The 194,694-nt window shown below is 70.4% G+C and carries 190 protein-coding genes and 2 pseudogenes; 111 read left to right on the top strand and 81 right to left on the bottom strand.

Annotated features, from left to right (window positions below):
* Positions 1 to 215 precede the first annotated feature (215 nt).
* Entirely contained in the window at positions 216 to 656 is a 441-nt protein-coding gene (locus JUB13_RS19915; RefSeq protein ID WP_207482029.1) for a MarR family winged helix-turn-helix transcriptional regulator, read from the top strand.
* A 221-nt stretch (positions 657 to 877) separates the two neighbouring features.
* Here JUB13_RS19915 and JUB13_RS19920 read toward each other — a convergent pair whose 3' ends face one another.
* The gene (locus JUB13_RS19920) at positions 878 to 1,651 is read right to left on the bottom strand and encodes a ferredoxin--NADP reductase (RefSeq protein WP_207482032.1); all 774 of its coding nucleotides are present in this window, start codon (positions 1,649 to 1,651) and stop codon (positions 878 to 880) included.
* 149 nt (positions 1,652 to 1,800) lie between these two features.
* Complete coding sequence (locus tag JUB13_RS19925) at positions 1,801 to 2,361, bottom strand: MarR family winged helix-turn-helix transcriptional regulator (RefSeq protein WP_207482034.1); 561 nt, start codon at positions 2,359 to 2,361, stop codon at positions 1,801 to 1,803.
* 111 nt (positions 2,362 to 2,472) lie between these two features.
* Here JUB13_RS19925 and JUB13_RS19930 point away from each other — a divergent pair, with 111 nt between their 5' ends.
* From JUB13_RS19930 to JUB13_RS19975, 10 genes are all read left to right on the top strand, one after another.
* Positions 2,473 to 3,315 (top strand): FAD binding domain-containing protein, encoded by an 843-nt coding sequence (locus JUB13_RS19930; RefSeq protein ID WP_207482036.1) that lies wholly within the window; start codon positions 2,473 to 2,475, stop codon positions 3,313 to 3,315.
* On the top strand, positions 3,312 to 6,116 hold the full coding sequence (locus JUB13_RS19935; RefSeq protein WP_207482038.1) for a molybdopterin-dependent oxidoreductase: 2,805 nt from the start codon (positions 3,312 to 3,314) through the stop codon (positions 6,114 to 6,116). Before JUB13_RS19930 ends, JUB13_RS19935 begins: the two co-directional genes overlap by 4 nt.
* Positions 6,113 to 7,645: a 6-hydroxynicotinate reductase gene (locus JUB13_RS19940; protein ID WP_236025089.1), complete on the top strand. Its 1,533-nt coding sequence runs from the start codon at positions 6,113 to 6,115 to the stop codon at positions 7,643 to 7,645. Before JUB13_RS19935 ends, JUB13_RS19940 begins: the two co-directional genes overlap by 4 nt.
* Positions 7,642 to 8,547, top strand: a complete 906-nt coding sequence (locus JUB13_RS19945) for a UPF0280 family protein (RefSeq protein ID WP_207482039.1) — start codon at positions 7,642 to 7,644, stop codon at positions 8,545 to 8,547. The genes JUB13_RS19940 and JUB13_RS19945 overlap by 4 nt, the downstream gene beginning before the upstream one ends.
* A complete protein-coding gene (locus tag JUB13_RS19950; protein ID WP_207482040.1) occupies positions 8,538 to 9,122 on the top strand; it encodes an amino acid synthesis family protein in 585 nt (194 codons plus the stop codon). Before JUB13_RS19945 ends, JUB13_RS19950 begins: the two co-directional genes overlap by 10 nt.
* Positions 9,119 to 9,703: an amino acid synthesis family protein gene (locus tag JUB13_RS19955; protein WP_207482041.1), complete on the top strand. Its 585-nt coding sequence runs from the start codon at positions 9,119 to 9,121 to the stop codon at positions 9,701 to 9,703. Before JUB13_RS19950 ends, JUB13_RS19955 begins: the two co-directional genes overlap by 4 nt.
* Positions 9,704 to 9,775: 72 nt before the next feature.
* Positions 9,776 to 10,987, top strand: coding sequence for an ABC transporter substrate-binding protein (locus JUB13_RS19960; RefSeq protein ID WP_207482042.1), 1,212 nt, complete (start codon positions 9,776 to 9,778; stop codon positions 10,985 to 10,987).
* Between the two features lie 106 nt (positions 10,988 to 11,093).
* Complete coding sequence (locus JUB13_RS19965; RefSeq protein WP_207482043.1) at positions 11,094 to 12,956, top strand: ABC transporter permease; 1,863 nt, start codon at positions 11,094 to 11,096, stop codon at positions 12,954 to 12,956.
* Entirely contained in the window at positions 12,953 to 13,720 is a 768-nt protein-coding gene (locus JUB13_RS19970; protein WP_207482044.1) for an ABC transporter ATP-binding protein, read from the top strand. The genes JUB13_RS19965 and JUB13_RS19970 overlap by 4 nt, the downstream gene beginning before the upstream one ends.
* A gap of 8 nt (positions 13,721 to 13,728) precedes the next feature.
* On the top strand, positions 13,729 to 14,490 hold the full coding sequence (locus tag JUB13_RS19975; RefSeq protein WP_207482280.1) for a branched-chain amino acid ABC transporter ATP-binding protein: 762 nt from the start codon (positions 13,729 to 13,731) through the stop codon (positions 14,488 to 14,490).
* A gap of 6 nt (positions 14,491 to 14,496) precedes the next feature.
* Here the strand turns inward: JUB13_RS19975 and JUB13_RS19980 are convergent, their stop codons facing one another.
* The 3 genes from JUB13_RS19980 to JUB13_RS19990 all read right to left on the bottom strand — a co-directional run bounded on the left by JUB13_RS19980 (position 14,497) and on the right by JUB13_RS19990 (position 17,327).
* On the bottom strand, positions 14,497 to 15,690 hold the full coding sequence (locus tag JUB13_RS19980; protein ID WP_207482046.1) for an amidohydrolase family protein: 1,194 nt from the start codon (positions 15,688 to 15,690) through the stop codon (positions 14,497 to 14,499).
* 164 nt (positions 15,691 to 15,854) lie between these two features.
* Entirely contained in the window at positions 15,855 to 16,196 is a 342-nt protein-coding gene (locus JUB13_RS19985; protein ID WP_207482048.1) for a hypothetical protein, read from the bottom strand.
* Positions 16,197 to 16,313: 117 nt separating this feature from the next.
* Positions 16,314 to 17,327: an alpha/beta hydrolase gene (locus tag JUB13_RS19990; protein WP_207482049.1), complete on the bottom strand. Its 1,014-nt coding sequence runs from the start codon at positions 17,325 to 17,327 to the stop codon at positions 16,314 to 16,316.
* Positions 17,328 to 17,797: 470 nt separating this feature from the next.
* Between JUB13_RS19990 and JUB13_RS19995 the strand changes: the two genes are divergently transcribed.
* Positions 17,798 to 18,898, top strand: a complete 1,101-nt coding sequence (locus tag JUB13_RS19995; protein ID WP_207482050.1) for a TRAP transporter substrate-binding protein — start codon at positions 17,798 to 17,800, stop codon at positions 18,896 to 18,898.
* A gap of 22 nt (positions 18,899 to 18,920) precedes the next feature.
* Here the strand turns inward: JUB13_RS19995 and JUB13_RS20000 are convergent, their stop codons facing one another.
* Complete coding sequence (locus JUB13_RS20000; RefSeq protein ID WP_207482051.1) at positions 18,921 to 19,163, bottom strand: type 2 periplasmic-binding domain-containing protein; 243 nt, start codon at positions 19,161 to 19,163, stop codon at positions 18,921 to 18,923.
* 548 nt (positions 19,164 to 19,711) lie between these two features.
* Between JUB13_RS20000 and JUB13_RS20005 the strand changes: the two genes are divergently transcribed.
* Complete coding sequence (locus JUB13_RS20005; protein WP_207482052.1) at positions 19,712 to 22,288, top strand: HWE histidine kinase domain-containing protein; 2,577 nt, start codon at positions 19,712 to 19,714, stop codon at positions 22,286 to 22,288.
* 43 nt (positions 22,289 to 22,331) lie between these two features.
* On the opposite strand, the gene ybaK is transcribed toward JUB13_RS20005, so the two are convergent.
* Positions 22,332 to 22,811 (bottom strand): Cys-tRNA(Pro) deacylase, encoded by a 480-nt coding sequence (gene ybaK, locus JUB13_RS20010; protein WP_207482053.1) that lies wholly within the window; start codon positions 22,809 to 22,811, stop codon positions 22,332 to 22,334.
* A 228-nt stretch (positions 22,812 to 23,039) separates the two neighbouring features.
* Here ybaK and JUB13_RS20015 point away from each other — a divergent pair, with 228 nt between their 5' ends.
* On the top strand, positions 23,040 to 24,392 hold the full coding sequence (locus tag JUB13_RS20015; protein WP_207482054.1) for a globin-coupled sensor protein: 1,353 nt from the start codon (positions 23,040 to 23,042) through the stop codon (positions 24,390 to 24,392).
* 145 nt (positions 24,393 to 24,537) lie between these two features.
* On the opposite strand, the gene JUB13_RS20020 is transcribed toward JUB13_RS20015, so the two are convergent.
* The 5 genes from JUB13_RS20020 to JUB13_RS20040 form a co-directional block, all read right to left on the bottom strand.
* Complete coding sequence (locus JUB13_RS20020) at positions 24,538 to 26,043, bottom strand: ATP-binding protein (protein WP_207482055.1); 1,506 nt, start codon at positions 26,041 to 26,043, stop codon at positions 24,538 to 24,540.
* A gap of 44 nt (positions 26,044 to 26,087) precedes the next feature.
* Positions 26,088 to 27,086, bottom strand: a complete 999-nt coding sequence (locus JUB13_RS20025; protein WP_207482056.1) for a hydroxyacid dehydrogenase — start codon at positions 27,084 to 27,086, stop codon at positions 26,088 to 26,090.
* Positions 27,087 to 27,096: 10 nt separating this feature from the next.
* Positions 27,097 to 27,882 carry an SDR family oxidoreductase gene (locus JUB13_RS20030; RefSeq protein WP_207482058.1) on the bottom strand — a complete coding sequence of 262 codons (786 nt, stop codon included), beginning with the start codon at positions 27,880 to 27,882 and terminating at the stop codon, positions 27,097 to 27,099.
* Entirely contained in the window at positions 27,882 to 28,814 is a 933-nt protein-coding gene (locus tag JUB13_RS20035) for a dihydrodipicolinate synthase family protein (RefSeq protein WP_207482060.1), read from the bottom strand. Before JUB13_RS20035 ends, JUB13_RS20030 begins: the two co-directional genes overlap by 1 nt.
* Positions 28,815 to 28,942: 128 nt before the next feature.
* The gene (locus JUB13_RS20040; protein WP_207482062.1) at positions 28,943 to 30,724 is read right to left on the bottom strand and encodes an ABC transporter ATP-binding protein; all 1,782 of its coding nucleotides are present in this window, start codon (positions 30,722 to 30,724) and stop codon (positions 28,943 to 28,945) included.
* A gap of 361 nt (positions 30,725 to 31,085) precedes the next feature.
* Here JUB13_RS20040 and JUB13_RS20045 point away from each other — a divergent pair, with 361 nt between their 5' ends.
* Complete coding sequence (locus JUB13_RS20045) at positions 31,086 to 31,268, top strand: hypothetical protein (RefSeq protein ID WP_207482064.1); 183 nt, start codon at positions 31,086 to 31,088, stop codon at positions 31,266 to 31,268.
* A 133-nt stretch (positions 31,269 to 31,401) separates the two neighbouring features.
* Positions 31,402 to 31,926 carry an invasion associated locus B family protein gene (locus JUB13_RS20050; protein WP_207482066.1) on the top strand — a complete coding sequence of 175 codons (525 nt, stop codon included), beginning with the start codon at positions 31,402 to 31,404 and terminating at the stop codon, positions 31,924 to 31,926.
* 12 nt (positions 31,927 to 31,938) lie between these two features.
* Here the strand turns inward: JUB13_RS20050 and JUB13_RS20055 are convergent, their stop codons facing one another.
* The gene (locus tag JUB13_RS20055) at positions 31,939 to 33,597 is read right to left on the bottom strand and encodes a thiamine pyrophosphate-binding protein (protein WP_207482068.1); all 1,659 of its coding nucleotides are present in this window, start codon (positions 33,595 to 33,597) and stop codon (positions 31,939 to 31,941) included.
* A 532-nt stretch (positions 33,598 to 34,129) separates the two neighbouring features.
* Between JUB13_RS20055 and JUB13_RS20060 the strand changes: the two genes are divergently transcribed.
* The gene (locus JUB13_RS20060; RefSeq protein WP_207482070.1) at positions 34,130 to 35,110 is read left to right on the top strand and encodes an NAD-dependent epimerase/dehydratase family protein; all 981 of its coding nucleotides are present in this window, start codon (positions 34,130 to 34,132) and stop codon (positions 35,108 to 35,110) included.
* 41 nt (positions 35,111 to 35,151) lie between these two features.
* Positions 35,152 to 35,565, top strand: a complete 414-nt coding sequence (locus tag JUB13_RS20065) for a DUF6220 domain-containing protein (RefSeq protein ID WP_207482072.1) — start codon at positions 35,152 to 35,154, stop codon at positions 35,563 to 35,565.
* Between the two features lie 48 nt (positions 35,566 to 35,613).
* Here JUB13_RS20065 and JUB13_RS20070 read toward each other — a convergent pair whose 3' ends face one another.
* The 4 genes from JUB13_RS20070 to JUB13_RS20085 are packed head-to-tail and all read right to left on the bottom strand — an operon-like array spanning position 35,614 to position 39,431.
* Positions 35,614 to 36,117 carry an Mpo1 family 2-hydroxy fatty acid dioxygenase gene (locus JUB13_RS20070; protein WP_207482074.1) on the bottom strand — a complete coding sequence of 168 codons (504 nt, stop codon included), beginning with the start codon at positions 36,115 to 36,117 and terminating at the stop codon, positions 35,614 to 35,616.
* A 49-nt stretch (positions 36,118 to 36,166) separates the two neighbouring features.
* On the bottom strand, positions 36,167 to 36,619 hold the full coding sequence (locus JUB13_RS20075; RefSeq protein ID WP_207482076.1) for a response regulator: 453 nt from the start codon (positions 36,617 to 36,619) through the stop codon (positions 36,167 to 36,169).
* A gap of 5 nt (positions 36,620 to 36,624) precedes the next feature.
* Positions 36,625 to 38,850, bottom strand: a complete 2,226-nt coding sequence (locus JUB13_RS20080; RefSeq protein ID WP_207482281.1) for an ATP-binding protein — start codon at positions 38,848 to 38,850, stop codon at positions 36,625 to 36,627.
* Between the two features lie 5 nt (positions 38,851 to 38,855).
* The gene (locus tag JUB13_RS20085) at positions 38,856 to 39,431 is read right to left on the bottom strand and encodes a biliverdin-producing heme oxygenase (RefSeq protein ID WP_207482077.1); all 576 of its coding nucleotides are present in this window, start codon (positions 39,429 to 39,431) and stop codon (positions 38,856 to 38,858) included.
* Positions 39,432 to 39,510: 79 nt separating this feature from the next.
* On the opposite strand from JUB13_RS20085, the gene JUB13_RS20090 reads away from it, so the two are divergent.
* Together JUB13_RS20090 and JUB13_RS20095 are read left to right on the top strand one after the other, a co-directional pair.
* Positions 39,511 to 40,389 carry an alpha/beta fold hydrolase gene (locus tag JUB13_RS20090; RefSeq protein WP_207482078.1) on the top strand — a complete coding sequence of 293 codons (879 nt, stop codon included), beginning with the start codon at positions 39,511 to 39,513 and terminating at the stop codon, positions 40,387 to 40,389.
* Positions 40,390 to 40,584: 195 nt separating this feature from the next.
* A complete protein-coding gene (locus JUB13_RS20095) occupies positions 40,585 to 41,079 on the top strand; it encodes a YcbK family protein (protein WP_207482079.1) in 495 nt (164 codons plus the stop codon).
* A 5-nt stretch (positions 41,080 to 41,084) separates the two neighbouring features.
* Here the strand turns inward: JUB13_RS20095 and JUB13_RS20100 are convergent, their stop codons facing one another.
* Complete coding sequence (locus JUB13_RS20100; RefSeq protein WP_207482080.1) at positions 41,085 to 41,366, bottom strand: hypothetical protein; 282 nt, start codon at positions 41,364 to 41,366, stop codon at positions 41,085 to 41,087.
* Between the two features lie 185 nt (positions 41,367 to 41,551).
* On the opposite strand from JUB13_RS20100, the gene JUB13_RS20105 reads away from it, so the two are divergent.
* Positions 41,552 to 42,463, top strand: coding sequence for an NAD(P)-dependent oxidoreductase (locus tag JUB13_RS20105; protein ID WP_207482081.1), 912 nt, complete (start codon positions 41,552 to 41,554; stop codon positions 42,461 to 42,463).
* Between the two features lie 5 nt (positions 42,464 to 42,468).
* On the opposite strand, the gene JUB13_RS20110 is transcribed toward JUB13_RS20105, so the two are convergent.
* On the bottom strand, positions 42,469 to 45,804 hold the full coding sequence (locus tag JUB13_RS20110) for an ATP-binding protein (RefSeq protein ID WP_207482082.1): 3,336 nt from the start codon (positions 45,802 to 45,804) through the stop codon (positions 42,469 to 42,471).
* A 209-nt stretch (positions 45,805 to 46,013) separates the two neighbouring features.
* On the opposite strand from JUB13_RS20110, the gene JUB13_RS20115 reads away from it, so the two are divergent.
* Together JUB13_RS20115 and JUB13_RS20120 are read left to right on the top strand one after the other, a co-directional pair.
* Complete coding sequence (locus JUB13_RS20115) at positions 46,014 to 46,598, top strand: HPF/RaiA family ribosome-associated protein (RefSeq protein ID WP_207482084.1); 585 nt, start codon at positions 46,014 to 46,016, stop codon at positions 46,596 to 46,598.
* A 45-nt stretch (positions 46,599 to 46,643) separates the two neighbouring features.
* The gene (locus tag JUB13_RS20120; protein ID WP_207482086.1) at positions 46,644 to 47,063 is read left to right on the top strand and encodes a DUF3775 domain-containing protein; all 420 of its coding nucleotides are present in this window, start codon (positions 46,644 to 46,646) and stop codon (positions 47,061 to 47,063) included.
* On the opposite strand, the gene JUB13_RS20125 is transcribed toward JUB13_RS20120, so the two are convergent.
* Together JUB13_RS20125 and JUB13_RS20130 are read right to left on the bottom strand one after the other, a co-directional pair.
* Complete coding sequence (locus JUB13_RS20125) at positions 47,039 to 47,629, bottom strand: thermonuclease family protein (RefSeq protein WP_207482088.1); 591 nt, start codon at positions 47,627 to 47,629, stop codon at positions 47,039 to 47,041. The two genes, JUB13_RS20120 and JUB13_RS20125, sit on opposite strands and share 25 nt — an antisense overlap.
* Before the next feature lie 8 nt (positions 47,630 to 47,637).
* A complete protein-coding gene (locus tag JUB13_RS20130; protein WP_207482089.1) occupies positions 47,638 to 50,757 on the bottom strand; it encodes a transglycosylase domain-containing protein in 3,120 nt (1,039 codons plus the stop codon).
* Positions 50,758 to 51,153: 396 nt separating this feature from the next.
* On the opposite strand from JUB13_RS20130, the gene JUB13_RS20135 reads away from it, so the two are divergent.
* From JUB13_RS20135 to JUB13_RS20160, 6 genes are all read left to right on the top strand, one after another.
* A complete protein-coding gene (locus JUB13_RS20135; protein WP_207482090.1) occupies positions 51,154 to 51,897 on the top strand; it encodes an SDR family oxidoreductase in 744 nt (247 codons plus the stop codon).
* On the top strand, positions 51,894 to 52,964 hold the full coding sequence (locus JUB13_RS20140) for an Ldh family oxidoreductase (protein WP_207482091.1): 1,071 nt from the start codon (positions 51,894 to 51,896) through the stop codon (positions 52,962 to 52,964). Before JUB13_RS20135 ends, JUB13_RS20140 begins: the two co-directional genes overlap by 4 nt.
* A 90-nt stretch (positions 52,965 to 53,054) precedes the next feature.
* The gene (locus JUB13_RS20145) at positions 53,055 to 54,047 is read left to right on the top strand and encodes a C4-dicarboxylate TRAP transporter substrate-binding protein (RefSeq protein ID WP_207482092.1); all 993 of its coding nucleotides are present in this window, start codon (positions 53,055 to 53,057) and stop codon (positions 54,045 to 54,047) included.
* 37 nt (positions 54,048 to 54,084) lie between these two features.
* Complete coding sequence (locus JUB13_RS20150) at positions 54,085 to 54,573, top strand: TRAP transporter small permease (RefSeq protein WP_207482093.1); 489 nt, start codon at positions 54,085 to 54,087, stop codon at positions 54,571 to 54,573.
* 11 nt (positions 54,574 to 54,584) lie between these two features.
* The gene (locus JUB13_RS20155; protein WP_207482094.1) at positions 54,585 to 55,871 is read left to right on the top strand and encodes a TRAP transporter large permease; all 1,287 of its coding nucleotides are present in this window, start codon (positions 54,585 to 54,587) and stop codon (positions 55,869 to 55,871) included.
* Positions 55,872 to 56,028: 157 nt separating this feature from the next.
* Positions 56,029 to 57,045 (top strand): GntR family transcriptional regulator, encoded by a 1,017-nt coding sequence (locus JUB13_RS20160; RefSeq protein WP_207482096.1) that lies wholly within the window; start codon positions 56,029 to 56,031, stop codon positions 57,043 to 57,045.
* A gap of 40 nt (positions 57,046 to 57,085) precedes the next feature.
* Here JUB13_RS20160 and hisS read toward each other — a convergent pair whose 3' ends face one another.
* A complete protein-coding gene (gene hisS / locus JUB13_RS20165; RefSeq protein ID WP_207482097.1) occupies positions 57,086 to 58,441 on the bottom strand; it encodes a histidine--tRNA ligase in 1,356 nt (451 codons plus the stop codon).
* A 142-nt stretch (positions 58,442 to 58,583) separates the two neighbouring features.
* Here hisS and pyrC point away from each other — a divergent pair, with 142 nt between their 5' ends.
* Positions 58,584 to 59,636, top strand: coding sequence for a dihydroorotase (gene pyrC, locus JUB13_RS20170; protein ID WP_207482098.1), 1,053 nt, complete (start codon positions 58,584 to 58,586; stop codon positions 59,634 to 59,636).
* Between the two features lie 47 nt (positions 59,637 to 59,683).
* A complete protein-coding gene (locus tag JUB13_RS20175; RefSeq protein WP_207482099.1) occupies positions 59,684 to 60,367 on the top strand; it encodes an orotate phosphoribosyltransferase in 684 nt (227 codons plus the stop codon).
* Between the two features lie 71 nt (positions 60,368 to 60,438).
* On the opposite strand, the gene JUB13_RS20180 is transcribed toward JUB13_RS20175, so the two are convergent.
* The gene (locus tag JUB13_RS20180; protein ID WP_207482100.1) at positions 60,439 to 61,485 is read right to left on the bottom strand and encodes an alpha/beta fold hydrolase; all 1,047 of its coding nucleotides are present in this window, start codon (positions 61,483 to 61,485) and stop codon (positions 60,439 to 60,441) included.
* A gap of 109 nt (positions 61,486 to 61,594) precedes the next feature.
* On the opposite strand from JUB13_RS20180, the gene JUB13_RS20185 reads away from it, so the two are divergent.
* Both JUB13_RS20185 and JUB13_RS20190 read left to right on the top strand, forming a co-directional pair.
* A complete protein-coding gene (locus JUB13_RS20185) occupies positions 61,595 to 62,839 on the top strand; it encodes an aconitase X (RefSeq protein WP_207482101.1) in 1,245 nt (414 codons plus the stop codon).
* Positions 62,836 to 63,306: an aconitase X swivel domain-containing protein gene (locus JUB13_RS20190; protein ID WP_207482103.1), complete on the top strand. Its 471-nt coding sequence runs from the start codon at positions 62,836 to 62,838 to the stop codon at positions 63,304 to 63,306. The genes JUB13_RS20185 and JUB13_RS20190 overlap by 4 nt, the downstream gene beginning before the upstream one ends.
* Positions 63,307 to 63,313: 7 nt before the next feature.
* Here JUB13_RS20190 and JUB13_RS20195 read toward each other — a convergent pair whose 3' ends face one another.
* Positions 63,314 to 64,162, bottom strand: coding sequence for an SDR family NAD(P)-dependent oxidoreductase (locus JUB13_RS20195; RefSeq protein WP_207482104.1), 849 nt, complete (start codon positions 64,160 to 64,162; stop codon positions 63,314 to 63,316).
* 180 nt (positions 64,163 to 64,342) lie between these two features.
* Between JUB13_RS20195 and JUB13_RS20200 the strand changes: the two genes are divergently transcribed.
* The 10 genes and pseudogenes from JUB13_RS20200 to JUB13_RS20245 all read left to right on the top strand — a co-directional run bounded on the left by JUB13_RS20200 (position 64,343) and on the right by JUB13_RS20245 (position 72,623).
* Positions 64,343 to 64,792 carry a MaoC family dehydratase gene (locus tag JUB13_RS20200; RefSeq protein WP_207482105.1) on the top strand — a complete coding sequence of 150 codons (450 nt, stop codon included), beginning with the start codon at positions 64,343 to 64,345 and terminating at the stop codon, positions 64,790 to 64,792.
* A 62-nt stretch (positions 64,793 to 64,854) separates the two neighbouring features.
* A complete protein-coding gene (locus JUB13_RS20205; protein WP_207482106.1) occupies positions 64,855 to 65,835 on the top strand; it encodes a bifunctional riboflavin kinase/FAD synthetase in 981 nt (326 codons plus the stop codon).
* The gene (gene cmk, locus JUB13_RS20210) at positions 65,832 to 66,497 is read left to right on the top strand and encodes a (d)CMP kinase (protein WP_207482107.1); all 666 of its coding nucleotides are present in this window, start codon (positions 65,832 to 65,834) and stop codon (positions 66,495 to 66,497) included. Before JUB13_RS20205 ends, cmk begins: the two co-directional genes overlap by 4 nt.
* Positions 66,498 to 66,632: 135 nt before the next feature.
* Complete coding sequence (gene rpsA / locus JUB13_RS20215) at positions 66,633 to 68,354, top strand: 30S ribosomal protein S1 (RefSeq protein ID WP_207482108.1); 1,722 nt, start codon at positions 66,633 to 66,635, stop codon at positions 68,352 to 68,354.
* A gap of 831 nt (positions 68,355 to 69,185) precedes the next feature.
* A pseudogene (locus tag JUB13_RS32235) lies at positions 69,186 to 69,266 on the top strand (PEP-CTERM sorting domain-containing protein); the annotation flags it as partial.
* Positions 69,267 to 69,440: 174 nt separating this feature from the next.
* Positions 69,441 to 69,722, top strand: a complete 282-nt coding sequence (ihfB, locus tag JUB13_RS20225) for an integration host factor subunit beta (protein WP_207482112.1) — start codon at positions 69,441 to 69,443, stop codon at positions 69,720 to 69,722.
* A gap of 103 nt (positions 69,723 to 69,825) precedes the next feature.
* Positions 69,826 to 70,218 (top strand): lipopolysaccharide assembly protein LapA domain-containing protein, encoded by a 393-nt coding sequence (locus JUB13_RS20230; protein WP_207482114.1) that lies wholly within the window; start codon positions 69,826 to 69,828, stop codon positions 70,216 to 70,218.
* Between the two features lie 19 nt (positions 70,219 to 70,237).
* Positions 70,238 to 71,173: a bifunctional Delta(1)-pyrroline-2-carboxylate/Delta(1)-piperideine-2-carboxylate reductase gene (lhpI, locus tag JUB13_RS20235; RefSeq protein WP_207482283.1), complete on the top strand. Its 936-nt coding sequence runs from the start codon at positions 70,238 to 70,240 to the stop codon at positions 71,171 to 71,173.
* 80 nt (positions 71,174 to 71,253) lie between these two features.
* Positions 71,254 to 71,982 carry an orotidine-5'-phosphate decarboxylase gene (gene pyrF / locus JUB13_RS20240; protein WP_207482117.1) on the top strand — a complete coding sequence of 243 codons (729 nt, stop codon included), beginning with the start codon at positions 71,254 to 71,256 and terminating at the stop codon, positions 71,980 to 71,982.
* On the top strand, positions 71,979 to 72,623 hold the full coding sequence (locus JUB13_RS20245) for a phosphoribosylanthranilate isomerase (protein WP_207482118.1): 645 nt from the start codon (positions 71,979 to 71,981) through the stop codon (positions 72,621 to 72,623). Before pyrF ends, JUB13_RS20245 begins: the two co-directional genes overlap by 4 nt.
* Before the next feature lie 6 nt (positions 72,624 to 72,629).
* Here the strand turns inward: JUB13_RS20245 and JUB13_RS20250 are convergent, their stop codons facing one another.
* The 10 genes from JUB13_RS20250 to JUB13_RS20295 form a co-directional block, all read right to left on the bottom strand.
* A complete protein-coding gene (locus JUB13_RS20250; RefSeq protein ID WP_207482119.1) occupies positions 72,630 to 72,923 on the bottom strand; it encodes a hypothetical protein in 294 nt (97 codons plus the stop codon).
* Positions 72,924 to 73,027: 104 nt separating this feature from the next.
* Positions 73,028 to 73,459: a response regulator gene (locus JUB13_RS20255; RefSeq protein WP_207482120.1), complete on the bottom strand. Its 432-nt coding sequence runs from the start codon at positions 73,457 to 73,459 to the stop codon at positions 73,028 to 73,030.
* Between the two features lie 122 nt (positions 73,460 to 73,581).
* Positions 73,582 to 74,673 (bottom strand): mandelate racemase/muconate lactonizing enzyme family protein, encoded by a 1,092-nt coding sequence (locus JUB13_RS20260; protein WP_207482121.1) that lies wholly within the window; start codon positions 74,671 to 74,673, stop codon positions 73,582 to 73,584.
* Positions 74,673 to 75,836, bottom strand: a complete 1,164-nt coding sequence (locus tag JUB13_RS20265; RefSeq protein ID WP_207482122.1) for a four-carbon acid sugar kinase family protein — start codon at positions 75,834 to 75,836, stop codon at positions 74,673 to 74,675. The genes JUB13_RS20260 and JUB13_RS20265 overlap by 1 nt, the downstream gene beginning before the upstream one ends.
* The gene (gene pdxA / locus JUB13_RS20270; RefSeq protein WP_207482123.1) at positions 75,836 to 76,855 is read right to left on the bottom strand and encodes a 4-hydroxythreonine-4-phosphate dehydrogenase PdxA; all 1,020 of its coding nucleotides are present in this window, start codon (positions 76,853 to 76,855) and stop codon (positions 75,836 to 75,838) included. The genes JUB13_RS20265 and pdxA overlap by 1 nt, the downstream gene beginning before the upstream one ends.
* Before the next feature lie 7 nt (positions 76,856 to 76,862).
* Complete coding sequence (locus tag JUB13_RS20275; protein WP_207482124.1) at positions 76,863 to 78,140, bottom strand: TRAP transporter large permease; 1,278 nt, start codon at positions 78,138 to 78,140, stop codon at positions 76,863 to 76,865.
* Between the two features lie 11 nt (positions 78,141 to 78,151).
* A complete protein-coding gene (locus JUB13_RS20280; RefSeq protein ID WP_207482125.1) occupies positions 78,152 to 78,739 on the bottom strand; it encodes a TRAP transporter small permease in 588 nt (195 codons plus the stop codon).
* An 11-nt stretch (positions 78,740 to 78,750) separates the two neighbouring features.
* Positions 78,751 to 79,725, bottom strand: coding sequence for a sialic acid TRAP transporter substrate-binding protein SiaP (locus JUB13_RS20285; RefSeq protein WP_207482126.1), 975 nt, complete (start codon positions 79,723 to 79,725; stop codon positions 78,751 to 78,753).
* Between the two features lie 136 nt (positions 79,726 to 79,861).
* A complete protein-coding gene (locus JUB13_RS20290) occupies positions 79,862 to 80,707 on the bottom strand; it encodes a fumarylacetoacetate hydrolase family protein (protein WP_207482127.1) in 846 nt (281 codons plus the stop codon).
* Positions 80,708 to 80,916: 209 nt separating this feature from the next.
* Positions 80,917 to 81,648: an SDR family oxidoreductase gene (locus JUB13_RS20295; RefSeq protein ID WP_207482128.1), complete on the bottom strand. Its 732-nt coding sequence runs from the start codon at positions 81,646 to 81,648 to the stop codon at positions 80,917 to 80,919.
* 191 nt (positions 81,649 to 81,839) lie between these two features.
* Here JUB13_RS20295 and JUB13_RS20300 point away from each other — a divergent pair, with 191 nt between their 5' ends.
* On the top strand, positions 81,840 to 82,010 hold the full coding sequence (locus tag JUB13_RS20300) for a hypothetical protein (protein ID WP_207482130.1): 171 nt from the start codon (positions 81,840 to 81,842) through the stop codon (positions 82,008 to 82,010).
* Between the two features lie 10 nt (positions 82,011 to 82,020).
* Here JUB13_RS20300 and JUB13_RS20305 read toward each other — a convergent pair whose 3' ends face one another.
* Both JUB13_RS20305 and JUB13_RS20310 read right to left on the bottom strand, forming a co-directional pair.
* The gene (locus tag JUB13_RS20305; RefSeq protein WP_207482131.1) at positions 82,021 to 82,536 is read right to left on the bottom strand and encodes a PAS domain-containing protein; all 516 of its coding nucleotides are present in this window, start codon (positions 82,534 to 82,536) and stop codon (positions 82,021 to 82,023) included.
* Positions 82,537 to 82,660: 124 nt separating this feature from the next.
* On the bottom strand, positions 82,661 to 83,239 hold the full coding sequence (locus JUB13_RS20310) for a putative glycolipid-binding domain-containing protein (protein ID WP_207482132.1): 579 nt from the start codon (positions 83,237 to 83,239) through the stop codon (positions 82,661 to 82,663).
* A 108-nt stretch (positions 83,240 to 83,347) separates the two neighbouring features.
* On the opposite strand from JUB13_RS20310, the gene JUB13_RS20315 reads away from it, so the two are divergent.
* On the top strand, positions 83,348 to 84,343 hold the full coding sequence (locus tag JUB13_RS20315) for a 2-dehydro-3-deoxygalactonokinase (protein WP_207482133.1): 996 nt from the start codon (positions 83,348 to 83,350) through the stop codon (positions 84,341 to 84,343).
* Positions 84,344 to 84,346: 3 nt separating this feature from the next.
* Positions 84,347 to 84,970, top strand: a complete 624-nt coding sequence (locus JUB13_RS20320; RefSeq protein WP_207482134.1) for a 2-dehydro-3-deoxy-6-phosphogalactonate aldolase — start codon at positions 84,347 to 84,349, stop codon at positions 84,968 to 84,970.
* A gap of 6 nt (positions 84,971 to 84,976) precedes the next feature.
* Here JUB13_RS20320 and JUB13_RS20325 read toward each other — a convergent pair whose 3' ends face one another.
* The 4 genes from JUB13_RS20325 to JUB13_RS20340 are packed head-to-tail and all read right to left on the bottom strand — an operon-like array spanning position 84,977 to position 88,885.
* On the bottom strand, positions 84,977 to 85,681 hold the full coding sequence (locus tag JUB13_RS20325; RefSeq protein WP_207482135.1) for an RraA family protein: 705 nt from the start codon (positions 85,679 to 85,681) through the stop codon (positions 84,977 to 84,979).
* Positions 85,682 to 85,685: 4 nt separating this feature from the next.
* A complete protein-coding gene (locus JUB13_RS20330) occupies positions 85,686 to 86,882 on the bottom strand; it encodes a fumarylacetoacetate hydrolase family protein (RefSeq protein ID WP_207482136.1) in 1,197 nt (398 codons plus the stop codon).
* Positions 86,883 to 86,936: 54 nt separating this feature from the next.
* Positions 86,937 to 88,139 (bottom strand): mandelate racemase/muconate lactonizing enzyme family protein, encoded by a 1,203-nt coding sequence (locus JUB13_RS20335; RefSeq protein WP_207482137.1) that lies wholly within the window; start codon positions 88,137 to 88,139, stop codon positions 86,937 to 86,939.
* A gap of 32 nt (positions 88,140 to 88,171) precedes the next feature.
* The gene (locus JUB13_RS20340) at positions 88,172 to 88,885 is read right to left on the bottom strand and encodes a FadR/GntR family transcriptional regulator (RefSeq protein ID WP_207482139.1); all 714 of its coding nucleotides are present in this window, start codon (positions 88,883 to 88,885) and stop codon (positions 88,172 to 88,174) included.
* A gap of 205 nt (positions 88,886 to 89,090) precedes the next feature.
* Between JUB13_RS20340 and JUB13_RS20345 the strand changes: the two genes are divergently transcribed.
* From JUB13_RS20345 to JUB13_RS20365, 5 genes are read left to right on the top strand one after another with little or no spacing between them, the layout of a single operon-like run.
* Positions 89,091 to 89,642, top strand: coding sequence for a TRAP transporter small permease (locus tag JUB13_RS20345; protein WP_207482141.1), 552 nt, complete (start codon positions 89,091 to 89,093; stop codon positions 89,640 to 89,642).
* Positions 89,639 to 90,916, top strand: a complete 1,278-nt coding sequence (locus JUB13_RS20350; protein ID WP_207482143.1) for a TRAP transporter large permease — start codon at positions 89,639 to 89,641, stop codon at positions 90,914 to 90,916. The genes JUB13_RS20345 and JUB13_RS20350 overlap by 4 nt, the downstream gene beginning before the upstream one ends.
* A 53-nt stretch (positions 90,917 to 90,969) precedes the next feature.
* Positions 90,970 to 91,986, top strand: a complete 1,017-nt coding sequence (locus JUB13_RS20355) for a TRAP transporter substrate-binding protein (RefSeq protein WP_236025092.1) — start codon at positions 90,970 to 90,972, stop codon at positions 91,984 to 91,986.
* Positions 91,987 to 92,041: 55 nt separating this feature from the next.
* Positions 92,042 to 92,809, top strand: coding sequence for an SDR family oxidoreductase (locus JUB13_RS20360; RefSeq protein ID WP_207482144.1), 768 nt, complete (start codon positions 92,042 to 92,044; stop codon positions 92,807 to 92,809).
* Between the two features lie 20 nt (positions 92,810 to 92,829).
* Positions 92,830 to 94,614: an IlvD/Edd family dehydratase gene (locus tag JUB13_RS20365; RefSeq protein WP_207482145.1), complete on the top strand. Its 1,785-nt coding sequence runs from the start codon at positions 92,830 to 92,832 to the stop codon at positions 94,612 to 94,614.
* Between the two features lie 38 nt (positions 94,615 to 94,652).
* On the opposite strand, the gene JUB13_RS20370 is transcribed toward JUB13_RS20365, so the two are convergent.
* Positions 94,653 to 94,991: a GIY-YIG nuclease family protein gene (locus JUB13_RS20370; protein WP_207482146.1), complete on the bottom strand. Its 339-nt coding sequence runs from the start codon at positions 94,989 to 94,991 to the stop codon at positions 94,653 to 94,655.
* Between the two features lie 142 nt (positions 94,992 to 95,133).
* Between JUB13_RS20370 and JUB13_RS20375 the strand changes: the two genes are divergently transcribed.
* Entirely contained in the window at positions 95,134 to 95,775 is a 642-nt protein-coding gene (locus JUB13_RS20375; protein WP_328702973.1) for a DUF2239 family protein, read from the top strand.
* 34 nt (positions 95,776 to 95,809) lie between these two features.
* Here JUB13_RS20375 and aroA read toward each other — a convergent pair whose 3' ends face one another.
* The 4 genes from aroA to gloB are packed head-to-tail and all read right to left on the bottom strand — an operon-like array spanning position 95,810 to position 99,021.
* Entirely contained in the window at positions 95,810 to 97,153 is a 1,344-nt protein-coding gene (gene aroA, locus JUB13_RS20380; protein WP_207482149.1) for a 3-phosphoshikimate 1-carboxyvinyltransferase, read from the bottom strand.
* A gap of 23 nt (positions 97,154 to 97,176) precedes the next feature.
* A complete protein-coding gene (locus JUB13_RS20385) occupies positions 97,177 to 97,632 on the bottom strand; it encodes a cupin domain-containing protein (protein WP_207482151.1) in 456 nt (151 codons plus the stop codon).
* On the bottom strand, positions 97,629 to 98,234 hold the full coding sequence (locus JUB13_RS20390) for a glutathione S-transferase N-terminal domain-containing protein (protein ID WP_328702974.1): 606 nt from the start codon (positions 98,232 to 98,234) through the stop codon (positions 97,629 to 97,631). Before JUB13_RS20390 ends, JUB13_RS20385 begins: the two co-directional genes overlap by 4 nt.
* Positions 98,235 to 98,256: 22 nt before the next feature.
* Complete coding sequence (gloB, locus tag JUB13_RS20395) at positions 98,257 to 99,021, bottom strand: hydroxyacylglutathione hydrolase (RefSeq protein WP_207482153.1); 765 nt, start codon at positions 99,019 to 99,021, stop codon at positions 98,257 to 98,259.
* 84 nt (positions 99,022 to 99,105) lie between these two features.
* Between gloB and JUB13_RS20400 the strand changes: the two genes are divergently transcribed.
* Entirely contained in the window at positions 99,106 to 99,894 is a 789-nt protein-coding gene (locus JUB13_RS20400; RefSeq protein WP_207482155.1) for a class I SAM-dependent methyltransferase, read from the top strand.
* A gap of 15 nt (positions 99,895 to 99,909) precedes the next feature.
* On the opposite strand, the gene JUB13_RS20405 is transcribed toward JUB13_RS20400, so the two are convergent.
* The 3 genes from JUB13_RS20405 to metX all read right to left on the bottom strand — a co-directional run bounded on the left by JUB13_RS20405 (position 99,910) and on the right by metX (position 102,306).
* Positions 99,910 to 100,341 carry a hypothetical protein gene (locus tag JUB13_RS20405; RefSeq protein WP_207482156.1) on the bottom strand — a complete coding sequence of 144 codons (432 nt, stop codon included), beginning with the start codon at positions 100,339 to 100,341 and terminating at the stop codon, positions 99,910 to 99,912.
* 94 nt (positions 100,342 to 100,435) lie between these two features.
* Positions 100,436 to 101,074: a methionine biosynthesis protein MetW gene (gene metW, locus JUB13_RS20410; protein ID WP_207482288.1), complete on the bottom strand. Its 639-nt coding sequence runs from the start codon at positions 101,072 to 101,074 to the stop codon at positions 100,436 to 100,438.
* 8 nt (positions 101,075 to 101,082) lie between these two features.
* Positions 101,083 to 102,306, bottom strand: a complete 1,224-nt coding sequence (metX, locus tag JUB13_RS20415; RefSeq protein WP_207482157.1) for a homoserine O-acetyltransferase MetX — start codon at positions 102,304 to 102,306, stop codon at positions 101,083 to 101,085.
* Between the two features lie 216 nt (positions 102,307 to 102,522).
* Between metX and JUB13_RS20420 the strand changes: the two genes are divergently transcribed.
* The 4 genes from JUB13_RS20420 to JUB13_RS20435 all read left to right on the top strand — a co-directional run bounded on the left by JUB13_RS20420 (position 102,523) and on the right by JUB13_RS20435 (position 105,861).
* Positions 102,523 to 103,380 carry a chorismate mutase gene (locus tag JUB13_RS20420; RefSeq protein WP_207482158.1) on the top strand — a complete coding sequence of 286 codons (858 nt, stop codon included), beginning with the start codon at positions 102,523 to 102,525 and terminating at the stop codon, positions 103,378 to 103,380.
* Between the two features lie 37 nt (positions 103,381 to 103,417).
* Positions 103,418 to 104,527, top strand: a complete 1,110-nt coding sequence (gene hisC / locus JUB13_RS20425) for a histidinol-phosphate transaminase (RefSeq protein WP_207482159.1) — start codon at positions 103,418 to 103,420, stop codon at positions 104,525 to 104,527.
* Between the two features lie 4 nt (positions 104,528 to 104,531).
* Positions 104,532 to 105,434, top strand: coding sequence for a prephenate/arogenate dehydrogenase family protein (locus JUB13_RS20430; RefSeq protein ID WP_207482160.1), 903 nt, complete (start codon positions 104,532 to 104,534; stop codon positions 105,432 to 105,434).
* A 160-nt stretch (positions 105,435 to 105,594) separates the two neighbouring features.
* Entirely contained in the window at positions 105,595 to 105,861 is a 267-nt protein-coding gene (locus JUB13_RS20435; protein WP_207482161.1) for a hypothetical protein, read from the top strand.
* Positions 105,862 to 105,889: 28 nt separating this feature from the next.
* Here JUB13_RS20435 and JUB13_RS20440 read toward each other — a convergent pair whose 3' ends face one another.
* Positions 105,890 to 106,519, bottom strand: coding sequence for a TetR/AcrR family transcriptional regulator (locus JUB13_RS20440; RefSeq protein WP_207482163.1), 630 nt, complete (start codon positions 106,517 to 106,519; stop codon positions 105,890 to 105,892).
* 178 nt (positions 106,520 to 106,697) lie between these two features.
* Between JUB13_RS20440 and JUB13_RS20445 the strand changes: the two genes are divergently transcribed.
* The 18 genes from JUB13_RS20445 (at position 106,698) to JUB13_RS20530 (ending at position 127,609) form a co-directional block, all read left to right on the top strand.
* A complete protein-coding gene (locus JUB13_RS20445) occupies positions 106,698 to 107,891 on the top strand; it encodes an efflux RND transporter periplasmic adaptor subunit (protein WP_207482165.1) in 1,194 nt (397 codons plus the stop codon).
* Between the two features lie 15 nt (positions 107,892 to 107,906).
* Positions 107,907 to 111,047: an efflux RND transporter permease subunit gene (locus JUB13_RS20450; protein WP_207482167.1), complete on the top strand. Its 3,141-nt coding sequence runs from the start codon at positions 107,907 to 107,909 to the stop codon at positions 111,045 to 111,047.
* Positions 111,048 to 111,070: 23 nt separating this feature from the next.
* Positions 111,071 to 112,513 (top strand): efflux transporter outer membrane subunit, encoded by a 1,443-nt coding sequence (locus tag JUB13_RS20455; protein ID WP_328702975.1) that lies wholly within the window; start codon positions 111,071 to 111,073, stop codon positions 112,511 to 112,513.
* Between the two features lie 548 nt (positions 112,514 to 113,061).
* A complete protein-coding gene (locus tag JUB13_RS20460; protein ID WP_207482170.1) occupies positions 113,062 to 114,315 on the top strand; it encodes a CaiB/BaiF CoA transferase family protein in 1,254 nt (417 codons plus the stop codon).
* Positions 114,312 to 115,199, top strand: a complete 888-nt coding sequence (locus tag JUB13_RS20465) for an HpcH/HpaI aldolase/citrate lyase family protein (protein ID WP_207482171.1) — start codon at positions 114,312 to 114,314, stop codon at positions 115,197 to 115,199. The genes JUB13_RS20460 and JUB13_RS20465 overlap by 4 nt, the downstream gene beginning before the upstream one ends.
* A 33-nt stretch (positions 115,200 to 115,232) precedes the next feature.
* Positions 115,233 to 116,456, top strand: a complete 1,224-nt coding sequence (locus JUB13_RS20470) for a CaiB/BaiF CoA transferase family protein (RefSeq protein WP_207482172.1) — start codon at positions 115,233 to 115,235, stop codon at positions 116,454 to 116,456.
* Between the two features lie 12 nt (positions 116,457 to 116,468).
* Positions 116,469 to 117,281, top strand: coding sequence for a GntR family transcriptional regulator (locus JUB13_RS20475; RefSeq protein WP_207482173.1), 813 nt, complete (start codon positions 116,469 to 116,471; stop codon positions 117,279 to 117,281).
* Between the two features lie 178 nt (positions 117,282 to 117,459).
* Positions 117,460 to 118,323, top strand: a complete 864-nt coding sequence (locus JUB13_RS20480) for a branched-chain amino acid ABC transporter permease (protein ID WP_207482174.1) — start codon at positions 117,460 to 117,462, stop codon at positions 118,321 to 118,323.
* Positions 118,320 to 119,297 carry a branched-chain amino acid ABC transporter permease gene (locus JUB13_RS20485; RefSeq protein ID WP_207482175.1) on the top strand — a complete coding sequence of 326 codons (978 nt, stop codon included), beginning with the start codon at positions 118,320 to 118,322 and terminating at the stop codon, positions 119,295 to 119,297. Before JUB13_RS20480 ends, JUB13_RS20485 begins: the two co-directional genes overlap by 4 nt.
* Position 119,298: 1 nt before the next feature.
* A complete protein-coding gene (locus JUB13_RS20490) occupies positions 119,299 to 120,063 on the top strand; it encodes an ABC transporter ATP-binding protein (protein WP_236025093.1) in 765 nt (254 codons plus the stop codon).
* Between the two features lie 12 nt (positions 120,064 to 120,075).
* Entirely contained in the window at positions 120,076 to 121,038 is a 963-nt protein-coding gene (locus tag JUB13_RS20495; RefSeq protein ID WP_207482176.1) for a hydroxymethylglutaryl-CoA lyase, read from the top strand.
* 53 nt (positions 121,039 to 121,091) lie between these two features.
* On the top strand, positions 121,092 to 122,267 hold the full coding sequence (locus tag JUB13_RS20500) for an amino acid ABC transporter substrate-binding protein (protein WP_207482177.1): 1,176 nt from the start codon (positions 121,092 to 121,094) through the stop codon (positions 122,265 to 122,267).
* A gap of 72 nt (positions 122,268 to 122,339) precedes the next feature.
* Positions 122,340 to 123,116 (top strand): ABC transporter ATP-binding protein, encoded by a 777-nt coding sequence (locus JUB13_RS20505; protein ID WP_207482179.1) that lies wholly within the window; start codon positions 122,340 to 122,342, stop codon positions 123,114 to 123,116.
* Positions 123,109 to 124,008: an HpcH/HpaI aldolase/citrate lyase family protein gene (locus tag JUB13_RS20510; RefSeq protein WP_207482181.1), complete on the top strand. Its 900-nt coding sequence runs from the start codon at positions 123,109 to 123,111 to the stop codon at positions 124,006 to 124,008. Before JUB13_RS20505 ends, JUB13_RS20510 begins: the two co-directional genes overlap by 8 nt.
* Positions 123,995 to 124,873, top strand: a complete 879-nt coding sequence (locus tag JUB13_RS20515) for an isocitrate lyase/PEP mutase family protein (protein ID WP_207482183.1) — start codon at positions 123,995 to 123,997, stop codon at positions 124,871 to 124,873. Before JUB13_RS20510 ends, JUB13_RS20515 begins: the two co-directional genes overlap by 14 nt.
* 123 nt (positions 124,874 to 124,996) lie before the next feature.
* On the top strand, positions 124,997 to 125,989 hold the full coding sequence (locus tag JUB13_RS20520; protein WP_207482185.1) for an HpcH/HpaI aldolase/citrate lyase family protein: 993 nt from the start codon (positions 124,997 to 124,999) through the stop codon (positions 125,987 to 125,989).
* Positions 125,986 to 126,891: a hypothetical protein gene (locus JUB13_RS20525; protein ID WP_207482186.1), complete on the top strand. Its 906-nt coding sequence runs from the start codon at positions 125,986 to 125,988 to the stop codon at positions 126,889 to 126,891. Before JUB13_RS20520 ends, JUB13_RS20525 begins: the two co-directional genes overlap by 4 nt.
* Positions 126,892 to 126,895: 4 nt before the next feature.
* Positions 126,896 to 127,609 (top strand): nitroreductase, encoded by a 714-nt coding sequence (locus JUB13_RS20530; protein ID WP_207482188.1) that lies wholly within the window; start codon positions 126,896 to 126,898, stop codon positions 127,607 to 127,609.
* 36 nt (positions 127,610 to 127,645) lie between these two features.
* Here the strand turns inward: JUB13_RS20530 and JUB13_RS20535 are convergent, their stop codons facing one another.
* The 4 genes from JUB13_RS20535 to JUB13_RS20550 all read right to left on the bottom strand — a co-directional run bounded on the left by JUB13_RS20535 (position 127,646) and on the right by JUB13_RS20550 (position 130,973).
* Positions 127,646 to 128,656, bottom strand: a complete 1,011-nt coding sequence (locus tag JUB13_RS20535; protein WP_207482190.1) for a hypothetical protein — start codon at positions 128,654 to 128,656, stop codon at positions 127,646 to 127,648.
* A 64-nt stretch (positions 128,657 to 128,720) separates the two neighbouring features.
* A complete protein-coding gene (locus tag JUB13_RS20540) occupies positions 128,721 to 129,248 on the bottom strand; it encodes a methyltransferase family protein (RefSeq protein WP_207482192.1) in 528 nt (175 codons plus the stop codon).
* A 170-nt stretch (positions 129,249 to 129,418) separates the two neighbouring features.
* Entirely contained in the window at positions 129,419 to 130,435 is a 1,017-nt protein-coding gene (locus tag JUB13_RS20545) for a DUF2125 domain-containing protein (RefSeq protein ID WP_207482194.1), read from the bottom strand.
* Positions 130,436 to 130,493: 58 nt separating this feature from the next.
* The gene (locus tag JUB13_RS20550; RefSeq protein WP_207482196.1) at positions 130,494 to 130,973 is read right to left on the bottom strand and encodes a type 2 periplasmic-binding domain-containing protein; all 480 of its coding nucleotides are present in this window, start codon (positions 130,971 to 130,973) and stop codon (positions 130,494 to 130,496) included.
* A 226-nt stretch (positions 130,974 to 131,199) separates the two neighbouring features.
* Here JUB13_RS20550 and JUB13_RS20555 point away from each other — a divergent pair, with 226 nt between their 5' ends.
* From JUB13_RS20555 to ptsN, 3 genes are all read left to right on the top strand, one after another.
* Positions 131,200 to 131,811 (top strand): gamma-glutamylcyclotransferase, encoded by a 612-nt coding sequence (locus JUB13_RS20555; RefSeq protein WP_328702976.1) that lies wholly within the window; start codon positions 131,200 to 131,202, stop codon positions 131,809 to 131,811.
* Positions 131,812 to 131,903: 92 nt separating this feature from the next.
* On the top strand, positions 131,904 to 132,497 hold the full coding sequence (gene hpf / locus JUB13_RS20560) for a ribosome hibernation-promoting factor, HPF/YfiA family (protein WP_207482199.1): 594 nt from the start codon (positions 131,904 to 131,906) through the stop codon (positions 132,495 to 132,497).
* A 23-nt stretch (positions 132,498 to 132,520) separates the two neighbouring features.
* Positions 132,521 to 132,979 (top strand): PTS IIA-like nitrogen regulatory protein PtsN, encoded by a 459-nt coding sequence (gene ptsN, locus JUB13_RS20565; RefSeq protein WP_207482201.1) that lies wholly within the window; start codon positions 132,521 to 132,523, stop codon positions 132,977 to 132,979.
* A 112-nt stretch (positions 132,980 to 133,091) separates the two neighbouring features.
* Here ptsN and JUB13_RS20570 read toward each other — a convergent pair whose 3' ends face one another.
* Both JUB13_RS20570 and JUB13_RS20575 read right to left on the bottom strand, forming a co-directional pair.
* Complete coding sequence (locus tag JUB13_RS20570; RefSeq protein WP_207482203.1) at positions 133,092 to 133,310, bottom strand: DUF1150 family protein; 219 nt, start codon at positions 133,308 to 133,310, stop codon at positions 133,092 to 133,094.
* 38 nt (positions 133,311 to 133,348) lie between these two features.
* On the bottom strand, positions 133,349 to 133,807 hold the full coding sequence (locus JUB13_RS20575; RefSeq protein WP_207482204.1) for an Hsp20 family protein: 459 nt from the start codon (positions 133,805 to 133,807) through the stop codon (positions 133,349 to 133,351).
* A 253-nt stretch (positions 133,808 to 134,060) separates the two neighbouring features.
* Between JUB13_RS20575 and JUB13_RS20580 the strand changes: the two genes are divergently transcribed.
* The 3 genes from JUB13_RS20580 to JUB13_RS20590 all read left to right on the top strand — a co-directional run bounded on the left by JUB13_RS20580 (position 134,061) and on the right by JUB13_RS20590 (position 135,483).
* On the top strand, positions 134,061 to 134,420 hold the full coding sequence (locus tag JUB13_RS20580) for a CidA/LrgA family protein (protein ID WP_207482205.1): 360 nt from the start codon (positions 134,061 to 134,063) through the stop codon (positions 134,418 to 134,420).
* On the top strand, positions 134,417 to 135,133 hold the full coding sequence (locus JUB13_RS20585) for an LrgB family protein (protein WP_207482206.1): 717 nt from the start codon (positions 134,417 to 134,419) through the stop codon (positions 135,131 to 135,133). Before JUB13_RS20580 ends, JUB13_RS20585 begins: the two co-directional genes overlap by 4 nt.
* Before the next feature lie 80 nt (positions 135,134 to 135,213).
* Complete coding sequence (locus JUB13_RS20590; RefSeq protein WP_207482207.1) at positions 135,214 to 135,483, top strand: hypothetical protein; 270 nt, start codon at positions 135,214 to 135,216, stop codon at positions 135,481 to 135,483.
* A 27-nt stretch (positions 135,484 to 135,510) separates the two neighbouring features.
* On the opposite strand, the gene JUB13_RS20595 is transcribed toward JUB13_RS20590, so the two are convergent.
* The 4 genes from JUB13_RS20595 to JUB13_RS20610 form a co-directional block, all read right to left on the bottom strand.
* Complete coding sequence (locus tag JUB13_RS20595; protein ID WP_207482208.1) at positions 135,511 to 136,053, bottom strand: hypothetical protein; 543 nt, start codon at positions 136,051 to 136,053, stop codon at positions 135,511 to 135,513.
* A gap of 112 nt (positions 136,054 to 136,165) precedes the next feature.
* The gene (locus JUB13_RS20600; RefSeq protein ID WP_207482209.1) at positions 136,166 to 137,440 is read right to left on the bottom strand and encodes a TRAP transporter large permease; all 1,275 of its coding nucleotides are present in this window, start codon (positions 137,438 to 137,440) and stop codon (positions 136,166 to 136,168) included.
* A 45-nt stretch (positions 137,441 to 137,485) separates the two neighbouring features.
* Positions 137,486 to 138,043: a TRAP transporter small permease gene (locus JUB13_RS20605; RefSeq protein WP_328702977.1), complete on the bottom strand. Its 558-nt coding sequence runs from the start codon at positions 138,041 to 138,043 to the stop codon at positions 137,486 to 137,488.
* The gene (locus JUB13_RS20610; RefSeq protein ID WP_207482212.1) at positions 138,040 to 139,002 is read right to left on the bottom strand and encodes a TRAP transporter substrate-binding protein; all 963 of its coding nucleotides are present in this window, start codon (positions 139,000 to 139,002) and stop codon (positions 138,040 to 138,042) included. Before JUB13_RS20610 ends, JUB13_RS20605 begins: the two co-directional genes overlap by 4 nt.
* Positions 139,003 to 139,217: 215 nt before the next feature.
* Between JUB13_RS20610 and JUB13_RS20615 the strand changes: the two genes are divergently transcribed.
* The 3 genes from JUB13_RS20615 (at position 139,218) to JUB13_RS20625 (ending at position 143,011) form a co-directional block, all read left to right on the top strand.
* On the top strand, positions 139,218 to 140,171 hold the full coding sequence (locus JUB13_RS20615; protein WP_207482214.1) for a GlxA family transcriptional regulator: 954 nt from the start codon (positions 139,218 to 139,220) through the stop codon (positions 140,169 to 140,171).
* A 129-nt stretch (positions 140,172 to 140,300) separates the two neighbouring features.
* Entirely contained in the window at positions 140,301 to 140,747 is a 447-nt protein-coding gene (locus JUB13_RS20620) for a (2Fe-2S)-binding protein (protein WP_207482216.1), read from the top strand.
* Between the two features lie 11 nt (positions 140,748 to 140,758).
* Positions 140,759 to 143,011, top strand: coding sequence for a xanthine dehydrogenase family protein molybdopterin-binding subunit (locus tag JUB13_RS20625; RefSeq protein ID WP_207482218.1), 2,253 nt, complete (start codon positions 140,759 to 140,761; stop codon positions 143,009 to 143,011).
* Between the two features lie 31 nt (positions 143,012 to 143,042).
* Here JUB13_RS20625 and JUB13_RS20630 read toward each other — a convergent pair whose 3' ends face one another.
* Positions 143,043 to 143,903: a pirin family protein gene (locus JUB13_RS20630; RefSeq protein WP_207482220.1), complete on the bottom strand. Its 861-nt coding sequence runs from the start codon at positions 143,901 to 143,903 to the stop codon at positions 143,043 to 143,045.
* Positions 143,904 to 144,140: 237 nt separating this feature from the next.
* Here JUB13_RS20630 and JUB13_RS20635 point away from each other — a divergent pair, with 237 nt between their 5' ends.
* The 3 genes from JUB13_RS20635 to JUB13_RS20645 are packed head-to-tail and all read left to right on the top strand — an operon-like array spanning position 144,141 to position 146,713.
* Positions 144,141 to 144,536 carry a VOC family protein gene (locus JUB13_RS20635; protein ID WP_207482221.1) on the top strand — a complete coding sequence of 132 codons (396 nt, stop codon included), beginning with the start codon at positions 144,141 to 144,143 and terminating at the stop codon, positions 144,534 to 144,536.
* Between the two features lie 34 nt (positions 144,537 to 144,570).
* Positions 144,571 to 145,113 carry a twin-arginine translocation signal domain-containing protein gene (locus tag JUB13_RS20640; protein ID WP_211115603.1) on the top strand — a complete coding sequence of 181 codons (543 nt, stop codon included), beginning with the start codon at positions 144,571 to 144,573 and terminating at the stop codon, positions 145,111 to 145,113.
* Positions 145,114 to 145,141: 28 nt separating this feature from the next.
* Positions 145,142 to 146,713 carry a GMC family oxidoreductase gene (locus JUB13_RS20645; RefSeq protein ID WP_207482222.1) on the top strand — a complete coding sequence of 524 codons (1,572 nt, stop codon included), beginning with the start codon at positions 145,142 to 145,144 and terminating at the stop codon, positions 146,711 to 146,713.
* Between the two features lie 98 nt (positions 146,714 to 146,811).
* On the opposite strand, the gene JUB13_RS20650 is transcribed toward JUB13_RS20645, so the two are convergent.
* The 3 genes from JUB13_RS20650 to msrB form a co-directional block, all read right to left on the bottom strand.
* Complete coding sequence (locus JUB13_RS20650) at positions 146,812 to 147,174, bottom strand: ribbon-helix-helix domain-containing protein (RefSeq protein ID WP_207482223.1); 363 nt, start codon at positions 147,172 to 147,174, stop codon at positions 146,812 to 146,814.
* An 89-nt stretch (positions 147,175 to 147,263) separates the two neighbouring features.
* Positions 147,264 to 147,917: a peptide-methionine (S)-S-oxide reductase MsrA gene (gene msrA / locus JUB13_RS20655; RefSeq protein ID WP_207482224.1), complete on the bottom strand. Its 654-nt coding sequence runs from the start codon at positions 147,915 to 147,917 to the stop codon at positions 147,264 to 147,266.
* Between the two features lie 20 nt (positions 147,918 to 147,937).
* On the bottom strand, positions 147,938 to 148,447 hold the full coding sequence (gene msrB / locus JUB13_RS20660) for a peptide-methionine (R)-S-oxide reductase MsrB (protein ID WP_456237118.1): 510 nt from the start codon (positions 148,445 to 148,447) through the stop codon (positions 147,938 to 147,940).
* Positions 148,448 to 148,640: 193 nt separating this feature from the next.
* Here msrB and JUB13_RS20665 point away from each other — a divergent pair, with 193 nt between their 5' ends.
* Both JUB13_RS20665 and JUB13_RS20670 read left to right on the top strand, forming a co-directional pair.
* Positions 148,641 to 150,164 carry an SNF2-related protein gene (locus tag JUB13_RS20665; protein WP_207482225.1) on the top strand — a complete coding sequence of 508 codons (1,524 nt, stop codon included), beginning with the start codon at positions 148,641 to 148,643 and terminating at the stop codon, positions 150,162 to 150,164.
* The gene (locus JUB13_RS20670; RefSeq protein ID WP_236025095.1) at positions 150,164 to 150,871 is read left to right on the top strand and encodes an HAD family hydrolase; all 708 of its coding nucleotides are present in this window, start codon (positions 150,164 to 150,166) and stop codon (positions 150,869 to 150,871) included. Before JUB13_RS20665 ends, JUB13_RS20670 begins: the two co-directional genes overlap by 1 nt.
* A gap of 9 nt (positions 150,872 to 150,880) precedes the next feature.
* Here the strand turns inward: JUB13_RS20670 and JUB13_RS20675 are convergent, their stop codons facing one another.
* From JUB13_RS20675 to JUB13_RS20690, 4 genes are all read right to left on the bottom strand, one after another.
* Positions 150,881 to 151,960, bottom strand: a complete 1,080-nt coding sequence (locus tag JUB13_RS20675; RefSeq protein WP_207482227.1) for an ABC transporter ATP-binding protein — start codon at positions 151,958 to 151,960, stop codon at positions 150,881 to 150,883.
* The gene (locus tag JUB13_RS20680) at positions 151,957 to 154,164 is read right to left on the bottom strand and encodes an ABC transporter permease (RefSeq protein WP_328702978.1); all 2,208 of its coding nucleotides are present in this window, start codon (positions 154,162 to 154,164) and stop codon (positions 151,957 to 151,959) included. Before JUB13_RS20680 ends, JUB13_RS20675 begins: the two co-directional genes overlap by 4 nt.
* Positions 154,165 to 154,251: 87 nt before the next feature.
* The gene (locus tag JUB13_RS20685; protein ID WP_207482229.1) at positions 154,252 to 155,283 is read right to left on the bottom strand and encodes an ABC transporter substrate-binding protein; all 1,032 of its coding nucleotides are present in this window, start codon (positions 155,281 to 155,283) and stop codon (positions 154,252 to 154,254) included.
* A 152-nt stretch (positions 155,284 to 155,435) separates the two neighbouring features.
* Complete coding sequence (locus JUB13_RS20690; protein WP_207482230.1) at positions 155,436 to 156,245, bottom strand: inositol monophosphatase family protein; 810 nt, start codon at positions 156,243 to 156,245, stop codon at positions 155,436 to 155,438.
* A 101-nt stretch (positions 156,246 to 156,346) separates the two neighbouring features.
* On the opposite strand from JUB13_RS20690, the gene JUB13_RS20695 reads away from it, so the two are divergent.
* The 4 genes from JUB13_RS20695 to JUB13_RS20710 all read left to right on the top strand — a co-directional run bounded on the left by JUB13_RS20695 (position 156,347) and on the right by JUB13_RS20710 (position 159,542).
* The gene (locus tag JUB13_RS20695; RefSeq protein ID WP_236025096.1) at positions 156,347 to 157,129 is read left to right on the top strand and encodes an SDR family oxidoreductase; all 783 of its coding nucleotides are present in this window, start codon (positions 156,347 to 156,349) and stop codon (positions 157,127 to 157,129) included.
* Between the two features lie 43 nt (positions 157,130 to 157,172).
* Positions 157,173 to 158,051 carry a MurR/RpiR family transcriptional regulator gene (locus tag JUB13_RS20700; RefSeq protein WP_236025097.1) on the top strand — a complete coding sequence of 293 codons (879 nt, stop codon included), beginning with the start codon at positions 157,173 to 157,175 and terminating at the stop codon, positions 158,049 to 158,051.
* A 26-nt stretch (positions 158,052 to 158,077) separates the two neighbouring features.
* Positions 158,078 to 158,716 carry a hypothetical protein gene (locus JUB13_RS20705; RefSeq protein WP_207482233.1) on the top strand — a complete coding sequence of 213 codons (639 nt, stop codon included), beginning with the start codon at positions 158,078 to 158,080 and terminating at the stop codon, positions 158,714 to 158,716.
* Between the two features lie 148 nt (positions 158,717 to 158,864).
* The gene (locus JUB13_RS20710) at positions 158,865 to 159,542 is read left to right on the top strand and encodes a porin family protein (protein WP_207482234.1); all 678 of its coding nucleotides are present in this window, start codon (positions 158,865 to 158,867) and stop codon (positions 159,540 to 159,542) included.
* Positions 159,543 to 159,613: 71 nt separating this feature from the next.
* Here JUB13_RS20710 and iolG read toward each other — a convergent pair whose 3' ends face one another.
* A complete protein-coding gene (iolG, locus tag JUB13_RS20715) occupies positions 159,614 to 160,600 on the bottom strand; it encodes an inositol 2-dehydrogenase (protein ID WP_207482235.1) in 987 nt (328 codons plus the stop codon).
* A gap of 163 nt (positions 160,601 to 160,763) precedes the next feature.
* On the opposite strand from iolG, the gene JUB13_RS20720 reads away from it, so the two are divergent.
* Genes JUB13_RS20720 through iolB form a run of 4 tightly spaced genes read left to right on the top strand, consistent with a single transcriptional unit; the run spans position 160,764 to position 166,365 of the window.
* Positions 160,764 to 162,752 (top strand): bifunctional 5-dehydro-2-deoxygluconokinase/5-dehydro-2-deoxyphosphogluconate aldolase, encoded by a 1,989-nt coding sequence (locus JUB13_RS20720; RefSeq protein WP_207482237.1) that lies wholly within the window; start codon positions 160,764 to 160,766, stop codon positions 162,750 to 162,752.
* The gene (gene iolD, locus JUB13_RS20725; RefSeq protein ID WP_207482238.1) at positions 162,749 to 164,611 is read left to right on the top strand and encodes a 3D-(3,5/4)-trihydroxycyclohexane-1,2-dione acylhydrolase (decyclizing); all 1,863 of its coding nucleotides are present in this window, start codon (positions 162,749 to 162,751) and stop codon (positions 164,609 to 164,611) included. Before JUB13_RS20720 ends, iolD begins: the two co-directional genes overlap by 4 nt.
* Before the next feature lie 42 nt (positions 164,612 to 164,653).
* Positions 164,654 to 165,565, top strand: coding sequence for a myo-inosose-2 dehydratase (gene iolE, locus JUB13_RS20730; protein ID WP_207482239.1), 912 nt, complete (start codon positions 164,654 to 164,656; stop codon positions 165,563 to 165,565).
* The gene (gene iolB / locus JUB13_RS20735; protein WP_207482240.1) at positions 165,562 to 166,365 is read left to right on the top strand and encodes a 5-deoxy-glucuronate isomerase; all 804 of its coding nucleotides are present in this window, start codon (positions 165,562 to 165,564) and stop codon (positions 166,363 to 166,365) included. Before iolE ends, iolB begins: the two co-directional genes overlap by 4 nt.
* A gap of 31 nt (positions 166,366 to 166,396) precedes the next feature.
* Here the strand turns inward: iolB and JUB13_RS20740 are convergent, their stop codons facing one another.
* Entirely contained in the window at positions 166,397 to 166,909 is a 513-nt protein-coding gene (locus JUB13_RS20740; protein ID WP_207482241.1) for a PAS domain-containing protein, read from the bottom strand.
* Positions 166,910 to 167,089: 180 nt separating this feature from the next.
* On the opposite strand from JUB13_RS20740, the gene JUB13_RS20745 reads away from it, so the two are divergent.
* Together JUB13_RS20745 and JUB13_RS20750 are read left to right on the top strand one after the other, a co-directional pair.
* On the top strand, positions 167,090 to 167,902 hold the full coding sequence (locus tag JUB13_RS20745; protein WP_207482242.1) for a hypothetical protein: 813 nt from the start codon (positions 167,090 to 167,092) through the stop codon (positions 167,900 to 167,902).
* Between the two features lie 111 nt (positions 167,903 to 168,013).
* Complete coding sequence (locus JUB13_RS20750) at positions 168,014 to 168,745, top strand: type 1 glutamine amidotransferase domain-containing protein (protein WP_207482244.1); 732 nt, start codon at positions 168,014 to 168,016, stop codon at positions 168,743 to 168,745.
* Between the two features lie 23 nt (positions 168,746 to 168,768).
* On the opposite strand, the gene JUB13_RS20755 is transcribed toward JUB13_RS20750, so the two are convergent.
* The 3 genes from JUB13_RS20755 to JUB13_RS20765 all read right to left on the bottom strand — a co-directional run bounded on the left by JUB13_RS20755 (position 168,769) and on the right by JUB13_RS20765 (position 170,469).
* The gene (locus JUB13_RS20755) at positions 168,769 to 169,326 is read right to left on the bottom strand and encodes a hypothetical protein (RefSeq protein WP_207482246.1); all 558 of its coding nucleotides are present in this window, start codon (positions 169,324 to 169,326) and stop codon (positions 168,769 to 168,771) included.
* Between the two features lie 177 nt (positions 169,327 to 169,503).
* Positions 169,504 to 170,004 (bottom strand): GreA/GreB family elongation factor, encoded by a 501-nt coding sequence (locus tag JUB13_RS20760; protein ID WP_207482248.1) that lies wholly within the window; start codon positions 170,002 to 170,004, stop codon positions 169,504 to 169,506.
* A gap of 111 nt (positions 170,005 to 170,115) precedes the next feature.
* Positions 170,116 to 170,469, bottom strand: coding sequence for a response regulator (locus JUB13_RS20765; protein ID WP_207482251.1), 354 nt, complete (start codon positions 170,467 to 170,469; stop codon positions 170,116 to 170,118).
* Positions 170,470 to 170,872: 403 nt separating this feature from the next.
* Here JUB13_RS20765 and JUB13_RS20770 point away from each other — a divergent pair, with 403 nt between their 5' ends.
* Complete coding sequence (locus tag JUB13_RS20770; protein ID WP_207482253.1) at positions 170,873 to 172,477, top strand: peroxidase family protein; 1,605 nt, start codon at positions 170,873 to 170,875, stop codon at positions 172,475 to 172,477.
* A 131-nt stretch (positions 172,478 to 172,608) separates the two neighbouring features.
* Here the strand turns inward: JUB13_RS20770 and JUB13_RS20775 are convergent, their stop codons facing one another.
* Complete coding sequence (locus JUB13_RS20775; protein ID WP_207482255.1) at positions 172,609 to 173,559, bottom strand: LysR family transcriptional regulator; 951 nt, start codon at positions 173,557 to 173,559, stop codon at positions 172,609 to 172,611.
* Between the two features lie 145 nt (positions 173,560 to 173,704).
* Between JUB13_RS20775 and JUB13_RS20780 the strand changes: the two genes are divergently transcribed.
* The 4 genes from JUB13_RS20780 (at position 173,705) to JUB13_RS20795 (ending at position 179,866) form a co-directional block, all read left to right on the top strand.
* Positions 173,705 to 174,331 carry a DUF924 family protein gene (locus JUB13_RS20780; protein ID WP_236025098.1) on the top strand — a complete coding sequence of 209 codons (627 nt, stop codon included), beginning with the start codon at positions 173,705 to 173,707 and terminating at the stop codon, positions 174,329 to 174,331.
* Between the two features lie 113 nt (positions 174,332 to 174,444).
* Complete coding sequence (locus JUB13_RS20785; RefSeq protein WP_207482257.1) at positions 174,445 to 176,979, top strand: calcium-binding protein; 2,535 nt, start codon at positions 174,445 to 174,447, stop codon at positions 176,977 to 176,979.
* Positions 176,980 to 177,103: 124 nt separating this feature from the next.
* Positions 177,104 to 179,179 (top strand): hypothetical protein, encoded by a 2,076-nt coding sequence (locus JUB13_RS20790; RefSeq protein ID WP_207482259.1) that lies wholly within the window; start codon positions 177,104 to 177,106, stop codon positions 179,177 to 179,179.
* 120 nt (positions 179,180 to 179,299) lie between these two features.
* Positions 179,300 to 179,866, top strand: a complete 567-nt coding sequence (locus JUB13_RS20795) for a hypothetical protein (protein WP_207482261.1) — start codon at positions 179,300 to 179,302, stop codon at positions 179,864 to 179,866.
* A 12-nt stretch (positions 179,867 to 179,878) separates the two neighbouring features.
* On the opposite strand, the gene JUB13_RS20800 is transcribed toward JUB13_RS20795, so the two are convergent.
* The 5 genes from JUB13_RS20800 to JUB13_RS31860 form a co-directional block, all read right to left on the bottom strand.
* Positions 179,879 to 182,542, bottom strand: a complete 2,664-nt coding sequence (locus JUB13_RS20800; RefSeq protein WP_207482263.1) for a family 16 glycoside hydrolase — start codon at positions 182,540 to 182,542, stop codon at positions 179,879 to 179,881.
* A gap of 369 nt (positions 182,543 to 182,911) precedes the next feature.
* Positions 182,912 to 183,130: a hypothetical protein gene (locus JUB13_RS20805; protein WP_207482265.1), complete on the bottom strand. Its 219-nt coding sequence runs from the start codon at positions 183,128 to 183,130 to the stop codon at positions 182,912 to 182,914.
* A gap of 106 nt (positions 183,131 to 183,236) precedes the next feature.
* Entirely contained in the window at positions 183,237 to 184,223 is a 987-nt protein-coding gene (locus JUB13_RS20810; protein ID WP_207482267.1) for an SDR family NAD(P)-dependent oxidoreductase, read from the bottom strand.
* Complete coding sequence (locus JUB13_RS20815) at positions 184,220 to 185,347, bottom strand: patatin-like phospholipase family protein (protein WP_207482268.1); 1,128 nt, start codon at positions 185,345 to 185,347, stop codon at positions 184,220 to 184,222. The genes JUB13_RS20810 and JUB13_RS20815 overlap by 4 nt, the downstream gene beginning before the upstream one ends.
* Before the next feature lie 391 nt (positions 185,348 to 185,738).
* Positions 185,739 to 185,864 carry a hypothetical protein gene (locus JUB13_RS31860; RefSeq protein ID WP_268914391.1) on the bottom strand — a complete coding sequence of 42 codons (126 nt, stop codon included), beginning with the start codon at positions 185,862 to 185,864 and terminating at the stop codon, positions 185,739 to 185,741.
* Between the two features lie 297 nt (positions 185,865 to 186,161).
* Between JUB13_RS31860 and JUB13_RS20820 the strand changes: the two genes are divergently transcribed.
* The 4 genes and pseudogenes from JUB13_RS20820 (at position 186,162) to JUB13_RS20835 (ending at position 188,661) form a co-directional block, all read left to right on the top strand.
* Positions 186,162 to 186,410 carry a hypothetical protein gene (locus JUB13_RS20820; protein WP_207482269.1) on the top strand — a complete coding sequence of 83 codons (249 nt, stop codon included), beginning with the start codon at positions 186,162 to 186,164 and terminating at the stop codon, positions 186,408 to 186,410.
* Between the two features lie 111 nt (positions 186,411 to 186,521).
* Complete coding sequence (locus JUB13_RS20825; protein ID WP_207482270.1) at positions 186,522 to 187,124, top strand: hypothetical protein; 603 nt, start codon at positions 186,522 to 186,524, stop codon at positions 187,122 to 187,124.
* A gap of 145 nt (positions 187,125 to 187,269) precedes the next feature.
* Positions 187,270 to 187,629: pseudogene (gene rpoZ / locus JUB13_RS31495) on the top strand (DNA-directed RNA polymerase subunit omega); the annotation flags it as partial.
* Between the two features lie 255 nt (positions 187,630 to 187,884).
* Positions 187,885 to 188,661, top strand: a complete 777-nt coding sequence (locus JUB13_RS20835; protein ID WP_207482272.1) for a succinate dehydrogenase iron-sulfur subunit — start codon at positions 187,885 to 187,887, stop codon at positions 188,659 to 188,661.
* A 147-nt stretch (positions 188,662 to 188,808) separates the two neighbouring features.
* Here the strand turns inward: JUB13_RS20835 and JUB13_RS20840 are convergent, their stop codons facing one another.
* Positions 188,809 to 189,492: a hypothetical protein gene (locus JUB13_RS20840; protein ID WP_207482273.1), complete on the bottom strand. Its 684-nt coding sequence runs from the start codon at positions 189,490 to 189,492 to the stop codon at positions 188,809 to 188,811.
* On the opposite strand from JUB13_RS20840, the gene JUB13_RS20845 reads away from it, so the two are divergent.
* Entirely contained in the window at positions 189,472 to 190,410 is a 939-nt protein-coding gene (locus JUB13_RS20845) for a hypothetical protein (RefSeq protein WP_207482275.1), read from the top strand. The genes JUB13_RS20840 and JUB13_RS20845 overlap by 21 nt on opposite strands.
* 149 nt (positions 190,411 to 190,559) lie before the next feature.
* Here the strand turns inward: JUB13_RS20845 and JUB13_RS20850 are convergent, their stop codons facing one another.
* Positions 190,560 to 191,471, bottom strand: coding sequence for an alpha/beta fold hydrolase (locus JUB13_RS20850; protein WP_328702979.1), 912 nt, complete (start codon positions 191,469 to 191,471; stop codon positions 190,560 to 190,562).
* Positions 191,472 to 191,848: 377 nt separating this feature from the next.
* Between JUB13_RS20850 and JUB13_RS20855 the strand changes: the two genes are divergently transcribed.
* On the top strand, positions 191,849 to 192,004 hold the full coding sequence (locus tag JUB13_RS20855) for a hypothetical protein (protein ID WP_207482277.1): 156 nt from the start codon (positions 191,849 to 191,851) through the stop codon (positions 192,002 to 192,004).
* Between the two features lie 76 nt (positions 192,005 to 192,080).
* Here JUB13_RS20855 and JUB13_RS20860 read toward each other — a convergent pair whose 3' ends face one another.
* Positions 192,081 to 192,770, bottom strand: coding sequence for a haloacid dehalogenase type II (locus JUB13_RS20860; protein ID WP_207482278.1), 690 nt, complete (start codon positions 192,768 to 192,770; stop codon positions 192,081 to 192,083).
* Positions 192,771 to 193,171: 401 nt separating this feature from the next.
* Here JUB13_RS20860 and JUB13_RS20865 point away from each other — a divergent pair, with 401 nt between their 5' ends.
* The gene (locus JUB13_RS20865) at positions 193,172 to 194,065 is read left to right on the top strand and encodes an isoaspartyl peptidase/L-asparaginase family protein (RefSeq protein WP_207482279.1); all 894 of its coding nucleotides are present in this window, start codon (positions 193,172 to 193,174) and stop codon (positions 194,063 to 194,065) included.
* Positions 194,066 to 194,694 lie beyond the last annotated feature (629 nt).

The following is a 194,694-nucleotide window of genomic DNA, read 5'->3' on the forward strand; positions in this document are numbered from 1 at the left end:
GTCAGGGTCTTCATGGCGTGGGTTCCTTTGCTGTTTGGGTGGTTGGGTTGGTGTCGCTTGGGTGTGTGTTGGTGTCCCGTGCTGGGGTGAGAGGACAATCTCATACGATCAGATCGTACGCGATATATAATCCTGCAACCCTGCTGCGCGCCGGACGCGCTTGCGATCACATCGTGTGCGATATATTAAATGCGGAAAGCCCCAGGAGTGCCACCATGTCCAGCGATCCGAAACTCGACAACCTGCTCTGCTTCGCCCTCTATTCCGCCACCCATGCCTTCGGGCGCGTGTACAAGCCGCTGCTCGACGATCTCGGCCTCACCTACCCGCAGTACCTGGCCATGCTCGTGCTGTGGGAGCAGGACGACCAGACCGTCGGAAGCCTCGGCCAGCGTCTGTCGCTGGAATCGAACACCCTGACCCCGCTGCTGAAGCGTCTGGAGGCGATGGGCCATGTCCAGCGTTCGCGCGATCCCGCCGACGAGCGCCAGGTGCGTATCCGCCTGACCCCTCAGGGGCGGGCGCTGCAGGAGAAGGGCAACGCCGTCCCGGCCTGCCTCGCCAGGACCATCGGGCTGGATGTCGAGGACGTCCGCCGGATGATGCGCGACATCGGGACCCTCAGGAAGGCGCTGGACGCCGCCGCGCCGCGCTGAGCGGCATCCGGCCGAGGCTCCCGCCGCGGCACCAAGGGGGGCGCCACGCCTCCGGCCGGGTGGCATGCGGCCGCCCGGCCGGCCGGGCCGATACGTCCTCGCAGCGGGGCGCACGCATCCGGCGCAGCCCCGCGCCGGGGCGGCGGATTCGATCCGGTAATGGCGGGATTGCCGGAATGACGCCGAGGGGGGTGATGCGCCCCGTCTTCGGGCCCTGCTTCCTACTTTTCGACGAAGGCCTTCTCGACCACGAAGTCGGCGGGGTCCTGGCTCGAGCCCTCGGCGAAGCCGCGGGCCTCCAGCAGGTCCTTCAGTTCGGTCAGCATGTCGGGACCGCCGCAGATCATGGCGCGGTCCTGGGCGGGGTCGAGATCGGGCAGGCCGAGATCCGCCGCCATTTGGCCGGAGCGGATCAGGTCGGTGATGCGGCCCTGGGTCGCGAAGGGCTCGCGCGTCACGGTGGGATAGTAGAGCAGCTTCCCGCTGACGAGCTCGCCGACATATTCGTGGGCCGGCAGCTCCTTCGTGATGAACTCCCGGTGCGCGAGCTCGGCCTCGTAGCGCACGGTGTGCGTCAGGATCACCTTCTCGTAGCGCTCGTAGACCTCGGGGTCCCGGATCAGGCTCAGGAACGGGGCGAGCCCCGTGCCGGTCGCGAAGAAATAGAGGTTCCGGCCGGGCTTGAGGTTGTCCAGCAGCAGCGTCCCTGTGGGCTTGCGCCCGACCAGCACCTTGTCGCCGGGGCGGATGTGCTGCAGGCGCGAGGTCAGCGGCCCGTTCTGCACCTTGATCGACAGGAACTCCAGCCGCTCCTCGTAATTGGCGCTGGCCATGGAATAGGCGCGCAGCAGCGGCCGCCCCTCCACCATCAGCCCGATCATGGCGAACTGGCCGTTCGCGAATCGGAAGCTGGGGTCCCGGGTCAGGGTGAAGTTGAACAGCGTGTCGGTCCAGTGGCGGACCTCGACGACCGTCTCCTCGGCAAAGGCGCTCATCGGGCTCTCCCGCGCGGTTTCCGTCCTGCCAGGGCACGGGGAAACGGGGCCTTGCGCCGCCCGGTCCTGGATGGCCAGATCATATGTACACGAACAGTCTTTTTCAAGATGCCGCCCCGGCCGGGGCGGCATCCCGGACGCGCGGGTTTCTAGCCCAGCCGGCGCAGAAGCGCCAGGAAGGTCTTGCGCTCGGCGGGCTTCAGGGGCGCCAGCGTGGCCGCGGTCACGGCCCGCGCCTCGGCGATGGCGCCGGTGGCGATGGCCCTCCCGGCCGCGGTCGGCCGCACCATGAAGCGCCGCCGGTCCGTGTGGTCGGCCACCCGCTCGACCAGGCCGCGGTCGCGCAGGCGCATCACCACCCCCTGGATCGTCGCGGGATCCATGGCGGTCACGCGACCCAGCAGGTTCTGGGACAGCTCGCCCTCGTCCACCAGCACGGACAGGGCCGCGAACTGCGTGGGCGTCAGGTCGATACCGGAGAAATGCTCCTGGAAGAGCGCCGAAGCCCGCTGGTGCGCCCGGCGCAGCAGATAGCCGACCTGCTCGGTCACGCGGTAGGGCGGCTCGCCCTCGGGCGCGGCGCCGGAGGGCTGGCCGTCGCCTGGCGACGGCGGGGGGGCGTCGGGCGAGGCCGTGCCGGAGGGGAGCGACGGCTCCTCCCGGCGGGCGGCGGCGGTGCGGGTCCTGGGGGAAAGCTTGGGTGAGGACATGCTTTCGACTGCTTCCGGGAGGGTTTCCAAGGGCTCTTGACAGAGCTTCGAACCCGTGAGGATCATTATTCGTACACGAACAAAACCGTAGCCGCCAGCGAAGGGGTGACTATGGGACGGTATCACAGGCCGCTCGCACTCGCCGACGCGCTCGCCACCCTGGCCGGCGGCCCTGCGACTGTCGTCGCCGGCGGCACCGACGTCTTTCCCGCCCGCCTCGGCCGGCCCTTCGCCGAGGACGTCCTCGACATCACCGGCATCACCGCGCTGAAGGGCATCGGCCTCGACGGCGGATGGCTGCGGATCGGGGCGCTCGCGACGTGGAGCGAGCTTGCCCAGGCGCCGCTGCCGCCCTGGCTCGACGGGATCCGGCGCGCCGCGCGCGAGGTCGGCGGCGTGCAGATCCAGAACGCGGGGACGGTGGTCGGCAACCTCTGCAACGCATCGCCCGCGGCCGACGGCGTTCCCAGCCTGCTCGCCCTCGACGCCGAGGTGGAGCTGGCCTCATCCGCCGGGCTGCGCCGCATCCCCGTCGCCGAGTTCGTCCTGGGCAACCGGCGCACGGCGCGCCGCCCGGAAGAGCTCGCGACCGCCCTGCTGATCCCCGAGCCCGGCCCGGGGGCGCGGTCGAGCTTCGAGAAACTCGGTGCGCGCCGCTATCTCGTGATCTCCATCGCCATGGCGGCCGCGGTGCTGGAGCCCGCGGCCGACGGCACGGTCGGCCGGATCCGGGTCGCGGTCGGCGCCTGCGGCCCCGTGGCCCGCCGCCTGCCCGCGCTGGAGGCGGCGCTGCGCGGCCTGCCGCTGGGCCCGGATCTCGCCGGCACCGTGACCCCCGCGCATCTCGATGGGCTCAGCCCGATCGACGACGTGCGCGGCACCGCCGAATACCGCAGGGAGGCGGCGCTCGTCCTCGTGCGCCGCGCCATCCGCACGCTGACGGAGCAGGCATGACAGGAACGATCGACAGGGTCGGCGCCGCCGCGGCCGAGACCAGCTTCCTGCTGAACGGCCGCCCAGTCACCATCCGGGTGCCGCCGATCCGGCGCCTGTCCGAGGCGCTGCGCGAGGATCTCGGCCTTACCGGCACCAAGGTCGGCTGCAACGCCGGCGACTGCGGCGCCTGCACCGTCCGGATCGACGGCCGCCAGGTCTGCGCCTGCCTGACCCCGGTGGGCCAGGTCGCCGGCCGGCACGTGCAGACCGTCGAGGGGCTGGCCGTCGAGGGGCCGGCCATTGGGGGGCGTGGAGGACACGAGGCGCGCCTCACCCGCCTGCAGGCGTCCTTCCACCGGCACGGCGCGGCCCAGTGCGGCGTCTGTACCCCAGGCATGCTGATGGCGGCCACCGACCTGCTGGAGCGCAACCCCGCGCCCACCCGCGGGGAGGTCGAGGATGCGCTGGGCGGCGTGCTGTGCCGGTGCACGGGCTACCGGAAGATCGTCGACGCGGTGATGGGCGCGGCCGAGGACGGCATCGCCTTCCTGGTGCCGCAGGCGGGCGCCGCGGTGGGCGCGCGGGTCGCCAAGACCGACGGCATCGCGAAGCTGACCGGCGAGGAGCGCTACGGCGCCGATGCCATGCCGGCCGATGCGCTGTGGCTGCGCGCGGTGCGCTCACCCCACGCGCGAGCCCGCTTCCGGCTGGGCGACCTGGCGGCACTGCGGCGCGCCTGGCCGGGCCTCGCGGCGGTGCTCACCGCCGCCGACGTGCCGGTCAACCGCTACGGGATCTATCCCACGGGCAAGGACCAGCCGGCCTTGGCCGATGGCGAGGTCCGCTACCGCGGCGAGGCCGTGCTGGCGCTGGTCGGCGATGCCGACACCATCGAATCGCTGACCGATGCCGACATCCCCATCGAATGGGAGCCGCTGGCCCCCGTCACCTTCGAGGCCGCGCGCGCGGGCGGCGCCCCGGTGCTGCATGCGGACCTGCCGGACAACGTCCTGGTCCGCGGCCGCGTCGTGAAGGGCGCGGTCGACGATACCTTCGCCGCTGCCGCGGCCGCGAGCGTGGTCGAGGTCGAGACCGCCTTTGTCGAGCATGCCTATATCGAGCCCGAAGCGGGCTGGGCACGCCGGGTCGGCGACCGGATCGAGATCGTCGCCTGCACCCAGACGCCCTACATGGACCGCGACGAGATCGCCCATGTGATGGGCCTCTCGCGCGAGCAGGTGCGCATCGTGCCGACCGCCGTGGGCGGCGGCTTCGGCGGCAAGCTGGACCTGTCGGTCCAGCCGCTGCTGGCCGTGGCCGCATGGCGGCTCGGGCGGCCGGTGCGCTGGACCTATTCGCGGCCGGAATCCATGGCCGCCTCTACCAAGCGGCACCCCGCGCGGATCATGGCGCGGGCCTGCGCCGGCAGCGACGGCCGGCTGCTCGGCTACGACTTCGCGGGCGACTTCAACACCGGGGCCTACGCCTCCTGGGGTCCGACGGTCGCGAATCGGGTGCCGGTGCACGCGACCGGGCCCTATCACGTGCCCCATGTGCGGGCGCTGACCCGGGCCCTTCATACGAACGACCCGCCGGCGGGCGCCTTCCGCGGCTTCGGCGTGCCGCAGGCCGCCATCGCGCACGAGGCGCTGATGGACGACCTCGCGGCGAAGCTCGGCATGGACCCGCTGGAGTTCCGGCACCTCAACGCGCTGCGCGCCGGCGAGCCGACCGCCACCGGCCAGGTGCTGGAGGCGAGCTGCGGACTCGCCGCCTGCATCGCGGCCCTGCGCGAGCCCTGGCGCGCCGCCCGCGCCGCGGCCGAGGCCGCCAACCGCGCCGGCGGGGCGGTGCGCCGCGGCGTCGGCATCGGCTGCATGTGGTACGGCATCGGCAACACCTCGCTCTCGAACCCGTCCAGCATGCGCGTCGGCCTGCGGCCCGACGGACGCATCGTCCTCTACAACGGGGCGGTCGACATCGGGCAGGGTTCCAACACGATCATGGTCCAGATCTGCGCCGACGCGCTGGGCCTGCCCATGGACGCCTTCGACCTCGTGACGGGCGACACCGACCTGACCGAGGACGCGGGCAAGACCTCGGCATCGCGCCAGACCTTCGTGTCCGGCAATGCGGCGGAGCGCGCGGGGCGTGGGCTCCGGGCCGAGTTGCTGCGCCGGCTCAATGTCGGCGAGGACGCGGCGCTGAGGCTGGAGGCCGGCTGCGTGCACGCCCGCGATGCCGGGGGCGAGCGCACGCTGCGGCTGGCCGATCTCGAGCCCGATGCCCGCGGCGACGTGCTCTCGGCCGTCGGGACCTTCGATCCGCCCACCACCGCCCTGGACGAGGACGGGCAGGGCGTGCCCTACGCCACCTACGGCTTCGCCGCCCAGATGGCCGAGATCGCCGTGGACCTGGAGCTGGGGACGGTCAAGGTGACGCGCATCGTCGCCGCCCACGACGTCGGCCGCGCCGTGAACCCGATCCAGGTCGAGGGGCAGATCCAGGGCGGCATCGCCCAGGGGCTGGGCCTCGCGCTGATGGAGGAATACGTGCCCGGGCGCACCGAGAACCTGCACGACTACCTGATCCCGACCTTCGGCGACGTCCCCGAGATCGAGTGCATCCTGGTCGAGGACCGCGAGCCCCTGGGGCCCTTCGGCGCCAAGGGCATCGGCGAGCCCGCGCTGGTCCCCACGGCGCCGGCGATCCTGAACGCGCTGCACCACGCGACCGGCGTGCGCATCACTCGGGCGCCCGCGACGCCCGACAGGGTTCTGGCCGCGCTGCGGGCGGCGGGTGTGGGGGTGACGCCATGACCGCCGTGGAGGCGCCCGCCCCGCCCGAGGCGGCGATCGTCACCTGCGATGCATGCCCGGTGCTGTGCCGCATCCGGCCCGGGCGGACCGGCGCCTGCGACCGCTACGCCAACCAGGACGGGGTGCTGGCACGCGTCGACCCCATGACGCTGGCCCAGCGGACGCTGGAGCGCGCGGGCGAGATGGTGCCCTTCGCCGGGGCCGAATGGGAAGGCAACCCGGTCACGCCCGGCGCGCTGTTCGTCACCGGCATCGGGTCCGGGACCACATATCCCGACTACAAGCCCGCACCCTTCATCGTGTCGAGCCGCGTCGACGGCGTCGACATGGTCACCGTCGTGACCGAGGGAATCTTCAGCTATTGCGGACTGAAGGTGAAGATCGACACCGACCGCTTCATCGGGCCCGAGCAGGCGGCCGTGCTGTGCAAGGGCGAGCAGGTCGGCCATGTGACCACGGCCGAGTACGGCTCGCAGATGCTGGCCCTCGGCGGCGTCCGGCACCTCACCGGCGGCTCCAAGAAGGAGGGCGTCGTCACCTGCGAGACGCTGCTTAAGCTCTGCAACGGCGAGGCCGTCGAGCTGGAGGTCGCGGGGGGCGCGTCGCTGACCGTGCAGGCCGGCAGGCCGCCGGAGATCGACGGCCGGCAGGAGCAGCGCATGCGCGTCGGCTGCGGCAGCGCCACCATCGGCATGTTCGCGCAGCAATGGTTCGGGCAGGTCGACGAGGTGATCGTGGTGGACGACCACATCACCGGCGTCCTCACCGAGCACCAGGCCGGCCGGTGCCTGGACATGCGGCCTTCGGGCATCCGGGTGCGCGGGCGCCGCTCGACCCCCGGGCGCTACTTCCAGGTGGCGGAGCCCGGCACCGGCTGGGGCGGCACGGATGTGACGGACCCGCTGACCATCATCGAGCGGATCGATCCCGCCGTCGCCTGGCCGGGGCTTCGGCTCCTGATGGTCTCGACCACCGGCGAGGACAGCTTCTACGCGGTGCTGGACGACGAACTCCGCCCGGTGGCGGCGCCGATGCCGGAGCCCGTCGCCAAGGTGGTCGAGCGGATCGGCGAGAACTGCGAGCCCGCGCTTGCGACCGTCCTGTTCATGGCCGGCGCCGGCGGGTCGCTGCGGGCCGGCGTGACCGAGAACCCGGTGCGGCTGACGCGCTCCGTGCAGCAGGCGCTGACCCGGGTGACCACGGGCGGGGCGCCTGTCTATATCTGGCCCGGCGGCGGCATCACGCTGATGGTGGATGTGACGCGGCTGCCGGCGAACGCCTTCGGCCATGTGCCGACGCCGGCGATCGTGGCGCCCATCGAGTTCACCCTGCGACTCGAAGACTACCAGGCGCTGGGCGGCCATGTGGGCAAGGTCCGCTCCATCGAGGACGTCGCCCGGACCGCCCGGGCCCGCGTGATCGGCTGGCAGCCCGGCAACCCCTGGCCGCTGGCCGGCGGTTCGGGCGGCCAGCCCGAGGGGCCGGCTGGGGGCCCGGGCGGGGGCCCAGATGGGGGAGGCGGCGGGTGAGCGGGCCGGTCGCCGCCAGGTTCCCCGACGGCCGGCTGCACCTGCAGCACGGGCCCATCGACCTCGTGATCGGGGCGGATGGCGACCCGGCGTCGGTCGAGCAGGCCCATGGCGCCGCCATCGACCGCTTCCAGGACATCCTTTCGGTGCTCGTCTCGGAGCTGCCGCTGCTGCGCAGCCCCGTGCAGGCGGCGGCCCCGGCGCTGCGCGGGCCCGTCGCCCGGCGCATGGCCGCGGCCTGCCTGCCCTTCGCGCCCGAGTTCATCACGCCCATGGCCGCCGTCGCGGGGGCCGTCGCCGACGAGGTGATGGAGGCCATGAGGGCGGCCCAGACGGCCGGGGCGCTGCTGACGCGGGCCTATGTGAACAATGGGGGCGACATCGCCCTGCACCTGTCGCCCGGGGCGTCCTTCGCCGTCGGGCTTGTGGCCGACCTGGACCGGCCGGCCCATGACGGCACCATCGCCGTCACCCACGACATGCCCGTCAGGGGCCTCGCCACCAGCGGATGGCGCGGGCGCAGCCAGAGCCTCGGCATCGCAGATTCGGTGACGGCGCTCGCCGGGACGGGGGCCGCCGCCGACGCGGCGGCCACCATGATCGCCAACGCCGTGCGGTCGGATCACGCGGCCGTGGTCCGGCGCCCCGCCCGCGCGGTGAAGGACGACAGCGACCTGGGCGACCTGCCGGTCACGGTCGCGGTCGGCACGCTTCCGGAGGATGCCGTCGTCTCGGCGCTGGACGGGGGGCGTGCATATGCCGAGGATCTCCTGCAGCGCGGACTGGTCCATGGCGCAGTGCTGGTGCTGCAGGGCAGGGTGAGGGTTGTCGGCGCGCCCGCGGGCCAGCTCGCGGGCCCGGCGCGGGGGTTCGCTTCGGGGAAGGAGCTTGCATGGGCTTGATCGAGGTGCGCCGGATCCACGAGGAGATCGAGGAGATCCGGCACGAGTTCGGGCCGCCGCCCGAGCGGCCGCGCCTGCGCGCCGCCGTGGCGGCCGTGCTGCGCAACCCCTATGCCGGGCGCTACGAGCCTGAGATCCTGCCGATGATGGAGGCGCTGACGCCGCTGGGCGTCGAACTCGCGCACGGGCTCGTCCGGCGGCTGGGCGGCGATCCCCGGATCGTCGAGGGCTATGGCAAGGGGGCGATCGTCGGCGCGGCGGGCGAGCTCGAGCACGGGGCGCTGTGGCACGTGCCCGGGGGCTATGCCATGCGCGAGGTGCTCGGCAATGCCAAGGCGATCGTGCCCTCGGCCAAGAAGGTCGGCGCCCCCGGCGCCCGGCTCGACGTGCCGATCACGCATATCAACGCCTCTTACGTGCGCAGCCATTTCGACGCAATGGAGGTCGGCGTGCCCGGCGCGCCCGCCGCGGACGAGATCGTCCTGGTGCTGGTGATGACCGCCGGGGGCCGGGTGCATTCCCGCGTCGGCGGGTTGAAGGCTTCCGAGATCAAGGGGGAGGACGGGCTGCGATGAGCGCGCGCATCCGCAAGATACTGACGGTCGTCGACGAGATCCGCGAGGAGATGGGGCGGCCGGTCGATCCGCCCGTGCGCCGCGCCGTCGCCTGCGCCGTGATCGAGAACCCCTTCGCCGGCAGCTATGTCGAGGACCTGACCCCGCTGATCGAGGCCGGCGAGGAGCTCGGCGGCATGCTGGCGCGGCGTTGCGTCGAGGCGCTGGGCATTCCGGGCGACCAGGCCGAGAGCTTCGGCAAGGCCGCGATCGTCGGCGAGGCGGGCGAGCTCGAGCATGCGGCGGCGCTGCTGCACCCCAAGATGGGCACGCCGGTGCGCGCGGTGCTCGGCAAGGGCCCGGCGCTGATCCCCTCGGCCAAGAAGCGCGGCGGCCTCGGCACGCCGATCGACGTGCCGCTGGGCCACAAGGACGCCGCCTACGTGCGCAGCCATTTCGATGCGATCGAGGTGCGCGTGCCCGACGCGCCGCGGGCCGGCGAGATCGTCGTCGCCGTGGCGGTCACGGCGGGCGGGCGGCCGCTGCCGCGCGTCGGCGGCCTGACGAAGGATCAGGTCAAGGGAGAGGACGGCCTGCGCTAGCGACGGAAGCATCGGCAAGGCTCCGGGCCACGAAGAGCCCGGGCCCCGGCAATCGAACAGGGAGCAGAGAACATGACGGTATCTAGACGTATGGTCCTGGGGAGCTCGGTTGCCGCCGTGCTGGCGGTGGGCCTCGCCGGGCAGGCGCTCGCGGCGGACCCCGTCCGCATCGGCGAGATCAACAGCTACACGGGCCTGCCGGCCTTCACGATCCCCTACCGCAACGGCTGGGAACTGGCGGTCGAGGAGATCAACGCGAAGGGCGGCGTGCTCGGCGGGCGCAAGATCGTTGTCGTCTCGCGCGACGACAACGGCAAGCCCGACGACGCGGTGCGCATCGCAAACGAGCTCGTGACCGCCGAGAAGGTGCACCTGCTGGCCGGGACCTTCTTCAGCCATATCGGGCTGGCGGTCTCGGACTTCGCGAAGCAGAACAAGACGCTGTTCATCGCGGCCGAGCCTCTGACAGACGCCATCACCTGGGAGAAGGGCAACCGCTACACCTTCCGCCTGCGTCCTTCGAACTACATGCAGGCGGCCATGCTGGTCGAGGAGGCCGCCAAGCTTCCCGCAAAGCGCTGGGCCACGGTGGCGCCGAACTACGAGTACGGCCAGTCCGCCGTCGCGGTCTTCAAGGAGCTGCTGAAGGCCAAGCGTCCGGACGTCGAGTTCGTGACCGAGCAGTGGCCGGCCCAGGGCAAGATCGACGCGGGCTCGACCGCGCAGGCCCTCGCGGCCGGCAATCCCGACGCCATCTTCAACGTGACCTTCGGGCCGGACCTCTCGAAGTTCGTGCGCGAGGGGACGCTGCGCGGCCTGTTCGAGGGCAAGCCCGTCGTCAGCCTGCTGACCGGCGAGCCCGAATACCTCGACCCGCTGAAGGGCGAGGCGCCCGAGGGCTGGATCGTGACGGGCTATCCCTGGGACCAGATCGACACGGCCGAGCACAAGGCCTTCCTGGCGGCCTACCAGAAGAAGTTCAACGACTATCCCCGCCTGGGCTCGATCGTCGGCTACGTCACCATGAAGACGGCAGCGGCCGCGCTGGAGAGGGCCGGCTCCACCGACGCCGAGAAGCTCGTCGACGCCATGCAGGGGCTGAAGGTCGACACGCCCCTGGGCGCGATCACCTACCGCGGCAGCGACCACCAGGCGACGCTGGGCGCCTATGTCGGCAAGATCGCGGTGAAGGGCGGCCGCGGCGTGATGACCGACTGGCGCTACGCTGACGGCGCGGCCTACCTGCCGCCCGACGAGGTGGTCGCGAAGCGGCGGCCGCAGTAACGGCCTGCAGGTAACGGAAGCGTCCTGATCCCGGGCGGGAAAGGGCGAGGGGCCGCGGGCCCTTCGCGCCTTCCCGCCCATCCAGCCAGCTGATCCCGGAGGCCCCATGGGGTTCCTCGTCGCGCAGTTCCTCAGCGGGCTCGCGCATGCGTCGTCGTTGTTCCTGGTGGCCGCCGGGCTCTCGATCATCTTCGGGGTCACGCGGATCGTGAACTTCGCCCACGGCTCCTTCTACATGCTCGGAGCCTTCGTCGCTTACAGCCTGGCCGACCGGCTCTCGGGCGCGCTGGGATTCTGGGGCGCGGTCGCAGGGGCCGCGGTGTTCGCCGGCCTTCTCGGTGTCGCCGTCGAGGTGCTGCTGCTGCGCCGGCTGTACCGGAGCCCCGAGCTGTTCCAGCTCCTCGCGACCTTTGGGCTGGTGCTGGTGGTCCAGGACCTGGCGCTGGCGATCTGGGGCCCCGAGGACCTGCTGGGCCCGCGCGCGCCCGGGCTGGAGGGCATCGTGCGCATCCTGGGGCGGCCCTTCCCGCAATACGACCTCCTGCTGATCGCGCTGGGGCCGGCGGTGCTCGGCCTCTTGTGGCTGCTGTTCCACCGCACGCGCTGGGGGATCCTGGTGCGCGCCGCCACCGAGGACCGCGAGATGACCGGCGCCCTCGGCGTGAAGCAGACCCGGCTCTTCACCTCGGTGCTGTTCCTGGGCACGGCGCTGGCGGGGCTCGCCGGCGCGCTCCAGGTCCCGCGCGAGGCCGCGAACCTGCAGATGGACATCAACATCGTGGTCGAGGCCTTCGTGGTTGTCGTCATCGGCGGCATGGGCAGCGTCGCCGGCGCCTTCCTGGCCTCGCTCCTGATCGGGCAGCTCCAGGCCTTCGGCATCCTGATCTTCCCGCAGGTCACGCTGGTGCTCGTCTTCCTGGTGATGGCGCTGGTGCTGGTGGTCCGGCCCTACGGGCTTCTCGGCCGGCCGCAGGCGGTCCCGCGCGCGGGCCACGCGCCCGAGACACCGATAGCGCCGGCCTCTCAGGGCGCGCGGATCGCCTGGGCGGCCGCGTTGGCCGTGCTGCTGGCGCTGCCGCTGGCGGTGGGCGACTACGCGCTGGTGGTGCTGACCGAGGTCTTCGTGCTGGCGCTCTTCGCGAGCAGCCTGCATTTCGCCATGGGGCCGGGCGGCATGGTGTCCTTCGGCCACGCCGCCTATTTCGGGCTCGGCGCCTACGGCGCCGGGCTGCTGATGAAGCATCTCGGCGCCGGCATGGTACCGGGCCTGATCGCGGCGCCGCTCGCGGCCGGGCTCGGCGCGCTGGTCTTTGGCTGGTTCTGCGTGCGGCTCTCGGGCGTGTATCTCGCCATGCTCACGCTGGCCTTCGCCCAGATCGTCTGGTCGGTGGCCTTCCAGTGGTATTCCGTCACCGGCGGCGACAACGGCATCCTCGGCGTCTGGCCGGCGGCCTGGGCCGCGCCCAAATGGGCCTTCTACTATCTCTCGCTGGTGCTCGCGGGCGGCGGGATCTACCTGCTGCGCCGGGTGATCTTCTCGCCTTTCGGATACGCGCTGCGGGCGGGACGCGACTCTCCGCTGCGCTCTGACGCGATCGGCATTCCCGTGAAGCGTCACCAATGGGCGGCCTTCACGCTCTCGGGTGCCGCCGCGGGGCTGGCCGGGGGGCTCTACGCCTATTCCAAGGGCAGCGTCTTCCCGAACCTGATCTCCATCTCGACCTCGGTCGACGCGCTCGTGATGGTGCTGCTGGGCGGAGTGCAGACGCTGACCGGCCCCATCGTCGGGGCCGCCGTCTTCCATGGGCTCGAGACCGAGATGGTGCGCCATACCGACTACTGGCGCCTGCTGCTGGGCGTTGCGATCATCGCCATGGTGCTCGTCTTCCCGCAGGGCGTAGTCGGGGCGCTCGAGCGGCTGCGGCCGCGAAGGCCGGGTCAGGCCCGCGAGGAGGCGGTCGCGCGATGAGTATCCTCCAGGTCCGGGACCTCACCAAGTCCTTCGGCGGCGTGCAGGCCGTGCGTGGCGTCTCCTTCGAGGTCGGGGCGGGCGAGCTGCTGGCCCTGATCGGCCCCAACGGCGCGGGCAAGACCACCTGCTTCAACATGCTCAACGGGCAGATCCGGCCCGACCGCGGGAGCGTGACGCTGGAGGGCAGGGACCTGACGGGCCTGTCGCCCCGGCGCATCTGGCGGATGGGGGTCGGGCGCACCTTCCAGATCACCGCCACGTACGCCTCCATGACCGTGCGCGAGAACGTGCAGATGGTCCTGCTGTCGCGGCACCGGCGGCTCTTCGACCTCTGGCGCCCCGCCGCGTCCGAATATGTCGACGAGGCGCTGGACCTGCTGGAGCAGGTCGGCATGCGCCCGCAGGCCGACCGGCCCTGCGGTGTGCTCGCCTATGGCGACGTGAAGCGGGTCGAGCTGGCCATGGCGCTGGCGAGCGAGCCGCGCCTCCTGCTGATGGACGAGCCGACCGCCGGCATGGCGCCCAAGGAGCGCATCGAGCTGATGGCCCTGACGGCCGAGCTGGTGCGCCGGCGCGGCGTAGCCGTGCTCTTCACGGAGCACGACATGGATGTGGTCTTCGCCCATGCGCACCGCATCATCGTGCTCTCGCGCGGGGCGCTGATCGCCAGCGGCCCGCCGCCGGTGGTGCGCGACGACCCCGACGTGCAGGAAGTCTATCTCGGATCCGGCGCCATGTTCGCGAAGGAGGGGGCGGCATGACGGCTGCCATGACGGGCCATAGGACGGCTACCGTGACGGGTACTGGCCCGGGAACTGGGGCGGGCGCGCTGCTGGAGGTCTCCGAGCTCGACGCCTGGTACGGCCGGGCGCGGATCCTCAACCAGGTCGACCTCGCGGTCGCGCGCGGCGAGGTGGTGGCGCTGCTGGGCCGCAACGGCGCCGGCAAGTCGACGACCTTCCGCGCGATCGCCGGGCTGGTCGAGCAGCGCTCCGGGCGCGTCTCCTTCGCCGGCACCGACGTCTCCCGCAGGGCCTCGTACGAGATCGCGCGGCTCGGCCTCGGCTACGTGCCCGAGGACCGGCGCATCTTCACCGACCTGACCGTGATGGAGAACCTGGAGGTCGGGCGCCAGGCCCCGCGGAACGGTGCGCCGAGCTGGACGCCCGAGCGGCTCTTCACCCTGTTTCCGAACCTCGCCGAGATGCGCAACCGGCCCGGCGGGCGCATGAGCGGGGGCGAGCAGCAGATGCTGACCATTGCGCGCACGCTGATGGGCAACCCGCTGCTGATCCTGCTGGACGAGCCGTCGGAGGGCCTTGCCCCGCGCATCGTCGAGATGATGGCGAACGCCATCCTGGAGCTGAAGAAGGAAGGGCTGACCGTCGTCCTGTCCGAGCAGAACTTGCATTTCGCGGCGCTGGTCAGCGACCGCGCGGTCATCATCGAGACCGGCGCCATCCGCTACCGCGGCACCATGGCGGAGCTGGCGGCGGACGAGGAGGTCCGCCGCGCCTATCTGACGATGTAGCGCCGCTCAGGAGACGAGCTCGGGCACCTTCTCGGCCGGCGGCGTGTTGCGGCTGCGCCCCGCGCGCACGATGCCGTCGATCACCACCATGCCGATCCCGGGGATGTCGCCAAGCTCGATGCTCTCCAGGATCGTGCGCCCGGCGGTGTGCTGGGCCCGGTCCATGAAGACGAGGTCGGCGCTGCGGCCGGGCTCGATCAGCCCGCCCTTGAGGTTGCGGATGCGCGCCGTGTTGCCGGTGGCGAGGCACACCGCCAGCTCGGCCGGCAGGCCGCCGATGCCCGCCAGCAGCGAGATCATCCGCAGGATGCCGAGCGGCTGCACGCCCGACCCGGCGGGGCTGTCGGTGCCGAGGATCACCCGGTGGAGCTGCTTCAGGTCCCGGGCCGCCCGCATCGCGGCGATCGCGATGCGCTCGTTCCCGTTGTGCACGATCTCGATGGCCCGGCTGGAGCGCTCGCAGAGTTCGCAGACATGCCCCTCGGGCAGGGAGGTGTGCCCGCCGTTGATGTGCCCGATGATGTCGGCGTCGGCCTCGAGCACCACGTCCTTGTCGATCAGGCCCGATCCCGGGATCGACGGACCGCCGGTGTGGATCGTGCTCTGGATTCCGTGCTTGCGAGCCCAGGCGACCATGCGGGCGGCCTCTTCGCCGGCCTTGACGGACCCGAGCCCGACCTCGCCCAGCAGCGTCACCCCGGCTTGGGCGAGCTCCTGGAAGTCGTGCTCCTCCATGCCCTTCTCGATCACCGGCGCGCCGGCCAGGACCTTCACCCCGCCGGGGCGGAAGGCGTCGAAGGCCCGCTGCGCGGTGATCGCCAGGGCCTTCAGCCCGACGATGTCCTTGGGGCGGCCGGGGAGGTGGACCTCGCCGGCCGAGATCATGGTGGTGACGCCGCCGTGAAGGAAGCTGTCGATCCAGTTGAGCTGGCTCTGCCGTGGCGTCCAGTCGCCGAAGACGGGGTGGACGTGGCTGTCCACGAGCCCCGGAAGGACGGTGACGCCCTTGGCGTCGATCACGCTTGTCGCGCCCTCGGTGTCGAGCTCATTGGCGCGGCCGATCGCCGTGATGACGCCGTCGACGGCCACCAGCGCGTCCGCGTCGAGGACAGGCCTGTCGAGATCGCCGGACAGCATGAGGCCGACGTTCCGAACGACGAGCTTGCCCTTGGCAGGGACTCCTCCGGCATCCAGGGCCATGGTGCGCCTCCCCCGAATCTGTTCGCCTACAAACGAACTCTGAGGAAGATCGCCGGGCCTTGCAAGCCCCAAGGCGCGTGCCTGCAGGCACCAGAAGAATTCGCCCCTTCCCGGACCATTCGGCCCGGGAAGGGGCGCTGGACCTCGGGCATCGGGGGCACCTGTCAGTTGGCAAAGGCGCGGCCGAAGTCGGTCTCGCCGAAAGCCATCTCGGAGGCGGCGGGCTGCCCGGCGGCGAGCTTGCTCCAGCCCTGGCCCGAGAGGTTGCCGTAGATGGGATCGATTGCGGCCTCGCCGGAGACCAGCGAACGGAAGCCCTGCGCGCTGCGGACCGCCTCCTGGCGCACCGCGACCGGCGGCGGGCCCTGCAGGTTCGGCTGGGCGCCGAAGGAGACGAGGTCGGAGGCGCCGTGGAACTGGTTCACGCCGGGGTTGCCTTCGCCGGCGAAGGCCGGGGCGACGGACAGGATGCCGATCAGGGCGGCGGCGATGGACAGCGTCCTCATGGTCGGGGTTCCTTTCGTGTCACGTAGGTTGATTGGCCTGTCGCGTCGCGACCGATCCCGTAGCCCGGGGCGGGCTCGCCGCCCCGGGCCGGAGTGGGATGGAAGCGGGGGACGCGATTACCGCTGGAAGGCCGTGCGCAGGGCCTCGGCGCCCTGTGCGATGGCCGCCTTGGCCGCCGGCGTGTCGGCCAGGGCGTTGAGCATCACGAAGTCGTGGATCGTGCCGTTGTAGCGCGTGGAGGTAACCGTCACGCCGGCCTGGGAGAGCTTGCGGGCATAGGCCTCGCCCTCGTCGCGCAGCAGGTCATTCTCGGCCACGATCACGGTTGCCGACGGCAGGTCGCGGAGCTGCTCGACCGAGGCCTTCAGCGGGAAGGCCGTGATCTCGTTGCGGGCCGCCTTCGGGAAGGTCGCATCAAGGAAGTAGTGCATGGCCTTCGTGGTCAGGAACGGCCCCTCGCCGAAGCTGCGGTAGGAGGAGTTGTCGGAGACGTCGTCCGTGACGGGGTAGAAGAGAAGCTGGTGGCTGATCCGGGGCCCCTTGCGCTCCTTGGCCATCAGCGTGACCGCGATGCTCATGTTGCCGCCGGCGCTGTCGCCGGCCACCGCCAGGCGCGAGGCGTCCAGGTTCAGCTGCCGGGCGTTCTCGACCACGTGGACCAGCGCCGCGTAGGCCTGCTCGTTCTGGACGGGATAGACGACATCCGGCGCACGGTCGTAGTCCACGAAGACCACGGCGGCCTGGGCCTGGGCCGCGATCTCGCGGATCAGGTGGTCATGGGTCTGCGGCCCGCCCATCACCCATCCGCCGCCGTGGAAGTACATCACCACCGGCAGGGCCTGCGTCGCGCCCGCCGGCCGCACGATGCGGACCTTGACGCGACCGGTCGGGCCTACCGGGAGGACGCGGTCCTCGACCGTGGTCGGCGCGCTCGGGATCGTCTGCGCCTGGGCGCCATCGAGGACCTTGCGCGCATCGATATGGCTCAGCGTGTAGATCGGCGGCGCGCCGGACTGGGCCAGGGCGTCCACGAAGGCCTGGGTGCGGGGCTCGAGAACCGGCGCCGCGGAGGCGGTGGAGGCGGCGAGGGCCATGGCGATGCCGGCAGCGGCTGAGCGAAGGTCGGTCATTATCTGTCTCCTATCTGCGGATGTTCGTTTCCTGCCCCTGTTGGGGTGAGGCGTGTATCCCATGCGATTTGATCGTGTACGACTTAAAAATCCGCAGAGCTGTGCGGCAGTAAATGCGCTTGCGATAAAATCGTATACGATTTAAAAGGGCGGATTCTGCGGATTGAGCCATCGCCGGGCGCCCTGGTCCCGCATGCTCTGTTGCCGAAGCGCAGGAGGGTGGGGCCCCGCAGCGGAAGGGACGATATCGCGGACAAGCGGTGTACGCGCGCGGGTGGCCGCTGGAGGGGCTCGGCAACGGAGGTACATGCCGCGCTATGCCATGCTGCACGAGCGGAGCACATATGTTGCATTTGTAATCGACGCTGCGGCAATCCCGGTTGACGCGGCCCGCCTGCGGCGCAACAAAAGCACCTCCGTTACGGGTGTACCAGGGAGGAGGGGCCGGTCGCGCCCCCAAGGAATTCGCCATGAATAGACGAGATTTGCTGGCATTCGGCGGCGCAGGACTTGCTGCGGCCGGTGTTGCGGCCCCTGCGATTGCCCAGGGTGCGCCCGAGGTCCAGTGGCGGCTCGCCTCGAGCTTCCCCAAGAGCACCGACATCCTGTTCGGCACGTCCGAGCTCATCGGCCGCCGCGTCGAGGAGCTGACCAACGGCAAGTTCCGCATCCGCGCCCATGCCCCGGGCGAGATCGTTCCCGGGCTGCAGGTGCTCGATGCCGTGCAGAACGGCACCGTCCAGTGCGGCCATACCTGCGGCTACTACTACGTCGGCAAGGATCCGACCTTCGCCTTCGACACGGCGCTGCCCTTCGGCCCGAACGCGCGCCAGATGAACGCCTGGTTCTCGCACGGCGGCGGCCGCGAGGCACTGCGCGAGTTCCTGAAGACCTACAACGTCATCCAGTTCCCCGCCGGCAACACCGGCGCCCAGATGGGCGGCTGGTTCCGCAAGGAGATCCGCACGGTCGACGACCTGCGCGGGCTGAAGATGCGCATCGCCGGCCTGACCGGCGAGATCCTGGCCAAGCTCGGCGTCGTGCCACAGCAACTCGCGGGCGGCGACGTGTACCCGGCGCTGGAGAAGGGCACCATCGACGCGACCGAGTTCGTCGGCCCCTATGACGACGAGAAGCTCGGCTTCTACCAGGTCGCCAAGAACTACTACTATCCCGGCTTCTGGGAGGGCGGCCCCCAGGTCTCGCTCTACGTGAACCTGGACGCATGGCAGGCGCTGCCGCCGCTGTACAAGGCGGCGCTGCAGTCGGCCTGCATCGAGGCGAATGCCGAGATGACCGCCCGCTACGATGCCGAGAATGCCCGGGCTCTCAAGCGCCTGGTCGCCAAAGGCACGGTGCTGCGCAGCTTCCCGCGCGAGGTCATGCAGGCGGCCTATCAGGTCGCGTTCGAGCTCTACGACGACATCGCGGGACGCAACCCGGCCTTCAAGAAGGTCTACGAGAGCTGGCGTCCCTTCCTGGACGAGACGCAGCTCTGGTTCCGGGTGGCCGAGCTGCCCTACGACAGCTTCGTGCTGTCGGCCTCCGCCCAGAGGCACCAGAAGCAGTAGCTGACGGCGCGGGGGCGGCCTTTCACGGGGCTGTCCCCATGTCGCTCCTGGGCACGCCGTACTTGGCCAGGGTCGCGTTGATCTCGGCCCGCCGGCGGCCCGGCGCCACCTCGATCTCGGCGCGCAGCTCCCTGTCCTCCCGCCGCACTCCCATGGCGATGTCGAATTCCATGGGCAGCCCCATGGGCCCATCGACCACCGGCATCACGGCCGCCAGCGACAGCGGCACCGGCCCGCGATGGACCCGGCCTGCAGGCCCTGACAATAGCCATGTCGATGACGCTGCCCACCACCAGGAGAGCGGCCTGCTCCCGCGGTCTACGCCGGTGGTGAATGTGAACTCGACCCAAGGTCGCGGATCTCGTCGGCCATGATTTCGTCGAGCCCGCTGTAGCGGGTGCTGACGCAGTTTCCTGACGGGCATCCGCCATTCGCCGTCCTCTGCCGTCGCTGCGGCCGCGGGTAGATTGGGCGGTTCTCGGCCTTGACCTGAATCGGGTTCGGCCGAGCTCCATCCGGCGACGGAAAGCGCGAGCACGCAGACCGGCGGCTTTGCGATCCCGCTCAGATTCGCCTGCTCAGAACCATCCCTCAGCCGGATCATCCTGGGGATTTGCCCCGGCATCGAGCACGCAGCGGTGCTGCTGGGGAACGTTCGCGTACCAAGCTAGTTCCCGCTACTTTGTGGAGCATTCCGGGTGCGTCGGTTGCCGGGGAACAACCTCGTCACTCCCGCTTTGTAGGTTTGTTGTATACATTCGACAGGTCTTGGGGCGGCCGCTTCGGCCGGAGGCCTTCTTTGGGAGACGGCGTTTGAGGCTGCTCAAGATCCTGGTACTCGCCGCCATCGCGACGCCGCTCGTCGGCTTCGCCGCGGCGGCCTGGTACGACTGGAAGCGGATCGAGCAGGCCGCCGTGGACCGCGCGCGTCGCACGGCTGATATCGTCGCCGAGCATGCCCTCAAGGTGTTCGAGAGCCAGGAGCAGCTGCTGGACCGGATCGACGACCGGACGACCGGCCTGTCCTGGGCCGAGATCGCGGCCTCGCCCGACATCTCGGCCTTCATCAATCAGGCCGTCGGCCCGCTCACGCATACCGAAGGGGCGGCCATCGCCGCGGCCGACGGGCGGATCGCGGCGATGGCCCGCGCCTTCCCGGCGCCCGCGCTCGACGTCCACGACCAGGAGTATTTCGTGGGTGCCCGCCAGGCGGCGCCGCACGCCTTCGTAAGCCGCCCGATCGTCGGGCGGATCAGCGGGAAGTCGCTGTTCCGGGTGTCCCGTGCTCGCAAGACCGCGGACGGGGTTTTCGACGGGATCGTCGTTGCCTCGCTGGCGCCGGACTACTTCATCGATTTCTATCGCTCGGTGACCGCCGAGGGTGAATCCGTCACCATGGTCCGCGACGACGGGACGGTGCTCGTGCGCGAGCCCCAGGCGACCGCGAAGGTCGCCGTGCTGAGCCCGCAAAGCGGCCTGATGAGCAGCATCACGACGACGCCGGCGAGGGGAATGTACCGGGCTACGTCGGAACTCGACCGCGTCACGCGCATTCACGCCTATCGCCGGCTCGACCCCTATCCCGTCTATGTCAGCTTCGGGATCGGACTGTCGACCCTGGAGGCGGAATGGCGCCGCAACCTGACGGGCTTCGGGGTCGTCGCCGCGCTGGCCTCGCTGCTCCTGGCAGCGATGGGCCGGCAGGCACTGGGGCGCGCAAGGCGCGAGACAGTGGCGCTGCGCCGCGCCGATCAGGAGGCCGAGGCGCGCGCCCAGGCGGAAGCCGAGCTCCGGCGCATCGGCGAGAGCGAGGCCGAAAGCGCGCTGAAGCTCAGCGAGTGGCGCTTCCGCACCGTGGTCGAGGCCATGCCCCACCTCGTCTGGGAGACCGACGAGGCGGGGCGGTGCAGCTATCTCAGTCCCCAATGGGCGGCGTATACCGGACTTCCCGTCGAGGACCACCTGGAATTCGGCTGGCAGGACGTCCTCCACCCGGCGGATCGCCCGCGGGTGGACGCCGCCTGGTCGGCCTTCATGACCGATCGCGTGCCCTTCGAGATGGAGTTCCGGCTGCGCGGCCGCGATGGGTCCTACCGCTGGTTCCAGGCCCGCGCGACGGTGATCGCCGATGACGCCGGGCCGGTGCGGGTGCTCGGGACCTCGACCGACATCCACGACCGTTTCCGGACCGAATCCGCGCTGCGCGAGGAGACGCGGAGGCTGGAGATCCTGAACCGCACCTGGGCCTCGGTCGCCTCGGAGACGGACCTGCAATCCATCGTGCAGCGGGTGATCGATGGCGGGGTCGAGCTGACCGGCGCGCAGTTCGGGGTCTTCTTCTACAAGGCGTCGGACGACGACGAGGGCATGCTCTACTGCCTGTCCGGCGCGCCGCACAGCGCCTTTTCGCGCTTCCCGATGCCGCGTCCCGGCAACGCCGTCTTCTCGCCGACCTTCCTGGGCAAGGCGATCGTACGGTCCGACGACATCACGCGCGACTCCCGTTTCGGGCAGAACGCCCCCTATGACGGCCTTCCGCCCGGCCACCTGCCGGTGCGCAGCTATCTGGCGGTGCCCGTCACGGCACGCAGCGGCGCGGTAATCGGGGGGCTGTTCTACGGGCATGCCGAGGCCGGCGTTTTCGACGCCCGGACGGAGCAGATCATGGTCGGCGTGGCCGCCCAGGCGGCGGTCGCGGTCGAGAAGGGCCGCCTGTTCGAGGCGACTCAGCGCGAGATCGCGGAGCGCCGCCAGGCCGAGGAGCTGCAGCGCCTGCTGGTCAACGAGCTGTGCCACCGGGTCAAGAACACGCTGGCCACCGTGCAGGCGATCACGAACCAGACGCTGCGCTCGGCCGGCAGCAAGGAGGAGGCTCGCGCCGCCGTGGGCGCGCGCATCGCCGCGCTCGCCCGTGCCCACGACATCCTGACGGGCCATCGCTGGGAGGGTGCGGACCTGGCGGAGCTGGTCGCAGTCACTGTCGAGGCCCATGGCGGCCCCGAGCGCGTGCGCGTCGCGGGCCCCGACCTGCGCCTGCCGCCAAGGTTCGCCCTGTCGCTCGCGCTCGCGCTGCACGAGCTCGGCACCAACGCCGTCAAGTACGGCTCCCTCTCCGTCGAGGACGGCCACGTGGAGATCCGCTGGGAGCTGCGGCCTGCCGCGTCCGGCGGGCCCGCCCGCCTTCACCTGGTCTGGCGCGAGCGCGGGGGGCCGCCGGTCCAGCCGCCGACGCGGCGCGGCTTCGGCACGCTGCTGATCGAACGTGGCCTCGCGGCCGAGTTCCGGGGAGAAGTGGGGATCGACTATGCCCCGGATGGGCTGGTCTGCACCATCGACGCGCCCCTGCCCATGGCGCACGGCGTGATGGAGTACGGGGCGGCCGGCGCCTGAACCGGAACCCTCGGGGGTCCTCGGGAGCCGGCAGGACCCCTCGTCAGGGGGGCGCGGCCAGCGGCGCGCTCACGGCGTCGAGCGCGCGCAGGAGGTCACCCGGCGCAAGGCGCACCTGAAGGCCGCGCTGTCCCCCGTTCACCACGATAAAAGGCTGCTCCAGCGCCGATGCATCCAGGAAGCTGCGCAGGCGCTTGCGCTGGCCGAGCGGGCTGATCCCGCCGACGCGGTAGCCGCTGAGCCGCTCGGCCTCCGCCGGGCGCATCATGGCCGCCGCCTTTCTTCCGGCCAGGGCGGCCAGCGCCTTCAGGTTCAGCTCCCGATCCGAGGGCAGGATCGCCACGACCGGCTCGTCGCCGGCCAGTGCCATCAGCGTCTTGAAAACGGCCGACGGCGGCAGGCCAAGCGCTTCGGCCGCCTGCAGTCCGATCGACGCGGCCTCGGGGTCGTATTCGTACTGGAGCAGCGCGAAGGGGATGCCGGCCTTCTCGAGCGCCTTGGTCGCGGGAGTGCTCTTGGACATGGCTGTCGGTTCGGAGGTTCCGGGCCAGGTTGCGCGGGACCGATCGTGCCTGCGGCGGCTCCTGGAAGAAACATCCGAGCAGGCCCGGTTTCGATATTAATGCCGCCTTTACCGGGGGCAAAGAAGGATTCTGCCGGGTCCTCCGGTCCGCAAGTGCTCCTCCTGTACCGGCGGAGCGGTGCATCGGGCGGCCCGTTCCGCCATTTCAGGGATATTCGAGACACCAGCATGACGAGCAGCCAGGACGATCGCACGGCGCGGCTTCACTTCCTCGGAATCGGCGAGGAGACGCGTGCGGTCCTCTCCGAGTTCCGCCCCGTGCTCGACGCGGCTCTGCCCGGCGCCCTGGCGGCCTTCTATGCCCATGTCGCGAGCGAGCCGCGGCTTGCCGCCCTGTTCGGAGGGCAGGCCGGCATGGACCATGCGCGCGCCGCACAGGCCCGGCACTGGGCGAACCTGTTCTCCGGACGCTTCGACGACGCCTACTTCGCGTCCGTGCGCCGGATCGGGCTTACCCACAGCCGAATCGGCCTGGAGCCGCGCTGGTATATCGGGGGCTACGCCTTCATCATCGCGCATCTGCACGAGGCGGCGGTCCGGGCCTGCGCCCAGCGCTGGCGCCCGGGCCAGGGGCGCGAGCGCCTCGCGCGGCTGCTGCGGGCCCTGAACGCCGCCGCCATGCTGGACATGGATGTCGCGATCTCGATCTACATCGAGGAGAACAAGGCGAGCTACGACCGCCGCCTCGCCGAGCTCGCCGACAGCTTCAAGCGCCGCGTCGGCGTCGTGGTCGATGCGGTCGGCAGCGGCGCCTCGGCCATGCGCGGCACGGCCGAGCAGATGGCGAGCCTCGCCGAGCAGGCGAGCGGCAAGGCACGGCAGGCGTCCGGCGCGGCCGAGCGGGCCTCGGGCAACGTGCAGACGGTCGCGACCGCCGCCGAGGAGCTGAGCGCCTCGATCCGCGAGATCGCGGCGCAGACGGGCCGGTCCGCCATGGTGTCGCGCCAGGCGGTCGCGGAGAGCGGCCGGGTCGACGACATGATGCGCTCGCTCGACGAGACGGCCGGGCGCATCGGAAACGTGGTCCAGATGATCCAGGCGATCGCCTCGCAGACGAACCTCCTGGCCCTGAACGCGACGATCGAGGCGGCCCGTGCCGGCGAATCCGGCAAGGGCTTCGCCGTCGTCGCGAACGAGGTCAAGACACTGGCCGGTCAGACGGGCAGGGCGACCGAGGAGATCCAGACGCAGGTGGCGGCGCTGCAGCAGGCGACCGGCCAGGCGCTGGAGATGATCCGGGGCATCGTCGGGACGATCCGCGAGATGGACGAGATCACGACCGTGGTCGCCGGCGCCATCGAGGAGCAGGAGGCCGCGACCGCCGAGATCGCGCGCAACGTCCAGGAGGCCGCGGAGGGCACCCACCAGGTCTCCGCCAATCTTGCCGAGCTGACCGAGAGCGCCGCCGTGACGGGGCATTCGGCCGCGACGGTGCTGAACTCCGCCAGCGGCGTCGGCCTGCAGTCCACGACCCTGGCGAGCGAGGTCGAAAGCTTCCTGAGCGAGATCCGGTCGGCCTGATCCCAGAGCAGCCTGGCGCCCAGAGCAGCCTGGCGCCCAGAGCAGCCTGGCGCCCAGAGCGGCCTAGCGCCCAGAGCGGCTTGAGCCTCGCCCTGAAGCTCGAGCCGCTCTCAATCCGTCGTCGCTTAGTGGATTCCGGTCGGTCCTAGGCCACGTCCGGGACGGTCTCGTCGGGGCCGGCGGGGGCCTCCTCGGCGTCGGGATCGCCCGGCGCCGTCTCGGCTCCGAGATCGGGCAGGGCGATCACGCGGCCGGACATCTCGGTCCGGCTCGCGATGAGGCCCCGCTGCTCGAGATAGGCCAGCAGGCGCCGCGCCCGCCCGCGCGAGCGGCTTCCGCAGGCGCGCGCCACCTCGGCATCCGAAGGGCAGGGGGCCTGCTCGATGGCGGCCCTGGCCAGCAGCAGGAAGACGCCCTGAATATCCTCGGGAAGGTCGGCCGCGACGGCGGTCGCTTGTTGCCAGGATTCGCCGCCCGCCGTGTCAGCGGCCACGCCCGCGCGGAGCTGGGCCAGCTTGCGCCGGAAGGCCGGAAGGTCGAGCAGGCGGCCGTTGACCCCGTGGGCGCGGCAGCGGACCAGGAAGTCCTGGTACAGCACGGCGACCGAGCGGTAGGCCGCCTCTGGGTCCGAGAGCAGCTCCAGCATCACCGCGTCGAGTGCCTGCGCCCGCTCGCCCGGGGCGGCCTCGGCCTCGGCGGCGGCCATGGCCTGGCGGGCGCGGGCGAGCTCCAGCAGCATCTCGGCGCTCGGCGCCGGGGGCGCGCGGCGGGGCGCGGGCCGGGGCGCCTGCTCCTCCTCGCCGGGCTTCAGGATCAGCTCCCGCGCGTCCTCGGGCGGGGTCGCCGGCAGCGGGGTCAGGCGCGGGGCGCCGCCGCGGCCGGCGGTCTCCACCTCGCCGATCCGGATCGGAAGCGGCCGGCGCGACAGCGCGGGGCCGAGCGCCACGAAATGGCCGCGCGCGAGGTCGCGGAACATCTCGGCCTGACGGCGCTCCATGCCCAGCAGGTCGGCGGCGCGCGCCATGTCGATGTCGAGGAAGGTGCGGCCCATCAGGAAGTTCGAGGCCTCGGCCGCCACGTTCTTGGCGAGCTTGGCCAGCCGCTGGGTGGCAATGGCCCCGGCCAGGCCGCGCTTGCGGCCCCGGCACATCAGGTTCGTCATGGCGCCCAGCGACGCCTTGCGCGCCTCGTCCGAGACCTCGCCCGCCGCGGCCGGGGCGAAGAGCTGGGCCTCGTCGACCACCACCAGCATAGGGTACCAGAAATCCCGCTCGGCATCGAACAGCCCGCCCAGGAAGGCGGCCGCGTGGCGCATCTGCATCTCCACGTCGAGCCCTTCGAGGTCGAGCACCACCGAGACCCGGTGCCGGCGCACGCGGTCCGCGACGCGCTGGAGCTGCGCCTCGGTATGGGCGCTGGCGTCGATCACCACATGGCCGAACTTGTCGGCCAGGGTGACGAAGTCGCCCTCGGGGTCGATCACGGCCTGCTGGACCCACGGCGCGCTCTGCTCGAGCAGCCGGCGCAGCAGGTGCGACTTGCCGGATCCCGAGTTGCCCTGCACCAGCAGGCGCGTCGCCAGCAGCTCCTCGAGGTCGAGCGTCCCGGGCGTCCGTTCCGCCGTGGTTCCCATGTCGATGCTGATCGTCATCCCGCTCCGTCCGGCTGCGAGGTCCCGTAATACCCCATCAACGGTTACCGGGACGGTAAGCGCCGCGTCCCCCAGATTTCCGGGTTCAGCAGGTGCGGCGGCTCCATCCCGGCCAGCGTCCGGATCACCTGGTCGGCCACGGTCAGCGCCATGCGCTCCAGGCATTCCTCGGTGCTGCTGGCGGTGTGGGGGCTCAGGAGGATCGTGTCGAGGCCCCGGAAGGGATGCCCCTCGGGCAGCGGCTCCTGCACGAAGACGTCCAGGGCGGCCCCGGCGATCCGGCGCTCGGCCAGCGCCTCGGCCAGGGCCGTCTCGTCGACGGCCTCGCCCCGGCCGGTGTTCACCAGCAGGGCCGAGGGCTTCATCAGGGACAGGGCGCGCCGGCCGATCAGGCCGCGGGTCTCCGGCCGCGAGGGGAGATGCAGCGAGACGACGTCCGACTCGGCCAGCAGCTCGTCCAGCGAATCGAGCTTCCGCCCGCCCAGCGCCGCGACCCGCAGCGGGTCGGCCGAGGGGCTGTAGACGTCGATGGCCATTCCGAGCCCAGCTCCCGCGATCCGCGCGGTGGCCTGGCCGATCATTCCGAAGCCGACGATGCCGAGCCGCTTGCCCGCGAGCTCGGTGAAGCGGGCACGGTAGCGGATGTCGAAATCGCCGCGCCGGGCCGCCGCGTCGCCCGGCACGATCTGTTTGGCGAGCGCCAGCATCAGGGCGATGGCGTGCTCGGCCACCGATACGGTGTTGGCGCCCGGCGTGTTGCACACCGGGATCCCGAGCCGGGTCGCGGCCGCGACGTCCAGCCGGTCGACGCCGACCCCGTGGTTGGCGATCACGCACAGGCCGGGTGCCGCCTCCATCACCGCGCCCGCCATGCCGGCGTTGCGGGTGATGGCGGCGTCCGCCTGGCCGACGAGGCCCAGCAGGGTCTCGGCGCGCGGATCGGGCGCGCGCAGCACCGTGATCCCGGCATCGGCCAGGCGGCGCTCGCCCGCGGGATGGATCGGCTGCGCGATCAGGCAGGTCCGGGTGGGCCTTGCGCTCAAGGGCCCGCCCTCAGAGCGAGCGCGTCTGGCCGCCGTCGATCCGGATCTTGGACCCGGTGACGTAGGCTGCGCGCTCGCTGGCCAGGAAGACGACGACGTCGGCGAACTCCTGCGGGGTGCCGTAGCGTCCTACGGGGATCTGCGCGCGGGCGGCGGCGGCGACCTCCTCGACCGACTTGCCGGTCCGGTTGGCCGCGTTGGTGTCGAGCTGGACCACCCGGTCGGTTTGGATGCGTCCCGGCAGCACCATGTTCACGGTCACGCCGCGGTCCGCCACCTCGGCCGACAGGGTCTTGGACCAGCCGAGGACGGCGGTGCGGATGCCGTTGGACAGGGCGAGATTCGGGATCGGCTGCTCGATGCCCGAGGAGCCGATCGTGACGATCCGGCCCCAGCCGCGCTCCAGCATGGGCGGCAGCAGGCGACCCGTCAGGTGGAAGATGTGCGCGGCCATGGCCTGGAAGTTCTGGAGCCACTGCTCGGCCGTGGCCTCTCGGGCGGTGCCCGGCGGCGGCCCGCCCGAGTTGTTCACCAGCACGTCGACGCCGCCCTGGGCCAGCACCGCGTCGGCCAGCGCGTCGACCGAGGCGCGGTCCGCGAGGTCCAGGCGGGCGGCAGAGACGCGCCCCCGCACCTCGGCCGGCAGCTCCGAGATCCAGGCGCGGGTCGTATCCTCGCTGCGCGCCGCGGCGATCACCGTGGCGCCCTCGGTGGCGAGGGTGCGCGCGATGGCGGCCCCAAGGCCCTTGCTCGCGCCCAGAACCAGGGCGCGGCGGTTCGTCAGTCCCAGATCCATCAGCCGATCTCCTTCAGGCGCTTCTCCTGGCGGGCGAGCAGGCGCTCGACCTCCGCGATGTCGGCGGGCGAGAGCTTGCCGCCGGGCTTGCGCTGGGCCGCAGAGGCGATGGCCCCGCGCTTCGCGAGCACGTATTTCCGCACGGCGAGGCCGGCGCCGAGCTGCTGCTCGTAGCGGGCCAGGGGCAGGTAGGCATCGAAGAAGTCGTGGGCACGCTCGACATCGCCGCGCCCAAAGGCCTCGACCACGCCGACCATCATCTCGGGGAAGGCGAAGCCCGTCATGGCGCCGTCGGCGCCGCGGCCCATCTCCTCGGGAAGGAAGATGCCGCCGTTGCCGACCAGGATGCTGACGCGGCGCATGCCGCCCTGCTCGCTGGCGGCGCGCAGCGCCGAGATCTTGGCGAGGCCGGGCCAGTCCTCGTGCTTGACCATCACGCAGCTCGGGAGCGCCTTGATGATCCGCACCAGGGTGGCGGGCGCGATCTGAACGCTGGTCGTCAGCGGGAAATCCTGGAGCACGAAGGGGATCTTCGGGCCCAGCGTCTCCGCCACGTTCTCGAAATAGCCGAAGATCTGGTCGTCGGTGCGGAGCGTCGAGGGCGGGGCCACCATCACCCCGGCCGCGCCGTCCTCCATCACCGCCGAGGCCAGCTCGCGCATGCTCGCGAGGCCTGGGCTGCTCACGCCGACGACGCAGGGGATGCGCCCGTCGAGCCGCGCAAGGACGCGCCGCACGAACAGGCGCGATTCGGCGGCGGTCAGCTTGGGCGCCTCGCCCATGACGCCCAGCACCGTAATGCCGGTGACGCCCCGCTCCAGGTAGAAATCGACCATGCGGTCGGTGCTCTCCAGGTCGAGCGACCCGTCATCGCGGAAGGGCGTCACCGCGATCACGTAGACGCCCGACGCGCTCTCGTCCAGCAAGGCCATCGGCTTACCCTCGAACCCCGTCGTTTCCTCGGGCGCGCAGCATAGACACGCCGGGGGGCGCGGCGGCAGCCACAATTTTGCAGGCCGCACGCGCGCGGGGTCGGGCCGGCCCGCTCGGACCGGTCGGATCAGGCAGCCAGGGACGGCCGGCCGAGCTGGGCCTGCCAGAGCATCCGGAAGCCGGGCTGGCGCTGCAGCAGCTCGTCCACCGAGCCCTGGTCGACGACCCGGCCCTCGGCCATCAGGACGACCATGTCGAAGCGGTCCAGCAGGTGCAGGCGGTGGACCGAGCTGACGACGCAGGCATCGGGGAACTCGGCCAGCACCGCGTCGTACAGCCGCGCCTCGGTCGCCGGGTCCAGGCTGCTGGTGGGCTCGTCCAGCATGATCAGGCCCGAGCCGCGGGCCGCCAGGATCCCGCGCGCCAGCGCCAGCCGCTGGCGCTGCCCGCCCGAGAGGTTGGCGCCGCGCTCCTCGATGGCGGTGTCGAGGCCCGCGGGCAGGCGCGCCAGCACCGGCCCTAGCTCGGCCAGCGCCACGGCGCGGGCCACGTCGGCCTCGTCGTAGTCGAGGCCGAGCGTCACGTTGTGCCCCAGCGTGCTCTCGAAGATCTCGGGCTCCTGCGGGATCAGCGTCGCGACGGCGCCGAGATGGGGCAGCTCGGGGCGGAGCACGCCGTCCACGCGGAACTCTGCCCGGTCCGGCTGGTACAGCCCCGCAAGAAGCCGCATCACCGTGCTCTTGCCCGACCCGCTCTCGCCGATCAGGGCGATCCGGCGCCCGCGGGTCAGCGTCAGCCCTACCCCGGCGAGGCCCCCGCCATGGCCGGCGGGTCCGCCGGGATAACCGAAGCTCAGCCCGTCGATGCGGATCTCACGCCAGTCCTCGCCGACCGGGGCTGGCGGACGGGACTCCGCCTCGCGCACGATGCCCTCGGCCTCGCCGAAGTCGGTCTGGAACCGCACGAGCTCCTGGTAGTGGGTCGCCATGGTGCCGATCACCGCGCCCGCCTGCTGGGCGTACTGGTGCACGAGCAGGGCCGTTCCCAGCATCACGGCGCCGCCCTCGCGCCAGGCGAGCCAGCCGTAGAGCGCCACGAGGCCGCAGCGGATCGCGTTGTTCAGCAGGTCGACCGCGCACCACTTAGCCTCGTTCACGACCACGCTTCGGCGCAGCGGCGCGAAGACCTCGGCGAGGCGCGTGTTGACCAGGCGGCGCGTCGGCTCCTGAAGGCGCAGGGTCAGCACCGTGGAGATGTTGCCCAGGCAGTCGACCAGCGTGGCGAGGAACCGCCGCTCGGCCCGGTTCTCGGCCCTGGCGAGCTCGATCATCACGCGATCGAAGCGCAGCAGCACGAGGACGATCGCGAGATAGCCCACGACCGCCACCGCGCCGGTCAGCGCCGAGACGATGCAAAGCGCAACGATCGGCCCGATCAGGTTCACCGCGTTCTGCAGGTAGATGAACTGCGTCTGCGAGAACCCGAACAGGGCGGCGGCGGCCTTGGAGACGCGCTGGATCGTCTCGCCGGAATGGCGGCGGGCATGCCAGCCCATGGGCAGGCTGGTCAGCTTGGCGTATACGGCATCGGTGAAGCGGCCGCGGACCCGCACCGCCACGAAGCGCTCGATCACCCGGGCCGGTCCGTGCAGCATCCAGGAGACCAGCGCCGCCGCGAAGGTCAGCGCCAGGTAGCTGCCGGCCTCGCGCAGCCCGTCGGCGCCGGACCGCTGCAGCGCGTTCATGGCCTCGGCCGAGAAGTAGGGGATTGCCAGCTTGACCAGGACGGCGCCGATCTGCATGGCCATGAACAGCACGACCAGGGGGCGGTCGGAGCCGGCGTGGGTCCACAGGCCGCGGTAGAGGCGGGCGAGCCCGCCCGTCGCTGGTGATGTCCGGATGTTCTGCATGATGGGTCCGCTGATGGCGCCGCCATGGCGCGGCGCCGGTCGCGGAAACACTGGCGCGGCATGGTAAGCGGATGGTTAACCGATGCGCCGCGCTCCGGTCCGGGGCCGTCAGGCCACCGAAATGTCGCGCCCGCAATGTCTTGGCTGCGGGGCCGGCTGCGCGGCCGGCGCGCTGTGACAAACGCCCCTGGAACGGCCGGCAGGGGTTCCCAATCCGTACCTCCTTTTCGTAATGAGGACTGGCGCTGCCGACGCGCATCGAACCCGGGCGTGAAGAGGGGCCCGCCAGGCCCTTCGACCGATCCGCAGCCATAGAGGTTGTCGCGCCCTCCTGACCAGGCGAAGCCAGGAGACCCGAATCATGATCGCCGAGAACGCTTCCCCCGCCGACAGCATCCGCCCAGGTGCGGATCCCGATGCAGGCGGCCTCGATCCCGTCCCCCGCCATGACGGCGCCGGCCCTGCGCCGAATGCGCCGGATACGGGGGCGGGAGCCAGCAGCACCCCCTTCCAGGGCTTCGGATCCTTCAACCGCTTCGACTGAATCCGCTAGCCTGCCTTCTTTACCTCGGGGAACCGCCGCCGCTCCCGCGCCGCCGTACCGTGCACGGTGCGTTCCGGGCGGGATTCCATCCGTGCCGGCCGCCTCGGCGGCCCGTCATAATGGGAGAAGCCCCATGGCTCGAATCTTCCGCCCGGCCGTCATGGTCTGCGCCGCATGGGCCTGCGTCGCATGGATCGCGTCCGCAGCTCCCCTCTCGGCCAAGCCGTCCGCCGTCGGCAGCTTCGGCCGTTGGACCGTCTTCGCGAGCGGGAGCGGGGCCGGACGGGTCTGCTACATGGGCGGTCTTCCCCTGCGCAGCGAAGGGAAGTACACGCGCCGCGACCGGGTCGTCTTCTACGTGGCCTATCGTCCCGGCGAGAGGGGCGGTGACGAGGTCAGCGTGCTCGCGGGCTATCCCTACCGTCGCGGCAGTCAGGCGACGCTGACCATCGACGGCGCCACGTTCAGGCTGATTACCGACGGCGACACCGCCTGGGCCGCGACGGACGGACTGGACCGCCGGATCGTCCGCGCCGTCCGCGCGGGATCCCGGATGGTGGTGAAGGGCACCTCGGCGCGCGGGACCCTCACCACCGACACCTACGACCTCGAGGGATCCGCCGCCGCCTATGCCGCGATGCGCGAGGCCTGCCGGTGAGGCCGCCCGGCCCTATCTGATCGGGATCTCGATCAAGCTCGGCCCGGCGAGCAAGGAGGCCTCGGCGACGACCGTGGCGATGTCCTCGGCGGTCCCGGCGCGGTACGCAGGCACACCGAAGCTCCGCGCGAGGCGCTGGAAGTCCACGATGGGGTCGCTGAGGTCCATTCCGACGAAGCGGCCGGCTGTGGCGTTCCGATAGCCGAGGTCCCGCGCAACGCGCATCAGGATTTCGTACCGGGTATTGTTGAAGACGAAGAACATGATCCGCCTTCCGTGATGGGCGGCCGACCAGAGCGCCTGGGGCGAGTAGAGCGTGGCGCCGTCGCCGGTGAGGCAGGCGACCTGCCCGTCGCCAGCCAGGGCCGCTCCGACCGCGAAGGGCATCCCGCAGCCGAGAACGCCGCCGCTCGAGAAGAAGTGGCGCCCCGGGGAAATCGGCATGACGTCCTGGACGCGGCCGAACGTCGCCGCCGACTCGTTCACGATCAGGGTGTCGGCGGGCAGGCTGTCGATCACCGCGAGGATGGCGGCATCGGGGGTCAGCGGAAGCGACCGGTCCTGGAGTATGGCCGCCCGCGCCGCCGCGGCCCGTTCGGCCGAGGCCTTCCGGAGCGTCTCCAGCCGTTCCGCCACGGCGAACCGGTCGATCCTGGGCGCAAGCGCGCGGGACAGGGCGACCAGCGTGGTCCTCAGGTCCCCGACGACCGACAGGTCCGCGGGAACCTCGGCTCCGATCGCCGCGTCGTTGTCGGCGAAATGGATGAAGGTGGTCCCGCCGCTCAGGGGCTCCGCGTTCCTGTAGGGATAGGCGATGAACGCGCGGCTTCCCATGAGCAGGACCGTGTCGTAAAGCGCGAGCGTCCTCCGGATCATGGCGAAGTCGGGCTTCAGGAAGCCCTGCCAGCAGGGATCGCTGCTGGAATAGGCCGTCCGGGAGGCGAGCTGCGTGCCGTAGACCGCGTAGCCGGCCGTGTGGGTGAGTGCGAGGACGCCTGCTGCGACGTCCTCGGCGAGGTCGGTGCCGAGGACCACCGCGACCCGGGCGGCATCGCGCGTCGACAGCAGCTCGGCCACCGCGCCGACGTCGGCGGTGCGCCGGTCGCGCGTCTCGGGGATCGGCCGACCGTTCTCCGGGACCTCGATCTCCTGGTCCAGGACGTCCATGGGAAGCGACAGGAAGACGGGACCCATCGGCGGGGTGCGGGCGATCGCGAAGGCCCGCCTTAGGGCTGCGGGAACATCCTCGGCCCGCTTGATCTCGGCCGCCCATTTGGTGACGGGCCGGGCCATCGAAACCAGGTCCCCGGACAGCCAGGGATCGCGGAAGAGATGCCGGGTGTCCTGCTGCCCCGCCGTGACGACCATCGGGGTCCGGGTGGTCGCGGAGGAGAAGAGGACGCCCATGGCGTTGCCGAGGCCGCCCGCGGTGTGCAGGTTCACGAAGGAGGGGCGCCCGGTCGCCATCGCGTAGCCGTCGGCCATGCCGACCGCCGTCGCCTCCTGGAGCCCGAGGACGTAGGTGATGTCTGGGCAGTCGACCAGCGCGTCCATCAGCGGCATCTCGGTGGATCCGGGATTGCCGAATACGTGCGTGACGCCCTCGCTCCTGAGGACGTCCAGGACGAGCCGGGCCGTGCGGCGTGTGACCAGGGCCGTTGAGTGCAGCATGCTTGGCTTCCCAATGGAGCCGCCGCTCCGGGGCGGTCGGCTCGACGCGCGCCACGGCGGGATGGACAGGAGTTGGAGTGGAAGATCTCCGAGGGGCGCTCCAAGGGATCCGGAGGATCCCGTGGCGGGGCTGTGCCCGGGCTACGGAGACCGCTGGCGGTACTTCGAGGTGGCGTTCTCGTGCCTGCGGGTACCGGCCGGGCGCTCGCCCGTGTGCTGTTCCGATGAGGCTGCAGGGCCTTGCCCGCCGGAAAGCATCCGGCAGGATCTCCGGATCACGTCGAAGTGCTTGAGCTGAACTCGGTCCGGCTGGAGCTTCGTCATCGCAGTCCCTCTTCTTGACGGGGACTTTGAGCGGTTCGCGTTGCATGACGATGTCGAGCCGAAAAAACTCTGTTTCGGTCGTAGCGCGCGCGCAGGGCCGTCCGCGTCCATACATTTCCGTATTGTGGCGGCACGTCTTTCGCCAATTCCGTTATGGCGGGGTGCAGGCGATCTTCCTCTCGACGGCACGAAGCAAAGGAGAGGGAAGATGACTGGCGAACGAACCGCGCTGGTGCTCGGCGCGACGGGCGGCATCGGCGGCGAGACCGCACGCCGCCTGCGGGCCCACGGCTGGACCGTAAAGGCGCTGCATCGCGGGGGAGCAGGGGCCGGTCGCTACGAGCCGGGCATCGACTGGATCAAGGGCGACGCCATGCGCGCCGGGGATGTCGCCAGCGCGGCGCGCGGCACATCGCTGATCGTCCATGCGGTCAATCCGCCGGGCTATAGGAACTGGGGCGAGCTGGTCCTGCCTATGCTGGAGAACAGCATCGCCGCCGCACGCGCCTCCAGCGCCCGGATCCTGCTGCCCGGCACGGTCTACAACTATGGACCCGACGCGTTCCCGGTAATCGCCGAGGACGCCCCTCAGAACCCGGTCACCCGCAAGGGCGCCATCCGGGCCGAGATGGAGCGCCGGCTCCGTGCGGCGGCCGATACGGGCGTCCGCACGCTGATCGTGCGGGCCGGCGACTTCTTCGGCCCAAGGGCCGGCAACAGCTGGTTCTCGCAGGGCATGGTCAAGCCGGGCGGCCCGGTCGCCACGATCAGCTATCCCGGCCGGCCCGGCACCGGGCATCAGTGGGCGTATCTTCCGGACGTGGCTGAAACCATGGCGCGGCTGGCGGATCTCGGCGACGCGCTCGACCCCTTCGCCAGCTTCCACATGGCAGGCCACTGGGACCACGACGGCACGGAGATGATCGCTGCGATCCGCCGGGCGGTGCAACCGGTGGAGCCGCGCCTGCGCTCCTTGTCATGGGGCCTGCTCGGCCTCGCCGCGCCGTTCGTTCCGCTGTTCAGGGAGCTCCGCGAGATGCGCTATCTCTGGACGATGCCCGTGCGCATGGACAATGACCGCCTGCTGGCGGTGCTCGGCGAGGAGCCGCACACGCCCCTCGACCTTGCTGTGCGGACGACGCTGGAAGGGCTCGGATGCCTTCCGCAGGAGAAGGCAGCGGCGGCGTGACGACGTCCGCTTCCGGCATCACCCGCCACGGAGGGCACCCGATGCATTCCGAACGATCCGGGGACCGCATCCGCGTCCCGCTGTCGATCGCCTTCGCCGTCCTGGCGGCCGTCGTTCCCGTCCTGATCGCGCTGCAGCTCTTCCTCGTCGGGCTGGCGGTCTTCTCGGACGCGGCGGCGTGGGACGCGCACAGGGCGGTCGGCGGCACGATCGCGCTTCCCGTCCTGGCGCTCGCGGTGGCGGCCACGGTGGTCCCCGGCCTCCGCCGCTTCCGGAGCCTGGCCCTGGCCCTGCTCGGCCTCTATGCCATGCAGTTCGTCTGGCTGATCGCCGGACGCGAGGCCGGAAGCGGCGCCGTGCAGTCGCTTCATGCCGCCAACGCCATGGCCCTGGCCGTCACCGGGCTGGCGCTTGCCCGGCGCTGCACGCCCGCTCGCCGCCGTGCCGGGGGCTGACGGGGGCAGGGCGGCGTGCCGGTCCGCGCGGCCCGTGGTGGCCCAGCCTCAGCCGCGACGCCCGGCGTTTCGGGCGGCTATGTCGCGGGCGAGGTCGCCCTTGAGCCCGAGCGCGAAGAAGACCTCCGCCATCAGGAAGACAGGAGAGACGAGGATCTGGAACAGGCTTGTCAGCAGGGCGGGGCGGTTGCCCTCGTAATGGTGGCCGAGGAGCTGGACCGCCCAGCCTCCCACGAAGGCCACGGCGAAGACCGCCACCGCAATGCCTGTGCCCAGTGCGGCGACCGCGCCGGCAGCCCAGAGCAGCAATCCGAAGACGACGGTCAGCGCCAGGCCGAGCGCCAGGTCCTGCAGGAGGTAGTATGCCAGCGCCGCCACCGTCACGACCTGCGCCAGCGTCGCATCGGCGCCGAGCCCCCTCAGCGGCGCAAGGCTCAGAAGCACCATGGCCGCGAAGATGATGGCCGGCACGCCGACATAGTGGGTCATGCGGTTGCGAGGGTCGCGGTGGCACGCGGCGTAATGGGCGAGATGGTCGGAGAAGGTCCTCATGCCGTCGTCCCTCCGCGCGGCCACCCCTCCGTCCCGGGGCGGCCCGCCTTCAGCGCTGCGGCTTCCTGCTGTTGGGCGGCGGCTCGTTGATGATCGCCCAGAAGACGCCGAGCTCCTGGATGACCTGGAAGAACTCGGCGAAGCCCATGGGCTTCACGACGAAGGCGTTGACGCCGAGCTGATAGCTGCGGACGAGGTCGCTCTCCTCCCGCGAGGAGGTCAGCATCACGACGGGCATCTGCCGGGTGCGGGGGTCCCGCTTGACCCTCTCCAGCACCTCGATGCCGTCCACCTTCGGCAGCTTCAGGTCGAGCAGGACGACTGCCGGAAGCTCCGGCCGATCCTTGCCGGCGCAGCATTTCTCCAGGTAATCCAGCGCCTCGACTCCATCTCGCGCGATCACGACGTCGTTCGCGAGCTGACTCTTGGCGAGCGCTTCGAGCGTCAGCTCGACATCTTTCGGATTGTCCTCGACGAGGAGGATCGGCTTCAGTTCGGCCACGGCGATTATCCCTGAACGGACGAGGCAGGAAGGGAGAAGTAGAATGTGGCGCCCTGGTCCGGAGCGCCCTCGGCCCAGGATCTTCCACCATGACGCTCGGCGATGCGGCGAACATTGGCAAGCCCGATGCCGATGCCCTCGAAGTCCTCGGAGCGGTGCAGTCGCTGGAAGACGCCGAAGAGCTTCCCGGCATAAGCCATGTCGAAGCCGACCCCATTGTCGCGGACGAAGAAGACGTGCTCCTGTCCCTGCGGAAATGCGCCGACCTCGATCATCGCAGGCTCGCGGTTCCGGGTGTACTTGATGGCGTTGGACAGCAGGTTCTGCCAAGCCAAGCGCAGCATGTTCGGGTCGCAGGTCACCGACGGAAGCGGCCCGAACTCCCACCGGATGTCGCGCCCGACGGTGTCGGGCTCCAGCGTGCGGATGGCATCGTCCACCAGCGAGCGCATCGGGACCTCGATCCGCGCCAGCTGGGCACGTCCCATCCGCGAGAACCCTAGCAGGCTGTCGACCAGAAGTCCCGCCGACCGGGCGCTGTCCAGGATCACGTCGATGTAGCGGCGGCCCTTGTCGCTGAGCTTGGTGGCCTCGTGCTCCTTCAGGAGCTCGGTGTAGCCGACGATGTGCCGGAACGGCGCGCGCAGGTCGTGGGACACGGAATAGGAGAAGGCCTCCAGCTCCTTGTTCGAGCGCTCCAGCTCCTCGGTGAGCATGGCCAGCTCCTCGGCCTTGCGCAGCACGATGCCGACGATCGCATTGCGCAGCGTCTCCGCGGCCTCGATCTCGGCGTCGCGCCATGGCGCCGAGCGGAGATGCACGATCTCCTTCCAGGTCTCGAAGCTCTTGCGCGGGTGGACGCGGGCGGTCGAATCACCCTGGACCCGCTTGTGCGGGTCGCCGCCCCAGCGCACGGTCTCGATGACCTCGGGGCGGAACCAGAGGACGAAGCTTGCGTGCAGCTTCGAGATCCTGATCGCCAGCAGCCCCGCGGCCTCCGCCCGCCAGGACTCGGCCTCCGGAAAGGTGCCCGCCATGTGGTCGGTGTGGAAGATCTCGTCCTCCGCCGTCGCCAGGCGGGCGGTGATGGCCAGCACCGCGGCCTCCCCAGGAGTCTTGCCGATCAGGCGGCAGTGCCCGCCCTCGACGACGGCGGCGCCCTGCGAGCCCGTCAGCCTCAGTAGGTCGTCGGGCACCTGCACCAGGCCTTCGATGAAGGGGTCAGCAGCCGCCATCTCGGTCAGCAGCCGCGCCTGGACGGCCTGAAGGCGCGTGCGGGTGGCGGCCTGGCTCGCATGGATCTGGGCGGCGAGATGGGTCGCCAGCATCTGGCCCAGGAAGTCGCAGGCGAGGCGCACCGCGAAGGGCACCCGCAGGGGCTCGGCGTGGTGGCACGAGATCAGTGCCCAGAGCCGCCCCTCGACAACCACGGACACCGACATGGAGGCCGGGGTCCCCATGTTCCGCATATATTCGAGGTGGACCGGAGAGACGCTTCGAAGCACCGCGAAGCTGAGGTCGAGCGGGCCCCGGCCCTCCCCATCCACGAGGATCGGCACCGGGTCGTAGGTCGCATCAGGGATCAGCCGGATCCGGTTCAGGCGGTAGAGTTCCCGCGCCTGCTGGGGAATGTCGGAGGCGGGAAAGCGCAGGTCGAGATAGGAGGGCAGGCGCTCGTTCCTGTCCTCGGCCACGACCTTGCCGTGCCAGGACTCGTCGAAGCGGTAGACCAGCACGCGGTCGAAGCCGGTGAGGCGGCGGAATTCGACGGCGGCCTGCGCGCACAGGGCATCGATGCCCTTCGCGGCCTGGAGCCGTTCCGCCCCGTCGCGCACTAGGCCGTAGATCTCCTCGGCCGGGATCGCGAGCGGCGGCATGCGCTCCAGTTCCAGCACCAGGGTTTCGCCCGTCCTGTGGGCGATCGCCTGGTACTCGGCGTTGCGCAAGTTGACCAGCCCCAGATGGTGCGGACGGTCCAGCGACTGGCGCCGAAGCCGGGCGAGCGTGTCGCGCATCGGCCGCCAGCGGTCGCCGTCCAGCACCTCGTCCAGGCCGCGGCCGAAGGGAATCCGGTCGGTGCCTGTCAGGATGGTGCCGAGATTCGCGCTCGCCCGTGTCAGGACGGGTTGGGGGCCGTCGAAGGCGAGCAGGACGCCGTGCGGCTGGATCGTCCCGGGAATGTGGATAGGCTCCCGGTCGCAGGCGGTGAGATCGGCGTCCGGCGCATCCATCGTGCTCACCTCGACGCTCCTCCGCTCCCGCATAGCCAGCGCTCCATGCTGTCGAAGGTCTCCTGAGCCGCCGCCACCACCTGGTCGTCGCGGTCCGGGGACGAGAACGCGGCGAGCCGGTCCAGGAAGCGGCGCCACATGGCCCCCACTGCCGGACCATGGCTGCTGAAATAGGTATAGCCGCGGCCGTCCGATAGGCACAGTGCCTTCTCGACATGGCGCGCCACGATCCGTCCGCCGAGGGTCGATCCCTCCATCACATAGAGGGACCCCATGGCCCGGGCGGGGCCGTCGATGAGGGGCAGCGCCGGGCAGTCCGGCAGGGCGGCGAGGCTGCCGGCCGCGGCGCCGAGCTGCACCAGGTCCGCGGCCAGGAGATGCGCCCGTCGGCGCGGGCGGGTGAAGGCCGGGTCGCCCAGCGCCGTCTCGATCCCGGCTTCCCAGGGACGCAGGAAGGTGTAGAAGCCTTCGAGGATCCGGCGGTAGCGTCCGAGCGTTAGATCCGGGGCGACAAGCCCAAGCCCCTCCTCCAGCCGCCGGTGCTTCTCGGCAGTCTCCTGTCTCAGCCTCTTCTGCAGCAAGATGTCCGCTCTCCCGTCACCAGAACCCATGATAGCGCATCGCAGAGGCATGGATAGCCGCGGAGGCCGCGGGTAATCCATGGCCGATTCCCTGCATCCGCCCGTCCGCGAGGGCGCGGTGACGCTGCCCGATGGCCGGAGCCTCGGCTTCGCCGAATACGGCGACCGGGACGGACCGGTTGCCATCTACTGCCACGGCTTCCCGAGCTGCAGGCTCGAGCCGGCGCTGGTCCCGCTTTCCGGGATCAGGCTCGTGGCCCCGGACCGCCCGGGCCTCGGCCTGTCGGATCCCTGTCCGGGGCGCCGCCTGGCGGACTGGCCCGACGACATCGCGGCCCTGGCCGACCGCCTCGGCATCGGCCGCTTCTCGGTGGTCGGGCTTTCCGGCGGCGTCCCCTATGCGACGGCATGCGCCGCCAGGCTGGGCGCGCGAATCGAGGCGGCGGCTCTGGTGAACGGGCTTGCTCCTGCGGGGCTCGGCTGGGAGGGGCGGAGCTGGGCCGGCCGGATGATGGCGCTTGGCCGGCGCCCGAACCTCGCCCGGCCGGTGGCGCAGGCCCTGCGCGGGGCATTGCTGAAGGGGCCCGCGGGCGCGGCGGCGGCCGTGACCATGACGGTACTCGGGATGCCAGGCCCGGACCGCGAGGCCCTGCCTCCGGAATCCGCGACGGCGCTGCTGGGCGCGGCCCGCACGGCCCTGGCGCCGGGCATCGAGGGCGTCGTCGCCGACATGGCGATCTATGCCGCGGACTGGGAACTGGATCTGGACGCGATCACGGCGCCTGTCCAGGTCTGGCACGGGCTGGCCGACACGCTGGTCCCCCCGGCTGCCGCCAAGGTGCTGGCGGCGCGGATCCCCGGTGCGCGCCTGCACCTCGTCGAGGGGGAGGGGCATTTCTCGCTGGTGATCCGCAGGCACCGCGAGATCCTGCGGGCGCTGCTGGACGAGATCGAATAAGGCGCCGATCAGCGCGTGACGATCCCGCATGCCGCCTGTTGACGCGGCGTCGTGGGTGCGCCTGTGCCCGCGCCCGCCCGTCTGTCTTTCGCCTGTTCCCCCGCCTGCCGTCCAATGCCATTCGAAGCCGAAAAAGGGCCGGTCCCGGCCGTGAGCCGCCGCGCATTCCTGGGCCTTCTGGCCGGAGGAGCCGCGATGGCTGCTCGGCCCGCGCTTGCCGGGCCGGCGTCGCGCATGCCCGAGCGCAGCCTCGATCTCGTGCACCGTGTCACCGGCGAGACCCTGCGCGAGACCTATTTCGCCGACGGTGCCTACCTGCCGGAAGCGCTGGCGCGCATCGACTGGTTCATGCGCGACTGGCACCTGGACGCGGCCACCCGCATCGAGCCGGCTCTGCTCGACCTTCTCCACCGGCTGACGCGGCGCTTCGGAACGAAGGGCCGCGTCGAGGTGATGTCCGCCTACCGCACGGCCGAGACCAACGCGCGCCTGCGCGAGGAGGGCTACAGGCCTGCCTCCGGCAGCCTGCACCTCGTGGGGCGCGCCATCGACCTGCGGGTGCCCGGCGTGCCGCTGGCGGTGGTGCGGCGCGCTGCGCTGTCCCTGCATTCCGGCGGTGTCGGCTTCTATCCCCGCCGCAACTTCGTCCATCTCGACACCGGCGAGGTCCGCCACTGGGTCGGCGCCTGAGCGTCCTAGCGCGTCTCCGAGGGCTGCGCAGGCGCCCCTCCGCCGGGATTGGTGTCCAGCTCGCCGGTCCGGGCAGGATCGGTGCCCTGCGGGTCGATCCCGGCCGGCGTTTCGGATCCCGCGGTTGAGCCGGCCGCGGCATCCGGCGTGCTCGGCGCCGACGGGCGCTGCTCGTTCTGGCTGACGTCCTCCTCGCCGCATGCGGCGAGAAGCGGCAGTGCCAGCATGCCCGCCAGCGCCAAGCGCCATAGCGCACGCGCCGTGGCTGAGATCTCGGGAATGATCATGGAACCTTCCGATCGGCGGTTGCTGGCCAAGGACTTCAACCGGACCCGGTGGTATCCGTTCCGCCCATCGCCTGACCGCCGCCCTCCTGCCCACCGCCGGCTGCTCGTCGCGCTTGCCGTCCCGGGCATCTCCGCGGCAGGCTGCGGGTCCGGCGTCCGGCCGGGACGGCGCAGCGGGACATCGCATGGCAGGGATCGAAGGGGAAGGGATCGCAGGGCGGGCCATCGGCTTCGTGGGGCTTGGCCTCATGGGGCGGCCCATGGCGCTGAACCTGCACAGGGCCGGCGCCCGGGTTACGGTGGCCAGCCGCTCTCCGGGGCCGGTTGCAGAACTCGCCTCCGCGGGGCTCGGAACGGCGACGACGCCGCGCGAGGCCGCCCACCGGGCGGAGGCGGTGATCCTGATGGTCACCGACACGCCGGCCGTCGCAGCTGTGCTCGAAGGCCCGGATGGCGTCCTTGCCGGTCTGGAGCCGGGGGCGCTGGTGATCGACATGGGCACGACGGCAGTACCCGACACGCGGCGCTTCGCGGCCGCCGTGGCTGCAGCCGGGGGGCGCTGGCTGGATGCCCCGGTCTCGGGCGGACAGGTGGGGGCGGTGGAGGCGACGCTCTCGGTGATGGTCGGCGCCGAGGAGGCGGATTTCGAGGCGGCGCTCCCGATCCTGCGGGCCCTCGGGCGCCGGGTGACCCGTGTCGGGCCGCCAGGCGCGGGCCAGGTGGCCAAGGCCGCGAACCAGATGATCGTCGGCCTCACCATCGGGGCGGTGGCCGAGGCCCTGGCCCTCGCGCAGGCGGCTGGCGCCGATCCCGCCCGCGTGCGCGAGGCGCTGATGGGTGGCTTCGCCGGATCGCGGATCCTCGAGGTCCACGGGCAGCGGATGGTCGAGGGGAGCTACGCGCCGGGCGCGCGCGCCACCACGCAGCTCAAGGACATGCGCCAGGCCGAGGCGCTGGCGGCCGCGCTCGGCCTCGATCTCCCGGCGCTGGCGGTGAACCGTGCCCGCTACGAGGAGCTGGTCGCGCGGGGCGACGGCGATCTCGACCACGCCGCGCTCTTCCGGCTCTATTCCGCCCGGGCGCGAGGGGCGGAGTAGGGCCGCTACTCCGCGGGCGTCGGCGCTTCCGTCCCGATCCGCTGCTCGATCGCCTGCCGGGTCAGCACCGCAACCGATTCCAGAGCGGGGATCAGGTCGTCGGCGATGACGCCCTCGCGGCTGTGCTGCTCGATCCCGAACAACACCGCCGACAGCCGTTCCGCGCCCATGTTCCCGGCAGCGCCCCGCAGCGCGTGGCACTCGGCGCGGAGCGCGACAGCGTCCCGTGCGGCGACCGAGGCGCGGATCCCCTCCAGGCTCTCGTCCAGGCGGCTCAGCAGGCTGCGGTAGAAGCTGGAGGCGCCATCGCGCCCGAAGAAGCTCTCGAGCTCGCGTGCCGTGTTCTCGACGATCAGCGGCAGCTCGCCTCCCCCCGCGCCGGCGCCCGCCTCGGGAGCGGCAGGCTCCCGGCCCGCGCGCCCCGCGACGGCGGCGTGGATGGCTGCGTGCAGCTTCGGCCAGTCCACGGGCTTGGTCACATAGTCGTCGAAGCCCGCGTCCCGTGCGCGCCGCACCGTCTCGGCCACGGCATCGGCCGACAGGCCGACGATGGGAATCCTTCCGGCGGCGCCCGGCAGGCGCCTGATCTCCGCAGCCGCCTCCAGCCCGTCCATCACCGGCATCTGCATGTCCAGCAGCAGCAGGTCGTAGGGCCGGGCCGCGACCGCATCCACTGCCTGCCGCCCGTCTTCGACGCTGTCCACCACATGCCCGGTCCGCTCCAGCATGGTGGTGATCAGCATGCGGTTGACGGGGTTGTCCTCGGCCAGGAGGATCCGCGCCTGCGTGCCTGCCGCAGGCCCGGTCGTCTCGGATTCCTGCGGCAGCGCTGGGGTACCGGTCCGGCAGCGGACGGTGAAGCGGAAGGTCGAGCCCTCGCCTGGGCGGCTGGACGCCGTGATCGTTCCGCCCAGCGCCTCCACCAGGCTCTTGGAGATCGACAGGCCGAGCCCCGTTCCCCCGAAGCGGCGTGTCGTCGAGCTGTCGCCCTGCACGAAGGGCTGGAACAGACGTCCGATCTGCTCCTCCGTCATGCCGATCCCGGTATCCGCGACCACGAAGTCCAGCAGGACCACGTCCTGCGCCTCGGTGCGGCCGGATACCGACACCGTGACGCCCCCGCGGGAGGTGAACTTGATGGCGTTGCCGATCAGGTTGAACAGCACCTGGCGGAGCCGGGTCGGGTCGATGCGGACCCAGCAGGGTGTCCCCTCGGCGATCTCCAGCTCCAGGCGCAGGCCCTTGCGCGACGCCTGGGAGGTGTAGAGCGCGCGCACGTCGCGCACCGTCGAATACAGGTCGGTGTCGACCTCCTCCAGGGCAAGCTGCCCGGCCTCGATCTTCGAGAAGTCCAGTACGTCGTTCAGCACAGCCAGCAGGTTCGAGGCGGACCCGCGCAGCGTGTCGACGATGCGGCGCTGCTCCGGCGTCAGGGTGGTGCCGACCAGCAGGTCGGCAAGGCCGAGAACGCCGGTCATCGGCGTCCGGATCTCGTGGCTCATGGTCGCGAGGAACTGCTCGCGGGCGCGCACGGCTCCCTCGGCCTCGCGTCGCGCGATCTCCAGCTTCATCTCGTTGCGCTTGCGCTCGGTCACGTCCTGGCCGGTGCCGAGGATCTGGACCGGCCGGCCGGCCGGGTCGCGCGCGAAGACCTTCTCGCGGTACCAGAGCCAGCGCCATTCTCCGCTGGCATGGCGCACGCGCTGCTCGTACTCGAGCACCTCCTCGTCGCCCATGGCCGCGAACCGGGCCATCCGCTCCTGGGCGGCGGGCAGGTCCTCGGGATGCACGACCGCGCGCTGGAAGTGGGGACCGAGCACGCGGACCTGCTCCCGCGTGTACCCAAAGAACGACCAGGTGTCGCGGTTGCCGTAGATGTGGCAGAGCGTGTCGATGTTCAGGATGTAGATGATGTTGGGCGAGAGGTCGGCGATCTGCCGGGCGAGGTTCCGGCTGTCCCGGAGCTCGGCCTCCTGGATCTTCGCGCCGGTGATGTCCAGCATGCTGCCGCGGGCGCGGACGACGACGCCATTCTCGACGATGGGCTCGGCCCGCGTCACGACGTGGTTCCAGCCGCCGCCGGGCATGCGGTGGCGCAGCTCGATCTCGTAGGGAAGGAAGCGGTTGAAGAGCGCATCGAGGCTTCTCTCCAGCAGCGGCCGGTCCTCGGGATGCACGCTTTCCAGATAGGTGTCGAAGTCCGGGGCGCCGCCCTCGGGCGGCAGCCCGTTGATGCGGAACGTCTCCTCGGACCATTCCAGGCGGCGCCCGGTCGGTTCCAGCTCCCAGCTTCCGAGATTGGCGATGCGCTGGGTCGCGGCGAGGTCGTGGTTCAGCCGGACCAGTTCCAAACGCTGCTCGGCCAGCGCGTCCTCCTGCCGTTGCCGGCGCCGCAAGGCCGCCAGCAGCAGCGCCGCCATCACGAGGATCGCGGCGCTGACCCCACCGCCGGCCACGGCGACGCGCGTGGCGAAATCGCGCCAGGCCTCCAGCACGTCGGTCTCGCCCAGCCCGACGCTGACGATCAGCGGATAGCGGCGGAGCTGCCGGTATCCGTTGATCCTGCGCACGCCGTCCACGCCGCTGGTGCCGATGTAGCTGCCGGCGAGCCGGGTCTGCCAGAGCTCCATCAGCTGCCGGTCGGCCTCGGGCGGAACGTCGCCGGGAAGGCCCTCGGGCATCCCACGGGAGAAGGCGCGGACGGTCCCGTCGCTGCCGACCAGCTTGATCGCGCCGTCGGGGCCGAGCGGCACGTTCTGGTAGAACCGGGCGAAGTAGACGGGATCCAGGGAGATCGCGAGTACTCCGGCGAACTGGCCGTCCGGGTGGCTCAGGCGCCGGGTGATCTGGATCGACCACCGGCCCGTGGGCTGGCTACGCACGGGTTTGCTGACGAAGATGCCCTCGTCCGGGCGCAGGGCGTGGACCCTGAAGTACTCGCGATCGGAATGGTCCGCGGGCTCGGTGGCCGGCCCCGCATCCGTGGCCAGGAGCTTTCCGTCCGCACCGATTAGCGAGGCGCGGAGCGTCAGGTCCAGGGGGATCGAGAAGCGGTTCAGAACTCCCGAGAGATCGAAGGCGTCCGGGCGCTCCTCGTGCTCGTGGGCGATCGCGTTCATCATCTGCTCGATCGAGGCGAGCAGCCAGAACGTCTGCTCCTCGAAGGCGAGGCTAAGCGCCAGCGCATGCTCTTCGCCCCGCGCCAGCGTCTGGCGCCGCTCGAAGCCCAGGAATGCGACGATCGCGCCCCATAGGGCAAGCAGCAGCACGGTGACCGCGGCGCCCAGCAGCCAGTTGCTGCGCCGCAGCCCCGTTGGAGGGCTCGCTCCAGACGATTTCATGAAAACTCGGCGCCGATCCTGCTGCAAATGCTCCGTCCCACCCAGGAAAGCACATTCCTGCATATCGAGGATAAGGCTTTTGTTGGGCGCCGGCACCTGCCGGCGCGAAGCATGCCGGCGCTTCCGGGCCGGTCCTGCCCTCCGCGTGACGGAAGCCGGCCGGGGCTGTTGGCTCTGATCACCGGGTTACCAAGAACTCAGGGCAAAACATGCAGACGCCGCTGAACATCGCCTTCCACAACACGCCCGCCGATCCCGGGATCGAAGCGGACATCCGCGAGCGCGTCGACAAGCTCGAGCGCCTGTTCGACGGCCTGATTGGCTGCCGTGTCGCGGTCGAAGCCCAGCACCAGCAGCACCGCACCGGCAACGTCTACGACGTGCATATCGAGCTCGTCGTGCCGGGCGGCGAGCTCGTCGTCAGCCGTCAGCCCAAGAAGGCGCAGCAGAAGTACGCGAACCCCGATGTCCGCACCTCGATCCGCGACGCCTTCCAGGCGGCCGAACGGCAGCTCAAGGACTACAAGGCACAGCTCCGTGGCGACGTGAAATCCCATGCGGTCGAGGTTCCGGGCCAGATCGCACGCCTGGTCCCGGAGGAGGACCATGGGTTCATCATGACCGGAACCGGAACGCTGCTGTACTTCCACCGGAACAGCGTTCTGGACGGGGACTTCGACGCACTCAGCGTCGGCGAGCCCGTCAACTACGTCGAAGACATGGGCGATACCGGCCCGACGGCGGCCAAGGTCTTCCGTCGCGGCCCGGCCCGCCAGTCCGGTGGCGCGGGCTGACCGCGCCACTCCTCCCACGACGAATCCCCTCAGCAGAGAGGCCCCATGCTCTCGAAGCTTTCCCTGGACGAGGTGAAACGGGTTCACGACCTGTCGCTCGAGGCGCTGGCCGCCCGCGACCGGCTCGTGAACAAGGTCTATCAGGCGGATCTCGGCGACCAGCCCCTTGAGCGCGGCAGCCGGATGCCGACCGACCTGGACAATCTCGACGTTCTGAACGCCGTGGACAGCGCCGAGTACAGGGCGCTCAAGGACTACATCGAGGGGCTCGATTCCGAGCGCCGCGAGGAGCTGAAGGCGCTGATGCTGATCGGCCGCGGCGATCACGCGCCCGCGGAGTGGGACGAGGCGCTTGCCGCTGCCCGGACGATCCCGCAGGCCGGCGATGCCGACTATCTGGCCGAGAAGGCGTCCCTTTCCCAGTACCTGATGAAGGGGCTCTACGGGATCGACCGGAAGGACTGAGCGCCGGGGCCTTCCCAGGGCCGGTCGAACTCGCCGGCCCAGAGGCCCTGCCGCTCATCCTCGGCGAGGCGCTGCGGCAAGGCATACCGGCCGTTGCTGTAGCGCCCGTCGTCGAGCGCCCATCCGGCGCGGACGAGCTCGCGGGCGAGATCCCGGCCGTCGACGTAGCACAGGGCGACCTCCCAGCCGGAGCGGTCGCGGTCCCCGCGCTCGCATCGCAGCTCGGCCCCCGCGACCAGCGCCGCCAGGACCGCCTGGGAGACAAGCCCGCAGGGATAGGCCTGCCCCCCGCGACGGCACACCTGGTCTGGGGCCGGCGCCTGGATGCCCCACAACCGGATCCGCCGGCCAGCGAGAGTGAGGCTCTGGCCGTCATGGACCTGCGGCGGTATGGGTGCGTTCCGTGCCTGCGCCACGGGTGCGTTCCGCGGCTGCGCCATGGGTGCGTTCCGCGGCTGCGCCACCGCGGGGGCCACGCTCCAGAGCGGCCCGAGGACAAGCCCCCAGGGCGCCCAGAATGCTGCCGCCAGGACCGCCCCCAGGACCACGAGGGTCCGGGGGCGCACGGCTCGCATCAGCGAGCCGGCTGGGTGGCGGCCGGGATCACGCGCCCGGCTCCGGCGGCCGGACCCGCGCCAGGGGCCGGAGCCGCCTGCGGGAGGACCGGCTGGGCCTGACTGGGCAGCGTCTGACCGGGCAGTGCCTGTCCGGGGGCGCGCTCGACCGTCTGCGTCATGGACCGCTCGATCAGCGGCTGGAGCGTGGGCGCCAGCGACTTCAGGAGCTGGGCGGGCAGGGCGCTGGTGAAGCGGTAGCGTGCCGCCTCCGGGCCGCGGACATGGGCGGTGACCGTCCCGAAAAACCGGTCGCCCACGAAGAACACGAAGGTCGCCGTGCGCGCCACGACCCGCTCGCCGTAGCGGTGGTCGCCGGTGCCGGTCTTGCCGCCGACCTGGAGCGGCCCGCCGCTCGGGGCCAGGAAGGCGCCCCGGACGCGCTTGGCCGTGCCGTTCTCGGCGACATCGATCAGCGCCCTGCGGACCGTCGCCGAGATCTCAGGCGAGAGCACCCGCTCCGGGGCCCTCGGGGCCAGCGACATCTCGGTCTCGAAGGGGGTCCCGGCCGCGAAGTGAAGCTTCTCGACCCGGACGGTCGGCATCTTCAGCCCGTCGTTCACGATCACGCCCATCAGGTCGGCCAGTGCGCCCGGCCGGTCCGCCGAGCTGCCGATCGATGTCGCGTAGGACGGCACCAGGCTTTCGAAGGGATAGCCCAGCCGCTGCCAGGCCACGTGGATGCGCTTGAACGCCTCCTCCTCCATGAGGATGCGGATGCGGGTGTCCTGTGCGGCCTTGCGCGACGACTTGAACAGCCAGGCATAGGTCTCCTGCCGCTCCGCGCCGGAGGCCGCCAGGGCCTGCGAGCGCGTCGCGTCGGGATTGGCGTTCAGGTAGCCCGCCAGCCAGAGCTCCAGCGGGTGGCGGCCGGCGATGTAGCCGCGATCCTGGAGATTGAACTTGTCGATCGCGTACTTCTCGAAAAGGCGCTGCAGGTCCCGCTCGTCCAGGTTGGACTTAGGCAGGCGCTCGCGCATGAAGGCCGCGAACTCCGAGAAGGGCGCGTTCGGCCGCACGGAGCGGAAGGTGACGGCCAGGCGGTGCGGCACCGGGCGCACCCGGCTTGCAAGCAGCTCCAGCCGCTCTTCGGGCGTCTTGCCTTTGTAGTCCGTGTAGAACCGGTTCAGGAAATGGCTGCCCTCCTCGTCCGCGAACTTGGCGAGGTATTCCTGGCGGGCCGGATGGTTGGGGTCCTCGATCGGGTTGCCCGTCTCGCCCACCATTTCCGCCACGTGGTAGAGCACGATGTCCCGCATGATGCGGATGAACGGCAGGTTGATCGAGTTCCGCAGGGACTCCGTCACGGTCGGGACGGAGCCGTTGTCCTTGTTGTCGAAGTTGACGAAGGTGTGGACGCCGCCGCCGGTGAAGAAGCGCTCGCCGGGGCTGGCGGAATAGCGCCGGTCCATCGCCGCGGCGAGCAGGTGCGGAAGGGTACGCTGGCCTGAGTCCGCGACATAGGTCGCGACCCAGCGGGTCAGCGGGTCGCCCGCTTCCTCGGCCACAGCCAGGAGCTGCTTGCGCGGCAGATGGGCATAGCGGCCGTGCAGCTCCTGGATGATCTCCAGATAGGTGATCAGCGTGCGCAGCTTGGCGGTCGAGCCCAGGTCGAGCTTGGCGCCCTCGTTGATGTCCAGCGGCTGGTCCAGGTTGTCCGCCTGGATACGGACGTAGTTCGCGTCCTTGCCGCGCTCGTACAGCACGAAGGAGTAGATCACGCGGTCGGCGCTGGCCGTGGACGTGTTGCTCAGCAGGCGGAAGCCCGTCAGGCCGAGCTCCTCGGTGAACTTGGCGTCATCAAGCCGCTCGAGCACGCGCACGACGCGCTCCTGCATGGGCGCGTCCAGCGCCGTGTCGACGCTGACGTCCGTGCGGTCCAGGGCATAGAGGCTCGGGACGCCCATCATGCCCAGGAGGCGGGCGCGGATCGCGTTCGATGCCTTCTGCTCGACGAAGGAGACCTCCGGCGGCGCCGGGGTGTCTTCGCGGAAGCGGAGCTGCGCGGCGATGGCCGCGTCGCGCAGGGCCGGCGAGATCAGGCCCTGGCCCGCCATCACGCGGAGATGGCTGTCGCAGAGCTCCTCGAGGTCGGCGCGGTTCTGGATCAGGTAGTAGGACGGGCGCCGCTGGGCAATGAGCAGGCTGACCACCTGCTTGTAGATCGCGGCCTTACGCTCCGTCTCGGCGGCATTGCGCGGCTCGGCGCGCAGGACCCGCATGGCTTCGTTGAAGTCGGTGCCGTACCAGGCCCACAGCCCGTCGCCGAGGCCGTTGACCTCGCCGAAGCCCAGCCGCGCGGTCAGCGGCGTCGAGTTCAGGTAGTCGACGACGATGCGCCGGCGCGCATCCGTCGTGTCCCTGCCGTCGAGATAGGCGCGGACCGAGGCCGAGACCATCTGGCGCAGCTTGTCGGTCGCGCCCTGGGTCTGGCCATCGGGCGAGTTGCGATACTTTTCGATCTGCGTCGCGAGCGTAGAGCCGCCGGGGATGCGCATGCCGGGATGCATCCACTGCAGCGGCAGCCCGCCGATCGCCATGACGAAGCGGTCCCACTCGACCGCGGGGTTGCGCGTCGGGTTCTCCGCGTCCAGGAGCTCGCGGTTCTCGATGAACAGCAGCGTGTCGACGACCAGGCCCGGGACGGACTCGAAATCATCGAAGACCCGCTCGGGATAGCGCGCCGCGAACAGGATCGACCCGTTGCGGTCCTTCACCGTGATGCCGGACCGCGTCTTGGCCCGGTAGATCGGGAAGCCGCCATGCTCCATGAACCCCGCCAGCGCCGGCGAGATCTCGGCCTGGCGGTCGACGCGGTAGCCCGCGCGCTTCAGCGTCTCGACATAGGTCGGAAGCTGCATGTAGCCGAGGCGCTCGTTGTAGGGGCCCGTCTCCGGGAAGACGATGCGCTCCGACGGCCCCTGCTTGACCTCATAGGTCAGTTCCTTCGCGTAGCGCGAGAGCAGGCCGGCCTGGAGCCAGGACGTCTTCATCTCGATGCTGGCCAGGTACCCGACGCCCGAAAGCGCGGCGACCGCGACGCCGCCCATGAGCCACCGATCCCACCGCCAACGCTGCATTGGGTTTTCCCGCCCTTCTAGACCCGTGCGGACCCTTGCGATGGCCCGCGTGGCACGCAGCCTAGGGATCGTTTGGTTAATAACAGGTGATCGATCCTACCACCAAGGAGCGTGGGTGCGGTGGGTCAGCCGTTTATTCCCCTGAGGAGCGGCAAATTCGCAACAAGCGGAGGGGTTCGCATTCAGGGTTAAGACCGATGCCGTTCCGCGCGGTGGCAGGAACCCCTGGACCACATGAACCCGACGCCCCGTGCCGGGGGCCGTCGTGCCCTGGCGACGAGGCGACCATCGGGTCCCTCTGGACCAATTTCCAATTGTTCGCCCGACAATCGCTGGCTAATGTATACAAAGGACGTACGGGCGGACCTTGATGGTCCGAGAGGAGTGTCGGGAGCGATGACGGGTAGGCTCGCAGGGAAGCGCGCGTTCGTTACGGGAGCGGGACAGGGCATAGGGCGCGCCGTGGCGCTGGCCTTCGCCCGAGAGGGTGCCAGTGTATTCGCGGCGAGCCGCACCCTTGCGAAGATGGCCGACCTGCCGGAACTGGATACGGCGATCACCCCGGTCGCGCTCGATGTGACGGACGGGCCCGCGGTCGCACGCGTGATCGCCGATGCCGGCCGGCTGGATGTGCTGTTCAACTGCGCGGGCTGGGTCCACAATGGCACCATCCTCGACTGCAGCGAGGAGGACTGGACGCGCAGCCTCGACCACAACGTCACGTCGATCTACCGGACCATCCGTGTGGCTCTGCCGCGGATGATCGAAGGCGGCGGCGGGTCGATCGTCAACGTCGCCTCGGTCGCATCCAGCATCTCGGGCGTTGCGAGCCGCGCAGCCTACGGCGCCAGCAAGGCGGCGGTGATCGGCCTGACCAAGGCGGTGGCCCGCGACTTCATCGGGTCCGGGGTGCGCTGCAATGCCCTGTGCCCGGGAACCACCCTCTCGCCATCGCTGGAGGGGCGGATCCAGGCCAGTGCTGATCCCGAGGCGATGCGGCGCCAGTTCATCGCCCGCCAGCCCATGGGGCGGCTCGGAACCGTGGAGGAGATGGCCGCGGCCGCCGTCTACCTCGCCAGCGACGAATCGGCCTTCATGACCGGCACGATCCTGACTGTGGACGGAGGGCAGACGCTGTGAGCACCGAACCGTCCCTGCGCGTCGACGCTGCCGCGCTCGATGCCTTCTGCCGCGCGCTGCTGGCCGCCGCCGGCGCGGACGCCGCCACGGCGGATGCCGCGACCCGGGCGGTGATGCACGGCTCGCGCCTCGGCGTGGACAGCCACGGCGTGCGCCTGATCCCCCACTACGTGCGTGGCCTGACCGAGGGGCGGCTGAATCCCCGCCCGGTGCTGCGCTTCAGCGGCGCCGGGGCGATCGCGCGGCTGGATGCCGATCATGCCCAGGGAGCGCTTGCCACCTACACGGCCATGGATCGTGCGGTCGAACTGGCGAAGCAGTACGGTATCGGCGCCGTCGCCATCGCCAACAGCTCGCATTTCGGGCCAGCCGGTGCCTATGCGCTGGCCGCGGCCGAGGCCGGCTGCATCGGCCTCGTGACCTGCAACTCGGACAGCTTCGTGCGGCTGCACGACGGGGCCGAGCGGTTCCACGGCACGAACCCCATCGCCGTCGCCGTGCCGGTCCAGGGCGATCGGCCCTGGCTGTTCGACATGGCCACCAGCGCCATCACCTACAACAAGATCCAGCTCTACAAGAGCCTGCGCAAGCCGCTGCCCGAGGGCACGGCCTCGGATGTCAACGGCCGGGACACCCAGGATGCCGAGGTGGCCGACATGCTGGCGCCGCTGGGCGGCGAGTTCGGCTTCAAGGGTGCGGGTCTCGCAGGACTGGTCGAGATCCTGAGCGCCGTCCTGTCGGGCATGAAGCTCAGCTTCGAGATCCTGCCGATGGGCGGGCCGGACTTCTCGACGCCACGGGGCCTCGGCGCCTTCGTCCTGGCGATCCGGCCGGACGCGCTCGTCGACGGCGCGGAGTTCCAGGACGGCATGGCGCGCTATCTCGGCGCGATCCGCAAATCGCGCCGCGCGGGGCAGGCTCCCGTCATGGCCCCCGGCGACCGGGAATGGGCCGAGGCGGAGCAGCGCGCGCAGCACGGAATCCCGATTGACCCGGTTACGGCGGAGGCCTTCGGGCAGCTTGCCGGGCGGTTCGGGCTTAACTGGCCGGGAAGCCAGGCGTCGTAAAATACCGGGCCATCCCCGAGTAGGCCGACTGCGCGGGGAAAGGCGCCGGAGTCGTTTGCGCGACACCAACGATCTCGAAGGGAGCAGTAGATGAGGGTCTCGATCAAGGCTTTGGCGCCGGTGTGCGCCGTTCTGGGCCTGGCCGCGCTGGGCAGCACGGCTGCGCAGGCGCAGGAGAAGTTCACGCTTCGCCTCAACCACGTGCTCGCCCCGACGGAGCCGTTCCACGAGGGCTTCCAGGCCTGGGCCAAGCGCGTCGAGGAGCGCACCAACGGCGGGCTGAAGCTGCAGATCTTCCACAGCGCCCAGCTCGGCGTCGAGGAGGACATCATCGAGCAGATGCGCCAGGGCGCCAATGTCGGCCAGAACACCGACGCCGCGCGCCTGGGCACCTACGTGCCCGGCCTGGCGGTGGTCAACGGCCCCTACTTCCTCGAATCCCTCGAGGACGTCAGCAAGCTCGCCGACTCGCCGACCATGAAGAAGTGGGAGAGCGAGCTCGCCGAGAAGCACGGCCTGCGCATCGTCTGCTTCGACTGGGTGCAGGGCTTCCGCCAGTTCTTCACCAACAAGCCCGTGAAGACCCCGGACGACCTGAAGGGCCAGCGCGTGCGCACGCCCCCGGCGCCGATCTGGCAGGAGTCGATCCGTGCGCTCGGCGCCTCGCCGGTCGCCATGGCCTTCGGCGAGATGTACCCGGCCCTGCAGCAGCGGGCGATCGACGGCGTCGAGCTGGTCTACGCCAACATCCCCGGCGGGCGCTTCTACGAGGTGCTGAAGTACGCCAACGAGACCAAGCACATCATGCTGGTCAACTTCGAGGTGGTCAGCGCCAAGTTCTTCGACAAGCTGCCCAAGGAGTACCAGACGGCGCTGGTCGAGGAGTGCCGCAAGGCCGGCCAGGAGACCTCGAAGAAGATCGCCGAGTCCGCGGTGGCCATCAAGGACCAGCTCAAGCAGCGCGGCATGACCGTGGTCGAGGACGTCGACCTCGCGGCCTTCCGCAAGGCCGGCGAGGCCGCCTACCAGAAGCTGAACCTCGTGGAGGCGAAGGCCGCCGTCCATAAGGAAATGGGCAAGTAATCTTGAGGTCAGGAACGTCGCGGAACGGGGTGCAACGATGAAAGCCTTCTACGACTTTCTCGGAAAGGTGGAAGCTGTCCTGGCCGGGACGTTCCTGATCCTGATGGTCTTGCTCATCGTGGCGGGTGGCGTCTCGCGGATGACAGCCGATCCTATCAACTGGACCGGCGACTTCGCGACCTGCCTCTTTGCCTGGGCGTGCTTCTTCTGCGCTGACGTCGCCTGGCGGCGCGACGCGCTGATGTCGGTGGACCTCGTGGTCGAGCGTCTTCCCGTCAGCGTCCAGAAGCTGTTCGTCTATCTCAACTACGTGCTGATTTCGCTGTTCCTGATCTTTCTGATCGGCGCCGGAAGCTGGCTGTCCTACATCAGCCGGGCGCGGACTTTCCAGGGCATTCCCGAGATCAGCTATTCCTGGGTGACGATGAGCCTGCCGGTAGGCGCCGCGCTCCTGCTGGTCACCACGCTGGTGAAGATGCGTCACGCCGCCCTGGGGCACGCCCAGGTTCAGCAGCCGGCGCTCTGAAGGGATCCGCCATGCTTCTCGTTGCCGTGTCCTTTGCCGTCTTCATCGTCATCGGCATGCCGGTCGCCTTCGCAATCGGCATCTCGGGATCCCTGTTCTTCCTGCAGCATCCCGAGCTGCCCTTCACCATCCCGGTCCAGCTCACGGTCTCGCAGACCCAGAACTTTGCCCTCCTGGCGATCCCGCTGTTCATCCTGGCCGGCAACTTCATGAACAAGGCCGGCATCACCGAGCAGCTACTCAACCTCGCCTCGGTGATGACGGGCCGCCTCAAGGGTGGCCTAGCCCAGGTGTCGATTGCGCTATCGGCGCTGATGGGCGGCGTCTCGGGCTCCGCCATCGCGGACGCCGCGATGCAGGCCAGGATGCTGGGTGACGGCATGCTCAAGCGCGGCATGTCCAAGGGATTCGCCGCCGGCGTCCTGTCCTTCGGCTCGCTGCTGACGCCGATCGTCCCGCCCGGGATCGGCATGATCCTTTATGGAACCATCGGGCAGGTGTCGATCGGACGGCTGTTCGCGGCTGGCTTCGTCCCCGCCTTCCTGCTGTGGCTCGGCCTGGCGCTCGCGATCTCCATCACGTCGCGGATGCGCGGCTACGAGGCGGAACGCAAGACCCGCCCGAGCGTACGCGAGGTCGGGATCGCCTTCCGGGGCGGCATCTGGGCGCTGATGTTCCCGGTCTTCCTGCTGTTCGGCCTGCGCATGGGCGTCTTCACGCCTTCGGAGATCGGCGCGGCGGCGGTCGTCTACGCGGTCATCATCGGCGTGGCGATCCACCGGCAGATGACGCGCGTTGGCTTCGTCGAGGCGCTCCAGGGCAGTCTCGCGGATGTCGGCTCCGTGATGTTCCTGATCGTGCTCTCGGCGATCTTCAGCTACGGCATCGTCCTGGAGCAGGTTCCGGAACTGGTCGCCAACGCCATCCTCGGCGTCACCGACAGCCTGAACGGCGTCATGATCCTGATCCTGGTGTTCGTGCTGATCGCCGGCTTCGTGATCGACGGCACCGTGCTGCTGATCATGCTGACGCCGATCTTCCTGCCGCTGGTCCGCAGCCTTGGCGGCGACCCCGTTCATTTCGGCATCATCTTCATCATCGCGGCCACCATCGGCAACTTTACGCCGCCCGTCGGCGCCGCGATGTATGCGGTCTGCTCGATCCTGAAGTGCTCGGTCGGAGCCTATACCCGCGAATCCATCCCGCTCTTCGTGGCGGTGTCCCTGGTCACGCTGATCCTGATCTTCATCCCGGCAGCGGTGCTGATCGTCCCGGACTTCCTCTTCGGTCCCTCGTGAGGCGCCGGGAGCGACGCGCCGTCCGGCGCGTCGCTCCCGGAGGACGCCGATTGGCGTCTTGGTGCGCAGGCGGCGGTTGCGCTAGGCTCGTATCATATGTCGTCCGGCGCCCGGATGGGGCCGGGCGCCGGGCGGAGCCGGGTGAGGACAGTCGCTGATGAAGATCGACCCCAGGGCGGGGCGGGCCGGTCGCGTCCCGCGCCTCAACGAGCAGGTCGCCTCCGAGCTCGAGCGGCGCATCTCCGCCGGGCTCCTGCCGGGCGGCGAGCCTCTGTCGGAGATGCGGCTCGCCGAGGAGTTCGGCATCAGCCGTGCCCCGGTCCGCGGCGCCCTGCACCGGCTGGAGCGCATCGGCCTGGTACGCCGCTCCGAGAACAAGCGCAGCTACGTGGTGGCCGACGTCCCGACCGCGGCCTCGGCCACGAGCACGGCCACCGCCCCGCCGGTCCCGGCCGAGCCGCCGAAGCTGACGGTGGCGGCGAGCTGGGAAGGCATCTACGAGGATATCTCGCGCAAGGCCGTGGCGCGCGCCGCCTTCGGAAGCTGGCGGATCACCGAGACCGAGCTGGCCGCGCATTACGGCGTCAGCCGCACCGTGGCGCGCGAGGTGCTGGGGCGGCTCGAGCATGTCGGGATCATCCGCAAGGATAGCCGGTCCCGCTGGTATCTCCCCGCCCTGACGCCGGCGCGCCTGGGCGAGCTCTACGAGATGCGCTGGGTGCTGGAGCCGCTGGCCCTGCTGAAGGCGGCTCCCAACGTTCCGCACGCGGTGCTGGCACAGATGCGCGCCGATCACGAGGCCGTACGGGACTGCGCGGGCGCCGTGCCGCCCCAGGACCTGGACCGGCTGGAGCAGCAGCTCCATGTCGAGCTGCTGTCCTACGGCAGCAACGTGACCCTGCTGGAGACCCTACAGCGCTACCACGCGCTGCTGGTCACCAACGCCTTCCTCTATGAGGCAACGAGCGCCGGATTTCTCGCCGCCGACCCCTTCATCGGCGAACACCTGGAGATCATCGAGCTGGTCGAGGCCGGACGGGCCGAGGTCGCGGCCCAGCGGCTCCAGGACCACCTCCGCGGCGCGCTCGGACGTGCCATAGGGCGCATCGACTACATGGCGCGCAATGGCGTGCTGGAGCCGCTGCGCTACATGACGCCGCTGGACGGGGACTGAGCGCGCCTGTCCTCAGTGCAGCGTCCTCAGTCCAGCGTCCTCAGCCCAGCCGGGCGCGCAGATGGGCGGCAAGATCGGCGCGCGGCATCTCCTGCTGCCCGCCTTCCGCCAGGTCCTTCACGGTGACGGTGCCCCGGGCCGCCTCGTCCGATCCCATCAGCAGGACGAAGCGGATGCCGGCGCGGTCGGCGTATTTGAGCTGCCGCGCGATCTTGGCGGGCTCCAGGTGGATCTCGGTGTCGATCCCGGCCGCGCGCAGCTCCGCGGCGAGGCGGTAGTAGTCGGTCCTGAGCTGCTCGTCCATCTGGGTCACCAGCACCGTGCGCGAGGTGGCCGGCTTGATCAGCCCTGCCTCGCGGAGCTGGTAGAACAGGCGCGTGACGCCGATGGAGATGCCGACGCCGGGCAGGCGCGACTTGGTGTAGTGGCTCGCCAGGTTCTCGTAGCGCCCGCCGGAGCAGACGCTGCCGATGCCGGGATAGTCGTTCAGGAAGGTCTCGTAGACCGTGCCCGTGTAGTAGTCGAGGCCGCGGGTGATCGTCAGGTCGATCGCGAAGTTCCGGTCCGGCACGCCCAGGGCGCGCATGCCCTCGACCACGCTCGCGAGCTCCTCGACGCCCTCGGCCAAGAGCGGCGTTCCGCCGTCCCGCGCGAGGTCGCGCAGGCGGCCCAGCAGGTGATCCTGGTCGCCGCCGGGCGTCGCGAGGTCCAGCAGGCGCGAGGCCGTCTCGTCCGCCATTCCGATCTCGGGGGCACTGAGATTGGCGAGCACCTGGTCGCGCCCGATCTTCGGCAGCTTGTCGATCTCGCGCAGCGCCAGCATGCGGGCGTTTTCGTCGCCCAGCCCCATGCCTTCGAGCAGGCCCTGCAGGATCTTGCGGTTGTTGATGCGGATGGTGAAGGCGCCGACGTCGAGCTCGGTGAAGACGTGGTGGATCACCGCCGGGATCTCGGCATCGAAGGCGAGCGGCAGGCTGTCCTTGCCGATCACGTCGATGTCGCACTGGTAGAACTCGCGGAACCGGCCCTTCTGGTTCCGCTCGCCCCGATATACCCGCTGCATCTGGTAGCGCCGGAATGGGAAGGCCAGCTCGTGCTCGTGCTCGGCCACATAGCGCGCCAGCGGGACCGTCAGGTCAAAGCGCAGCGCGAGCTCGGGCTTCTTGCCCTGCTGGAGGGCGCCGGTGGACTGCACGAAGTAGACCTGCTTTTCGGTCTCGCCGCCGCTCTTGGTCAGCAGCACGTCGACGAGCTCGAAGACCGGCGTCTCCACGGGCAGGAAGCCGAACCGCTCGTAGCCGCGCCGGATGGTGTCCAGGACACGCTGGAACGCGACCTGGTCGCGGGGCAGCAGTTCCATCACCCCGGGCGGGGTCTTCGGCTGGATCGGGCTCATGCGGGGTCTCGGCAGGAAAGCGTCGCGGTGATGAGCCTTCATGTAGCGGTTTCGCGCGCGCCGCGCCATGGCGTCCGATGCGGCGCGGTTGAGCGCCGCCGCCCGAAGGCGTAGAACCCCCGGGCCATTCCGGAGAGAAGCGATGCCCGCGCCCGACCGTCTCGTGATCCGCCGCCCCGACGACTGGCACCTGCACCTGCGCGAGGGCGCCATGCTGCGGGCCGTCCTGCCCTTCACGGCGCGCCGTTTCGGCCGGGCCATCATCATGCCGAACCTGAAGCCGCCGGTGACCACCGTGGCACGCGCCCGGGCCTATCGGGACGAGATCATGGCCGCCCTGCCGCCGGGGGCGGCGTTCAGGCCGCTGATGACGTGCTACCTGACCGACGGGGCCGATCCCGACGAGATCGACCGCGGCTTCCGGGACGGCGACTGGGTCGCGGTGAAGCTCTATCCCGCCCATGCCACCACCAACAGCGCCCATGGCGTCACCGATCTCGCGCGGGTGCGCCCGGTGCTGCAGCGCATGGAGCGCATCGGCATGCCGCTGCTGATCCACGGCGAGGTGACGGATCCCGAGATCGACATCTTCGATCGCGAGGCCGTCTTCCTGGAGCGCACGCTGGCCCCGCTGCTGGCCGAGCATCCGGGCCTGCGCATCGTGCTGGAGCACGTGACGACCGCGGATGCCGTGGCCTTCGTGCGCGCCAACGCCGCCGGCGGGCGGCTGGGCGCCACCATCACGGCGCACCACCTGATCGTGAACCGCACCCACATGTTCCAGGGCGGCATCCGCCCGCATCTCTACTGCCTGCCCATCGCCAAGCGCGAGACGCACCGGCTGGCGCTCCGCGAGGCCGCGGCCTCGGGCGAGGCCTGCTTCTTCCTGGGAACGGACAGCGCGCCGCATCCCATCGCCGACAAGGAAAGCGCCTGCGGCTGCGCCGGCGTCTTCACGGCCCCCTCGGCCATCGAGCTCTATGCCGAGGTGTTCGACGAGATGGGCGCCCTGGACCGGCTGGAGGCCTTCGCGAGCCTGAACGGCCCGCGCTTCTACCGCATGGATCCCAATCCCGGCACGATCACCCTCCAGCGCGGGGGCGAGACCGTGCCCGAGCGCGTGGCCGTCGCCTCGGGCTCCGAAGTCCTGCCCTTCCGGGCCGGCGAAGCGACGCGCTGGCGCCTCCTCGACTGAAGGGGTAAGAGAACCCCCATTCCGCCCTTCCTGCCCGGAGCCCGTCCATGAGCCTTCCCGATCCCGAACTCGTCTCGACCCTGACGGCCCGGACGCTGATCGACATCAAGGCGGTCCACTTCAACGGGACCACGCCGTTCATCTTCACCTCGGGCTGGGCGAGCCCGGTCTACATCGACTGCCGCAAGATCGTCTCCTTCCCGCGGGCGCGCTCGGGGCTCATCGACTTCGCCGTGGCGACGATCCAGCGCGAGATCGGCTTCGAGGGCATGGATTCGGTGGCGGGCGGCGAGACCGCCGGGATTCCCTTCGCCGCCTGGATCGCCGACCGGCTCGGCCTGCCCATGCAGTACGTCCGCAAGAAGCCCAAGGGTTTCGGCCGAAACGCCCAGATCGAGGGGCATCTGCCCGAAGGCTCGCGCACGCTGCTGGTCGAGGACCTGACCACCGACGGCAAGAGCAAGGTGAACTTCGTCAATGCCCTGCGCGACGCCGGCGCCCAAGTGACGGACACCTTCGTGATCTTCCACTACGGCATCTTCCCCGCCAGCCTGGCCACCATGCGCGAGATGGGCGTGCGGCTGCACGCGCTGTGCACCTGGTGGGACGTGCTGCGGGTCGCCAAGCAGTTCAACTACTTCGATACCGCGACCCTGGACGAGGTGGAGCGCTTCCTGCACGCGCCCGTCGAATGGTCGAGCGCCCACGGCGGCAAGTCCGCGATGGAGTGACGGCGGCGCCCAGACCAGGTGTTCGGGGCGAGGCGCTTGGGACCAGGTTTCTGGGACCGTGCCTCGCACCGTCACCGCGTGCCGGCGATCTCGCGCGCGCCGGCCGCGTGCCGGGCCGCGACCTCGGCCAGGAAGGCGTCGATCGGTGCCCAGGCCCGAGCCCGGATCTCCGGCCGCTCCAGCAGCACCTCATGCATGGCGTCGTCCAGCATCACCACCCGGCAGCAGGGATGCAGCGTGGCCAGGCGGCGCTGGGCGTCGGCCGGCACGACCGTGTCGCGGCCCGCTGCAAGCACCAGCAGCGGCACCCGCGTGCGTCCCGCGACCTCCGGCCGTGCGAGCCCGTCCATGGAGCGGAAGGCGGCGTCGAGCCAGCCGTAGGTGACGCCGCCCAGGGCCAGCTCCGGCCGGGCGCGCATCCACAGGTGATGGAGCGCCCAGCAGGCCCTGTCGGTCGTGACGGGATTGTCCCGGAAGAACTTGGCGGCCGGGTCGTAGGGGCGCTGTCCGGGCGCCCAGGCCGAGCCGAAGCCCAGGCGAACCGCCAGCCGCGCCAGCCAGCGCGCGAGCCTGGGCGGGAAGGGGCCGAGGCTGATCTCGGCCATGGGGGCGGACAGGATAGCGGCGTCGGCTGCCTCGGGTTGGGCTGCCAGCAGACGCAGGGCCAGATGCCCGCCCATGGAATGACCCAGCAGCACCAGCGGCCCGCCCGAATGCCGCGGGCGGACGATCCGGTCCAGGTAGGCGGCGAGATCCTCCTCCAGCACGGCGAAATCCGGCGCGTGGCCCCTCATGGAGTCGGGCAGGAAGCGGCTGGACCCGCCCTGGCCGCGCCAGTCGACCGACAGGGTGCGCCAGCCGCGCGCGACGAGCGCCAGCGCGATGGGCTCGTACTTCTCGATGAACTCCGTGCGCCCGCCCAGGAGCACCACCGTGCCCCGCGGCGCCCGGGGCGCCGGCCAGGCGGCGTGGCGGAGCCAGCCTCCGTCCGGTAGGTCCAGGCGGCCGAACTCCGGCTCAGGCCGTGACAGACGGGGCGGCAGCGGGAGATCCGCCGCGCACTCGATGCCGTCCACGAAGATCCCCGCGGCGACCCCCGCCGTCCCGTCCATGTCCATTCTCGCTCCGCCCTAGGGATCCTTGTACCGGAGCTTGCCGCCGGCGCCTATCGCCCGTCCGGAGCGGTGGCATTGACAAGGCGGCGCAGAAGGCTGCGTGTCTTGAGGCATGACGCCCGCACTGTCCCCTTTGGACCGCGACCTCCTCGACGGCGCCCATGGCGAGGCGGCCCGCTTCGCGATGCGCCTTCTGCAGCGCTTCGCCGAGGCCGTCGGCGCCCGCCGCTTCGTGGAGGCCGAGGCCGCCCATATCGACGGATGCCTCTATCTCGGCCGGGTCAGCCTGGACTTCGTCGAGCACCTGCTGCGCCTGGGCGGTCGCGTGCGCGTGCCGACCACGCTGAACGTCGGCTCGGTGGACCTGATCCATCCCGAGCTGTTCCAGGGCGATGCCGCGGTCGGGACCGGCGGCGCCCGGCTGATGCGCGCCCACGAGGAGCTCGGCTGCGTGCCGACCTACACCTGCGCGCCTTACCAGACGATCTTCCGGCCGCGGCCCGGTGCCCAGGTCGCCTGGGCTGAATCGAACGCCATCGTCTTCGCCAATTCCGTGATCGGGGCGCGCACCAACCGCTATGGCGACTTCATCGATCTCTGCTGCGCGCTGACCGGGCGCGTCCCCTATTACGGGCTCCACATGCCGGAGAATCGGCGCGCCCGCGTGCTCGTCGAGATCGCGTCGCTCCCCCCGGAATGGGACGAGGCCGGCCCCGCCTGCATTGCCGTCGGGCACGCAATCGGCCGGCTCTGCGGCGACAGGATTCCCGCGATCCGGGGGCTGCCGGCCGCGGCGAGCGAGGACGACCTAAAGGCGCTGGGCGCCGTCGCGGCCTCGTCGGGCGCGGTCGCGATGTTCCACGCCGTCGGCCTGACCCCGGAGGCCGGCACGATCGAGGCCGCCTTCCAGGGCGAGGCGCCCGAGGAACGCATCCTGCTGACCGCCGGGGATCTCCGGGACATCGTGCGCCGCCTGTCGACCGTGCCGGACGGCATACCGCTCGCGGCCGTGAGCCTGGGGACGCCGCACTTCTCGCTGGACGAGTTCGCGCGGCTGATGCCGCTGCTGGACGGGCCGCGGCCGGCCATCGACATCTATGTGAACACGGGCCGGGCCGTGCTGCAGGAGCTGGAGGCCCGCGGCTGGGCGGATCGGCTGCGCGACGCCGGGGTGACGCTGGTGATCGACACCTGCACCTACGTGACCGCCGTCATGAGGGAGCTGTCGGGGGCAGTGATGACCAATTCCGGCAAATGGGCCTACTACGCACCTGGGAATCTCGGCGTGGACGTGGCTTTCGGCAGCCTCGCGGACTGCATGGCCTCGGCCCGGGCCGGGCGTGTGGTGCGCCGGTGACCCGCACGGCCGCGGCACGCCTTGCGGCGGTCACGCTGGTTCCAGGCCGGGCCGAGGGGCTGGCCTTCGTGCTCGCGGAACCGCTGAGCTTCTGGGGCGGGCTTGATGCAGCCTCCGGGCGGATCATCGACCGCTGGCACCCGCAGGCGGGCGCCGTCGTCGCGGGCCGGATCCTGGTGATGGCGGCCGGGCGCGGGTCCAGCTCGGGCAGCTCGGTCCTGGCCGAGGCGATCCGCCTCGGCACGGGGCCCGCCGGCATCGTGCTGCTGACCCGCGATGCCATCGTGACGGTCGGCGCCATGGTTGCCCGCGAGCTCTACGGGATTTCCTGCCCGGTGGTGACGCTGGCGGAGCCCGCCGACTGGGCCTCGGTCACGGCCGCCGCGCGCCTGTCGGTCGACGCCCTGCCCGTCGACGCCCCGTCACTCGACGTTGGGACGGCGACGGCGGAGATCGCGCTGTCCTGAGCCGCGGTCAGGACCGGCGCGCCGGGGATTCCCCGGCGGCAGCGTCCTCCTCCGTGCCGGCAGGCCGGCTGCGCAGGCCCGACAGGCGGTCGGCCGCGGCGATCAGGCCGGCAAGCCCGCTGGTGGTCAGCCTGCGCGAGAGCAGGAAGGGGCGGAGCGCCATGCGGGTCAGCGGGCCGCGCACATGCACGGTCTCGCGCCCCAGCGCGCCCAGGGCCGCGCGGGCCACCCGGTCCGGGCTCTCGGTCACCGGAAGCGCGCCCATGCGGAAACCCGCCCGCGCCCCGAAATCGGAAGCCGTCGCGGTCGGGCAGACGACCAGCAGGTCGACGGGCTCCCCGCGCAGCTCCTCGTTCAGGGCCTCGCCCCAGGCGAGCAGGAAGCTCTTGGTCGCGGCATAGGTGGCGAGCCATGGCGTGGGCTGGAAGGCGAGCGTGCTCGACAGGATGACGAGCCCCGCACGCCGTCCGCTGGAGCGCGCCCGTCCGATCATGCCGGGCAGCAGGGCGCGCGTCAGGACCGTGGGCGCCACGGCGTTGAGCTCGACCGTCCGGCGCTCGAAATCGGGGTCGTTCTCCAGGTAGCGGCCGAAGGCGCCGATCCCGGCATTGTTGATCAGGAGCTCGATGCCGCGCGCCTCGGCGGCGGCGATCGCGTCGTTCCGGCCCTCGTCGGTCGCGAGGTCCGCCGCCACCGTCTGCACCCGGCGGCCCTGCGCCTCCAGCGTCCTGCGCGCCCGATCCAGCCCCTCCTCGTGGCGGGCCACCAGGATCAGCTCCGTCTCCGCCGGCAGGGCTCGGGCGAAGGCCGCCCCGATACCAGCCGTCCCACCCGTGATCATGGCCGAGCCGTACATCCCCGAGCCCTCCCGTTCCGGTCCTGGCCCCCGCCGATCTGCACACAACCGGGTTGGCCGGCATTCGTCGCGGCATCCGGAGATCTGGGACAAATTCGTGCCGGCAACGGGTTTGACAGCGTCCTCGTGCAAATCCTATACAGGACGAATCATGCTGCGGCGCAACAACGGAGGCGTCCGATGGACCAGGTGCGATCGACCTCGGACGGGCTGACCGGCCACTTCATCGAAGACATCTCCGTCGGCATGACGGCGGCCTTCGCCAAGACCGTGACCGAGGCGGACATCCTGATGTACGCGGGCGTCTCCGGCGACACCAACCCGGTGCACCTGAACGAGGAATACGCCCGCGGCACCATGTTCAAGGGCCGCATCGCCCACGGCATGCTGTCGGCGGGGCTGATCTCGGCGGTTCTGGGGACCCGCCTGCCCGGGCCGGGCGCCATCTACATGACGCAGAACCTGCGCTTCAAGGCGCCTGTGCGCATCGGCGACACGGTCACCGCCCGCGTTACCGTGACCGAGGTCTTCCCGGAGAAGCGGCGGGTCGCCATGCGCACCGAATGCACCGTCGGCGACACGGTCGTGATCGACGGCGATGCGTTGCTGATGGTCCCCAGCCGGGGCTGACCCTATTCACAGGCCCTGCGTTTTCCGCTAAGCCCTCGACCGGGCCGCGAGGAGGGCCCGGCATGCGCCTCTTCCGACATTGGACCGACCTCCCCGCCGACGCGCGCGGGGCCGCCGTCGCCCTCGGGAACTTCGACGGCGTGCACCGGGGCCACCGCGCCGTAATCGCGGCGGCCAGGACGGCGGCGCCGGGCGCGCCGGCCGGCGTGCTGAGCTTCGAGCCACACCCGCGCGAGGTGTTCCGGCCCGACGATCCGCCTTTCCGCCTGACCCCGTTCCGCGCGAAGGCGCGGCTGCTGGAGGAGATCGGCCTCGATCTTCTCTTCGTCCTGCATTTCGACCGTTCTCTGGCCGAGCATTCGGCGGAGGACTTCGTGGAGGAGATCCTCGTCCGCGGACTGGGCGTCGCCCATGTGGCGGTGGGGAAGGACTTCTGCTTCGGCCGCGGGCGCTCGGGCGATGCCGGGCTTCTGAGCCGGCTGGGCGCGCACCATGGCTTCGGCGTATCGGTGGTGCCGCACGCCATGGACCCCGACGGGCGGCCCTTCTCCTCCACCCGGGTGCGGAACGCACTGCGTGCCGGGCGCCCGGGCGAGGCGGCGGAGGTCCTCGGCCGCCACTGGGAGATCGAGGGCCGGGTGGAGACGGGCTTCCAGCGCGGGCGCACGATCGGGTTCCCGACGGCCAATATCGGGCTGGACGGGCACCTGCGCCCCGCCTTCGGGGTCTATGCCGTCCAGGCCGGGATAGACCAGGGACTGGGCACGGTCTGGCGCGACGGCGTCGCCAATATCGGACTGCGCCCGACGGTGGGCGGAACCACGGAGCTGCTGGAGGTGCACCTGTTCGACATGGCCGAGGATCTCTATGGCCGCCATATGCGGGTGCGGCTGGTGGACTTCCTGCGCCCCGAGCGCAAGTTCGACGGGCTGGACGCGCTGAAGGCGCAGATCGCGCAGGATGCGGCGCGGGCGCGAGCGATCCTGTCGCGGCCCGGTGGCGCCGGGACGGCTCCGGGGGGCGGGGAAGGAGCGGGGGCATGAAGGCGGTCGTGATCGCCATCGACGGGCCGGCGGCCAGCGGCAAGGGCACGCTGGCGCGCCGTGTCTCCGATAGGCTGGGCTTCGCGCATCTGGACACCGGGGCGCTGTACCGCGCCGTCGGGCTGCTCACCGCGCGCCGGGGCGGCGATCCCGCCGATCCGGCCGCCGCCGAGGCCGCGGCCCGCGCGCTCGACGCGCAGCAGCTCGCCGAGCTGATGAAGGATCCCGAGCTGCGCGGCGACTGGGCGGCCCAGGCTGCAAGCCAGGTGGGCGCGGTGCCCGGGGTCCGGGCGGCGCTGATGGATTTCCAGCGGGGCTTCGCCGCCCGCCCCCCCGGCGGGGGGGCAGGGGCGGTGCTGGACGGGCGCGACATCGGCACCGTGGTCTGCCCCGACGCCCCGGCCAAGCTGTTCGTGACCGCCGCCGTGGACGTGCGGGCGCGCCGCCGATTCAATGAGTTGCTGGCCCGCGGCGTACCGGCTATATATGACGCCGTCCTTGCGGACATGAAGGAACGTGACGCGCGCGACAGCCAGCGAGCGGTAGCCCCGCTCAGGCCGGCCGTCGACGCTTTCCTGCTTGATACGTCGTCGCTCGACGCCGACGCGGCGTTCGAGGCGGCGCTTTCCTTCATCAGGTCCAAGACCGGCCTTCCCGCCTGACGGCGGCGGCCCGAAGGCCAGGCGCAGAGGACGATTTTGCAAGCCGCCGGGCGTGGTGCCCGGCGCGGCGGCCCGGCCCCTCATCACGAGCGTGCCGACGGGGGTGGGCCGTTGAGATCAACCCAAGGAGTTTCAATGGCACAGGCAGCCACCAACCTCGCCACCCAGGCCCCGAAGGAGAGCTTCGCGGATCTGCTGGCGGAATCGCTCGGGACCGGCGACAGCCTCGAGGGCACCGTCGTCAAGGGCCGGGTCGTCGCGATCGAGAACGACATGGTTCTGATCGATGTCGGCCTGAAGTCTGAGGGCCGGGTCGCGCTCAAGGAGTTCGCAGGCCCCGGCAACCAGGCCCCCGAGCTCAAGGTGGGCGACACGGTCGAGGTCTATCTCGAGCGCTTCGAGGACAAGAACGGCGAGGCCATGCTGTCTCGCGAGAAGGCGAAGCGCGAGGAGGCCTGGACCCAGCTCGAGAAGGCCTTCAACGACCAGCAGCGCGTCGCCGGCGTGATCTTCGGCCGGGTCAAGGGCGGGTTCACCGTCGACCTGAACGGCGCCGTGGCCTTCCTGCCGGGCAGCCAGGTCGACATCCGTCCCGTCCGGGACATCTCGCCGCTGCTGGGCACGCCGCAGCCCTTCCAGATCCTGAAGATGGACCGCTCGCGCGGGAACATCGTGGTGTCGCGCCGCGCCGTGCTCGAGGAGAGCCGCGCCGAGGCCCGTTCGGAGCTGGTGGCCAACCTCAAGGAAGGCCAGGTGCTCCAGGGCGTGGTCAAGAACATCACCGACTACGGTGCGTTCGTCGACCTCGGCGGCGTGGACGGCCTGCTGCACGTCACCGACATCGCTTGGCGCCGCATCAACCATCCCTCGGAGGCCCTGCAGATCGGCCAGACCGTCACGGTCCAGGTCATCCGCTTCAACCCCGAGACCCAGCGCATCAGCCTGGGCATGAAGCAGCTCGAGGCCGACCCGTGGGAAGGCGTCGAGGCGAAGTACCCGGTCGGCGCGAAGTTCAAGGGTCGCGTCACCAACATCACGGACTACGGCGCCTTCGTGGAGCTGGAGCCGGGCATCGAAGGCCTGGTCCACGTCTCGGAGATGTCCTGGACCAAGAAGAACGTCCACCCCGGCAAGATCGTCTCCACCTCCCAGGAGGTCGAGGTCATGGTGCTGGACGTGGATCCGCAGAAGCGCCGCATTTCGCTTGGCCTCAAGCAGTGCCTCGAGAACCCGTGGGAGTCCTTCGTGGACAAGTTCCCGGCGGGCACCGAGCTCGAGGGCGAGGTCAAGAACATCACCGAGTTCGGCCTGTTCGTCGGACTGCCGGGCGACATCGACGGCATGGTCCACATGTCGGATATCGACTGGAACAAGTCCGGTGAGGAGGCGATCGCCGAGTACAAGAAGGGCGATCGCGTCCGCGTGAAGGTCCTCGACGTCGACGTCGAGAAGGAGCGCATCAGCCTCGGCATCAAGCAGCTCTCGAACGATCCGTTCGAGTCCGCCGCCGCCGGGCTGCGCAAGGGCGAGGTCGTCACCTGCACCGTCACCGCCGTCAACGAGAACGGCATCGAGGTTGCGGTCGGCGACGGCTACACGGGCTTCATCCGCAAGGCGGACCTGGCCCGCGAGCGTTCCGAGCAGCGCCCCGACCGCTTCGCCGTCGGCGAGAAGGTCGATGCCAAGGTGACCCAGGTCGACCGTGCGACCCGCCGCATCTCGCTCTCCGTCAAGGCGCGCGAGATGGAGGAGGAGAAGCAGGCCATGGCCGAGTTCGGCTCCTCGGACAGCGGGGCCAGCCTGGGCGACATCCTGGGCGCCGCCCTGCGCCGCAAGCAGAAGGAAGGCGACGAGTAACCCTCGTCAAAATTCCGGACACCGTTCGGGGGCCGCCGCGGGAGACCGCGGCGGCCCCTTCGCGTTTCGGGCGTCGCTCTGTCGGGCGGCTTTACAGCCGGGCCGGGGGTGGCGCTTCGCGATTCCGGAAAAACGAGCTGCGACAATGGTTTGGCGTTTTCCTTCGGGCTTGGCACGGGGGATGCAGAGAGGATCGGCAGGAGGGCCCAGGCCCTGGACCAACCACCCGGCCCGGCCGGGTCCGACCGCAGAATTCATCCTTTGGGAAAAGGCGCCACCATGAAGCTCAGCACCCTCAAGCTCACGCTCGCAGCGGCCGCCATGCTGGCCGCGACCAGCGGCGCGGCCTCGGCCGCCCCGTACATCACCGGCGGCTTCGGCTTCACGGGCCGGGGCGACACCGGCACGACCAAGTTCGAGAACGCGACGCGGATCGACTTCGGCTACGCGAACGAGGACCTGCTGCCGGACACCTACCAGGATGCCGGCAACGGCTACGGCCTCGACGGCACGTTCCGCGTCAACATCGTCAGCGGCTCCTTCAACGGCCTGATGAACTACAAGGGCTGGATCAAGGACATCGACCTGACGACCGCCAATGCAGGCGTGGACAACTTCCTGTCGGTCGGCGGCTTCACCTTCGACCTGACCTCGCTGCAGGTGCTCGCCCACGACGCCCTGACGCTGACCATCGGCGGCACGGGCATTCTCAGCGGCGCCGGCTACGAGGACACCTCGGGCTCGTTCCGGATCTCGCTGAACAACATCCCGGACGAGTACGAGGGCAACTCGACCCGCCGCTTCGACTTCACCTTCTCCGGCATCACCGGCGCCGTGCCGGAGCCGGGCACGCTGGCCCTGCTGGGCGCCGGCCTGGCCGGCTTCGCGGCGGTCCGCCGGCGCAAGGCCTGATCTGCGCCGACACGGGGATCTCGAGCGGACTTGCGGCGGCGCCCGTCGGCGCCGCCGCCTTTTTTCATCGGCATGCGCGGCCCGTGCGCCGCGCAAAAGGCTTTTGCGACAAAGACTTGCCTTGACGGGCGGGGGTGCGGTTGGCAGGCTTCCGCAAAAGGGGAGCCGTCGCCCATGACCAAGTCGGAGCTGATCCAGCGCCTGTCCGAGCGCTATCCCGACCTTTACCAGCGCGATGTCGAGCGCATCGTCTCCACGATCTTCGACGAGATCGGCGAGGCGCTGGCCCGGGGCGACCGGGTCGAACTCCGCGGCTTCGGCGCCTTCTCGGTCAAGCGGCGCGACGCGCGGGTCGGACGGAACCCGCGAACCGGCGCCAGCGTTCAGGTCACCGAGAAATACGTTCCCTTCTTCAAGACCGGCAAGCAGCTGCGCGAAAGGCTGAACACGGACTGACCGGCGCGGCCGCCCGGCGCTGAAGCCGCCTGCCGCATCCGGTCTCCGCTTTCGGCCGCAGCCCGGCCCCCCGCCGTTCCGTACCCAAGGGAGGACCTTCCGCGTGCGCATCCTGTCCTGGCTCGTCGCCATCCCGGTGGCGCTCGTCGCGATCTCCTTCGCCCTGTCGAACCGGGACCTCGTGACGCTCTCGCTCTGGCCGTTGCCCTTCACCCTCGACCTTCCGGTCTATCTGGTCGGCCTCGCCGGCATCCTGGTGGGTTTCGTCGCGGGCGGGCTGGTGGCCTGGCTCGGCCAGCACGGCAGCCGCAGCGCGGCACGGCGCGAGCGTCGGCGGGCCGAGCGCCTGGCGGGCGAGCTGGAGGCCGCGAGGAAGGCCCGCGCCGATGCCGACCGCCGCCTGAACGAGGCGGCGCGCCAAGTCTCGCAGGCGACCGCGCTGCTTCCCCACGATCCGGCGGCCCGGGGCGAGCGCCTGCGCCTCGCGGCGCGCTGAGGGCCGCCCCTTGACCGCCATGCGCTTCGTCGGCGCGGCCGAGATCGAGCGCGCGCTGGACTATCCCTCGCTGGTCGACGCGCTGCGCGAGGCCTTCCGCGCCGGATGCAGCCTGCCTCCCCGCCATCACCACGAGGTCGAGGTGCCCGGCGGCACGCCGGGGACGCTGCTGCTGATGCCGGCTTGGCGCCCGGGCGGCGCCATGGGCGTCAAGATCGTCACGGTGTTCCCGGACAACGGCACGCGCGGACTGCCGGCGGTGCTGGGCAGCTACATGCTGGTGGACGGGGTCACCGGCGCACCGCAGGCGATCCTCGATGGCCGCATGCTGACCGTGCGGCGCACCGCGGCGGCCTCGGCCCTGGCTGCCTCTTATCTCGCGCGGAAGGATGCCGCACGCCTGCTGGTGGTCGGCACGGGCCAGCTCGCCCCGCAGCTCGCCCGCGCCCACGCCGCCGTGCGGCCCATCCGCGAGGTTCGCGTCTGGGGGCGCAGCCGGGACAAGGCCGCGGCCGTGGCGGCCGAGCTGTCGGCGGCCGGCCTCGCGGCCGAGGCGGCGACCGACCTGGCGGCGGCTGCCGCCTGGGCGGACGTGGTGACCTGCGCGACGCTGGCCAGGGAGCCCATCGTCCAGGGCGCCTGGCTGCGGCCGGGCGCGCATCTCGACCTTGTGGGCGGGTTCACGCCCGCCATGCGCGAGGCCGACGACGAGGCCGTGCGCCGCGCCTCCGTCTGGGTGGACACGCGCGAAGGCGCCCTGCACGAGGCCGGGGACATCGTGCAGCCCATGGCGTCGGGGGTCCTTGCAGCCGAGGCCGTCCATGGCGATCTGTTCACCCTGTGCCGCGGCGAAGCGCAGGGGCGGCAGGACGAGGCCGAGATTACCCTTTTCAAATCGGTCGGCACCGCGCTAGAGGACCTTGCGGCGGCCGAGCTCGCCGTCGCCCGGGCCTGAAGGCCCGGTCCATGCGTGCCCGCCACCCCGGGATCTCCCGGGGCGCCGCCGCACCCGGGAAATCCCGGAAGGGGGAATTCATGCGTCCGGCTGATCGCGTCTTCGTCGCCATCGACACGACCGGGATCGCGGAGGCCCGGCAGCTCGCCGCGGTCGTCGCGGACCATGTCGGCGGGCTGAAGCTCGGGCTCGAGTTCTTCATGGCCCAGGGTCCGGCGGGAATCCGCGCCGTGATCGGAGATGCCGGGCCGCCGCTGTTCCTCGACCTGAAGCTCCACGACATCCCGAACACGGTGGCGGGCGCGATCCGGTCGGTGGCGCCGCTCGCACCCCGGTTCCTGACGGTGCATGCCTCGGGCGGGCCGGCCATGCTCCGCGCAGCCGCCGATGCGGCGGGCGAGGCGGCCGCCAAGGCAGGCGTCACGCCGCCGCGCCTGCTGGCGGTGACGGTCCTGACCAGCCTGGACGAGGGCGACCTGGAGGCGGTCGGGCAGCGCGGTCCCGTGCTGGAGCAGGTGCTCCGGCTGGCCGAGACCGCGCAGCGCTCCGGCATCGACGGGGTCGTCTGCTCGCCGGCCGAGGTCACCGCCCTGCGCGCCCGCTGCGGCGCCGGGCTGACGCTGATGGTGCCCGGCATCCGGCCCGCGGGCACGGCGGTGGGCGATCAGAAGCGGGTCATGACCCCGGCCGAGGCGGTCGCGGCCGGTGCAGACTTCCTGGTGATCGGCCGGCCCATCACCCAGGCGGGGGATCCCGCGGCGGCGGCCCGCGGAATCGCGGCGGAGCTGGCCGCGGGAGCGCCGGCATGACGGTCCAGGCCAAGATCTGCGGCATCACCGATCCCGCGGCCCTCCAGGCCTCGATCGACGGGGGCGCTCGCTGGATCGGGCTCGTCTTCTTCGAGCGCTCGCCCCGCCACATCGCGGCGCCGCTGGCCGCCCAGCTCGCCCGGATGGTGCCCACAGGCGTGCGTACCGTGGGGCTCTTCGTGGACCCCGACGACGCCTATCTCGAGCACGTGGTCACCCAGGTGCCGCTGGACATGATCCAGCTCCACGGAGCCGAGACGCCCGAGCGGGTCTCAGCCATCAAGGAGGCCTGGGGCCTTCCCGTGATGAAGGCCATCAAGGTCTCGGACGCCGCGGACCTGGACGCGGCCGCCGCCTGGGCAGGGGTGGCCGACCGCCTGCTGTTCGATGCGAAGCCGCCGGCCAAGGTGACGGCCCTGCCGGGCGGCAATGGCCTCAGCTTCGACTGGACGCTGTTGCGCGGACGGGACTGGCCAACGCCCTGGATGCTCTCGGGCGGGCTGACGCCCGGCAACGTCGCCGAGGCGGTGCGCATCAGCGGCGCCCCCGCCGTCGACGTCAGCAGCGGCGTGGAGACCCGGCCGGGCCACAAGGACCCGGACCTGGTGCGCGCCTTTCTCGGCGCCTGCGCCGCGCTTTAGCGCAGCTCAGCTCTCGGCGCCCTTGCCGGTGTCGGGGCGGTCGTCTGGCTGGTCGGCGGGCTGGTCCGCGGGATCGCCCGGAGGCAGGTCGGTGTAGTCGCCCTGCGACACGCCCATGCCCGCGCCCGAACGGCCGACGCTGACGGGCGTGGTCACGCCCCGGTCCAGGTCGGCGCCCTGGTCAGTGCCACCGGGCGTGCCCTGGTCCGTCTCCAGCGGATGGTCGATGGAGATGCGGTCGAAATGCCGTTCGATGCTCTCCGGACCTGTCTGGTTCTCCTGGCGGTCGCGCGTTCCCATGCCGGGGCTCCGTCCTTTCGGGGGGTGGGCCCGGTCAACATGGCAGGGGCGCCGGTGGTTCCCGGAACGCTTCCTGTGCGCGCCTGAGCCGCCAGGGAGCGTCTCTACGCCGATCGCGCCTCCAGGAGCGCCTCGCTGGCCTCGAAGGGCTCCAGCGCACTCGGCCAGGCCGCGGGCGGCTCGCCCTTCAGCGCGCGGCCGACCGCGTCCACCGCGGCCACCAGCTCCGCGTCGCTGAACGGCTTGCTCAGGCAGCCGACCGCCCAGCCGCGGATGGCTGTCCTGTCCGGGCAGCCGCCGGTCACGAACAGGACCGGCACGTGGTGCTCGCGCCAGAGCGTCGCCGCGAAGGCGGCCCCGTCGCCATGGCCGAGCAGGCCGATATCGACCAGGGCAAGGTCGGGCCCCTGCCGGGCGTCCCGGGCCGCGGCGCGGACATGGCCGGCAACGCCCACGACCTTGTGGCCGGCCGCTTCGAGGGTGTCGCGCATGCCCATGGCCGTGACGGCGTCGTCTTCCACGATCATCAGGTTCATCGCGTCCCCTCCCAGTTCGCCCGGGCGGGCCAGGGGCCGCCGGGCGGCAAGCGGGAGAACAGGGGGTGATGGGACAGGGTTCCTTTCGCGCCAGGACGGAACCCGGGATGCGCGGACGGTGGTCACACGGCGCGGATCGCCTCCAGCCCCTGCCAGTCGAAGACGATGCCGTGGCCGGGCCGGTCGGGCGCCGTCGCCTTGCCGTCGACGATGCGCAGCGGCTCGGCGATGTAGCGGTCCAGGCCGAAGCCGTGGGCCTCGAGATAGCTGCGGTTGGGGCACGCCGCCAGCAGGTGGACGGTGATGTCGTGCGCTCCGTGCGAGGTGACGGGCAGGTTGAAGGCCTCGGCCAGGTGGGCGATCTTCATGAAGGCCGTCACGCCGCCGCAATTGGTGACGTCGGGCTCGGGATAGGTCACGCCGCCCCCCGCGATCAGGTGGCGGAAATCCCAGAGCGTGCGCAGGTTCTCTCCCGCGGCGATGGGCAGCCCGCCCTCGCGCACGACCCGCGCATGGCCCGCGAAATCGTCGGGAACGATCGGCTCCTCCAGCCAGACGAGGTCGTGTGGCGCAAGCGCGCGCGCCGCGCGGATCGCCTCGTCCACGGTCCATTTCATGTTGGCGTCGGCCATCAGCGGGAAGTCGCCGCCGAGATGGGCGCGCATCGCAGCCACGCGCTCGACGTCCTCCGCCAGCCGGGCGCGGCCGACCTTCATCTTGATGGCGCGGAACCCGCGGGCGAGATTGCCGTCGGTCTGGCGCAGCAGCGCATCGAGCGGCAGGTCCAGGTCGATGCCCCCGGCATAGCAGGGAACCCGGGGATCGTGCCCGCCCAGCAGCCGCCACAGCGGCAGGCCCGCGCGCCTGGCCTTGAGGTCCCACAGCGCGATGTCCACGGCCGACAGCGCCAGCACGGTGGGCCCGCCACGGCCGCCGTAATGCGTGCCCCACCACATCTTCTGCCAGAGATGCTCGATGCGGTCCGCGTCCTCGCCGGTCAGCAGCTCGGCCATCTCGCGAGACAGCGTCGCCTCGATGGCGGCGCCGTTCCGGCCGACCGTGAAGGTGTAGCCGACCCCCTCGGCACCCTCGGCATCGCGCAGCCGCACAGTGTTCAGCTCGAAGGCGCGCATGGCCCCGTGCATGCTGTCCGTCAGGACCTCGGGCAGCGGAATGCGATAGAGCGCGCTCTGGACGGAGGTGATCGCGGGCATCACGGGACTCCTCGGTTGGGGCTCAGCATGCCGGCCAGGCGCAGGAGCGTGTCGTCCCCGCCGAAGCCGCCGGACTTGGCCAGGATCTGGAGCGGCGCCGCACCCCCGGCGCTGCCCAGCGGAACGCCGGGCAGCGCCTCGCCCAGAAGGCGCAGGCCGGGCGCACGAAGCGCCGCGAGCACCGCGAGGGCCGTGTCGCCGCCGGCCAGCACCAGCCCCGTGAGCTGCAGCCGCCCGGCCAGTTCGGCCGCCATGGCGCCGAGCCGGACGGCGACCGTCCCGGGATCCGCCGCGGGGGCCGCGGCGGCGACCGCCACCAGGCCGCCGCCCGCGGAGCCGAGGGCGTCCGCGACCGCACCGGGGACGATGCGGCCGGCAGGCGCGGGCAGCACGGTGCCGCCGGCCATCCGAAAGGCATCGAGCTGGCGGGCCGTCTCGTCCGTGCGCGACCCCAGCACCGCGAGCCAGGAGCCGCGGGCCGGCGCGACCGGGGCGCCGGGCGACCCGAACATGGCGCGGGACATGGCGGCGCCCAGCCCGGCCGCGCCGGCGGGAAGCACCTCTCCGGACCGCGCCAGGCACCAGGAGGCGATGCGGTCCAGGTCCGAATCGTCCTCGGCATCGGCCAGGATCAGCGCGCCGGCTTCCGGCTCCGTGGCGCCGCGCGGCCAGGCGCCGATCCTCAGTCCCGGCGCCACCGCCGCGAGCGCCTCGGCGATCGGGATCGCCGGTGGGGGCGAGCGCAGGTCAAGGGACGCGCGGGACTGCGCGAGCGGAGTGCCGCCCACCAGCACGGCCCCTTTCCGGAAGGTCCGCCCCTGCGCGGGCACGGCCGGGCAGAGCAGCGCGCGCGGGCGTCCGGTCTGGGCCAGCGCGGCCAGCAGCTCGGCGGCGACGGCGCCACGCAGCGTCGAATCCACCTTCTTGAAGAGGATGCCCCCGCCGGGGGCGAGCCCACGGACCGCCGCGCGGACCCGACCGGCCGCCGCCGCCGGCATCAGATGGCGCGAATCCGTGCTGCAGGCGATGACGTCCAGCTCCGCCGCGATGTCCGAGGCGTCCAGCACGAAGCCCGTGCGGGCGCCCGCCGCCGCCGCGGACGCGGCCGTATCCAGCGCGCCCGTCACGTCGTCGGCGACGATGGCGAGGCGCGGGCGGGTCATCAGCTTCCGGCGGCCGGGGAGGCCGGACGCGCCGCCATGCGGCGGCCATAGGCGATGGCGGCCTTCATGTTGGTATGGTCGGCCCGGCCCTTCCAGGCGATGTCGAAGGCGGTGCCGTGGTCGACGGATACGCGTCGGATCGGCAGGCCCAGTGTGACGTTCACCGTGGTGTCGAAGGCGATCAGCTTCGCTGGGATATGGCCCTGGTCGTGGTATTGCGCGACCACCAGGTCGAACTCGCCGCGGACGGCGCGGTAGAAGACGGTGTCGCCGGGAACCGGTCCCGTCACCGCGATCCCCTCGGACCGCGCGGCCTCGATGGCGGGGGTGATGCGCTCGATCTCCTCGGTGCCGAAGAGCCCGCCCTCGCCGCTGTGGGGGTTCAGGCCCGCGACCGCGATGCGCGGCCGCTCCAGCCCGATCTCGCGCATATGGGCGTGGCCGGTCCTGATGGTGGCGAGAACCCTTTCGGTGGTGCCGCGCTCCGTCGCGCCGCGCAGCGAGACATGGGTCGAGACATGGATCACCGACAGCCGCTCGGAGGCCAGCAGCATGAAGGAGGGCAGGCCGCCGCAGAGATGGGCGAGCAGCTCGGTGTGCCCCTCGAAGCGGTGGCCGGCCGCGTGCATTGCCGACTTGTTCAGGGGGGCGGTGACCATGGCCGCGCTCGCGCCCTCGCGCTGGAGCTCGGCCGCCCGGACGACGCAGCGGTAGGCGGCGTCCCCGCCGGCCGCCGAGACGGCCCCGTCGCGCAGCTCCTCCAGGCCGTCCACCGGGACCGGGGCGATCGCGACCGCCCCGGGCTCCCCACCCGACTCCTCGGCAAAGCGGAGATCCGCCCCCACGAGGGCCGCGGCCCGGGCCATCACCCGCGGGTCGCCGGCAACGATGACGGCGGCACGCTCCCCGGGCGGCATCTCTGCCAGGGCGCGGCAGATGATCTCCGGTCCGACGCCGGCGGGATCGCCCATGGTGATCGCGATCCGCGCCGGCCGGCCGGCGGCTGGTGGGCGGCTCATCGCCGGCTCACCGGTAGATCAGGGTCGGAAGCCACATGGAGAAGTCCGGCCAGTAGGTGACGAGCGCCAGGATGATCAGCAGCGGCACGAGGAAGGGCGCGCAGGCCTTCGCGCATTCCTCGAAGGGGATCCGCGCGACCCTGGACAGGATGTAGAGCACCATGCCCACGGGCGGCGTCAGCAGCCCGATCATGAGGTTCAGCACCATCAGGATGCCGAACTGGACGGGATCGACGCCGATCTGGGCCATGATCGGCAGCAGGACCGGCACCATGATCGTGATGGCGGCGATCGTCTCCAGGAAGCAGCCGACGAAGAGCAGCAGGAGGTTGACCAGCAGCAGGAGCAGGAACGGGTTCGTCGTCAGCCCCAGGACCCAGGCCGACAGCATCTCCGTCACCCGAGCCGAGGTCAGGATCCAGCCGAAGATCGAGGCCGCGGCCACGATGATCAGGATCACCGAGGTCGTCTCGATGGTCTCCATGCTGACCTTGACGAGCTCGCGCCAGGTCAGCGTCCGGTAGACGGCGATGCCCAGGAACAGGGCCCAGGCCACCGCGGCGATGGCCGCCTCGGTGGGCGTGAACATGCCGCTGACCATGCCGCCGATCAGGATCACCGGAGTCATCAGGGCCAGGAAGGCCTGCTTGAAGCTCTGGCCAAGCACGACGACCGAGAAGCGCGCGTCGCGCTGGTAGCCGCGGCGCCGCGCCACATAGGCGACGTAGAGCATCAGGATCAGCGCCATGCCCAGGCCCGGGACCACCCCCGCGGCGAAGAGCTGGCCGACCGACGCGTTGGCCATGACCCCGTAGATCACCAGGGGCAGCGAGGGCGGGATGATCGGGCCGATGGTCGAGGACGCGGCGGTGAGGCCGACCGCGAAGCGATCGTCGTAGCCGTGGTCCCGCATGGCCTTGATCTCGATGGTGCCGAGGCCGCCGGCATCGGCCACGGCCGTTCCCGACATACCCGCGAAGATCACCGAGCCCGCGACGTTGACATGGCCGAGCCCGCCCCGCATCCAGCCGACCAGCGCCACCGCGAAGGTGTAGATGCGCTCGGTGATCAGGGCAGAGTTCATCAGGTTGCCGGCCATGATGAAGAAGGGGATCGCCAGCAGCGGGAAGCTGTCGATGCCGTTCACCATCCGGTGCAGCACGACGACGTCGGGCATGCCGACCATCCAGACATAGGCGAGGGACGAGCCGGCGAGCGCGACCGCGATGGGCACCCCCGAGAGCATCATGACCAGCAGTGACCCGAAAAGGACGACGAGCGGCATCGGGCCCTCCCTTAGGCCGGAAAAGCGGCGACGCGGCGCCAGGCGGACTGGACGGCGCGCAGGGCCATGAGGACGAGCCCGGCGAGGACGACCCAGTAGAGCAGGCTCATGGGCAGGTCGATCACCGACATCGGCTGGAACTTCATGGCCTGCGTCAGGCGCCAGGCCAGCCACGCCGAATAGGCATAGAAGCCGACGGTCACGACGTCGCAGACCGACAGGACCACGGCGGAGAGCCGCGGCGGCAGGTAGTTGTGGAAGAACTCGACCATGATGTGCGAGCGGCGACGGACCGCCATGGCGCCGCCAAGGAACGCGGTCGCGATCAGCAGGTAGCGCGCGCCCTCTTCGGTCCAGGTGAAGCTGTCGTTCAGCACGTAGCGCGTGAAGAACTGCAGGAACACCACGAAGGCCAGCGCCCAGAAGACGATGAAGGCCGGAATGTCCTCGATCGCAACCGAATGGTCGCGCTCGTCCTCGAGGCGGGCGTCCAGCGGGATGTCGAGGGCGGTCGGCAGCGGGCCCGGGGTGGAGGCGGGCGCCATGGCGCCCACCCCCGAACCCGTTCCCTCGGCGGCCCGGTTCGCGGTCTCGCGCATCGGGCCTCCGCTCACTTGATCGCCTGGAGACGGTCGTACTGCTGCTTGTTCCAGGGAACGCCGTCGCCGAGATGGGCCTTTGCGACGGTCGCCCGGAAGGCCTCGCGGTCGGGCTTGTGGACGGTCGCGCCCAGCTTCGTGAAGCCGGTGACGAGGTCCTGCTCGGACCTGATGATCTCGGCGTCGGAGCGCTCGCCGGCCTCGGCCAGGACCTCGGAGAAGATCTTCTTGTCCTCGGCCGAGAGCCGGTTCCAGGTGGGCGCGCCGATGATCGTGAGCAGGCTCTCGGTGATGTGGCCGGTCAGGCTGATCACGGGGCTCGGCTCGTAGAACTTCTTGGCGAGGATCGTGGGAAGCGGGTTCTCCTGGGCGTCGACCGTGCCCTGGGCCAGGGCCAGGTAGACCTCGGCGAAGGCGATGGGCGTCGCGTTGGCGCCGACCGAGCGCGGGAACATGACGTACATGGGCGCGTCGGGGACGCGCAGCTTCATGCCCTTCATGTCCTCGGGCTTGTTGATCGGCTTCTTGGCGGTGACGTGCCGCTCGCCGTAGTAGATCATGGTGACGATCTCGTTGCCCGTCGCCTTCTCGTAGCCGGCGGCGAGCTCGTTGAAGAGATCGCTCTTCGTGTAGGCCTTCCAGTGGTCGAAATCGCGGAACATGTAGGGCGCCGCGGCGATCGCCAGGGCCGGGTAGGAGCGCGCCGCGAAGTTGGTGCCAGTGTAGATGATGTCCACCGTGCCCAGCGTCAGGCCCTGGTTGATGTCGGATTCCTTGCCCAGGGACGAGGCCGGGAACACGTCCATCTCGTAGCGCCCGTTGGTGCGCTTCTTGATCTCCTCGGCCGCCCAGAGCGCCGCCGTGTGATACGCCTCCGAGGTCTCGTAGACATGGGCGAACTTCAGCTTCTGCGCCGCCGCATGGGCCGAGGCCGAGAAGGCCATGGCGGCGAGCGCCGCCGCGCCGAACACGATCGCTTTCCTCATGACGCGTCTCCTCTCCGTTTTGGTTGTGCTGGCCGCCTGTTTCAATCCGGCGGAACCTTGGGGTCGGGGCCGGCGATGCCGGCCCCGGCTCAGATGCTGCGCAGCTCCTGCCTCGCCTGTGCGGCCACGGGACCGCTCAGTCGGCCGCGCGGACGGCCTGGCGCTGCTCGCCCAGGCCCTCGATGCCCAGGCGCATGCTCTGGCCCGGCTTCAGATAGACCGGCGGCTTCTGGCCCATGCCGACGCCCGGGGGCGTGCCGGTCGAGATGATGTCGCCGGGCTGCAGCGACATGAACTGGCTGAGATAGCTCACCAGCATCCGCACGCCGTAGACCATGGTCTCGGTCGTGCCGTCCTGGTAGCGCTTGCCATCGACCTCGAGCCACAGCTTCAACCGCTGCGGGTCCCGGACCTCGTCGGCCGTGACGAGCCAGGGGCCGATGGGCCCGAAGGTGTCGGCGCTCTTGCCCTTGACCCACTGGCCCGACCGCTCGGTCTGGAAATGCCGCTCGGAGACGTCGTTGACCACGCAGTAGCCAGCCACGTGATCCATGGCGCTGGCCTCGTCCACGTATTTCGCAGGCTTGCCGATCACGACGCCGAGCTCGACCTCCCAGTCGGTCTTCACGGAATTGCGCGGGATCTCGACGGTGTCGTTGGGGCCGCAGACGGCGCTGGTCGCCTTCATGAAGACCACCGGCTCCGGGGGCACCTGCATGCCGGACTCGGCCGCGTGGTCCGCGTAGTTCAGGCCGATGCAGATGAACTTGCCGATCCGGCCGACGCAGGGGCCGATGCGGGGGTCGCCCTCGACCAGCGGCAGCGTCGTGGGGTCGAGGCCGCGCAGGCGGTCCAGCGACGCCGGCAGCAGCGCCTCGCCCGCGATGTCCGGCACGACCGCCGAGAGGTCGCGGATCCGACCCTGGGCATCCAGCAGCCCGGGCTTCTCCTGGCCCGGCGGGCCGTAGCGCAGCAGCTTCATCCTGACAGTCCTCTTCTGGGATGCCGCGGCGCTCTGGCGCCGGGGCGATGGTTGTGTACGGCCCGCGGGCAGGGCCGATGCGGGCTCCTTGGCGGGCTCCAGATTGCTAATATATCAGTTTGACGGGCAAGGCGATTGTCCGTTCCGTCAGCGACCTGTCCTCCTGCGCCTCCCCGGCCTCCCGCCGCGCGGCATGGATGACCGTCCGCTCACAAGGTCCAGCCGCCGTCGATCACGTTGATGGTGCCGGTGGTGAAGGCGGACTCGTCCGAGGCCAGGTAGAGGGCCAGCGCCGCGATCTCCTCGGGCCGGCCGAGCCGCCCCATGGGCTGGCGCGCGACGAAGGCGGTCCGGGCGGTCTCCGCGTCGCCCTGGGCCGAGATGCGCTCGTCCAGCGACGGCGTCTGGACCGTTCCCGGGCAGATCGCGTTGCAGCGGATGCCCTGGCGGATGAAATCGGCGGCGATCGCCTTCGTGAGGCCGATCACGGCGGCCTTGCTCGTTCCGTAGACGAACCGGTTGGGCGCGCCCTTCACGCTGGAGGCGGCCGAGGACATGTTGACGATGCTGCCGCCGCCCCGCTCGATCATGGCGGGCAAGAAGGCGCGGCACATGCGGAACATGGACCGTACGTTCAGGTCCATGGTGAAGTCCCAGTCGGCGTCCGAGCAGTCGAGGATCGTCCCGTGGTGCACGAAGCCCGCGCAGTTGAACAGCACGTCGATCGCGCCGATCTCCCGGGCCGCCGCCCGGATCGCGGCGTCGTCCCGGACGTCGAGGCGCCGGACCTCGATCCCGCGCGCCAGGCTCTCCAGCGTCGTCTCGTTCACGTCGGTCGCGATGACCCGCGCGCCCTCCGCCGCGAAGGCGAGCGCCGTCGCCCGCCCGATACCCTGGCCCGCCGCGGTAATCAGCGCGGTCTTGCCCGCCAGCCTCGCCATCTCGTCCGTCTCTCCCGATACGCTGCGCTCCAGGCCACCTGGTCGCGCGAAAATCTGATCGGAGTTGCGCGCTGCTGGCAAGACGGAAAGTTGGATGGCCGAATCGACCACTTAGGTGCTAGGCGGCGGGAACCGGAGAGCCCGTCCGGGGTTGGTCGGGCAAAGCACCGCTGCCCGAGGAGGACCGGGGGATGAGGATGCGCAGAACCTTCCTGGCCATGCTGCTGGCGGTCTCCGGATGCGCCATGCAGGGGCCGGACCTGGCCCGGCAGGAAGGCGGCAGCGGGCTTAACGAGCTTCAGGCCGGCACCAGCAGGGTGCAGCGGCAGGCCCACGGAGCGCCTTCGGATCCCGCCCGCTGAGCCGGCAGGCTCAGCCCTGGATCCGGGGAAGCGGGCGGCCCGGCATCGGTGCCGAGGCGATATCGAGATAGCTCCAGACCCTGTCCACGACCTCTCCGTCCGTGGACAGCGGGAACAGAGAATCCCGGAGGGCCAGCACCAGGCTGCTCTCGCCGACGTAGGCGCGGTCTACCAGCAGGGGCTCGCCGGTCGTGGCGACGGATTCGTATTCGGCCCAGCCGTTGTTGCCGGGAGTGAGATAGGCGATCTCGGAGAACCGCTTGCCGACGATGCTGCGCGTGGTGATCGCGTCGATGGCGGTGCCCACGAGCCGGAACCGGAAATCGAGCGGATCGCGCAGGACCTCGACCATCGCGCTGGACGGCAGCAGTTCCGGGATCTCCGTGGGATCGAAGTCCGACCGCAGCGGAAAACGCCGGTCGCCGCGGATTCGCTGCCAGTACGCCCAGGCCTGCTCCATCCGTGGCGAGGCGACGGAGGCGTCGCGATGGAACTTGCCTTCGCGGAACCGGACCAGCGCTGACATCTGCTTCTACCGTGTCCGTGAAAGGAGGCCGTCCGCACCGGCGGTGCGATCGACCGGGGCATATCTAAATATGATTCGCCAACTGCGACACCTGCCCAAAAGCATGGGCCGGCGGAGCCGCCGCTCATGGGATCATCGGAGGCTCCTGCCCGGGATCGGCGGAAACCCTCGAGAACATGCCTTCGAAGTCGAGCATGAAGCCGTCCTCGTCGACCGTGATCACGCCGCGGAAGTCGCTGTCCCCGGCCTCGTAAAGATAGGTCCGATCGGAAAGGCGCGTATAGCGCTGTGGGTCCGGGAACACGTCAAGTCCCGGAAACTCCACATAGGCCGTGACGATCTCGGCCGATTGGCCGGCCGCCAGGCCGAGTCGGCGGATCGGCAGCGTGTTGGTGAAGGCACTGACCGACAGGTCCACATCCACGGCGCGGCCGAGCGTCGGTGCCGGGACGCCGTCGACCGTCCAGCGCCCCTCGCCGTCGGAGGCCAGCGCGAGAACGCGACCCGATCCCACCATCTCGACCCGCAGGCGCCGGGTTCGCCACAGGGAGTCGATCCCGACATCGTATCGGCAGGCGAATCCCCCCTCGGCGATCACGACCGAACGCGCAATCATCCGTATTCCGCCCTGGTCCACCGCTTCCGCGAGGGTCATGTCCTCGAGCCCGCGGCCCGAGGCGGTACGCCACCTGTAGCTGGCCATCGCCGTCCTCCTCCAGTGGTGCCGGCGTCCACCCGGAACGAAGCCTTGGGAGTCGAATGCGGGCGCGAAGCGTGTAGGATCCGTTCGGGCAACGAACAGGTTCCGAGAGTGACGCAGCGACACGAGACGGACAAGCCAAGCGGCGGCGCGGAACCGGCGCTAGTCGCACTGGACTGGGGCACCACCTCCTTCCGCGCCTTCCTGCTGGATGCCAAGGGCGGCGTTCTCGACCGCCGCGACGAGCCCATGGGGATCCTGAAGGTTCCCGGCGGCGATTTCGACGCGGTCTTCACCGCCGTGACCGAACGCTGGTACGCCGCCCATGGCGCTCTGCCGGCGCTCGCCTCGGGCATGATCGGCAGCCGCCAGGGCTGGGTCGAGGCACCCTACTGTCCCTGCCCGGCGGGGGCGGAGGATCTCGGCAGGCGGCTCGCCCCGGTCCGGACGCAGGCCGGGCACAGCCTCCGCATCGTTCCCGGCGTCAGCCGCGATTCCCCCGGAGAGGCGCCCGACGTGATGCGGGGCGAGGAGACGCAGATCGCCGGTGCTGTCGCCGCCGGGCAGCGCGACGGCCTGTTCGTGATGCCGGGCACCCACAGCAAGTGGGTCGAGGTGCGCGACGGACGGATCCAGTGGTTTGCAACCTTCATGACCGGCGAGGTCTTCGCGGTGCTGTGCCAGCACAGCATCCTCGGCCGGCTGATGGCGGACGAGGATGCCGGCGGGGGCCGCGGGGCGGGCGAGGGGAGGGGAGGGACTCAGGAGGATGCCTTCGCCCGGGGCCTTGCCGCGGCTGGCGGGCCCTTGCTGCACGCTCTCTTCTCGGCGCGTACCCTCGGCCTCTTCGAGCGCCTTCCGCCCGAGGGGCTGAGATCCTATCTGTCGGGCATGCTGATCGGGGCCGAGATCCTCCAGGCCCGCGAGACGCTTGCCCGCCGCGGCACCGAGGCGCGGCGCGTCACCATCGTCGGCGGCGCGGCGCTGGCCGCCCGCTATGCGGACGCCCTCGCCCATGCCGGTATCGAAGCCGCCACCGCCCCCGAGACCGTCACCACCGACGGCCTCCTCCTCATCGCCCGCGCCGCGGGCCTGATCGGACGCTGAGCCATGACCGCATCCCCGACGCTTGCCGACGCCCTCGGAAAACTGCCCCTGGTCGCGATCCTGCGCGGCCTCGATCCCGCGAAGGCGCTGGACACCGGACAGGCCCTGTTCGATGCCGGCTTCCGAATCATCGAGGTCCCGCTGAACGGTCCCCGTCCGCTGGAATGCATCGCGACGCTCGCCCAGGCCTTCGGCACGCGCGCGCTGATCGGCGCGGGCACGGTGATGACGACCGCGCAGGTGGAGGCGGTCGCCGCCGCCGGCGGGCGGCTGATCGTGATGCCCCACGCCGACGTCGCGGTGATCCGGCACGCGGCCGCGGGGCGCCTGCACTGCGTCCCGGGCGCCGCGACCCCGACCGAGGCCTTCGCTGCGCTGGCGGCCGGGGCGGACGGGATCAAGATGTTCCCCGCCGAGGTGCTGCCGCCGCCGGTCGTGAAGGCATGGCGGGCAGTGATGCCGCGCGACCTGCCGTTGCTGCCGGTCGGCGGCATCACGCCCGAGGGCATGGCCCCCTACCGGGCAGCCGGGGCCACCGGCTTCGGCCTGGGTTCGGCCCTGTTCACGCCCGCCATGCCGGTGGACCAGGTCGCCGCCAACGCCCGCCGTTTCGTCGAGGCCTGGTAGGCGCCGTCAATGGATCTCGTCGCGGCTCGCCATGGCCGCGGCGAGCGCGTCCACGGTGAAGCCGGGCGATCGGGCGGCGGACAGGATCACGGCCTCGCGCCGCGAGATCAGGGCCGCCGCCTCGGGGATCCTGCGTGCCAGCGCATGGGGGATCACCACGGCCCCGTGGCGGTCGGCATGGACGAGGTCGCCGGGTGCGACGCGCATCCCGGCCACCGTCACGGGGATCCCGAACTCCTCGATATGCACATGGGCATGCGAGGGGCCGACGCAGCCGGCCAGCAGCTGGAAGCCCGGCGCGCACTGTTCGAGGTCGCGGATGCTGCCGTCGGTCACGACCCCCAGCGCGCCCAGACCCTGATGCACGGCGGTGTTCACCTCGCCCCAGAAGGCGCCGAAGCCGGGCTCCGGGTCGAGGTCCTGGATCACCACGATGGTGGGCTTGGGCGCCGCCTCCACCGCACGGTAGTGGCCCAGGCGCCGCGCGCGCAGCTCCTCCGCGGGAAGGGCCGAGGGCGCGCGGGCGCGGATCGTCGCCGTGGCGGCATAGCCGACCATGGGCGGCAGCTCGGGCCGGGCGCAGACCAGCGGGCGCTCGGTGAAGCCGAAGCTCCGCCGCGCGGGGTCCAGCAGCTCGATCGCGTTGCAGACCGTAGGCGTGTCCAGGGCTGCGAGCGCGGCCAGCTCTTCGGGGGTCAGAGGCGCGTTCATGGCGTCAGGCCCGCGCCGCCGGGGCGGCCTGCAGAAGCCCGCGCGCGGCGAGGCTGCGCAACAGTGCGCGCGTGCCGAAGGTCCAGGGCTCGACCCTGTCGGTGCGGTTCACGCGGTTCACCAGCGCCCCCAGCTCGGGAGCGGCGATGGTGACGACGTCGCCGAGCTTGTGGGTGAAGCCGCGGCCGGGCTCGCCACGATCCTCCACGGGCGCGAACATCGTGCCCAGGAACAGCATCAGCCCGTCGGGATACTGGTGGTTGGGCCCGATCGCCTGGGCGACCAGGTCCAGGGGATCGCGGCTGATGGCCGACATGGACGAGCGGCCGGAGAGGCGATAGCCCTCGGGACCGTCGACGGTCAGCGAGATCTCGATCCGCCGGACCTGCTCGATCCCGAATCCCTCGTCGAACAGCCGGATGAACGGGCCGATCGCGCAGGAGGCAGCGTTGTCCTTGGCCTTGCCCAGCAGCAGGGCGCTGCGCCCCTCGACATCGCGCAGGTTGACGTCGTTGCCCAGTGTCGCGCCGCGGACGCGGCCCTGGCCGTCCACCGCCAGCACGACCTCGGGCTCGGGGTTGTTCCAGGTCGAGACCGGGTGGATCCCGATCTCGGCCCCCGTGCCCACCGAGGAGAGCGGCTGCGCCTTGGTGAAGATCTCGGCGTCGGGGCCGATGCCGACTTCAAGGTACTGGGACCATGCGCCCTGCTGGAGCAGCACCTCCTTGATCCGTGCGGCCTCCTCTGAGCCCGGGCGGATGGCGGCCAGGTCCTCGCCCAGGATCTCGACGACCCGGGTGCGGATCTCCTCGGCCCGGGCGGCATCGCCCCGCGCCTGCTCCTCGATCACGCGCTCGAGCAGACTGGCGACGAAGGTCACGCCGCTCGCCTTCACGGCCTGCAGGTCGCAGGGCGCAAGAAGCCACGGGCGGGCGGAGTCGCGCCCCTCGGGCACGCTGTTGGCCAGGATCTCGGCCACCGGCCCGAGCCGGGTGCCGGAGGCCGAGCGGGCGATGGAGGCGGGGTCCTCGGCCTCCAGCAGGTCGGACATGGTGGGCGCCGCGGGGCCGAGGTCCCAGAGATCGCCGTCGCGCACGGCCACCACGGCGGGGCCAGGGGCGGAGCCGGGAACCCAGGCACGCCCCACCAGGGTCGCGGACCCCTGGGGCAGGCAGCGTTCGGGCGTCAGAAGATCGCGCATGGCTTCTCGTATCCTCCCTTTCATCTTGATGCTCGGCCGCCCGGAGGGGCGCCGTCAGTCCAGTTCCGAGACGCGGGTCGCGACGGTGTAGAGGCGGTCCAGCTCGGGGTTCAGCTCGAGGCCCAGGCCGGGCCCTTCGGGGATCGTGATCTCGCCTTTCTCGACGGTGGGCAGGGCGGTCACCAGGTCCCGGTACCAGGTGCGGTAGAAGGCGCGGACGGATTCCTGGACCAGCGCGTTTGGCGCGTTCAGGGACAGGTGTGTCGAGGCGGTCAGGACCACGGGGCCCGTGCAGTCGTGCGGGGCCACCGGCAGGTGCCAGGCCTCGGCCATGGCGGCGATCTTGCGGGCCTCGGACAGGCCGCCGCACCAGGCGACGTCCAGCATCACGACGCCCGCGGCTCCGGTCTCCAGCAGGTCGCGGAAGGCCCAGCGCGAGCCCAGCGTCTCGGACGCGCAGATGGGCGCGGGCGAATGCTCGGCATAGCGCCGGAGCGAGGCCAGGCTGTCCATCCTGATGGGGTCCTCGTGCCAGAAGGTCCCGAAGGGCGCCAGGGCCTTTGCGATCTGGATCGCCGGCAGGAGCTGCCACATGGAATGGAACTCGACCATCACGTCCATGCGGTCGCCGACGGCGCGGCGGATCTTCTCGAAGGGCTCGAGCGCGCGGCGGAGGTCGTCGGGCGCGATATAGGCGCCGCCGGTCTTCTCGGCCGCGATGTCGAAGGGCCAGATCTTCATGGCCGTGATGCCCTCGGCCAGGAGGCTCTCGGCGAGCTCGTCTGCGCGGTTCAGGAACGCGTCGAGATCGTCGAGCTCGGCGCCCGAGCGCGTGTCCAGACCCCAGTTGTGCACGGCCTGCGCGTTCGCCTTGCGCACGTAATGGGTGCCTGCACAGGTGTTGTAGGTGCGGATCCGCTCGCGGGTGCGCCCGCCCAGCAGGTCGACGATCGGCCGGTTCGTGGCCTTGCCCAGCAGGTCCCAGAGCGCGATGTCGACGGCCGAGTTGCCGCGGACCTCGACGCCCGTGGACCGGAAGCCGAGATAGCCCACGAGGTCGCGCGCGATGGCGTCGATCCGCGACGGGTCCTGGCCGAGCAGCCTGGGCGCAGCGTATTCGTGCAGGTATGCCTCGACCGCGCCGGTCACGAAGAAGGTCTCGCCCAGGCCGACCAGCCCCTCGTCGGTGTGGATCCTGACCCAGATCAGGTTCGGCAGCTCCGCCGCGCGCACGGTCTCGATCCTGGTGATCCGCATCGCCTCTCCGGACCCCGGCCGGGGCCTCCCCTTCAGTTCAGTCCGACGTTCACGAGGACCCGGATCGAGTTCTCGAAGTGCCAGTCCATGGCGCGCTCGGCCTCCACCGCGTCCTGGGCGGCGATGGCCTTGGCGACGGCCTCGTGGATCAGGATCTGGTCGTGCCGCTGCGCATCCGTGCGCCGCCCGCGCCAGCCCACCGGCCAGGTCTGGTGCAGAACCAGCCGCAGCGAGCCGATCGCCATGCCGAACATGGGATTGCGCGAGGCGCGCGCGATCGCGGTGTGGAAGGCGATGTCGTGCTCCATCATCTTCTCGGCATGCTCGAAATCGGTGCGCATCGCCTCGATGTAGCCGGAGATCTGCTCGGACTCGCGCTCGGTCCGGCGCACGGCGGCAAGGCCCGCCGCCCGGATCTCGACGACCCTGCGGAAGTCGAAGACCTGCTGGACCGTGACCTGGTTGGTGTAGACGGCATGGTCGAGCACCAGGGCCAACACCTCGTCGTCCAACGCCGAGACGCGGGCGCGGCGGCCGTTGCCGACATCGATGATCCCGAGCGTCGTCAGGGAGCGGAAGGCCTCGCGCACGATGGCCCGCGAGACGCCGAGATCGCGGGCGAAGGCGAGCTCCCCCGGGAGCGCCGCGCCGGCGAGCAGCCCGTTGCCCCGGATATGGTCGATGACTGCATGCATCACCTGGTCGACCAGGCCGCGGGCTTCCGGGCGTTCGATGGTGGCGGTCATGCGACCCTGCGGAGGAGAGGGCGGATAGTCATGCCGCAACCTGTCTGACAGGTCATGGCGTTCCTGTATGAAAGGCTGTTGGCGGAGCTTAGTCAATACGCTATTGTTCGCGCCGCCGACAATGGGCCGCCGAAGCGGAGCGGCCGTGCGGGCCGATTCCGGCCCGGAGGGGAGGGGACATGAAGAGCATGCCGGGGAGCCCGCGATGGAGCGGCTGATCCACTGGACCTTCAAGGGCCTGGAGATGGTGCTGGTAGGATTGCTGGCCGGCATGGTCGTCATGGTCTTCGGCAACGTCGTCCTGCGCTATCTCTTCAACTCGGGCATCGACGTGTCCGAGGAGCTGTCGCGCTACTTCTTCGTCTGGCTGACCTTCATCGGCGCCATCGTGGCGATGCGCGAGGGAGCGCATCTCGGCGTCGATACGCTGGTGCGCGTGCTCGGCCGCAGCGGAAGGCTGGTCTGCCTGGTGCTGAGCGACCTGCTGATCCTGTTGTGCTGCGCGGTCCTCGCGCACGGGACCTGGGTGCAGTTCGCGATCAACGCCTCGAATTACTCGCCGGTGACCGGCCTGCCCATGGTCTGGGTCTTCGGCATCGGCCTGGTGACCAGCGCGGCGATCGGCCTGATGGTCGCGGCGCGGCTGGTGCGCACGCTGACCGGTCGCATGACCGACGCCGAGCTCGAGGCCTTCGCCGGCATCCAGAGCGACGAGGAGCGCGCCCGCGCCGCCGCCGAGGGAAGGATCGTCGAATGACCATCGCCGTCTTTTTGGGCTCGCTGATGGGCGCCATGGCCGTCGGCATGCCCATCGCCTTCGCGCTGATGATCTGCGCGATCGCTCTGATGTGGCACATGGGCGTCTTCGACACCCAGATCGTCGCCCAGAACATGATCGTGGGCGCCGACAACTTCCCGCTGCTGGCGATCCCCTTCTTCCTGCTGGCGGGCGAGTTCATGAACGCGGGTGGCCTGTCCAGGCGCATCGTGAACTTCGCCCTGGCCTGGATCGGGCACCGCCATGGTGGGCTCGGCTATGTCGCGATCATCGCTTCGGTGATCATGGCCAGTCTCTCGGGCTCGGCCGCGGCCGATACGGCGGCGCTCGCCGCGATCCTGATCCCCATGATGCGCGAGGGCGGCTACAACGTCCCGCGCTCGGCGGGGCTGATCGCCTCGGGCGGGATCATCGCGCCGGTGATCCCGCCGTCCATCGGCTTCATCCTGTTCGGCGTCGCGGCCAATGTCTCGATCTCGCGGCTGTTCCTGGCGGGGATCGTCCCGGGGCTGCTGATGGGCCTCGCGCTCGCGGTCGCGTGGTGGATCGTCGCGCGGCACGACAATGTGAAGCCCTTCCCGCGCCAGACCATGCGCGAGCGCCTGCGCACCTCGGCCGACGCCTTCTGGGCGCTCCTGATGCCGGTCTGGATCCTGGGCGGCATCCGCTTCGGCATCTTCACGCCGACCGAGGCGGCGGTGGTCGCGGCGGTCTACGCCTTCCTGGTCGGCGCCTTCATCTACCGCGAGCTCAAGTTCTCGGAGGTCTATGCGCTGTTCCTGAACGCCGCCAAGACGACCGCCGTGGTGATGTTCCTGGTGGCGGCGGCGGTGGTCTCGGCTTGGCTGATCACCTCGGCCAACATCCCGGCCGAGATCGGCGGGCTCATCCAGCCCTTCATGGACAACCCGCTGATCCTGATGTTCGTGATGATGGCGCTGGTCCTGGTGGTGGGCACAGCGCTGGATTTCGCCCCGACCGTGCTGATCCTGACGCCGGTGCTGATGCCGATCGTGAAGCAGGCCGGCATCGATCCCGTCTATTTCGGCGTGCTTTTCATCCTGAACAACGCGATCGGGCTGATCACGCCGCCGGTCGGCATCGTGCTGAACGTGGTCTGCGGCGTCGGCCGGATCTCCATGACCGATGTGATCCGCGGGGTTCATCCCTTCCTGCTGGCGCAGGTCGGGGTGCTGATCCTGCTGATCCTGTTCCCTCAGATCGTTCTGGTCCCTCTAGAGTTCCTGAGGTGAGGGCCGGGTGCGTTTCCGAGACTTCATATAACCAAGCAACCTAGGGAGGTCGCATGATGAGGACCAAGCTCGCTCTCGCCATTGCCGCCGGCATCGGGCTCGGCGTCGCCGCCGCAGGCCCGGCCATGGCTCAGTTCCAGGAGCGCACGATCCGCGTCTCCAACGGCGTGAACCAGGACCACCCCGCCGGCAACGGCGTGGCCAAGATGGCGGCCTGCGCGGCCGAGCGGTCGGGCGGAAAGATGAAGGTCGTCGGCTTCTGGGGCGGCGCGCTGGGCGGCGACCTGCAGGCGACCCAGGCCCTGCGCTCGGGCACGCAGGAGATGGTCGTCACCTCGACCTCGCCGCTGGTCGGCATCCTGCCGGACCTCGGCGTCTTCGATCTGCCCTTCCTCTTCGCCAACGAGAAGGAGGCCGATGCCATCCTCGACGGCGAGTTCGGCAAGTACGTCTCGGACAAGCTGCCGCCGCTCGGCCTCGTGAACCTGGCCTACTGGGAGAACGGCTTCCGCAACGCCACCAACTCGCGCCGTCCCATCACCAAGTGGGAGGATTTCCAGGGCGTGAAGATGCGCGTGATGCAGAACAACATCTTCCTCGACACCTTCAAGAACATGGGCGCCAACGCCGTGCCCATGGCCTTCGGCGAGGTCTTCACGGCGCTCGAGACGCGCGCCATCGACGGGCAGGAGAACCCCTACGTCACCATCGACACCTCGAAGTTCTACGAGGTCCAGAAGTTCCTGTCGGTGACCAAGCACGCCTACACGCCCTTCATGGTCCTGATCTCCAAGAAGGTCTGGGACAGCTATTCCCCGGAGGAGCAGAAGGTCCTCCAGGACTGCGTGATCCAGGGCCGCGACGAGCAGCGCCGCGTCTCGCGCGAGCTGTCGCAGCGCTCGCTGGACCTGCTGAAGAGCCGGGGCATGCAGGTGAACGAGCTGACGCCCGAGGAGCAGGCCCGCATGCGCGAGCAGGCCAGGGCGATCTACGCCAAGCACGGCACGACCATCGGGCAGGAGACGGTCGACCGCATGCTCGCGGCCCTCGAGAAGCTGCGCAAGGGCTGACCGCACGGCCCGGGCCCCCCGCGGGGGCCCGGGCCTGCATCCCTTTGGAAGCATCATGTCGCATCCGCTCTTCGATCTCGCCGGCCGTGTCGTTCTGCTGACGGGCTCCAGCCGCGGCCTAGGCCTCGCCATGGCGCGGGGGCTGGCCCAGGCGGGGGCGCGGGTGGTGCTGAACGGTCGCGATCCCGCGGCGCTGGACGCAGCCGTAGCGGCCCTCCGGGCGGAGGGGCACGACGCCTCCGCCGCCCTGTTCGACGTCACCGACGAGGCCGGCATCGAGGCCGCCGTCGAGGCGATCGAGACGCAGACCGGCCCCATCGCCGCGCTCTTCAACAATGCCGGCATCCAGCGCCGGGTCCCGCTGCTGGACCTCGATCGCGCGACCTGGGACGAGGTGATGGCGGGCAACCTGTCCTCGGTCTTCCTGGTCGGCCGCGCCGTGGCGCGGCGCATGGTGCCGCGAGGCGCCGGCAAGATCGTGAACGTCGCCTCGCTGATGAGCGAGGTCGCCCGTCCATCGGTCGGCGCCTATACCGCGGCCAAGGGCGCGGTGCGCACGCTGACCCGTGCCATGTGCGTCGAGTGGGCGCCGCACGGCCTGCAGGTCAACGCCATCGGCCCAGGCTATTTCCGCACGGAGATGAACCGTGCGCTGACCGAGGATCCGGCCTTCGACGCCTGGATCCGCGGCCGGACCCCGGCGCGACGCTGGGGCGACCCATCCGAGCTCGTGGGGGCGGCGGTGTTCCTGGCCTCCCCCGCCTCCGACTTCGTGAATGGCCAGGTGATCTACGTGGACGGCGGCATCCTCGCCGCCCTTTGACCGGGAAGAGGACTCCTTCGATGACCGAACAGCGCCCTAGAAGGCTGCGCAGCCAGCAGTGGTTCGACGACGTCCACGACGCCGACATGACCGCGCTCTACATGGAGCGCTACCTGAACTACGGCCTCACGCGGGCCGAGCTGCAGAGCGGCCGCCCCATCATCGGCATCGCCCAGACCGGCAGCGACCTGGCGCCCTGCAACCGCCACCACCTGGCCCTGGCCCCGCGCATCAGGGACGGCATCCGCGAGCTCGGCGGAATACCCATCGAGTTCCCCGTGCATCCGATCCAGGAGACCGGCAAGCGCCCGACCGCGGCGCTCGACCGCAACCTGGCCTATCTCAGCCTGGTCGAGGTGCTCTACGGCTATCCGCTCGACGGCGTCGTGCTGACCACCGGCTGCGACAAGACCACCCCCGCGCTGATCATGGCGGCCGCCACGGTGGACATCCCGGCCATCGTGCTCTCAGGCGGGCCCATGCTGAACGGCTGGCTGGGCGGCAAGCGGATCGGCTCCGGCACGGCCATTTGGAACGCGCGCAAGCTCTATGCCGCCGGTGAGATCGACTATGACGAGTTCATGGAGCACGCGGCCGCCTCGGCCACCTCGGCCGGGCACTGCAGCACCATGGGCACGGCGCTTTCCATGAACAGCCTGGCCGAGGCCATGGGCATGTCGCTGACCGGCAACGCGGCGATCCCGGCGGCGCACCGCGAGCGCGCGCAGATGGCCTACCGGACCGGGCGCCGCATCGTCGAGATGGTGCACGAGGATCTGAGGCCTTCGAAGGTCCTGACCCGCGCGGCCATGGAGAACGCGATCATCGTCTGCTCGGCCATCGGCGGGTCTAGCAACTGCCCGCCGCACCTGATCGCCATCGCGCGCCATGCCGGGGTCAAGCTCGACATCGACGACTGGCAGAGCGTGGGCCACGACGTGCCGCTGCTGGTGAATTGCCAGCCGGCGGGCGAGTATCTCGGCGAGGACTTCCACCGCGCCGGAGGCGTGCCCGCCGTCATGGCCGAGCTGAAGAAGGCGGGGCTGCTGCGCGCCGACGCGCTGACCGTCACCGGCCGGACCATGGGCGAGAACCTCACGCGCGTGCCGGAGCCCGACCGCGACGTGATCCGCCCCTTCGACCGGCCGCTGAAGCCCGCGGCCGGGTTCGTCGTGATGAAGGGCAACCTGTTCGACAGCGCCGTGATGAAGGTCTCGGTGATCAGCGAGACCTTCCGCGAGCGCTATCTCAGCCGCCCCGGGCACGAGAACGTCGTCGATCTCAGGGCGATCGTCTTCGAGGGTCCCGAGGACTACCGCGCGCGTCTGAACGATCCGTCGCTGGCGATCGATGCCGACTGCCTGCTGGTGATCCGCAACTGCGGCACCATCGGCTACCCCGGTGCTGGCGAGGTCGTGAACATGCAGCCGCCCGACGCCCTGATCAAGGCTGGGATCATGGAGCTGCCGACCATGGGCGACGGGCGGCAGAGCGGCACCTCGGCCAGCCCGTCGATCCTGAACGTCTCGCCCGAGGCGACCATCGGCGGCAACCTGGCCCTGCTGCGGACCGGCGACACCGTGCGCATCGACCTGAACCACAACCGGGTCGACGTGCTTCTGGACGAGGGCGAGCTGGAGCGGCGCCGTGCCGCCTGGACGCCGCCCGAGATCGTGAACCAGACGCCCTGGCAGGAGATGTACCGTGCCTCGGTCGGTCAGCTCTCGACCGGCGCCTGCCTGGAGCCCGCGGTCTCGTATCTGCGGATCGACCAGACCTTCGGTACGCCGCGCCACTCGCACTGAGACGGGGCGGCCGCTTCGGCCCGCCTGGCCGGGAACGGTCAGACGGGCCGGGCGCCGAGCGCGGCCCGCCAGTGGGCCGCGCGCTCCTTCAGCAGCGCCGTCCGAAGATAGGACGATTCCTGCTCGGGCAGCCGTTCCAGGATTTCGAAGGACAGCGCGTCCGACCCGTGATCCCGCCAAGCCTGCTGCAGGTCCCGGTGCGGGCAGCCGCCGTGGCGCAGCGCGAACCAGATCCTGTTCCTGACAGTATCGAGGTTCTGGGCCGGGCCGACCCAGGCCGCGCCGGAGGCGGCGCAGCGGATCGCATAGATCCCGATGGCGCTCTTGCGCTCCTTGTAGGCGGCCACCGCCGCCTTCCTGCCGTCACCTGTCATCATGCCGGTCCCGCTCCCACGCCATAGACGGACGGGTGCAGGAATAGCTGAGGATCGCGCCGCCGTCAAAATTTTACCCGGGTAGTATTGACCTGCGCGGTGCGGGGCGGCTAGATCGCGGGGGCCGATGCAGCGGAGGGCACCCGTGACCGCAGTCCTTTCAACCCCATGCACAGCCTTCGAGGGCAATCGGAAGCTGGCCTCCGGCCCTCTGGGCGAGGTCGTCCTGGCCGTCAAGGCTGCGTCGGAGGCGGGACCAGCAGGGCCGCTGCTGGTCTTCGACGACGGGACCGGCTGCGTGCTGGACCTGGATCTGCGAGGCACCGGCGCCGAGGTCGTCGCGCGCCTGTCACAGGACCCGCCGGCGCCGCTCCTGGCGCAGGGGCAGGGCATGCCATCCCCGGCGGCGGACGCGGCGGATACGGGGACGCGCGGACGGGGGCGGCCGAAGCTCGGCGTGGTCGGGCGCGAGGTCACCCTGCTGCCGCGCCACTGGGACTGGCTGGCCGCCCAGCCGGGCGGAGCGTCGGTCGCGCTGCGCAAGCTCGTGGACGAGGCGCGCCGGACCGGGGACGCCCGGCGGCGCCAGCGCGTGGCGCAGGAGCGCGCCTACCGGTTCATGGCGGCCATGGCCGGCGACCTGCCGGGCTTCGAGGAGGCGGCCCGGGCACTATTCGCCAACGAGCCCGCTGCCTTTGCGCAGCGGACGGCATCCTGGCCCGAGGATCTGCGCCGCCACGCCGCGCGGCTTGCCTTCGGCCTGCCCCCCGAGGAGTCGGCGGGTTGAACGCCTGAACCCGAACTTCGCGGTCCGGCCGCGATCAGCCCACCCGTCCCTCGTAGGAGACGGCCACGCCGAGCCGCTCCAGCTCGTCGAAGAAGACCGGACAGGTCTTGGACACGCAGCCGGGATCGATCAGCGCGACGCCGGCGCCCGCCGCGCCCAGCACGGCCAGCGACATGGCCACGCGGTGGTCGTCATGGGTGTCCAGCTCGGCGAAGCGGGGCGTGCCGGGCTGCACCGTCAGCCCGTCGCGGTGTTCCTCCACCGCAATTCCCAGCGCGCGGAGCGCCTGGACCATCACCGAGATACGGTCGGATTCGTGGGCGCGGATGTGCTCGACCCCGCGGATGGAGATCGGCCCGTCGGCGAAGGGCGCCATGGCTGCGACGGTCAGCGTCGCGTCCGACATGGGCCGCATGTCCAGGGTGAAGCCGCCCCGGAGCCGCTCCGGCGCCGCGACCGTGACGCCGCGCCCCTGCGTCTCGATCCGGCAGCCCATCTGCCGGAGCACGTCGATGAAGCGAATGTCGGGCTGCAGCGTACCCGGGTCCAGGTTCAGGACCGTCAGCGGCCCGCCCTTCAGCGCGGCGAGCGCAAGGAAGTAGGTCGCGGTCGACGCGTCGGCCTCGATGGCCAGGGCGCGCCCGCGATAGGCGCCGGGCTCGACCCGGAAGCGGCGGAACGCCGCGTCGACCTCGACCTGCGCGCCGAAGGCTCGCATCATGTCGATGGTGATCGCCACGTAGTCCTGCTGCACGATCTCGTCGACGATCTCGACCGTCGCGCCCTGCGCGGCGAGCGGCGCCGCCAGAAGGACGCCGCTGATGAACTGGCTCGACAGGGCGCCGGACATGCGCACGGTGCCGCCCCGCAGGCTCGGCCCCTCGATGCGCAGCGGCAGGCGTCCCGCCTCCTCGACGGGTTCGATCGCGCCGCCGAGCGTGCGCAGCGCCTCGATCAGCGGCGCCAGAGGACGGCGCGAGAGCTGCTCGCTGGCATGGACCTCCCAGTTTCCGCTGGCTGCGCACAGCAGCCCCGGCAGGAAGCGCGCGATGGTTCCGGCCGAGCCGATATAGAGCGGCTCGGAGGCCGAGCGCCACCCGCCGGAGCCGCCGATGCGCAGCTCCTCCCCGTCGAAGGAGGCGTCCACCCCGCACTGGCGCAGCAGGTTCACGCACCAGTAGGAATCATCGCTGCGCAGGAGCCCCGTGAGGCGGCTTTCCCCCTTCGCCGCGCCGGCGAGCAGAAGCGCGCGGTTGGTGACGCTCTTGCTGCCGGGCAGCACGATCTCGCCGGAGACGCGGCCCGCCGGGGCGATGCGGGCCTGGCGCACCTCGTTCAGGCGCGACCAGGGAGACCGGGATGATTTGGGAAGCGACATTGGGTCCGTTCCGTGAGAGGCCGTCAGCTCCGCGGCGTCGGGTGCCAGCCGGGCGGCGCCAGCTCGAATCCTTCGAAGCGGAAGGCGGGGGCGACCGTGCAGCCGACCAGCGTCCAGTCACCCAGGGATACGGCCGTCTGCCAAGCGTCCGCGGGCACCACGGCCTGGGGCCGCTGGCCCTGTGCCAGCCCGGTGCCGAGCTGGACGGTCCGGGTGTCGTGCCCGTCGGGCGAGATCGTCAGCGCCAGCGGCGCGCCGGCGTACCAGTGCCAGATTTCAGCCGCATCGACGCGGTGCCAAGCCGAGACGTCCCCGGCCCCGAGCAGGAAGTAGATGGCCGTGCAGGCACCGCGGCCGCCGTCCTGCGGCGTGTCGCGGTAGGACTCGGCGAAGTAGCCCCCCTCGGGATGCGGCTGCAGGCCCAGGAGGTCGATCACCTGTCGGGCCGTCATCGTGGCGTCGGGAGCGGGACCGCTCATTTCGGTGGCTCCGTTGCAAGGAAGCTCTCGCGCGAGGAGGCCTCGGCGAACCAGCGGGCGACGCCCGGCGCACGGGCGCGCCAGTCCTCGGAAGACCAGCGGAAGTCCAGGTAGCCCAGCGTCGCCAGCACCGCCAGCGAGCCGATGGTGACGGGGCCCGAAAGCGCGGGCAGCTCGGCTTCCATCGCGGCGACCGCGCGCTCCATGGCGGCGCGCTGGCGGTCGGCCCATTTCTGCGACCGCTCGCCCTCCGGGCGGGCCAGCTCCAGCCGGCGGGAGATGGCCGCGTCGCACAGTCCGTCGGCCAGGGCCTGCAGCTTCAGGGCGCTCCAGCGGGCAGGGCCCGCCGGCGGGAACAGGGTGGACCCGCCGCCGAGGGAATCGAGATACTCGCAGATCACCGGGCTGTCGTAGAGCGCGGTACCATCCTCGAGCACCAGCGTCGGAACCTTGCCGAGCGGGTTCTGGTTGGGCAGGTCCGTCTCGGGGCTCCAGGCATCGGTCGGCACCAGCTCGATCCGCCCCTGCAGGCCCTTCTCGATCATCACCATCAGGACCTTGCGGACATAGGGCGAGGTCTTGCTGTAACGCAGCTTCATCATGGCGCTCCCAGGATTGTCTCGGTCAGCGGAACGTGTCTTTGCGCCGGCGGATCTCGGCGAAGACCGCAACGGGGTCGGAGCCTCGCATCCCGACCGCCTCCTGCACCGACGCCTCGTCCGCGCGCAGGAAGGGATTGCTCAGCCTCTCCCGGCCGATGGTGGTGGGCAGGGTGGGGCGCCCCTGATCACGCTGCGCCGAGGTCTCGTGCAGGCGCGCCGCGACGGCGGGATCGCCCGGCAGCAGGTCGGCGGCGAAGCGGGCGTTGGACAGCGTGTATTCGTGGCCGCACCAGACCTGCGTGTCGGCAGGCAGGTCCCGCATCTTCAGGAGCGAGGCCCACATCTCGGCGGGCGTCCCCTCGAAGAGCCGGCCGCAGCCCATGGCGAACAGCGCGTCGCCGCTGAACAGATGGCCGCTCTCCTCGAACCAGAACGCGCCGTGGCCGCGGGTGTGGCCGGGGACGTGCAGGAAGCGGACATCCTGGTCCCCGAAGCGCCAGACCTCCTCGTCGCCGAGCGTCACGTCCATGTCCGGGATTCGCGTGGTCTCGGCCCGCGGACCGACCAGGGTACAGCCGAAGCGGCCCTTGAGCGCCGCGTTCCCGGCGGTATGGTCGCCGTGATGGTGGGTGTTCAGGATATGGGTTGGCGTCCAGCCCAGCCGCGCCAGGGCGGCCTCGACCGGCCCAGCCTCGCCGGGATCGACGATGCCGACCGCGCCGCTGCTCTCGTCGCGGATCAGGTAGACGTAGTTGTCCGACAGGACCGGAACGATCTCGATCTGCATGGCCGGAAGCTATCCCAAGGCCGGCGCCCGGCCAAGTGCCGCGGGGCTTCATCCGCACCTCATTCGTGATAGGCTTGCCGCGCCATGTTTCGCGACGCCATCGATCTCCGCGAGTTCTACGACACCGGCCTGGGGCTGGTTGCCCGGCGCATGATCCGCCGGCGCATCCGCGAGTTCTGGCCCGACCTGCGCGGCCAGATCGTGCTGGGCCTCGGCTATGCGACGCCCTATCTGCGGCCCTTCCGCGGCGAAGCCGAGCGGGTGATCGCCGTGATGCCCGCCTCCCAGGGGGTCGAGTTCTGGCCGCCGGAGGGACCGAGCGCCACCTGCCTCGCCGAGGAATCCGAGCTGCCGCTGCCGGATATGTCGGTCGACCGGGTTCTGGTGGTGCACGGGCTCGAATCCACCGAGCACCTGCGCCCCATGATGCGCGAGATCTGGCGCGTGCTCGCGGGCGGCGGCCGCCTGCTGGTGGTGGTTCCGAACCGCCGGGGAATCTGGGCGCGCGTCGACCGCACGCCCTTCGGGCACGGCTCGCCCTATTCGCCCTCGCAGCTCAAGCACCTGCTGCGCGAGAACATGTTCGTGCCCGAGCGCACTGGCCGCGCCCTCTACGTTCCGCCCTTCCGCGGGCGCGTGCTGCTCGGCTCGGCCCCCGCCTGGGAGGAGGCCGGCGACCGCTGGTTCAAGGCCTTCAGCGGCGTGAACATCGTCGAGGCCAGCAAGCAGCTCTATGCCGGCGTGCCGCGCCGGCCCGTGCGGGTCGTGCACCGGCGCCGCGTGCTGGTTCCGCTGCCCGGGGCCGCCCGCGAGGCCGGCTTCCCCGAGCCGGCCGCCGCCCTGGCACGGCCCCCGGAACCGAAGCCGCGCTGAACCCCGCGCAGCCCCTCAGCGTGGCGCCGGGCCGGTCGTGTCGCCCGGCGCCGCGGGGTCGCGTCCGGGTCCGCCGCCCGGGGTCGGAACCGGCCTCGGCTGGACCTCGCTCGAATCCGGCTCGGGGATCAGGCTCGCCGCGGCGTCGTCGGGCATGCGGCCGAAGCCGGGCGGACCCCGGTCGGCCGTGGGCGTGGTGCCGTTCGTCGGGCCGGGCGCCGTCGGGACGGCCTCGTCCGGCGTGGCGCCCGGCGTTCCGGCTGGTGGAACCGGCGCCTGGGCGGCCGGTGCGGATTCATGGGGCAGCGGCTGCGTGAGGCTGCCGCCCGAGCCCGGCGAGCGGGCCGGGGCCGACGGACCCTGGGCCAGCGCCGGGACGGCCAGCGGTACAGCCAGCGGGGCGGCCAGCAGCGGAATCAGCAGGGCGCAGGGCAGATGCCGGCGCATGGGACGGGCTCCGTCGCGGTTGGTCGTCCCCTGACCAACAGCCGGAACGGCCCGAGGCTCCCGAGCGTGGGGCGGAGGGGCGCTACGGGCGCCGCTACTTGCGGCTCAGCAGGAAGATGCCCTGCTCGCCGATCAGGTTGTTCAACGCCGGATGCGCCCGGGTCGGGCGGTCGTGCCGCCCGAGGATCACGGTGCGGTCGATGCGCACGCCCACGTCGGCGCAGAGGTCAAGGAAGTCCCGGATCGTGCACAGGTGGATGTTCGGCGTCTCCCACCAGGCATAGCCGAGCCGCTTGGTGACCGGCATCCGGCCGCCCCACAGCAGGCTCATGCGCACGCGCCAATAGCCGAAGTTTGGCAGCGAGACCACCGCATGCCGCCCGATGCGGACAAGCTCGAGCAGCACGCGCCGCGGGTCGCGCATCGCCTGCAGGGTCTGGCTGAGCACGACGAAGTCGAAGGAGTCGTCGGGATAGTCCGCAAGGTCGGCCTCGGCGTCGCCCTGGATCACCGAAAGCCCCTGGCTGACGCATTGGCGCACGCCGTCCATGCTCAGCTCGATGCCGCGGCCGTCGACCTGCCGCTCATGGACGAGGTGGTGGAGCAGCGCGCCGTCGCCGCAGCCGACATCCAGAACCCGCGATCCCGGCGTGACCATCTCGGCGACGAGCCGCAGGTCGGGCCGGATCGCACCGTGCCCCTGCGCTGCGCCCTCGCCGGTCCGCGCGTCCATGACGGCCGTCACCGGCGGCCCTCCGGGCCCTCGCGCCCATCGCTGCGCCCGAGGCCGCGATGCTCGGCGCAGCCCTCGATGAAGCCGCGCAGGACTTGGTGCAGCTCGGGCTCGTCCAGCAGGAAGGCGTCGTGGCCCTTGTCCGTCTCAACCTCCACGAAGCTGACATTCGCTGCGACCGCGTTCAGCGCATGGACGATGGCCCGGCTCTCGGCCGTGGGGAACAGCCAGTCCGAGGAGAAGGACACGAGGCAGAAGCGGACCGGCGGCGGTCCGCCGCGGTGGCGGAAGGCGTTGGCCAGGATGCCGCCGTGCTCCGCCGCCAGGTCGAAATAGTCCATGGCCCGGGTGATGTAGAGGTACGAGTTGGCGTCGAACCGCTCGACGAAGCTGATCCCCTGGTGGCGCAGGTAGCTCTCGACCTGGAAGTCGGCGTCGAAGCCGTAGGTGACGGTCTGCCGGTTCTGGAGGTTGCGCCCGAACTTGCGGTGCAGCGCGGGCTCGGACAGGTAGGTGATGTGCGCCGCCATCCGGGCGACGGCCAGCCCGCGGTGGGGTCGCAGACCTTTCTCCAGGTAGTTGCCGGCGGCCCAGTCCGGATCGGCCATGATCGCCTGGCGGCCGACCTCGTGGAAGGCGATGTTCTGCGCGGAGTGGCGGGCGGCGGTCGCGATGGGGATCGCGGCGAAGACCCGTTCCGGGTAGCTCGCCGCCCATTCCAGAACCTGCATGCCGCCCATGGAGCCGCCGATCACGCAGAAGAGCTGCCCGATCCCGAGATGGTCGAGCAGCAGCGCCTGCGCGCGCACCATGTCGCCGATGGTGATCACCGGGAAGGACAGCCCGTAGGGCCGGCCGGTTGCCGGGTCTCGCTCGGCCGGGCCCGTCGTGCCCATGCATCCGCCCAGCACGTTCGCGCAGATCACGAAGAACCGGTCGGTGTCGACCGGCCTGCCGGGGCCCACCATGAGCTCCCACCATCCGGGCTTGCCGGTGACGGGGTGCTGCTCGGCGACGTAGTGGTCGCCGGTCAGGGCGTGGCACACCAGCACGGCGTTGGAGCGCTGGGCGTTCAGGGTGCCGTAGGTGCTGTAGGCGACGGTGAAGGGCCCCAGCTCCACGCCGCAGTCCAGCCGCATCGGGGTGTCGCGCCCGAGTTCGACGCGATGGCCGGGCAGCGTCGCGGTGTCGATGGCGCCGCCGCCGGGCCGGACGGGAAGGGACGCCGTCATCGCTGCTCGCAGATCCGGAATGGCATGTATGGGGTCGCATAGCTATGGACGCGTGGTCCGAGGTGTCAACGCTTTCTTGCCGCAGGGCCGCGCCGCACTGGCCTTGGTGCCGCTCGGCTCCGCTCCGAAGAGTTTGATTTCCCCCCCTGGCGCGACTACTACTATCCGTCCGGGGCGCCACCGACGTGCCCCCGCGTCCCGTCCCCCCGTGAGATCATGGTCGGCACCAAGCAGAAGCTCGACGAGTTGCGCCGCGAGGTGGACGAGATCGACGACGCGATTCACGATCTGCTGATGCGGCGGGGCGAGGTGTACGGGCGTATCGCCGAGCTGGACGGGCCGCGGCCGCTGCGCCCTGCGCGCGAGGCGATGATCCTGCGCCGGCTGGTGTCGCGCCATGCCGGCCCCTTCCCGACGGTGGCGCTTGTCCAGATCTGGCGCGAGATGTTCTCGGCCCATTCGCGGCTCGAGGGGCCCTTCGCGGTGGCCGTCCATGTGCGCGGCGAGCTCGACGGTGCCTGGGACGTGACGCGCGAGCATTTCGGCGGGTCGACGCCCCTGATCGCGGTGAACTCGCCGGCCGCGGCGCTGCGCGCCGTCTCCGACGGGTCGGCGACCGTGGCCGTCGTTCCCTTCCCCGAGGATGAGGACCCGGATCCCTGGTGGCGCTTCCTGATGTCGGCCGATCCGAAGATGCCGCACGTGGTCGCCCGCCTGCCGTTCCATCCCCATGACCCGACCCCGGGCGGCGCTCCTGACCTGCTGGCGCTGGCCGCGATCCCGCACGAGCCCACCGGCGACGACCGGACCCTCCTGGGGCTGGAGCTCGTCGGCGACGTGAGCCGCGGACGGCTGAAGGAGGTGCTGGAGGCGTCGGGGATGTCCTGCCTCGGCCTGCGAAGCTGGCTGGCCCGGTCCGGCGAGGCGTCGCTGCACATGGCCGAGGTCGCCGGCTTCATCGACAAGAAGGACCCGCGCCTGGCGGCTCTCGCCAAGGTGCTGGGCGGCGCGCTGTCGCGCGCCACCCCGATCGGCGGCTACGCCGTCCCGCTGCCGCTCGGCAGCAAGCACTGACCCTCCACCTTCCGATCCCTTCAGCCGAGATCAGTCCATGTCCGCCCCGGCCACCGCCCCCGTTCCGCGTCCCGGCATCCTGGAGATCGCCGCCTATGTCGGCGGCGAGGCGCATGCCCCCGGCACCGGCCGCGTGATCCGGCTCGCCTCCAACGAGGGCGCCCTGGGTCCCAGCCCCAAGGCCGTCGAGGCCTACCTGGCCGGCGCCGCCGAGATCCACCGCTATCCCGACGGCGGCTCGACCGCCCTGCGCGAGGCGCTGGCCGGGCTCCATGGCATCGATGCCTCGCAGATCGTGTGCGGCGCCGGCTCGGACGAGCTGATTGGCCTTCTGGTTCGCTCCTATGCGGGTCCGGGGGACGAGGTGCTGTACAGCCGGCACGGGTTCCTGATGTACCCGATCTCGGCCAAGTCGGTCGGCGCGACCCCGGTGGCCGCGCCCGAGCGCGATCTGTGCACCGATGTCGATGCGATGCTTGCCGCGGTGACGCCCCGGACCCGGCTGGTCTTCCTGGCCAATCCCAACAATCCGACGGGCAGCTACCTGCCGGCGGCCGAGGTCGAGCGGCTGCACGCCGGGCTGCCGCCGGACGTCCTGCTGGTGATCGATGCGGCCTATGCCGAGTACATCGAGCGCGAGGACTACGATTCGGGCCTCGGCCTCGTGGACCGGGCGCCCAACGTGGTCGTCACCCGCACCTTCTCGAAGATCTACGCGCTCGGCTCGGTGCGCCTGGGCTGGGCCTACTGCCCCGCCGCGGTCGCCGATGTCCTGAACCGGGTGCGCGGCCCCTTCAACGTCAGCAGCGCCGCACAGCTCGCGGGGCTTGCGGCGCTCCACGACCAGGACTTCGTAGCGCGCTCGCGCGCCCACAACGAGACCTGGCGGGAATGGACCCGGCAGGAGCTCGAGCGCCTGGGCCTGAAGGTCCATCCCAGCGTCACCAACTTCCTGCTGGTCAGCTTCGCCGGCGCGGCGGGGCACAACGACCCGGCCGAGGCGGCGCGCCGTTATCTGAAGGCGCGCGGCATCCTGGTCCGCCAGATGGGGGCCTACGGCCTGCCCGACTGCCTGCGCATCACCATCGGCACCGAGGCCGAGATGCGCGAGGTGGTGGCGGCCCTCTCCTCCTTCCTGAAGGGCTGAGGCGGTGACGGGCACGCCAGCACCGACGGCCCCGCTGTTCGAGCGCATGGCGCTCGTCGGCATCGGGCTGATCGGATCGTCGCTCGCCCGTGCGGCACGCCGGCATGGGCTGGTCCGGGAGATCGTGTGCAGCGCGCGCAGCCAGACGACCTGCGACAAGGCGCTGGAGCTCGGCCTGGTCGAGCGTGCCTCGACGGACAGCGCGGCGATCGTCGAGGATGCCGACCTGGTCGTGCTCTGCACACCGGTCGGCACCTACGCCGATATCGCCGCAGCGATCGCGCCGCGACTGCGCGCGGGCGCCGTCGTGACCGATGTGGGCTCGGTGAAGCAGGCGGTGCTCCGGGATGTCGGGCCTCACCTGCCGGACGGCGTGCACCTGGTGCCCGGCCATCCCGTCGCGGGGACCGAGCATTCGGGTCCGGAATCCGGCTTCGCCGAGCTGTTCGAGGGGCGCTGGTGCATCCTGACGCCGCCGGCGGGCACCAATGCCGAGGCAGTCCGGAGGGTGGCCGAGCTCTGGACGCGCGTCGGCTCCAATGTCGAGATGATGGAGGCCTCCCATCACGACCGGGTGCTGGCGATCACCTCCCACCTGCCGCACCTGATCGCCTACACCATCGTGGGCACGGCGACCGACCTGGAGGCCTCGACCCAGTCCGAGGTGATCAAGTTCTCGGCCGGCGGCTTCCGCGACTTCACCCGGATCGCGGCCTCCGATCCGGAGATGTGGCGCGACATCTTCCTGAACAACCGCGAGGCGGTGCTGGAGATCATCCAGCGCTTCACCGAGGACCTGACCATGCTCCAGCGCGCCATCCGCTGGGGCGAGGGCGACGTGCTGGAGGATCTGTTCACGCGCACCCGCGCGATCCGGCGCGGCATCATTCAGGCCAAGCAGGCCTGAACCGGGCCAGACCGGCAGGCCTGTTCCCGGCCCCAGCCTGCCGACCTCCGCAGTGCGGCAGACATTGAGTCATCGGGGTGACAGGCGGAAGGGCAGGTGTCCCGCGCAGGGCGCTCCGTGTAGGCTCGCCGGTCCGGAAACACGGACCAGGGAGAGAGCCATGCTCGTGCATACCGCGAAGGCCTATGCGGCGGATCTCCGGCACAGCCGGGCGTCGGACCGGCTCCTGGGATATCTGCTGTCGGCGGCGTCCGTCTCGGGCCTGCTGCTGGCGGGGATCCTGCTGTGGATCGACACCGGCCGCTCGGCCACCATGCTGCTGGGCGCGGTGCTGGCAGGCGGCGTCGCCCTGATCGCCCATACGGTCTCGGTGGTGCTCCAGATCGAGCGACGCTCCGAGCAGCGCGTCGGGGTCCCCGCGGAATAGCTCCGCCCCGCGGTCCGTCGGCGAGGGGTCAGCGGACCCCGTCCAGGAATATCCGGACGACATCGGCGACATGCCTGCGGATCTCGTCCGGGCCCGGCAGGTCGGCGGGGTGCAGCAGGATCCGGATGAACCGCTCGCCTTGCAGCAGCGCGACGAAGGCCGACGCGGCGGCCTCGGGATCCTTCACGTGGAGCTGCCCGCGGCCGTCCGCCTCGCGCAGGTACTCGGCCAGGATGGCGCGGACCGCGCGCGGCACCCCGTCGATGAATGCGTCCCGCACGCGCGGGAACTGATCGCCGCTGGCGATCATCAGCCGCATGAGCTTGGGGCTGACATCCGAGAACAGCTCCTCCGCGAAGCGGGTTGCGAACCCGGTCAGCGCGACCTCGGGATCCGCGTCGCTCAGCGGCACCTGCCGCAGGCGGTCCAGGAATTCCTCGCACTGGGTGCCGATCACGGTCTCGAACAGGCCATCCTTGTCACCGAACGCCTCGTAGAGGGTAGAGCGCGAGCCCCCGGCCAGCGCGATGATGTCGCCCAGCGTCGTGCGCTCGTAGCCCTTGTCCAAGAACAGCTTCCATGCCGCGTCCAGCAGGGCCCTGCGGCGGGCGTCGCCGCGCGGCCGGCATAGGCCCGTTCCGCCGTCGTGGGTGGTCATCGCTCCCCCGAAATTTCGTCGAAGAAATTTTTGTGCTTTGCAGTGTCGAACTGTACTGTATCATACAGTACAGTTCGGCGTCGATGCACCGATGGCAGCCCAGCTGCCGGAAGCTGCCCTCGGGGGCGTGGTGCCTGGACGTCGGGCTCCTCAGGAATAGACACGGTATGGAGCTGCAATGCGCGGCCTCGGTTTTGTCGTTCATACAACAGTTCTCGGTGCCGCGCTCGCGCTCGCGACCGGGTGCGACGGCATCGACGCCACGGCCCAGCAGGGCCCGCAGCGCCCGCCGCCCGAGGTCGGCGTCGTGACCCTGCAGCCGCAGACCGTCGACGTGACCACCGAGCTCACGGGAAGGACGGCCGCGTTCCGGCAGGCCGAGGTCAGGCCGCAGGTCAACGGCATCATCCGCAAGCGCCTCTTCGAGGAGGGCAGCATGGTGCAGGCTGGCCAGCAGCTCTACCAGGTCGATCCGGCACCCTACGAGGCCGCCCTGGAGACCGCCAAGGCCGAGCTGGCCAGGGCCCAGGCGGCTGTCAACTCGTCGCGCACCAAGGCAGCGCGGTACCGGGACCTCGTGGCCAGCCGGGCGGTCAGCCAGCAGGACTACGACGACATCGCCGCCACCCTGCTCGAGAACGAGGCCTCGGTGGCCGCGGCCAAGGCCGCGGTCAGGACGGCCCAGATCAACCTCGAATACACCCGGGTGCTCTCGCCGATCTCGGGGCGCATCGGCCGGTCCGTGGTCACCGAGGGCGCGCTGGTCACGGCGAATCAGGTGCAGGCGCTCGCGACCGTTACCCAGCTCGATCCGATCTATGTCGACGTCACCCAGTCCAGCGCCGAGCTGCTGCGCCTTCGCCGCGGTCTCGCGACCGCGGGGAAGGGTGGCGCCGACGGCAGGCCGGTGTCGCTGATCGGCGACGACGGAGCGCCCGTGGCCCAGCAGGGCGAACTGCAGTTCTCCGAGGTCAACGTCGAGGAATCCACGGGCTCGGTCCGCCTGCGGGCGCTCTTCCCCAATCCGGCCGAGGAGCTGCTTCCCGGCCTATTTGTGCGCGCCAGGGTCACCTGGGGCAGCCTCGACGGCGTCTACATGGTGCCGCAGCAGTCGTTGGTCCGAAGGCCCGATGGCAGCGCCTTCGTGTGGACCGTGGGACCCGACCAGGTCGTCTCGCAGAAGGTCGTCCGCGCCGAGCGGGCCATCGGCGACAAGTGGCTGGTAACCGACGGCATCGCGCCAGCCGACCGGGTCGTCGTCGAAGGCATCCAGAAGGTCGCGCCGGGAGCCCGGGTCAACGCCGTCGCGCTCGATGCCGGCAAGCCGGTCGGGCTGGCCGAGGCCCCCGCCGCAGCTTCCGCGGCCAACTAGGAGCGCCCCTCCATCATGGCGAGATTCTTCATCGACAGGCCCGTCTTCGCCTGGGTCATCGCGCTCGGCATCATGCTGGCGGGACTGCTCTCGATCCTTTCCCTGCCGGTCGAGCAGTATCCCTCGCTGGCGCCGCCCTCGATCCGCATCAGCGCGACCTATCCTGGCGCCTCGGCCCAGACGCTCGAAAGCACCGTGACCCAGGTCATCGAGCAGCAGCTCAACGGCCTGGACCACCTGCGCTACATGTCGTCGAACAGCGACGGCTCGGGCAACGCGCAGATCACGCTGACCTTCGATCCGAAGGCGGATCCCGACATCGCGCAGGTGCAGGTCCAGAACAAGCTGCAGCTCGCCATGCCGCGCCTGCCGCAGGAGGTGCAGCAGCAAGGCGTCCAGGTCGCCAAGGGCAACAACACCTTCCTGATGGTGATGGGGTTCATCTCGTCCGACGGCCGCCTGGACGAGGACGACATCGCGGACTTCGTAGCCTCCAATGTCCAGGACCCGATAAGCCGCGTCACCGGCGTCGGCACGGTGACGGCCTTCGGCGCCCAGCACGCGATGCGCGTCTGGCTGGATCCCGACAAGCTCATCAGCTACGGCCTGGCGACGACCGACATCGTCGCCGCGATCAAGGCCCAGAACGCCGAGGTGTCGGCAGGCCAGCTCGGCGGCGCGCCGGCGGTCCCGGGCCAGCAGCTCAACGCCAGCATCATCGCGCAGACCCGGCTCGAGACGCCGGCGCAGTTCGGCGAGATCCTCGTGCGCGTCAACGGCGACGGCTCGCGCGTCCTCCTGCGCGACGTCGCGCGCATCGAGGTGGGCTCCGAGAACGCCGCGGTCGTCGCACGTTACAACGGAAAGCCCGCCTCGGGCCTGGGCATCAGCCTCGCCACGGGCGCGAATGCCCTCGACACGGCCGAGGCCGTCCGGGCGCGGGTGGCGGAGCTTTCGGCCTTTTTCCCGGCCGGGCTCGAGGTCGTCTATCCCTATGACACGACGCCGTTCGTGAAGCTCTCGATCGAGGGCGTGCTGCACACGCTGGTCGAGGCGGTCGTCCTCGTCTTCTTCATCATGTACCTGTTCCTGCAGAGCTTCCGGGCGACGATCATCCCCACGATCGCAGTGCCGGTGGTCCTGCTGGGCACCTTCGGCGTCCTCGCCGCCTTCGGCTTCACGATCAACACCCTGACCATGTTCGCCATGGTCCTTGCGATCGGACTGCTGGTCGACGACGCCATCGTGGTCGTCGAGAACGTCGAGCGCGTGATGGAGGAGGAGGGGCTGTCCCCGGGCGAGGCCACCCGCAGGTCCATGGACCAGATCACAGGCGCGCTGGTGGGCATCGCCCTGGTCCTCTCGGCGGTCTTCGTGCCCATGGCGTTCTTCGGAGGCTCGACGGGCTCGATCTACCGGCAGTTCTCGCTGACGGTCGTCTCGGCCATGGTGCTGTCGGTCGTGGTCGCCGTCGTGCTGACGCCGGCCCTCTGCGCAACCATCCTCAGGTCCAGCGACGGCTATCATCCGCGCCGCGGATTCTTCGGCTGGTTCAACCGCACCTTCGACCGCTCCAATGCCGGATACCAGCGCGGCGTGCGGCACATCCTGGCGCGCGGCAAGCGGTACCTGCTTCTCTATGTCCTGATCTGCGCGGGGCTCGGCGTGCTGTTCATGCGCGTGCCCACCGCGTTCCTGCCGAACGAGGACCAGGGCATCCTGATCGCGCAGATGTCCCTGCCGCCGGGCGCCACGCTCGAGCGCAGCCGCGGGGCCATGAGCGCCGTCGAGACACATTTCCTCGAGGGCCAGAAGGACTACGTAAAGGGGATCTTCTCGGTCGTGGGCTTCAGCTTCAGCGGCCGCGGGCAGAACTCCGGCATGGCCTTCCTGAGCCTGAAGGACTGGGAGGAGCGGGGCAGCGAGGAGGGCGCCGTCACGGCGATCGCCGGCCGCGCCATGGCGGCGCTGTCTCGGATCCGGGACGCGACCGTCTTCGCCTTCACGCCGCCCGCCATCATCGAGCTCGGCAACGCGACGGGATTCGACTTCCAGCTCGTCGACCGGTCCGGCCTGGGCCACCAGAAGCTGATCGAGGCGCGCAACCAGCTCCTCGGCATGGCGGCGCGCAATCCCGCCCTGGCCGCGGTGCGCCCGAACGGGCTCGACGACACGCCGCAGCTCCGCGTCGAGATCGACAGGACGAAGGCGAGCGCGCTGGGCCTGTCCCTGGCGGACATCAACACGACGCTGACCGCCGCCTGGGGCTCGGCCTACGTCAACGACTTCGTCGAGGGCGGCCGGGTGAAGCGGGTCTACCTGCAGGCCGACGCGCCCTTCCGCATGCTTCCATCGGACCTGGACCGCTGGCAGGTCCGGAACGCCGACGGCGAGATGGTGCCGTTCTCGACCTTCGCGACGAGCCGCTGGGACTACGGCTCGCCGCGGCTGGAGCGCTTCAACGGCGTCTCCTCCGTGAACATCCAGGGGCAGGCGGCGACGGGCGTCAGCTCCGGACAGGCCATGGCCGTGATGGAGGAGCTGGCCAGCCAACTCCCGGCCGGCATCGGCTACGAATGGCAGGGCCTGTCCTACGAGGAGCGGCTTGCGGGATCGCAGGCGCCGCTGCTCTACGCCCTGTCGATCCTGGTGGTCTTCCTCAGCCTCGCCGCGCTCTACGAGAGCTGGACGGTGCCGGTCTCGGTGATCCTGGTGGTGCCGCTCGGCATCATCGGCGCGGTGATCGCGGCTCAGCTCCGCGGCCTGCCAAATGACGTCTACTTCCAGGTCGGCCTGCTCACGACCATCGGCCTCTCGGCGAAGAACGCGATCCTGATCGTGGAGTTCGCGAAAGACCTCTACGAGAAGGGGATGAGCCTGACGGAGGCGACGGTCGAGGCGTGCCGGCAGCGGCTGCGGCCGATCGTGATGACGTCCCTGGCCTTCATCCTGGGCGTGCTGCCGCTGGCGATCAGCACGGGCGCGGGATCGGGCAGCCAGAACGCGATCGGCGTCGGCGTCATGGGCGGGATGATCTCGGCCACCGTTCTGGCCATCTTCTTCGTGCCCCTCTTCTTCCTGGTCATCGTGCGGCGCTTCGCCCGCAAGGCCGAGGCCGGTCCCCGGGGCGAGCCCGGCATGGCCGGCGCCGAATGAAGCGATCGCATGGCGGATTGATGATGAGAAACCTACTAGGCGCATCGCTCTCGGCCGCCCTTGTGCTGGGCGGCTGCTCGCTGGTGCCGGACCATGTCCGGCCCGGTGCTCCGGTTCCGGAATCGTGGCCCGGCGGCCCGGCTTATCTGGCCTCCGCCGCGTTGCGCGCCGAGGCCGGACCGTCGCTCGCGGATCTCGGCTGGCAGGAGTTCTTCCGCTCGCCGCAGCTCCGCGCGCTGATTGCGACGGCGCTCGAGAACAACCGCGACCTCCGGGTTGCGACCCTCAACGTCGAGCTGGCCCGGGCCACCTACCGGATCCAGCGGGCCGACCGGCTGCCCACGGTCGATGCCGGCGGCAGCCTAGCCCGCCAGCGCACGCCTGCGAGCGTCAGCCCGTCCGGGCGGGCCTCGACGACCACCCAGGCCGAGCTCAGCGTCGGCATCACGGCCTTCGAGCTGGACCTGTTCGGCCGCGTGCGGAGCCTCGAGGAGCAGGCGCTCGAAAGCTATCTCGCGACCGAGCAGGCCCATGTCGCGAGCCGCATCGCGCTGATCGCCGAGGTGGCGAACGCCTATCTGACCCTGCTGGCGGACAAGGAACTGCTGCGCCTGACCGAGGATACGCTGCGCACCCAGCAGCAGTCCTACGAGCTGATCTCCGGCAGCTTCGAGCGCGGCGTCGGCAACCGTCTCGACGTCGTGCAGGCGCAGACCGCGGTCGAGACAGCGCGGGCCAACCGCGCGGCCTATGTCCGGCAGATCGCCCAGGACAAGAACGCCCTGGCCCTGCTGGTCGGCGCGCCGGTCGACGAGGCTATGCTGGACGGCGCGCCGTCGCTGGGGACCGGGGATTTCGTCGCGGATCTGCCGGCCGGCCTGCCTTCGGACCTGCTGCAGCGGCGCCCTGACATCCTGGGGGCGGAATTCGACCTGCGCGCCGCCAATGCCAGCATCGGCGCGGCCCGGGCGGCCTTCTTCCCGTCCATCGGGCTGAAGGCGGCGGCGGGCACGGCGAGCAGCTCACTCGCGGGCCTGTTCGATGCCGGGACCGGTGCCTGGAGCTTCATTCCCCAGATCTCGCTGCCGATCTTCGACAATGGCCGCAGAGAGGCGAACCTCGCCGGCGCCAAGGTGCAGCGGGAGATCGCGGTGGCGCGCTACGAACGCTCCATCCAGACGGCCTTCCGCGAGGTCGCGGACGCGCTGGCGGCCCAGGGGACCTTCGGGCAGCAGCTCGCGGCCCAGGGAGCTCTCGCCGCGGCCGCCCAGGAAAGCTACGACCTCTCGCAGCTCCGCTACAACCGGGGTCTCGACAGCTTCCTGAACGTACTGGATTCGCAGCGTTCGCTATATGCCGCGCAGCAGAGGCTGATCACCGCGCGGCTTTCGCAGCTGGGCAGCCTCGTTACGCTCTACAAGGTGCTGGGCGGCGGGGTGGAGGCAGGCGGCGCGCGGTCGAGCTGAGGCAGGGCCCGGCATCCGCGTCCCAGCGACCGGCGCCATCCTCCGCGGCGTCCCCCGTACCGGCTTGCCGGCCCGTTCCGGCTCGCGGTCCTCACCTGATTCCCGGGCTCTCGTTGCTGCTGGTGCGACTGACGTGACGGAGCCCGTCGGGACAGGCGCGGCCGCGGCCGGGCCGTGATGCTGTGCCTGGGGCAATGGAGCATGCCCCACGGCGGCGCCGACCTATCACCCGCCATGGCCGCCGCGGGCCGTCCTCTCCCGTCCGGATCGTGGATCCCTGCAGCCGTGAGCCCAGGATGGCGGCCGCGTTTCGAGGGCGGCTGCGGCCACGGCCAGCACTTCATCGGCTGGCGCAGCCACGGACAGCCGACCGGCTCCCAGCCGAATGTTCGTCACACAGATCATCCATATAACGGAAGAGTAGTTGTATTCCAGACTGAGCGTCGTATTGTCGACAATAAGACATCCGGCAAACGACAGCGCGCCCGCACGGCATGCTGGTCCTGAACGGACAGGGCGGCTGCGCCAGGAACCGAATGGGAGAGATCATGAAAGACGGGGAGAGCCCGCCTAGGGCCCTTGAGGACGTGCGTGTCCTCGACATCTCGAATTTCCTGGCGGCCCCGCTCTGCTCGATGTTCCTGGCGGACTTCGGAGCGGATGTGATCAAGGTCGAGCAGCCCGGCCGCGGCGACGAAGTCCGCTACTGGGGTAACGACAAGGACGGCGTTGGCCTCTACTACAAGGTCGTCAATCGCGGAAAGCGCTCGATCACCCTCGACCTGCGGACGACGCTCGGCGTTGAGGCGGTCCGCCGGCTCGTACGTGACGTCGACATCCTCGTCGAGAATTACCGGCCCGGCACGCTCGAGCGCTGGGGGCTGGGCCCCGACGTCCTGATGGCCGAGAATCCGCGGCTGATCGTGGTCCGGGTCACCGGCTTCGGCCAGACCGGACCAAACAGCCGACGGCCCGGCTTCGGCACGTTGGCCGAGGCCTATGCAGGCTACGCCCATATCAGCGGCCATGCCGACGGTCCGCCGCTGCTGCCGGCCTTCGGCCTCGCGGACTCGACGACGGGGTTGATGGCGGCCTATCTCGCGATGGTGGCGCTGCACGAGCAGCGGCGCTCCGGCCGCGGCCAAGTGGTCGACCTCGCGATCTACGAGACGCTGCTGACGCTGCTCGGTCCCCAGGTCGTCGACTTCGACCAGCTGGGCATCGTGCAGCAGAGGAACGGCAGCAGGCTGCCCTTCACGGCGCCGCGCAACACCTACAGGACCAGGGACGGCCGCTGGTTCTCGATGGCCGGCAGCGCCCAATCCACCTTCGAGCGGATCTGCGCGGCGCTTGAGGTCCCGGCATTGGTCGAAGATTCCCGCTTCCGCGACAACCGGGCGCGGCTGAAGAACGCCGCCGCGCTGGACGTCGAGCTTCAGAATGCGATCGGCCGCTTCGATTTCAGCACGCTGATGGAGCGCTTCGTGCGCCTCGAGGCGCCGATCGCCCCCGTGAACGACGTGCGGCAGGTGGTCGAGGACGAGCACGTCGTCGCCCGCGAGAACATCGTCGCCCTGGAGGACGAGGAGTTGGGCGGTCCGCTCCGGATGCAGAACATCGTCGGCAAGCTGTCGCGGACCCCGGGCCGGATCCGCGCGACGGGGCCGCGGCTCGGCGCCCACAACCGGGAAATCCTTGTCGGGATGCTTGGATACGGCGAGGAGCGGCTGGTCGAGGCCGGGCTCGACCCCGGCAGCGCGGAAGAACAGGAGCGTGCCGTCGCAGGGGAGGTGTCGCCGTGAGCGTGTTCAGGACGCTGCTGTTCGCGCCGGGGAACCATCCCCGCCGCGTCGAGAAGGCCTTCACCCTGGGGGCAGATGCCGTGATCCTCGATCTCGAGGACGCCTGCGCCGTGTCGGAGAAGGTCGCGACGAGGCCGGTCGTGGTGGAGGCCCTGCGCCGGCCGCGGAGCTGCCTTGGCTACGTTCGCATCAACGGGCTCGGGACCGAGTTCGCCTACGGCGATCTGCAGGCGGCCGTCACGCACGGCGTCGATGGGATCATCGTTCCGAAGATCGAGTTTCCCGACGAACTCAGGACCGTCGAGTGGATCGTGTCCCAGCTCGAGCGCGAGCGCGGGCTGGGGCAGGGCGCCATCGACGTGATCCCGATCCTGGAGAGTGGCGCCGGGCTCGCGAAGGCCGGGGCGATCGCCGCCTCGGGCACGCGCGTGCGCCGGCTTGCCTTCGGCGCGGGTGATTTCACGCTGGACATGGGGCTGACCTGGACCCGCGAGGAGACGGAGCTGCTGCCCTACCGGAGCGCCGTCGTGCTGGCCTCCCGGGCGGCCGGGCTCGAGCCGCCGATCGACACGGTGTATATCGACCTGCGCGATCCCGACGGCTTCCGCGTCTCGGCGCGGCGGGCGCGCGAGCTGGGCTTCCAGGGCAAGCTCTGTATCTATCCCGACCAGGTCGGGCCCGCCAACGACGCCTTCACGCCCTCGGACAGGGAAGTCGAGCAGGCGCGCCGGGTGGTCGATGCCTTCGCCGAGGCCGAGGCGCAGGGATCCTCCTCGTTCCAGCTCGACGGCCGGTTCGTCGACTATCCCATCGTGTACCAAGCGCAGCGCGTGCTCGCCGCAGTGGAGAAGATCGCCGGGCGCCGGACAGCGGTCTCCGCGTGAACGACGGCGAGGCCAAACGTGACGGAGAGGGACATGGAATCCGATAACGTCCAACCGCGAGGAGTCCGGCCGCTTGACGGGGTGCTCGTCGTCGATGTCTCCAGCTTCCTGGCTGGACCGTTCTGCTCGACCCAGCTCGCAGAGTTCGGGGCCGACGTGATCAAGATCGAACTGCCCAAAATCGGCGATGCGCTGCGTCGGTTCGGCAGCATCACGGAATGCGGCGATTCCCTGCCGTGGCTCTCGGAGTGCCGCAACAAGAAGTCGGTGACGCTCGATCTGCGCAAGCCGGAAGGCGCCGAGATCCTGAAGGACCTGGTGCGCAGGGCCGACGTTCTGGTCGAGAACTTCCAGCCCGGCACGCTGGAAGGGTGGGGGCTCGGCTGGGACGAGCTGAAGGACATCAACGAGCGCCTGATCATGGTGCGCATCTCGGGCTATGGGCAGACCGGTCCTTACCGCGGGCGTCCCGGCTTCGGTCGCATCGGCAACGCCTTCGGCGGCCTCTCATTCCTTGCGGGCTATCCGGACCGGCCGCCAGTGACGCCCGGCTCCGCGACGATCCCCGACTACATGGCGGGGCTGTACGGGGCCATCGGTACGCTCCTCGCGCTGCGCGCCAGGGATCTGACGGGGCGCGGCCAGATGATCGACATCGGGCTCTACGAGCCGATCTTCCGCATCCTCGACGAGCTTGCGCCCTCCTACCAGCTGAACGGATACGTACGCCAGCGGATGGGACCGGGCACGGTCAACGTCGTGCCTCACAGCCACTACCCGACCCGCGACGGACGCTGGATCGCCATCGCTTGCACCAGCGACAAGATTTTCGCCCGCTTGGCCGAAGCGATGGGCGAGCCGGAGCTCGCCGGCGCCGATCGCTGGGGTCCGCTCGCGAACCGCGAGCGCGACCGGGCGGAGGTGGACGCACATGTGAGCGCCTGGACCGGGCGGCAGGACCGCGACGAGGTGCTGGCTACCTGCGAGCGCTTCCAGGTCCCCTGCGGACCCGTCTATTCGATCGACGAGATCTTCGAGGACCCGCAGTACAAGGCGCGCGGCAACATCGCCTATGTCCGGGACGAGCGGATCGGCGAACTCGCGATCCCCAACGTCGTGCCGCGGCTGAGCGACACGCCGGGTGGAATCGACAGCCTGGGGCCGCGGCTGGGCGCGCACAACGACGAGATCCTCCGTAGGATGCTGGGGCTGTCCGAGGCGCGGATGGCCGAGCTCGCCGCGGCGGGCGTAATCTGAGGAGGACTCGGGATGACTGTCCGGCAGGGTTTCGCGGCGGCGATGAACGGAACGGCCGTGCAGGTCGGTTCCGCCCCGGAGGGCGGGACGGATCTGTGGAGCCTGCCCGAACAGCGCTCCCTGCCGGACATCGTTGCCGAGCGCATCGTCCAGGCGATCCGCATCGGGGAGCTGAAGCCAGGGGACCGGGTCGTGGAACTCCAGCTCTCCAAGCGGCTCGGGGTGAGCCGGGCGCCGCTGCGCGAGGCGCTGCAGTCGCTGGCCGCCAGGGGTCTGGTCGAGATACGGCACAACCGCGGCAGCTACATCCGGTCGCTGCGTTATGAGGATGCGATCGGGATGGTCGCCCTGCGCGCGAATCTCGAGGGCTTCGCGGCGCGGATCGTGGCATCGACCCTGACGGAGGAGGTTCTGGACGATCTCGCGCGACGCACCCGCGAGATGCAGGAGGTCGGTCAGTCGGGCGATGCCGTGGCGTACCGCGAGCTCGACTGGCGCTTCCACGAGCGGCTGTGCGTCCTGTCCGGGAACGAGCATCTGCTCACCGCCTGGCGCTCGATCAGCAACCTCGTTTGGCTGTTCCTTCTCAGTCACCCCGATCACGAGCGCGCCGTGCCGAGGGTGGTCAACAATCACGAAATGATGCTCGCGGCGCTCGCTTCACGGGACCCGGACTTCGCGGAGAGGACGTTCCGCGGCGTCATCCTCCGGAGCGCCTTCATCCGCTATGGCATCGAAGTGCCGCCGGCCTTCGCGGATCTGGTCGCGGCGGTCGAGACGGCCGAGGAGCGTTTCGTCGCCGCCAAAGGCAGCGGCGGCGGCTGAGGGCCGGATCTCCGGCCGAACAACACAGAGAAGAGGCCGCCTCGAGGCGGCCCACAACGACGGGGGAGGAGACGATGCCTCGCATCGAACGACCGTCTGCGCCCGGAGTCTGGCTTCGGACATGCCTGCAGCCGGACTGCGATCCGGCATTCCGTCCCACGACCAGGGAGGTGGGGAAATGCCTGTCCTCGAACTGCTGATCGCCGGGATCCTGCTCGGCGGGCTCTACGCCCTGATGGCATGCGGCCTGAACCTCGTCTTCGGGGTCATGCGTGTCATCAACTTTGCCCATGGCGACCTGATCGCCGTAGGGGCACTGACGACGGTCTCGATCGTGGCTGGGTACAATCTTCCTTTTGCGGTGGCCATCGTCGTCGTTCCCCTGCTGGCCGCGGCCATCGGCCTTGCGATGCAGGTGCTGGTGATCCGCCGGATCGCGGATGGTCCGATGATCATGTCGCTGCTCGCGACCTTTGCGCTCTCGACCATCATCGTGAACGTCTCGATCCTGATCTGGGGCGGCGGCTACCGTGGCCTTCCGGGCGTCCTCGGCGGATCGTTCCGGTTCCTAGGCCAGGACATCGCGCTCTCGCGCATGGTCTCGTTCCTCGTGGCGATGGCCGCGACGCTCGGCGTCTGGTGGTTCCTCCAGAACACCCGCTTCGGGCGGGCGATCCGATCGGTCTCCCAGGCGCCCGAGCTGGCGACGATCAACGGAATCTCGATCGATGCCGTGCGCAACGTCACCTTTGCGCTCGGCGCCGCCATGGCGGGGCTCGCCGGCGTGCTGTTGGCACCGACTTTCGCCTCGGATCCGCAGCTTGGCGCGCGGTTTGGCATCAAGTGCTTCGCGGTCATCATCGTGGGCGGCATGGGAAGCTATCCTGGCGCCATGCTGGCAGCCCTGCTCCTCGGCGTCATCGAGGTGTTCAGCGGCTACGTGATGGGCCAGGTGATCGGCTCCGCAATCCTTTTCCTGATCATGCTGACGGTCCTGCTGGTCCGTCCGCGCGGCCTTCTCGGACTGGGGGTGCGGGCATGAAGGCGACCTTGGTCATGGGGACGGCGTGCATCCTGGCGGCGGTGCTCCCCTTCGTCGGCAGCGAGTACGTGCTGTCCTTCACGGTCCAGCTCTACGTCTTCGTCGCGCTGGCCTATTCCTGGAACCTGATCGGCGGCTATGCCGGCTACACGCATTTCGGTCAGGTCGCCTTCTTCGGCGTCGGTGCCTACACCGGCGCGCTGATGATGGATGCTGGTTTCCACTGGCTGGTCGCGGCTGCCGCGGCCGGATTGAGCGGCGCGCTCCTGGCCCTGCCGCTCGGCGGGGCGATGCTCCGGGTCAAGGGGCCGTTCTTCGCGATCGGCATGTTCGGCATGGCGCGGGTTTGCGAGTCGTTCGCGCTGGGCTTCGACAACATCACCCAGGGCGGCACCGGCATCTATCTGCTGCCCGTGTCCGACCTGAAGCCGCTCTACTTCACCCTCGCCGCCATCGCGTTGGGCCTCGTGCTCCTGACCTGGCGGCTCGACAACTCCCGTCTGGGCCTGCAGCTCCTGGCAATCCGGGAGGACGAGACAGCGGCCGATGCCCTCGGCGTCAGGACGACCCGGCTGAAGATCGGAGCCTTCGTGGTTTCGGCGATCGCGCCCGGCGCCGTCGGCTCGCTGTATGCAACGTATCTCAGCTTCATCGACCCGATGACGGCCTTCGCGCCGATGACGGAGCTCACGACCATCGCGATGGTGCTCCTCGGCGGCATGGGCACGGTGTTCGGTCCGCTGATCGGCGTCCTCGCGATGTCGGTCGTCAATGAGCTGCTGTGGTCCCGCTTCCCCGAGATCTACCTGGCGATCGTCGGCGTCGTGATCCTGTTCGTCGTCCTCTGGATGCCCCGAGGCATCGTGAGCTTCCTGGCGCACAGGCAGTGGAGTTGGGTGCCGGTCGCCCGCGGCAGCCTGCGCCGGCTGGCTTCCCGTCCCCGGATCGCCGCCCGCCCGAAGGAGGCCCATTGACATGTCCGCGCAAGAAATGGAGATGGTCGCCCCTGCCGCCACGCGGGAGGCGGGGCGCGGCGCCGGGACCGGGATCCTGTCGGTGCAGGGGATCGGTAAGCGCTTCGGCGGCCTGGTGGCGCTCAACGATGTGAGCCTCGAGGTCGAACGCGGCTCCGTTACCGGCGTCATCGGACCGAACGGGTCGGGAAAGTCGACGCTCTTCAACATCATCGCCGGCACGCTCCGGCCCGACAGGGGACGCGTCTTCCTGAACGGGCGGGACACGACGCGGGCCTCGCCCGCGGAGATCTGCCGGGGCGGGGTGGGGCGCACCTTCCAGATCAGCCGGCTCTTCGGCGAGATGACGGTGCTCGAGAACCTTGTCGCGATCGCCCATGGCGCCTCCGACCCCGAGGCGGTCGAGCGTGCGCTCGAACTCCTCGACTTCCTTGAGGTCGCGCATCTCCGCGACAAGTGGGGAAGCGAGCTCTCCTACGGGCAGCGCAAGCTGGTCGAGATCGCCAGGGCGCTGATGCTGCGCCCGACGGTGATGCTGCTCGACGAGCCTTTCGCGGGCATCAACCCGCGGCTCCAGAACAGGATCGTCGATCATCTGGAGGTGCTGCGCCGGCGTGGCCTGACGCTCTTCTTCATCGACCACGAGATGCGGATCGTCCTCGAGATCTGCCACACGGTTCACGTGCTGGCGCAAGGCGAGGTGATCGCGAGCGGTCCTGCCGATGCCGTGCGCACGGACCCGAAGGTCAAGGAAGCCTACTTCTGAGGAGGATGCGTCATGCTCAACCTACCGGACAGCGTGATGGTGGCGGAGGTCGGCCCCCGCGACGGGCTGCAGAGCCTTCCGGATTGGATCGACACGGACACGAAGGTGCGGATGGTCGATCGCCTGAGCGAGGCCGGCTTCCCCGTGATCGAGGTGACGGGCTTCGTGAGCCCGCGAGCGGTTCCCAACCTGCGTGACGCCGACGAGGTCTTCGCGCGCATCCGCAGGCGGCCCGGGACCGTCTATCGGGCGCTCGTCCCGAACGCCCGCGGCGCCGAGCGCGCGGCGGCGGCCGGCGTTGACGAGATGCTGGGCCTGATCACCGCCGGCACGGTCTATCTCCGCAAGAACCAGAACATGAGCCCGGACGAGGCCGTCGCGCAGGCCGGGGCGGCGTACCGGATCGCCGACGGCCGGGGCATCCCGTTCGTGATGGCCATTGGGATGGCCTTCTGGTGCGCCTACGAGGGCCTCGTCGACGAGGACCAGGTCCTGGCGCTCGCGGGCCAGCTGCGGAACCACGGCATCCGCCGCTTCTATCTCGCCGGCTCGGTCGGCATGGAGGATCCGGCGCATGTGGGACGGCTGATCGGCCGCCTCTACGACGCCTTCCCAGACGTCGAGGTCGGGTTCCATGCCCATGACCTCTCCGGCTGGGGACCGGCCAACGTGCTGGCGGCCATCGCCGCCGGGGCGCGCTGGGTCGAGGGGTCGATCTGCGGCATCGGGGGTGGCGTCGCGATGCCGGGAGCGGTCAAGTCGGTCGGGTCGGTGGGCAACCTGCCGACCGAGGACATCGTCTCGATGCTCGAGGCGATGGGCATCCGGACGGGCGTCGATCCGGATGCGGTGGTGACGGCGGCACGGGAGATTGCGGCGATGCTCGGGATCGAGCCGCGGAGCCGGTCCGCCATGGGAGCCGTGCGCGACGAGATCCTTGCCGTGAGCGGCGTGCGGGAGACGGCGCCGGCCTGACGGCGCCGCGGACAATAACGGGCCTCGAAGGTCCACTGAGCGGAGGAAAACGCATGAAGGGCTATCGAACCCTCCTGGCCAGCGCGGCCGCGCTGGCCGCCATGGCGCTCTCGCCCGCCTGGGCGGCCGATCCGATCAAGGTCGGTGTCGCGCTTTCGCAGTCCGGCAACCTTGCGGACTCGGCTGAGCACTACAAGAAGGCGGTCGAGCTCTGGCGGGACCAGGTCAACGGGCGCGGCGGCCTTCTCGGCCGGCAGGTCGAGATCGTCCTCTACGACGACCGCAGCGATCCCGCCACGGCCGCACGCCTCTACGAGCGCCTGATCACGAACGACAACGTCGATCTGCTCGTCTCGCCCTGGGGTTCGGCTTCGACTGCCACGGCCTCGGCCGTCGCGGAGAAGCACAAGCGCGTGCTCATCAACGGCGGCGGCGCGTCCGAGAAGATCCATCAGCGCGGCTTCAAGTACGTCTTCCAGACCGCTGCGGCGATCTCGGCCTATGTCGAGGGCGTCGGACCCATGATGGAGAAGTTCGGCCTCAAGTCCCTGGCCTTCGTCTCGCGCGACTATTCCGCCGCGCGCGACATGGCGGTGGTGATCGAGAAGATCGCCAAGGACAAGAAGCTCGAAATCGTCAACTCCGAGTACTTCCCGGCCGGGACCTCCGATTTTTCATCGAGCATCGCCAAGGCGCGGCAGTCGAACCCCGACCTCTGGATCTCTGTAGGCTATCCGAACGAGGCGATCGAGATGATCCGGCAGTTTCGGTCCTCGAACTACCTTCCCAAGATGTTCATCCACAATGGCGCCTCGATCGACGACTTCCTCGAGGCGGCCGGCAAGGACGGCGAGTACGTGATCGGAATGTCGCTCTACGAGCCCATTCTGAAGACGAAGGGCAATGCCGAATTCGTGAAGGCCTTCAAGGACAAGTTCGGCTACGAGCCCGGCTACTACTCGGGCTTCGGCTACGCCGCCGTGTCGGTTCTCGAGGAGGCCGTCAAGAAGACCGGCAGCCTCGACCAGGACAAGCTCCGCGACACGCTGCGCGGGCTCGAGACGGACACCGTGATGGGGCACCACAAGGTCGACCCGGAAACGGGCGTGCAGCAGGGCGTGAAGGGCCTGCTCGTGCAGATCCGCAACGGCAAGCGTGAGATCGTCTACCCCGATGATCTGAAGACCGTCGAGGCGGTGATCCCGATGCCGGGTTGGTCGGAGCGCTAGGACCACCTGGAGCAACGGCGGCGCGCGTGGCGCGCGCCGCCTGCCGGCGGACATGAGCGGGGAGGATCTGGCATGACGGGATCACAGGCGGCGCTGCTTGAGCTGCGTGGAGTCACGACGGGGTATGGCGACGTCCCGGTCGTGCGTTCGGCCTCCATGGCCTTCGAGAAAAGGCTGGTGACCTCGGTGATCGGCTCCAACGGGGCCGGGAAGTCGACGGCGATCAAAGCGGCCGCAGGTCTGCTGCGGGTATGGTCGGGACAGGTTCTCGTCTCGGGCGCCGACGTGACGCGCGAGGCGCCTCACCTGCGGCTCAGCCGCGGTGTCGCCTTCGTGCCGCAGGGCCGGATCGTGCTTCCCGAAATGACGGTCCGGGAGAACCTGGAGCTCGGCGCGCACATCCTCGGCGGTGACCGGCAGCGCATCGAGGAGACGATCGAACGTTTGGTCCGGCTCTTTCCCGTGCTTGGCGGACGCATGCGCCAGTTGGCGGGGACGATGAGCGGAGGCGAGCAGCAGATGCTCGCGATCGCCCGGTCGCTGATGACGGGGCCGAGTATCCTGATCCTGGATGAGCCGTCGCTCGGCCTCTCCCCGAAATACGTGGACATCGTCTTCGAGAAGCTGCGGGAGCTCTCGGGAACCGGACTGACCGTGGTGATGGTCGAGCAGAAGGCGTCGCGCGCGCTATCCTTCTCCGACCGCGGGTACGTGATGCACACGGGCCAGGTCGTGTATTCCGGCGAGGCCGAGGCGTTGCTCGCGAACGACAATGTCCGGCGGCTGTTCCTCGGCGAGGTGCCGGAGGAGATCCGCCTCATGGTCGAGGGGGAGGTCGCCGATGCCTGAGCCGAGGCTGCGCCGCACCCTGCTGCTGACGCCCGGAAACCGGCCCGAGCGGCTGCAGAAGGCGGTCGGCCTCGGTGCGGACTGCGTGGTGTTCGACCTCGAGGACGGCGTTCCCCCAGATGGGAAGGAGGCCGCGCGGGAAGCGGTCGCGGGGGCCTTGCGCAGCCTCGACTTCCGCGGCTGCGAGCGGGCCGTCCGGATCAATGCCATCGGGACGCAGGAGGCCGCGCGCGATCTTGAGATGCTGCCGCTCGACCGGGTCGACAGCATCATGGTCCCCAAGGTCGAGCATGCGGCCGCCGTCCGGCAGCTGGAAACCATGCTCCGGGCCGCGGAGCGGCGCCCGGGACGCGAGGACGTCCCGGAGCTGATCCTGACGCTCGAGACGCCGCGGGGCATCCTGAGCGCGCTCGGGCTCGCCGATGCCTCGCCGCGCGCGACGGCGCTCTTCTTCGGGTCCGGCGACTACACGGCCGCGACGGGCGGGACCGTCTCGGCGGAGGCGCTCCTGTTCCCACGCTCCATGGTCGTCGCGGCCGCGGCCGCGACGGGGATGCAGGCGATCGACGCGGCCTTCTTCACCGCGGTGAAGGATCCCGATGCGACGCATGCCGATGCGGTTTCGGCGCGCGACCTCGGGTTCGCCGGAAAGGTCGTCTTCCATCCCGCGCAGGTGCCCGTCGTCAATCAGGTCTTCGCTCCCACGGTGGCCGAGATCGAGCGCGCCCACCGGATCGTCACGGCCTATCGCGAAGGGGTCGAGCGCGGGAGCGGCGTCTCCGTGGTCGAAGGAACCTTCGTCGCCATCGACATGCTGCCGCCCGCCGAGCGCACGCTGCGCATGGCTAGGCAGGTGGCCCTGCGCGAGGGACCGAGCCATGCCGAATCCTGATCTGGCCCGGATCCTCCGCGGCGGAGGTTTCGTGGTCGCCCCGGGAGTCTTCGACATGATCTCCGCGAAGATCGCGGATTCCGGGCCTGCCGAGGCCCTCTATGTGACGGGATACGGGACCGTCGCCTCGCATCTCGGCCTGCCGGACGCGGGCATCGCGACCTACACCGACATGGTCGGACGTGTCGAGCGCATCGTCCAGGGCGTCTCGAAGCCCGTCATCGCCGATGCGGACACGGGCTATGGCGGCTTGCTCAACGTTCATCACACCGTACGCGGGTACGAGCGGGCGGGGGTTTCGGCCATCCAGATCGAGGACCAGGAGTTCCCGAAGAAATGCGGTCACACGCCGAACCGGCGCGTGATCCTGGCCGACGAGATGGTCCGGAAGATCCGGGTCGCCGCCGATGCGCGGTCCTCCACCGACCTGCTGATCGTGGCGCGCACGGATGCGCGGACGGGACTGGGGCTCGATGAGGCGCTGAGGCGCGGCGAGGTCTATGCCAGCGCAGGCGCGGACATCCTGTTCATCGAAAGTCCGGAGAACGAGGCGGAGATGGCCCGGATCGGATCTGCCTTCGACGTTCCGGTCCTGGCCAACATCGTCCATGGCGGGCGCACGCCGACGCTCGGACGCGACCGGCTGCGCGAGCTCGGCTTCGCGGTCGCGATCTATCCGGTCGCGGGTTTCCTAGCCGCGGCCAAGGCGATGCAGGCCGCCTATTCGGCCTTGGCGGAAGGGACGGCGGACCTGCCGGTCCCGCTCTATCCCTTCCAGGACTTCAACCTGCTGATGGGCTTCCGGGAGGTCTGGGACTTCGAGCGGCGCCACACCGGGGACGGGGAGGGACGCGATGCGGGCTGAGGGGACCGCCACGGTGGTGGGGGACAATGTCCATGACGACGTCCTCTTCCGTGCCCGCGATCTCGCCGTCCTCGATCCGGAGGATCGATTCCAGAACCCACGGATGCCGGCAGGGGACGAGAGATGGCGATGACGAGAATGGTCAAGGGGCGGCCCGAGCGGCTGCACCGCTCCGAGTTGGCGGTGCCGGCGACTTCAGAGCGGTTCTTCGCAAAGGCGGCGGCAAGCGCGGCGGATGTCGTGTTCCTGGACCTCGAGGATGCCGTGGCGCCCGCGCGCAAGGCGGAGGCCCGGGCAGGTGCGGTTCGCGCGCTTACGGAGATCGACTGGGGAACGAAGACCCTGGCGCTGCGCATCAACGCCCTCGACACCCCATGGGCGCTCCGAGACGTCCTGGACGTCGTCCCGGCGGCACCCCGTCTCGATCTCGTGCTGCTGCCGAAGGCGGGATCCGCCTTCGACGTCCGCTTCGTCGAACAGCTGCTGATCCTGATCGAGCGGGAGCATGGACGCTCGAAGCGAGTCGGGATCGAGGTGCTGATCGAGACCGCGAAGGGGGTGGGCCATGCCGAGGAGATCGCGGCCGCGTCGGACAGGCTGGAGGCGATGATCTTCGGGGTCGGCGACTACACCGTGGACATGCGGACCTTCGATCCCGTCTTCGGCGCGCCGAGCGCGCGCTACGCGGTGATGACCCCGCCGGGAGAGGATGGCCGTCGCGAACGCCACTGGAACGACCAGTGGCATTTCGCGATGGCCCGGGTCGCGAATGCCTGCCGGGCCAACGGGCTCCGTCCGATCGACGGGCCGTTCACGGATTTCGGCGATCCCGACGGCTACCGCGCCAGCGCGCAGCGGGCGGCAGCGCTCGGCTTCGAGGGGAAATGGGCGATCCATCCCTCCCAGATCGATCTCGCCAACGAGGTCTTCTCGCCATCAGCGGAACAGGTCGTCTGGGCTTCCAAAGTGACCGAGGCGATCGGCCGCGCCGTCGCGGAGGGCAATGGCGCCGTCGGGGTCGAGGGCGTTCTGGTCGACATGGCGCATGCCAAGCAGGCGGAGGCGATCCTCAGGCGTGCCGAGGCCGTTGCGTCCGTACGGGAGCAGGGGGGGTGACCGGGGTCAGCGATCCCGTGCCCGCGGTGCGCGAGGCCGATGCCCGGGGCAGGACGGCCGAGCTGTTCGATGAGATCCGGCAGACGCTCGGCGTTCCGTACGTGAACCTGGTCTGGCGTCATCTTGCGACGATCCCCGGAGGACTGGAGTGGACCTGGGGCGTCGTAAGGCCATTGTACCGAGGCGCGGAGCTGCCGGAGGCGGCGTCCGTCATCAGGGACGGCATCGATGTCGGCGGGATCGGAGACCTGCCGCCATTCCTCTTCGACGCCGTGGGGATCGGCGCTGCGGAGCGATGCCGGATCGACGCCTTGATCGCCTCGTACAACCATGTGAATGGCTTGGCGCTCGTGGCTCTCATGGCCGCCCGCGCGGCGCTTTCCGGCCGGGACGGCATATCCGGGCCCGAGGGGCGAGGAGCGGAGAGGATATCCCTGCGCGGGAGCGCCGACTGGGTGGACTTTCCGCGGCTTCCGGGCCTCGACGAGCTTCCGGCGCATGTTCATGCCCTTGTGCTGGGGCTCGATGGGTACGGGCGCGTCGGCGACACGCCGGTCGTAGCGAGCCTGTACCGACACCTCGCCCACTGGCCGGGCTTTCTGGCGCTGGCCTGGCTCGCGCTTCGTCCGGCGCAGGAGGACGGCCGCCTGGCGGCCGGCGTGCGCATGGCGGTCGACGGGGCGCGGCGGGCCGGACGGGAGCTTCCGCACGGCATCGGCCCTCCGGGCGTCCGTCTCGACATAGATACCCACAACTCCGTCGAAGCCGGCCTGACGGAGTTCACCGAACGGGCAATCGGTCGCATGGTCGTGATGGGAGCATGCCTGCGGCGTCTGATCCCGGATCCGGCGGGGGACGGGGACCGTGGCATGTCGGGTGGAGTCCGGATCCAGAGAGGTTGAGCTGATGTCGGAGCGAGACGCGCCGGTTCTTGACGCCGAGGCCGTGCGGGCGGCGGTCGAATGGGCTATCCGCACGAGGCGCAGTGTCCGCGGATTTCGTCCGACCCCGATCCCGCGGGAGACGGTGGAGCGCATCCTGACGCTGGCGAGCCGGGCCCCGAGCGGCAGCAACATGCAGCCCTGGAAAGTGCATGTCCTCCTGGGGCCCGCCCTGGAACGCCTGCGCGCGGAGCTGCTCGCCCTGCACGAGGCCGGCGCACCAGAGGCCCGCGAGTACGACTACTATCCCCGGGAATGGCGGCAACCTTATCTCGATCGCCGCCGCAGGCTGGGATGGGGACTCTATGCGCTTGCCGGCGTGGAGAAGGGCGACCGGGTAGGGGCAGCGCGTCAGCGGGGCCGGAATTACGTCCTTTTCGGCGCGCCGGTCGGGATGATCTTCACCATCGACCGCGATCTCGGCCGGGGAAGCTGGCTGGATTTCGGGATGTTCCTCCAGAACATCATGATCGCCGCGCGCGGCCACGGTCTCGACACATGCCCGCAGGCAGCGCTCGCCAATTACCCCGATGTGGTCCGCCGGCAGCTCGGCATCCCGGAGGACGAGCTCGTGCTGTGCGGGATGGCGCTCGGCTTCGAGGATTCCGGCGAGCCCGTGAACCGGCTGGCCGTCGAGCGGGAGCCGCTTGGCGCCTTCACGATCTTCCACGAGACATGATCCACCCCGGCGACCTCCGCCGCATGCGGTACGTCCTCATGCGGTGGACCGTCGGGCGGGTGCGGCATCGCGCATTGCGGCAGCAGGCGCCGGAAGCCTGGTCCCATTGAATACCGGCACCGGGGGCGGCAACGCGGCGAGGTGCTCGGTCCCGTGCTTCATCGCGCGGTTCAGCGCCTCGTGGTGGGTCCGCAACGTGGGCAGGTCCCAGGCGAAGGAGGCGACGGCGTCCGTCAGTTCGAAGAGCGGAACGGACAGTGCATCGCGGACCGCCCCATAATCCTCGATATCCGCATCCGAGCCGCGGGCTGCGGCGATGGCCAGCAGCTCGGCGTCGCGCAGGGTGTCCGTGATCCCGTGGGCGGTCACGGGATCCTTGAAGTAGCCGGGATCGCCGACCAGCGCCCAGCCCTGACCACAGGGCTGGCGCATGAAGCCCCTGCGGCCCGGGAAGACGGTCAGGCCGCCGACCGGCGCGGATCCGGCCAACTCGGTCGCGAGCTCCGGCGCCAGCTCGGCCACGGTCGCGTGGAACCCGGCGGCGGGATTCCGGCGCATGGCATGGCGGAAGCGCGCGGTCGAGACCGACAGGCAGATGCAGTGCAGCCTGCCGTTCGTCGGGATCACGGCAAGGCCCGCCGCGATTCCGTAGCGCCACTGGTAGCCCTGCTCCGAAAAGCCCGGCCAGTATCCGTAGATGGCGGCCGTGGAATGTTCGGCATGCCTCAGCACGGGGGCGCTCGCGAGCCGGGCGACGGCCGAGCCGATGCCGTCGGCCTCGGTCACCCCGCCGCTCTCGGTGGCATCCTCGCCCGCGGCGATCTGCCAGCCGCGCGGCCTGGTCGTGGCCAGCGTCGCCGCCAGCATGTCGCGGACCTGATCGCGGCCCTCCATGGTCCGGATGTTCCAGGTGAAGGCGACGAGGTCGCGCCAGTAGCACTCGTCCGCGAACAGCCCCACGGCCGTCGCGATGTCGCCCGCGGCCAGCACCGCATCGAACCGCGCCAGCATACCCTGAACGCGCGCTTTCGGGGCCAATTCGGGCATCGCTTCCCTTTCTCCAGGGTCCCGCGGACGCTCCGTCCGTCTGCTGCAGCCCTGTCAGCCGCCATCACCGAGACCGACGAGGGCTCGCGCATGCGCAGGCGCACATCTCGAATGCGGAGACGCTCGCACTCGCCTGCTCGAAGACACGCGCCCGGGACGCATCGCGCGGCAGGCGCGGGGCGAAGCCGTGGGGAACGAGCCCGTCGGCGATCCCGCCCCGGCTGCCGAACGTCATGGCATCCATCGGCTGGCGCCATGCGGCCTCGTGCGGGCGATCGTCCTCGGGCAGCACCATCTCCCGCAGGGACCGGGGATCGTCCCGTCTCAGCAGACGGCCCATGGGCGAGATCGCGAAGGCCCTTTCCGGGAGCTCGAGGAGAAGCCCGAGCGATGCCAGGGCGCGCAGCAGCCGATAGAGAAGGTGAGCATCGGCGCCGGTGCGCTGCGCGATCGTGTGGACAGGCAGGGGCGTGTTCCCCGGGAACTGCTCGAAGACGCCGATCTCGACGCCGGCCTGGACGATCTGGCTGCGCCAGTGCCCCCTTATCAGCTCGAGGACCGCGGCGGCGTCCGATGGATGCTGCGCCATCATGCATAATTCCCCGGGCCGTTCCGCCATGGCCGCGACGGCCTTCCACCGGCTTCTCGCGGTGGAAGGCCGTCGCGGCCTTCAGGGATGCTCGGTCATGCAGATTTGCCGAGTGTTTCAGATCCCGGCCGGTCGGTTTCAGTCGTAACGCGCCTTGCCCGCCGGGGGGCGCCTCAGCCGCCGAGGCTGGGCAGGGGGGCTATCCGGACCGGGCCCAGGCTGAGCCAGCCCCTTTCCAGCACCATCGGCGCCTCGACCACCGCATCGCCATCCGGCGTCCGCCGGCGGGCCAGGAAGCTGACGGCGACCTTGGCGAGGGTCGCGTCGTTCGGACGCATCGCGCCCGCCGCAACCAGGGCATCCAGTGCCCGGTCGAGGCCGCGCAGCTCGGCATCGAGGCTGCCTTCCGGGACAAGGCCTGGCCCCAGCCCGACTCGACCGCGCGCCTCGCCCTTCAGGGGCCCATAGTCGATGCCCAGATGCTCGACCTGAACAGCCCCGCCGGCGGCGCGCCAGCGCTCGAGCTGCTCGGGCGCGGTGCCTTCAGGTAGAGGACCCGCGAGCCGCAGCGCCGCCGAGGCTTCGGCGACCGACGGCCCGAGCGGCGATGCTGCCGCGGCGGGCAGGACGAGGCTGCGCACCGACAGCGAGGCGGCCGGCGCGGATCCGTCCGCCAGGTCAGCGAGGCCGAGCCGCAGAGTCTCGGCCCGGGCGCGGCCGGTCTCCTGCCCGACCAGGCCGAGCAGGGCGCCCGCGAGCGTCAGGTCTCCGGCGGCCAGGCCGCGGCCGAACGCGAAGTCCAGCATGCCTGATCCGCCCTGCTCGGCGATCAGCTCCAGCTCCGGGCGCGGTCCGGCGGCAGGCAGATGCAGCCGATGGCGTCCCGGTAGGGCGAAGGCCATGCGCGTGGGGCTCCATGGCGCGGCGCTGACGAGCACCTCCGGCCCCTCCCATCCGAGGCCGTCGGGCAGCCGGACCGCGACATCCGGGATCCGCGCCCGCAGCGTGCCGGGAAAGCCTCCAATTTCGATGGGGCCATGCGCGACCGCGCCGCCCTGCGCCCGCTGCTCGGCCGCCCAGTCCTCGACGGCAACGCGCAGTCGGACGGCCGCCTGCCACCATGCGACGGCATAGGCGATGCCGAGCAGCAGCACCGCCAGCGGGAGCAGGAGCGTGAGGCGCTTGCGCATGGCATCCAGGTTCGGGAGATCGGGTCGGCGGCCGGTATGGCGGCCGGCGGCTCGTCCGTCAAGCGCCGCCGGCCGCCAGGGCCCGGTAGCGCTGCACCACAAGCTCGGCGCGGCCATCGGCCAGCACGCGCTCGGCCGCCGCTGAAATGCGCGCCGCGAGCGGCGGTGCCAGGGACCTGCCGCTCAGCAACAGCCATCCGCCCCTTTCGCCCGTCAGCGCCGCCGGGAGATGGGCGAGCACGATCGCCCTCACGTCGTCCTCCGGCGCCAGGCCCACCGTGACGTCCAGCCGTCCCGCGCGCAACGCGTCGGCCAGCGCCGGTGGCTCCATCTCGATCAGATCCAGGGTGCAGCCCGCATCGTCGGCCAGGAGCCGCAGCAGGTCGATGGCCGGGCCGGAGGGCGCTCCATCGGGTCCGCGCCCGTGGAGCTGTGACGGCGTCCACCCGGCGCCCAGGCGACAGCCATTGGCTACGGCCATGCCGGGCGCAGCAACTGCTGCTGAAAAGGCCAGAAGGGTCAGGAGAAGGCGCGGCATGACTGTCCCCGCTGGCCTCGGCGCCGAGAAACTACCCCGAATCCTCAGGCCGCGCCCCGGGAACTGCCGTGGCAGCGTTGGCGCAGACGTGGTACGGTCGCCTACCCGAAAGCTCCAGCTCGGGCCCTGTCCCGGAGCAATCGTCCCGAGTTGAGATCCTCGTCCGCGTCCTTCCGCACCGATGCCGCCCGACGCATCCTCCGCCAGACCATCCTCGACCCCCACCGTGACGGATTTCGAATCCGGCCCGATCCCGGGCCCCGAGATCCTGGCGCTGCCCCCCGGCCGCGACCTGTGGGTCTTTGCCTACGGCTCGCTGATGTGGGATCCCGGCTTCGTCCATGCGGAGACCCGTCCTGCGCTGCTGCGCGGCTACCATCGCGAGTTCTGCGTGTCCTCGCACCGCTACCGTGGCACGCTGGAGCGGCCCGGCCTCGTTCTCGGGCTTGACCGTGGCGGGTCCTGCCGCGGCCTCGCCTTCCGGGTCGAGGCCGCGACGGTGCCGGACGCGCTCGCCTATCTCTGGGACCGGGAGATGTCCAGCGGGGTCTACCGGCCGCGCATGGTGCCGATCTCGACCGCCGGCGGGCGGCTCCTTGCCTGCGCCTTCCTGGCCGATCCCCGGCACCGCCAGTACTGCGGCGCGCTGAGCCTTGACGATGTCGCGGGCCGGATCAGGGAGTGCTGCGGCGAGCGGGGGCCGAACATCGACTATCTCGCGAACACGGTTGTGCATCTGCACGCGCTCGGGATCCGTGACGCCCGGCTCGAGGCGCTGCATGCCGCGGCCTGCGGCCAGTCCGAGGTACCCTGCGCCGCCTCGCCGGGCTTGGCTTGACTCCTGCGGGAGGCGGCCTCTACTGTGGCGTTCCAGGTCGGCAGCGCTCGCCTCGTCCGAAGAATCCGCTCACGAAACCGACAGAGCAGGACATGCACCTGACGGTCAAAGGCAAGCAGCTCGATGTGGGCGACGCATTGCGTACCCATGTCGGCGAAACCCTCGATTCTCTGGTGTCCAAGTACTTCACGAACCCCGTGGACGGCACCGTCATCTTGTCGCGCGACGCACATCTCTATACGGCCGATGTGACGGTGCGCGTGGGGCGGGGCATCCTGCTTCAGAGCCGGGCCGAGGCGACCGAGCCTTACCCCGCCTTCGATCTGGCCGCGGAAAGGCTGGCGAAGCGGCTGAGGCGCAACAAGCGCAAGCTGCGCGACCATCACCGCAGCACGGATGCCCCGACGCTCCCGGCCGCCCAATACATCCTGGAAGCTGGCCCGGACGACGACCATATGGACACCGAAGTCGGCGTCAACGGGCACCAGCCGACCGTTGTGGCCGAAATGCAGACGGCCATCGAGACGCTCACGGTCGGCGAGGCCGTGATGCGGATGGATCTCGCCGACCTGCCGGCCATGATGTTCAGGAACAGCGCCCATGGGGAGCTGAACATGGTCTACCGCCGTCCCGACGGTCATGTGGGCTGGATAGACCCGAAGGCCCCCCAAGGCTCGCGCGCCTGATCGCGCCGCCCTCCCGAGTTGACATGATCGATCTCATCACGCCCCACAGCATCATCCCGAACCTTCGGGCGAGCAGCAAGAAGCAGGCCCTGCAGGAGCTCGCGCGCAGGGCTGCCGAGCTTCTCGGCCAGCACGAGCGCGCGATCTTCGACGTGCTGCTCGAGCGCGAGCGCCTGGGTACCACCGGGGTCGGGCACGGCATCGCGATCCCGCATGGCAAGCTGCCGAACCTGGACCGCGTCCACGGAGTTTTCGCGCGGCTGGAGCGGCCGGTCGATTTCGACGCCATCGACGATCAGCCGGTGGACCTGATCTTCCTGCTCCTGGCGCCTGAGCAGGCGGGGGCGGACCATCTCAAGGCCCTGGCGCGCGTGTCGCGCCTGCTGCGCGACGCATCCATGTGCGAACGTCTGCGCGGCGCCGACAGCGCCGATGCGATCTACGCGCTGCTGACCCATCAGGAAACCAGCAACGCGGCCTGACGGAACCCGCCAGGCCGCGCGGGGCCCGCGAAGAAGCAGCGGAGGCGCGGGGTCGGCCAGGCCGTCCCCGCCACCGGGGATGAGATCGGGGCGATGACGCCGGGTGCCGGCGTCAGTGGACGCTGACGGGCTCCAGGTCGTTCTGGCGCACCGTCGCGAAGGCAACGTCGCGTTCCGGCACCACGGCAAGCGGGGTGCCGTCGGCTGCGTGGATCGCAAATCCCTCGCCCTCATCGGTCTCCACGCGCTTCACATAGGCGAGGTCGTCCAGGCCGAAGCTCGCGAAGTCCTTCGTGGACAGCCGGCGCAGGAACTCGGGGGTGGTCTGCATGATGATAACTTTCGCTGGAGGTCAGTAGCGGGCTGTTCTCAGCCCTGCTCGGGCTCGACGTCGATCGTCCTGCCGCCGGTGGGGGCGGCCGCCTGGATCTTGATCGTGCGGACCTTGGGCTCGGGAAGCGGCCGCTTCAGGTCGACGTGGAGCAGGCCATTGTCCAGCCGGCATCCCACGACCTCTATTCCCTCGGCCAGTACGAAGCTCCGCTGGAACTGGCGCGCGGCGATGCCGCGGTGCAGGTAGATCCGGGTCTTGTCGTCTGACTGCCTGCCACGGATCACGAGCTGATTGTCCTCGATCTGGACCTGCAGGTCGTCGGTGGTGAAGCCGGCGACGGCAAGAGTGATCCGAAGCCCGTCTTCGCCGATCTGCTCGATGTTGTAGGGAGGATAGCCTTCGGCCGAGCTCTTCGAAATCCTGTCGAGCGTGCGCTCGAACTGGTCAAAGCCCAGCAGCAGCGGGCTGTTGAAAAGGGACAGACGGGTGGTCACGACGCATCCTCCTCCTGCCGAGCGAGACGCAGCCAAGGCCCGGATTCCCGGCACCTCACATCGGCAGCCTATGACGGCCTGCCTTACCGAGAAGATAAGAATTCCACCCATGGGATCAAGGAGCGCACCTTGCGTGCCCCATCGGTCGGTCCTAATTCCCCCTCGGCGCCATGCGCTAGGGCGGGGGCGGGGGAGAGACGCGCATGACGCGCATGACTGGCGGGACGGGAGGCCGGAACGACCGGCGGGCGGCATGACGGCGGCGCTGCTCACGCTCCTGGGTTGCCAGCTTGCCGGCGAAATCCTGGCGCACCTGCTGGCGCTGCCGGTGCCGGGGCCGGTCCTCGGCATGGTGCTGCTCGCTTCGGCCCTGGCCCTCCAGCCCCGCGCTCCCGAGGCGCTGCGCAGGGTGTCGGGCGCGCTGCTGCGACACCTGTCGCTGCTCTTCGTTCCCGCCGGGGTCGGGCTGGTCCAGCACGGTCCGCGGCTCGCCGCCGAAGGGACCGCGCTGGCGGTCGCGCTGGTGGTCAGCACAGTTGCGAGCATCGCGGTTGCCGCCGTGGTGTTCCGGGCCGTCGCGCGCCTGACCGGCGATGCGGACGACGCGTCTTGAGCGGCTTCGCCGACATCTGGGTGTATCTGAGCGCGACGCCGCTGCTGTGGCTGGGGGCGACCCTTGCGGCGTACCTGCTGGGCGAGGCGCTGCACAGGGCCGCCGGCGGCTCGCCCCTCGTCAATCCGGTGGCCGTGGCGGTCGCGCTGCTGATCCTCGTCCTGCTGGCGACCGGAACCTCCTACCAGACCTATTTCGACGGTGCCCAGTTCGTGCATTTCCTTCTGGGTCCCGCGACGGTCGCCCTGGCCGTGCCGCTGCGCCAGAACTGGTCGCGCGTGCGGCGCGCGGCGCTGCCCTTGGCAGCCGCGCTGCTGGCGGGGTCGGTGACGGCGGTGCTGGCGGCGACCGGCACGGCCGCGCTGATGGGCGCGGGGCGCGACAGCATCGCCTCGATCGCCCCGAAATCCGCGACGACCCCGATCGCGATGGCAGTGGCCGAGAGAATCGGCGGCCTGCCTTCCCTGACCGCGGCCCTGGTGATCGTGACCGGGATCCTGGGGGCCATGCTCGCGGGGCCCGTCCTCGGGGCGATGCGCATCGGGGACCCGCGTGCACGCGGCACCGCCCTCGGCACCGCGGCCCATGGCATCGGCACGGCGCGGGCCTTCGAACTCGGCGAGGTCGCCGGCACCTTCGCCGGAATCGCCATGGCGCTCAACGGCCTCGCAACGGCGGTGCTGGTGCCGGTCCTGATGTCGCTGCCCGGTTGAAGTCCCGGTCCGCCACACACGGAACCGTGGGGCCGCGGGTCCTGTTGGACTGCGCGACAGACCCAAGCGGAGCGAAACCCATGCGTGCCGTGCTTCCCCTTGCCGCCGTGCTGGCCCTGTCGGCCTGCGCGATGGGCCCCCAGGCCGTCGAATCCTCGGCGCCGACCGTCACCTATCGCTTTGAGCGCGGTCAGCTCGACCAGACCACCGCCCGGGCCGACGAGTACTGCGCCCAGTACGGGCAGCGGGCCTCGATCGTCGACACGACGCGGGACGGCGACAACTATCAGGCGACCTTCGAGTGCCAGAGCAGCCGGCGCGGCACCCTGGGCGGCCTGTTCGGCGGCTGAGCAACGGGAGGCGCGGGACGGCGCGAATCAGCTGGCGCCGCGCGGGTTCAGCTCGCGCAGGCGCCGTTCGGCCAGCTCGACCGCGTCCGAGAGCCGCCGGTCGCCGGCGTCCACTGCCGAGAGAAGCGCCTTCAGCATCGCGCGCAGGCGCTCGTTCTCCGTGGCGAGGCGCGCATTGGCCGCGCGCACCGCGCGCAGTTCCGCGGCCTGCTGCTCCAGCACGCCGGCCGTCGCCTCGACCAGGCCGAGAAGGCCCGCCGAGGGATCGGCCTCGCGCCCGCGCTCGAGCCGCCGGATCGCCGACTGGACCGCGTCGGCCAGCATGTCCTCGGGCTCTTCCTCGGCCGCGCGGCGCGCGGCGCGGGGCTGCGGGCGCGGCGCGGGGGCATCGGCAGCCGCGGGGATCGCACGGATCGCCGGCTCGCGGGGCGGCCGGAAGGCAGGGTCGTGGCGCGTCGCGGCGATCGCCGGCTCGGCGCGCGGCGTCCCCGCGCTGCGGGGCAGGAACTCGTGGCGGGGCGGCTCGGGCGCCGGCTCGTCTTCGCCCCGCGGGAAATAGGACACCGTCATCGGCGCTCCGAACGGCTGGACCGCCGGCGTCCCGGCGGCCCGGCCACCTTGCCTGGGTGGTAGTTAAGGATTTCTTTTCGAGTTCAGGTGGCGATCCTGGGCGTCGATCGCCTCAATACAGCAGGTTCCGGAACGTCAGGCTGATCGCCGGCACGTAGGTGATCACCATCAGGCAGGCGCCGACCACCAGCACGAAGGGAGCCAGCGGCCTCACGATCTCGTGGAAGGGCAGGCGCGCGACCTGGCAGGCCGCGAACAGGTTCACCCCGAAAGGCGGCGTGATCATGCCCAGCGCCAGGTTCACCACCATGATCAGCCCGAAATGGATGGGGTCGATGCCGAAATGGACGGCGACCGGGGCCAGGATCGGGGCCAGGACGATGATGGAGGCCGAGGTCTCCACGAACATGCCGAGAATGAACAGGAAGACGTTCACCGCCAGCAGGAACATCGCGCCCGAGTGGATGGTCTCGGTCAGCCAAGTCCCGACGTCCTGCGGGATGCCGGCGCGGTTGATCAGCCAGGAGAAGAGGCCGGCATTGGCGATGATGAACATGATCACCGCCGAGGAGACGACGCTCTTGCGGAAGATCCGCGGCAGGTCGGCCGGCGCGATCTCGCGGTAGACGAACAGGCCGACCACCAGCGCATAGACGACGGCGACCACCGCCGCCTCGGTCGGGGTGAAGATGCCGCCGTAGATGCCGCCGATGATCACGACGGGCATCAGCAGCGCCAGCGCCGCCTGCCGGCCCGCGGCGACGAGCCCGAGCCGGCCCTCGTGGTCGTCCCGGCCCATTCCCCGGATCCGGCACCAGACATAGACGAAGAGCATCAGCGCCCCACCGATCAGAATGCCGGGGCCGATCCCAGCGACGAACATCTCGCCGATCGAGACCTCGGCCGAGACGCCGTAGAGGATCATGGGGATCGAGGGCGGGATGATCACCCCCAGCTCCGCCGATGTCGCCTGCAGCGCCGCGGCGAAGGGCCTGGGATAGCCGTGCTTCAGCATGGCCGGGATCAGGATCGCGCCGATGGCGAAGGTGGTCGCGACCGAGGACCCGGAGACGGCGGCGAACATCATGCAGGTCAGCACGCAGGTGCAGGCGAGGCCCCCCTGGACGCCGCCGATGATGGACTTCGCGAACTCCACCAGCCGGCGCGAGATGCCGCCGACCTCCATCAGGTTGCCCGCCAGGATGAAGAAGGGGATCGCCGCCAGCGGATAGCTGTCGATGCGCACGAAGAGCTGCTGGCCGACCAGCAGCAGCGGAAGCTGCGTGAAGGCCAGGATGCCCGCGATGCTGGCGAGCCCGATGGAGACGGCCACCGGCACGCTCAGCGCGAACAGCAGCAGCATCGTGAAGACGAGGGTGCTTCCCATGATGGCGTATTTCCGGCCGGCGGATTGCTGGATGAACCTTGGGATCTATTGCGCGGTCTCGAGCTCGCGGTGCTCGGGATCGAGCCAATGCGCGAGCACGGCCAGCACCGTGACGGATGCCCCCACGGGCAGGGCCGCATATGCCCAGGCGATGGAGACCTCGAGCCCCGCCAGGTTCTGCGACTGGACGCGCAGCATCATCTGGTATCCGAACCAGCCGATGATCCCCAGCAGGGTCAGCGATGCCGCCGGGATGAAAAGCCCCAGCAGCGTCGCGAACCAGCCGCGGGCGCGCCGCTGCGCGAGGTCGACCGAGATCATGGACCCCTGCCGGAAGGCTGCCATGATGCCGAGATAGACCATCCAGATCAGCAGCGTGCGCGTCAGGGCCTCCGACCAGACGGAGGGCTGCTGCAGCACGAAGCGTGTCACCACCTGGTAGAAGCCTGCGGCGACCGCGACCGCGAGGCACAGGCAGGCGGCCGTGGTGACGATCAGGTTCACCGTCCGCTCGAAGGCGAGGAACGCCTTCACCAGGCTGCTGCGCCGGGGGGCGTCGCGCCGCGGGGGGGTCCCCGCGGCGCCGGCTGCGCTGGCCGTCACTGGAAGTTCCGGATGCGGTCGAGGTTCTCCTTGCCGAACCGCTTGGCATAGTCCTCGTAGGCCGGTGCGAGCGCCTGCTGGAACTGGGCGCGGTCGACGTCGGACACCACCTGCATTCCGGCCGCGCGCAACTCGTCGACGCCGCTCTGCTCGACCTTGGCGACGAATTCGCGCTGGGCCTTCGCCGCCGCCTTCGCCGCCTCGGTCCACGCCTTCTTGTCGGCGTCCGACAGCCCGTCGAACAGCGACTTGTTGGTGATGAACAGCGTGGGCGAATAGACGTGGCCGGTCAGCGTCAGGTGCTTCTGCACCTGGGCGAACTTGGAGGCCGTGATCACGGGGATCGGGTTCTCCTGGCCGTCCACCGTGCCTTGCTGCAGCGCCGTGAAGACCTCGGTGAAGGCCATCGGCGTCGGCAGCACGCCAATCGTCCGGAAGGCCTGCATGTGGACCTGGTTCTCCATGGTCCGGATCTTCAGGCCCTTGGCGTCCTCGGGCTTGTTCACGGCGCGCACGCCGTTGGTGAGGTGGCGGAACCCGTTCTCGCCCCAGGCCAGCGCGACCATCCCCTTCGCCGGGAACTTGGCCTGGATCTCCTGGCCGATCGGCCCGTCCAGCACGGCATGGGCGTGCTTGGCGTCGCGGAACAGGAACGGGACGTCGACGATCAGCACCTCGGGAACGAAGTTGCCGATGGGACCTGTGGAGGTGATGACGAGGTCGAGGGTGCCGATCTGCACGCTCTCGGTCATCTCGCGCTCGGCGCCGTTCGGGGTGATGACGGTCTTGAAGCGGTTATTGGTGAGCTTCGCCAGTTCCTCCGAGAAGGTCCGCGCCGCAATCCCGTAATGGGAGTTGGAGGCCGTGGGATGGCCGACCTGCACGGTCTTCTGGGCGTAGGCGCCGGTGGATGCGAGCACCGCGAAGGCGGCGACCGCGGCGAGGCGCGTCAGGTGCATTCTTCCCTCCCTATGGGGTCCTGTTGCCGGCGGCGCCGTTGGCCCGCCTGATTGTTCGCCGCTCCAGTCTCCCCGCCGGGCGCCGGGTGTCAATCGATTCTGCTGGAATTCGCGTAAAGCGGTGCCGGACCGCCGAGGATGCTGACAAGGCCTGCCGATCGGCGCTATCTGTCATGAATCAAGGGTATGCGGCAAAATCAGACATCGAGGTGGCCATGCGGACAGTCAGCTTCGTCGTCTCCGACGGCTTCCAGGTCATGGGCCTTGCCCCGCTGACCGTATTCGAGATCGCGAACCGCACGTTGGACGAGCCCGGCTACGACATCCGCATCGTTTCCGAGCATGGCGGGCCCGTGCGCAGCTCGCTCGGCTTCACGGTGGAGACCGAGCCCGTCGGCGCGCGCCATCCCGACACCGTCATGGCCGTCGGCACGCTGGTCCCGGCGCCTTCCGCTCCCGCGGTGCTGGACTATCTGAGGGCGACGGCGGTCCATTCGCGCCGCGTAGCCGGCATCTGCACGGGCGCCTTCGTCCTGGCGCAGGCCGGGCTGCTCGACGGGCGGCGGGCGACCACGCACTGGGCCTTTGCCAGGACCCTGCAGCGTGCCTACCCCGGCATCCGCGTCGAGGAGGACCGAATCTTCATTTCGGATGGCAGGGTATGGACCTCGGCGGGCATGAGCGCCGGGATCGATCTCGCCCTCGCGCTCCTGGAGGAGGACTTCGGGGCGGCGATGGCGAAGACGGTGGCGCGCAGGCTCGTCGTCTATCACCGCCGCCCCGGGGGACAGTCGCAGTTCTCCGCCCTTCTCGAGCTGGAGCCGAAGTCTGACCGGGTCCGCCGGGCCCTGACCTACGCGAAGGAGCATCTGACCAGCCCGCTGTCCGTCGAGGAGCTGGCCGCGGCAGCAAGCCTCAGCCCGCGCCAGTTCAGCCGCGTGTTCCGGCAGGAGACCGGCCAGTCGCCGGCAAAGGCGGTGGAGAACCTGCGGCTCGAGGCGGCCCGGTCGATGATGGCCGAGGGGCGGCACCCCATGGACCTGATCGCCCGCGAGACCGGCTTCGCCGACAGGGAGCGCATGCGGCGGGCCTTCCTGCGCGCGTATGGCCAGCCGCCCCAGGCGCTGAAGCGGGCTGCTTCGGCGGACCGCCAGGCAAAGGTCGCCTGACCGGTCCGGGGACGGCGCAAGCGGCGCCGGAAGGCCGCCTCGTGTCCTGAAACGTGGTCTTTTCGACATGGGAGGCGCCCGGCCGCGCGCATAGGCTTTGCCGGCAACCTGATGCCGCGAGGCCCCCGCATGACCGAGATCACCGTCAACGGCCGCATCCACGAGGTGGCGGTCGAACCCGAAACGCCGCTGCTGTGGGTGCTGCGCGACACCCTCGGTATGACGGGAACCAAGTACGGATGCGGCATCGGCCAATGCGGTGCTTGCACGGTGATGATCGACGGCCAGGCGACCCGTTCCTGCCAGGTGCCCGTCGAGAGCCTCGGCGCCGCCAAGGTCGTCACGATCGACGCCATCGAGGACGACGAGGTCGGCCGCCGCGTCGTCGATGCCTGGGTGTCGGTCCAGGTCGCGCAGTGCGGCTACTGCCAGTCCGGCCAGGTCATGGCCGCGACGGCCCTGCTCAAGGGCAACCCGCGGCCCACCGACCGGGACATCGCCGATGCGATGACCGGCCTGTGCCGCTGCGGCACCTACAACCGGATCGCCGAGGCGGTCCGGCTGGCGGCAGGCTGAGGGAGGCCGGCATGAGCAGCTTCGACCATCCGTCCTTCACTGCCGCCGCCGGCCTCGTCCGGACGGCCGGCGTAACGAATGTCTCGCGCCGCGGGTTCCTCGGCTTCGGGGCCGGGGCCCTGGTCCTGGGGGCACTGCTTCCGTCCGGCGGGGCCCTTGCCCGGGCGGAGGGCCCAGCGGCCGTCGCGCCCAGGCCCGGCACCCGGGTCGCGGCCTTTCTGGAGATCGGGCCGGACGGTTCGGCAAGGCTCCTCAGCCCCTTCGTGGAGGGCGGCCAGGGCATCAGCACCGGTCTCGCGCAGATCGTCGGCGAGGAGCTCGATCTCCATCCCGCCCGCTTCACCGTCGACTGCGCCCCGCCCGGTCCCGACTACGCCGTGGTCAACGGGCTGCGCCTGACCGGCGGCAGCTTCTCGACCCGGTCGAGCTACGGCGTGATGCGCCGCCTGGGCGCGACCGCGCGCGACATGATGATCAGGGCCGCGGCCGTCCGGCTGAACGTCCGCCGGGACGAGCTCGCCACGGAGGACGGCCGGGTCGTCCATGCGAAGTCGGGCCGCTCACTGGGCTATGGGGATCTTGCCGCCGATGCCCTCGTGCTGAAGCCAGACGAGGCGGTGCAGCTCCGGGACCCCGCGACGTTCCGCTACATCCGGCAGCCCATGGGCCGTCTGGACGCGCGCGCGAAGTCGACCGGAAAGACGGTCTATCCCATCGACCAGAAGGTCGATGGCATGCTATACGCCGCCGTCCGGCATGCCGGGCATCTCGGCACCGAGCCGCTCGCCCTCGGCAACGAGCCAGAGGTCCGGGGCATGCCGGGCGTGCACTCGGTGCACCGGCTGCCGGGAGCGGTGGCCGTCGCGGCCGACAGCTGGTTCCGGGCCCGCAAGGCCGTCGAGGCGCTGGATGTAACCTGGTCCGAGCCCAGGCCCACCGGGATCGACACGGTGGCGGCCGACTACTCCTCGGGCGGGATGCTCGCCGCGCTCAAGGCCTCGAAGGAGGCCGGCATCCCGGCCGAGAAGGACGGCGACACCGCGGCGGCCTTCGCGGGCGCGGCCCCGACGGTCGAGGCCGAGTACGACGCCCCGTACCTCGCCCATGCGCAGCTCGAGCCGCCCTCCACCATCGCCCGCTTCAATGCGGACGGAACGCTCGAGCTGTGGGTCCCCAACCAGATGCCCGAGGTTTTCCAGGCCGTCGCCTCGGGGATCGCCGGTCTGCGGCCCGAGCAGGTGATCGTGCATTCGCCCACGCTCGGCGGCTTCTTCGGGCGCCACTTCATGTATGCCCCCGCGAACCCGTTCCCCCAGGCGATCCTCCTCGCCCAGGCGACGGGGCGGCCGGTCAAGGTCCTGTGGTCGCGGGAGGAGGAGTTCCTGATGGACGCGGTGCGCCCGCTCTCGTTCAGCCGCTTCCGGGCGGCCCTGGACGGCCGGGGACAGCCTAGCGCCGTCGAGGTCCGGACGGTCGGCGAGGGGCCCATCGGCCGCTGGTTCGGCGAGGTCATCAAGAGCCCCGTCGACAGCTCGGCCGTGGAAGGGTTGGTCGAAAAGCCCTATGCAATCCCGAACCGCAGCTTCTCCTTCGTGAAGCTGGCCCATCCCGTGACCATCGCCTTCTGGCGGTCGGTCGGCCATTCCATGAACGACTTCTTCTACGAAGGCTTCCTGGACGAGATCGCCGAGGCCGGCGGAAGGGATCCGTTTGAGCTGCGGATGGAGCTGCTGAAGGACAGGCCGCGGCACCGCGACCTCCTGAGCGCCGTCGCCGATCTTTCCGGGGGCTGGCGGCGCGGCCCCTACGAGGCCGGGGACGGGCGCCGCGCGCGCGGCGTCGCCATGGCCTCGCCCTTCGGCTCGGAGACGGCGACGATCGCCGAGGTGTCGATCGAGAACGGCCAGGCCCGCATCCACGACATCTGGATCGCCGTCGACCCCGGAAGCGTCGTGAATCCCGCGATCGTCGTCTCTCAGGTGGAATCCGCGGCCGCGCTGGGCGTCTCGGCGACCCTGTTCGAGGAGATGGCCTACGAGGGCGGCACCCGCCAGGCACGCAACTACGACGCCTATCCGATCCTGACGCGCGACGCGATGCCCAGGATCCATGTGAGGATCGTCGAAAGCGGCGCACCCATGGGCGGCGTGGGGGAAGTGGGCCTCCCCGGGGTGCCGCCCGCCGTCGTGAACGCGGTCGCGGCGCTGACGGGCCAGCGGATCCGGAGCCTTCCGCTGTCCAAGGCCAGGCTCTCGGGCGTCTAACGGGGGGCGTCCGGGAAGGACGCCGACGGGTTCAAGCGCCGGCCCAGCTCCCAAACCTGCCGGCCCGGTAGTCCTGCACGGCCTGGGCGATCTCGGCCTGGGTGTTCATCACGAAGGGGCCGTGCGCGACGACCGGCTCGCCGAAGGGCTGGCCATGGCCCAGCAGGACGAGCGAGTCCGCCGCGGCCTCGAAGGCCACCGTGTCGCCCTCGCCGAGCTCGGCGAGCTCGAATGCGTCGATACGCCGCGTGCCGACCTCGACCGCGCCGCGCACGACGTAGAGGAGCACCGTCCGCCCGGGCGCCACGGGCATCGCGAACCGGCCGCCGGCGGCCGCCTCGACCCACAGCATCTGCACGTCGGTGGGCGAGCGGACCGGCCCCTCGCGCCCGTCATAGGCGGCCGAGACGAGGTTCACGCGCACCCGTCCCCCGTCCTCCTCGATGGCTGGGATCTGGTCCCGCTGCAGGCCGACATAGCGCGGCTCCGTCATCTTCAGCCGGGCCGGCAGGTTCACCCAGAGCTGCAGGATCTCGAGCGGGCCGCCGCCGCGCCTGAAGGATTCCGGCGACAGCTCGGCATGGATCAGGCCGCTGCCGGCCGTCATCCACTGCACGCCGCCGGAGCCGATGACGCTCTCGTGCCCGCCGGAATCCTGGTGGGCAAGCTCGCCCTCCAGGATGAAGGTCACGGTCTCGAAGCCACGGTGCGGATGGGGGCCGAAGGGCAGGCCGCGGTTCCCCGGCGGGTAGCTCTGCGGCCCGTGGTGGTTCAGCAGCAGGAATGGGTCCAGCAGCGCCAGCGACGGACCCGGCAGCGGGCGCCGCGTCACGAGCTCGGCGATGTCGTCCCGCTCGGCGGCGTGGATGCGGACGACCGGTCTGGCTGTCATGGCTGGTGCTCCTTCAGGGTGCGCCGGGTCCGACGCTGCGCCGAAGATGGGGCCGCGGCGGCGGCAAAGCCACGGGGCAGGCGGGGGCGCCGGATGTCGGCGCATGGCGGCCGGCATCGGTCGCAGGCATATCGTCAGCCATACGGAAAATCGTCATGTAGTACATAGTTACCACCACGTCCCTCCAGGCCGGGCCTAGGCTTCCCAGCAATGGCGACGCAGGGAGGATCCGAAACCGTGGCCAAGGCGATCCACACCATGATCCGTGTCCTGGACGAGCACCGCTCCCGGGACTTCTACAAGAACGCCTTCGGGCTCGACCTGGCCGAGCGGTTCGAGTTCGACGGCTTCACGCTGGCCTATCTCCGCAATGCCGAGAACGACTTCGAGGTCGAGTTGACCGTGAACCACGGGCGGACCGAGCCCTATGCCCTGGGAGACGGCTACGGCCACCTCGCGCTTTGCGTCGACGACCTCGACGCCGAGCACCGGCGCTTCACGGATCTCGACTATGCCCCGAACCCCATCAAGGAGTTCATGCGCGACGGTGCCCTAATGGCGCGCTTCTTCTTCGTCCAGGACCCCGACGGCTACAAGATCGAGGTCCTCCAGCGCCACGGCCGCTACCGCTGACCGAAGCCGCACGAAAAGAGCGAGGGAGGAAATGATGAGCCAGGCAATTCACGGCGCGATCGGACGCCGCGGCTTTCTCGCGGGGACCGCCTCCGCCGCGGCGGCCACGGCGATCCTTGTCAGCGGCGGCGCGATCCTCAAGCCATCCGAGGCCTGGGGCTACGAGGTCAAGGCCCTGAAGCCCGGGACCATGCGCACGCTGGTGAGGATGGCGCGCGACATCTATCCCCACGACCGCCTGGCCGACCGCTTCTACGTGGTGGCCGTGAAGCCGCAGGACGAGGCGGCCGCCAAGGATCCGGCGATCCGCAACCTGCTGGAGAACGGCGTCGCGACGCTGGATGCGGCCGCGAAGTCCAAGCACGGCACGCCCTTCGTCGAGGTCGGCTGGGAGGCTGACCGGGTGCGGCTGCTCCGCGGCATGGAGACCGATCCCTTCTTCCAGAAGGTCCGCGGCGGGCTGGTCACCGGCCTCTACAACAACCAGGAGGTCTGGCCGCTCTTCGGGTACGAGGGCGAGAGCGCTTCCAAGGGAGGCTATCTCGAGCGCGGCTTCGACGACATCGAGTGGCTGTGACGCACCGGCCCGGCGGGAGGATGGAACCATGGCAGCACAGTTCGACCTGAACGACGACGGGCTCGTCGTCATCGTGGGTTCCGGCGCCGGCGGCGGCACGCTCGGGACCCAGCTCGCCCTGAAGGGCATCAGGACCGTGATCCTCGAGGCGGGCGGCCGCCACGAGATCGAGGATTTCCAGAACGACGAATGGGGAAGCTTCGCGCAGATCTCCTGGCTGGATCCGCGGACGACCTCCGGCACCTGGCGGGTGGCGAAGGACTTCGCGGGGCTTCCGGCCTGGATCGTCAAGGCGGTCGGCGGATCGACGATCCACTGGGCCGGCGCCTCGCTGCGCTTCCAGCCCCACGAGTTCAAGGCCCGGACGACCTATGGCGAGGTCGCGGGCGCGAACCTCCTGGACTGGCCGATCACGCTGGAGGAGCTGGAGCCCTACTACGCCAGGGCCGAGGACCGCATGGGCGTGACCCGCACCAACGGAATCCCCGGCCTGCCGGGCAACAACAACTTCAAGGTCCTCAAGGCGGGGGCGGACAAGCTCGGCTACAAGGCGTGCCATACCGGGCGGATGGCCATCAACTCGCAGCCCCGCGACGGCCGCGCCTCGTGCCGGCAGATCGGCTTCTGCTTCCAGGGCTGCAAGACCGGCGCGAAATGGTCGACGCTCTATGCCGAGATCCCCAAAGGGGAGGCGACCGGCAACCTCGAGGTCCGGCCGAACTGCCAGGTCCTGAAGATCGAGCACGATCCCCAGGGCAAGGTGACCGGCGTCGTCTACGCCGACGGGGACGGCAACCTGCAGCGCCAGAAGGCGCGCGTCGTCGCCGTCGCCGGCAACTCCATCGAAAGCCCGCGCCTGCTGCTGAATTCGGCCTCGAACCTGTTCCCCGAGGGGCTCGCGAACTCCTCCGGCCAAGTCGGCCGCAACTACATGCGGCACATGACGGGTTCGGTCTACGGCGTCTTCGAGGACAAGGTCCGCATGTACCGGGGCACGACCATGGCCGGGATCGTCTCGGACGAGGCGCGCCACGACCCCTATCGCGGCTTCGTCGGCGGCTACGAGATGGAGACCCTGTCCCTGGGCCTGCCCTTCATGGCGGCCTTCCTCGACCCCGGCGCCTGGGGGCGCGAGTTCACGAGCGCGCTGGACGGCTACGAGCACATGGCCGGCATGTGGCTTGTCGGCGAGGACATGCCGCAGGAGCGGAACGGCGTCACCCTGCACAAGGAGACGAAGGACAAGTACGGGATGCCGGTCCCGAACGTCCATTTCGACGACCACCCCAATGACGTGGCCATGCGCAACCATGCCTATCGCCAGGGGGCGGAGCTCTACAATGCGGTCGGGGCCGTCCGCACCTTCCCGACGCCGCCCTATCCCTCGACCCACAACCTCGGCACCAACCGCATGAGCGAGCGGCCGCGCGACGGCGTCATCAACAAATGGGGCCAGGCCCACGACGTCGGGAACCTGTTCGTCTCGGACGGCTCGCAGTTCACCACCGGCGGGGCCGAGAACCCGACGCTGACCATCGTCGCGCTGGCGCTCCGCCAGGCCGACTACATCGCCGAGCAGATGGGCCGCAACGCCATCTAGGCGCGATCGGACCCGTGCCGTGCGGCTCCGGCCGCGCGGCACGGCGTCTCGTTCCGGGGGCAGGGAGGCCTACGCGGCCTCCGGGTGGACAGGGAGGTCTACGCGGCCTCCTGGCTACAGTGCGCGGCCTTGGCCGGCCCGTCGATGCCGAAGCTCAGGGCCGCCTCGCGCCCGAGGGCGTCCAGGGCCGGCGTGCCGCCCCTGACCTCCTGGGCGTAGGTCAGGCAGGCGCAGCGCAGAAGGCCCGCGAAGTTCCTCCTTTCGACCCCTTTGGCAAGGACCTCGTCGTGCAGCTTCGACAGGAAGCGGCCCAGCGAGACGCCCTGGATCCCGGCGATTTCCTCGAGTGTCCTCCAGAACGCGGCTTCGAGGCAGACGCTCGTGGAATGTCCGCTCAGCCGCACGCGCTTCGTCACCATCTCGAAGCGGCGGGGGTCCTGGTCAGCGAAGATGCGGCACATGGGTTCAGGCCTCCTCCCGACACGTCACTGACCTTAACCCGGGACGGCGGGGAGGAGGGCCGGTGCGAAAGGATGAGAAAGGGAGCTGCTCAGCTTCCCGGCTGATCGGCCGGGGGCGGCCACTTGCCGGCCGCCGGGCCCCAGAGTTTCTCCAGCCGCGCGTCGCGCCCGCAGGCATAGCGGTAGTAGGCGTATTTCAGGCTGTGGGTCTCGTGGTAGTTCTGGTGGTAGGCCTCGGCCGGGAAGAACTCCTTGGCATCCAGCGCCGCCACCACCGTCTCGATCTTGCGGCCGAGCCGGCGCTCGATCTCCGCCTTGGACGCCTGGGCCTGCTCGAGCTGCGCCGGGGTCGTGGCGTAGATCGCCGTGGTGTAGCTCTCCCCGCGGTCGCAGAACTGGCCGCCGCCGTCCACGGGGTCGATCGTGCGCCAGAAATAGGACACGAGCTGCGTGAAGCTGACCCTAGCCGGATCGAAGGTGACGCGCACGACCTCGCGGTGGCCGGTGCCGCCGGCCGTGACCTGCCGGTAGGTCGGGTTGGCCACATGCCCCCCGGCGAAGCCCGAGACGGTCTCCAGGACGCCGGGAACCTTGTCAAAGTCGGACTCGACGCACCAGAAGCAGCCGCCGGCCAGGATGGCGGTCTCGGTCCTCGGGGCCTCCTGCGCCGTGGCCGCCCCAGGGGCGGCCCATGGGGCGGCAAGCAGCCCGAGGGCCAGGACGAGGATATGGATCGGGGTCATGGGACGGTTACTCCGGCTTCTCAGGCGGTCGCGGGGCGGAAGGTCATGGCGACCCCGTTCATGCAGTAGCGCAGGCCGGTGGGCTGCGGCCCGTCCTCGAAGACATGGCCGAGATGGCCGCCGCAGTTCGCGCAGTGCACCTCGGTCCGCGTCATGAAGAAGCTGCGGTCGACTGAGGTGCCGATCCCGCCCGGGAGCGGCTCCCAGAAGCTCGGCCAGCCGGTCCCGCTCTCGTACTTCGTGCGCGCGTCGAACACCGGATGGCCGCAGCCCGCGCAGGCGAAGATGCCGGGGCGCTTCTCGGCGTTCAGGGGGCTGGTGCCTGCGCGTTCGGTCCCGTGGTCCCGCAGCACCGCGTATTGCTGCGGGCTCAGCCGCGCCTTCCATTCGGCCTCGGACAGCGTGAAGGGGAAGCGGGCCTCGGGTCCGGCGGCCCCTCCGGGCGCGGCCTTTCCAGACAGGGCCCTCAGGCCAGTCGCCGCGACCCCGGCGGCGGCAAGGCCGCCCAAGAGGACTCGTCTCGTCATCATCCAATGCCTCCATGGGGCAGGTTCGAGCGTGAGGATGGTCCGTACAGGCGGCAAGCGCCAATCACGCTTCGGCCACGCCCGCTCACGCCCCCGTGAGGCCTGCGCCGTGAAGCCCGGGTCGAGGCGGCGCACGGGAGGCTCCGCCCGCGGCGCCGGTTGCATCCGCGGCCGCCGGAACCCCACATTGGCGGGGATGACAGATCTCTTCGGCGCCGGGGCCCCGGCGCTCGTCCCCCATCCCCACCAGATCGAGGCGCGCGACAGGATCCTGTCGGCGCGCGCGGCCGGCCGCTGGGGCTTCCTGCTCGGCGACCGGACTGGGCTGGGCAAGACCCTCTCGACCTGGCTGGCGGTCGCGGCCATGCCCGAACCCGACGTGCTGATCGTCTGCCCTCGCGGCGCGATCCCGCAGTGGCGCCAGACCATCGCGCGGGCGGGAATGGCGGCGAAGGACGTCACCATCACCAACTACGAGCGCACCAAGGCGCTGCTGCGGCCGGCGGCTCCCACGCAGCGCCGCTCGACCCGCGCCCGCAACAACGAGCTCGCGCGTACGGGGATGCCGGTCCGCGCCTATTCCATCGTGGTCTTCGACGAGGCGCACCGGCTGCGCAATCCCTACGCCCAGCAGACCATGGCCTGCCGGGCCCAGGCGGATGCCGCCCGCTTCCGCATCTTCCTGAGCGCCACGGCGGGACAGGCGCCGCATGAGCTCGGCTATCTTGGGCCGCTGCTGGGCGAGGCGGCCGGCCAGCCGACTGGCGATCTCGCCGAGTTCCGGGGGCTCATGAAGCGGCTGGGCATCGGCCGGGCCAAGGGGCGCTGGACCAACTGGCGCTGGGAGCCCAACGAGGCGGACCGCCGGACCATGGCCGACCTGCTCTATGCCGGGCCACACGCAATCGGGCTGCGCCGCCGCCCCGAGGACATCGCGGGCTGGCCCGAGGTGCAGCGGGCGCTGGTCCCGACGGCGCTGGACCGCGGCGAGCGGCGGCTCTACGAGGCGACCTGGCGCGAGTTCCGGCGCGAGCTCGGCCTGGCCGGGGGCAGCACGCGCCGGCCCGCCGGCTGGGCGGCCGACCTGCGCTTCCGCCAGAAGGGATCGCTGCTGCGCGTGCGCGGCACCGCCGACCTCGCCGAGGAGCTGCTGGAGAACGGCCATCAGGTCTCGGTCTCGGTGGCCTTCCTCGAGACAGGCGCCATGCTGGCGGATGCGCTCGGGGCGCGGGGCTGGCGCACGGGGCGCATCACCGGCGAGTTCGCGGCGCCGGAGAACGAGGCGACGCGGGTCGCGTTCCAGACGGGCGCGCTGGACGCCGTCGTCTTCACCGCCACGGAATCCATCTCGCTGCACCAGGGCGAGATGCCCGGCGGCGACAGGCCACGCGCGCTGGTGATCCACGACATCCGCTATTCCGCGATCCAGATGCAGCAGGTCGAGGGCCGCTGCCACCGGGACGGGCGGGCGGCCGCGGTCTGGTACGCCTATGCCGAGGACACGGTCGAGGAGAAGGTCGCCGCCGCGGTGATCGCGCGCATGATCGCCATGGACGGCATGGCGGGCGACGACACCGCGCTGCTGGAGGAGATCTCGGCGATCCTGTCACAGGCTGCGGAAGGAGCCGTCGGGGGCGAGGCGCCCGTCCACGATCCGGCAGTCGACGATCCGGCAGTCGACGATCCGGCAGTTGACGCCGGGGCGGTCTTCGGGACGTGATGGCGGCCGCAACGACCGACGGGCGGGGGATCATGATGGGGCAGGCGGCCGAGCGCGCGGGAAGCATCGACAGGGCAAGCATCGACACGGTGGTCTTCGACCTCGGCGGCGTGCTCGTCGACTGGAACCCGCGCTACGCCTACCGGCCCCTCTTCGACGGCGACGAGGAGGCCATGGAGCGCTTCCTGGCCGAGATCTGCACGAGCGCCTGGAACCACCAGCTCGACGAGGGGCGGCCTTTCGCCGAGGCGATCGCCGAGCTCTCCGCGCGCCATCCCGACCAGGCGCATCTGATCCGCGCCTGGTGGGACCGCTGGCCCGACATGCTCGGCGGCGTGATCCCCGAGACGGTCGCGCTGCTGGAGGCCCTGCACCGCGACGGCGTGCCGCTCTATGCCATCACCAACTGGTCCGGAGAGACCTTTCCCATCGCGCGCGGCCGGTTCGAGTTCCTGAAGCTGTTCCGGGACATCGTGGTCTCCGGCGACGAGCGGCTGGCCAAGCCCGACCGGCGGATCTTCGACCTGCTGGTGGCGCGCGCCGGCATCGATCCCAGGCGCTCGGTCTTCATCGACGATGCGCCGAAGAATGTGGCGGCGGCCGAGGCGCTGGGATTCGCCGCGGTGCATTTCACCGGGGCCGAGGATCTGGCCCGCCGCCTGCGCGCCTATGGTTTCCTGGGCGGGTTGCCGGGCGTGGCCCCCTGAGCCCGTCCCTCAGACCGAGACCAGCGCCAGGCCGCGGCGCTCCAGCGCCAGCAGCACCGAGGTCCCGGGCGGGTAGCCGGCCTCGGAAGACTGGGTGACGAAGACCTCGCCCAGGTCCGTCGCCAGCGTGTATTCCCAGTGCGAGCCCAGGTATGTCGCCTTGCGGATCTCCGCGGGCAGCGCCGAGAGGCCGGACAGCGCCTCGACCCCCGTCATGAAGGCGACTGCCCCCGGGCGGACCACCAGCTTGGCGGTGCCGGGCATGGCGTTCTCGGACGCCTCGACCTGGACCCGGACCGGCCCGACCTGGACGGTCGCGACGCCGTCCGCGATCTGGGTCACCTCGCAGGGCAGCAGATTGGCGCCGCCGATGAAATCGGCGACGAAGGCGCTGGCGGGCCGCCGGTACAGCTCCCACGGCGTGCCGATCTGGGCGATGCAGGCCTGGTCCATCACGATGATGGTGTCTGAGACCGCCAGCGCCTCCTCCTGGTCGTGCGTCACGTAGACCGAGGTCAGCCCCAGGCCCTGCTGCAAATCCCGGATCTCCTCGCGCATGCGGCGGCGCAGCTTGGCGTCCAGGTTGGACAGCGGCTCATCGAAGAGCAGGACGCGCGGCTCCAGCACCAGGGCGCGGGCGACCGCGACACGCTGCTGCTGGCCGCCCGACAGCTCGGACGGCATGCGCCGCTCGAAGCCCGACAGGCCGACCAGCGCAAGGCCCTGGCGCGCGCGCTCCTCCTGCTGGGGCCGGGTCTCGCCGGACCCGGCCAGGCCATAGGCCACGTTCTCCAGAACCGTCATGTGGGGGAACAGGGCATAGGACTGGAAGACCATGCTGACGTCGCGCTGCATGGGGGGCAGCGTCGTGACATCCTCCCCGCCGATCAGGATCCGGCCGGCGGACGGCACCTCCAGCCCCGCGATCATGCGAAGCGTCGTGGTCTTCCCGCAGCCCGACGGACCCAGGAGCGTGGCCAGCGTGCCGCTGCGGATCGTGAAGGAGACGTCGTTGACCGCGACCACGCGGCCGTACTGGCGGCTGACCGAGCGGAACTCGACGCTGGCGGACCGTCCGGCGAAGCTCATGCGGCGACACTCCTCTGGGCCAGCGGGGCGGCGCCGTTGCGCCGGCCCAGGCGCCGCTCGCCCACGAGCAGCTGGATCAGTGCGACGCCGGCGGTCATGAACACGATCAGGGCCGAGCTGTAGGCGATGGCGACGCCGAAGTCGCTGACCTCGACCCGGCCGACGATGTAGGCCGTCGCGAGATTGTACTGGGCGCTGACCAGGAAGATCACCGCGCTGACCGAGGTGATCGCCCGCACGAAGCTGTAGACCAGCGAGGCCACCACGGCCGGGCGCAGAAGCGGGAGGATCACCCGGCGGACCGTCGCGAAGCTGCCGTGCCGCAGCGTCAGCGAGCATTCGTCCAGGCTCTTGTCGATCTGGGTCATGGCGGCGATGCCGGCCCGGATGCTGACGGGCATGTTCCGGAACACGAAGCAGATCACGAGGATCAGCCCGGTGCCGGTCAGCTCGATCGGCGGCACGTTGAAGGCCAGGATGTAGCTGACCCCGATCACGGTGCCGGGGATCGCGAAGCTCAGCATCGTCACGAACTCGAACGCCCCCTGTCCCGCGAAGCGCTGCCGGTTCAGCAGATAGGCCGTCAGAAGCCCGATCGCCGCCGTCAGCGGCGCCGCGATGGCGGAGAGCTCGATGGTGGTGAAGAAGGAGGGCCAGGCGCGTCCGGTCCATTGCAGCCCCTCCGCGTCCCACACGATCCCGAAGGCGGTCGCGTAGTGCTCCAGGGTCAGGGTGTTGTCGATGCCGAAGGTCCTGACGAAGCCTCCGAACAGCACCAGCGCGTAGAGCGCCACGGTGAAGGCCATCCAGGGCACGGTCGAGCCGTAGACCAGCCAGCGCACCCGCCGGGGCAGCGGCGTGGGCAGACCCGCATCCCCCTTGCCGGACAGGGTCGTGTAGGAGCGGCTGCCGAGCCAGCGCCGCTGCACGACGAAGGCGCCCAGGGTCAGGCAGAGCAGCACGATGGCGAGGGCCGAGGCCCGGCCCGGATCCGTCTGGCCGCCGACGACGGCGTAGAAGATCTGCGTGGACAGGACCTCGAAATTGCCGCCGAGGACCAGAGGATTCCCGAAATCCGCCAGGCTCTCGACGAAGCCGATCAGGAATGCGTTGGCGAGGCCGGGACGCATCAGTGGCCAGGTCACCGTGCGGAAGCTGCGCCAGCGGCTGGCGCGCAGCATCTGGGCGGCCTCCTCCAGGGTCGGGCTCATGCCCTGGACGACGCCCACCAGGACCAGGTAGGCGATCGGCGTGAAGGCCAGGACCTGGACGATCACGAGCCCGGTGAAGCCGTAGACCCAGCGGGACGGGGGAATGCCGAACGCCTGCTCCATCAGCAGGGTGACGGTGCCGTTGCGCCCGAAGATCAGGATGATGCCCAGGCCGATCACGAAGGGCGGGGTGATCACCGGGAGCACGGTCAGCGCCTTGAGGACGCCCTTGCCCCTGCGGCCGAAGCCCGTGCGCTCGGCCAGCAGGGCGAAGGCCAGGCCCAGCAGCGTGGTCAGCACGCCGGTTGTGACCGCCAGCGCCAGGCTGTTCCAGAGCACGCCGCATTGCGCCCGCCCACCCAGGCAGGCGAGGCCCCAGATGTTGCCCGTGGTCAGGCGTGCGGCCAGCTCCGCCGTCGAGAAGCCGCCGGCCTCGTCGACCGCGGCGGCCAGCAGCACCTTGGAGACCGGGTAGAAGACGAAGAGCAGGATGCTGGCGATCACGGTACCGATCGCCCCCGTCACGAAGGCATCACCGCGCATGGTGCCGCGGCGCGCGAGGCCCGTCGTGAACACGTAGAGGCAGGCCGCCGCCGTCAGGAGGGCCCCCCAGCCCATGCCGAACTGCCGGGCCTGGATGCGCCCGAACGCCTCCGTAAGCCAGGGCTGAGTCCAGCCCCGCGCGCCGATGACGAAGCCCTGCGCCAGCAGCCAGGCCAGGCCGAAGAGCCCCGCGGCCGCCATCATGGTTCCCGCCAGGCGGTCGCCCCGGGGCCGGCGCGCGGCGATGAGCGGGACCAGCAGCGCCGCGACCGGCGGCAGCAGCCACCAGCGGCCATGCGCCAGCCCCTGGACCAGGGCAGGGGCGGTGTCGCGGTCGGGATAGGCGCCGAGCCACGAGAAGGCCAGAAGACCGTCCTCGAGCATGTACCAGGGCAGGAGGGCAAAGCCCAACCAACCCGCCGCCAGCACGGCCGTGAAGGGAGTTCTCACCAATGGCCTCGCGCTGCCTGACTGGACCGCGTCGGTGTCGCTCCGGACGGAGCACCCGCGGGCATGCCCCGCGGGTGCTCCGTTGGGTCAATTGCCGAGAACCTTGATCTCGGCGTCCCAGCGTGCCAGCAGGCGCTTGCGCTCGTCCGAGGAGCCGAACTTCTTGAAGTCGTAATCGATCAGCTTGATCTGGTCCATCTTCGGAGCCTGCGCGGGGATCGGCGCGGCGCGGTGCGACGGGTTCTGGTAGCTCGCCGCCTGGGCGCCCAGGGCCTGGGCCTCGGCGGACAGTGCCCAATCATACCATTTCTTGGCGTTCTCCAGGTTGCGCGCGCCGTCGATGATGCTCATGGAGCCGATCTCGAACCCGGTTCCTTCGCAGGGCGGGACGGCGGCCACCGGCAGGCCCTTGATCGCCGGGGTGATCACGTCGTGCAGGAAGGCGATGCCGATCAGCGTCTCACCCCGCCCGGCCGCCTGCGCCGGCGCGGCGCCGGACTTGGTATACTGGTTCACGTTGCCGTTGAGCTGCTTCAGATAGGCGAAGGCCTTGTCCTCGCCCCAGAGCTGCACCAGCGTCGCGATGAAGGTGTAGGCCGTGCCCGAGGCGTTGGGATTGGCAACCTGGACCTCGCCCTTGTATTCGGGCTTGGCCAGGTCGGCCCAGCATTTCGGCGCCGGCAGGTTCTTCTTGGCAAGGGTCTCGGTGTTGTAGCCGTAGCCCAGCGCGCCGAGATAGATACCGACGGTGCGCCCGCCCGCGATCCCGTGCTGCGCGGCCGCCCAGGGGTGCAGCTCCTTCAGAAGCGGCGATTCGTAGGGCATGGTCAGCTCTTCCTCGGCCGCCTGCAGGTGCGGGTCGCCAGTGCCGCCCCACCAGACGTCGCCCTTCGGATTGGCCGCCTCAGCCTTGATCTGGGCATAGGTCTCACCGCTGCTCTTGCGGGTCATGGCGACCTGGATGCCGGTCTTCTTCTGGAATTCGTTGACCATGAGCTGACACCACTCCTCCTGCACGGAGCAGTAGAGTGTGAGCTTGCCCTGCGCCTGCGCCTCCGCTGCGGCCAGCCCGCCCATGGCGGCGAGCACGCCGGCCAGCGCCACTCCCTTGACGTTCATGCCTCCCTCCCGGATGTTCTTCGCCGCGCCGCGAAATCTTGTTTGAAATGCGGATTATCCGCTTTCGAAAGAGTGCGGCCCGGGTCCTGGATTGTCAATGTCGCCCGGGCGGATAGGCGGAACGTTTGTTCCGGACCTTGATCCCGCATTCCTCAGGACAGGTCCAGGCCCAGGAGCCCGCACACCGCTTCGGCCAGGCCGGCCGGAGCGGCCAGGATCGGGTTGCCGCGGCTCAGCCCGCCATCCCTCAGGAAGTCGTTGGTCCAGCCGCCGGCCTCGCGGACGAGGACGAGGCCAGCCAGGACGTCCCAGGCATTGATGTGCATCTCCACATAGCCGTCCAGCCGGCCATCGGCCACATGCGCCATGTCGAGCGCGCCGGTGCCGGAGCGGCGGTACTCGCAGCCGGCCTCCAGCAGCAGGTGCGAGATGCGGACGTGATCGGCCACCGGACGCCGGTAGGAGAAGCCGTTGCCGATCATCGCGCCTTCCAGCGAGGTCCGTCGGGACACCCGGATCGGCTCGCCGTTCCGGGTGGCGCCGTGCCCGTGCCGCGCGCTGAACAGCTCGTCCTGGACGGGGTCGTAGATCACGCCGATCTCCGCCCGGCCGTCCCGCACCAGGGCGATCGAGACGCACCAGCCGGCGCGGCCGCGCACGAAATTGGCAGTCCCGTCGATGGGATCGATTACCCAGACGGCCGTGGCCTCGTCGATCCCCGCGCTGGCCCCGCTCTCCTCGCCCAGGACCGCGTCCTCGGGAAAGGCCGCGGCGATGCGCGCCTTGATCAGATCCTCCAGCGCGCGGTCGGCCGCGCTCACGAAGTCCTGGATGCCCTTGAGCTCCACCACCAGGTCCGGGTCGCGCTGCAGGCGCAGCGCCAGAAGCCCGGCCTCGCGCGCGATGGATTCCGCCACCATGCGCCGCAGCGCGGCCCCGCAGGGACCTGGCCCGTCCGTCATGAATGAAATGCCTGTTCTATGTCTGTGGGATCACTGCTACATCTGTGCCGTTTCAAGTCAAGCCCGATCGGAGCGGACCGGGCGGTGCAGGAGGGGCCCCCTTGCCAGTCGATCTCGGCGGACGCGTGATCATCGTGACCGGCGCGACCCAGGGCGTCGGCGAGGCCGTTGCCCGCAATGCCGCGGCCTGTGGCGCCGCGGGGCTCGTGATCTGCGGCCGCGACGAGGGCCGCGGGCGCGCCGTCGCCGCCGATCTGGAGGCGCAGGGCTGTCGGACGGTGTTCCAGCGGGCCGAGCTGGAGCGGCCCGATGACTGCCGTGCCGTGGTGGCCGCGGCCGACCGCCGCTTCGGCCGGGTCGACGGTCTCGTGAATGCGGCCGGCGCCACCGACCGCGGCCATCTGGAGGACACGACGGTCGAGCTCTGGGACCGCCTCTTCGCCGTGAACGTGCGCGCGCCCTTCCTTCTGATCCAGGAGTCCGCGGCGCTGATGCGGCGCGAGGGGATCGCCGGCTCCATCGTGAACGTGATCACGATGTCGAGCCATGGCGGGCAGCCCTTCCTGGTGGCCTATTCGGCCTCCAAGGGCGCGCTCGCGACCCTGACGAAGAACACCGCGAACGGTCTGCGCCGGCACAGGATCCGCGTGAACGGGATCAACATGGGCTGGTGCGACACGCCCAACGAGGATCGCGTCCAGCGCGAGGCCATGGGGCGCGGCCCCAGCTGGCTTGCCGAGGCCGAGGCGGACCAGCCCTTCGGGCGGCTGGTCAAGCCCGCGGACGTCGCGCGTCTCGCCGCCTTTCTCCTGAGCGATGAATCGGGGATCATGACCGGCGCTCTGATCGATCACGATCAGAACGTCATGGGGGCCTATGACTGAGGTCCCGCAGCCATTGCGCATCGACGAGCGTGGGAGCCCGGCCTTGGACGCCATCACCAGCGAGACTCCAGCGAGCTTTTCGGCGCTCGAAGCCGCGATCGCGCAGGTCCACGGCACGCTGAGCCCCCGCCTGCGCCAGATCGCCGAGTTCGCGCTGGCGAACCCCAACGACATGGCGCTCGAGACGGTCGCCGTCGTGGCCGAGCGCGCCGGGGTCCAGCCCTCCTCGCTGATCCGTTTCGCGAAGGTCCTGGGCTTCGACGGCTACACCGACATGCAGCGCGTGTTCCGCACGCGCCTCGTCGACGGCATGCCGAGCTACAAGGAGCGCGTGCGCACGGCCGGAAGCGCGCGGGGGCTGGAGACGCCTGCGGATGTCCTCGACCATTTCGCCCTCGCCGGGATCCAGGCGCTGGAGCACCTGCGCCAGGAGATCCGGCCCGAGGAGCTGGACGCCGCGGTCGCGCTGCTGCGCGGCGCTGAGCACGTCTATTTGATGGGCCAGCGCCGGTCCTTCCCGGCCGCGGTCTATTTCGGCTATGCGCTGGGCCAGCTCGGCCGGCGCGTCGTGCTGCTGGACGGGATCGGCGGCATGATCCGCGAGCAGGCCCAGTCCATGACGCCGCGCGACGTGCTCCTGGCCGTCAGCTTCAAGCCCTATTCCGACGAGACGGTGGAGGTCTGCCGCCTGGCGGCCGGGCGCGGCGTGCCCGTCCTGTCCCTGACCGACGGCAGCCTCAGCCCGCTGGCGCCGCTGTCGACCGTGCGCCTCGTCGTGGACGACGCCCAGGTGGACGGGTTCCGATCGCTCAGCGCGACGATGTGCCTGGCTGTGGGCCTGATCGTCGCGCTGGGCAAGGCGCTGGAGACGCCGGCCAGGGCGCCCGCCAAGGCCCCGTCGCGCCGCAAGCCCCGGGCCTGAGCGGCATGGCCGCGCAAGCCCGATCTGTGGGCGCAGCGCCGGACGAGGGCCGCCGCCACCTGGGCTTCCTGACCGCTGCCGGGACGGCGGCGCTCGCGGATCGGGGCGTCGCCGTCCTCGATCCGGGCTCGACCCTCGTCTCGCCCGGCATCGACTGGGGCCGGGGCGTGGTGCTCTACCCCGGGACGGTGGTGCAGCGCCTGGACGGCGCGGTGGCGGTTGGCGCCGGGACGGTGCTGTTCCCGGGCACGCGCATCGTCGCCGCGGGCGGCTCCGTCCTGGTGGAGGAGGCGGCCGAGATCGGCGAGGAGGGCGGCTTCACGCTGAAGGCCGAGGAAGCCGGAATCCGCATCCGCGTCGGCGCGGGAGCCCGGCTGCTGGGCGGCGGCTCGCTGGCGCGTTCCAACGAGATCGGGCGCGGGGCGCAGGTGCTGGGACCGATCCGTTGCCAGGACTGCGTGCTCGGTGATGGCGGCACGCACCGCGAGCCCGATCCCGACCGGCGCGGCGGCGTCCTGAAGGGCACGGGCGTCGCCCGCGGGATCACGGTCCCCGCTGGCCACGTGATACAGGCCTTCGGCCTCTTCGCCGAGGCGCCGCTGCGCCGCCAGATCGAGTTCCATCCCCCGCCTGCCGGGCGCGCCGGAGAGTATCCCGGCGACTGAGTCGCAGGACCGGCTGGGGAGTGGCCGCCGCTGCACCGGCCTAGAATGTTGCGATATCGCAACGAGGCGCTCTTTTGTTCGTTCCCGTGCTGTTCGCCGGCCTCGGAGGTGCTATGACGCCGCACCTTTCCAGCCTGCGGAGTTCACCATGCGTACCGCTCTCGCGGTTACGGCAGCCCTCGTGCTTCTCGGCGCCGCTTCCGCCCATGCGCAGGATGCCCGTCCCGCCACCTTCGGTCCCAGCGCCAGCACGCTGGGCCTCGGCGCCGAGGCCGGCTTCCGCTTCAACGACAGCTTCGGCATCCGTGGCGGCGCCAACTATCTGAGCTGGTCGACCAGCCGCGAGATCGGCGGCATCGACTACGATGCCGATCTCCGGCTCGCCTCGGGCGGTCTCGTCGGCGACTACTACCCGCTCGGCGGCGGCTTCCGCATCTCGGCGGGCCTGCGCATCAACGGCAACAAGGCCGACATCTCGGCGGTGCCCGGCCCATTCCAGACCGTCGATCTCGGCGGGACGACCTATACCGGGTCCGAGATCGGCCGGCTCGACGGCAAGGTCGACTTCAACCGCTTCGCCCCCTATCTCGGCCTCGGCTACGAGGCGCGGCTGAGCGATGCCCTCAGCCTGTCCTTCGATGCCGGCGCGCTCTGGCAGGGCAAGCCCGACGTATCCCTGAGGGCGACACCGGGCGCTGCGCTGCCGCCGGCGGCTGCAGCGCAGCTCGCCGCGGATGTGGAGCGCGAGCGGCGGAACGTCGAGGACGACCTGGAGCCGTTCCAGTTCTTTCCCGTCGTCAGCATCACCGCCAAGTACCGGTTCTGATGCCGTGATCCCGCGGGCGTGACGGCGGGCACGGGCTTCCGGACCGATCCGGGAACCCGTGCCCGCCACGCTCAGACCGCGACCGGCTGCCCCTGCTTCAGCGATGCGATGGCGGCATCCGCGAGCATCAGGGCGCGCCGCCCGTCCTCGCCGCCGGGGTTCGGCGGGGTTCCGGCCTCGACGGCCGCGATGAAGGCGTCGATCTCGGCCTGGTAGGCGGCGGCGTAGCGCTCCAGGAAGAATGGCATCGGCTTGTCGCCGGTGATGCCGCCCGCACCCGCCTCGCTGACCGTCGAGATCGGCACGTTGGCGGCCTGGAGCATGCCGCCGGACCCGTGCACCTCGATGCGCTGATCGTAGCCGTAGACCGCCCGGCGCGTGTTCGAGATCACCGCCTGGCGGCCGGACGGCGTCGTCAGGACCACGGTCGCCGTATCGATGTCGCCGAGCCGGCCGATTTCGGGATCGACCAGCACGCTGCCGACTGCGTGCACCAGGGTCGGCTCCTCGCCGAGCAGCCAGCGCGCCATGTCGAAGTCGTGGATCGTCATGTCGCGGAACATCCCGCCCGAGCTGCGGATGTAGCCCGCGGGCGGCGGGCCGGGGTCGCGGCTGATCACGATCACCTGCTCGACCTTGCCGATGCGGCCCTCGTCGATGCGGCGCCTGAGCTCGGCGAAGTTGGGGTCGAACCTGCGGTTGAAACCCAGCATCAGCGGGACGCCGGCCTTGGCGACCGTCGCGAGGCAGGCGTTCACCCGCGCCTCGGACAGGTCGATGGGCTTCTCGCAGAAGATCGCCTTGCCGGACCGGGCCGCCTCCTCGATCAGGTCGGCATGGGTGTCGGTCGGGCTGCCGATCACCACGGCGTCGATGGCGGGATCAGCGAAGACCGAGCTGGCGTCGCAGACCACGGCGCCCACGGATTCGGCGAGCGCCCGGGCCGCGTCGTCCTGGACGTCGACCAGCCGTGCGAGGCGCGCGCGCGGGTGCGCCGCGATGTTGGCGGCATGGATGCGGCCGATCCGGCCTGCGCCGAACTGCGCGAAGGTGAGCATGGCGGTGCGTTTCCCTGGGCTTGGTCCGGCCTCGGCCGGCGGTTGCGGTGCAGAATTCCTCTTCCACGGTTGCCCGTCAAATGGAATTGGTGTTTCAATCCAGCGGCGTGTGGCGGTCGCGTGGGACGCGCCGCCACACGCCATCCCCACTGCCGGAGACGCCATGCCAGCGCCCCAACCCAGCGCCGCCAAAGACCGCTCCCTGGACGTCATCACGATTGGGCGCAGCTCGGTCGACCTCTATGGCGAGCAGGTCGGCGGCCGGCTGGAGGACATGACGAGCTTCGCGAAATACATCGGCGGCTGCCCCGCCAACATCGCCGTGGGCGCCGCGCGCCTCGGGCTGCGCCCGGCGCTGGTCACCCGCGTCGGCGACGAGCACATGGGCCGCTTCCTGCGCGAGGAGCTCGTCCGCGAGGGCGTCGATGTCAGTCATGTCCGCATCGATCCCGAGCGGCTGACAGCGCTGGTGATCCTTGGCATCCGCTCCAAGGAGAGCTTCCCGCTGATCTTCTACCGGACCGACTGCGCCGACGCCGCCATGACCGAGGAGGACGTGGACGCGGCCTTCATCGCCTCGGCCCGGGCGGTGGTGGTGACCGGCACCCATTTCTCGCGTCCGAACCTGGACGCCGCCAGCCGCAAGGCCATGCTCCTGGCGCGCGAGAGCGGCGGGCGGGTCGTCCTGGACATTGACTACCGCCCGGTGCTCTGGGGGGTGGCCGGGCATGGCGCGGGCGAGGAGCGCTTCGTCGAGGCCGGGGCGGTCTCGCGCCACCTGCAGACGATCCTGCCGGGCTGCGACTTGATCGTCGGCACCGAGGAGGAGGTCCATATCGCAGGCGGCTCCACCGACACGCGCGCTGCGCTGCTCCGCATGCGCGAGCTGGCGCCCGGCGCGCTGATCGTCCTCAAGCGCGGACCCATGGGCTGCATCGCCTATGACGGGCCGATTCCCGAGGATCTCGAGGACGGGATCCGCGGGCCAGGCTTCCCGGTCGAGGTGTACAACGTGCTGGGGGCGGGCGACGCCTTCATGGCGGGGTTTCTGCGCGGCTGGCTGCGCGGCGAGCCGATCGCGGAATGCTGCCGGCTGGCCAATGCCTGCGGCGCCTTCGCGGTGTCGCGCCATGGCTGCGCCCCCGCGGTCCCGACCTGGACGGAGCTCCGCCATTTCCTGGCCGAGGGCAGCGCGCACCCTCGCCTGCGCGAGGACGCGGCGTTGGAGCACCTGCACCGGGCGACGACGCGCCGGCGCGACTGGCCGCGGGTGATGGCGTTGGCGGTGGACCACCGCGTCCAGTTCGAGGAGATGGCCGCCCGTGCCGGCGCGCCGCCCGAGCGCATCTCCGCCTTCAAGGCGCTTGCTGTGGACGCTCTGCGGCGCGTGCAGGCCAGGCGCGGCGGAGAGGGCCGTGGGCGGGGCGGGCTCGGCATCCTCCTGGACGGGCGCTATGGTCAGGACCTCCTGGACGGGCTGACCGGGGGCGATCTGTGGATCGGCCGCCCCATCGAGGCGCCGGGCTCTCGCCCGCTGCGCTTCGACGGCATGCGCGACCTGGGCTCGGCGCTGCGGGAATGGCCGGCCGAGCATGTCGTGAAGTGCCTGTGCTTCTACCACCCCGACGACGCCGAGGAACTGCGTGCCCTGCAGGATCAGACGCTGCTGACCGTGGACGAGGCGGCGCGGCGCACCGGGCACGAGCTGCTGCTGGAGATCATCCCCACGCGGGGCGATGCGCCGGCCGGGCCCGACACGCTGGCGCGGGCCCTGGCCGGGATCTACGCGCTCGGCATCCGGCCGGACTGGTGGAAGCTGCCGCCGCCGGCCGACCAGCAGGGCTGGGACGCCCTGGCGGGGGTGGTGTCCGCCAATGACCCGCACTGCCGCGGAGTGCTGGTCCTGGGGCTGGACGCGCCGGAGGAGGCGCTGGCCCGCGACCTCGCGCTGGCGGCCCGCCAGCCGCTGTGCCGCGGCTTCGCGGTGGGGCGCACGATCTTCGGCGAGGCGGCCTCGGCCTGGCTCGCCGGGCGGCTGGACGACGCGGAGGCGGTGAGCCGCATGGCGGAGGCCTTCGGCCGGCTGGTCGAGACCTTCGAGGGGGCGGCCGACGGCACGGCAGCCGCGCAGGCCGCGGGGGAGGGGGCATGAAGACGATCCGACTGACGGCGGCCCAGGCGCTGGTCCGCTTCCTGGCGGCCCAGCGGACCGAGATCGACGGGACCGAGGCGCCGCTCTTCGCCGGCGTCTGGGCGATCTTCGGCCACGGCAATGTCGCCGGGCTGGGCGAGGCGCTGTGGCATGCCCGCGACAGCCTTCCGACCTATCGGGCCCATAACGAGCAGGCCATGGCGCTGGCCGCCGTCGCCTTCGCCAAGGCGCGGAACAGGCGCCAGATCATGGCCTGCACGACCTCGATCGGGCCCGGGGCCACCAACATGGTGACGGCGGCCGCCGTGGCCCATGTGGACCGGCTGCCGCTGCTGCTGCTGCCGGGCGACGTCTTTGCAGGGCGTCTGCCCGATCCCGTCCTTCAGCAGATCGAGGATTTCGGCGACCCGACGGTGTCTCCGAACGACTGCTTCCGCCCGGTCTCGCGCTGGTGGGACCGCATCACGCGGCCCGAGCAGCTCCTGCAGTCGTTGCCGCGCGCCATGGCGGTGCTGACCGACCCGGCGGAGTGCGGGCCGGTGACCCTGGCGCTGCCCCAGGACGTGCAGGCCGAGGCCTGGGACTGGCCCGAGGCCTTCTTCGCGCCGCGGCTGCATCGGGGCCGCCGGCCCGGCCCCGATGCGGACGAGCTGGCCGACGCCGCGGCGGCGCTGGCTGCGGCGCGGCGCCCGCTGATCGTGGCGGGCGGCGGGGTCCACTATTCCGGGGCGGTTGCGGCGCTGGAGCGTTTCGCGCGGACCCATGGCGTGCCCGTCGCCGAGACCCAGGCCGGCAAGGGCGCCCTGGCCTGGGACCATCCCCAGGCCGTGGGGTCGATCGGCGTCACCGGCAGCAGCGCGGCCAATGCGTTGGCCGCCGAGGCGGACCTGGTGCTGGCAGTGGGCACGCGGCTCCAGGATTTCACGACCGCCTCGCGCAGCCTGTTCGCAAGGCCGGGTCTGCGCCTGGTCCAGCTCAACGTCGCGGGTTACGACGCGGGCAAGCACGGTGCCATGCCGCTTGTGGCCGATGCCGGCCGCGGGCTGGACGCGCTGGCGCAGGCGCTGGAGGGCTGGCGCGCCGATCCCGCCTGGTCCGCCCGCGCGGGCGAGCTGGCACGGGCCTGGGCGACGGTGGTCGACCGCGTCACGGCGCCGCCGGAGGGCGGAGCTGCCGGCAACGCGCTTGCCACCGACATGCAGGTGATCGGCGCGGTCAACCGGGCGGCGGGACCGCATGACGTGGTGGTGTGCGCGGCGGGCGGCCTGCCGGGCGAACTGCACAAGCTCTGGCGGGCCCGGGATCCGAAGGGATACCACCTGGAATACGGCTTCTCCTGCATGGGGTACGAGATCGCGGGCGGGCTCGGGGTCAAGATGGCACTGCCGGATCGCGAGGTCTTCGTGATGGTCGGGGATGGCAGCTACCTGATGATGAACTCCGAGATCGCGACCTCGGTCATGCTGGGCCGCAAGCTCGTGATCACGGTGCTGGACAACCGCGGCTACGGCTGCATCAACCGGCTGCAGCAGGCCTGCGGCGGGGTGCCCTTCAACAACCTGCTGGACACGATCCCGGGCGGGGCGGAGGTGGCGGTGGACTTCGCCGCCCATGCCCGAAGCCTGGGCGCTCTGGCCGAGGCGGTGGACGGCATCGGAAGCCTCGAGCGCGCGCTGGAGCGGGCCCGCGACGCCGACCGGACCGTGGTGATCGTGATCCGCACCGATCCCGACGCCACCACCGAGGAGGGCGGCGCCTGGTGGGACGTGGCGGTGCCGGAGACCTCGGAGCGCGGGGCGGTGCGCGAGGCGCGGGCGCGCTACGACGAGGCGCGCAGGAACCTGCAGCACCAGGGCTAGGGCAGGGCCGAAGCAAGGCTAAGGCAAGGGGCGAGAAGGCACATGGCCATCAGGATCGGCACCAATCCCATCGGTTGGTCTAACGACGACATGCCGGAGCTCGGCGGTGAGACGCCGCTTGAGACCTGCCTTGCGGAGGCGCGGGAGGCCGGCTTCTCGGGCATCGAACTCGGCAACAAGTTCCCGCGCGACCCGGACGCCCTGCGCCCGATCCTCGCGCGCCACCGGCTCGACCTGGTGTCGGGCTGGTACAGCGCGAACCTGCTGGAGCGCACGGCCGAGGAGGAGATCGCGGCCATGGAGCCGCATCTGCGCCTGCTGCGCGCCATGGGCAGCCCCGTGATGGTGTTCTGCGAGACCGCCCGAGCGGTCCACGGCAGCCGCGGCGTGCCCGTGGATACCCGGCCGGTGCTCGCCGATGCCGACTGGGCGCTGCTTGCCCCGCGCATCGCCACGGTGGCGCGGCACATGGCGGAAAGCGGCGTGCGCATGGCCTATCACCACCACATGGGCACCGTGATCCAGACCGCTGCCGAGGTGGACCGGCTGATGGCCATGACCGGTCCCGAGGTGGGGCTGCTGCTCGACACCGGACACCTGACGTTTTCCGGCGACGATCCCGCCGCCGTGGCGCGCCGCCATGCCGCGCGCATCACCCACGTCCACTGCAAGGACGTGCGCGCGGACGTGCTCGCCCGGGCGCGGGGGGAACGGTGGAGCTTCCTCGATTCGGTGGTGGCCGGCGTCTACACCGTGCCGGGCGACGGCTGCGTCGACTTCCCGGCGGCGCTGAGGCCGGTCGCCCAGGCCGGATATGCCGGCTGGCTCGTGGTCGAGGCCGAGCAGGACCCCGCGAAGGCGCATCCGCTGACCTATGCGCGCATGGGCCATCGCAATCTCGTCCGCCTGGCCAGCGAGGCCGGGTTCGGCGCCATCGAGGGAGACCGCGCATGAGCCAGCTGCTGCTGCGCAACCACGCCCCCGATGCCGCGGGGCTCGTGCACCGGGTGACGCCGGAGACCGCGGGCTGGACCTATGTCGGGTTCGAGCTCCACCGCCTGGAACGCGGCCAGACGGTGGCTCATGCGGGCGACGGGCGTGAGACCTGCCTGGTGCTGGTAGGCGGCCGGGCGGCCATCGCCGCCGGCGACCTCCGCTGGGACGACGTCGGCGAGCGCATGGGGCCCTTCGAGGGCAGGAAGCCGCATTCCGTCTACGTGCCCGCCGGGGCGCCCTGGCGGGTCGAGGCCAGGACGCCGGTCGAGCTGGCGGTCTGCACCGCGCCGGGCCTCGGCGGCGGGCTGCCGCCGCGCCTGATCGCGCCGGATGACGTGCCCTATATTCGCCGCGGCGAGGGCACGAATACGCGTCACGTCCACGACATCCTGTCCCAGACCGCTCCTGCCGACAGCCTGCTGGTTGTCGAAGTCATCACGCCCGCCGGAAACTGGTCGAGCTATCCCCCGCACAAGCACGATGTCGATGCGATCCCCGAGGAATCCCAGCTGGAGGAGACCTACTACCACCGCATCGACCCCCCGCAGGGCTTTGCCTTCCAGCGCGTCTACACGGACGACCGCTCGCTGGACGAGACCATGACGGTGCAGGACGGCGACGTAGTGCTGGTGCCGCGCGGCTATCATCCCGTCGGCGCCGCCCACGGCTACCAGCTCTACTATCTCAACGTGATGGCGGGCCCGCGCCGCGCCTGGCATTTCCGCACGGCGGCCGAGCACGCCTGGATGCTGCGCTGAACCGTTGCCCGCCGCCGGGAGGGCGGCGCCCCTATAGCGCGGCCAGCGGCGTGAAGGTGAGCTGGAGCGCCCCATTGGGCGACAGATGTCCGGGATGGGTGCTGCCTGTGTCGTAGACCGTCATGCCGAGGATCATGTCGGTGCGCGCACCGTCGCTCGCAAGCGGCAGCACGATCCGCTCGCCGGGCACCGGGCGGTCGATGTTCAGGTAGACCGCGCCGAGTCCGTGGCCGATGGCGGGCTCGTCGACGACGCGCAGGTAGCGCGCGAGGACGGGAGGAAACGCCGCCGCGGGCAGCAGATCGCTGAGCCGCACCCGCGCGACGCTCCGGCCATGCGCCTCGTTGATCGCCTCGCCCGCCAAGCGGTAGCGAAAATCCCTCTCCTCGGGGAGATAGTCGCAGAGCCAGACATGGCGCAGCGCCCAGGGGATGTCCGCGGGATCAATAGCAGCGCGGCGCCGTTGCGTCGCGCCAGCCAATAGGGCCGCGAGGTCGCGCACGCGCGGGTCCCGCAGGTGGTCGAGGGCGGCGGGAAGGGACATGGGCTGGGGTCGGGTCTTCCCGTCTCGGGTCGCGCCTGGGCAGCCGGGAGGTGAGGCTGTTGCCGCAAGGTAGCATGGCCCTGCGATCGGGCGGGCCTGTGATTGTGCCGCCGTATCCGCGGGCCGAACCGGAGGGCCATCCCGCCTGTTGCAGGGGTGGGACACAGAGGGAGACGGACCATGCGCAGGGATCTGGCCTTATCCATCATGGCGCTGGGCCTGGCGGCGGCCACGCCGGCGCAGGCACAGGACGCGCGGGCCTGCACGAACGAGGTCCAGCGCCTGTCCACGGCCTTCCTGGCCCCTGGCAAGGGGCTGCGGCCGCAGGGAGGGGGCGAGCAGCCGGCCGCGACCACCGACGTGCCCTCGCCCAGCGCCACGTCCGAGGCACGGGAAATCGCCCGCTCCGGCGGCGAGATCTCGACCTCCCCCACGGGCGACAGGACGCGCCATGGGGACAGGCGCGGGACCGAGCCCCGGCCCGCCGCGGGGCCGCCCGAGCACCAACCGGGCGCGCGCAAGGGCACGAGCTTTACGGAAGAGGACCGCCGGCGCATCGAGGAGGCCGTGCGCGAGGCGCGCGCTGCCGGCGAGCGCGGCGACGGTGCCGGCTGCGTGCGCAGGCTCGCCGAGGCGCGGCAGATGATCCGCCAGGCCGGGATCGGCTCGGGGCGGGGCGGGATGGCGTTGGGCGGCGGCTCCGGCGGGCAGGCGACCGGAACGCCCGGTGCGGTGCAGAGCGCGCCGGGCGGGCTCGCAGGCACCTCGGGCAGTCGTTCCGGCGCCGCGACCGGTGCCACCCAGACGCCCGGCGTCGCCGCCGGACCCGCGGGCACGCCCGGCGCCGCCGCGGGAGGAAGTCTCGGCGGCGGGAGCATGGGGTCGACCTCCGGAGGCTCCATGGGCGGCGCCGCCGGCGGGGGCGCCGCCGGAGGCGGGACTTCGGGCAGCTCCTCCGGCGGCTCCTCGGGTGGTGGGGGCGGCTCCCAGTGACTATGCGCGCCGATGCCCCCGAGCAGCGTCCAAGGCGGGCAGTGACGGCAAAGGCGCGGACCGCTATCTGGCGGTGTTGATGGGTTCCAACCACCAGTGGGAGAAAGGCCAATGGCCGCCAAGCGCGTCCTGATCATCACCACCTCGCATGCGGAGATGGGCTCCAGCGGAAAGCGGACCGGCCTGTGGCTCGAGGAGCTCTCGACGCCCTATTACGCCCTGAAGGACGCGGGGCTCGACGTCACGCTGGCCTCGATCGCCGGGGGCGAGATCCCCTTCGACCCCGCCAGCCTTCCCGCGCCGGCCGCCAAGCCCGGCGAGGAGCCCGCGGGCGGGCAGGAGGTCCCGGAATCCGTGCGCCGGTTCCTCGCGGACGAGGACGCCATGCGGCTGGCCCGGACCTCGGCCTCGATCCACCAGCTCGCGGGGCTCGGCTTCGATGCGCTGTTCATGCCGGGCGGCCACGGCACGATGTGGGACTATCCCGGCAACGAGAAGCTTGCCGAGATGATCGTCACAGCGGACGAGGAGGGCAAGGTGGTGGCCGCCGTCTGCCATGGCCCTGCCTGCCTGACCGGCGTCACCATGCGGGGCGGCCGCCCACTGGTCGAGGGGCGCCGGGTCACGGCCTTCACCGATGCGGAGGAGGAGGCCGTGGGCCTCTCCAAGGTCGTGCCGTTCCTGCTGGAGAGCCGGCTGCGCGACCTCGGCGCCCGCTTCGAGAGCACGGGGCCGTGGCAGCCCTTCGCGGTGCGCGACGGACGGCTGGTGACCGGGCAGAACCCCCAATCCTCCGAACTCGTGGCCCGCCATGTGATCGAGGCGCTGCGCGAGCAGGACTGACGCCCCGCTCCGCGCCGTGCGGCTCAGGCCGCGTCGTGGGCCCGGCCGTCGCGCAGCAGGCGGATCGCCTCTGCCGCCTCGGCCGGGTCGGCGAGGCCGGGCACCAGGATCTCCTCGCCGTTGCGCAGGCGCAGGCGCAGGTGTCCCGCGGCCGGGCGGGAGGCGCCCCGGGCTTGCGCCGGGCCGGCCGGCAGGCCCTGCAGCGTCAGCGTCTCCGCCTCGACGACGTCACCGAGGTGCAGACGGCGGCCGCGCGCCAGCAGTCCCAGACGCAGGTGGAGCGTGCTGTCGGTGAGCTCGAAGCGGAACAGCCTGTCCTGCAGCAGCGCCATGGCCGCATTGGCAAGCACCGAGACGATGAACAGGTCCGGTGCGAAGAAGACCAGCGGGGAAAGCAGCAGGGCGATCATTGCCACGCCCGACCAGGCCAGGCGGCTGTCGCGCAGCGCATAGAAGCGCACGGGCTCGTCGGCGGGCGGCTCGGTTGTTTGCCGCGGCGGCGGCTTCGTGGATGTGCGGCCCCAGGGCGCGGGATCGCGCTCGGTGCCGGATTCAGGGTTCTCGAAGGGGAGTTTGTCCATTTTCCGGGCTCGTCGAGAGTTGGGATTCTCGGCGGCTCCGACATCGCGCCGCGTCCTGCGGTCGCCAGAGGGGCCCGGAGCCATGCACTGCAGATGAGGTCGCGTCCCCCTTCCTGCAAGGGGAGCCTGCCCCGACGCCCGGGCACCGCCGCCCCGGCATCGGGGCAGGATTCGGGCTCAAGGCGCCGCGGGCTGCTCGACCGCGACCACCGTCAATTCGAGCGTGCCGCCTTGGCGGGCCCAGGAGACGGGGTCGCCGGGCCGCGCGCCCAGCAGAGCCTGTCCCAGCGGCGAGCGCCAGCTTATCCGGCCTGCGGCAGGGTCGGCTTCCTCGCCGCCTACCAGGGTGAAGCGCCAGCGCCGGCCCGTCTCGTCCTCCAACACCAGGACGGAGCCGAACCCGGCCTCGTCGGGATCGTGCGGCGGCTCGTCGGCGACGACGGCTGCGTCGATCCGGGCCCGCAGGAGCCCGGCCCGCCGCCGCGCCTGCGAAAGCTCGAGCCGATCCTCCGGCGCGTCGCTGTCGCGCAGGCGCTGCACCGCTTCCTCCTGGGTGCGCAGCTCATCCCGCCAAGTCTGCAGCGTGGCTGGCGTCACTCGGATCGGACCGGTGGGGGCGGCTGGGTGGGACCGGTCCTCCTCCTCGCCGTCGCTTTCCCTGACGAAGGCTCGGCTCATGGTTTGGCACTGCGCCTGCCCGGCGCAGCCTCCCGCTCTTGATGGCGCTACCAGGATAACATCGGTCCCTTGCCTTCGGCAGCGTGGCCCCGCCGGTTCGGCGTGCCGGGCTCAGTCGGCGAGCGCGATGGCCTGGGCGAGCTGCGCCTGCTCGAAGGGCTTGGCGATGAACCCGAACGGGCGGATCGCCGCCGTCTCACCGACCAGCGCGCTGTCGACCGCGCCGCTCATGATGAACGAGCGGACGCCGTGACGCTCGAAGGCTGTGGACGCCACGGCGATGCCGTTTCCGCCGCGCCCGAGGTTCACGTCGACCAGAAGGGCGTCGGGACGGCTGCTGCCGAGCAGGTCGAGCGCCTCGGCGGCCGTGCCGACGACGGCGCAGACCTCGTGGCCGAGATCCTCGATCATCTCGGAGAGCACCTCTGCCAAGATCGCCTCGTCCTCGACCACCAGGATCCGCATTCCCGTCCCTTCCCGCTCGGCCGCCGTCCCGGCGCTCGTGATGCTGCGCGGCGGGGAATCGTATACCGGGCGGCGGCGCCCTGTCAGCGCCGTCGGCAAAGGGGCGCAACGCCCCAGGCGCGGGCAATGCCGTGCCCGGCGCCGTCGGATCCGGCATCGATTCTGCGGAAACAACCATGCGCGCCGCTGAACTAAAAATACCGACAATATTTTCATATTTCATGAATAGCTTGGTATGAGGCGCATTGTTACTGCGATGTTACAGAATATAGCCCAAAGGAATTGCCCGTTGCCGTTCGCTTGTGTACTGAGCGCCAAAGACGCTACCGCAATGGCAACCGGAGAATTCCGCCGGATAGATGTTAAGATCCCATCCTGCCAAATGAACGTGGGGAGGAGTTCAATGGTTCCGAAAGGCGAGGAAGGATCACACGGGCACGCGGCGCGGCTGCACAACATTCCGCCGCTCGGCGTCTCCTTCGAGCCCGGCCGGTTCGGCCGCATGGTCCCGGAGCTTGCGACGCCCCTGGTCCCGCCCGACGAACACCTGGCGGAGCTGGGCCTGGCCATGGAGGATGCCGGTGGCGGCGCCTCGGGCGACAACAAGAACATCCCAGCCGCCTTCACCTATCTCGGGCAGTTCATCGACCACGACATCACGCTCGACACGACGACCCTGACCGAGATCTCCCAGGATCCGAAGGGCGAGGTGAACTTCCGCACGCCGCGGCTCGATCTCGACAGCGTCTATGGCCTCGGGCCCAGGGTGCAGCCCTCGCTCTACGACCGCAACAGCCCTGGCCGCGCGAAGCTTCTGCTCGGGGTGACCTCGCTCGGACGCAACGCCGAGGTGAAAGCGGGGCTGGAGCATGACCTGCCGCGCAACCGGCAGGGCTTCGCGATCATCGGCGACGAGCGGAACGACGAGAACCTCCTGGTCGCCCAGGTCCACCTAGCCTTCATGCGCTTCCACAACGCCATGGTCGACCGCCTTCAGGGCACCGTTTCCGACCTGGATCTGTTCGAGGCCGCCCGTACCGCGGTGGTCCACCACTACCAGGCCATGGTGATCCGCGACTTCCTGGCCAAGATCTGTGATCCCAATGCGGTCGCCCTGGCCATCGAAAAGCGCCGCTTCTTCCGGTTCGAGTATTTCAGCCGCTACGGCGCGCCGTACATGCCCGTCGAGTTCTCGGGCGCGGCTTACCGGCTCGGCCATTCCATGGTGCGGGAGCGGTACAGTCACAACCGCTTCTTCAACAGGGCGAGCGGCATCAACAGCTTCAACTTCTTCTTCCTGTTCACGGCCAAGTCCGGGATCATCGGAACCCCGAACGGCCCGCCGACCTTCCCCAGCGACTGGATCATCGACTGGCGCCGCTATCTCGACTTCAAGACCAAGGACAAGACCGGCGACTTCGCCCTGAACCTGAGCCGGAAGATAGACCCCTACCTGATCTCCCACCTGCACAGCCTGCCGGACGGGGATCTGGATAAGAAGTCGCCGGACCGCAGCCTTGCCGTCATGAACCTGCGGCGCGGCGTGAAGCTGCAGCTTCCGGCGGCCCAGGACCTGGCGCTCTTCATGGGCGTCGAGCCGCTGGATCCCGCGGACATCGCCGCAGCCGGGCCCGACGGCGCGATCGCCGCGAAGCACGGCCTGCACGAGCGCACGCCGCTCTGGTACTACATCCTGAAGGAGGCCGAGCTGCAGCAGCGCGGCGAAAGGCTGGGCCAGCTCGGCAGCACGATCGTCGCCGAGACCTTCGTCGGTCTGCTTCAGGGCGACCCTGAGAGCATCCTGACCCGCGACCCGCACTGGCGGCTGGGCCAGCCCATGCGGATCCTGACCCTGCCCAATGCGAACCAGAGCTTCTCCTTCGCGGATCTCGTCACCATGGCTGCCGGCGGACGCACCAAGGAGCTGCTGAGCCCGGTGGACGACCCCGCGAACATCTCCGCGCCGGTGACGCAGCCGACGCCGGAGCCGGCCCCGGCCGGCGAATAACCCTGGGTCCTGCTTCCTCCCACCTGTCCCCCCGGGTCCCGCCCGGGGGGATTTTCAATGCCCCGGCCCGCCCGCTCACGCGGGACACGCCCCCGGCCTGGCGTGTCATCGCCGGCCCGAACCAGGGCCGGCTAGGCCGGTCCCGGTGCGCAGGCGCACACAGCTCCGAACAGCCAGGCAATCCCCTCATCCATCAACGCCGGGCGCAGCGCGATGGCGCGGAGGCTGCTGCGCGCGAGAGGGACCGGCAGCGCGGCCGCGACGATGCCGAAGCGGGCCGCCTGGGCTGCGACCAGCCGCCGGGGCAGCGCGGCGATCAGGTCGGTCTCGGCGACAACGGCCAGCGCCATCATGAAATTCGGCGCCGTCAGCGCGACGCGCCGCGTGCGCCCCTGCTCGGCCAGCGCGATGTCGACGAGGCCATGCGGGTCGCCGGTCTGGGATACGACGAGGTGGCGCATGGCGCAGAAATGGTCGAGGTTCGGGCGTTCCGCATAGGCATGCCCCGCGCGGCATGCGACCACGAACTCCTCCTCGTAGAGCGGATGCGCGGCGAAGCGCGCCGGCACCTCGTCCAGCGGAAGGACGGCCAGGTCGATCTCACGGGATTCCAGCTCGGCCAGGGACGAATCCCACGGGCGCTCGGATGCCCTGCCCCGGACATTCGGAAGGAGCTGGCGCAGACCGAGGTCGATGCCGGGCGCGGTCCGGCCCAGCATGTCCAGCAGCCCACGCAGCAGCACCGCCGAGGCGCCGTCCGGGGCGCCGATGATGAAGCGGCGGGCTGCCGTGGCGGGATCGAAGGATTCGGCCGTCGCGACCACGCGGCGGATGCGGGCCAGGATGTCCGCGATGGGCTCGGCCAGCTCCTGCGCGCGGGCGGTTGGCACGACGCCCTTGGGCGTTCTCAGGAACAGCGGGTCCTTGAGCAGCCTCCGTAGCCGGCCGAGCCCATGGCTGACCGCAGAGGCCGAGAGGGACAGCGCCTCCGCGGCCCGCCCGACATGGCGTTCGCGCATCACGACCTCGAAGAGCACCAGCAGGTTCAGGTCGGCACGCGAGAGATCGATCCCGTTCAGCATGTCGCTGAAATCGTATCACTGGATCGGGCGGGGCTCCAATGGCATCCCATGGTGCGTCGAGTGCTTGTCTTCCGATTCTGCATGATCGGGAAGAAGACTCAGCGAGACATCAAGCAACAGGAATAAGATCTGGGAGGAATCCGGAATGGACCACCATGTCCTTTTCATGCCCGAGTTCGCCGCCACGCTGGCCATGACGGCGGGCGTCTGGCCGCGCCGGGGCGGGGCCGCGGCCCCGTCCGAGGCCGCGGGCGTGGTGACCTTCTGGCGCGCAGTCGGCCCCCGGCTGTGGTTCGCCAAGGATCCAGCCTTCGACCGGCGCTTCCGCGACTGCTTCCTGACGGCCCACGAGGCCGCCGCGCGCGGCGATCTCGAAGACTGGGCGGCCAATCCCGAGGGGGCGCTGGCGCTCGCGATCCTGCTCGACCAGTTCCCGCGCAACGCCTTTCGGGGAACGCCACGCATGTACGAGACCGACGCCCTGGCGCGCCGCATTGCCGACGCCGCCATCCGGGTCGGGCATGACCGCAGGGTGGATCCCGACATGGCGCTGTTCCTGTACCTGCCCTTCGCCCATTCCGAGGCTTCCGCCGACCAGGACCGATCGGTCGCGCTGGCGGAACGCCTGGGCGAGCCGAATCTGACCCATGCGCGGCGGCACCGGGACATCATCCGCCGCTTCGGCCGCTTCCCGCACCGCAACGTCATCCTGGGCCGCGCCATGACGGCGGAGGAGCAGCGCTATCTCGACGAGGGCGGGTTCGCGGGATGAGGGCGGGCGCAACTTTGTCCTTGGCCAGCCGCAGCGCCCAGAGGCTATCGCTCGAAAGAGGTATCTCAATCGGACAGGGCGAGGCCCTGCTCCGATAGCTGCGGAGCGGAGCCATGGCCCTTCCCACCGAAATCGAGCAGTACATCGTCGAACTCGTCAACCGCGCACGCCTCGACCCCGTCGGGGAGGCGCGGCGGGTGGGGATCCCCACCGACGACCCGCGCTGGCCGATCGCCGATGCACCGGTCGCTCCGCTCGCGGTCGACGGGCGTCTGGTGGACGCGATGCGGGCCAGGGCGGAGCGGAACGTCCAAGGCGACTGGGATTCGTACAGGTCCGGGATGGACCGGGCGCTGGAGGCCGGCTACGGCTTCGCCCCCGGCGGCAGCGCGGCGGACACGATGACCCAGTCCATCAGCTACCGGGACCCCACCCGCGACTTTGACTTGTTCTGGTCGGCCACCTACGGCAGCGACTGGTCCCGCTCCGTCTTTCTCGATCCCGCTGCGCGCGAGATCGGCGTCGGACACAAATGGGCGATCCTCAGCAACGGCACCCCGGCGAACGCGACGGCCACCATCACGGCCTGGGACGGGCGCCCGCAGTACTTCCTGACCGGCGTCGTCTATGCCGACGCCGTCATCCGCGACGCGCGATATTCCCTGGGCGAGGGGCAAGGCGGGATCGCGGTGACGCTCGCATCGGGGGACGGTGCCGTTGACAGCGGGACGACCCGGGCCGCGGGCGGCTACGACATGGCGCTCGGCGGCGGGCGGACGCTGGTCACCTTCAGCGGCGGCGGCCTGCCGCAGCCGGTCGAGGTGCTGGTCACGGCCGCGGGCACCAACGTCAAGCTGGACCTTCTCGACGGAACCAGGATCGCGTCCTCGGCCGACGCGACGCTGGGCGCCGGGGCGGTCGACCTGGTCCTTCTCGGCGCCGTTGGAGCGTCTGGACGCGGGAACGACGCGGCCAATTCCCTGACCGGCTCGTCCGGGGCCGACAGGCTCGACGGCGCAGGCGGCGACGATTGGCTGACCGGCGGCGCGGGCGCCGATGCCTTCGTCTTCGCAAGGGGCGCGGGCAACGACGTGATCACCGATTTCTCGGCCACCGGGGCGGCCCGCGACAAGCTGGTCCTGGCCGGCTTCGGCGTCACGGACTTCGCGGCGCTGCGGGCGGCGATCCGGCAGGACGGCGCCGACACGGTGATCGCGCTCGGCACGCAGACCCTGCGCCTGGCGCGGCTCGATGCAGGCCTGCTCGATGCCGGGCTGGTGGTTTTCAACGGCGGTCCGGGCCTGCCGCCGCCGGGCGGCGAGCCCGAGCGCCGCTTCTACGGCACCGCCGAGTCCGAGCGCATCGTGGGGACCGTCCGCAACGACCTGATCGACGCCAAGGGCGGCGTCGACGTGATGGTCGGCGGCTTCGGCGACGACACCTATGTCGTCGATTCCAAGTATGGTGACGGCGTCGTCGAGCTGCCCGGGCAGGGCATCGACACGGTGATCTCCTGGGCCAGCCGCTACCGGCTGGCGGCGAATGTCGAGAACCTTGCCCTGCGGGGCGGCTACCGGTCCTCCGGCACCGGCAACGCCCTCGACAACCGCATCTCCGGCAGCGAGGCCGCCAACACGCTCGAGGGCGGCCTGGGCGACGACTACCTGACCGGCGGCGGCGGGAGCGACACCTTCGTGGTGGTCCGCGGCTACGGCAGCGACACCATCGGCGACTTCGGCGCGGGCGACGTGGTCCGCCTTTTCGACACCGATCTGCGCAGCGGCGCCGAGGCGGTAGCGGCACTCAGGACGCAGGGCGGAAATGCCGTGCTCGATCTCGGCGCCGGGCAGAGCGTGACGCTGCTGGGGCGAAGGCCCGAGGATCTGCGGCCGGACGACTTCGTTATCGTGAACGCCCGGCCGGCTGGCATGCCGGCACCCTTCGCTCTGCCCGAGAGCGAGCTTCCCCAGAACGCGCTCTATGCCCGGGACCGCTCGACGGACGCGGAGAACTGGTCCGGGGGCCCCGGCAACGACCTCATGGATCCCAAGGGCGGCATCGACACCATGGCGGGCGGGGCCGGCGACGACACCTATGTGGTCGATTCCAAGCTCGGCGACCGCGTGATCGAGCGCCCGGCCGAGGGCACGGACACGGTGGTCTGCTGGGGCAGCCGGTACGCGCTCGCCGACGAGGTCGAGAACCTGATCCTGAAGGGCGAGTACCGCCACACGGTGACGGGCAACGGGCTCGACAACCTGATCCGCATCGCCGCCGGCTCGGGCACGGTGGATGCCGGGGCCGGGAACGACATCATCGAGGCCGGGCGCGGCGCCGACCTGCTGACCGGCGGCGCCGGACGCGACATCTTCGTCTGGAAGAACGCCGATCTCGATGCAGGGCCCGACAAGGTCATGGACTTCAGACGGGGCGAGGACATGCTCGACCTGCGCGGGCTGTTCGCCGCCATCGGCTATGACGGCTTCGACCCCGTCGGCGACCGCCGGATGAGGATCGACGACGGGGGAGGCTGGACGCGCCTTGCCGTCGACATGGACGGTAGCGGAATGGCGTGGCGCGAGGTCGTCCATCTCGCGGGCGTGACGCGGACGGAGCTTCACGTGACGTCCAGCGGCTTCCTCGTCTGACCGCGCAGGCGGCTCCTTGCAAAGGGGGGACTGCTCGGCCAGGATCCCCAGCCTTGCGGAGGGGCCGCCCCCGGAAGGGTGATCGCGCGGGCGTCGCGCGGATGCCCGCAGGACGTGGAAGTCGATGAGGATCGTTGCGCTCAAGTCCCTGCTGGTCGCCGCCTCGCTTTTGTGCCTGGGCGTTCCGGTGGCCGCGCTGCCGGAATTCCTATCCTTCCTGGCTCTGCTCCTGGCCATGGCGTTCGGGGCGCTGCGCGGCGGACGGACCCTTCCGGTGGCCTTCGCCGTCCTGCTCGCGGCCGCCGCCGCCGGGCGGCTGCTGGCGCCCCCGGCGATCGACGAGGGCTTCAACGTGATGGTCTTCGCGACGAACCCGGGGGCTCTCGGCACGCTGCCGCCCGCCGTGGCGGAGCCCATGATCGCCGATGTCCGCGCGGAGCTCGGTCGCCACGTCTGCGATGCCGCGGACCCGGCCTGCTGGCGGGCCGGCGACCCGACCGTGGATGAGCTGCACGCCTTCTCCGCCGACGGTGCCCTGGATGCTGTGCCGGGATACACGCGGCGGGTCCGCGACATCGGCTTCTCCCGTCGCGACCAGCTCTTCTCGGCCGCGATCAACCGCGCCCGGTTCAATTACTACGGGCCCGGGAACCCGGACCGGCAGAGCCTGCCCGTGTTCGTGACCCACAGCTTTCCCCCGGCTTACGAGGGATCGCGCCTGTGCTGGACCGGCACGCTCCTGCGCCCCTTCGCCGACGGGCGGGCCGAGCTGCTACAGGCCCGGGACGGCGAGCGCTGCATCCTGCTCGACGGGCTCCGGGAAAGGCCGGCGACCATCGCCTATTCCACGGGTCCCGGCCAGGCGCTCGCCATGAGGCTGGACCGTTCCTGGCCGCTGGCGGTCCGCGACGCCGCGTCCCGGGCGCTGCCGGTCGCGGCGGTCCTCGCGGCCATGATTCTCGCGGTCCGGCTGCGCGACCGACGGCTGCTGGTGCCGGCCCTGGCGCTTGGAGGCACGCTGCTCTGGGCGGCGGGATGGGATATCGGGAACAAGGCCAGCGCCCTGCTGGACGGGCTCAGCATCTATGGCGGCGGCGGGGACGGTCTGGTCCATGACGGCTTCGCGCGCGAGATCCTGCGGGCTGCCGTCGCGGGCGACTGGGCCGGGGCGCTGCGGGGCGGCGAATCCGTCTTCTTCTTCCAGCCTGGCCTGCGCTATGCCCTGGCCGCCGGGAAGTTCCTGTTCGGCGAGACCCACTACTTCTATCTCGCGGTCCTGGCGCTGGTGCCGGTTATCGTCTTCGGTCTGCTGCGCAGGCTGTTCCCCGGGCGCTGGGCCATGGGGCTCCTCCTCCTGTTCCTGTTCACCCCGGCCTTCGAGCGGATGGGCTTCTCCCAGTTCAACTTCGTCTACCAGGTGCATCGCGGCCATGCCGAGACGCTGGGCTATGCCGCACTGCTGGCCGCCATGGCCGCGCTGCTGCCGGCCTTCGGCCGGGCCGGGGCGCCGCCGGCCGCACCCCGCGTGGCGGATGGCACCGTGGCGGGCCTCTCGGCGGCGGCGGCGTTCCTGGGCGGGCTGCTCCTTGCCGGCGCGGTGCTCGTCCGGCCCAACCTGGCGCCGGCGGCGGCCGTCCTTTCGGCCTGGGCGTGCGTCTCCCTGCTGGCCAGGGGCCGGCACGGCGCCGTGGGGCTGCTCGTCCTGGGCGCCGCCGCGGTGTTCCTGGGCCTGCTGCACAATGCCTGGTTCGGGGGCCGCGCGGTCCTCTTCTCGGACGTGGTGGCGAATCCCAACAACCTGAAGATGTCGCCCGGGGACTATGCCGCGGGCCTGCGGGCCCTGGTCTCGCTCGACTTCGAGGACGCCGCATGGTGGCGCATGACCGCGCAGCTCGCCGATTGGAACGCGTGGAGCGACTTCTACCGGCTTCCCATGGCGGCCGTCCTGCCCTACGCGCTGCTCCGCCGCGGGGGCGGCACGGCGCTGCGCGTGATCGCAGCCTGCGCCATCGCCCAGCACGGCATGCTGCTCTTCTACAATGCCGGCGGCCGCTACGCATACATGGCCTGGATGCTGTCCTTCCTCGTCTTCGTCGCGATCCTGCGCGAGGACCTCATCCCGGCGCTGCGCGCCCGCTTCCGGCCGCCCGTCCCCCCGGCCGTTCGTCCGCCCGACAGGCCGCCTCTGCAGACGGCCTGAACCGTGCCGGGCGCGAACGGCCTCTCAGGTCCGGCTCGCGCGAACACGCGGGATCGGAAGGGACCTTCGGCAGACCGCGGCGCGCCCCCATCTCTTTCCAGAGGACATGGAGTGGGGCGCATGCGGTTCCTGTCGTCGGCGCAGTTCATCGAGCGCTCGCGCGTGGCCGACGAGTTCATCGCGCCCGCGGCGGCGCTGGCCAACCGCCTGCTGGCGGCCAGGGGGTTGGGCGGTCTTCCGCCGTGCAGCGTCTCCTACTTCATCGAGGAGCTCCACCGGCCGGGGGCGGCGATCGGCCTGCACACCAGGGGCACGACCGATATCCGGCTGAATCTCGCCTGGCTTGCCGATCTGGCGCAGGGCGACGCCGATCCCGAATGGGAGGTCGCCTTCGTCGTCCTGCACGAATACGCGCATTTCGTCCTCGAGCTTCTCGAAGCCCGCGAGGCCAGCTCCGGCGCCACGCGCCGGCGCATCGAGGCCGAGCACGCCGGCTTCCTGCGCCGCATGCGGCATTTCGACGGGTTCGCCGATCCCGTGTCGCGCAGGCTCCTGTCGCACCACAACGCGGTGGCCGAGGAGTGGTATTGCGATGCCTTCGCCTATTGGGCGGCAGGCCGTCTGCCCGAGCCGCACGCGGCGTTCTTCGACGATCTCCTGGCGCCGGCGGCGTCTCCAGCCGCCTGATGCCTGGAACGCCTAGAACTGCGGCATGCCCTCGCGGATCCGCACGTGACGGAACTGGACGCGGTGGCCCTTGAAATGGGCTTGGAGCGCGATCAGGCCGGCGGGATAGGCGTTGCGCGCGTCGGAATAGTCTCCGCCCTCCAGCGTGGGGATGCCGTTCAGGACCACGCGGATGCGGTTGCCGCCCGCCATGATCTCCAGATCGTTCCAGAGCTCCAGCGGGCGCGTCGGGATCGGCTGGATGGACGGCGCGCCGTTGGGGGAGGGCAGGTCCTCCGCCGCCGGGAAGCCATCCGTCGGGTGGATGGGATAGATCGCCCCGGTCTGGTGGTGGCGGTTGAACAGGGGCGGGGGGAAGGACAGCCCTTCGGGGCGTTCGCCGGTGTTGTCGATCTGGACCTCGTAGCCGGTCTTGAGCAGCCTGTCGGGCTCGGCGAGATGCCGGCGCGGAAGCCTGACATAGACACCGGAGTTGTTCCGGACCGTCAGTGCCCGCCACTGCAGCCGCAGCGTGAAGTCGGTGAAATCCGCGGGCTCGAAGCACAGCAGCCCGATGCCTCCCTGGGTCTCCAGCGCCAGACCGCAGCGGGCGAAGCCGCCGGAGCCGACGAAGCGCCATCCCCGCGGCAGCAGGGCCTCGCGGCTGACGGGGTCGCGGTCGAAGACGAAGAGCGGCGTGAAGCCGGGCTCGGCGCGATGGTGGAAGGCCACGCTGGCCCCGGCGCCGTCGCGGACGGCGTCGACCTCAAGCCCGTCATCGGCGATCGCCTCGGCGGCCCGACGCGCCACCACGAGCCCCGTCGGCACCGGGTTGGCCGAGCCCACCCGCGGGAAGACGGCCTGGTCCACGCACAGCGCGTTGCGGATCCCGTGGAAGCGACCCGTGGAATCCGTGACGGAGCTGGCCGGGTCCTCGCCCATCCAGAGCGTCCCGGAATCATGGTAGGTCGTCCCGAGTGGGTCGCGGATGCCGCCCTCCTGCTTGAGCTTGCCGTAGCGGGGGCTGCCCGGGGCGTAGGGGTTCTGCGCGACCCAGCGCCCCTGGTGCTCGTCCCAGTACTCGATGTCGCCGTCATCGGGCACGAGCCCGCGCATCACGGCGAAGCCCGCCTGGTCCATCTCGTCGAAGACTAGGAGGTCGTCGGGCTGCTGGACGTAGTGGACCCAGGCCCGCCTGTGGCCGAACCCGTCGAAGTCCTGGCTGAGGTCGACATAGCTCGCTCCCGGATCGCCGGGGGCGAGATCGGTTCTGCCGAACATCTCGCCGATGCCGCGGAAGGTGATGGACACCCAGTCGGGATCCTGGTTCGCCAGCAGCGCCTGGGCGGATTCGATGTTGGGGATCATCCGGTAGAGCACGGCCTCGGCGTTCGGCCCGGGCTGGAACCCCGCATAGAACTGCAGGTGGAAGTGGCCGCCGTTGCTCGCCGTTCCCGCAATATGGAAGGCCGAGGTTTGCAGGATGTCCATCTGCGGCACGCCGATCGCCCGGCGCCTGATCCTGGCCGTGGCGTTGTTGCGGACATGGGCCATCAGGTTGCGGCCCATCAGGCTGCCGAGGGGGGCAATGCCGCCGAAGGATTCCAGCGCGAGGCGGGTGGATTCGATGGCGCTGAGGGCGAGCACGACATTGCAGCTCTCCGGCACCTCGACGGTCCGCCGCGCGCGGCCGTCCCACAGCACGATGCCCGTAACGCGGTGCCCGGACCCGCTCGGGGCCGTCAGCAGGGTCAGCGCGCGGGCATTGGGCACCAGGAAGAGCCGCCGCCGCTGGTCCGAATTGCCGGAGCGGCCGACATCCTCGCGAATCGCCTCAGTCAGCACGGGCAGGCTGGAGAACTTGTCGAAGCTGAACAGGCCCGAGGCCGGGGAGTCGGCCTGGATCGCGATGGGTGCCGGCCGGATCTCGTCGATCCGGCTCTGCACCCGGCTCCCGTCGCCGAGCACGACCTCCACCGGCCCGACCAGCGCCTGCAGCCGGGGCTGGAGCTGCATGGTCAGGCGGTTCCTGTCGGTGTCGTTGAAGAGGTCGGTCCGGATCTCGGCGGCCGGCCTCTGCCCGGGGGCAGGGACGACGTGTTCGCGCACGCCGAGCTGGAGCTCGATGCGCTCGTAATACTCCTTGAGGTAGTCGGCGGCGGCCTTCGGCCATGGCCTGCCGCCTGGAAGCGCGGCATCGAGGTCTCCATCGGTCAGCCGCGGGGCCCATCCGCCCCAGAACAGCGACTTGCCGCCGACGCAGAAGGCCTGGCGCGCGAAGATCTGGTTGCTGCGCCAGGGCAGGCCCCAGACCTGGTCGGTCACCGTATCGGCCTCGGGGTTCGCGCCGGGCCCTGCGAAGGCCGTGCCCCCGGTTCCCAGCCCGACATTCGACAGGTTCTGGTAATGCTCGCTGATCAGGAAGGGACCGGCCTCCAGCACCAGCACCTTGCCGCCATTGCCCCAGAGCCGGGCGGCGCAGTACGCGCCGTACATGCCGGACCCTATCACGATGGCGTCGAAATTCGCCGTCAGGTCGAAGGGAGGGACCCTGTCCGCGTCTGGGAGGGCCTGCGCGGGCGCCAGCGCCTCGTCCAGCGTGTTGCAGAGGAATCGGCCCAGGACGTCCAGCGACATCGTGGTCCGCTGGACCGCAGCGGCGCTCCGCGGATCCTCGGCCAGCAGAGGCAACACCATGACAGCTCCTCCCGCAGTGCGTGGCATGCGGTGGCGGTGATGCATGGGCGTCGGGTCGGCCGCGGCGCCCCGGCAGCCCGCCGGGGATCCGCGGCCGACCCGCATGCCGGGACCGGCCGGTTCATTCCTCCCCGCGGGGCCCCGGCATGCCTTGGTGCCGGGATCGTTTCTATCCCGTACCGATAAGCTCTTTTCCGATGCTCGGTCCAGGGCGCGGCCGGGCGGCAGAGGAGCCATTCAGGCTCTCCGAACGCGCAGGGTTCTTGTACTCTCGAATTAATTCCCCGATCCGGGACCGCTCCGCTCCGGATAGCGCGTCCGGTCAGGGCAGGCGTTCGGCAGGGCGGTCGGCCTGCCGGGAGCGGGCGGCTAGACCTCGCCTCCGGGCGCCGAAGGGGCCAGACCGCCCCCGGCCCGGACGATCTCGGCCAGCAGCGGCTCGGAGATGCGGACGCGCACGCTGCCCGAGCCGTCGCGGACATGCAGCACCAGCACTCCGTTCTCCATTCTCACCTCGGCGCGGGCGCCCGGGCCGCTGTGGAAGTCGGCGTGCTGTCCATCGGGCTGAAGAATCGACGCGTAGATCATGGCCGCCTGAGGTCCGTGGTTTTGGGATCGTGGCTCCTTGCCCTCCACCCATAAACCGGATCGCGTCCCGACCGCCATGTGAGTCTCGCATGGACGGGCCGAAGGTTCAGCGTGCCGCCAGGCGCGCCACGGCAATCGCCGACAATCCTGCCGCTCCCAGTGCCGCGCCGATGCCAAGGGCGCGCTTCATCCTTGCACGTTCGGGCGCCCACCAGCCGCCGCGGACGCCCGTACCAGCCCTGACGGGCATGAACAGGGAACCATCCGTGATCGGCGCCCGCCGTCCCGAGCGCATGTAGAACAGACCTCCCAGGCGCGCGAGCATGCGGCCGGTCGCGTCCGGGGCCATTCGATAGGGGACGGCGAGCGCGTGATGCGCGCCGACATGCAAGGTTCTGCGGGGATGGATCGCGAGGCGGACCACAAGCTCGGCAACGCGCTCGGGATCGACCACGGGGGGTACGGGGCGGAACGTCCGGCCGGTGTAGTTGGCGGAGTGGCGGTCGGTGGGCGTGTCGACGAAGGTGGGATAGACTCCGCAGACCTGGATGGAGGAGCGGCTGGCAAGCTCGTCGCGCAATGCCTCCGTGAAGCCCGCAAGCCCGAACTTGCTGGCGCTGTAGCTGGCAGCCCATGCGAAGGGTACCCGCCCGGCGATCGAGACGACGTTGATGATGACCCCTCGTCCCCGGTTCCTGAGAAGATGAGGCACGGCCGCATGGGAGCCATTGATCGCTCCCTTCAGGTTGATGTCCAGAAGCCTGGCCTGGACTTCCACCGGGATCGCCTCGAAGGGGCCCCAGAGGCTCGCGCCGGCGTTGTTGATCCAGACGTCGATCCGGCCGAAGGCAGCCACTGCCGCTTCGGCCAGCGCACGCATGGAACGCGCGTCGGTCACGTCGGCCGGGAAGGCGAGGGCACGCCCGCCCAGCGCGTCGCAGGCCTCCGCCGCCCGGTCGAGCAGGTCGCCGCGGCGCGCCGCCAGGACCACGGATGCGCCGCGGCGGGCAAAGGCGCGTGCCATGCCGAGACCCATGCCGCTCGAGGCGCCGGTGATCACGATGGTGCGTCCGACGAAGCTCCGTTCCATCATCTCGATCCTCCGGCGGCGATGATCTTGAAGCCGGGCGTCCGGTGCTGCGCCTCGGATCCCCCCAGAAGCGCCAAGCCCTCGCGCATGTCGCGAAAGCCGGCGGCCCATCGCTCCTGCAGGGCCGCTGTCGAGAAATCGTAGAGGCCGAGCACGCCACCACCGCGGTCGCCGCGATGGACGAGGTGGAGGATGGTCACGGCGGACGCCGTGCAATCGGCCAGCGCATCGGCGACTGCGGGATCGCCCCGTACGTCGCCGGGAATGCTCGCGGCCAGCCGCGCGAGCTTGCAGCGGAGTTCGTGCATGCGCCGGTACGCGGCGAGAGCGTCATGGGACTGCGTCGCCAGCAGCAGCTCCTCGCGCCGGTCGGCCGCGGCCGTGATCGAGCCCGGCAGCGTTCCCCGGATCCCGAAAAGGTCGACCGCGATGCACATCATGTCGGCGCTATCGGTGTCCTCCAACACGGGCCCGATCGGCAGGTTCGCGCGCAGGCCGCCGTCGCCGAATAGACGGCCGTCGATCTGGACGGGGCGGAAATCCGGAAGGAAGGCGGAGCTGGCGATCAGGTGTTCCGGCCCGATGCGCTGCCTGAGGGTGTCGAACAAGACGGTCTCGCCGCTTTCGACGTCGACCGCCGTCACAGTCATCCGGAGCGGGCCGTCGTTCAGGAGCTCGAAGTCGACATAACGCTTCAGCGTCGCTTCGAGCGGCGCCAGATCGTACAGACCCGGGCGATTCTTCTGACCCGGCCAGAATGCAGCGGGGCTGGGCATGAAGAACGCGGGGCAGCCGAAGAGACGCGTCCAGGCCGCGCTCGCGGCGCTGTCCGCCCCTTGCCAGAAGAGCGGTGCCGGCCGGTGGTACGGTATGGTCATGTTCGGCCAGGCCGCCACGGACCAGAACTCCCGCAACCGCTGCAGACGGCGTTCCGGCGGGTTGCCGGCGATGATGGCCCCGTTCAGCGCCCCCGTCGATGTACCGACAATCCAGGTCGGCTCCGGCCCCTCTTCGTGGAGGTGCTCGTAGGCGCCGGCCTGATAGGCACCGAGCGCGACCCCGCCCGACAGCACCAGCGCGACGCGTCGGGATTGCGGATCGGTGGGACCGGCGCTGAAGCCGGTCATCGAAGGGGCTGACGGTCAGCGGAGGGCGCATCGGCGCCATCGGTCCGGAGCCGGGAATGTGGTCCGGGCCGATCCTTTTCTGGATGGCCCGGCTTGGTCGGGACTGACCAGACGTCATCTCCCGCTCCAATCTGCAGCATGGCACGTTCGGAAAGCTTGCAAGAGGCCGTCCAGGGGTGGAGCGACGGTGCCATGGCGAGGCGGCCGGAAGCTGCAAGGCGGACCATGCGGCGCTCGGCGCCGGTTCCGGCGAACTCGCGCAGGATCACGACGACGTTCCGATGGCGGTTCGGGACGTGCCGGATGGGTTCGGCGAGGTCCGCCGGCGACGGCGCCGCGGTGGCCGTCCGACGGAGCAGCGGCACGAAGGGATGGAAGTTGCGCCGGTCCATCACCGTGATCCGAATGCCGCGGCCGCCCGGGTCTGCGTCGGGCTCAGCCCGGCGAAGCCGGCGCCGATCACCACCACATGGGCAAAGTCATCGAGCTTGGCTTGCTTGCGAACGAGTTCGGGCATGGATTCCGCGGTTCGGGCCGGATCTGGGCCAGTCAACAGCATAGAAATCCTGACCGCACGATGCCCCATATGCGTATATCGTCGGGGCCGGGAACAAGAATGGGCACGGGCCGGCTGAATGGCGCCATAGACGTGGAGGCGGACTTCCACAATTTTCTGAGCCTGCTCTGTGGCGTGCCCGGTCGACACATTTGCGCATGAGTAATCGGAATTCTGTTTCCGTGCTGGAACCCGGTGATCCCAGTGCTGTTTTCAGGCCTCCACCCGAGACCCGATGCGAGCGCGAGTGGGGACAGCATGGAAGAAGAGCGTCAGTTGCCGAGCGGCGGGGATAAACCGGCGGAGAAGCCTGGTCACGCCGATCGATCGAACGAGAGCAACGATCCCGAGGCGATCCGCGTGATCGAGAATGCGGACCAGCTTCCGGAAGGAGATCGGCGGACGGAGAAGTCCGGCGACTGGTGGCAGAAAGACCCGGACGCCAACCGTTCCAACATCAACCATCCGAACATGGAACCCGACAACCTCAAGAGCAACGACCTCTGACCCAGGGCCCGAGCGGTTTCCGGACCGTCTTCGGAGGCGCCCTCCTGCAGCTCGTCAAACAATGGGGGCTCGATGCGCGTGCACCGTATGCATGATGGCGGGCAGGCGGAAATGGACGCCATTCTCGTCGCCGAGCATGAAGGCCCTGATCCGTTCCTCGACCGGGGACAGGTGCATCGGGACCCGCGCCGGGACCCGCGCCGGGACCCGCGCCGGGACATGGGACCGGGGGAGGTGATCGCGCGTGGCCTTCTGGCCGGCGCTGTCGGCGTTGCAGCAATGACCGTCGCCGAGAAGCTGGAGCAGGCGCTTACCGGGCGCCCCAATTCCTATGTTCCCGCTCATACGCTGGAGCGGCTGCTCGGGCTTCCCGCAAGGCCCGACGACGAGCGCCTCGGGTTGAACTGGGCAATGCACTGGGGACAGGGGATCGCACTGGGGGCGGTGCGCGCCGGGATGGCGCGGCGCGGCATCGCTGGCCCAGTCGGATCCTTCATGTTCCTGAATCTGAGGCTCATCAACGACCAGACCTTGGAGAACGCCACGCGCGTCGGAGCGCCGCCCTGGACATGGCCGATCGACGAGCAGGTCGTCGATCTCCTGCACAAGGCCGTGTATGCGTTCGCGACGGGCATGGCAGCCGACCTCCTGGTGGGAAGACCGGGCCGCCGACGCGCACGCCATGGCGCCAGATACTACCGCCGCGAAGATTGATCGCGCCGTGCCGTCTTCCCCCGTCAGCCTATCCCGGCCGAGCGTCACTGCCGCAAGCCTGCCAGCCCCGTTGGCATTGGACTGACAGCCGCGACGAGGTCTACCCGTCTCGTCGACGGCTGGGACCCGAGGTCGAGAGGATCCCATGGCACGCGTAACGGTCGAGGACTGCGTCCTCCAAATACCGAACCGGTTCGATCTCGTCATGGTTGCTGCGCAGCGCGCGCGCAACGTGGCTGCGGGGGCGCCGCTTGCGGTCGACCGCGACAACGACAAGAACCCCGTCGTCGCCCTGCGCGAAATCGCCGAACGTGCCGTGTCGCTGGACGAGCTCCGCGAGGGGCTCATTCGCGGGCACCAGCGCATACCCGAGACCGACGAGCCGGACGAGGAGGTTCTGGAGGTCATGGAGGGCGAACTCGGCTGGGCAGGGGCGGAGCAGCGCCTCGACGACCAGTCCGATACAGGCGATCCGGACGCGGAAGAGGTCACCGAGGACGACGACGTGCTGAGCCGGATGGAAGCCGAGCCGGGTCTGTCGTTCGAGGGCGAGGACGGGAACCTCGTGGACCGCGACACCAATGACGTCGGCAAAGCCTACGACGACGGGCCGGAGGGGATCAGCGACGCGCTCGACGATCCGGAGAACCGCTTCTACGAGTGAACGGAAGCCGACAGGGCTCCTGCCCCTCAGGGGCAGGCGCTGCCACCGCGTCGGTGTTTCCCGGCGTCTCGCGTCTGGAAAGAAGGAATATCGAGGATGGTTGCGTTCCGGCTCCCCCGCAACTCCGCCATCGAGACTGGCCGGCGGCACTCCACGATTCGCGGTGCGACACGCACGAAAACCTTCCGGATCTACCGCTGGAACCCCGAGGACGGCCGGAATCCGCGGATCGACGAGTTCGAGGTCGACCGTGGCAAGTTCGGTCCGATGGTTCTTGACGCCCTCATCTACATCAAGAACGAGATCGACAGCACCTTGGCGTTCCGGCGGAGCTGCCGCGAAGGCATCTGCGGTTCCTGTGCCATGAACATCGACGGCACCAACACCTTGGCCTGCCTGAAGCCCGTCGACGAAGTGAGGGGTGACGTCCGCATCTACCCGCTTCCGCATCGACCTGTCGTCAAGGACCTGGTCCCCGACCTCAACGACATCTACGCCCAGTACCAATCGGTCGAACCGTGGCTGAAGGCGACCACGCCCCCGCCGTCGCGCGAGCGGCTGCAGAGCCCGGAGGAGCGCGGGCGCCTGAACGGCCTGTATGAGTGCATCCTGTGTTTCTGCTGCTCTACGGCCTGCCCGAGCTACTGGTGGAACGGCGAGAGATTCCTGGGGCCCGCCGTTCTGCTATGGGCGTATCGTTGGATCGCGGACAGCCGGGATGAAGCCACCGGTGAGCGGCTGGACATGCTCGAAGATCCATTCAAGCTCTATCGCTGCCACACCATCATGAACTGCGCACGCACCTGTCCCAAGGGCCTCAACCCCGCCAAGGCGATCGCGGAGATCAAGAAGATGCTCGTCGAGCGGCGGTAGAGAGCGCGAGCCGTTTTCGTCCTTCCGCGCCCGAGGGGCGATGCCCGAAGCCGAGGTCACATTGGCGGGGCGATGGGAAAGGTGGCTGCGCAACGGCTGGGGCTGAAAGCCTTTGCCGATATCCGGTCCACCCGCCTGAGCTTCTCGTTACGCCTGTGCTGCTGCGGCCTCGCCCGGGGGCCGGAACCTGCCTCCCGCGCCGCTATCCAGGATTGCCTGCACGTCGCATAGCGGGATCACCGGCCACTCGGATCGGTTCTCCAGCTCGCGGCTGAGCTGGTCCAGGATCTTCTCCATGAGAAAGAAGCGCAGTAGGCGATCCATGTCATCGGCCTCGGTGGGGATCGCGGAGCATCCCAGGACCGCTTGGCGATAGGCCGACAGAAAGGCTTTCGACATGTCGCGGGAGCAGGCCCGCAGCCGCTTGAAGTCGGAGGGGCCGACGTCAGGACTGCGCCCCGCCGCGGCAGCCGCATCGCAGAAGGACCGGAGCATTCCGGCCACATCCCGCACGGGCGAGTGCTTGGCCCGTCGCGCGTCGGGCGAACGGAGGGAGGTCCCTGCGAACCCGACGATGTAGATGTCGCGCGGCCCCATCAGGACCTGGCCCAGATGGTAGGCTCCATGAACGCGCGTCTTCATGGCTTTCAGATCGGACGGAAGAAGGGTGTCAATTTCCTCCGTCACGTCGGATCGCCTGGACAACAGGACGTGCGCCGGCCAGCGGAGGCTCGGTGGCAGGCGTTGGAGCGCCTGCTGAAGCTGACCGAACGTCCGCTCCGCAAGATCCTTGGCTTCGGCGCACCACGCATGAAGATCGACATCGTCCACGGGCTCCGGCTGGAACGCCGGGTCGGAGCGTGTCCAGGAGGAGGCGAAGGCCTGATGCATTTCCGCGGTCCGCCGGCCCAGCATGCCGGCCAGGTGGATCAGTCCGGATTCGGCCAAGGCCTCGTCGCGCCGCGCCTTGGCGAGGCGGGCCGTCAGGCAACCGAGCACGTGGTGCCAGCCATCACCCCCGTTGGTGACAAGGGTCTCCAGGACGCAAAGCGCCGTTGGCGCATGTCCCGGCCGAACCCATTCCACCGTTCCGAGGAGCGCCGGCGTGTTTCGGAACCCAGCCACCTCCGACAGAAAGTGCAGGGTCTCGAGCTCGGGCTGACTGCCGGGATGGAGTTGCCGGATCGGCTTCAGCATGGCCACGTTGCCAATCCGCAGGGATCCGCTTGGCCGGCGGGTCCCGCTGCGAATGATCGCCCCGCATCGCAGCCTGTTCGTCCATCCCGTGGCAGCCGCCGTGCTGCGGAACACCAGGCCCGAAGCGGCCATGACCTTCCTGCCCTCGGCCGAAACCAGCCCCTCGACCAGCGCCGAGACGAACTGATCGTCATCGAAGGCGTCGATCAGCCATCCCTTCCGGCCGTGGAGGTCGATCTCGGCGATGCAGCCATGGGGGCGCGGCATGCCGTCCCAGACGAGAGCGAGTGGCAGGAAAAGGCGCTGCTCGGCCCCGTGGGACTGTCGTGCGGCTGCGAATACGAGCAGCACGTCCTCACCGAATGCATCGAACCCGACCAGATCCAGGATGCGCACCTCGGGTCTTCCCGCATCCTTGATGCCGGGCCATTGGCTCGCCGCAATGAACTCGGGCAGGACCCATTCCTGAAGGGCTCCGAGGAAATCGCCCTTGCGTCCCGCGATCGCGATCCGATCCAGCTGACGCCTGTCGATCAGCCGGATTCTCGGTGATGGCTGCGGTGCCGGCTTGCCGGCAGCGGGATCAGGAGTTCGGGCGGCTTCCAACCGGGTCGGGCCCGATCCGCGAAGGCGTCCGGCGAACGCGCCGTCCGATGCCTTGTGCCCCTGCAATGCATCAGGTGGCTGCGAGTGCATGGAAGTCATGGCAGCGCCACCGTCTCGCGCGGCAATGCAGGAGCAGAATGCGCCGGCTGTGTCAGAGCGGCCGCGCCATTGTGCCGAGCTGCCGTTGGTACGAGGCGCGCCGGGCCCATGGGCGGCCGCGTGAACTCCTCCGCCCAGGGCTGGGACAGGGTCTGATCGTACCGGCCGCGGATGACCAGGGCCGACGCCTGCACCCTGGGCAGCTTCGTTTCGATGCGGTCGATGACCGTGCGGCGGAGCTGCTGAACCATTCTCGGGATCCCCGCGGACGCGTATTCCCTCTGAAAGACGGCATTCAGCGATGGTGCTTCGAACGGCATGTTCATGATGACGCGCGGGTACTGCTTGCCCGGGGATCGGTAGGCCGGGTCAGGAGTCGGACCGGCAAGGACGAGACGATCCACGCGCCCGGGGAAACGCGTCGCGACGTCCACCACGACCTGGATGCCAACCGAGTTTCCGAACAGGACGGCCCGACTGATCTCGTTGGCGTCCATCCATGCCAGCAGCTGGTCCGCCTGCTCGCGAACGTTCGGCCCGGCGGGCCAGTGGGCGTCCGCGGGCGGTGGCGTGCGACCGATGCCCGGCAGATCGGGCGCCAGCACCTGGTATCCGAGCACTGCCAGCCTCTGGTTCAGCGGAATCCGGTACCGGCTCGACAGAGCAAGCCCGTGCACCAGGATGACCGGAGGCGCATCCTGTCTTGTCAATGTTCCGGACCACATGCGCGCGTGCATGCTGATGCCGAGGGGCTTCACCTCCGTCCAGAGGCTGCGAGGTGATTGCGGCACTGGCGACATTTGTTGACCCCCGGGGCCCCTATGGATCGCGACAGGAGCCGTGCCGCGCGGTCGAGCGATCTGACAACCATGAGGGGCGCCGCAAAGGACGCGGGTCGCATTGGGCATATGCCTTCGAAACGCCCGCTTCCGCTATGCCAGCCAGTTGGGGGGCGCGGCTCATCGCTGCCGCGGCGGAGCGTCATTCTGCACCAAAGGACGCAAGGGCTGCCCTGAAGCCAGAGGCATGCGTATCGCCGGGTACTCCCAGGCCACCGTCTTGTTGAACCGGAATGGAGTGTCATCCGGCCGGACCTGCCGGGCGGGATCAGGCGAGAGGCCATCCCGACATCGGGACCAACGGTATGGTGCCCGGATTTCGGCGCGGTGCAGACCTTGGAGACCCGATGGGTGAAATGGCCTATGTCCGGAACGCCCCAGTGGCAGGCATCCAGCTGGACTGCGTCACGCCACAGGGGTGCCGCTGGAGCACCTCCGGAATCGGCATGAACAGGACATCCGTACGGGATCCCGAGGCCGTGCTGTCGAAGGGGGACGTCATCATCGTTCTGTCGCCGGAGACCGGCAAGCGCCTGGGTTTCCTTCAGGTGCGGGAGCATGATGGCACCTTCGCCCGCCTGAAGCGATTGCGCGGAGCCTAGGGTCTGGACTCAGCCAGCCAAACGGCAAGGTTCCGCTTCCAACCCTGAGCGGAACAAGCGCCGCGCCATGCCAGCGTCATGGCGGCAGAAGCAATGCGCCCGCTCCATCCAAGTCTGACACCTCCGCATAGGGCAGCCAGTCCGGGTTTCCGGTCTCGCCCCGCCGGTTCACCCAGATGCCGCGCAGACCCAGTTCATGACGGGCCTTCATGTCCCAGTACATGCCCATCGCCACGTGCACCGTCTCGTTCGGCGTCACGCCCATCGTGCGGTAGGCGTACTCGAAGAGTTGTCGCGACGGCTTGTAGGCCTGCGCCTGTTCGGCGGTGATGACGTAGTCGAAGGGCACGCCGATGCGCGCGACGGTCGGCGCGATAAGATCGTCGTCAGAGTTCGTGAAGATCGCGAGCTTGTAGCGCTCTCGCAGTCGCCGCAGGACATCCGGGACCTCGGGGTGCGGGCCCATCGTCATGGGTGAGGACGCAATGCCCTCGATCTCGTCCGCGCTCGGTGTCAGGCCGTGCTCCCCGAACGCGGCAGCAAAGCCGATGCGCAGGATGTCTTTGTAGAGGCGGTGCGGCCTCTCCGCCGTCAGGCGCCGCCCCTGCGCGGAGAAGCTGTCGAGGATCGCGGATGCGCTCACGCCGCTCGCGTCGTGCTCCGCCAGAATCGCGCCGATCTCGCGCAGAAGCACCTCGTGCCACTGCACGAGCGTGCCATAGCAGTCGAAGGTGATGACCTTCGGCGCGGGATCGAGCTTGAACATTGAGGTGCTGGGTTCAGGCATCAGGAGAGCCTGCTGCTAGTGGATGGTGGGAAAGGCTTCGCCAAGCGGCGCCGGCACACGTCCTGACGGGCTGCCTGCAGCCCTTGATGCCGTCGGACAGCTTAAGCCTTGTCAGCACCAGAAGACGACGGCGGCAAGCGCGACCGCCGCGGCGCAGTTGCAGGCCAGCTTGTCGTGCGGATCTACCCCTCTTCTCCGCACGGGATAGGCTGTCGGGGCCGCAAGGCTCCTGCCGGTCTCGATTGTTTCGGTCCCATCCGCGCGTCCTCCCCTCCACTTGGCGGCTCCATTTGGAGGAGCGGGACGACCGCCGACGATCGCCAGGAGTGGGCCATGATGAACTGGATCGCTACTAGCCCCGACGCGGAGGGGGAAGTGGTATGACCGGCCGGTGGGCAATCGTCGTCCATGGCGGCGCCAAGTCCATCGATCCAGCGCAGGCGGAGGCGAACCGATGCGGCTGCCTTGCCGCCGTGGCTGCAGGACAAGCGGTGCTGGAGGCGGGCGGCGCTGCCGTGGACGCCGTCGAGGCCGCAATCCGCGTGCTGGAGGACGATCCGACCTTCAATGCCGGTCGCGGATCCGTGCGCAATGCCGCAGGCGACGTCGAAATGGATGCCGCGCTCATGGACGGGCAGACGCTTGATCTGGGCGGGGTCGCAGCCATCCGGGGAGTGAGGCATCCGATCACCGTGGCGCGGCTGATGCTGCGCGAGGATCCCGTGCTGCTCGTCGCGGACGGGGCTCGCACCTTTGCCGCGGAGCGGGGCGCCGAGCGATGCGATCCGCCGGCACCGATGCTGCCCGGGAACGGAGCGGGTCGGGGTGGGGCAGGACGGGACACGGTCGGGTGCGTCGCGCTGGACCTGCAGGGACATCTGGCCGCGGGAACGTCGACCGGGGGACTCGAGGGTTGCGCAGTGGGACGCGTCGGCGATTCCCCGCTGCCGGGGTGCGGCCTCTATGCCGAGGATGGCGTCGGCGCGGTCTCGTTCTCCGGGGACGGAGAGGCGATCGCGCGGACGATGCTGGCATCCCGGGTTGTGCGCGGCCTCGAGGGCGGGGATCCGGACAGCGCCGTCGAGCGGGCGCTCGTACGCCTGGTGTCCCTTGGTGCCGATGGCGGGGCAATCGCGCTGGACGGCGCGGGCCGCATCGGCTGGAACCACAACAGCAGGAACTTTGCCGTCGGCTATGTGGTGAGCGGAGCTGGAGACGCGCGTGCCTTCCTGGCCAAGGCGGAAGAACGGGAGATCGGACAGGACGCCGGATGAGTCACGCGGCCCGGGAGTGGAGCGCGATAGGCTTGGCGGCGTGTGAAAGGGATCGGACCTCGCGGCGACCGAGCGCAAGGGGGCTAGACAAGGCGATCGGCGATCCCATATAAGCGCTCCCCCGGGCGCATGGTCGGCGGCGCCACGGGAAGCGGGTCCGAATACGGACCCAGTGGTTCTTTGGATGCCGATCACCCAGATAGAGATCAGGACGGTCCTGGTGGGCAATCCCGCCAGGAGGTGATGCCGCTCATCGCAAGATCAGCGGCATGGGTCTTCTTTGAAAAGGAAGGCCTCTACACCAGCTCTTGTTGCGCCGCAGGGCGAAAGCCCGGCCGGTGTCGCGGAAAAAAGTTCGAAGCCGCGCATCGAGGCCTTGAAACACCAGGGCGACTGGCGTATATAGAGAACCGTTGGGGCGGCGACCCGCCCCGCGATCTTCCAGGCCGATGCAGCGATCGCCCCGCCTCAAAGCGGCGGCTTCGCCGTCGGTGGCGCCCCGCCGGGGTGCCGGGTTCTTTTAAAATCGAAGAGTTTCGAGAAGGGATGCGCGGGCGACGGTGCCTGCGGGATGTTCGGGTTCGGACGTCCAGCACGACCGTCGATCAGCGACATCTGCAGTAACATGC

Origin of the sequence: Arenibaculum pallidiluteum (assembly GCF_017355985.1) — a bacterium.
In the GTDB taxonomy this organism is placed as follows: Bacteria; Pseudomonadota; Alphaproteobacteria; order Azospirillales; family Azospirillaceae; genus Arenibaculum; species Arenibaculum pallidiluteum.

Excerpts from the sequence above, each read along its gene's own strand:
- JUB13_RS19915 (WP_207482029.1), top strand. The coding sequence starts at position 216 with ATGTCCAGCGATCCGAAACTCGACAACCTGCTCTGCTTCGCCCTCTAT.
- JUB13_RS19920 (WP_207482032.1), bottom strand. The coding sequence starts at position 1,651 with ATGAGCGCCTTTGCCGAGGAGACGGTCGTCGAGGTCCGCCACTGGACC.
- JUB13_RS19925 (WP_207482034.1), bottom strand. The coding sequence starts at position 2,361 with ATGTCCTCACCCAAGCTTTCCCCCAGGACCCGCACCGCCGCCGCCCGC.
- JUB13_RS19930 (WP_207482036.1), top strand. The coding sequence starts at position 2,473 with ATGGGACGGTATCACAGGCCGCTCGCACTCGCCGACGCGCTCGCCACC.
- JUB13_RS19935 (WP_207482038.1), top strand. The coding sequence starts at position 3,312 with ATGACAGGAACGATCGACAGGGTCGGCGCCGCCGCGGCCGAGACCAGC.
- JUB13_RS19940 (WP_236025089.1), top strand. The coding sequence starts at position 6,113 with ATGACCGCCGTGGAGGCGCCCGCCCCGCCCGAGGCGGCGATCGTCACC.
- JUB13_RS19950 (WP_207482040.1), top strand. The coding sequence starts at position 8,538 with ATGGGCTTGATCGAGGTGCGCCGGATCCACGAGGAGATCGAGGAGATC.
- JUB13_RS19955 (WP_207482041.1), top strand. The coding sequence starts at position 9,119 with ATGAGCGCGCGCATCCGCAAGATACTGACGGTCGTCGACGAGATCCGC.
- JUB13_RS19960 (WP_207482042.1), top strand. The coding sequence starts at position 9,776 with ATGACGGTATCTAGACGTATGGTCCTGGGGAGCTCGGTTGCCGCCGTG.
- JUB13_RS19965 (WP_207482043.1), top strand. The coding sequence starts at position 11,094 with ATGGGGTTCCTCGTCGCGCAGTTCCTCAGCGGGCTCGCGCATGCGTCG.
- JUB13_RS19970 (WP_207482044.1), top strand. The coding sequence starts at position 12,953 with ATGAGTATCCTCCAGGTCCGGGACCTCACCAAGTCCTTCGGCGGCGTG.
- JUB13_RS19975 (WP_207482280.1), top strand. The coding sequence starts at position 13,729 with ATGACGGGCCATAGGACGGCTACCGTGACGGGTACTGGCCCGGGAACT.
- JUB13_RS19980 (WP_207482046.1), bottom strand. The coding sequence starts at position 15,690 with ATGGCCCTGGATGCCGGAGGAGTCCCTGCCAAGGGCAAGCTCGTCGTT.
- JUB13_RS19985 (WP_207482048.1), bottom strand. The coding sequence starts at position 16,196 with ATGAGGACGCTGTCCATCGCCGCCGCCCTGATCGGCATCCTGTCCGTC.
- JUB13_RS19990 (WP_207482049.1), bottom strand. The coding sequence starts at position 17,327 with ATGACCGACCTTCGCTCAGCCGCTGCCGGCATCGCCATGGCCCTCGCC.
- JUB13_RS19995 (WP_207482050.1), top strand. The coding sequence starts at position 17,798 with ATGAATAGACGAGATTTGCTGGCATTCGGCGGCGCAGGACTTGCTGCG.
- ybaK (WP_207482053.1), bottom strand. The coding sequence starts at position 22,811 with ATGTCCAAGAGCACTCCCGCGACCAAGGCGCTCGAGAAGGCCGGCATC.
- JUB13_RS20015 (WP_207482054.1), top strand. The coding sequence starts at position 23,040 with ATGACGAGCAGCCAGGACGATCGCACGGCGCGGCTTCACTTCCTCGGA.
- JUB13_RS20020 (WP_207482055.1), bottom strand. The coding sequence starts at position 26,043 with ATGACGATCAGCATCGACATGGGAACCACGGCGGAACGGACGCCCGGG.
- JUB13_RS20030 (WP_207482058.1), bottom strand. The coding sequence starts at position 27,882 with ATGGATCTGGGACTGACGAACCGCCGCGCCCTGGTTCTGGGCGCGAGC.
- JUB13_RS20035 (WP_207482060.1), bottom strand. The coding sequence starts at position 28,814 with ATGGCCTTGCTGGACGAGAGCGCGTCGGGCGTCTACGTGATCGCGGTG.
- JUB13_RS20040 (WP_207482062.1), bottom strand. The coding sequence starts at position 30,724 with ATGCAGAACATCCGGACATCACCAGCGACGGGCGGGCTCGCCCGCCTC.
- JUB13_RS20045 (WP_207482064.1), top strand. The coding sequence starts at position 31,086 with ATGATCGCCGAGAACGCTTCCCCCGCCGACAGCATCCGCCCAGGTGCG.
- JUB13_RS20050 (WP_207482066.1), top strand. The coding sequence starts at position 31,402 with ATGGCTCGAATCTTCCGCCCGGCCGTCATGGTCTGCGCCGCATGGGCC.
- JUB13_RS20055 (WP_207482068.1), bottom strand. The coding sequence starts at position 33,597 with ATGCTGCACTCAACGGCCCTGGTCACACGCCGCACGGCCCGGCTCGTC.
- JUB13_RS20060 (WP_207482070.1), top strand. The coding sequence starts at position 34,130 with ATGACTGGCGAACGAACCGCGCTGGTGCTCGGCGCGACGGGCGGCATC.
- JUB13_RS20065 (WP_207482072.1), top strand. The coding sequence starts at position 35,152 with ATGCATTCCGAACGATCCGGGGACCGCATCCGCGTCCCGCTGTCGATC.
- JUB13_RS20070 (WP_207482074.1), bottom strand. The coding sequence starts at position 36,117 with ATGAGGACCTTCTCCGACCATCTCGCCCATTACGCCGCGTGCCACCGC.
- JUB13_RS20080 (WP_207482281.1), bottom strand. The coding sequence starts at position 38,850 with ATGGATGCGCCGGACGCCGATCTCACCGCCTGCGACCGGGAGCCTATC.
- JUB13_RS20090 (WP_207482078.1), top strand. The coding sequence starts at position 39,511 with ATGGCCGATTCCCTGCATCCGCCCGTCCGCGAGGGCGCGGTGACGCTG.
- JUB13_RS20095 (WP_207482079.1), top strand. The coding sequence starts at position 40,585 with ATGGCTGCTCGGCCCGCGCTTGCCGGGCCGGCGTCGCGCATGCCCGAG.
- JUB13_RS20100 (WP_207482080.1), bottom strand. The coding sequence starts at position 41,366 with ATGATCATTCCCGAGATCTCAGCCACGGCGCGTGCGCTATGGCGCTTG.
- JUB13_RS20105 (WP_207482081.1), top strand. The coding sequence starts at position 41,552 with ATGGCAGGGATCGAAGGGGAAGGGATCGCAGGGCGGGCCATCGGCTTC.
- JUB13_RS20110 (WP_207482082.1), bottom strand. The coding sequence starts at position 45,804 with ATGAAATCGTCTGGAGCGAGCCCTCCAACGGGGCTGCGGCGCAGCAAC.
- JUB13_RS20115 (WP_207482084.1), top strand. The coding sequence starts at position 46,014 with ATGCAGACGCCGCTGAACATCGCCTTCCACAACACGCCCGCCGATCCC.
- JUB13_RS20120 (WP_207482086.1), top strand. The coding sequence starts at position 46,644 with ATGCTCTCGAAGCTTTCCCTGGACGAGGTGAAACGGGTTCACGACCTG.
- JUB13_RS20130 (WP_207482089.1), bottom strand. The coding sequence starts at position 50,757 with ATGCAGCGTTGGCGGTGGGATCGGTGGCTCATGGGCGGCGTCGCGGTC.
- JUB13_RS20135 (WP_207482090.1), top strand. The coding sequence starts at position 51,154 with ATGACGGGTAGGCTCGCAGGGAAGCGCGCGTTCGTTACGGGAGCGGGA.
- JUB13_RS20145 (WP_207482092.1), top strand. The coding sequence starts at position 53,055 with ATGAGGGTCTCGATCAAGGCTTTGGCGCCGGTGTGCGCCGTTCTGGGC.
- JUB13_RS20150 (WP_207482093.1), top strand. The coding sequence starts at position 54,085 with ATGAAAGCCTTCTACGACTTTCTCGGAAAGGTGGAAGCTGTCCTGGCC.
- JUB13_RS20155 (WP_207482094.1), top strand. The coding sequence starts at position 54,585 with ATGCTTCTCGTTGCCGTGTCCTTTGCCGTCTTCATCGTCATCGGCATG.
- JUB13_RS20160 (WP_207482096.1), top strand. The coding sequence starts at position 56,029 with ATGAAGATCGACCCCAGGGCGGGGCGGGCCGGTCGCGTCCCGCGCCTC.
- hisS (WP_207482097.1), bottom strand. The coding sequence starts at position 58,441 with ATGAGCCCGATCCAGCCGAAGACCCCGCCCGGGGTGATGGAACTGCTG.
- pyrC (WP_207482098.1), top strand. The coding sequence starts at position 58,584 with ATGCCCGCGCCCGACCGTCTCGTGATCCGCCGCCCCGACGACTGGCAC.
- JUB13_RS20175 (WP_207482099.1), top strand. The coding sequence starts at position 59,684 with ATGAGCCTTCCCGATCCCGAACTCGTCTCGACCCTGACGGCCCGGACG.
- JUB13_RS20180 (WP_207482100.1), bottom strand. The coding sequence starts at position 61,485 with ATGGACATGGACGGGACGGCGGGGGTCGCCGCGGGGATCTTCGTGGAC.
- JUB13_RS20185 (WP_207482101.1), top strand. The coding sequence starts at position 61,595 with ATGACGCCCGCACTGTCCCCTTTGGACCGCGACCTCCTCGACGGCGCC.
- JUB13_RS20195 (WP_207482104.1), bottom strand. The coding sequence starts at position 64,162 with ATGTACGGCTCGGCCATGATCACGGGTGGGACGGCTGGTATCGGGGCG.
- JUB13_RS20200 (WP_207482105.1), top strand. The coding sequence starts at position 64,343 with ATGGACCAGGTGCGATCGACCTCGGACGGGCTGACCGGCCACTTCATC.
- JUB13_RS20205 (WP_207482106.1), top strand. The coding sequence starts at position 64,855 with ATGCGCCTCTTCCGACATTGGACCGACCTCCCCGCCGACGCGCGCGGG.
- cmk (WP_207482107.1), top strand. The coding sequence starts at position 65,832 with ATGAAGGCGGTCGTGATCGCCATCGACGGGCCGGCGGCCAGCGGCAAG.
- rpsA (WP_207482108.1), top strand. The coding sequence starts at position 66,633 with ATGGCACAGGCAGCCACCAACCTCGCCACCCAGGCCCCGAAGGAGAGC.
- ihfB (WP_207482112.1), top strand. The coding sequence starts at position 69,441 with ATGACCAAGTCGGAGCTGATCCAGCGCCTGTCCGAGCGCTATCCCGAC.
- lhpI (WP_207482283.1), top strand. The coding sequence starts at position 70,238 with ATGCGCTTCGTCGGCGCGGCCGAGATCGAGCGCGCGCTGGACTATCCC.
- pyrF (WP_207482117.1), top strand. The coding sequence starts at position 71,254 with ATGCGTCCGGCTGATCGCGTCTTCGTCGCCATCGACACGACCGGGATC.
- JUB13_RS20245 (WP_207482118.1), top strand. The coding sequence starts at position 71,979 with ATGACGGTCCAGGCCAAGATCTGCGGCATCACCGATCCCGCGGCCCTC.
- JUB13_RS20250 (WP_207482119.1), bottom strand. The coding sequence starts at position 72,923 with ATGGGAACGCGCGACCGCCAGGAGAACCAGACAGGTCCGGAGAGCATC.
- JUB13_RS20255 (WP_207482120.1), bottom strand. The coding sequence starts at position 73,459 with ATGAACCTGATGATCGTGGAAGACGACGCCGTCACGGCCATGGGCATG.
- JUB13_RS20260 (WP_207482121.1), bottom strand. The coding sequence starts at position 74,673 with ATGCCCGCGATCACCTCCGTCCAGAGCGCGCTCTATCGCATTCCGCTG.
- JUB13_RS20265 (WP_207482122.1), bottom strand. The coding sequence starts at position 75,836 with ATGACCCGCCCGCGCCTCGCCATCGTCGCCGACGACGTGACGGGCGCG.
- pdxA (WP_207482123.1), bottom strand. The coding sequence starts at position 76,855 with ATGAGCCGCCCACCAGCCGCCGGCCGGCCGGCGCGGATCGCGATCACC.
- JUB13_RS20275 (WP_207482124.1), bottom strand. The coding sequence starts at position 78,140 with ATGCCGCTCGTCGTCCTTTTCGGGTCACTGCTGGTCATGATGCTCTCG.
- JUB13_RS20280 (WP_207482125.1), bottom strand. The coding sequence starts at position 78,739 with ATGCGCGAGACCGCGAACCGGGCCGCCGAGGGAACGGGTTCGGGGGTG.
- JUB13_RS20285 (WP_207482126.1), bottom strand. The coding sequence starts at position 79,725 with ATGAGGAAAGCGATCGTGTTCGGCGCGGCGGCGCTCGCCGCCATGGCC.
- JUB13_RS20290 (WP_207482127.1), bottom strand. The coding sequence starts at position 80,707 with ATGAAGCTGCTGCGCTACGGCCCGCCGGGCCAGGAGAAGCCCGGGCTG.
- JUB13_RS20295 (WP_207482128.1), bottom strand. The coding sequence starts at position 81,648 with ATGGCGAGGCTGGCGGGCAAGACCGCGCTGATTACCGCGGCGGGCCAG.
- JUB13_RS20300 (WP_207482130.1), top strand. The coding sequence starts at position 81,840 with ATGAGGATGCGCAGAACCTTCCTGGCCATGCTGCTGGCGGTCTCCGGA.
- JUB13_RS20305 (WP_207482131.1), bottom strand. The coding sequence starts at position 82,536 with ATGTCAGCGCTGGTCCGGTTCCGCGAAGGCAAGTTCCATCGCGACGCC.
- JUB13_RS20310 (WP_207482132.1), bottom strand. The coding sequence starts at position 83,239 with ATGGCCAGCTACAGGTGGCGTACCGCCTCGGGCCGCGGGCTCGAGGAC.
- JUB13_RS20320 (WP_207482134.1), top strand. The coding sequence starts at position 84,347 with ATGACCGCATCCCCGACGCTTGCCGACGCCCTCGGAAAACTGCCCCTG.
- JUB13_RS20325 (WP_207482135.1), bottom strand. The coding sequence starts at position 85,681 with ATGAACGCGCCTCTGACCCCCGAAGAGCTGGCCGCGCTCGCAGCCCTG.
- JUB13_RS20330 (WP_207482136.1), bottom strand. The coding sequence starts at position 86,882 with ATGCGCGATCTTCTGACGCCCGAACGCTGCCTGCCCCAGGGGTCCGCG.
- JUB13_RS20335 (WP_207482137.1), bottom strand. The coding sequence starts at position 88,139 with ATGCGGATCACCAGGATCGAGACCGTGCGCGCGGCGGAGCTGCCGAAC.
- JUB13_RS20340 (WP_207482139.1), bottom strand. The coding sequence starts at position 88,885 with ATGACCGCCACCATCGAACGCCCGGAAGCCCGCGGCCTGGTCGACCAG.
- JUB13_RS20345 (WP_207482141.1), top strand. The coding sequence starts at position 89,091 with ATGGAGCGGCTGATCCACTGGACCTTCAAGGGCCTGGAGATGGTGCTG.
- JUB13_RS20350 (WP_207482143.1), top strand. The coding sequence starts at position 89,639 with ATGACCATCGCCGTCTTTTTGGGCTCGCTGATGGGCGCCATGGCCGTC.
- JUB13_RS20355 (WP_236025092.1), top strand. The coding sequence starts at position 90,970 with ATGATGAGGACCAAGCTCGCTCTCGCCATTGCCGCCGGCATCGGGCTC.
- JUB13_RS20360 (WP_207482144.1), top strand. The coding sequence starts at position 92,042 with ATGTCGCATCCGCTCTTCGATCTCGCCGGCCGTGTCGTTCTGCTGACG.
- JUB13_RS20365 (WP_207482145.1), top strand. The coding sequence starts at position 92,830 with ATGACCGAACAGCGCCCTAGAAGGCTGCGCAGCCAGCAGTGGTTCGAC.
- JUB13_RS20370 (WP_207482146.1), bottom strand. The coding sequence starts at position 94,991 with ATGATGACAGGTGACGGCAGGAAGGCGGCGGTGGCCGCCTACAAGGAG.
- aroA (WP_207482149.1), bottom strand. The coding sequence starts at position 97,153 with ATGTCGCTTCCCAAATCATCCCGGTCTCCCTGGTCGCGCCTGAACGAG.
- JUB13_RS20385 (WP_207482151.1), bottom strand. The coding sequence starts at position 97,632 with ATGAGCGGTCCCGCTCCCGACGCCACGATGACGGCCCGACAGGTGATC.
- JUB13_RS20390 (WP_328702974.1), bottom strand. The coding sequence starts at position 98,234 with ATGATGAAGCTGCGTTACAGCAAGACCTCGCCCTATGTCCGCAAGGTC.
- gloB (WP_207482153.1), bottom strand. The coding sequence starts at position 99,021 with ATGCAGATCGAGATCGTTCCGGTCCTGTCGGACAACTACGTCTACCTG.
- JUB13_RS20400 (WP_207482155.1), top strand. The coding sequence starts at position 99,106 with ATGTTTCGCGACGCCATCGATCTCCGCGAGTTCTACGACACCGGCCTG.
- JUB13_RS20405 (WP_207482156.1), bottom strand. The coding sequence starts at position 100,341 with ATGCGCCGGCATCTGCCCTGCGCCCTGCTGATTCCGCTGCTGGCCGCC.
- metW (WP_207482288.1), bottom strand. The coding sequence starts at position 101,074 with ATGGACGCGCGGACCGGCGAGGGCGCAGCGCAGGGGCACGGTGCGATC.
- metX (WP_207482157.1), bottom strand. The coding sequence starts at position 102,306 with ATGACGGCGTCCCTTCCCGTCCGGCCCGGCGGCGGCGCCATCGACACC.
- JUB13_RS20420 (WP_207482158.1), top strand. The coding sequence starts at position 102,523 with ATGGTCGGCACCAAGCAGAAGCTCGACGAGTTGCGCCGCGAGGTGGAC.
- hisC (WP_207482159.1), top strand. The coding sequence starts at position 103,418 with ATGTCCGCCCCGGCCACCGCCCCCGTTCCGCGTCCCGGCATCCTGGAG.
- JUB13_RS20435 (WP_207482161.1), top strand. The coding sequence starts at position 105,595 with ATGCTCGTGCATACCGCGAAGGCCTATGCGGCGGATCTCCGGCACAGC.
- JUB13_RS20440 (WP_207482163.1), bottom strand. The coding sequence starts at position 106,519 with ATGACCACCCACGACGGCGGAACGGGCCTATGCCGGCCGCGCGGCGAC.
- JUB13_RS20445 (WP_207482165.1), top strand. The coding sequence starts at position 106,698 with ATGCGCGGCCTCGGTTTTGTCGTTCATACAACAGTTCTCGGTGCCGCG.
- JUB13_RS20450 (WP_207482167.1), top strand. The coding sequence starts at position 107,907 with ATGGCGAGATTCTTCATCGACAGGCCCGTCTTCGCCTGGGTCATCGCG.
- JUB13_RS20455 (WP_328702975.1), top strand. The coding sequence starts at position 111,071 with ATGAGAAACCTACTAGGCGCATCGCTCTCGGCCGCCCTTGTGCTGGGC.
- JUB13_RS20460 (WP_207482170.1), top strand. The coding sequence starts at position 113,062 with ATGAAAGACGGGGAGAGCCCGCCTAGGGCCCTTGAGGACGTGCGTGTC.
- JUB13_RS20470 (WP_207482172.1), top strand. The coding sequence starts at position 115,233 with ATGGAATCCGATAACGTCCAACCGCGAGGAGTCCGGCCGCTTGACGGG.
- JUB13_RS20475 (WP_207482173.1), top strand. The coding sequence starts at position 116,469 with ATGACTGTCCGGCAGGGTTTCGCGGCGGCGATGAACGGAACGGCCGTG.
- JUB13_RS20480 (WP_207482174.1), top strand. The coding sequence starts at position 117,460 with ATGCCTGTCCTCGAACTGCTGATCGCCGGGATCCTGCTCGGCGGGCTC.
- JUB13_RS20485 (WP_207482175.1), top strand. The coding sequence starts at position 118,320 with ATGAAGGCGACCTTGGTCATGGGGACGGCGTGCATCCTGGCGGCGGTG.
- JUB13_RS20490 (WP_236025093.1), top strand. The coding sequence starts at position 119,299 with ATGTCCGCGCAAGAAATGGAGATGGTCGCCCCTGCCGCCACGCGGGAG.
- JUB13_RS20495 (WP_207482176.1), top strand. The coding sequence starts at position 120,076 with ATGCTCAACCTACCGGACAGCGTGATGGTGGCGGAGGTCGGCCCCCGC.
- JUB13_RS20500 (WP_207482177.1), top strand. The coding sequence starts at position 121,092 with ATGAAGGGCTATCGAACCCTCCTGGCCAGCGCGGCCGCGCTGGCCGCC.
- JUB13_RS20505 (WP_207482179.1), top strand. The coding sequence starts at position 122,340 with ATGACGGGATCACAGGCGGCGCTGCTTGAGCTGCGTGGAGTCACGACG.
- JUB13_RS20510 (WP_207482181.1), top strand. The coding sequence starts at position 123,109 with ATGCCTGAGCCGAGGCTGCGCCGCACCCTGCTGCTGACGCCCGGAAAC.
- JUB13_RS20515 (WP_207482183.1), top strand. The coding sequence starts at position 123,995 with ATGCCGAATCCTGATCTGGCCCGGATCCTCCGCGGCGGAGGTTTCGTG.
- JUB13_RS20520 (WP_207482185.1), top strand. The coding sequence starts at position 124,997 with ATGGCGATGACGAGAATGGTCAAGGGGCGGCCCGAGCGGCTGCACCGC.
- JUB13_RS20530 (WP_207482188.1), top strand. The coding sequence starts at position 126,896 with ATGTCGGAGCGAGACGCGCCGGTTCTTGACGCCGAGGCCGTGCGGGCG.
- JUB13_RS20535 (WP_207482190.1), bottom strand. The coding sequence starts at position 128,656 with ATGCCCGAATTGGCCCCGAAAGCGCGCGTTCAGGGTATGCTGGCGCGG.
- JUB13_RS20540 (WP_207482192.1), bottom strand. The coding sequence starts at position 129,248 with ATGATGGCGCAGCATCCATCGGACGCCGCCGCGGTCCTCGAGCTGATA.
- JUB13_RS20545 (WP_207482194.1), bottom strand. The coding sequence starts at position 130,435 with ATGCGCAAGCGCCTCACGCTCCTGCTCCCGCTGGCGGTGCTGCTGCTC.
- JUB13_RS20550 (WP_207482196.1), bottom strand. The coding sequence starts at position 130,973 with ATGCCGCGCCTTCTCCTGACCCTTCTGGCCTTTTCAGCAGCAGTTGCT.
- hpf (WP_207482199.1), top strand. The coding sequence starts at position 131,904 with ATGCACCTGACGGTCAAAGGCAAGCAGCTCGATGTGGGCGACGCATTG.
- ptsN (WP_207482201.1), top strand. The coding sequence starts at position 132,521 with ATGATCGATCTCATCACGCCCCACAGCATCATCCCGAACCTTCGGGCG.
- JUB13_RS20570 (WP_207482203.1), bottom strand. The coding sequence starts at position 133,310 with ATGCAGACCACCCCCGAGTTCCTGCGCCGGCTGTCCACGAAGGACTTC.
- JUB13_RS20580 (WP_207482205.1), top strand. The coding sequence starts at position 134,061 with ATGACGGCGGCGCTGCTCACGCTCCTGGGTTGCCAGCTTGCCGGCGAA.
- JUB13_RS20590 (WP_207482207.1), top strand. The coding sequence starts at position 135,214 with ATGCGTGCCGTGCTTCCCCTTGCCGCCGTGCTGGCCCTGTCGGCCTGC.
- JUB13_RS20595 (WP_207482208.1), bottom strand. The coding sequence starts at position 136,053 with ATGACGGTGTCCTATTTCCCGCGGGGCGAAGACGAGCCGGCGCCCGAG.
- JUB13_RS20600 (WP_207482209.1), bottom strand. The coding sequence starts at position 137,440 with ATGGGAAGCACCCTCGTCTTCACGATGCTGCTGCTGTTCGCGCTGAGC.
- JUB13_RS20610 (WP_207482212.1), bottom strand. The coding sequence starts at position 139,002 with ATGCACCTGACGCGCCTCGCCGCGGTCGCCGCCTTCGCGGTGCTCGCA.
- JUB13_RS20615 (WP_207482214.1), top strand. The coding sequence starts at position 139,218 with ATGCGGACAGTCAGCTTCGTCGTCTCCGACGGCTTCCAGGTCATGGGC.
- JUB13_RS20620 (WP_207482216.1), top strand. The coding sequence starts at position 140,301 with ATGACCGAGATCACCGTCAACGGCCGCATCCACGAGGTGGCGGTCGAA.
- JUB13_RS20625 (WP_207482218.1), top strand. The coding sequence starts at position 140,759 with ATGAGCAGCTTCGACCATCCGTCCTTCACTGCCGCCGCCGGCCTCGTC.
- JUB13_RS20630 (WP_207482220.1), bottom strand. The coding sequence starts at position 143,903 with ATGACAGCCAGACCGGTCGTCCGCATCCACGCCGCCGAGCGGGACGAC.
- JUB13_RS20640 (WP_211115603.1), top strand. The coding sequence starts at position 144,571 with ATGAGCCAGGCAATTCACGGCGCGATCGGACGCCGCGGCTTTCTCGCG.
- JUB13_RS20645 (WP_207482222.1), top strand. The coding sequence starts at position 145,142 with ATGGCAGCACAGTTCGACCTGAACGACGACGGGCTCGTCGTCATCGTG.
- JUB13_RS20650 (WP_207482223.1), bottom strand. The coding sequence starts at position 147,174 with ATGTGCCGCATCTTCGCTGACCAGGACCCCCGCCGCTTCGAGATGGTG.
- msrA (WP_207482224.1), bottom strand. The coding sequence starts at position 147,917 with ATGACCCCGATCCATATCCTCGTCCTGGCCCTCGGGCTGCTTGCCGCC.
- msrB (WP_456237118.1), bottom strand. The coding sequence starts at position 148,447 with ATGATGACGAGACGAGTCCTCTTGGGCGGCCTTGCCGCCGCCGGGGTC.
- JUB13_RS20665 (WP_207482225.1), top strand. The coding sequence starts at position 148,641 with ATGACAGATCTCTTCGGCGCCGGGGCCCCGGCGCTCGTCCCCCATCCC.
- JUB13_RS20670 (WP_236025095.1), top strand. The coding sequence starts at position 150,164 with ATGGCGGCCGCAACGACCGACGGGCGGGGGATCATGATGGGGCAGGCG.
- JUB13_RS20675 (WP_207482227.1), bottom strand. The coding sequence starts at position 151,960 with ATGAGCTTCGCCGGACGGTCCGCCAGCGTCGAGTTCCGCTCGGTCAGC.
- JUB13_RS20685 (WP_207482229.1), bottom strand. The coding sequence starts at position 155,283 with ATGAACGTCAAGGGAGTGGCGCTGGCCGGCGTGCTCGCCGCCATGGGC.
- JUB13_RS20690 (WP_207482230.1), bottom strand. The coding sequence starts at position 156,245 with ATGACGGACGGGCCAGGTCCCTGCGGGGCCGCGCTGCGGCGCATGGTG.
- JUB13_RS20710 (WP_207482234.1), top strand. The coding sequence starts at position 158,865 with ATGCGTACCGCTCTCGCGGTTACGGCAGCCCTCGTGCTTCTCGGCGCC.
- iolG (WP_207482235.1), bottom strand. The coding sequence starts at position 160,600 with ATGCTCACCTTCGCGCAGTTCGGCGCAGGCCGGATCGGCCGCATCCAT.
- JUB13_RS20720 (WP_207482237.1), top strand. The coding sequence starts at position 160,764 with ATGCCAGCGCCCCAACCCAGCGCCGCCAAAGACCGCTCCCTGGACGTC.
- iolD (WP_207482238.1), top strand. The coding sequence starts at position 162,749 with ATGAAGACGATCCGACTGACGGCGGCCCAGGCGCTGGTCCGCTTCCTG.
- iolE (WP_207482239.1), top strand. The coding sequence starts at position 164,654 with ATGGCCATCAGGATCGGCACCAATCCCATCGGTTGGTCTAACGACGAC.
- iolB (WP_207482240.1), top strand. The coding sequence starts at position 165,562 with ATGAGCCAGCTGCTGCTGCGCAACCACGCCCCCGATGCCGCGGGGCTC.
- JUB13_RS20740 (WP_207482241.1), bottom strand. The coding sequence starts at position 166,909 with ATGTCCCTTCCCGCCGCCCTCGACCACCTGCGGGACCCGCGCGTGCGC.
- JUB13_RS20745 (WP_207482242.1), top strand. The coding sequence starts at position 167,090 with ATGCGCAGGGATCTGGCCTTATCCATCATGGCGCTGGGCCTGGCGGCG.
- JUB13_RS20750 (WP_207482244.1), top strand. The coding sequence starts at position 168,014 with ATGGCCGCCAAGCGCGTCCTGATCATCACCACCTCGCATGCGGAGATG.
- JUB13_RS20755 (WP_207482246.1), bottom strand. The coding sequence starts at position 169,326 with ATGGACAAACTCCCCTTCGAGAACCCTGAATCCGGCACCGAGCGCGAT.
- JUB13_RS20760 (WP_207482248.1), bottom strand. The coding sequence starts at position 170,004 with ATGAGCCGAGCCTTCGTCAGGGAAAGCGACGGCGAGGAGGAGGACCGG.
- JUB13_RS20765 (WP_207482251.1), bottom strand. The coding sequence starts at position 170,469 with ATGCGGATCCTGGTGGTCGAGGACGAGGCGATCTTGGCAGAGGTGCTC.
- JUB13_RS20770 (WP_207482253.1), top strand. The coding sequence starts at position 170,873 with ATGGTTCCGAAAGGCGAGGAAGGATCACACGGGCACGCGGCGCGGCTG.
- JUB13_RS20775 (WP_207482255.1), bottom strand. The coding sequence starts at position 173,559 with ATGCTGAACGGGATCGATCTCTCGCGTGCCGACCTGAACCTGCTGGTG.
- JUB13_RS20780 (WP_236025098.1), top strand. The coding sequence starts at position 173,705 with ATGGACCACCATGTCCTTTTCATGCCCGAGTTCGCCGCCACGCTGGCC.
- JUB13_RS20785 (WP_207482257.1), top strand. The coding sequence starts at position 174,445 with ATGGCCCTTCCCACCGAAATCGAGCAGTACATCGTCGAACTCGTCAAC.
- JUB13_RS20790 (WP_207482259.1), top strand. The coding sequence starts at position 177,104 with ATGAGGATCGTTGCGCTCAAGTCCCTGCTGGTCGCCGCCTCGCTTTTG.
- JUB13_RS20795 (WP_207482261.1), top strand. The coding sequence starts at position 179,300 with ATGCGGTTCCTGTCGTCGGCGCAGTTCATCGAGCGCTCGCGCGTGGCC.
- JUB13_RS20800 (WP_207482263.1), bottom strand. The coding sequence starts at position 182,542 with ATGGTGTTGCCTCTGCTGGCCGAGGATCCGCGGAGCGCCGCTGCGGTC.
- JUB13_RS20805 (WP_207482265.1), bottom strand. The coding sequence starts at position 183,130 with ATGATCTACGCGTCGATTCTTCAGCCCGATGGACAGCACGCCGACTTC.
- JUB13_RS20810 (WP_207482267.1), bottom strand. The coding sequence starts at position 184,223 with ATGATGGAACGGAGCTTCGTCGGACGCACCATCGTGATCACCGGCGCC.
- JUB13_RS20815 (WP_207482268.1), bottom strand. The coding sequence starts at position 185,347 with ATGACCGGCTTCAGCGCCGGTCCCACCGATCCGCAATCCCGACGCGTC.
- JUB13_RS31860 (WP_268914391.1), bottom strand. The coding sequence starts at position 185,864 with ATGCCCGAACTCGTTCGCAAGCAAGCCAAGCTCGATGACTTTGCCCAT.
- JUB13_RS20820 (WP_207482269.1), top strand. The coding sequence starts at position 186,162 with ATGGAAGAAGAGCGTCAGTTGCCGAGCGGCGGGGATAAACCGGCGGAG.
- JUB13_RS20825 (WP_207482270.1), top strand. The coding sequence starts at position 186,522 with ATGGACGCCATTCTCGTCGCCGAGCATGAAGGCCCTGATCCGTTCCTC.
- JUB13_RS20835 (WP_207482272.1), top strand. The coding sequence starts at position 187,885 with ATGGTTGCGTTCCGGCTCCCCCGCAACTCCGCCATCGAGACTGGCCGG.
- JUB13_RS20845 (WP_207482275.1), top strand. The coding sequence starts at position 189,472 with ATGAAGATCGACATCGTCCACGGGCTCCGGCTGGAACGCCGGGTCGGA.
- JUB13_RS20850 (WP_328702979.1), bottom strand. The coding sequence starts at position 191,471 with ATGCCCAATGCGACCCGCGTCCTTTGCGGCGCCCCTCATGGTTGTCAG.
- JUB13_RS20855 (WP_207482277.1), top strand. The coding sequence starts at position 191,849 with ATGAACAGGACATCCGTACGGGATCCCGAGGCCGTGCTGTCGAAGGGG.
- JUB13_RS20860 (WP_207482278.1), bottom strand. The coding sequence starts at position 192,770 with ATGTTCAAGCTCGATCCCGCGCCGAAGGTCATCACCTTCGACTGCTAT.
- JUB13_RS20865 (WP_207482279.1), top strand. The coding sequence starts at position 193,172 with ATGACCGGCCGGTGGGCAATCGTCGTCCATGGCGGCGCCAAGTCCATC.